213 protein-coding genes, 1 tRNA gene and 4 pseudogenes (2 of these 218 only partly in view) are annotated in these 230,686 nt (G+C 44.1%); 96 read left to right on the top strand and 122 right to left on the bottom strand.

The window, feature by feature from the left end; genetic code table 11:
- The 4 genes from AB8613_RS13310 to fabB all read right to left on the bottom strand — a co-directional run.
- A protein-coding gene (locus AB8613_RS13310; protein ID WP_372383933.1) for a FimV/HubP family polar landmark protein crosses the window boundary here: on the bottom strand, nt 1-1,920 show its beginning. The gene continues 3,072 nt to the left of window position 1, outside the view; only the first 1,920 of its 4,992 coding nucleotides appear in the window; the start codon lies at nt 1,918-1,920; its stop codon lies beyond the left edge, outside the window.
- A 207-nt stretch (nt 1,921-2,127) separates the two neighbouring features.
- Nucleotides 2,128-3,141: an aspartate-semialdehyde dehydrogenase gene (locus tag AB8613_RS13305; RefSeq protein WP_017062350.1), complete on the bottom strand. Its 1,014-nt coding sequence runs from the start codon at nt 3,139-3,141 to the stop codon at nt 2,128-2,130.
- A 12-nt stretch (nt 3,142-3,153) separates the two neighbouring features.
- The gene (locus AB8613_RS13300) at nt 3,154-4,287 is read right to left on the bottom strand and encodes a 4-phosphoerythronate dehydrogenase (protein WP_372383932.1); all 1,134 of its coding nucleotides are present in this window, start codon (nt 4,285-4,287) and stop codon (nt 3,154-3,156) included.
- 485 nt (nt 4,288-4,772) lie between these two features.
- Nucleotides 4,773-5,984 (bottom strand): beta-ketoacyl-ACP synthase I, encoded by a 1,212-nt coding sequence (gene fabB / locus AB8613_RS13295; RefSeq protein ID WP_048660829.1) that lies wholly within the window; start codon nt 5,982-5,984, stop codon nt 4,773-4,775.
- Between the two features lie 128 nt (nt 5,985-6,112).
- Here fabB and mnmC point away from each other — a divergent pair, with 128 nt between their 5' ends.
- Nucleotides 6,113-8,191, top strand: a complete 2,079-nt coding sequence (gene mnmC, locus AB8613_RS13290) for a bifunctional tRNA (5-methylaminomethyl-2-thiouridine)(34)-methyltransferase MnmD/FAD-dependent 5-carboxymethylaminomethyl-2-thiouridine(34) oxidoreductase MnmC (RefSeq protein WP_372383931.1) — start codon at nt 6,113-6,115, stop codon at nt 8,189-8,191.
- A 130-nt stretch (nt 8,192-8,321) separates the two neighbouring features.
- Here the strand turns inward: mnmC and AB8613_RS13285 are convergent, their stop codons facing one another.
- The 3 genes from AB8613_RS13285 to AB8613_RS13275 all read right to left on the bottom strand — a co-directional run bounded on the left by AB8613_RS13285 (nt 8,322) and on the right by AB8613_RS13275 (nt 9,983).
- Nucleotides 8,322-8,843, bottom strand: coding sequence for an NADPH-dependent FMN reductase (locus tag AB8613_RS13285; RefSeq protein ID WP_372383930.1), 522 nt, complete (start codon nt 8,841-8,843; stop codon nt 8,322-8,324).
- 336 nt (nt 8,844-9,179) lie between these two features.
- Complete coding sequence (locus tag AB8613_RS13280; protein WP_017632537.1) at nt 9,180-9,443, bottom strand: YfcL family protein; 264 nt, start codon at nt 9,441-9,443, stop codon at nt 9,180-9,182.
- Nucleotides 9,444-9,452: 9 nt separating this feature from the next.
- The gene (locus AB8613_RS13275; RefSeq protein ID WP_372383929.1) at nt 9,453-9,983 is read right to left on the bottom strand and encodes an elongation factor P hydroxylase; all 531 of its coding nucleotides are present in this window, start codon (nt 9,981-9,983) and stop codon (nt 9,453-9,455) included.
- A 299-nt stretch (nt 9,984-10,282) separates the two neighbouring features.
- Between AB8613_RS13275 and AB8613_RS13270 the strand changes: the two genes are divergently transcribed.
- Nucleotides 10,283-10,906 carry a trimeric intracellular cation channel family protein gene (locus AB8613_RS13270; RefSeq protein ID WP_004734183.1) on the top strand — a complete coding sequence of 208 codons (624 nt, stop codon included), beginning with the start codon at nt 10,283-10,285 and terminating at the stop codon, nt 10,904-10,906.
- Between the two features lie 131 nt (nt 10,907-11,037).
- Here AB8613_RS13270 and aroC read toward each other — a convergent pair whose 3' ends face one another.
- Both aroC and AB8613_RS13260 read right to left on the bottom strand, forming a co-directional pair.
- Nucleotides 11,038-12,123: a chorismate synthase gene (gene aroC, locus AB8613_RS13265; RefSeq protein WP_060982239.1), complete on the bottom strand. Its 1,086-nt coding sequence runs from the start codon at nt 12,121-12,123 to the stop codon at nt 11,038-11,040.
- A 270-nt stretch (nt 12,124-12,393) separates the two neighbouring features.
- Nucleotides 12,394-12,470: transfer RNA gene (locus AB8613_RS13260), tRNA-Arg, on the bottom strand.
- A gap of 211 nt (nt 12,471-12,681) precedes the next feature.
- Here AB8613_RS13260 and folD point away from each other — a divergent pair.
- On the top strand, nt 12,682-13,539 hold the full coding sequence (gene folD, locus AB8613_RS13255) for a bifunctional methylenetetrahydrofolate dehydrogenase/methenyltetrahydrofolate cyclohydrolase FolD (RefSeq protein ID WP_017062367.1): 858 nt from the start codon (nt 12,682-12,684) through the stop codon (nt 13,537-13,539).
- Between the two features lie 118 nt (nt 13,540-13,657).
- Here the strand turns inward: folD and AB8613_RS13250 are convergent, their stop codons facing one another.
- From AB8613_RS13250 to AB8613_RS13230, 5 genes are all read right to left on the bottom strand, one after another.
- Complete coding sequence (locus AB8613_RS13250) at nt 13,658-15,472, bottom strand: cation:proton antiporter (protein WP_372383928.1); 1,815 nt, start codon at nt 15,470-15,472, stop codon at nt 13,658-13,660.
- 164 nt (nt 15,473-15,636) lie between these two features.
- Nucleotides 15,637-16,836 carry a NupC/NupG family nucleoside CNT transporter gene (locus AB8613_RS13245; RefSeq protein WP_285953161.1) on the bottom strand — a complete coding sequence of 400 codons (1,200 nt, stop codon included), beginning with the start codon at nt 16,834-16,836 and terminating at the stop codon, nt 15,637-15,639.
- Nucleotides 16,837-17,041: 205 nt separating this feature from the next.
- A complete protein-coding gene (locus AB8613_RS13240; RefSeq protein ID WP_285953272.1) occupies nt 17,042-17,962 on the bottom strand; it encodes a LysR family transcriptional regulator in 921 nt (306 codons plus the stop codon).
- A 171-nt stretch (nt 17,963-18,133) separates the two neighbouring features.
- On the bottom strand, nt 18,134-19,132 hold the full coding sequence (locus AB8613_RS13235) for a lytic transglycosylase domain-containing protein (protein ID WP_372383927.1): 999 nt from the start codon (nt 19,130-19,132) through the stop codon (nt 18,134-18,136).
- A 30-nt stretch (nt 19,133-19,162) separates the two neighbouring features.
- Nucleotides 19,163-19,453 (bottom strand): YcgL domain-containing protein, encoded by a 291-nt coding sequence (locus AB8613_RS13230; RefSeq protein ID WP_060982235.1) that lies wholly within the window; start codon nt 19,451-19,453, stop codon nt 19,163-19,165.
- A gap of 221 nt (nt 19,454-19,674) precedes the next feature.
- Between AB8613_RS13230 and minC the strand changes: the two genes are divergently transcribed.
- The 4 genes from minC (at nt 19,675) to AB8613_RS13210 (ending at nt 22,065) form a co-directional block, all read left to right on the top strand.
- On the top strand, nt 19,675-20,337 hold the full coding sequence (gene minC, locus AB8613_RS13225) for a septum site-determining protein MinC (RefSeq protein WP_146492292.1): 663 nt from the start codon (nt 19,675-19,677) through the stop codon (nt 20,335-20,337).
- Between the two features lie 21 nt (nt 20,338-20,358).
- Nucleotides 20,359-21,171, top strand: coding sequence for a septum site-determining protein MinD (gene minD / locus AB8613_RS13220; protein WP_008221225.1), 813 nt, complete (start codon nt 20,359-20,361; stop codon nt 21,169-21,171).
- 6 nt (nt 21,172-21,177) lie between these two features.
- The gene (minE, locus tag AB8613_RS13215; protein ID WP_060982233.1) at nt 21,178-21,441 is read left to right on the top strand and encodes a cell division topological specificity factor MinE; all 264 of its coding nucleotides are present in this window, start codon (nt 21,178-21,180) and stop codon (nt 21,439-21,441) included.
- 204 nt (nt 21,442-21,645) lie between these two features.
- Nucleotides 21,646-22,065 (top strand): glycine zipper domain-containing protein, encoded by a 420-nt coding sequence (locus tag AB8613_RS13210; protein ID WP_285953158.1) that lies wholly within the window; start codon nt 21,646-21,648, stop codon nt 22,063-22,065.
- A 70-nt stretch (nt 22,066-22,135) separates the two neighbouring features.
- On the opposite strand, the gene rnd is transcribed toward AB8613_RS13210, so the two are convergent.
- From rnd to AB8613_RS13170, 8 genes are all read right to left on the bottom strand, one after another.
- A complete protein-coding gene (gene rnd / locus AB8613_RS13205) occupies nt 22,136-23,260 on the bottom strand; it encodes a ribonuclease D (RefSeq protein WP_060982231.1) in 1,125 nt (374 codons plus the stop codon).
- Between the two features lie 159 nt (nt 23,261-23,419).
- Nucleotides 23,420-25,114 carry a long-chain-fatty-acid--CoA ligase FadD gene (gene fadD, locus AB8613_RS13200; protein ID WP_146492293.1) on the bottom strand — a complete coding sequence of 565 codons (1,695 nt, stop codon included), beginning with the start codon at nt 25,112-25,114 and terminating at the stop codon, nt 23,420-23,422.
- 106 nt (nt 25,115-25,220) lie between these two features.
- On the bottom strand, nt 25,221-26,072 hold the full coding sequence (locus tag AB8613_RS13195) for an alpha/beta fold hydrolase (RefSeq protein ID WP_146492294.1): 852 nt from the start codon (nt 26,070-26,072) through the stop codon (nt 25,221-25,223).
- A 47-nt stretch (nt 26,073-26,119) separates the two neighbouring features.
- A complete protein-coding gene (locus AB8613_RS13190; protein WP_146492295.1) occupies nt 26,120-26,680 on the bottom strand; it encodes a Slp family lipoprotein in 561 nt (186 codons plus the stop codon).
- Between the two features lie 39 nt (nt 26,681-26,719).
- Nucleotides 26,720-27,025, bottom strand: coding sequence for a hypothetical protein (locus AB8613_RS13185; RefSeq protein ID WP_017074520.1), 306 nt, complete (start codon nt 27,023-27,025; stop codon nt 26,720-26,722).
- A 91-nt stretch (nt 27,026-27,116) separates the two neighbouring features.
- Nucleotides 27,117-27,818 (bottom strand): tRNA (adenosine(37)-N6)-threonylcarbamoyltransferase complex dimerization subunit type 1 TsaB, encoded by a 702-nt coding sequence (gene tsaB / locus AB8613_RS13180; RefSeq protein ID WP_372383926.1) that lies wholly within the window; start codon nt 27,816-27,818, stop codon nt 27,117-27,119.
- Nucleotides 27,819-27,877: 59 nt separating this feature from the next.
- A complete protein-coding gene (locus AB8613_RS13175) occupies nt 27,878-29,806 on the bottom strand; it encodes an ATP-dependent DNA helicase (protein WP_372383925.1) in 1,929 nt (642 codons plus the stop codon).
- 160 nt (nt 29,807-29,966) lie between these two features.
- Nucleotides 29,967-30,167 (bottom strand): hypothetical protein, encoded by a 201-nt coding sequence (locus AB8613_RS13170; protein ID WP_146492298.1) that lies wholly within the window; start codon nt 30,165-30,167, stop codon nt 29,967-29,969.
- Between the two features lie 301 nt (nt 30,168-30,468).
- Here AB8613_RS13170 and purU point away from each other — a divergent pair, with 301 nt between their 5' ends.
- Nucleotides 30,469-31,302: a formyltetrahydrofolate deformylase gene (purU, locus tag AB8613_RS13165; protein WP_065205162.1), complete on the top strand. Its 834-nt coding sequence runs from the start codon at nt 30,469-30,471 to the stop codon at nt 31,300-31,302.
- Between the two features lie 178 nt (nt 31,303-31,480).
- Here purU and AB8613_RS13160 read toward each other — a convergent pair whose 3' ends face one another.
- Entirely contained in the window at nt 31,481-32,077 is a 597-nt protein-coding gene (locus tag AB8613_RS13160; protein WP_146492299.1) for a VOC family protein, read from the bottom strand.
- Between the two features lie 350 nt (nt 32,078-32,427).
- Between AB8613_RS13160 and argS the strand changes: the two genes are divergently transcribed.
- The 3 genes from argS (at nt 32,428) to AB8613_RS13145 (ending at nt 35,551) form a co-directional block, all read left to right on the top strand.
- A complete protein-coding gene (gene argS / locus AB8613_RS13155) occupies nt 32,428-34,161 on the top strand; it encodes an arginine--tRNA ligase (RefSeq protein WP_327783601.1) in 1,734 nt (577 codons plus the stop codon).
- A 296-nt stretch (nt 34,162-34,457) separates the two neighbouring features.
- The gene (locus AB8613_RS13150) at nt 34,458-34,886 is read left to right on the top strand and encodes an HIT domain-containing protein (protein ID WP_327783600.1); all 429 of its coding nucleotides are present in this window, start codon (nt 34,458-34,460) and stop codon (nt 34,884-34,886) included.
- Nucleotides 34,887-35,023: 137 nt separating this feature from the next.
- On the top strand, nt 35,024-35,551 hold the full coding sequence (locus tag AB8613_RS13145; RefSeq protein WP_146492302.1) for a YqhA family protein: 528 nt from the start codon (nt 35,024-35,026) through the stop codon (nt 35,549-35,551).
- A gap of 64 nt (nt 35,552-35,615) precedes the next feature.
- Here the strand turns inward: AB8613_RS13145 and AB8613_RS13140 are convergent, their stop codons facing one another.
- From AB8613_RS13140 to znuA, 5 genes are all read right to left on the bottom strand, one after another.
- The gene (locus tag AB8613_RS13140) at nt 35,616-35,846 is read right to left on the bottom strand and encodes a FeoC-like transcriptional regulator (protein ID WP_146492303.1); all 231 of its coding nucleotides are present in this window, start codon (nt 35,844-35,846) and stop codon (nt 35,616-35,618) included.
- A complete protein-coding gene (gene feoB, locus AB8613_RS13135) occupies nt 35,843-38,116 on the bottom strand; it encodes a Fe(2+) transporter permease subunit FeoB (protein WP_285953149.1) in 2,274 nt (757 codons plus the stop codon). Before feoB ends, AB8613_RS13140 begins: the two co-directional genes overlap by 4 nt.
- Nucleotides 38,117-38,338 carry a FeoA family protein gene (locus AB8613_RS13130; protein WP_060982221.1) on the bottom strand — a complete coding sequence of 74 codons (222 nt, stop codon included), beginning with the start codon at nt 38,336-38,338 and terminating at the stop codon, nt 38,117-38,119.
- 565 nt (nt 38,339-38,903) lie between these two features.
- Nucleotides 38,904-42,266 carry a helix-turn-helix domain-containing protein gene (locus AB8613_RS13125; RefSeq protein WP_372384822.1) on the bottom strand — a complete coding sequence of 1,121 codons (3,363 nt, stop codon included), beginning with the start codon at nt 42,264-42,266 and terminating at the stop codon, nt 38,904-38,906.
- A gap of 268 nt (nt 42,267-42,534) precedes the next feature.
- Nucleotides 42,535-43,425: a zinc ABC transporter substrate-binding protein ZnuA gene (znuA, locus tag AB8613_RS13120; RefSeq protein ID WP_146490005.1), complete on the bottom strand. Its 891-nt coding sequence runs from the start codon at nt 43,423-43,425 to the stop codon at nt 42,535-42,537.
- An 83-nt stretch (nt 43,426-43,508) separates the two neighbouring features.
- On the opposite strand from znuA, the gene znuC reads away from it, so the two are divergent.
- From znuC to AB8613_RS13105, 3 genes are all read left to right on the top strand, one after another.
- Nucleotides 43,509-44,288: a zinc ABC transporter ATP-binding protein ZnuC gene (gene znuC / locus AB8613_RS13115; RefSeq protein WP_146490004.1), complete on the top strand. Its 780-nt coding sequence runs from the start codon at nt 43,509-43,511 to the stop codon at nt 44,286-44,288.
- Nucleotides 44,288-45,073 carry a zinc ABC transporter permease subunit ZnuB gene (gene znuB / locus AB8613_RS13110; RefSeq protein WP_146490003.1) on the top strand — a complete coding sequence of 262 codons (786 nt, stop codon included), beginning with the start codon at nt 44,288-44,290 and terminating at the stop codon, nt 45,071-45,073. The genes znuC and znuB overlap by 1 nt, the downstream gene beginning before the upstream one ends.
- 71 nt (nt 45,074-45,144) lie before the next feature.
- Nucleotides 45,145-46,316 (top strand): IS3 family transposase gene (locus AB8613_RS13105; RefSeq protein ID WP_210446792.1). Its coding sequence is split into 2 segments (ribosomal slippage): nt 45,145-45,427 and nt 45,427-46,316, totalling 1,173 coding nucleotides; the frame shifts between segments, so codons are not numbered across the junction.
- Between the two features lie 152 nt (nt 46,317-46,468).
- Here AB8613_RS13105 and sucD read toward each other — a convergent pair.
- The 8 genes from sucD to sdhC form a co-directional block, all read right to left on the bottom strand.
- On the bottom strand, nt 46,469-47,341 hold the full coding sequence (gene sucD, locus AB8613_RS13100; RefSeq protein ID WP_004734209.1) for a succinate--CoA ligase subunit alpha: 873 nt from the start codon (nt 47,339-47,341) through the stop codon (nt 46,469-46,471).
- Nucleotides 47,341-48,507 (bottom strand): ADP-forming succinate--CoA ligase subunit beta, encoded by a 1,167-nt coding sequence (sucC, locus tag AB8613_RS13095; RefSeq protein WP_010436793.1) that lies wholly within the window; start codon nt 48,505-48,507, stop codon nt 47,341-47,343. The genes sucD and sucC overlap by 1 nt, the downstream gene beginning before the upstream one ends.
- Nucleotides 48,508-48,713: 206 nt before the next feature.
- Nucleotides 48,714-49,922, bottom strand: coding sequence for a 2-oxoglutarate dehydrogenase complex dihydrolipoyllysine-residue succinyltransferase (odhB, locus tag AB8613_RS13090; protein WP_009847318.1), 1,209 nt, complete (start codon nt 49,920-49,922; stop codon nt 48,714-48,716).
- Nucleotides 49,923-49,943: 21 nt separating this feature from the next.
- A complete protein-coding gene (sucA, locus tag AB8613_RS13085; RefSeq protein WP_017630648.1) occupies nt 49,944-52,760 on the bottom strand; it encodes a 2-oxoglutarate dehydrogenase E1 component in 2,817 nt (938 codons plus the stop codon).
- A 97-nt stretch (nt 52,761-52,857) separates the two neighbouring features.
- Nucleotides 52,858-53,571, bottom strand: coding sequence for a succinate dehydrogenase iron-sulfur subunit (locus AB8613_RS13080; RefSeq protein ID WP_010436773.1), 714 nt, complete (start codon nt 53,569-53,571; stop codon nt 52,858-52,860).
- A gap of 12 nt (nt 53,572-53,583) precedes the next feature.
- Nucleotides 53,584-55,350, bottom strand: coding sequence for a succinate dehydrogenase flavoprotein subunit (gene sdhA, locus AB8613_RS13075; protein ID WP_019820485.1), 1,767 nt, complete (start codon nt 55,348-55,350; stop codon nt 53,584-53,586).
- Nucleotides 55,351-55,698 (bottom strand): succinate dehydrogenase, hydrophobic membrane anchor protein, encoded by a 348-nt coding sequence (gene sdhD, locus AB8613_RS13070; RefSeq protein WP_010436768.1) that lies wholly within the window; start codon nt 55,696-55,698, stop codon nt 55,351-55,353.
- Nucleotides 55,692-56,084 (bottom strand): succinate dehydrogenase cytochrome b556 subunit, encoded by a 393-nt coding sequence (sdhC, locus tag AB8613_RS13065; protein WP_019820486.1) that lies wholly within the window; start codon nt 56,082-56,084, stop codon nt 55,692-55,694. The genes sdhD and sdhC overlap by 7 nt, the downstream gene beginning before the upstream one ends.
- A gap of 416 nt (nt 56,085-56,500) precedes the next feature.
- On the opposite strand from sdhC, the gene AB8613_RS13060 reads away from it, so the two are divergent.
- A complete protein-coding gene (locus AB8613_RS13060; RefSeq protein WP_017630646.1) occupies nt 56,501-57,790 on the top strand; it encodes a citrate synthase in 1,290 nt (429 codons plus the stop codon).
- A gap of 142 nt (nt 57,791-57,932) precedes the next feature.
- Here AB8613_RS13060 and AB8613_RS13055 read toward each other — a convergent pair whose 3' ends face one another.
- The gene (locus tag AB8613_RS13055; protein ID WP_372383924.1) at nt 57,933-58,691 is read right to left on the bottom strand and encodes a Nif3-like dinuclear metal center hexameric protein; all 759 of its coding nucleotides are present in this window, start codon (nt 58,689-58,691) and stop codon (nt 57,933-57,935) included.
- Nucleotides 58,692-58,805: 114 nt separating this feature from the next.
- On the opposite strand from AB8613_RS13055, the gene AB8613_RS13050 reads away from it, so the two are divergent.
- Nucleotides 58,806-59,564 (top strand): DUF1853 family protein, encoded by a 759-nt coding sequence (locus AB8613_RS13050; RefSeq protein WP_285954941.1) that lies wholly within the window; start codon nt 58,806-58,808, stop codon nt 59,562-59,564.
- Between the two features lie 140 nt (nt 59,565-59,704).
- On the opposite strand, the gene pgm is transcribed toward AB8613_RS13050, so the two are convergent.
- Together pgm and seqA are read right to left on the bottom strand one after the other, a co-directional pair.
- A complete protein-coding gene (pgm, locus tag AB8613_RS13045; RefSeq protein ID WP_372383923.1) occupies nt 59,705-61,351 on the bottom strand; it encodes a phosphoglucomutase (alpha-D-glucose-1,6-bisphosphate-dependent) in 1,647 nt (548 codons plus the stop codon).
- 92 nt (nt 61,352-61,443) lie between these two features.
- Entirely contained in the window at nt 61,444-61,983 is a 540-nt protein-coding gene (gene seqA / locus AB8613_RS13040) for a replication initiation negative regulator SeqA (RefSeq protein WP_017061953.1), read from the bottom strand.
- A 93-nt stretch (nt 61,984-62,076) separates the two neighbouring features.
- Between seqA and AB8613_RS13035 the strand changes: the two genes are divergently transcribed.
- The 3 genes from AB8613_RS13035 to fldA all read left to right on the top strand — a co-directional run bounded on the left by AB8613_RS13035 (nt 62,077) and on the right by fldA (nt 63,756).
- Nucleotides 62,077-62,838 (top strand): alpha/beta fold hydrolase, encoded by a 762-nt coding sequence (locus AB8613_RS13035; RefSeq protein ID WP_285954942.1) that lies wholly within the window; start codon nt 62,077-62,079, stop codon nt 62,836-62,838.
- A 107-nt stretch (nt 62,839-62,945) separates the two neighbouring features.
- A complete protein-coding gene (locus tag AB8613_RS13030; protein WP_009847328.1) occupies nt 62,946-63,164 on the top strand; it encodes a DUF2788 domain-containing protein in 219 nt (72 codons plus the stop codon).
- A gap of 58 nt (nt 63,165-63,222) precedes the next feature.
- Nucleotides 63,223-63,756: a flavodoxin FldA gene (gene fldA / locus AB8613_RS13025; RefSeq protein WP_010436745.1), complete on the top strand. Its 534-nt coding sequence runs from the start codon at nt 63,223-63,225 to the stop codon at nt 63,754-63,756.
- 96 nt (nt 63,757-63,852) lie between these two features.
- Here the strand turns inward: fldA and AB8613_RS13020 are convergent, their stop codons facing one another.
- Nucleotides 63,853-64,359, bottom strand: coding sequence for a DUF4442 domain-containing protein (locus AB8613_RS13020; RefSeq protein WP_060982212.1), 507 nt, complete (start codon nt 64,357-64,359; stop codon nt 63,853-63,855).
- A 207-nt stretch (nt 64,360-64,566) separates the two neighbouring features.
- On the opposite strand from AB8613_RS13020, the gene fcrX reads away from it, so the two are divergent.
- A complete protein-coding gene (gene fcrX, locus AB8613_RS13015; RefSeq protein ID WP_048606469.1) occupies nt 64,567-65,016 on the top strand; it encodes a ferric iron uptake transcriptional regulator FcrX in 450 nt (149 codons plus the stop codon).
- 150 nt (nt 65,017-65,166) lie between these two features.
- On the opposite strand, the gene glnS is transcribed toward fcrX, so the two are convergent.
- On the bottom strand, nt 65,167-66,834 hold the full coding sequence (glnS, locus tag AB8613_RS13010; protein WP_146490378.1) for a glutamine--tRNA ligase: 1,668 nt from the start codon (nt 66,832-66,834) through the stop codon (nt 65,167-65,169).
- 302 nt (nt 66,835-67,136) lie between these two features.
- The gene (nagE, locus tag AB8613_RS13005) at nt 67,137-68,654 is read right to left on the bottom strand and encodes an N-acetylglucosamine-specific PTS transporter subunit IIBC (RefSeq protein WP_230682295.1); all 1,518 of its coding nucleotides are present in this window, start codon (nt 68,652-68,654) and stop codon (nt 67,137-67,139) included.
- A gap of 517 nt (nt 68,655-69,171) precedes the next feature.
- On the opposite strand from nagE, the gene nagA reads away from it, so the two are divergent.
- From nagA to asnB, 4 genes are all read left to right on the top strand, one after another.
- Nucleotides 69,172-70,308: an N-acetylglucosamine-6-phosphate deacetylase gene (gene nagA, locus AB8613_RS13000; RefSeq protein WP_146490379.1), complete on the top strand. Its 1,137-nt coding sequence runs from the start codon at nt 69,172-69,174 to the stop codon at nt 70,306-70,308.
- 2 nt (nt 70,309-70,310) lie between these two features.
- Nucleotides 70,311-71,525, top strand: coding sequence for an ROK family protein (locus AB8613_RS12995; protein WP_061019534.1), 1,215 nt, complete (start codon nt 70,311-70,313; stop codon nt 71,523-71,525).
- Nucleotides 71,526-71,609: 84 nt separating this feature from the next.
- On the top strand, nt 71,610-73,196 hold the full coding sequence (locus tag AB8613_RS12990) for a cation:proton antiporter family protein (protein WP_086716115.1): 1,587 nt from the start codon (nt 71,610-71,612) through the stop codon (nt 73,194-73,196).
- A 235-nt stretch (nt 73,197-73,431) separates the two neighbouring features.
- Nucleotides 73,432-75,102, top strand: coding sequence for an asparagine synthase B (gene asnB / locus AB8613_RS12985; RefSeq protein ID WP_017062196.1), 1,671 nt, complete (start codon nt 73,432-73,434; stop codon nt 75,100-75,102).
- 78 nt (nt 75,103-75,180) lie between these two features.
- On the opposite strand, the gene rfaH is transcribed toward asnB, so the two are convergent.
- Nucleotides 75,181-75,687: a transcription/translation regulatory transformer protein RfaH gene (rfaH, locus tag AB8613_RS12980; RefSeq protein WP_061019532.1), complete on the bottom strand. Its 507-nt coding sequence runs from the start codon at nt 75,685-75,687 to the stop codon at nt 75,181-75,183.
- A 503-nt stretch (nt 75,688-76,190) separates the two neighbouring features.
- Here rfaH and AB8613_RS12975 point away from each other — a divergent pair.
- Nucleotides 76,191-77,585: a peptide MFS transporter gene (locus tag AB8613_RS12975; RefSeq protein WP_123311293.1), complete on the top strand. Its 1,395-nt coding sequence runs from the start codon at nt 76,191-76,193 to the stop codon at nt 77,583-77,585.
- 90 nt (nt 77,586-77,675) lie between these two features.
- Here AB8613_RS12975 and hemH read toward each other — a convergent pair whose 3' ends face one another.
- The 3 genes from hemH to htpG form a co-directional block, all read right to left on the bottom strand.
- Nucleotides 77,676-78,638: a ferrochelatase gene (gene hemH, locus AB8613_RS12970; protein WP_137001204.1), complete on the bottom strand. Its 963-nt coding sequence runs from the start codon at nt 78,636-78,638 to the stop codon at nt 77,676-77,678.
- Nucleotides 78,639-78,917: 279 nt separating this feature from the next.
- The gene (gene adk, locus AB8613_RS12965; protein WP_060982203.1) at nt 78,918-79,562 is read right to left on the bottom strand and encodes an adenylate kinase; all 645 of its coding nucleotides are present in this window, start codon (nt 79,560-79,562) and stop codon (nt 78,918-78,920) included.
- Nucleotides 79,563-79,950: 388 nt separating this feature from the next.
- Nucleotides 79,951-81,855, bottom strand: a complete 1,905-nt coding sequence (gene htpG, locus AB8613_RS12960; RefSeq protein WP_327783592.1) for a molecular chaperone HtpG — start codon at nt 81,853-81,855, stop codon at nt 79,951-79,953.
- A 270-nt stretch (nt 81,856-82,125) separates the two neighbouring features.
- Between htpG and AB8613_RS12955 the strand changes: the two genes are divergently transcribed.
- The 3 genes from AB8613_RS12955 (at nt 82,126) to AB8613_RS12945 (ending at nt 84,028) form a co-directional block, all read left to right on the top strand.
- Nucleotides 82,126-83,037 (top strand): transcriptional regulator, encoded by a 912-nt coding sequence (locus AB8613_RS12955; protein WP_146490383.1) that lies wholly within the window; start codon nt 82,126-82,128, stop codon nt 83,035-83,037.
- A gap of 1 nt (nt 83,038) precedes the next feature.
- Nucleotides 83,039-83,554 (top strand): regulatory protein ToxS, encoded by a 516-nt coding sequence (locus AB8613_RS12950; RefSeq protein WP_061019528.1) that lies wholly within the window; start codon nt 83,039-83,041, stop codon nt 83,552-83,554.
- 195 nt (nt 83,555-83,749) lie between these two features.
- Nucleotides 83,750-84,028, top strand: coding sequence for a SelT/SelW/SelH family protein (locus AB8613_RS12945; protein WP_146490399.1), 279 nt, complete (start codon nt 83,750-83,752; stop codon nt 84,026-84,028).
- A 71-nt stretch (nt 84,029-84,099) separates the two neighbouring features.
- Here AB8613_RS12945 and yfcE read toward each other — a convergent pair whose 3' ends face one another.
- The 5 genes from yfcE to AB8613_RS12920 are packed head-to-tail and all read right to left on the bottom strand — an operon-like array spanning nt 84,100 to nt 86,962.
- Nucleotides 84,100-84,645, bottom strand: a complete 546-nt coding sequence (yfcE, locus tag AB8613_RS12940) for a phosphodiesterase (RefSeq protein ID WP_060982198.1) — start codon at nt 84,643-84,645, stop codon at nt 84,100-84,102.
- A gap of 47 nt (nt 84,646-84,692) precedes the next feature.
- Nucleotides 84,693-85,100, bottom strand: coding sequence for a CBS domain-containing protein (locus tag AB8613_RS12935; protein WP_060982197.1), 408 nt, complete (start codon nt 85,098-85,100; stop codon nt 84,693-84,695).
- On the bottom strand, nt 85,097-85,447 hold the full coding sequence (locus tag AB8613_RS12930; RefSeq protein ID WP_054547637.1) for a P-II family nitrogen regulator: 351 nt from the start codon (nt 85,445-85,447) through the stop codon (nt 85,097-85,099). Before AB8613_RS12930 ends, AB8613_RS12935 begins: the two co-directional genes overlap by 4 nt.
- Entirely contained in the window at nt 85,437-86,231 is a 795-nt protein-coding gene (locus AB8613_RS12925) for a DUF1538 domain-containing protein (protein ID WP_327783591.1), read from the bottom strand. Before AB8613_RS12925 ends, AB8613_RS12930 begins: the two co-directional genes overlap by 11 nt.
- Nucleotides 86,228-86,962 (bottom strand): DUF1538 family protein, encoded by a 735-nt coding sequence (locus AB8613_RS12920; protein ID WP_372383922.1) that lies wholly within the window; start codon nt 86,960-86,962, stop codon nt 86,228-86,230. The genes AB8613_RS12925 and AB8613_RS12920 overlap by 4 nt, the downstream gene beginning before the upstream one ends.
- Before the next feature lie 288 nt (nt 86,963-87,250).
- On the opposite strand from AB8613_RS12920, the gene AB8613_RS12915 reads away from it, so the two are divergent.
- The 6 genes from AB8613_RS12915 to AB8613_RS12890 all read left to right on the top strand — a co-directional run bounded on the left by AB8613_RS12915 (nt 87,251) and on the right by AB8613_RS12890 (nt 92,381).
- Complete coding sequence (locus tag AB8613_RS12915) at nt 87,251-88,165, top strand: TIGR01777 family oxidoreductase (protein ID WP_372383921.1); 915 nt, start codon at nt 87,251-87,253, stop codon at nt 88,163-88,165.
- A 43-nt stretch (nt 88,166-88,208) separates the two neighbouring features.
- Nucleotides 88,209-89,036, top strand: coding sequence for an SDR family oxidoreductase (locus tag AB8613_RS12910; protein WP_372383920.1), 828 nt, complete (start codon nt 88,209-88,211; stop codon nt 89,034-89,036).
- Between the two features lie 395 nt (nt 89,037-89,431).
- Nucleotides 89,432-90,286 carry a co-chaperone YbbN gene (locus AB8613_RS12905; RefSeq protein ID WP_372383919.1) on the top strand — a complete coding sequence of 285 codons (855 nt, stop codon included), beginning with the start codon at nt 89,432-89,434 and terminating at the stop codon, nt 90,284-90,286.
- Nucleotides 90,287-90,499: 213 nt separating this feature from the next.
- Nucleotides 90,500-91,429 carry an SPFH domain-containing protein gene (locus AB8613_RS12900; RefSeq protein WP_017063395.1) on the top strand — a complete coding sequence of 310 codons (930 nt, stop codon included), beginning with the start codon at nt 90,500-90,502 and terminating at the stop codon, nt 91,427-91,429.
- A 3-nt stretch (nt 91,430-91,432) separates the two neighbouring features.
- Complete coding sequence (locus tag AB8613_RS12895; RefSeq protein ID WP_146490391.1) at nt 91,433-91,882, top strand: NfeD family protein; 450 nt, start codon at nt 91,433-91,435, stop codon at nt 91,880-91,882.
- A 319-nt stretch (nt 91,883-92,201) separates the two neighbouring features.
- Entirely contained in the window at nt 92,202-92,381 is a 180-nt protein-coding gene (locus AB8613_RS12890; protein ID WP_081090150.1) for a hypothetical protein, read from the top strand.
- A gap of 61 nt (nt 92,382-92,442) precedes the next feature.
- Here the strand turns inward: AB8613_RS12890 and cueR are convergent, their stop codons facing one another.
- From cueR to zipA, 5 genes are all read right to left on the bottom strand, one after another.
- Nucleotides 92,443-92,835 carry a Cu(I)-responsive transcriptional regulator gene (gene cueR / locus AB8613_RS12885; protein ID WP_060982188.1) on the bottom strand — a complete coding sequence of 131 codons (393 nt, stop codon included), beginning with the start codon at nt 92,833-92,835 and terminating at the stop codon, nt 92,443-92,445.
- A gap of 93 nt (nt 92,836-92,928) precedes the next feature.
- Nucleotides 92,929-93,735, bottom strand: a complete 807-nt coding sequence (locus tag AB8613_RS12880) for a DUF2057 domain-containing protein (RefSeq protein ID WP_285954951.1) — start codon at nt 93,733-93,735, stop codon at nt 92,929-92,931.
- A 99-nt stretch (nt 93,736-93,834) separates the two neighbouring features.
- Nucleotides 93,835-94,935 carry a porin gene (locus AB8613_RS12875; RefSeq protein ID WP_372383918.1) on the bottom strand — a complete coding sequence of 367 codons (1,101 nt, stop codon included), beginning with the start codon at nt 94,933-94,935 and terminating at the stop codon, nt 93,835-93,837.
- Between the two features lie 525 nt (nt 94,936-95,460).
- Complete coding sequence (ligA, locus tag AB8613_RS12870; RefSeq protein ID WP_146490394.1) at nt 95,461-97,473, bottom strand: NAD-dependent DNA ligase LigA; 2,013 nt, start codon at nt 97,471-97,473, stop codon at nt 95,461-95,463.
- A gap of 92 nt (nt 97,474-97,565) precedes the next feature.
- The gene (gene zipA / locus AB8613_RS12865) at nt 97,566-98,609 is read right to left on the bottom strand and encodes a cell division protein ZipA (protein ID WP_146490395.1); all 1,044 of its coding nucleotides are present in this window, start codon (nt 98,607-98,609) and stop codon (nt 97,566-97,568) included.
- A gap of 228 nt (nt 98,610-98,837) precedes the next feature.
- Between zipA and cysZ the strand changes: the two genes are divergently transcribed.
- From cysZ to crr, 5 genes are all read left to right on the top strand, one after another.
- Nucleotides 98,838-99,596 (top strand): sulfate transporter CysZ, encoded by a 759-nt coding sequence (gene cysZ / locus AB8613_RS12860; RefSeq protein WP_076654827.1) that lies wholly within the window; start codon nt 98,838-98,840, stop codon nt 99,594-99,596.
- Between the two features lie 238 nt (nt 99,597-99,834).
- Complete coding sequence (gene cysK, locus AB8613_RS12855; protein WP_060982183.1) at nt 99,835-100,803, top strand: cysteine synthase A; 969 nt, start codon at nt 99,835-99,837, stop codon at nt 100,801-100,803.
- A 302-nt stretch (nt 100,804-101,105) separates the two neighbouring features.
- Nucleotides 101,106-101,363, top strand: a complete 258-nt coding sequence (locus AB8613_RS12850; protein WP_004734263.1) for an HPr family phosphocarrier protein — start codon at nt 101,106-101,108, stop codon at nt 101,361-101,363.
- A 136-nt stretch (nt 101,364-101,499) separates the two neighbouring features.
- The gene (ptsI, locus tag AB8613_RS12845; RefSeq protein WP_017061935.1) at nt 101,500-103,224 is read left to right on the top strand and encodes a phosphoenolpyruvate-protein phosphotransferase PtsI; all 1,725 of its coding nucleotides are present in this window, start codon (nt 101,500-101,502) and stop codon (nt 103,222-103,224) included.
- A gap of 106 nt (nt 103,225-103,330) precedes the next feature.
- Nucleotides 103,331-103,840 carry a PTS glucose transporter subunit IIA gene (gene crr / locus AB8613_RS12840; RefSeq protein WP_004737851.1) on the top strand — a complete coding sequence of 170 codons (510 nt, stop codon included), beginning with the start codon at nt 103,331-103,333 and terminating at the stop codon, nt 103,838-103,840.
- Nucleotides 103,841-104,454: 614 nt separating this feature from the next.
- Here the strand turns inward: crr and AB8613_RS12835 are convergent.
- From AB8613_RS12835 to AB8613_RS12820, 4 genes are all read right to left on the bottom strand, one after another.
- Nucleotides 104,455-105,588 (bottom strand): flagellin, encoded by a 1,134-nt coding sequence (locus tag AB8613_RS12835; protein WP_010436625.1) that lies wholly within the window; start codon nt 105,586-105,588, stop codon nt 104,455-104,457.
- A gap of 296 nt (nt 105,589-105,884) precedes the next feature.
- Nucleotides 105,885-107,018: a flagellin gene (locus tag AB8613_RS12830; protein ID WP_372383917.1), complete on the bottom strand. Its 1,134-nt coding sequence runs from the start codon at nt 107,016-107,018 to the stop codon at nt 105,885-105,887.
- A gap of 121 nt (nt 107,019-107,139) precedes the next feature.
- Nucleotides 107,140-108,063, bottom strand: a complete 924-nt coding sequence (locus tag AB8613_RS12825) for a Dyp-type peroxidase (protein ID WP_372383916.1) — start codon at nt 108,061-108,063, stop codon at nt 107,140-107,142.
- A gap of 65 nt (nt 108,064-108,128) precedes the next feature.
- Nucleotides 108,129-108,590: a DUF2919 domain-containing protein gene (locus AB8613_RS12820; protein ID WP_372383915.1), complete on the bottom strand. Its 462-nt coding sequence runs from the start codon at nt 108,588-108,590 to the stop codon at nt 108,129-108,131.
- A 109-nt stretch (nt 108,591-108,699) separates the two neighbouring features.
- Here AB8613_RS12820 and AB8613_RS12815 point away from each other — a divergent pair, with 109 nt between their 5' ends.
- Complete coding sequence (locus tag AB8613_RS12815; protein ID WP_372383914.1) at nt 108,700-109,044, top strand: DUF2956 domain-containing protein; 345 nt, start codon at nt 108,700-108,702, stop codon at nt 109,042-109,044.
- 12 nt (nt 109,045-109,056) lie between these two features.
- A complete protein-coding gene (locus AB8613_RS12810; RefSeq protein WP_372383913.1) occupies nt 109,057-109,389 on the top strand; it encodes a DUF4156 domain-containing protein in 333 nt (110 codons plus the stop codon).
- Nucleotides 109,390-109,481: 92 nt separating this feature from the next.
- Here the strand turns inward: AB8613_RS12810 and AB8613_RS12805 are convergent, their stop codons facing one another.
- Nucleotides 109,482-109,769: a helix-turn-helix domain-containing protein gene (locus tag AB8613_RS12805; RefSeq protein WP_004734273.1), complete on the bottom strand. Its 288-nt coding sequence runs from the start codon at nt 109,767-109,769 to the stop codon at nt 109,482-109,484.
- A gap of 204 nt (nt 109,770-109,973) precedes the next feature.
- Here AB8613_RS12805 and AB8613_RS12800 point away from each other — a divergent pair, with 204 nt between their 5' ends.
- The 4 genes from AB8613_RS12800 (at nt 109,974) to AB8613_RS12785 (ending at nt 112,496) form a co-directional block, all read left to right on the top strand.
- The gene (locus AB8613_RS12800) at nt 109,974-110,321 is read left to right on the top strand and encodes an ArsC family reductase (RefSeq protein WP_060982502.1); all 348 of its coding nucleotides are present in this window, start codon (nt 109,974-109,976) and stop codon (nt 110,319-110,321) included.
- Nucleotides 110,322-110,420: 99 nt separating this feature from the next.
- Complete coding sequence (dapE, locus tag AB8613_RS12795) at nt 110,421-111,557, top strand: succinyl-diaminopimelate desuccinylase (RefSeq protein ID WP_285954330.1); 1,137 nt, start codon at nt 110,421-110,423, stop codon at nt 111,555-111,557.
- A 46-nt stretch (nt 111,558-111,603) separates the two neighbouring features.
- Entirely contained in the window at nt 111,604-112,278 is a 675-nt protein-coding gene (locus AB8613_RS12790) for a M15 family metallopeptidase (protein WP_372383912.1), read from the top strand.
- 8 nt (nt 112,279-112,286) lie between these two features.
- Nucleotides 112,287-112,496 carry a DUF2897 family protein gene (locus AB8613_RS12785; RefSeq protein ID WP_146492475.1) on the top strand — a complete coding sequence of 70 codons (210 nt, stop codon included), beginning with the start codon at nt 112,287-112,289 and terminating at the stop codon, nt 112,494-112,496.
- A 146-nt stretch (nt 112,497-112,642) separates the two neighbouring features.
- On the opposite strand, the gene bamC is transcribed toward AB8613_RS12785, so the two are convergent.
- A complete protein-coding gene (gene bamC, locus AB8613_RS12780) occupies nt 112,643-113,689 on the bottom strand; it encodes an outer membrane protein assembly factor BamC (protein WP_285954328.1) in 1,047 nt (348 codons plus the stop codon).
- Between the two features lie 49 nt (nt 113,690-113,738).
- Entirely contained in the window at nt 113,739-114,617 is an 879-nt protein-coding gene (gene dapA / locus AB8613_RS12775) for a 4-hydroxy-tetrahydrodipicolinate synthase (RefSeq protein ID WP_146492477.1), read from the bottom strand.
- 374 nt (nt 114,618-114,991) lie between these two features.
- Between dapA and AB8613_RS12770 the strand changes: the two genes are divergently transcribed.
- The 8 genes and pseudogenes from AB8613_RS12770 (at nt 114,992) to AB8613_RS12735 (ending at nt 123,627) form a co-directional block, all read left to right on the top strand.
- Entirely contained in the window at nt 114,992-115,534 is a 543-nt protein-coding gene (locus AB8613_RS12770) for a glycine cleavage system protein R (protein ID WP_372383911.1), read from the top strand.
- Nucleotides 115,535-115,546: 12 nt separating this feature from the next.
- Nucleotides 115,547-115,879 (top strand): annotated as a pseudogene (bcp, locus tag AB8613_RS12765) (thioredoxin-dependent thiol peroxidase); the annotation flags it as partial.
- Between the two features lie 91 nt (nt 115,880-115,970).
- Nucleotides 115,971-117,374, top strand: a complete 1,404-nt coding sequence (locus AB8613_RS12760; protein WP_372383910.1) for a tyrosine-type recombinase/integrase — start codon at nt 115,971-115,973, stop codon at nt 117,372-117,374.
- A pseudogene (locus AB8613_RS12755) lies at nt 117,374-119,718 on the top strand (hypothetical protein). Before AB8613_RS12760 ends, AB8613_RS12755 begins: the two are co-directional and overlap by 1 nt.
- Nucleotides 119,719-119,732: 14 nt before the next feature.
- A complete protein-coding gene (locus AB8613_RS12750; protein ID WP_372383909.1) occupies nt 119,733-121,928 on the top strand; it encodes a site-specific integrase in 2,196 nt (731 codons plus the stop codon).
- Nucleotides 121,928-122,425, top strand: a complete 498-nt coding sequence (locus AB8613_RS12745; protein WP_372383908.1) for a bacterioferritin comigratory protein — start codon at nt 121,928-121,930, stop codon at nt 122,423-122,425. The genes AB8613_RS12750 and AB8613_RS12745 overlap by 1 nt, the downstream gene beginning before the upstream one ends.
- A 115-nt stretch (nt 122,426-122,540) precedes the next feature.
- Entirely contained in the window at nt 122,541-123,005 is a 465-nt protein-coding gene (gene bcp / locus AB8613_RS12740; RefSeq protein WP_372383907.1) for a thioredoxin-dependent thiol peroxidase, read from the top strand.
- 439 nt (nt 123,006-123,444) lie between these two features.
- The gene (locus AB8613_RS12735) at nt 123,445-123,627 is read left to right on the top strand and encodes a hypothetical protein (RefSeq protein ID WP_372383906.1); all 183 of its coding nucleotides are present in this window, start codon (nt 123,445-123,447) and stop codon (nt 123,625-123,627) included.
- A 136-nt stretch (nt 123,628-123,763) separates the two neighbouring features.
- Here the strand turns inward: AB8613_RS12735 and AB8613_RS12730 are convergent, their stop codons facing one another.
- Nucleotides 123,764-124,051, bottom strand: a complete 288-nt coding sequence (locus tag AB8613_RS12730; RefSeq protein ID WP_372383905.1) for a hypothetical protein — start codon at nt 124,049-124,051, stop codon at nt 123,764-123,766.
- A gap of 910 nt (nt 124,052-124,961) precedes the next feature.
- On the opposite strand from AB8613_RS12730, the gene AB8613_RS12725 reads away from it, so the two are divergent.
- Complete coding sequence (locus tag AB8613_RS12725; protein ID WP_372383904.1) at nt 124,962-125,252, top strand: hypothetical protein; 291 nt, start codon at nt 124,962-124,964, stop codon at nt 125,250-125,252.
- Nucleotides 125,253-125,394: 142 nt separating this feature from the next.
- On the opposite strand, the gene AB8613_RS12720 is transcribed toward AB8613_RS12725, so the two are convergent.
- The 6 genes from AB8613_RS12720 to AB8613_RS12695 form a co-directional block, all read right to left on the bottom strand.
- Nucleotides 125,395-125,832, bottom strand: a complete 438-nt coding sequence (locus AB8613_RS12720; RefSeq protein ID WP_372383903.1) for a DUF4231 domain-containing protein — start codon at nt 125,830-125,832, stop codon at nt 125,395-125,397.
- Nucleotides 125,833-125,848: 16 nt separating this feature from the next.
- Entirely contained in the window at nt 125,849-128,278 is a 2,430-nt protein-coding gene (locus AB8613_RS12715; protein ID WP_372383902.1) for an effector-associated domain EAD1-containing protein, read from the bottom strand.
- On the bottom strand, nt 128,275-129,123 hold the full coding sequence (locus AB8613_RS12710) for a hypothetical protein (RefSeq protein ID WP_372383901.1): 849 nt from the start codon (nt 129,121-129,123) through the stop codon (nt 128,275-128,277). Before AB8613_RS12710 ends, AB8613_RS12715 begins: the two co-directional genes overlap by 4 nt.
- 168 nt (nt 129,124-129,291) lie before the next feature.
- A complete protein-coding gene (locus AB8613_RS12705) occupies nt 129,292-130,014 on the bottom strand; it encodes a hypothetical protein (RefSeq protein ID WP_372383900.1) in 723 nt (240 codons plus the stop codon).
- Between the two features lie 56 nt (nt 130,015-130,070).
- On the bottom strand, nt 130,071-131,393 hold the full coding sequence (locus tag AB8613_RS12700; RefSeq protein ID WP_372383899.1) for a GTPase-associated system all-helical protein GASH: 1,323 nt from the start codon (nt 131,391-131,393) through the stop codon (nt 130,071-130,073).
- Nucleotides 131,394-131,402: 9 nt separating this feature from the next.
- On the bottom strand, nt 131,403-132,701 hold the full coding sequence (locus AB8613_RS12695; RefSeq protein WP_372383898.1) for a hypothetical protein: 1,299 nt from the start codon (nt 132,699-132,701) through the stop codon (nt 131,403-131,405).
- Nucleotides 132,702-133,465: 764 nt separating this feature from the next.
- Between AB8613_RS12695 and AB8613_RS12690 the strand changes: the two are divergent.
- Nucleotides 133,466-133,609 (top strand): annotated as a pseudogene (locus tag AB8613_RS12690) (thioredoxin-dependent thiol peroxidase); the annotation flags it as partial.
- 124 nt (nt 133,610-133,733) lie between these two features.
- Here the strand turns inward: AB8613_RS12690 and AB8613_RS12685 are convergent.
- Both AB8613_RS12685 and AB8613_RS12680 read right to left on the bottom strand, forming a co-directional pair.
- Nucleotides 133,734-134,810, bottom strand: a complete 1,077-nt coding sequence (locus tag AB8613_RS12685) for an AI-2E family transporter (protein WP_146492117.1) — start codon at nt 134,808-134,810, stop codon at nt 133,734-133,736.
- Nucleotides 134,803-135,042 carry a sulfurtransferase TusA family protein gene (locus tag AB8613_RS12680; RefSeq protein WP_004738640.1) on the bottom strand — a complete coding sequence of 80 codons (240 nt, stop codon included), beginning with the start codon at nt 135,040-135,042 and terminating at the stop codon, nt 134,803-134,805. The genes AB8613_RS12685 and AB8613_RS12680 overlap by 8 nt, the downstream gene beginning before the upstream one ends.
- 178 nt (nt 135,043-135,220) lie before the next feature.
- On the opposite strand from AB8613_RS12680, the gene AB8613_RS12675 reads away from it, so the two are divergent.
- From AB8613_RS12675 to AB8613_RS12660, 4 genes are all read left to right on the top strand, one after another.
- The gene (locus AB8613_RS12675) at nt 135,221-136,675 is read left to right on the top strand and encodes a M48 family metalloprotease (protein ID WP_372383897.1); all 1,455 of its coding nucleotides are present in this window, start codon (nt 135,221-135,223) and stop codon (nt 136,673-136,675) included.
- Nucleotides 136,676-136,794: 119 nt separating this feature from the next.
- The gene (gene arsC / locus AB8613_RS12670) at nt 136,795-137,145 is read left to right on the top strand and encodes an arsenate reductase (glutaredoxin) (RefSeq protein WP_061018581.1); all 351 of its coding nucleotides are present in this window, start codon (nt 136,795-136,797) and stop codon (nt 137,143-137,145) included.
- Nucleotides 137,146-137,151: 6 nt separating this feature from the next.
- The gene (gene wrbA, locus AB8613_RS12665) at nt 137,152-137,745 is read left to right on the top strand and encodes an NAD(P)H:quinone oxidoreductase (RefSeq protein WP_146492115.1); all 594 of its coding nucleotides are present in this window, start codon (nt 137,152-137,154) and stop codon (nt 137,743-137,745) included.
- Nucleotides 137,742-138,179 (top strand): DUF2069 domain-containing protein, encoded by a 438-nt coding sequence (locus AB8613_RS12660; protein WP_146492114.1) that lies wholly within the window; start codon nt 137,742-137,744, stop codon nt 138,177-138,179. The genes wrbA and AB8613_RS12660 overlap by 4 nt, the downstream gene beginning before the upstream one ends.
- A 112-nt stretch (nt 138,180-138,291) precedes the next feature.
- Here the strand turns inward: AB8613_RS12660 and AB8613_RS12655 are convergent, their stop codons facing one another.
- On the bottom strand, nt 138,292-139,548 hold the full coding sequence (locus AB8613_RS12655; protein WP_372383896.1) for a DUF2066 domain-containing protein: 1,257 nt from the start codon (nt 139,546-139,548) through the stop codon (nt 138,292-138,294).
- A gap of 277 nt (nt 139,549-139,825) precedes the next feature.
- Here AB8613_RS12655 and AB8613_RS12650 point away from each other — a divergent pair, with 277 nt between their 5' ends.
- Nucleotides 139,826-141,064, top strand: coding sequence for a uracil-xanthine permease family protein (locus AB8613_RS12650; RefSeq protein ID WP_146492112.1), 1,239 nt, complete (start codon nt 139,826-139,828; stop codon nt 141,062-141,064).
- A gap of 141 nt (nt 141,065-141,205) precedes the next feature.
- Here AB8613_RS12650 and upp read toward each other — a convergent pair whose 3' ends face one another.
- Nucleotides 141,206-141,832, bottom strand: a complete 627-nt coding sequence (gene upp / locus AB8613_RS12645) for a uracil phosphoribosyltransferase (RefSeq protein ID WP_017060716.1) — start codon at nt 141,830-141,832, stop codon at nt 141,206-141,208.
- A gap of 169 nt (nt 141,833-142,001) precedes the next feature.
- Between upp and purM the strand changes: the two genes are divergently transcribed.
- Both purM and purN read left to right on the top strand, forming a co-directional pair.
- Entirely contained in the window at nt 142,002-143,042 is a 1,041-nt protein-coding gene (gene purM / locus AB8613_RS12640; RefSeq protein ID WP_102464690.1) for a phosphoribosylformylglycinamidine cyclo-ligase, read from the top strand.
- 132 nt (nt 143,043-143,174) lie between these two features.
- A complete protein-coding gene (gene purN / locus AB8613_RS12635; protein WP_372383895.1) occupies nt 143,175-143,849 on the top strand; it encodes a phosphoribosylglycinamide formyltransferase in 675 nt (224 codons plus the stop codon).
- Between the two features lie 98 nt (nt 143,850-143,947).
- Here purN and AB8613_RS12630 read toward each other — a convergent pair whose 3' ends face one another.
- Together AB8613_RS12630 and lpcA are read right to left on the bottom strand one after the other, a co-directional pair.
- Entirely contained in the window at nt 143,948-144,793 is an 846-nt protein-coding gene (locus tag AB8613_RS12630) for a class II glutamine amidotransferase (RefSeq protein WP_372383894.1), read from the bottom strand.
- Nucleotides 144,794-144,860: 67 nt separating this feature from the next.
- A complete protein-coding gene (lpcA, locus tag AB8613_RS12625) occupies nt 144,861-145,436 on the bottom strand; it encodes a D-sedoheptulose 7-phosphate isomerase (RefSeq protein WP_017063379.1) in 576 nt (191 codons plus the stop codon).
- 329 nt (nt 145,437-145,765) lie between these two features.
- Here lpcA and fadE point away from each other — a divergent pair, with 329 nt between their 5' ends.
- Nucleotides 145,766-148,231, top strand: coding sequence for an acyl-CoA dehydrogenase FadE (fadE, locus tag AB8613_RS12620; RefSeq protein WP_372383893.1), 2,466 nt, complete (start codon nt 145,766-145,768; stop codon nt 148,229-148,231).
- A 112-nt stretch (nt 148,232-148,343) separates the two neighbouring features.
- On the opposite strand, the gene AB8613_RS12615 is transcribed toward fadE, so the two are convergent.
- Nucleotides 148,344-149,591, bottom strand: coding sequence for a TIGR03503 family protein (locus AB8613_RS12615; RefSeq protein ID WP_285954322.1), 1,248 nt, complete (start codon nt 149,589-149,591; stop codon nt 148,344-148,346).
- 9 nt (nt 149,592-149,600) lie between these two features.
- Nucleotides 149,601-150,368, bottom strand: a complete 768-nt coding sequence (gene dnaQ / locus AB8613_RS12610) for a DNA polymerase III subunit epsilon (protein WP_017060722.1) — start codon at nt 150,366-150,368, stop codon at nt 149,601-149,603.
- A gap of 56 nt (nt 150,369-150,424) precedes the next feature.
- On the opposite strand from dnaQ, the gene rnhA reads away from it, so the two are divergent.
- Nucleotides 150,425-150,889, top strand: coding sequence for a ribonuclease HI (rnhA, locus tag AB8613_RS12605; protein WP_372383892.1), 465 nt, complete (start codon nt 150,425-150,427; stop codon nt 150,887-150,889).
- 118 nt (nt 150,890-151,007) lie between these two features.
- On the opposite strand, the gene AB8613_RS12600 is transcribed toward rnhA, so the two are convergent.
- Nucleotides 151,008-151,790 carry a class I SAM-dependent methyltransferase gene (locus AB8613_RS12600; RefSeq protein WP_146492106.1) on the bottom strand — a complete coding sequence of 261 codons (783 nt, stop codon included), beginning with the start codon at nt 151,788-151,790 and terminating at the stop codon, nt 151,008-151,010.
- A gap of 53 nt (nt 151,791-151,843) precedes the next feature.
- Between AB8613_RS12600 and gloB the strand changes: the two genes are divergently transcribed.
- The 3 genes from gloB to AB8613_RS12585 all read left to right on the top strand — a co-directional run bounded on the left by gloB (nt 151,844) and on the right by AB8613_RS12585 (nt 154,927).
- The gene (gloB, locus tag AB8613_RS12595; protein ID WP_146492105.1) at nt 151,844-152,602 is read left to right on the top strand and encodes a hydroxyacylglutathione hydrolase; all 759 of its coding nucleotides are present in this window, start codon (nt 151,844-151,846) and stop codon (nt 152,600-152,602) included.
- Nucleotides 152,603-152,672: 70 nt separating this feature from the next.
- Entirely contained in the window at nt 152,673-154,244 is a 1,572-nt protein-coding gene (locus AB8613_RS12590; RefSeq protein ID WP_372383891.1) for a LysM peptidoglycan-binding domain-containing protein, read from the top strand.
- On the top strand, nt 154,241-154,927 hold the full coding sequence (locus tag AB8613_RS12585; protein WP_061018600.1) for a YIP1 family protein: 687 nt from the start codon (nt 154,241-154,243) through the stop codon (nt 154,925-154,927). The genes AB8613_RS12590 and AB8613_RS12585 overlap by 4 nt, the downstream gene beginning before the upstream one ends.
- 40 nt (nt 154,928-154,967) lie before the next feature.
- On the opposite strand, the gene AB8613_RS12580 is transcribed toward AB8613_RS12585, so the two are convergent.
- The 21 genes from AB8613_RS12580 to rpsB all read right to left on the bottom strand — a co-directional run bounded on the left by AB8613_RS12580 (nt 154,968) and on the right by rpsB (nt 177,712).
- Nucleotides 154,968-155,810 carry an endonuclease/exonuclease/phosphatase family protein gene (locus tag AB8613_RS12580; RefSeq protein ID WP_146492103.1) on the bottom strand — a complete coding sequence of 281 codons (843 nt, stop codon included), beginning with the start codon at nt 155,808-155,810 and terminating at the stop codon, nt 154,968-154,970.
- A 61-nt stretch (nt 155,811-155,871) separates the two neighbouring features.
- Nucleotides 155,872-156,210 (bottom strand): nitrogen regulatory protein P-II, encoded by a 339-nt coding sequence (glnB, locus tag AB8613_RS12575; protein ID WP_004738609.1) that lies wholly within the window; start codon nt 156,208-156,210, stop codon nt 155,872-155,874.
- A gap of 130 nt (nt 156,211-156,340) precedes the next feature.
- Entirely contained in the window at nt 156,341-156,652 is a 312-nt protein-coding gene (locus tag AB8613_RS12570) for a cytochrome c (RefSeq protein ID WP_285954320.1), read from the bottom strand.
- Between the two features lie 58 nt (nt 156,653-156,710).
- A complete protein-coding gene (tilS, locus tag AB8613_RS12565) occupies nt 156,711-158,048 on the bottom strand; it encodes a tRNA lysidine(34) synthetase TilS (RefSeq protein WP_372383890.1) in 1,338 nt (445 codons plus the stop codon).
- A 125-nt stretch (nt 158,049-158,173) separates the two neighbouring features.
- Complete coding sequence (gene accA / locus AB8613_RS12560; RefSeq protein ID WP_017060731.1) at nt 158,174-159,133, bottom strand: acetyl-CoA carboxylase carboxyl transferase subunit alpha; 960 nt, start codon at nt 159,131-159,133, stop codon at nt 158,174-158,176.
- Nucleotides 159,134-159,178: 45 nt separating this feature from the next.
- Entirely contained in the window at nt 159,179-162,658 is a 3,480-nt protein-coding gene (dnaE, locus tag AB8613_RS12555) for a DNA polymerase III subunit alpha (RefSeq protein WP_372383889.1), read from the bottom strand.
- Between the two features lie 142 nt (nt 162,659-162,800).
- Nucleotides 162,801-163,421: a ribonuclease HII gene (gene rnhB, locus AB8613_RS12550; protein WP_048606660.1), complete on the bottom strand. Its 621-nt coding sequence runs from the start codon at nt 163,419-163,421 to the stop codon at nt 162,801-162,803.
- Nucleotides 163,422-163,454: 33 nt separating this feature from the next.
- A complete protein-coding gene (lpxB, locus tag AB8613_RS12545) occupies nt 163,455-164,651 on the bottom strand; it encodes a lipid-A-disaccharide synthase (RefSeq protein WP_146492101.1) in 1,197 nt (398 codons plus the stop codon).
- A gap of 129 nt (nt 164,652-164,780) precedes the next feature.
- Nucleotides 164,781-165,569 (bottom strand): acyl-ACP--UDP-N-acetylglucosamine O-acyltransferase, encoded by a 789-nt coding sequence (gene lpxA / locus AB8613_RS12540; RefSeq protein ID WP_146492100.1) that lies wholly within the window; start codon nt 165,567-165,569, stop codon nt 164,781-164,783.
- Nucleotide 165,570: 1 nt separating this feature from the next.
- Entirely contained in the window at nt 165,571-166,023 is a 453-nt protein-coding gene (gene fabZ / locus AB8613_RS12535) for a 3-hydroxyacyl-ACP dehydratase FabZ (protein ID WP_009847408.1), read from the bottom strand.
- A gap of 93 nt (nt 166,024-166,116) precedes the next feature.
- Nucleotides 166,117-167,148: a UDP-3-O-(3-hydroxymyristoyl)glucosamine N-acyltransferase gene (lpxD, locus tag AB8613_RS12530; RefSeq protein ID WP_372383888.1), complete on the bottom strand. Its 1,032-nt coding sequence runs from the start codon at nt 167,146-167,148 to the stop codon at nt 166,117-166,119.
- Nucleotides 167,149-167,153: 5 nt separating this feature from the next.
- The gene (locus AB8613_RS12525) at nt 167,154-167,654 is read right to left on the bottom strand and encodes an OmpH family outer membrane protein (protein WP_004734343.1); all 501 of its coding nucleotides are present in this window, start codon (nt 167,652-167,654) and stop codon (nt 167,154-167,156) included.
- Nucleotides 167,655-167,681: 27 nt separating this feature from the next.
- On the bottom strand, nt 167,682-170,087 hold the full coding sequence (gene bamA / locus AB8613_RS12520; RefSeq protein ID WP_060982524.1) for an outer membrane protein assembly factor BamA: 2,406 nt from the start codon (nt 170,085-170,087) through the stop codon (nt 167,682-167,684).
- Between the two features lie 48 nt (nt 170,088-170,135).
- Complete coding sequence (rseP, locus tag AB8613_RS12515) at nt 170,136-171,494, bottom strand: sigma E protease regulator RseP (protein WP_146492098.1); 1,359 nt, start codon at nt 171,492-171,494, stop codon at nt 170,136-170,138.
- Nucleotides 171,491-172,699 carry a 1-deoxy-D-xylulose-5-phosphate reductoisomerase gene (gene ispC, locus AB8613_RS12510; protein WP_372383887.1) on the bottom strand — a complete coding sequence of 403 codons (1,209 nt, stop codon included), beginning with the start codon at nt 172,697-172,699 and terminating at the stop codon, nt 171,491-171,493. Before ispC ends, rseP begins: the two co-directional genes overlap by 4 nt.
- 51 nt (nt 172,700-172,750) lie before the next feature.
- Nucleotides 172,751-173,593, bottom strand: a complete 843-nt coding sequence (locus AB8613_RS12505; protein ID WP_372383886.1) for a phosphatidate cytidylyltransferase — start codon at nt 173,591-173,593, stop codon at nt 172,751-172,753.
- Nucleotides 173,594-173,608: 15 nt separating this feature from the next.
- Nucleotides 173,609-174,361, bottom strand: a complete 753-nt coding sequence (locus tag AB8613_RS12500; protein WP_017063364.1) for an isoprenyl transferase — start codon at nt 174,359-174,361, stop codon at nt 173,609-173,611.
- Between the two features lie 98 nt (nt 174,362-174,459).
- Nucleotides 174,460-175,017: a ribosome recycling factor gene (frr, locus tag AB8613_RS12495; RefSeq protein WP_017060741.1), complete on the bottom strand. Its 558-nt coding sequence runs from the start codon at nt 175,015-175,017 to the stop codon at nt 174,460-174,462.
- A 97-nt stretch (nt 175,018-175,114) separates the two neighbouring features.
- Nucleotides 175,115-175,846 (bottom strand): UMP kinase, encoded by a 732-nt coding sequence (pyrH, locus tag AB8613_RS12490; RefSeq protein ID WP_017630771.1) that lies wholly within the window; start codon nt 175,844-175,846, stop codon nt 175,115-175,117.
- Between the two features lie 150 nt (nt 175,847-175,996).
- A complete protein-coding gene (tsf, locus tag AB8613_RS12485) occupies nt 175,997-176,842 on the bottom strand; it encodes a translation elongation factor Ts (RefSeq protein ID WP_017630772.1) in 846 nt (281 codons plus the stop codon).
- Nucleotides 176,843-176,980: 138 nt separating this feature from the next.
- The gene (gene rpsB / locus AB8613_RS12480; RefSeq protein WP_009847420.1) at nt 176,981-177,712 is read right to left on the bottom strand and encodes a 30S ribosomal protein S2; all 732 of its coding nucleotides are present in this window, start codon (nt 177,710-177,712) and stop codon (nt 176,981-176,983) included.
- A gap of 457 nt (nt 177,713-178,169) precedes the next feature.
- On the opposite strand from rpsB, the gene map reads away from it, so the two are divergent.
- The 3 genes from map to AB8613_RS12465 all read left to right on the top strand — a co-directional run bounded on the left by map (nt 178,170) and on the right by AB8613_RS12465 (nt 182,374).
- A complete protein-coding gene (gene map, locus AB8613_RS12475) occupies nt 178,170-179,048 on the top strand; it encodes a type I methionyl aminopeptidase (protein ID WP_327783577.1) in 879 nt (292 codons plus the stop codon).
- A 139-nt stretch (nt 179,049-179,187) separates the two neighbouring features.
- Nucleotides 179,188-181,809, top strand: coding sequence for a bifunctional uridylyltransferase/uridylyl-removing protein GlnD (gene glnD, locus AB8613_RS12470; RefSeq protein ID WP_327783576.1), 2,622 nt, complete (start codon nt 179,188-179,190; stop codon nt 181,807-181,809).
- Nucleotides 181,810-181,990: 181 nt separating this feature from the next.
- Entirely contained in the window at nt 181,991-182,374 is a 384-nt protein-coding gene (locus AB8613_RS12465; RefSeq protein ID WP_004734354.1) for a DUF3461 family protein, read from the top strand.
- A gap of 126 nt (nt 182,375-182,500) precedes the next feature.
- Here the strand turns inward: AB8613_RS12465 and truC are convergent, their stop codons facing one another.
- Nucleotides 182,501-183,250 (bottom strand): tRNA pseudouridine(65) synthase TruC, encoded by a 750-nt coding sequence (gene truC / locus AB8613_RS12460; RefSeq protein ID WP_372383885.1) that lies wholly within the window; start codon nt 183,248-183,250, stop codon nt 182,501-182,503.
- Entirely contained in the window at nt 183,250-183,564 is a 315-nt protein-coding gene (locus tag AB8613_RS12455; RefSeq protein ID WP_285954314.1) for a YqcC family protein, read from the bottom strand. Before AB8613_RS12455 ends, truC begins: the two co-directional genes overlap by 1 nt.
- A gap of 87 nt (nt 183,565-183,651) precedes the next feature.
- Here AB8613_RS12455 and AB8613_RS12450 point away from each other — a divergent pair, with 87 nt between their 5' ends.
- Both AB8613_RS12450 and AB8613_RS12445 read left to right on the top strand, forming a co-directional pair.
- Nucleotides 183,652-184,692, top strand: a complete 1,041-nt coding sequence (locus tag AB8613_RS12450; protein ID WP_372383884.1) for a DUF3549 family protein — start codon at nt 183,652-183,654, stop codon at nt 184,690-184,692.
- Nucleotides 184,693-184,806: 114 nt separating this feature from the next.
- Entirely contained in the window at nt 184,807-185,115 is a 309-nt protein-coding gene (locus tag AB8613_RS12445) for a DUF3301 domain-containing protein (protein WP_017060748.1), read from the top strand.
- On the opposite strand, the gene AB8613_RS12440 is transcribed toward AB8613_RS12445, so the two are convergent.
- Entirely contained in the window at nt 185,081-185,599 is a 519-nt protein-coding gene (locus AB8613_RS12440) for a GNAT family N-acetyltransferase (protein WP_372383883.1), read from the bottom strand. The genes AB8613_RS12445 and AB8613_RS12440 overlap by 35 nt on opposite strands.
- Before the next feature lie 747 nt (nt 185,600-186,346).
- Here AB8613_RS12440 and AB8613_RS12435 point away from each other — a divergent pair.
- From AB8613_RS12435 to AB8613_RS12420, 4 genes are all read left to right on the top strand, one after another.
- Complete coding sequence (locus AB8613_RS12435) at nt 186,347-186,634, top strand: hypothetical protein (RefSeq protein ID WP_017069390.1); 288 nt, start codon at nt 186,347-186,349, stop codon at nt 186,632-186,634.
- 55 nt (nt 186,635-186,689) lie between these two features.
- Nucleotides 186,690-187,139 carry a YaiI/YqxD family protein gene (locus AB8613_RS12430; RefSeq protein WP_060982534.1) on the top strand — a complete coding sequence of 150 codons (450 nt, stop codon included), beginning with the start codon at nt 186,690-186,692 and terminating at the stop codon, nt 187,137-187,139.
- 165 nt (nt 187,140-187,304) lie between these two features.
- Entirely contained in the window at nt 187,305-188,468 is a 1,164-nt protein-coding gene (locus AB8613_RS12425; protein ID WP_285954311.1) for a BamA/TamA family outer membrane protein, read from the top strand.
- 9 nt (nt 188,469-188,477) lie between these two features.
- The gene (locus AB8613_RS12420) at nt 188,478-189,407 is read left to right on the top strand and encodes a hypothetical protein (protein WP_285954310.1); all 930 of its coding nucleotides are present in this window, start codon (nt 188,478-188,480) and stop codon (nt 189,405-189,407) included.
- 110 nt (nt 189,408-189,517) lie between these two features.
- Here the strand turns inward: AB8613_RS12420 and AB8613_RS12415 are convergent, their stop codons facing one another.
- From AB8613_RS12415 to AB8613_RS12405, 3 genes are all read right to left on the bottom strand, one after another.
- A complete protein-coding gene (locus tag AB8613_RS12415) occupies nt 189,518-191,104 on the bottom strand; it encodes an AbgT family transporter (protein WP_146492087.1) in 1,587 nt (528 codons plus the stop codon).
- A gap of 388 nt (nt 191,105-191,492) precedes the next feature.
- Nucleotides 191,493-191,618 carry a type B 50S ribosomal protein L36 gene (gene ykgO, locus AB8613_RS12410; RefSeq protein ID WP_123301017.1) on the bottom strand — a complete coding sequence of 42 codons (126 nt, stop codon included), beginning with the start codon at nt 191,616-191,618 and terminating at the stop codon, nt 191,493-191,495.
- Complete coding sequence (locus AB8613_RS12405; protein WP_146492086.1) at nt 191,619-191,879, bottom strand: type B 50S ribosomal protein L31; 261 nt, start codon at nt 191,877-191,879, stop codon at nt 191,619-191,621.
- A gap of 123 nt (nt 191,880-192,002) precedes the next feature.
- On the opposite strand from AB8613_RS12405, the gene tsaA reads away from it, so the two are divergent.
- The 6 genes from tsaA to AB8613_RS12375 all read left to right on the top strand — a co-directional run bounded on the left by tsaA (nt 192,003) and on the right by AB8613_RS12375 (nt 196,517).
- On the top strand, nt 192,003-192,698 hold the full coding sequence (gene tsaA, locus AB8613_RS12400; protein WP_146492085.1) for a tRNA (N6-threonylcarbamoyladenosine(37)-N6)-methyltransferase TrmO: 696 nt from the start codon (nt 192,003-192,005) through the stop codon (nt 192,696-192,698).
- Nucleotides 192,699-192,799: 101 nt separating this feature from the next.
- On the top strand, nt 192,800-194,515 hold the full coding sequence (locus tag AB8613_RS12395; RefSeq protein WP_146492084.1) for a proline--tRNA ligase: 1,716 nt from the start codon (nt 192,800-192,802) through the stop codon (nt 194,513-194,515).
- Nucleotides 194,516-194,685: 170 nt separating this feature from the next.
- The gene (locus tag AB8613_RS12390) at nt 194,686-195,381 is read left to right on the top strand and encodes a tellurite resistance TerB family protein (RefSeq protein ID WP_146492083.1); all 696 of its coding nucleotides are present in this window, start codon (nt 194,686-194,688) and stop codon (nt 195,379-195,381) included.
- A 168-nt stretch (nt 195,382-195,549) separates the two neighbouring features.
- Entirely contained in the window at nt 195,550-195,753 is a 204-nt protein-coding gene (locus tag AB8613_RS12385) for a YaeP family protein (RefSeq protein WP_008222923.1), read from the top strand.
- A gap of 1 nt (nt 195,754) precedes the next feature.
- The gene (locus AB8613_RS12380; protein ID WP_010436438.1) at nt 195,755-195,946 is read left to right on the top strand and encodes a DUF4250 domain-containing protein; all 192 of its coding nucleotides are present in this window, start codon (nt 195,755-195,757) and stop codon (nt 195,944-195,946) included.
- 244 nt (nt 195,947-196,190) lie between these two features.
- Nucleotides 196,191-196,517 (top strand): hypothetical protein, encoded by a 327-nt coding sequence (locus AB8613_RS12375; RefSeq protein ID WP_060982543.1) that lies wholly within the window; start codon nt 196,191-196,193, stop codon nt 196,515-196,517.
- A gap of 238 nt (nt 196,518-196,755) precedes the next feature.
- On the opposite strand, the gene glyA is transcribed toward AB8613_RS12375, so the two are convergent.
- The gene (gene glyA / locus AB8613_RS12370; protein WP_048606700.1) at nt 196,756-198,006 is read right to left on the bottom strand and encodes a serine hydroxymethyltransferase; all 1,251 of its coding nucleotides are present in this window, start codon (nt 198,004-198,006) and stop codon (nt 196,756-196,758) included.
- A gap of 347 nt (nt 198,007-198,353) precedes the next feature.
- Between glyA and AB8613_RS12365 the strand changes: the two genes are divergently transcribed.
- The 3 genes from AB8613_RS12365 (at nt 198,354) to AB8613_RS12355 (ending at nt 201,628) form a co-directional block, all read left to right on the top strand.
- Nucleotides 198,354-198,956, top strand: a complete 603-nt coding sequence (locus AB8613_RS12365; RefSeq protein WP_017060757.1) for a YitT family protein — start codon at nt 198,354-198,356, stop codon at nt 198,954-198,956.
- A gap of 82 nt (nt 198,957-199,038) precedes the next feature.
- Nucleotides 199,039-200,547, top strand: coding sequence for a winged helix-turn-helix domain-containing protein (locus AB8613_RS12360; protein WP_132968998.1), 1,509 nt, complete (start codon nt 199,039-199,041; stop codon nt 200,545-200,547).
- A gap of 145 nt (nt 200,548-200,692) precedes the next feature.
- A complete protein-coding gene (locus AB8613_RS12355; RefSeq protein ID WP_261383485.1) occupies nt 200,693-201,628 on the top strand; it encodes a hypothetical protein in 936 nt (311 codons plus the stop codon).
- 96 nt (nt 201,629-201,724) lie between these two features.
- Here AB8613_RS12355 and treC read toward each other — a convergent pair whose 3' ends face one another.
- The 5 genes from treC to gmhB all read right to left on the bottom strand — a co-directional run bounded on the left by treC (nt 201,725) and on the right by gmhB (nt 207,185).
- The gene (treC, locus tag AB8613_RS12350) at nt 201,725-203,410 is read right to left on the bottom strand and encodes an alpha,alpha-phosphotrehalase (RefSeq protein WP_372383882.1); all 1,686 of its coding nucleotides are present in this window, start codon (nt 203,408-203,410) and stop codon (nt 201,725-201,727) included.
- 122 nt (nt 203,411-203,532) lie between these two features.
- Complete coding sequence (gene treB / locus AB8613_RS12345; RefSeq protein WP_327783571.1) at nt 203,533-204,957, bottom strand: PTS trehalose transporter subunit IIBC; 1,425 nt, start codon at nt 204,955-204,957, stop codon at nt 203,533-203,535.
- 210 nt (nt 204,958-205,167) lie between these two features.
- Complete coding sequence (gene treR, locus AB8613_RS12340; RefSeq protein WP_146492080.1) at nt 205,168-206,112, bottom strand: trehalose operon repressor TreR; 945 nt, start codon at nt 206,110-206,112, stop codon at nt 205,168-205,170.
- 89 nt (nt 206,113-206,201) lie between these two features.
- Nucleotides 206,202-206,537, bottom strand: a complete 336-nt coding sequence (locus AB8613_RS12335; protein ID WP_146492079.1) for an MliC family protein — start codon at nt 206,535-206,537, stop codon at nt 206,202-206,204.
- A 63-nt stretch (nt 206,538-206,600) separates the two neighbouring features.
- Nucleotides 206,601-207,185 (bottom strand): D-glycero-beta-D-manno-heptose 1,7-bisphosphate 7-phosphatase, encoded by a 585-nt coding sequence (gmhB, locus tag AB8613_RS12330; protein ID WP_017060762.1) that lies wholly within the window; start codon nt 207,183-207,185, stop codon nt 206,601-206,603.
- A gap of 207 nt (nt 207,186-207,392) precedes the next feature.
- Between gmhB and metN the strand changes: the two genes are divergently transcribed.
- From metN to AB8613_RS12315, 3 genes are all read left to right on the top strand, one after another.
- Nucleotides 207,393-208,427, top strand: a complete 1,035-nt coding sequence (gene metN / locus AB8613_RS12325; protein ID WP_372383881.1) for a methionine ABC transporter ATP-binding protein MetN — start codon at nt 207,393-207,395, stop codon at nt 208,425-208,427.
- Nucleotides 208,417-209,100, top strand: coding sequence for a methionine ABC transporter permease (locus AB8613_RS12320; protein WP_017060764.1), 684 nt, complete (start codon nt 208,417-208,419; stop codon nt 209,098-209,100). The genes metN and AB8613_RS12320 overlap by 11 nt, the downstream gene beginning before the upstream one ends.
- Before the next feature lie 81 nt (nt 209,101-209,181).
- Nucleotides 209,182-209,991: a MetQ/NlpA family lipoprotein gene (locus AB8613_RS12315; RefSeq protein WP_017630795.1), complete on the top strand. Its 810-nt coding sequence runs from the start codon at nt 209,182-209,184 to the stop codon at nt 209,989-209,991.
- Between the two features lie 111 nt (nt 209,992-210,102).
- Here AB8613_RS12315 and AB8613_RS12310 read toward each other — a convergent pair whose 3' ends face one another.
- The 3 genes from AB8613_RS12310 to syd form a co-directional block, all read right to left on the bottom strand.
- Nucleotides 210,103-211,308: a carbohydrate porin gene (locus tag AB8613_RS12310; protein ID WP_146492078.1), complete on the bottom strand. Its 1,206-nt coding sequence runs from the start codon at nt 211,306-211,308 to the stop codon at nt 210,103-210,105.
- Nucleotides 211,309-211,705: 397 nt separating this feature from the next.
- On the bottom strand, nt 211,706-212,482 hold the full coding sequence (locus tag AB8613_RS12305) for a Zn-ribbon-containing protein (protein ID WP_161753706.1): 777 nt from the start codon (nt 212,480-212,482) through the stop codon (nt 211,706-211,708).
- Between the two features lie 4 nt (nt 212,483-212,486).
- A complete protein-coding gene (gene syd / locus AB8613_RS12300; protein ID WP_123284091.1) occupies nt 212,487-213,032 on the bottom strand; it encodes a SecY-interacting protein in 546 nt (181 codons plus the stop codon).
- 131 nt (nt 213,033-213,163) lie between these two features.
- Here syd and queF point away from each other — a divergent pair, with 131 nt between their 5' ends.
- The 5 genes from queF (at nt 213,164) to xni (ending at nt 220,546) form a co-directional block, all read left to right on the top strand.
- A complete protein-coding gene (gene queF / locus AB8613_RS12295; RefSeq protein ID WP_372383880.1) occupies nt 213,164-214,009 on the top strand; it encodes an NADPH-dependent 7-cyano-7-deazaguanine reductase QueF in 846 nt (281 codons plus the stop codon).
- 52 nt (nt 214,010-214,061) lie between these two features.
- Nucleotides 214,062-216,320, top strand: a complete 2,259-nt coding sequence (locus AB8613_RS12290) for a tetratricopeptide repeat protein (RefSeq protein WP_372383879.1) — start codon at nt 214,062-214,064, stop codon at nt 216,318-216,320.
- A gap of 118 nt (nt 216,321-216,438) precedes the next feature.
- Nucleotides 216,439-218,004 (top strand): GGDEF domain-containing protein, encoded by a 1,566-nt coding sequence (locus AB8613_RS12285; protein WP_146492076.1) that lies wholly within the window; start codon nt 216,439-216,441, stop codon nt 218,002-218,004.
- Nucleotides 218,005-218,247: 243 nt separating this feature from the next.
- On the top strand, nt 218,248-219,612 hold the full coding sequence (gene ppnN / locus AB8613_RS12280) for a nucleotide 5'-monophosphate nucleosidase PpnN (protein ID WP_146492075.1): 1,365 nt from the start codon (nt 218,248-218,250) through the stop codon (nt 219,610-219,612).
- 160 nt (nt 219,613-219,772) lie between these two features.
- A complete protein-coding gene (gene xni / locus AB8613_RS12275; protein ID WP_146492074.1) occupies nt 219,773-220,546 on the top strand; it encodes a flap endonuclease Xni in 774 nt (257 codons plus the stop codon).
- A gap of 79 nt (nt 220,547-220,625) precedes the next feature.
- On the opposite strand, the gene rlmM is transcribed toward xni, so the two are convergent.
- From rlmM to pomA, 7 genes are all read right to left on the bottom strand, one after another.
- Entirely contained in the window at nt 220,626-221,717 is a 1,092-nt protein-coding gene (rlmM, locus tag AB8613_RS12270) for a 23S rRNA (cytidine(2498)-2'-O)-methyltransferase RlmM (protein WP_285954299.1), read from the bottom strand.
- Nucleotides 221,714-222,112 carry a DUF423 domain-containing protein gene (locus AB8613_RS12265; RefSeq protein ID WP_076675631.1) on the bottom strand — a complete coding sequence of 133 codons (399 nt, stop codon included), beginning with the start codon at nt 222,110-222,112 and terminating at the stop codon, nt 221,714-221,716. The genes rlmM and AB8613_RS12265 overlap by 4 nt, the downstream gene beginning before the upstream one ends.
- On the bottom strand, nt 222,102-222,725 hold the full coding sequence (locus AB8613_RS12260; RefSeq protein WP_146492071.1) for an alpha/beta fold hydrolase: 624 nt from the start codon (nt 222,723-222,725) through the stop codon (nt 222,102-222,104). Before AB8613_RS12260 ends, AB8613_RS12265 begins: the two co-directional genes overlap by 11 nt.
- Complete coding sequence (locus AB8613_RS12255) at nt 222,718-223,626, bottom strand: transcriptional regulator GcvA (protein ID WP_060982558.1); 909 nt, start codon at nt 223,624-223,626, stop codon at nt 222,718-222,720. Before AB8613_RS12255 ends, AB8613_RS12260 begins: the two co-directional genes overlap by 8 nt.
- 671 nt (nt 223,627-224,297) lie before the next feature.
- Entirely contained in the window at nt 224,298-225,746 is a 1,449-nt protein-coding gene (thiI, locus tag AB8613_RS12250; protein ID WP_017060776.1) for a tRNA uracil 4-sulfurtransferase ThiI, read from the bottom strand.
- A 318-nt stretch (nt 225,747-226,064) separates the two neighbouring features.
- Nucleotides 226,065-227,012: a flagellar motor protein MotB gene (locus AB8613_RS12245; protein ID WP_285954297.1), complete on the bottom strand. Its 948-nt coding sequence runs from the start codon at nt 227,010-227,012 to the stop codon at nt 226,065-226,067.
- Between the two features lie 12 nt (nt 227,013-227,024).
- Nucleotides 227,025-227,789, bottom strand: a complete 765-nt coding sequence (gene pomA, locus AB8613_RS12240) for a flagellar motor protein PomA (protein WP_004734406.1) — start codon at nt 227,787-227,789, stop codon at nt 227,025-227,027.
- Nucleotides 227,790-228,087: 298 nt separating this feature from the next.
- Between pomA and xseB the strand changes: the two genes are divergently transcribed.
- The 3 genes and pseudogenes from xseB to dxs all read left to right on the top strand — a co-directional run.
- Nucleotides 228,088-228,330 (top strand): exodeoxyribonuclease VII small subunit, encoded by a 243-nt coding sequence (gene xseB / locus AB8613_RS12235; RefSeq protein WP_004734405.1) that lies wholly within the window; start codon nt 228,088-228,090, stop codon nt 228,328-228,330.
- A gap of 20 nt (nt 228,331-228,350) precedes the next feature.
- A pseudogene (gene ispA, locus AB8613_RS12230) lies at nt 228,351-229,236 on the top strand ((2E,6E)-farnesyl diphosphate synthase).
- A gap of 21 nt (nt 229,237-229,257) precedes the next feature.
- Nucleotides 229,258-230,686, top strand: the 5' portion of a protein-coding gene (gene dxs, locus AB8613_RS12225; RefSeq protein WP_372383878.1) for a 1-deoxy-D-xylulose-5-phosphate synthase. 455 nt of this gene lie beyond the right edge of the window; the window shows 1,429 of its 1,884 coding nt (coding positions 1-1,429); the start codon lies at nt 229,258-229,260; the stop codon falls past the right edge of the window.

Genomic DNA, 230,686 nt, shown 5'->3' with positions numbered 1-230,686 from the left:
TAGATCAACGTCATCCCCTGCCAATTGCTCATCAAGCAGGTCAACGCTATCTTGAGGTTCTTCATCTACGATTGGCTTATCGAACTGAGATAGAATGTTCTCGATATCATCATCAGACGCCAAACCACTGTTTAAGTTAGTGGCAATCTCATCGTCGCTATCGAGGTTAAAAGGATCATTCGCTTGATCGTTCTGAGCGGCAACCTGAGCAAAGATATCGTCAATATCATCTTCTACGCTAGAAGCCGAAGGTTGAGGGGATTGCTGTTCCGAGATAAGAGCTTCGATATCAAATTCGTCGTTGCTTACATTCTCAGGAGCAGTATCAGTCTGTTGCTCTGAGATAAGCGCATCAATGTCAAAATCATCACTTGCTGGTGTTTCAGTGTTAGACGGCGAATCACTTTGCTCTTCAGAAATCAACGCATCAATGTCGAAGCTGTCGTCATCTTCATCATCAAGAGCAAACAGATCATCTAACAGAGACTGGTCTAGCTCGTTGGAACCTAGATCTTCAGTTTCACCCTCTTGAGATAACAAGGCTTCAATGTCATCAGCAGACATTGCGTTATCATCAGAAAGGTCAAAGTCAACATCATCACTATCGAGTGCGCTTTCCGCTGTTTTGTCTAGCGCGCGCTCCATCTCTTCAAGACCAAGCGCTTTGTCTTCGCTATTAACACTGATACCGTTGCTGCTGTCTAAATCTAGATCGTCGAAGTTAGTATCTAAATCACCATTTTCACCAATGCTGGCAAACGGGTCATCGTCTTCACCATCCAGATTGAAATCAAGATCAGATTCATCTAAACCAGCAAATACATCGTCTTCTTCAACCAGTGCTTGGTCGTCAAACAACTTGTTGGCATCATCTTCTGAGCCAAACAAGTCATCGTCTAAAGAGAGTTCGTTCAGGTCGTCCATTTCATCGCCCAATGCAATAGGCGCAACGCTGCTTGGTTGTGGCTGAATAGGTTGATCTTGAGTGATTTGCTGTTGCTCAGCATTTTTAGAGCGACGGCCTAACAGCATCACAATGATCAAACCAAGTAGCAAACCTGGAATAATCGCAAGAGCCGCCACTAACCAACCATTCGATAACAGTTCGTCCAGTGCACTTGGTGCCATTTTTTCAATTTCGGCGTTCTTTCTGCGCTCTTCATCAAGCAGCTTTTCCACTTCGCTACGAATGCGGTCTTCATCACTGAGCTCTGTTTTTAACTCATCGACTTCCGATTGAACATTCGACAACATCAAACGAAGCTGATGGTTCTTCTCTTCAAGTGACAGTAGTTCAGTTTCTGAAAGCTCTAGCTGCTTCTCAAGCTTATTCATCTCTTTCGCTGGAGATGATGGAACAAGCGAGGCAGGTTTCTTAGCGTCTTCAGTTGAGCTGGCTTGTTTTGTAGGCGTGGTAGTTTTTGAGCCAGTATTCGATTGATTTGAGGTTTGAACTGCTTTTGGCTTTGAAGCTGCAGACTTGGTCACTGGCGCATCAAGCTTAGCAAGATGTGAGTTCATGATGTTGATAGCTTGCTGCGTCGAACTTGCACGTGTTTGATCTAAAGAAGGCACACGTAAATTACTGGCAGGCAGCAGGCTATGGATATTCTGGTTTTCAAACGCTTGTGGGTTTAAGCGATAAATAGCCAACAGGGTTTGTTGGACTGACACGGAGTTATCAGGGCGTAACTTTGAAGCAATAGACCACAATGTTTCTGAGCCGCGAGTTGGACCATAGAAACGTGAAGGCTCAGCGCTATTCGATTGCGCTCTTTGAAGAGGTTCTGAAAACGTAGGCGCTGATTGTATCTGACCATTAGGTCCTACAACTCGAATGGAATCTGCACGAACAACGGAAATCTGAGTCGCAATGATAAAGGCAAAGGGCATTAACCACGGCTTGAAAATTTGAAACATAAAAGGCTCAGCTAGGTGCTTAAATTCGGAAAAGTGATGATCTATTAAATATATCGGATAAATGACGTAAAACTATAGAGATGAAAACAAAAAATGTGTTGCAGCAACAATATTCGCAGCAATTTCACACAATTTGACTAACAATATTTTCAATCGATTAAAAAAGCCCCACTAAAGAGTGAGGCTTGTTTATCAAAGCAATAAAGCTTAGAAGTAATCGCGAATCAGAACTTCAGCGATTTGAACTGCGTTTGTTGCTGCGCCTTTACGAACGTTATCAGCTACAACCCACATGTTCACGCCGCTGTGATGGCTGATGTCGTTACGAATACGACCAACCATTACGTGGTCTTTACCACCTGCATCACGAACTTGAGTTGGGAAGTCTAGCGCTTGGAATACTTCAACACCTTCTGTGTTCTCTAGAAGCTGAACCACTTGTTCTGCACCGATTGGCGCGCGAGTTTCAATGTGCAGAGATTCTGCGTGACCATAGAATACTGGTACGCGAACACAAGTCGGGTTCACTGTGATTGAAGAGTCAGCAAAGATTTTTTGAGTTTCCCAAACCATCTTCATCTCTTCACGCGTGTAGCCGTTCTCTGTAAATTCATCGATTTGAGGAATACAGTTAAACGCGATCTGTTGTGAGAATGCTGAATTTTCAGCTGGCATACCATTAAGAAGCTTAGCCGTTTGACCCGCTAGCTCATCGATACCAGGCTTACCCGCACCAGACACAGATTGGTAAGTTGAAACGTTAATACGCTCAAGGCCCACTTCATCGTGAATTGGTTTCAGAGCGACTACCATTTGGATAGTCGAGCAGTTAGGGTTCGCGATGATGTTACGGTTACGGAACTCAGCAATTGCTTCAGGGTTCACCTCAGGCACAACCAGAGGAACATCGTATTCGTAACGGAAACGTGATGTATTATCGATAACAACAACACCTTCATCAGCTGCAATTGGAGCCCAGCGCTCCGAAAGCTCGCTACCTGCAGAGAAAAACGCAATATGTACTTGAGACCAATCGAAGTCTTCTACGTTTTGTACTTGTATTGTTTTGCCGTTAAAACGGGAAGTTTTGCCTTCACTACGTTCACTTGCTAGTAAGTGCATTTCACCGACAGGGAATTTACGCTCTTTAAGTACTTCAAGAATGGTTTCACCAACCGCACCAGTCGCACCTAAAATAGCAATATTAAATTCTTGGCTCATTGTTTCTCTCTTTTATAAAGTTGGCTTTACCATAAAACCGAGTTTAGATAACGGCGTTAAATTACAAGATTCGTCGCCCGTTAACTCGACTGCACTGTACTCTCTACGGTCCCAATATTCTTTACGCATCTTGTCAAAAGAACCCGGCGTAGCGATATTGCGACGGAATAAGGCGTCGTCTTTGCGCACATCATAGATCAACTGAGTCAAATTGTGCAGTGTTGCTTCATCCCAAGCTCTATCTAATTTCATTTGAGGTACAGGCGCTGTCGGCAATAAGTCGCTTGCATAAGCACGCTGTTCCTTACCTAAAAACTCACAATAACTGTTGAAGATCATCGTGGTACCACGCGCTTTACCCTCTAAACCGTAGCCCGCTACGTGAGGAGTTGCAAAAGCGAGTAACGGAAGAAGCTCGAAGTCGACTTCAGGTTCAAATTCAAACACATCCAGAACCGCAGTGAAACCGTCGGCTTTTTGCAGGCGAGCTTTTAGCGCTTGGTTATCAACCACAGGACCGCGAGCTGCATTAATCAGGATTTGATCAGCACGTAAGTTGTTCAGCACTTGCTCATTGATCAAGTGATGCGTTGGAAACTCACCTGTCTTGGTGATGGGTGTATGCAATGTAATAACGTCTGATTGCTCAAGCAGAGTCTCTAGCTCAGTAAATTCGCGAGTATCACCCTCTTGCTGTTTTAGAGGATCGTTCAGCAGAACTTTAATACCAATGCCTTCTAGGCACTTAGCTAAGTAACTGCCCACTTGACCACAGCCGATAATACCAACCGTTTTATCAAAAACAGAGAAGCCTTGTTGCTGCGCAAGCACCATCATCGCACTGAACGCGTACTCAGCAACACCCACCTTGTTACAGCCAGGCGCCGCAGTAAAGAAAATGCCACGCTCTTTCATCAATTCTTGGTCAACATGGTCCATACCAGCCGTCGCAGTACCGACAAACTTCAGCTTATTGGCTTTGCTGATCAATGACTCGTTTACCTTGGTAACAGAGCGAATCATCAATGCGTCTACGTCAACTAGGTCGTCGGCCGTTAATGTGCGACCAGACTTCATTGTCACTTCACCTAACTGGCTAAAAAGCGCTTCAGCGTAAGGCATATTTTCGTCGATTAAGATTTTCATTTGGCGAGTACTTTTGTTGGGGTCTATCGACCTAAATGTGAATTGAAATGATTGTGCAAAATTCCACACACGGTGTCGAGTAGCAATTGGAATACATTATAAATAAAGGGCTGAATCACCTAGCCTTGACAGACAAGAACCGAAACCAAAGTGAACACCCAACATCAAAAGGCTAAAACGAAAAATGCCCGATTGAATAAACAATCGGGCAAACATCCAGAACAAAAGGATCCTATCTCGCTCTCCAGGAGACAGAGTCTTGCGTCTGTTCAACCAGTACTAACCAAGGTCAGCACTGGTCAAGCTCTGGAAACCTTTCAATTTCTAAAACCAGATTTAAAAACTATGTTTAAAAAACACGTTTACAAACCTACGTCTAAAAACTTTGTTCTGATGGTCATTATTACTGGGTGACCTGTGCGTGTTGAATTGGCACTAGCGCAACCCTTTAACGATTAACCTTGTCTCTCTAACTCAAGCCTAAGTTAAGCTTGGTATTTTTTGATTACTAGCGTTGCGTTCGTACCGCCAAAACCAAAGCTGTTAGACATAACCGTTGTTAGCTCTTGCTCACGAGCTTCAGTTACGATGTCTAAGCCAGCAGCAGCTTCGTCTAGGTTAGAAACGTTAATGCTTGGAGCAATAAAGCCATTGTCTAGCATTAGCGTTGAGTAAATTGCTTCGTGTACACCAGCAGCACCTAGAGCGTGACCTGTCATCGCTTTCGTTGCGGAAATTGCTGGGCTGTTACCACCAAAGACTTCTTGGATTGCGCCAAGTTCTTTAACGTCGCCAACTGGAGTTGAAGTACCGTGAGTGTTCACGTAGTCAACACCATCAACGTTTTGCATTGCCATCTTCATACAACGAACCGCACCTTCACCAGAAGGAGCAACCATGTCGTAGCCATCTGAAGTTGCGCCGTAACCTACGATCTCGCCGTAAATTTTCGCGCCACGAGCAACAGCGTGCTCAAGTTCTTCGATAACTAGCATGCCGCCGCCACCAGAGATAACGAAACCATCACGGTCTGCATCGTAGGTACGAGAAGCCAGTTCTGGCGTGTCGTTGTACTTAGTAGAAAGTGCGCCCATTGCGTCGAACATCATAGTCAGAGACCAATCCAGTTCTTCACCGCCACCAGCGAATACAACGTCTTGCTTACCAAGTTGGATAAGCTCCATTGCGTGACCAATACAGTGTGCAGATGTCGCACATGCAGAGCTCATAGAGTAGTTCACACCACGGATTTTGAAAGGAGTTGCTAGACAAGCAGAAACAGTAGAAGCCATTGTACGTGGCACCATGTATGGACCAACGCGCTTCACGCCTTTCTCACGAATGATGTCTACCGCGTTTACTTGGTTTAGAGATGAAGCACCACCAGAACCCGCAACGATACCCGTGCGGTCATTAGATACTTGATCTTCAGTTAAACCAGAATCAGCAATTGCTTGCTCCATTGAAAGATAAGCGAATGCCGCTGCATCACCCATAAAGCGCATCTTTTTGCGATCAATATGGTCAGCAGGGTTCATTTTTAGGTTACCCCAAACTTGAGAGCGCAAGCCATTTTCCTTGAACTGCTCTGAAGCGGTAATACCAGATTTACCCTCTTTCAGTGATGCTAAAACTTCTTCGACGTTGTTACCGATACTTGAAACAATACCCATACCGGTGATTACGACTCGTTTCATGTGACATTCCTATAATTCTAAATTCAGCTAGATGATAACTAAGAAGCCTAACAAAAGTGGTCAGCTTTCCTAGAAATTCGTACAATCCCTACCAACATATCGCTTCAAATCACAAAATGATAGATTTTATGACTTCAATTACTAATGCAGAACTGGAATGGAATGAGTCTGGTACACCAGTTTCAGACCAATTTGACGACGTTTACTTCTCTAATGTTAACGGTTTAGAAGAAACTCGCTACGTTTTTTTAAAGCAAAACCACCTTCCAGAGCGTTGGCTTGAGCATGAACAACGCCGTTTTGTGATTGCCGAAACCGGCTTTGGCACAGGTTTGAACTTTCTTGCAGTTTGGCAATGGTTCGATGCTTTTATTAAAGATAACCCACAAGCGATGACCAAAGAGTTACATTTCATCAGTTTTGAAAAATATCCTTTAAATAAAGAGGATCTCATCAAAGCACATCAATCATGGCCAGAATTGGCAGAGTATGCGACGCAACTCCAAGAACACTACCCTATAGCCCTACCTGAATGTCACCGTATTGTGCTGGGTGATGGCGCGATCACGCTTGATTTATGGTTTGGTGATATTAAAGATTGTATGCCAAATGTGCCTACCCCACGTGAAGGTTTAGTTGATGCTTGGTTCTTAGACGGTTTTGCTCCAAGCAAGAACCCAGGGATGTGGAATCAAAACCTATTCAACGGCATGGCCAAGCTGGCTAAACAAGATTGTAGTTGCGCCACTTTCACCGCCGCTGGCTTTGTGCGTCGCGGTTTGATTGAAGCTGGCTTTGAGATGAAGAAGGTTAAAGGCTTTGGTACTAAGCGCGAAATGATTGCTGGTCGACTTGGCGAGAAGCACCCTCATACCAACATCAAACCTTGGTATGGCCTCGCTCAACACAGAGAATCACAGGACATTGCGATTATTGGTGGTGGCGTAGCCAGTGCTGCATTAGCCAAAACGCTAAGCCGTCGTGGTAAAAACATCACCCTTTATTGTGAACACCCACAAGCTGCGGGCAATGCCTCAGGTAACAACCAAGGTGCGATTTACCCGTTGTTAAGTGAAGCAACCTCGAACGTATCTCGCATATTTGGCCCAGGGTTACTGTTTGCTCGTCAATTTATTAATCAAGCGGCGCAGTCTGTCCAATTTGATCACAGCTGGTGCGGCGTAAACATTTTGATGTGGGACGAAGGCTCCACTAAAAAGCTCAACCGCATGTTGGAAGGCAACTTTCACACAGACCTGATTCAGCGTTTAACGCCAGACCAAGCCAACGAAGAGATTGGCTTACCGGTCGATAAAGAGAGTGTTTACTTTCCACTGGGGGGCTGGTTGAGCCCTCTTCAACTTACTCAAGGTTTGATTGGCAAGTTAGAAGAGAGCAACCAAGTGAGCGCACACTATCAACATCAAGTGACTCAACTTGAGTGGCTCGAAGCTGAACAACAATGGTTGTTGACGATTGAAGCACCACAAGGTGAGATTCAAACCAAGCACGACCAAGTAATTGTCGCGAACGGACACAAGTTCACTCAGTTTGAACAAACTCAGCCAGTTCCACTGACTCCGGTTAAAGGCCAAGTAAGCCATATTCCGACCACGGAAAATCTCAGTAAACTCAAAACAGTGTTGTGCTTTGATGGCTACTTAACGCCACAAAACCCAAACAATGGACACCACTGTATTGGCGCCAACTATGACAAAACCAACATCGACCAAGAGTTTGATATTGAGGTTCAGCAGCACAATGGCGAGCGCCTGCATGGGTCGCTACCAGACCAAGCATGGACAAAAGATGTCGACACCAGTGACAACCTAGCGCGCCAAGGGATTCGAAGCGTAAGCCGTGACCACTTACCCTTTGTCGGCAATGTCGGCAATTTCGAATCAATCAAAGAGCAATACCAAGACCTGCACAACTTCAACCCTCAGCGTGACTCGGTTGAGGATGTTGAAACGGTAACAAGCTTCCCTAACCTATACTGTTTTATCGGTTTAGGTTCGCGAGGGCTCAGCTCAGCTCCATTACTGGCAGAGGTTTTAGCGTCACAAATTTGTGGCGATCCACTGCCTTTACCTGTCGATGTACTAGAAGCCATCCACCCAAGCAGAATGTGGGTGCGTAGACTGCGTAAAGGCAAGGCACTAACGGCTGGATGGGTTGCTGACAAGCATTCTAAATCGAATCCGTAGTTTCTAGTTCAGCCATCCTGAACATCTGAAATATCTAAAACTAAAAGCTAAAAAGCCCGAGCGACATTATGTCACTCGGGCTTTTTGTTGTTCGTGTTGCTCTAAACTGATGTTCTAAACGAAGCAGTATTTACAGCTTAGCAACAGCGTCTTTAATCTGTTGGGCGATCTCTTTGTTGCTGATAGACCCAGATTCGAAATCGAAGTTATCGTAGAAACTTGGTACTGAAACTGACGCTTTCACGTTACCGCCAAAGTGCGGAGCAGAACCAGTTGCTGCGCCAAGTACTGTTTGTGCACCACCTGGGCCAGGTGAAGTTGCTAGGTAAACTGCAGGCTTCTCGCCAAACACTGAACGTTCAATGCGTGTCGCCCAATCAAATAGATTTTTGTACGCGGCTGGGTAGTGACCGTTATGTTCTGCAAAAGAGATAACAAATGCGTCAGCTTCTGCTAGGTCACGTAAAAATGCTTGCGCGCCTTCTGCTTGGCCTATCTCTTTTTCAGTGTCTTCACTGAACATAGGAACATTATAATCAGCAATATTTAGAACTTTTACTTCAGCACCTTCAATCAAGTTTGCTGCGTAAGTTGCTAATGCTTTATTGATAGAAGTAGAGCTGGTGCTTGCGCCAAATGCGATAACTTTCATGATGTGACCTTTTCTGTAATTCCGTTAAGTGGGATTAGAATAACGTAGTCAGAAAATGGAACCATCACAAGAAATGAACGGACTCATTCAAAAATTTCGAACGAGTTTCAAATAATACCAATCACGATAAGTAAGTGTTCAAAAATAACGCAGGGAAAAGGCGTGAGAACAAGGAAGGTTTTTCGATAAGTAGTTATTCTACAATCAAAAATTCTAACGCAGTTATCGAGAATTTTAACCAGCCAGGGTGACCTGTGATTTACTACGATTGGTATAACTATTCGCTCAGCAAAATGGAAAGGAAGGGACTGAGCGGATAGTCTCAACGCACTTAGATTAAGCTTGGTTTTGTAGCTCAACCCAAAGGTCATTAACGATAGTGCGGTCTGCTGGCGTGAGTTCAGAGCGAGCGTCGTCTAGGCTCTTTTCAATGCGAGCTTTTACTTCAGCCACATCTTCAATGCCTTCTTCTTCACATGAAGCCACAGAAAGAGAAATATGACCACGTAAGTAACCACCAGCAAACAGTTCATCGTCTGATGCGTTTTCAATGCGAGCATCAATTACTTCAAGTAGTTTTTCTTCAAATTCGATAATCATAATATTCTCTTATTTCACAATAAATTGGCTAGTACATAAAGGTTCAACATCGTAGAAGCTGCGTAATGCTTCAGAGAGCATTTTCACGCGAGGCGGAAGACCAGCTTTAAAGATACCCATGACTTCGCTGTGTACTTTATTCATAAAGGCCAAACGATCTGGCTCAAAATCGCCGTGTAGATTGTCACAGCTGACATTAAAAGGAAAGCCCGCACTCATCGCAATGATCCATTCATACGCTTGTGGGCGAATTTCTACTTTTTCGAACTCAGCTTGAACCGACTCAGTTCGACCATCAGGCTCATACCAATAGCCAAAATCTTCCAACAAACGACGCTCAGGACCAGCCACACACCAATGTGCTATTTCGTGAAGTGCAGACGCATAAAAGCCGCGAGCGAATACGATACGGTGATGAGAAACCTGTTCATCGGCTGGCAGGTAAATCGGCTCATCTGCACCCAGTTCAAGCTTGGTATTGTAGCTCTCGAAAAAGGTTTGATTGAAAATATCGATGATGTCTGGGTATTGGTGCGTCATAAAATCAAATTTAAGTAAAAAGAACTGGGGCATTTTGCGTTTTTTTAAGCATTCGGTAAAGCCCTATCACGGGCAATGGCATTAGGTTGATCCCAATATTTTACCGTGACAATCGATTGCTGATCCCAGATTACGCTACTTTGAGGTGAATGATTAGTTTAGCTAATCTGAAATGCCGATTCACGGTACAAATATTCATTCGTCAATCAGTGTTTTTACTACTACACTCGCGCTTCATTTTTATATCCCTAAGGCCTATAAGACTCCAATTTATAGACCTATATTATAGAGCTACAGCAATGCTACTAAGTGTTTTGTATATCATTGGCATCACGGCAGAAGCCATGACCGGCGCTCTCAGTGCTGGCAAACAAAAAATGGATTGGTTTGGTGTAATGTTGGTTGCGAGTGCAACGGCAATTGGCGGTGGCACAGTACGCGATATCTTACTCGGCCATTACCCTTTAGGTTGGGTTGAAAACCCGCAGTATCTGGCAATCACCTGTATCGCGGGTGTTATTACAACGGGGCTGGCTAAGTGGGTAATCAAGCTAAAAGGCTTATTCATTCGTTTAGATGCTCTAGGGCTTATCGTGTTCAGTATCATTGGTACTAAAGTCGCGATGACCATGGGTCTACACCCAATGATCTGCATGGTGTCTGCGCTAGTCACCGGGGTCTTTGGTGGTTTGCTGCGCGACCTTATCTGTCGTCAAACACCATTGGTATTGCATGAAGAGCTGTATGCGTCTGTCGCACTGGTCGCCTCAGGTTTATACCTAGGTTTGCTTGAACTTGGCATTAACGACGTAACCGCGACGATTGTTACGCTTGTGGTTGGTTACTTGCTGCGCATGGCGGCCGTGCGATTCAAGTGGCGTTTACCTTCGTTCCAGCTTGATCCTGAAAGCTCGGTACACTAAGCGCTTACTCTTACGAAAACACGTAATGCACTAACTATAAAAAGGGGCTGTCTCATAACGAGACAGCCCCTTTTAGTATCTATAACTTCAGTATTGAAGAACATATACGTACTAAATAAAGATACACAGAATTAGATTTTTGGCGTTTCAGTTGTCACACCAAAGTTTTGACCACGGTGACGTAGCAAGTGATCAAGCAATACAATCGCCAGCATCGCTTCTGCAATTGGCACCGCACGAATACCAACACATGGATCGTGACGACCTTTCGTGATTAGCTGCGTTGCTTCACCGTCTTTAGTGATCGTGTCACCCGGAACGGTAATGCTTGATGTTGGCTTAAGCGCGATACTTGCCACAATATCTTGGCCCGTAGAAATACCGCCTAAGATACCGCCAGCGTGGTTGCTGCTGAAACCTTCTGGAGTTAATGGGTCACGGTGTTCACTACCGCGTTGATTAACCACATCAAAGCCATCACCAATCTCAACACCTTTCACCGCATTGATGCTCATTAGAGCGTGCGCGATGTCTGCATCTAAACGATCAAAAATTGGCTCACCAAGGCCTACAGGCACTTTAGTCGCAACCACTTGAATCTTCGCACCGATCGAGTTGCCTTCTTTTAGCAAGTCACGAATCAGTTGGTCGAATTCAGGTACTTTGTCGGCATCTGGGCAGAAGAAAGCGTTGTTTTCGATCTCGCTCCAATCCACTTTATCAATTGAGATATCACCCATTTGAGAAAGATAAGCTTGGATTTCAACACCAAATTCTTGCTTAAGGTATTTCTTTGCAATCGCACCTGCCGCAACACGCATTGCAGTTTCACGAGCTGAAGAACGACCACCACCACGGTAATCACGCACACCGTACTTTTGATGATACGTATAGTCAGCGTGGCCTGGGCGGAACTTGTCTTTAATTTCGGAATAGTCTTTAGAGCGTTGGTCTGTATTTTCAATCAATAGACCAATAGAAGTGCCCGTAGTTTGGCCTTCAAATACACCTGATAAGATTTTCACTTCATCCGCTTCACGGCGAGCCGTTGTATAGCGAGAAGTACCAGGGCGACGACGATCCAAATCTCTTTGAAGGTCTGCTTCGGTAATTTCTAATCCTGGTGGGCACCCATCTACGATACATCCTAGTGCGATACCGTGACTTTCTCCGAACGTGGTCACGCGGAAATGTTGTCCGATACTGTTTCCTGCCATTACTTCCTCTAAATCAGCTATTGAGCAGAAGGTTTGATTCTTAAACCAACTGGCTAATAGCTTTACTTGTCTATTCTTCGTGAATTCATAGTGGCTTTATTACCAAATGATGTAAACCCCAAAAAACGAACAATTTTAACTTTCTATTACATGAGCCGAATGAAATGAATAACGTAGGAAAATGAGTGGCGCTTTAAGAAGAGTATTTTTATTATGTTAGGAAAGCAAAAAACCCGACAACTCGGAGAGTTATCGGGTTCCTTTAAATAATGGCACGCCCTGAAGGATTCGAACCTTCGACCACCTCCTTAGAAGGGAGGTGCTCTATCCAGCTGAGCTAAGGGCGCGCTACAGGAACGAATTATACGAATTCGAATCAGTAAAGCAACGGCTTTATGTAACATTCTGATCTAAGTGAGTAAAAAAAGGGCAACAAACATATAAGTGTTGGAAAATAGAACAAAGCAAACGTTTGCTTGATGGTAATCAAAAAGATTTTCTGGAATAATGCGCCAAAAACATCAGCCACTAACTTGAATATCAATACTAAGGAAATTCATGACTGCTCAAAATATTGATGGAAAGCTAATTTCTCAAACGGTTCGCTCTGAAGTTGCTGCACGTGTAAAAGCTCGTACTGAAGCTGGATTACGCGCTCCGGGCCTAGCGGTTGTTTTAGTGGGTGAAGACCCTGCTTCTCAAGTTTACGTTGGAAGTAAGCGTAAAGCGTGTGAAGAAGTTGGCTTCGTATCTAAATCTTACGACTTGCCAGCCACTGCGACAGAAGACGAATTGTTAACACTGGTAGACCAACTGAACGACGATCCAGAGATCGACGGTATTCTTGTTCAACTGCCTCTACCAGCAGGCATTGATAGCACTCACGTTCTTGAGCGTATCACGCCAGAGAAAGACGTTGATGGCTTCCACCCATACAATGTCGGCCGTTTGGCTCAGCGTATGCCTAAGCTTCGCTCTTGCACGCCAAAAGGTATCATCACGCTGCTTGACCGTTACAACATCGACTTACGTGGTAAGCACGCGGTTGTGGTTGGCGCTTCAAACATCGTAGGTCGCCCAATGACCCTAGAACTTCTTCTAGCGGGTTGTACAACGACGACATGTCACCGTTTCACCAAAGACCTTGAAGGCCACGTGCGTCAAGCAGACGTTGTTGTGGTTGCCGTGGGTAAGCCTAACTTCATTCCTGGTGCTTGGATTAAGAAAGGGGCTGTTGTGGTTGATGTTGGCATCAACCGTTTAGAATCTGGCAAGCTAGTGGGTGACGTTGAATACGATGTCGCGAAAGAAAGCGCAAGCTTCATCACTCCTGTACCGGGCGGTGTTGGCCCAATGACAGTGGCAAGCCTAATCGAAAACACGATGATCGCTTGTGAGCAATTTCACTCGAAGTAATCTTTAAGCGCAGTATAAATAAAATTAGAAAGCCGCAGCGTGAAAAGGTTGCGGCTTTTTTGATACTTAGAGATTCGCTTTGAAACAGCCCGGCTCGCTTTTGATGCAGTGCTCGTTGCTACTTATCTGGAGTCTCAACTTTTTCCGTCTGTTCAGAAGGCGGTAATAAACTAATTAGCTCACACTCCGTTGATATGAGTTTTTCCAACTCAGACCCTTGTGTAATTAAACGGAAATCACCGCCAATAATAATCCCAAGAGGAATGGCTTTAGGGTACAGAGCGTTAAACTCTTTTAAATCAAATGCCTCAGTCAAACCTGTACTCTTAATTTGGCTACCCTGAGCCATCAGCGAGTTAAGCTTGGAATAGGTAATCCCTTCAGAAAACAAGATTCTGTTACCATCGCGGCTCACCTGATGCCTTTCATGTTTATTCTCTGATGACTCAAGTTCAAACACCTTATTCTCACCAAACTCGTCTTGATAGTGCATGCTAACTAACGGGTTGGTTTGACGATAAGGCGACACGATCATGGCACGCCCTATTCCATCCAATTCCAGATTATTTTCCGCGTGGCTTGAGGCTGGGTTACCAAAATAAACATTCAAGTTTTCCATGCGAGCTAAACGAATGCTCTCCCAGTTGGTATCGGCAAGCACACTGTTGATATTATGTGTCGCTAGCACTTTGGCAAACTGGCGTGAAAACTGAGTCGCGCCAAAGAAGATAACGCCTTGTGCCTTCTCTTGAGTCACACCTAGCCTTCTCGCCCACCAACTCGCGGTAAGGCTTTGAATCACAACCGTACCAATGATGACCAAGAACACCATTGGCACCAGTAAATCCGCGCCTTCGATTAATTGCTTCTCTTGAAGCTTGATTGCAAACAGAGAAGAAACCGCGGCTGCAACGATCCCGCGCGGTGCCATCCAGCTCAAAAACCATTTATCCGCCGAAGTAAGATCCGTGCCGATCCCGCTGATCCATACACTTAAAGGACGCGCCACCAGCATCACTACCGCTAATAGGCCAACACCACCCCAACCTATCGAGAGAAAAGTACCTGAATCGAGCCTGCTCGCTAACAGAATAAACAACGCAGAAATAAGCAACACGGTTAGGGTTTCTTTGAATTCGATGATGTCTTCGATATCCAAGCCCTTCACGTTGGCAAGCCAGATCCCCATGATGGTCACGGTTAATAAACCGGACTCTTCACTCAGATCATTGGAAAACGAGAACGCCGCCAACATTAACGTCAGCACGGCCACATTACGCAAATAGTGCGGAACCCAATGCCCTTGCAGCATCTTGGCAATCAAATGGCCACCGATGACCCCTAAGCCTAAACCAATGGCTAAGGTTAATCCCAGAGCTGAAAGTACATGTCCTGTAGGGTCGGCTGAAGAGACAATGTATTCGTAAACCAGAACCGCAAACAGAGCCCCTATCGGGTCGATAACGATTCCCTCCCATCGCAAGATACTGCCTAAGGAGGATTTAGGCTGAATACTGCGTAGCATGGGCACAATTACAGTAGGGCCAGTTACCACGACTAATGCACCAAACAGTGCGGCTAACGGCCAACTGAAGTCCACAAAGTAGTATGCCCCCACCACGATACACGCCCATGTAATCAACATGCCGAAACTCACGAGGTGAGTCACCATCCGGCCATGGCCTCTGATTTCTTTGAAATTTAGGGTCAATGCCCCTTCAAACAGGATGATAGCAACACCTAACGAAATCATAGGAAACAGCACATCACCGAAAATGGCATCGGGATTTAGAATATTCAGGCCAGGGCCTAACAACAAGCCAACGATAAGGAGAGGAAGAATAGCGGGAAGACGTAAACGCCAGCCGAGCAGCTGACAAGCTAAAGACAAGAGTCCAATTAACGCCAAAGAAGAAGTAATCGACAAATCCATTTGTGTCCCTAAAAGGTTTGCACCACACTCTGTGGTACAAACTATTCAATGAAATAAGAAAGCCTACGTTCTTACACTATAGGCTCTATTTTTCACGCTAACCGAATATTATTGTGATTAATCAGTTACTTTACTATAGGGGGAGTAAAGTCATGATCAGTTAGCTATAGAGAAAGTACAACGCCAGCAATAGCGGCACTCATTAAGTTAGCAAACACACCTGCACAAATTGCTTTGAAGCCATATTGTGAGATGAAAGAGCGACGCTCTGGAACTAAGCTGCCCAAACCACCTATCAGAATCGCCATGGTAGAGATGTTAGCAAAGCCACATAGAGCGAAAGTTACGATCGCTTGTGAGTGCTCACTTAGTGCCTCTTTAGCGTCCATCAGTTGGATGAAAGCCACGAACTCGTTCACGACAATCTTGTTACCGATCAGCGAGCCTGCAACCACAGCCTCAGACCATGGCACACCGATCAGCCATGCAACGGGTGCAAACACATAACCTAGGATAAGTTCGAAGCTTAGGTTTACGCCAAACCAGCCGCCAACGATACCTAGCAAGCCATTCAGCATTGCAATCACACTGATAAAGGCAAGAAGTGTTGCACCCACCGCAACGGCAATACGAAGTCCAGACATAGCCCCATCTGCCATTGCCTCAACTACGTTTGTTGCTCGTGGAATTTCAACGTCAGACTCAATATTTTCTTGAGCCTCATCTGCATTACCTGGTACCAAAATCTTGGCCATCAATAGACCAGCAGGAGCAGACATGAATGCCGCAGCGATCAGGAAGTTTAGGTCAACGCCAAGCGAGGCATAACCCACTAGCGTGCCACCAGCTACAGAAGCCAAGCCACACACCATTACAGCAAACAGTTGTGAATCCGTCATGTGCTTTAGGTAAGGTTTAACCACCAATGGCGCTTCAATCATGCCAACAAAGATGTTCGCTGTTGCAGACAGTGATTCCGCGCGGCCTGTACCCAAGAATTTCTGTAGCGCACCACCAATAAGGTTGATCACCTTTGGCATAAAGCCAATGTGGTACAAACCAGAGATCAGTGCAGAGAAAAAGATAATGATGCCAAGAACATTAATCGCGAAAACAAATCCGTTATTCGTTAGGCCACCAAATAGGAAGTTAATCCCCTCTTGACCGTAGTTAATCAAGCTAGATACCGCACCCGTGGCTGCATTCAACGCTTCTTTACCCATTGGTACATACAGAACCAATAGCGCGAATGAGATTTGTAATAAGAAAGCCAAAGAGACTGTTCTTAGTGGAATATTTTTTCTGTCCGTAGATAGTAACCAAGCGGCAACTAAAATAGTGATAATTCCAAGTAGGGAAGCCATGTGCGTCAACCTAAAAGTTGTAGATAGGAAAGGCGACGCATTGTATAGAGGAAATCGTTTGCGGCAAGGTGCGGTTGTTAATGTGATGTTGGGATTATCACTGTCTCATCTATGATTATATTAAAGTATTGAATTTTAATGATTTAACTTGCTCGAAAAGTATACTTTTTCCATATGGAAATTATATTTATAGATTAGGAAACAGTTAACGGTGCAGCTCAACGCAGGTTTTGAGGTTTTCATCCCAATACGTCGGAGACCCGATATGGTTTTTAATGAACTCAATCACCGCTGAAAGCTTCTTCGGCATGTTCTTTCGGCTCGGGTAAACGGCATAAAATGGCATTAGCTGACTGGCTCGCCACTCTGGCAATACTTGAATCAACTTGCCCGTTCTAAACTCTTCTTTCACCAAGTAAGTCGCCAGATAAGCAACGCCCCATCCTGATACTGCCGCGTCTCGTACTGCCTCAGCCAAATCGACCGAGTAATCGCCCGCTACTTTGACACTGAGGTTTTCTTGCCCGTTATCAAACGCCCACGATGTGTAGTCTCGTTCACGGCTGCGATAAATAAGACAGTTATGGTCAATTAGATCGGAAGGCACATGAGGAGTACCCGCTTTAATCAGGTAGTCGGGCGATGCTGCCACCACAAACTGGCTGTCTGCTAATCGCTGTGCAATGTAACCTTCAGGTAAGTCTTCATTATTGGTGATCCAAAGATCCAAGCGTTCTTCAATCATGTCCACCTTATAGTCGAACAAGTGGACCTCGATTCTCAACTGAGGATAAAGCTGTCTGAGTTGATCAATCGCTGGAATGATATGCAGTGTGCCAAATGACTGTGACAATCCAACGCGCAAGATTCCAGAGATATCATCACGTTGGCTGTCCATATCCATTTGAGCCGCTTTTACCGTATTGAACAGCTGCTCACAGTGTTGGTAGAACACGTCTCCTGCTTCGGTTAGCGTTAGGCTACGTGTGGTTCGTTGTACTAGCTTGATGCCAATGGAGTCTTCAAGCAAAGCAACCTGCTTACTGATGTGGGACACCGAAACGTTCAAGCTTTTTGCAGCACTGGTAAAACCTTCGTGTTTGATCAACGCATGGAATATCACCATCTGTGCAGCTCTATCTGTTAGCACAAGACCACCTTCTTAAGTCTCTGAAATATAAAATTAAAAAGGACTCCGAAGAGTCCTTTAGTTCGTTTTGCCTATAGTAGGCCAAATGCTATTCAAAGCGACCTAAATCAATTAACCAAATTAAGTCTACTAATCAAATCAGGCCGATTAATCAAACTTAATTCTGTCGGCTAGATGGCTTACTGCCAAAGCAAAGTAGTAAGAACGATTCCACTTCATTAACACATTGTAGTTGTTGTAAATGAGGTACGAACGTCCGGTTTCATCATCCGGCATTATCAACCACGCTTTGATGTCTTCATCAAGCGTTGGTAGTGGGCGATCGTCATAACGCTTAATACCGAGTTCAGACCACTCTTTTAGATATTTCGCTTTGTCTTCGTCTCGGCCTTGCATATCAATAGAAACAGTTGATGGAACGTGTACCTGACGACCCCAAGTATATTTGTCCTCCCAGCCTGATTGGCTGAGATAGTTAGCCGCCGAAGCAAATACGTCTTCTTCTGTGCCCCAAATGTCTTTCTTACCGTCGCCGTTACCATCAGCGGCATACGCTAAGAATGAGCTCGGCATAAACTGAGGTTGACCCATCGCACCAGCCCAAGAGCCTTTCATCTCTTTTGGCGCAATATGGCCTTGATCAAGAATCTTCAATGCCGCCATCGCTTCGCTACGGAAAAAGGCTTCTCTACGCCCTTCGTAAGCCATGGTTGTTAGAGCATCAATAACACTGTAATTGCCCGTGAACTTACCAAAGTTACTCTCAACGCCCCATAACGCGACAATAAACCTTGGTTGAACACCATACTCATCACCAATTCGCTTTAACGCTGTGTAGTGTTTTTCATAGAGCGACTTAGCCTGCTTCACCTTCCAATCTGGCACTGCTCGTGGAATGTATTCATCCAGAGTCAGTTTCTTTTCAGGCTGGTTTTTGTCGGCTTTGACTGCTCTTGGCTTAAACGTCACACCATCAAAGGCTTGATCAATGATCGCTTCAGAAATGCCTTCTTCTCGGCCTTGTTGCTTTAGTTTTTCCACATATTGTTCGAAGCTCAGCTCTTCAGCTTGTACTGAGCTTATGGTCAGACTATTACCCAGTAGTAATGCCGACATAGCCAACATGGTTTTCGAAAATTTACTCAACGATCACTCCTCCCTGAATTGAGGTGACTATCACTCTTCGTCTTGAGATTTTTGTTGGGCTTTACGCTCTTTGTGTAGCTCAAGTTCGTTAACTGGTGGAGGCGGTACCTGCAAAAAGAAACCATCGGTGTTCAGTGATTCTCTCACTTTATCGATGTTCACTTGCGCCAGTTTTCGACCATCCATTTTAATTACCATTACAAAACTAGGTTTACCAAACATTTGCATCAATGCGTCAGGAACTTGTGAAAAATCATCCTTCTTAGGGATATAAAGGTATGTTCCTTCTTTCTTCGAGCTTTTATATATAGAACACAGCATGACAAACCTTTTTTAAATGTTTATGACTACAAAACTCTCACTTGCGAGATCAATAGTTTATGTTAGGGAAATATTGGGAACAAAACGTCCATTTGACAACAAGATTACTTGCTGTGCTTGGTTTGGGAATATAACATGATAAACCTAGTTTCAGGCAATGCCCTTTATTTTATTGATAAAGAAATTGTACCAATCCGCTATTGAGGTCCTGTAGTTTTTCGATGTCTAGTAACCCAGATCTAAAAGGTAGCAGCTTTACGCTATCTGTTTTGCACTTATCCGATGATCAAGTCGAAAATGCAGTGTCTTTTCTTCAAGAGAAAGTAGACCAAGCACCTACGTTTTTCGCTGCCGCGCCTGTTGTTATCAACATCAGTAAAGTCGCGGGCGATATCGATTTTGCGCAACTGAAAAATGGTATATCTCAAGCGGGCATGATCCCGGTTGGTGTGGCTGGCTGTTCTGATAAGCGTATGCAAAATCTCGCCAAAGAAGCTGGTTTTGCGGTGATGACAGCAAGTAAGTCGCCATCGCAAGCTCCGGCAAAGATAGCACCGATTAAAGTGGTTCGAACCCCAATTCGTTCTGGTCAGCAAGTTTATGCCAAAGATGGTGATTTGCTGATTCTTAGTCATGTAAGTGCCGGTGCAGAAGTGATTGCCGATGGCAGCATCCATATTCGTGGCACTTTACGTGGCCGTGCTATTGCAGGTGCAAGTGGTCAAACTGAAGCAAAAATAATTTGTAATGATTTACAAGCCGAGCTGGTTTCCATTGCTGGAAATTACTGGCTCAGCGATCAAATTGAAAGCGAGTACTGGCAGAAGAAAACCATGTTCAGTATGGCAAACGATGTATTACACGTTGATGTCCTCGCAATATAAGAGAAATAAAAGGAAAACAGAATGGCACGCATTATCGTTGTAACGTCAGGTAAAGGCGGGGTAGGCAAAACGACCTCCAGTGCAGCTATTGCCTCGGGTCTAGCTTTAAAAGGGAAGAAAACCGCAGTTATCGACTTTGATATCGGTCTGCGTAACCTAGATTTAATCATGGGGTGTGAGCGTCGCGTTGTGTACGACTTCGTTAACGTTATCAATGGCGAAGCGACGCTGAACCAAGCGATGATCAAAGACAAGCGCACAGAGAACCTATTTATCCTTCCTGCTTCTCAAACTCGTGATAAAGACGCACTAACAAAAGATGGTGTTCGTCGTGTATTTGATGAATTGGATGAAATGGGCTTTGATTTCATCATCTGTGATTCTCCTGCAGGTATTGAGCAAGGTGCTCTGATGGCGCTGTACTTCGCTGATGAAGCGATTGTAACCACAAACCCAGAAGTATCTTCAGTACGCGATTCAGACCGCATTCTAGGTATTCTTGACTCTAAATCTCGTCGTTCAGAAGACGGCTTAGAGCCAGTGAAAACACACCTTCTACTGACTCGCTACAACCCGGCTCGCGTAAACCAAGGTGAAATGCTAAGTGTTGAAGACGTTGAAGAAATCCTGCATATCTCTCTACTGGGTGTGATTCCAGAGAGCCAAGCGGTACTCAACGCATCAAACAAGGGTGTGCCAGTTATCTTTGATGAAGCAACCGACGCAGGTATGGCTTACAATGATACTGTAGAGCGACTACTGGGTAGCCAAGTTGACTTCCGCTTCTTAACGGAACAGAAGAAAGGCATCTTCAAACGACTGTTCGGGGGCTAATACGCGATGTCATTATTAGAGTTTTTTAGACCACAGAAAAAGACCACTGCAAACCTAGCCAAAGAGCGTTTGCAGATCATTGTTGCAGAGCGACGCAGCCATGACGACCCAGCGCCGTCATACTTGCCACAACTGAAAGAAGACATCTTGAAGTGTATTGCAAAGTACGTCGAGGTCGATCCATCAATGGTTGATCTGACCTTCGAACACAAAGATGATGACATCTCAGTATTAGAGCTGAATGTTAAGCTTCCAGAAGAAGACAAGTAACACCGACCTCACCAACTACTAGTTATTGATTCACGGCTACTCAACTATCGAATAGCCGTGAGCTTTACTTCCTACCGCTTACAGCTCCCTCTTCGCTGAATTGATAACTCTCGGTTATCGGGCATATAAACAACAATCATTTCTCTCATCAATGTTTCATTTGTATTCTCTTCCTGTATTCACAGTCCAGATAGGAATTAATTTATGTCACTCCTTAACAATAAACTCAAAGCCATGCTCATCTCAGTGGCGCTTTTTATCACAGGATGTAGCTCACCCGCACTGGACACTGAAAATGAGAATGCTGCTAGAAACAGAGGTGCTGTTGGTGGCGCATTGGTAGGAGCAACACTTGGCGCGCTAACTGGCGATGCAAAGCTTGCTGCACAAGGCGCAGCTATAGGCGGAGTAACCGGTGGTGTAGCTGGTTCAATGAAAGACTTGGATGACTCCCGCCAAAGTGAGAATAATCAAGTACTGGCTGATGGAATGTCTCAAGACAATCGCAGCGACGCAGAAAAAAGAGTGGCGGAGTTAGAAGCTGAAATCCGAATTCGCGAATTAGAAAAGCAATTGGCAGACACCCAAGAGCAAGACAAGCAGACCACAGACCAAGACAGCTAATCAATGAAAAAATAGGGTAAGCCAGAATGAGCTTACCCTATTTGATATGTAGTCATGGAGTAGAGTAATTCTACTTATCTTTTATCGCTTTACTCAGCTTTTCGCCAACCACATCTAAACGCCAACCTTGCATAACATCAGGCAGCTTCTCAGGGTTACGATCGTGCTTCCACACCCAGCTTAACACTTGGTTAAGTTGCTTCTTAGATGCCAAAAATTCTGTCGCTAAGCCACTGTGTTGTGACGCAGTTTTCACTTCATCTTTCAACACTTTGAACAGTTGCTTGTAACCAGGGAAGTCCATTAGACGTTCTACTGGTGCTGGGTACTCTTCTTCTGGTGTATGTTCAGCCAACTTAACGATTGAGCTGATCTTGGCACCATGGCGACGCACAGAGCGGTAATCAAAACCTTCTTGCTCCATATGCTTAGGATCTTTCATCGCAAAACGTGCCACAGCCCATAAGTCTTGCTCTTTGAAGACAAAGTTCAGCGCTAAATCGCGCTTGATTGCTTCTTTTAGACGCCAAGTTGCTAGAGGTCGTAAGATCGCTAGCTGCTTAGGTTTAAGCTGCCATGCCCCTTTAATATCAAGGTAAGCAGTATCTGGATTTACTTTACGGATGCGCTTGGCAACTTGTAAATCAGACTCTTGTTGAGCCGCTTCCCACCAGCCAGCTTCCATCACTTTTTCTAGAAGCTTGTTGTACATTGGCATAAGGTAATGCACATCTGCCGCAGCGTAGTCCAATTGCTTTTGAGAAAGCGGACGCGCTAGCCAGTCAGTGCGAGATTCACTCTTATCGAGATCGACACCGACAAACTCTGAAACCAGAGCAGCAAAGCCCGTTGATAAGCCATGACCCAAGAAAGCCGCCATGATCTGTGTGTCGACCATTGGAGTTGGCGTACAACCGAATGCGTTCTGGAACACTTCCAAATCTTCACCGCAAGCATGCAGTACTTTCAGAACAGAAGCATCTTTCAACAATCCAACAAATGGTGTCATTTCACCAAGAGCAATAGGGTCAATCAGTGACAGCGTTTCACCATCAAATAACTGAATCAAGCCTAATTGAGGGTAATAGGTTCTTGTACGAACGAACTCCGTATCAAGCATAACGACATCGGCTTCACGTGCTTGTTGGCAAACTCGCTCAAGGTCTTTCAATTGGGTAATGATTTGATAATCCACAAAAACTCTCACTGGTTTCTATTTGATCGCCGGATACAAAAATGCCGACATTAACTGTCGGCATTCTAACACCATTTTTCAGCGCTCGCTGAGATTAAGCGCCTCAATGGTTGCTCGTGCTATGGTTTATCGAGTAGTGGTTACCCATAAACTGGCTAATTATTCGCTGGCGCGTTTAGCCAATTCTGCATCGTTCTCTTCACGCAGGACGCGGCGCAAGATCTTACCTACGTTAGTCTTTGGCAGATCATCTCTGAACTCGACTAGTTTAGGGATCTTGTAACCCGTTAGGTGCTCACGACAGTGCGCGATGATGTCTTCTTTGGTTAGACTAGGATCGCGCTTCACAACGTAGATCTTCACTAGCTCACCAGACACTTCATGAGGTTGACCGATAGCCGCTACTTCGAGCACTTTGCCGTGTAGTGCCACTACATCTTCAATCTCATTCGGGTAAACATTAAAGCCAGACACAAGAATCATGTCTTTCTTACGGTCAACAATGTGCAGCAAGCCTTCGTCATCAAACTTAACGATGTCACCCGTAGATAACCAACCATCTTGGTCGATCACTTCTTTGGTTGCTTCTGGACGTTGCCAGTAGCCTTGCATCACTTGAGGACCACGAACTTGCAGCTCGCCCACTTGGTCATTGGCAACCACTTTGCCTTCATCATCAACAATACGAACTTCTGTTGATGGTACTGGTAGGCCAATAGCGCCTGTGTAATCTTTAAGATCGTATGGGTTACCCGTTACCAGTGGTGAACACTCGGTTAAGCCATAGCCTTCTAACAAGTGAATGCCTGTCGCTTTTTTCCATTGCTCAGCAACAGAGCGTTGAACCGCCATGCCACCGCCAACAGATAGGCGTAGGTTACTGAAATCCAACTCGTGGAAATCTTCATTATTCACAAGTGCATTGAATAGAGTGTTTACGCCAGTAATCGCGGTAAACGGCACCTTTTGCAGCTCTTTAATGAAACCAGGAATATCACGAGGATTAGTGATAAGAAGGTTGCGACCACCCATTTCCACAAACAGCAAGCAGTTCACTGTCAGCGCAAACACGTGATAAAGTGGCAGTGCTGTTACCACCAACTCTCGGCCTTCTTGCAGAACAGGACCATACGCCCCTTTCGCTTGAAGTACGTTCGCAATCATATTGCGGTGCGTTAGGATTGCGCCCTTCGCTACACCCGTTGTGCCACCCGTGTACTGTAGGAACGCGATGTCATCACCCGCCATGAACGGCTTCACATATTGAAGACGACGACCTTTGTGCAGCGCTTTTCTGAATGAGATAGCACCCGGTAGATCATACTTAGGCACCATTCCTTTTACGTATTTCACTACGAAGTCGACAATTGTCCCTTTAGCGCGTGGCAACATTTGCCCAAGGCTAGTTAGAACAACGTGTTTAACCGGAGTGTTATCCACCACTTTCTCTAGCGTGCTCGCAAAGTTAGATACGATAACGATCGCCTTTGCACCAGAATCGTTCAGTTGATGTTCAAGCTCACGAGGTGTGTACAGTGGGTTGACGTTCACTGCAATCATACCGGCACGCAATACACCAAATAGTGCAATTGGGTATTGCAGTAGGTTTGGCATCATTAGCGCGACGCGATCGCCCTTCTTCAGTTTCAAATCATTCTGTAGGTAAGCGGCAAAAGCACGGCTGCGCTCTTCAAGCTTACGGAATGTCATAATCGAGCCCATGTTCTCAAATGCAGGTTGATCCGCGTACTTCTGTACCGACTGTTCAAACATTTCTACAAGAGATGGGTACTGATCTGGGTTGATCGTTTCTGGTACGTCACTTGGATAACGTGAAAGCCAAGGTTTATCCACGATGTTACTCCTCGTTTATCAGCTGACGACTGCTTCGCCGCTTTTTATCATTGCGGTATTACAGCACAGCTTTAGTGCATGAGCACTAAAAGGCTCAAACACTTGTTTAAATTTTGTTAACTACACCAAGAATTAGCTCTGAAACTAGCTCTGGGCTCTCTAAATGACAATGATGTCCGCCAGGAACAGTCTCTATATTCAGAGGACTATGCACTGATTTGTAGCGATTATGCTGCAAATGTCGAAATCCATCATTCCCTAAAATTATTAATTGAGGGCATTCAATAGCCGCCATAATCGCTTCAGCGTGCGCCTGTGACATTCGATATAACGAGTCACATTTTAAGTTAGGGTCGCATCGCCATTGCCAAGAGTTATCGAGCTCGACAATACCTCGCTCTACAATAGGAGCGATTAATTCAGCATTAATTTGGTTGGCGTGAGCTCTCAGCTTAATAGCATCCTCAAGGCTTGCTAGAGGACGTGAAGGCTTTCTTCGCTGTCGAAGACGACTGAGTACCCCATCTCTCAAGCGAGAAACCGTTTCTTGGGGAGCTTCAGAAAGAGGTCCGTGACCTTCAATTTGAATTAATCCTGACACCTTTTCAGGAAAGGCGGCACTATAGCAACTTGCTATCAATGCACCAAGTGAATGTCCTACCAGTACCAGTCTGTTTGGCGATAATTTGGTCACCAACTGATGCAAGTCATCAATATAATCATGAAATGGGTAATAACTTCCCGATTTGTGCGATGAGAAACCATGTCCGAAGAGATCGATAGCAACAAGGTGAGCGCTAGAAGAACACTTGGCTACTTGCTGCATAACCTGATTAAAACTGGCTGAATTATCTAACCACCCATGAATAAAAACGACCGTCGTAGCGGTCGTTTCTAGATTGCCCATCTGTTGTGTCGCAAGCGTCCCGCTCGCAAGGGAATATGACTTTTCAATCATTGATTGTATAGCGCCCTTGTCGTTAAGTGTGTTGGGTTTAGGTTCGACTATTCCACATCTTGAATCACACGCCCTGACTTAGGCATGGTTTGGAAGCTGCGACAGTGCAAACTGCGGCAAGAATAATAGGTTGGCGCAAAGTCGTTAATAACCACTCGCTCGGTGATCTGCCATAAGCGCTGGTTGTAGACATTCATGACTGGAAAGGTATAAGGGTAATCACCAATGGTGCCATCTTCAGTACCATTTGATGCTCCAACTAAGGTGACTAAGCGACCTTCAGCAAAGCTCAATGGTTCAACATAGCCATCGATGTAACCGACAAAGCGCCCCTTTGGTTCTGCATCAATATCCGGCTTACCACTGCTAGAAATAGGTAAATTAACCACTTCAACGCGAGTCTTGTTCTCCAAGTTAGTCACTTTCGCAATCACGCCACCTAAACGAACATCACCCGCATCAGGCACTGTATTAACCCACTCTTGGTAGTCTGTCACTACTTGTTCGGAATTTGCATTGAGTTCTTCAGGTAAAGATGAGCACCCCATCACTAACGATGAGAAGGCAACAAGGAAAAATAAGCGAGATTTAGACATGAGAGAAAACATAATGCTGGTCCTTAGAACAGGATAAATGAAAGCACAAAGCTAGATGTAAATATCGACCCCAATAAGCTTCGCAAGTTCCTCTTTTTTAGCTTGATTCATTACATCCATATACTCTTCCATCGCACGTCGTCCACGCCCTTCTGGAAGATCATATTGAACCTGAGCTTTATGAATTTCAGACTCTTTGACTTGACGAATGGAATGCGAGACAGCATTTGCGACCTTAGTTGGCTGGCCAACTGAGGTTTTTGCATCGCCTTTTTTTACCTCATTCTTTTTATTGGTTCGATTGGTTTTGGATGTATTACCTATCGAAGAAGGAGGTAAGCCGTTTATTGAAACCATGCTTAAGAAATTTTGTACCTAATCTAATGACTTTGTGTCTGGCTTTAATAGCGACTCTGCAAAGTAAATGCAGAGCCAAAATAATACGTATTTACTCGCGACCAGGCAATTTTTTCCAAGTCACTTTATCACGAAGATAAACAGGCTCAGACTCTTCTGCTGCAACCGCCTTGCCTTCTGCATAAGCGTATTGAGCAAGGAAAGCCATATCTTGAGCTTCTGGGAATAGCACTTCACATGCTTTGGTGTTGATCGCTAGCGTATCCATGTGTTCTGCGTACGCTTCCCAACCTGTACCTACTTTTGCCCATGCTTCAGAGTCCGCTTCAAGCTGCGCAGCCAATTCGCTTGGTGGTGTAACACACTCTGCATCAACAGCAGTCCAGCGGCCATCTTGTTCGCGGCTGTAGCGAGCCCAGTACACTTCACTCATACGCGCATCAATCGCTGTCGCAACATGAGTTTCACCAAATTTACGGTAGCTGCCTTGCGCCATCGCAGCCAGTGTAGAGACACCGATCATCGGTAAATCCGCACCAAAAGCCAAGCCTTGAGCAATACCAATACCAATACGTACACCCGTGAAACTGCCTGGGCCTTGGCCAAACGCGATAGCATCAATATCGGTTAAAGCGACATTCGCTTCTTTCAGTACTTCATCAACCATAGGTAGAATTTTTTTCGTATGGTCTCGAGGAGCCTCTTCGCTACGTGCGAACACCTGGTCACCAATTACTAGTGCAACTGAACAGTTTTCAGTTGCGGTATCTACTGCAAGAATTTTTGCGCTCATTTGTGTCTCAAATATCTGTTATCTAATCTAAAAATAATGGCTAAGCTCAACAATGCCAATTACTCAGCAGAGATTGAATGGTCTTTAGCTAAGAATTCTTTAATGACCCCTAAGTCACGGGTACGTGGGATAGGCGGTAAACTCGCCAAAAATATGCCACCGTAATCACGAGTCACCAATCGGTTATCGCAAATAATCAAAGCGCCATTATCGCGCTTGTCACGTATCAATCGGCCGACGCCTTGTTTCAAGGTAATCACGGCGTCTGGCAACTGTACCTGTGCAAAAGGATCACCCCCTTTTAACTTACAGTCCTCGATTCGAGCCTTAAGTAAAGGGTCATCAGGAGCGGTAAAGGGCAATTTATCGATGATAACACAGCTTAATGCGTCGCCCCTAACATCTATCCCCTCCCAGAAAGCGCCAGTAGCCACCAGCAATGCGTTACCTAATTCCATGAATTCGGCTAAAGTTTTTTGCTTACTTGTCTCACCTTGCAGCAGCACTGGAACCGAGAGTGTTTCACGGAATCGCTCGCCCAACTCTTTCATCATGCTGTGTGAAGTACACAAAAAGAAACAGCGGCCTTGGTTTTGCTCAATCACGGGAGTCAGCATTCTTACTAACTTATCCGCGAGGCCTGGGCTATTCGGTTCAGGAAGATAACGAGGTACACACAAGCGCGCCTGATTTGGGTAATCAAACGGGCTTGGCAATGAAAACTGTGCCGACGGTTTTAACCCGAGTCGAGAGGTAAAGTGATCGAAATCGTCCGACACCGCTAAGGTTGCTGAGGTAAATACCCAAGCGCCCGGCTTCAGCTCAATCTGCTCGTGAAATTTATCCGCAACCGACAGTGGTGTGATGTGCAAAGCGAATTGCCTTGGTGTTGTGTCATACCAGTAAGAGTATCCCGTAATAGACACATCGCACACACGTTCAATGCGCGACTTAATCATGTTTGCACGTTCGAAAGCGGTATCTAACAGCTGACTTCGTCCGAGTGCTAATTTCAATACATCAACGGCCAATTGCAATGCATCTTGCAAACGAACTAACTCTCTTGCAATCGATTCAGATTTTAAGGCCTCACGCCAGTTACCACGAAAGCCTGTATCACCCAATACAATACGTAAATCGGCTGAAGATTGAACGAGCCTCTCGCCTACCTTTTGTAACTGACGCATATCTTTTGCTTCAGTTCGGTAGGCGATTTCGATGTCTTTAGCGAGCTCATTTATCTGTCGGCTCGAAACAGATTGACCAAAGTATTGGCTAGCAATATCGGGAAGCTGATGCGCTTCATCGAAGATAAACACATCTGCTTCAGGAATCAGTTCACCAAATCCGGTTTCTTTAATCGCTAGATCCGCTAAGAACAAGTGATGGTTCACTACAACAACATCAGAGTCCATCGCTTTTTTACGTGCTTTAAGTACGAAACAATCGGTGTAGCTTGGGCACTCTTTGCCCAAGCAGTTGTCATTGGTCGAGGTAATAGTTGGGATAACCGGGCTGTCTTCAGCGATATCATCACAATCGCCCAAATCACCTGTTTGTGTTGATGATGACCAGCTGCGCACTTTCACCAACTGAGCTAACAGCGTTGGATCGGTATGAGTGCCATGACTTTCGATCATTTGACGGCTCAGTCTGTCCAAACACAAATAGTTTGAACGCCCTTTGAGTAACGCAACCTGACCATAAAAGCCAAGCGCATCGACCATCAAGGGTAAATCTCGATGAAACAGCTGTTCTTGAAGGTTTTTAGACCCCGTACTAATGATGGTTTTCTTGCCACTAAGCAGCGCTGGCACTAAGTAAGCAAAGGTCTTACCGGTACCCGTTCCCGCTTCAACAACTAATTGACTCTGTTGCTCAATAGCTTGTGAAACCGCTTCAGCCATGTCTAGCTGAGCTTGTCGTGGTTGAAACCCTGGGATAGCTTTACCCAGAGCACCATCAGCAGAAAACGTTTTAGATATCATAGAGTACGAAGTTTAGAAAAATAGAAGACGAATTATGGCAGGTTTAGTGAGCCGGCGCGAATCAAGAATGACTGCGCACTGGAGGTGTTTGGTTTGGTTTGACGTGACTTGAGTTACCTTAAAGGTAAGAACTGAAGAAGTAAGAATCAGAGAATCGTTTTTATTTTCGACTTAGATAACGTGACAACCAAGAGGCACCTTCAAAATGGTTATCACAAGGTTGCATGGCCTTCACAGCATCGGTTGGCGAGGTCTTGCTTTCCCACATTTCATCTAGAACATTACCATCTAACTCAGTGCCACCCGCCAATGAATTCACTCGCTTGCAGTACAGTTTTTTGGCTAATAACTCTTTATCCATAAGTATCACCTCTATTTTTGGCCAAGGCGTAAATGCCTCGGTTGAAGTTCAAATGCGTACTACGGTCAAAACTTTAAAAAATGAAGCTTCTGCCTGTTTTTCTATCTAAAAACTGATATTTCTATATCAAACAATTTATCAAAGCGATAAATCAGCAGCAGAATTTGTTGAAACCAAATTGATAATAGATTAATTATAACGGTGATATTGCGGCTCAGTTCACCGTTCGACAGCCTGCATTAAATTTGAAGAATCCCGATTTCATATAACAAGTGCAACATTTCATGGAAGTAAGATGCAGATGGAAAGAAAAACTTTATTAACACATTGTACTGACGCCCCAGGCCTCATCTCAAAGATCACCAACATTTGTTACAAGCACCAACTCAATATTATTCACAACAATGAGTTCGTTGATAACACTAGTGGCCACTTCTTTATGCGTACCGAGCTAGAGGGTTACTTCAATGACGAAACCTTGCTTGCCGATTTAGATCAAGCGCTGCCAGAGAATGCAAAACGTAAGCTCATTGGTTCTTCTCGCAAACGTGTAGTGATTTTAGTCACCAAAGAAGCGCACTGCCTTGGCGATATTCTGATGAAGAACTTCGATGGCAGTTTGGATGTAGAAATTGCGGCTGTTGTTGGCAACTACGATACTTTGCAAAGCTTAACCGAGCGTTTTGATATTCCTTATCATCATGTTTCTCACGAAGGACTAAACCGTGAAGAACATGAGAAGAAGATGCTTGAAGTAATTGACCAATACGAGGCGGATTACCTTGTTTTGGCTAAGTACATGCGAGTGCTGACTCCAGGGTTTGTTGAAAAGTACAACCACAAGATCATCAATATCCACCACAGCTTTTTGCCAGCTTTCATTGGCGCGAAACCATATCAACAAGCGTATGAGCGCGGCGTAAAGATCATTGGTGCTACAGCGCACTTTGTGACTAATGATTTGGATGAAGGTCCAATCATCAAACAAGATGTTATCCCAGTGGATCACAACTTCAGCGCGAAAGACATGGCGCAAGCGGGTCGTGACGTTGAGAAGAACGTATTGAGTAAGGCTCTAAACAAAGTGATCAACGATCATGTGTTTGTTTATGGTAACAAGACTGTGATTCTGTAAGTCGGATATTCGATTTCCGGTAAGGCCTCCAGTTAGAACCCAGTAAAAAACGCGCAATAGGGTTTACCCATCGCGCGTTTTTTGTATCTGATGATCAGACCAGCTTTAAAAGATTCCCGTCATTCCGACGAGCCTAAGCGAGCTCAGGAATCTCATCTAAGAACTTACCCAAGTCAAATTAAGCTTGTTCAGATTCAACAACCTTCTTCAAAGAGTGTGGATGTAGCTTAATACAAATACCTTGATGTTTAAAAGCCACCGTTGGGTTATTCAAACGTTCACCCTCGCCTTTCGGGCTAGAGAGTTTTATCTTAATACCTTGCTCTGCCAAAGTTTCAAACTTAGCAGCGAACTGCGGGTAAGTCTCTTTAAGATCCGCTAGATACTGATCGGCTGTTTGCGCGTGAGAAGGAATCACAAACTCGACATGTTCCCAATCTTGGCTTGGATAAATTTTACCTTCTGCTGGATATGGCAACTCTAAGCACTCAATCTTCCAACCAAGGCTTTGCAATGGCTCATCGAAAGCCAACACCACAATTGGACGACCGTTAACCATCGCTTCTGAAATCGTAGAGCCGTATTCAGACCATGCTTGATGTGCTGATTTCGCAAGATCAGTGTCATTGATTCTTAATGCAATATGATCCGCTTGAGCAAAGCTTAAATCCAAACCCAATGTATTTCCTAGGTTCTCAATTTTCGCCATAAACGTATCAAGGCGCGCAATCATTTGTTGTGGTTCTAGTTCAGCTTGCTTCAGGCTCATCGTCATTGTCTTTGTTCTCCAAATAATGGCTGCATGGTATCAGTTTTACTTTCAGCAACAAGTGTTACTTTTATAAAAAAACGTTCAAAAAGTACGGTGTCTTACTTTCCTAAATAGACAAACTTGGCTTGGTCAAAGTCGATTGTCAAAAACCCCTCAGGAAATGTTAATTTTCTATCAATTCGACCTATAAGAAACCCCACAAAATTGGTATGATTAACGCCATTTTTGTGAACTTAAACAGAGTCTGTTGTTCATTTCGGCATTAAATCGTTAACTCGAAGCATAATTAACCAAATTTAATACCCACGAAATAACGGCCACTCTTATTCATCCTTGAATTGAAGGAAACGCGTGTGAATATCCAAGCACTGATTAATGACAAAGTATCTCAGGCTCTAGAAGCCGCTGGCGCACCTGCAGGCTCTCCTGCGGCTGTTCGCCAATCTGCAAAACCACAATTTGGTGACTACCAAGCAAACGGCGTTATGGGTGTTGCTAAACGACTAGGCACTAACCCACGAGAATTTGCTCAAAAAGTATTGGACGTTCTAAACCTAGACGGTATCGCTTCTAAAGTTGAAATCGCAGGTCCAGGTTTCCTAAACATCTTCCTAGATGAAGCATTCCTAGCACAACAAGCAGACGCAGCACTGGCTGACTCTCGTCTTGGTGTTGCAGCAGCTGAAGCACAAACAATTGTTGCTGACTACTCTGCACCAAACGTTGCAAAAGAAATGCACGTTGGTCACCTACGTTCAACGATCATCGGTGATGCTGTTGTTCGTACACTTGAGTTCTTAGGTCACAAAGTTATCCGTGCTAACCACATTGGTGACTGGGGTACTCAATTCGGTATGCTTATCGCAAACCTTGAGCGCGTTCAAGCTGAGTCTGGCGAAGTTTCAATGGAACTTGCTGATCTTGAGGGCTTCTACCGTGAATCAAAAAAGCTTTACGACGAAGACGAAGAGTTTGCACTTAAAGCACGTGGCTACGTTGTTAAACTACAAAGCGGCGACGAGTTCTGCGCAGAGATGTGGAAGAAACTTGTTGACGTAACAATGATTCAGAACCAACGCAACTACGATCGTCTAAACGTATCTCTAACACGTGATGACGTAATGGGCGAAAGCATGTACAACCACATGCTTCCAACTATCGTTGCTGACCTAAAAGAGCAAGGTCTTGCTAAAGAAGATGACGGCGCACAGGTTGTATTCCTAGACGAATACAAAAACAAAGATGGCGACCCAATGGGCGTTATCATTCAGAAACGTGACGGCGGCTTCCTTTACACAACCACTGATATCGCTTGTGCAAAATACCGTTTTGAAGAACTAGGCGCAGACCGCGTACTTTACTTCATCGACTCACGTCAGCACCAACACCTAATGCAAGCTTGGACTATCGTTCGTAAAGCAGGTTACATCCCAGAATCTGTTTCTCTTGAGCACCACGCGTTCGGCATGATGCTTGGTAAAGATGGTAAACCATTCAAGACTCGTGCAGGCGGTACTGTTCGTCTTGCTGATCTTCTTGATGAAGCAGAAGTTCGTGCAGCGCAGCTAATCGAATCTAAGAACCCAGAACTAGCAGAAGACGAGAAGAAAGCGATCGCTAATACAGTTGCTATGGCAGCGGTTAAGTACGCAGACCTTTCTAAGCACCGTACAACTGACTACGTGTTCGATTGGGACAACATGCTTGCATTCGAAGGTAACACGGCACCGTACATGCAGTACGCATACACTCGTGTTGCTTCTGTATTTGCTAAAGCTGGTATTTCTATGGACTCTCTTGCAGGTGAAATCAAAATCACGGAAGAGAAAGAGAAAGCGCTTATCGCGAAACTTCTACAGTTTGAAGAAGCGGTACAGTCTGTTGCTCGTGAAGGTCAACCACACATCATGTGTAGCTACCTGTTCGAACTTGCGGGTCAATTCTCTAGCTTCTACGAAGCATGCCCAATCCTAGTTGCTGAAGACGAAGCTGTTAAGCAGAGCCGCCTGAAGCTTGCTGCACTCACAGCGAAGACTATCAAGCAAGGTCTATCGCTTCTAGGTATCGAGACTCTAGAACGCATGTAAGCGATTCGAGATTCGAGATTCGAGATAATTAGAAAGGTTGACGTGAAAGCGTCAACCTTTTGTTTTATTTGGAGGTTATATTTACTTAGCTATCGAGCTGCCCGCAGACTTCCGTCGCAGAGATCTCCTACTCCGCTCCTTCGTCGCTATAGGAGATGACGAAACCTATTTCCCCACCCGTCATTCCCTACAGTGAGGGACGAACGTGATAGGGAATCTGCTTATTGAGATCGTAAGCGCTAGCCACATTCCCATTCCAACCTTATACTCAACTAAAACAATTAATTGGAAAGATCATGAGCTTCGAACTTCATCCTCAATTGGCAAAAGACACTACCGTTATTGGCGAATTCCCGCTTAGCCTTGCACTACTACACAAAGACAACGCTGTACCTTGGGTTATCTTGGTACCAAAACGTGCCAACCTGAAAGAGTTGCACCACTTACCAATGAAAGAACAACAGCAGTTCTTACACGAATCTCAAGCAGTAAGCCAAGCATTAGAAGCGACGTTCCAGCCAGATAAGCTCAACCTAGGCGCACTAGGTAACATGGTTCCACAACTGCATATCCACCACATAGCACGCTTCAAAGATGATATTGCGTGGCCTGGCCCGGTGTGGGGAAACACTAAAGGTGAACAACGCAGTGAAGAAGATCAAACAGCTATCCTGACTCGTATTCAGAATGTGCTGTCACTAAGCTCTATCTTTAAAAAAGCTTAATGTTGTGAGTAAGGTAATGCCTAACCTCTAGGCATTATCATTATTACCAATATGTAATAATAATTCACAAAAACACACCATTATCACAACAAAGACTCCCGAGTATACTCTCTTGCACACAACATAGAGAGAGCATCATGAAACAAACCTTCAACTTATTTCGTCATATCAGCTGGATCGCCATCATCTGTTCTATGCTTGCTTCACTGCTTTTGTTTTTTATGGGAGCAACCAAAACCTACTCTGCTTTTGCGATCTTTATGCTCAACCAGGTACCGCCAGAATCACTGGCACATCTAGACACCACAGACATCGCGATCTCATACTTAATTAAGTCCCTAGATACGTTTCTGATTGCTTTTGTACTCTTCATCTTTTCTCACGGTGTGTTCACTTTATTCATCTCAGACAAAAGTGACGCGGCAAAAAATGATGAACAGATCAAAAAGAACAAAGTGCTTAACTGGATAAAAACACCCAACATTGGCCATCTGAAAAACATTTTGGCTGAAGTGATTATCATCATTCTATTCGTGAAGTTTTTGGAGCTCGTACTCGTCAACTTCGACAGTATCGGATGGGACATACTTGTCCTGCCTGTATCAATACTGTTACTTAGTATCGGTCTTAAAGTTCTCGGCCTAGGCGGAACCAAAGAGTCCTAAGTAGATAAGCACAAACAAAAAACCGCAGCTAAAGAGCTGCGGTTTTTTATTCAAGCTATCTGAACTACATCATCACATTCAGCGATAAACCATCTTGTTTACTAATGGTGTAGCGAACACGCGTCGTATGACCATGTTTATTGGTGTCGACCAAACGGGATATTTTCCCTTTCTTGACCCACACACTCAGCATCGCATCCACACCATCTTCACTCATACCAAACTTCGTGGCGATCTCTTTACGAGCCGCTACACCTTGATTGTCAATGTACTGATGGAGTTCAGTTAAAATCATGCGACTTGCACCTCTAATGCTTTTTGCTTACTGCCGACTTTCTTGAACACGCGATAGGTGATCACAAAGCCACCTGCAATCGCTACCATCCATACAGCACTAGTCACAGGATGGGCTGCAAAGTTTGCCGCTTGATAGTAGAAGGTCGCGCCAAAGTAGCCAAGCGCCATCGTCCAAACCGCAATGAATCGCGCAAACATTTGACCAAATTCACGAACGTAAGCACCCATCGCAGCCACGCAAGGCGTGTAAAGCAGGATAAGGATTAAGTAAGCAAATGCAGCATGACCAGAAACGAATTTGTCTTTTAGGTTACCAAAGATAGATGAGTCAACCTCTTGCTCTTCGGCAACAGCACCTGAATCGCTTAAGTCACCAACCTCAATACCTAGAGGATCCGAGTAGCTTAGACCGGCTAGATTCTCAGGGATCGTCATCACAGCTTCTTCTAAGCTCGCCGCTAAATCAAACTCAGCAGCTTCTTCATCAGAAGGCGTTGTGTATAGGCTGTTCAGCGTACCGACTACCGCTTCTTTCGCGAAGATACCAGTAATGATACCTACCGTTGCTGGCCAGTTTTCTTCTGTAATACCAATTGGTTGGAATACAGGAGTCACAACTTGCGCTGCCTTAGAAAGTACTGAGTTTTCACTGTCTTCGTTACCGAAACTGCCGTCCATACCCAGAGAATTCAAGAAGCTTAAGATTGCTACCACAACCACAATCGTTTTACCTGCACCAAGCACGAAACGCTTCAGTTTTTGCCACGTTTTCAGCATCACGTTTTGTACAGTTGGCAGCTCGTAGTCTGGCATTTCCATTACTAAGCTGTCGCTGCTACCTGGGTAGATAGTGTTTTTAAGGAACAAACCGGTAAATACAGAAGCAAGGATACCCATGATGTACAAAGCAAATACCACGTTTTGACCAGCACCAGGGAAGAACGCCGCAGCAAACAGTGCGTATACAGGTAGACGAGCACCACATGACATAAATGGCGCCATAGATGCAGCTAGCTTACGCTCACGCTCTTGGTCAAGTGTACGAGTTGCCATAATTGACGGTACGTTACAGCCAAAGCCAAGAACTAACGGTACAAACGCCTTACCCGGCAGACCAATCTTTTGCATCACTTTATCAAGTACAAACGCAGCACGCGCCATGTAGCCCGAGCTTTCTAGCACCGCTAAGAACAAGTAAAGCGCCGCGATAACTGGAATAAAGGTGGCAACAGTTTGAATACCGCCACCGATACCATCTGCAAGAATAGTAACCAGCCAAACTGGTAGGTGTCCGTCTAATAAATGGTGTCCACCATCAACCAATATTGCACCAACGCCAATATCAAAGAAGTCGATAAACGCACTACCGATATTGATAGAGAACATGAACATTAGGTACATGATGACAAAGAAGAAAGGGATACCGACCCATTTGTTCAGAATGAATTGGTCAGCTTTCTCTGTGAAATTACGGCTGAGTTTGCCTTCACTACGGCGAACACGTTTACACAGGTCGTGTAAGAAGGTGTATTTGGCGTCTGCTACCGCAAGGTCGATATCAAACTCAGCACCAAGACGCACATTGTCAATTTGAGTACGTGTTTGCGGAGCTAAACCGTTTAACACCAAGTAATCATTTTCTAGAGCACGAATCGCAAGCGCGCGGTGAGAAACATCAGCATCATCAAAGTGTGATTCAACAGAAGGAATAAGTGCTTCTAATGCTTCGTCATAGTTAATAGAGATAGGGTCAAGGCTAACACCTTGAACAAGAAGCTTATGCAGGCGCTCTTTGAAACGAGCCACTTGACCTTTATCGTTCGCAGACAAGCTAAGAACCGGGCAACCTAGCTCTTTCTCTAGCGCTTTCAGGTTAATCACCTGACGCTCACGCTTTAAGACATCCATTTTGTTCAATACAACGATCATTGGACGACCCAACTCTCGCAATTGCAATGTCATGTATAAGCTTCGCTCTAAGCAACTTGCATCAACAACATTAATGATCACGTCAGCAGGGTGAGTCAGAACAGCTCGCGACGCGATAGACTCATCAATACTATTTGCATCATTACCACTATCTAGTGCGTAGATACCAGGCAAGTCAGTTAGCTGAAATTGGTCACCTGCGTGTGAGTACAAACCCGTTTTCTTTTCTACGGTTACACCAACCCAGTTACCAACATGCTGCTTGGCACCAGTCAGTGCATTGAACAGTGTTGTTTTGCCACTATTCGGGTTACCAACGGTAAGAACTTGATAATCCATTTAGATAACCTCGATTTGTTCTGCAATGCTTTCACGAATGGCGATAGAAACACCTCTCACTTCAACTTGAAGCGGATCACCCATCGGCGCACGGCGGATAAGCGTCACCTCAGTTTTTGGCAACATACCCATGACCATAAGTTTTTTTCTTACGTCAGGTGTTAAACCTGTTAGTGCAACAATAGAAGCCTGCTTTCCTTGCTCTAGTTGTGAGAGTTTCATAAGTACCCAATTCGTGATTGATAATGAGAAAGATTGTTATTAACGCTATGATACACATACATGCCCACAATTCTATTGTGTGAAATCAATGTTTTCGAAAATACACACTCGTAAATTTCGTTAAAAACGTTTACGTCAAAAACGTTACTTTCAACAACCTACGAGAACTACCTCACTAGTACAAAACCACCCAGCCAACAACAAATTATTATTTATCAATCACTTAAGATAATGTCGGTTTTCTCATAGGCATCTGTCGTTAATTTTATAAGTAAAATAAGTACCTAGACGTATAGTTACTCCATCGAAGAGAAATTCCTTCTCTTTAATTTTATTCCAGAGGTGATGTGGCTCGCCATATCACTCCGGCAGCAAGCGAAGGTGTCATTGGCACCCGTGGTATAGTCCCCCCGGCTATGCCACGATATTTTTTTCTTCCTTTTGTTTTACCCTACAAACTTTTTTAAACTCCTCCTACTATCTCGTAGAAGCATAAAAAAGCCCCGACACGAATGTCGAGGCTAAAGTATATTTATCTATGTTCTAGCAGAATATCTGCTGCGCGCTACTCTTCGTTGTTTTCAGCAAACTTGGATGGAGACATGCCAAAGTGGTGTTTAAACCTTTGACTGAAGTAAGACGGGTCATTGAAGCCCGAGTCAAACGCGACATCTGAGATCTTCTCCCCAGCAAGTAATCGTTCGCAAGCATGCTCTAGGCGCACTTCATTCAAATGCTCTTTAAAGGTCTTGTTATAAGCCAATTTAAAGCGCCTCTGAAGACTTCTCTCCGACATGAACAAGCACTTAGCAACTGATGCAGTACTAAACTCTGCATCAGCGTAGTGTTCACTCACAAGCTGCGACACCTTATTTTTCCACTCTTGTTCAGCACTAAGCCTTTGTTGCTCTTGCGTCGAGCTAGCAAGCTTAATGGTTTCAATCTGCTCGATTGTGCAGGCTTCAAGATTATCGAACACTTGATATTCAATTGGCCACGAAAGCTGAACCTTATTTTGAGAGTCAGAAACAAAGGCGTTCAACTCCCCACCGCTCTGATTCATCAATAGAGGTAATTTCTCGATGTTTAGATCAGTCGATTTACCAGTGTTGTCGCTCATACTTGAAACTAATTTAGGAAAAGGCATCCCATGATCTCGAATCGTAACTACAAGGTGTTCTTTCACTTCTTCAACCAGAACCACCATACTTTGTGACTTAAAGTTTCTCTTGATGATGCTCGCGATTAAACTGTTAAAAATAATATCGAGATTAAAATACGGCAAGCTTACATATCGTTGTTTTGTTTCGACTTTAATATCCAGTTCAATGCCAGCTTTGGCTAAATCATCCTGCCAAGCTTTGAGTACCGCTTCTAAGATTAAAATTATATCGTAATAAACCGGCCCCTCTCCTTGAGGGCTATTACTCAATTGAGCCAAACCATTTTTCAACGTTAAGATTGGAGACTTCCCTTGTTCATCATTCCAATTGGGGAGCATCGCAGCAATATGATTAACTTCAGAAGAAAGTTCATTTGCAGTGTGAGACACAAGTGCATTCTTAACCGATAGCTGCTTTTTAAGCTGTTGATTGGTCGCAAGTAGTATCCGGCTTTGGTGCCTCAACTGGTCCGTCTTCAATGCAACTTGCGCTTTTAAGTGCCTGTTGGCAAAAGTGACATAACGCGAACGCCAAAAGACCAAGATAGTCACGACACCAATCAGTAGTATCAGAGAACTTACTGCAGCCCAGTTAGTGAGATACCAAGGCTCCGCAATCGAAAAGCTTTGGCTCGTTGACACGAAGCGATAATGGGAGTCTTTAACCGGCTTAACCTCAAGCGTGTAATCCCCTGGAAGCAAGTGATCGAGTGTTAATAGACCCCCTTCAAACTCACTCCAATGCTCATTGTCGTTCAGCCGGTACTCCATCGCAGGCGCGAACGTCGCTGGTAAGATGCCCAGCTTAAATCCTATCGATGAACCATAAGGAATCTCACTCAAATCTGCCGTTTTCCCACCAAGTGATACAGTATGTTGATCGACACTTATCTTACTCAGCAAAGCACGACTATGAGGTGTTGTTGATACCAGTAACTCGTTAGACAACGCACTGACTACACCATACTTTGAGCCGAAAATAAGCCTCGAAGATTGGCTCTCTTCATTGTAAAACAGAGCACATGCACCTGCCGCAAGTTCATTGGTGATCAAGCCAAATGGTGAACCTATATGTTTATGCAGCTGCCCATCCAATCCGTAATAACTGATACCTTTTGAGGAACCTAACCACACACCATTATCATCACTTACCAGGCAGTTCGGGCTGATATTGTCTTCAACAAGCGGGATCTCTTGAATCGCGGAGCCGTCAAAAGGGATTCGATACACACCATAACTACTCGCAAACCATTGAGATCCATCTTTCGCTTTTTCAATATCGACGACTTTACCAAAACGTTCGCTTGAGCGACTAAAACTAATTCGCTTATCAATAAACGAATAGAAACCGTGGTCTGTTCCTATGTAAATACGACCTTGTAAGCCTATATTGAGATCGGTGATCTTCGCAGGCAAAAACTTGTCGACTAACCAGTCAGTACCGTATCCCGTCAACTTCATGTCTTCGATTGATAACGAATAGAGGCTCTGCCCTGAGGTCATCCAAAGAACGTTATCAGCCTGAAGCGCAAAATTCTCAACATGCACCCCCTCAATCGGTCTAGGTAAGTCGAGAATTTCAGGTTCTAACGTATTAGTATTAAAACTAATAATGCCTTCTTCAGTAGCCAACCAAATTGAAGTGCCAAAGATCTCAAAATCCTTAACAGGGTTGGAGTAAACACGGATTGGGTTATCTTCACTTTGAGAGTCAACTAAATAGAGACCCATTGAGGATGCAACCCAAGATAACTGTTCATTGACAGGCAGTACTTTGTTGATCACCACACTACTCGAATGCATGCCCATCCCCGTTAATAGCGTTCTCGAGAAAGTCTTGCTGAACAGTGAGAAATATCGGATACCGTTGTTTGTCGCGATCCACATCCCACCAGCATGGTCGTTGATCAACGAGTATATTTTCTCTCCCGGTAACGAGAAGTCTTGATTAGAGGCTTGTTCAAATCGAGTAATTTGGCCCGTAATAAAGTTGTAGCTAATAAGACCATGCTCTGTGCCGATCCAATACTGATCCGAAGTTTCGGTAAGCGAAAGAACATGTGACCCTCTGACGATAGTCTCTTTATCTGGATTCGCGAGATCGACAATCACAGCGCCATTTAAAGTGCCAATAACTAACTCACGTCGAGCCTTCGAAAAATAAACGGTCTCTATATGATTTTTGTCTGATGCACTGACATGAGTAAACTCTTGATTATCTGAAAGATAAACGCCTGAACTGGTCGCCAATACCCACTTTGACAAAACCCACTCAGCGTCATTTATCGCAATGTCACTGCTATTGTTGTAACGGTACAGTTTGAGTAAAGAGTAGGTGTTGAACTCTAAAGATTGAGTATTATAGGTATAAAAATTACTGCCATCGGTCACCCAAATATAATCACCGGATGCGCCAATATTCGCAATCTCAGCACCGGGACTTAAACTAAACGCCAATTCGTTGCCAATACCAGGGTTATGTCGGTACACCTCATTATCGAAAAAGGTCCAAAACTCATCGTTAAGAAATGCGACGCTTTCAGAAGAAAATTGCAGCAAGCTACCCTTGCGAGGGAATAGAGTTCGGCCATCGTAAAAGAGTATTTTTCCATGCACATCATGAACCCATAGCCCTCCTCCTGCACCTAGGTACAAATTTTTAGCCGCAAGAAAATTCCCTTGCGCTTGAACGGGCAAAGGATAGAAAACGGAAGGTGATGTATTTACCGCGATAGCGCTAAATGAAATGCTCATTAACATGAACATTCGGAAGACAATTCGATACAACTTCTGATCCTGAACAGCAACAACGAATGAAGTTTTGGTAGTCACAACATTTTATCATTGCTCAACCATAAACTGAGTTTTTTTGTGCTTATTATTATCTTTCCATTTTAGCGGAAATTAACCAAGGAGAAAGAAGGTTTGCCATTTGTTGAAAGGTTTTATCTTAGCGGTCACGAAAATGCCGCAAAAAGCGGCACTATTCATACAATATCGAGAGCAAAGTGCAGTAAAAAATACTTTCTACGAATTACTTTGCGTTTAAGCAGCTTGTGTAACTATCGGTAAGTTGCTGAAGAAAATCGAAATAACTTCCGGTCTTCACTTCAACATCAGAACCAACAGGGTCTAGCTGACCTTGCTTAGCGTTGCTTCCACGAGTCACAGATTCAATCACTGCAGGCGTAAACTGAGGCTCAGAAAACACACACTGAACATTTTCTTGTACGATCGTTTTCTTAATCGCAATCAGGCTTTTTGCTCCCGGTTTACGGTCTGGACTTACTGTGAAATGACCCAAATTATTCAGACCAAATTCTTCTTCGTAATAACCATATGCATCATGGAAAACGTAGTAACCTTTGTCTTTTATTGGCGCCAGTTGTTCGCGAATAGACTGCTTCTTCTCATCCAATGCAATCAAGAATGAATCTAGGTTCTCTTGATAAGCCATTGCGTTGCCTGGGTCAGTTTCAATTAACTTATCTGAAATGTATTTCGCAGCAACTTCGACCTGATCGATACCCAACCAAAAATGTGGATCGTGGCTGCCGTGGTGGTGACCTTCATGCGCGTCATGGTCATGCTCTTCGTGTCCATAAGCGCGTAAGTTGATACCCGGAATAGAGCTGATCTCAATAACATTTTCATTCGAGCTCACGACCTTAGTTAAAAAGGCTTCTAAGTCGGGGCCAAACCAAACGACCATATCTGCACTATGAACTTTTTTGACATCTGATGGTTTGAGCGCATAATCGTGCGGCGAAGCATTACTGTTCATCAACACATCCGGTTCACTAACACCTTGCGTTAGCTCTGTCACAATCATTTGAATTGGTTTGAAACTTGTTAGAATAGTATTAGCACTTGCAACACTTGGCGCTAAAAGCAAAGTAGCAAGTATAAAAGATGAACGTGACATAATTCCTCGATAATAGAAAAGTAGCTTAGGCTTGAGGTAAATGTTACATTATAACATTAGCGAATTGCAAATGAGTTCTATTCATGGATAACTTAATCCAACTAGATTCTGTGAGCGTCGAATTTGACGGTCGAAAAGTTCTAGACAACATCTCTCTAAATTTAGAGCGCGGCAGGATCACCACCCTGATTGGGCCAAACGGTGCAGGAAAGTCGACATTAGTAAAAGTAGTACTGGGTTTACAAACCAAATTTTCAGGCACAATAACAAAAGCTAAAAAACTGAAAATTGGCTATGTTCCACAAAAATTAAAGCTCAACGATTCACTACCGCTCAATGTAGATCGTTTTCTAAAGCTCACTGGCAAGTTCAGTCAGCAAGAGATCCTTGAAGCATTGAAGCTCGTGGGTGCTGAACATCTGCAAAAGAGCAACATGCACCAGCTGTCTGGTGGTGAAAACCAGCGCGTACTGATTGCCCGTTCATTACTAAGAAGACCAGACCTACTGGTTCTTGATGAACCGGCTCAAGGCGTTGACGTGCAAGGGCAAATAGACCTTTATGATCTCATTGACACCATTCGTCACCGCTTTGGTTGTGCGGTGTTTATGGTTTCACATGATCTGCATCTGGTGATGGCCAAAACAGACGATGTTATCTGTTTGCATCATCATATCTGTTGCTCAGGTGCACCTGCAGACATCAAACATCATCCCTCGTATATTGCGCTCTTCGGTACCGCGACTCAAGAGACACTAGCGTTTTATCACCACCAACATGAACATCACCATCATGATCTTGCAGGCCAACCAGTAAAAGGTGGTGCTCATGAGTGTTCAAATCATAAACACGGACATCACTAATGCTTGAGTTTCTTCTTCCCTCTATTTTAGCTGGCTTGGGCATTGCTCTTATCGCGGGGCCATTGGGCTCTTTTGTAGTTTGGCGCAAGATGGCCTACTTTGGCGATACGCTTGCTCATGCCTCTTTGATGGGCTTAGCGCTTGGCTTTCTGTTTAACATCAACTTGTATTTCGCACTGCTGATTTGTTGTTTGATGCTGGCCGTGTTACTCGTGACATTGCAAAAACAAAAGCTAGTCGCGACCGATACCCTACTCGGTATTTTGGCACACAGTGCACTGTCTTTGGGTCTTGTAGCCGTTAGCTTCTTGGACAATGTTCGTGTCGACCTAATGAGCTATTTATTTGGCGACTTACTTGCAGTATCACCGACTGATTTGGTATTCATCTATGCGGGTGCGGCTGTGATTGGATTAGTGCTTGCTATCTTTTGGCGACCGCTACTTTCAACGACGGTTAATGAAGATCTAGCAGCGGTTGACGGCATCAACATTGATTTAATGCGTCTGATTTTGATGCTGCTTGTCGGTATCGTGATTGCTGTCGGTATGAAATTTGTGGGTGCGTTAATCATGACATCGCTACTGATTATTCCTGCAGCAACGGCAAGGAAGTTCTCGAGCACACCTGAGCAGATGGCCTTCCTTGCATCAGTTATTGGCTCTATTGCAGTATTCGGTGGATTAAGCTTATCTTGGTTCTATGACACACCTGCTGGCCCTTCTGTGGTTATCAGTGCCGCTGCGATGTTTATGCTATCTCAAATGCTGAAGACCCGAGCGTAATCATACGATTCGTATCTCAATCTTGATGTGACCCCATAAAAGTAGACACTTAATACAGAGCATTGAGTGTAATGAAAGTAAAATCACAAAGACAATATACAGACGAATTTAAACGAGAAGCTGTTCAGCGATCTCTCGATTCTTCTGACACCGTTAAGTCAGTAGCACTATCCTTAGGAATATCGCCGGTGCTACTTTCTAAATGGAGATGCCAAATGACGTCGAAGAAGACTAACTCCCTCCCAATACCTAACCACGGTCCCGAAACATCCGTTACACAACTGGAGAAAGAGATCCGTCAATTGAAAAAGAAGCTTGAGATGGCAGAGCTGGAGAATGATTTCTTAAAGGAAGCGAAGGCTTTCTTCGACAGCCAAAAAGAATAAGGTTCGAGTATATCCTTAAGAAGGCCAGTGTGAAGCTTCCTGTCATTCGACTATGCCAATGGTTGGGCGTTTCTAAAGCGGGTTATTACAAGTGGCTAACAAGGAAACCATCGAAGCGAGAGACAGACAATGAGTCTTTAAGTCACTACTTGAGGAGAGAAAGCGAAGCTCAGTATTGTATTCCAGGCTATCGAAAGCTTTGGGAAGCAGCAGTCGCTAACGGCTTTATTTGTAATAAAAAGCGAGTACAGAGGCTTTTGCAGAATATGGGCTATCGCTCTTGCGCGAGCAAGAAGCGATATGGACGAGCGCCAAGACAAAATACGCTTATACCTGCCTATAACATTCTTGCCCGTCAATTTAAGGTGGATAAACCCGATCGAGTTTGGGTGTCAGATATCACTCAGGTGCGCTGTACTGATGGTTGGCAATACCTGTGCGTTGTCTTAGATTTGTTTTCACGCAAAGTGATTGGTTGGTCGACAAGTCGTATTAATAACGCAAAGTTAGTGCTAAGAAGCCTGAATAAGGCTTGGGAACAAAGGCAGCCCTTAGGTCACGAGCTTTTGTTTCACTCCGATCAAGGTATACAGTATCGAGCGTTGGAGACGATCCGTTGGCACCGTAAACGAAAGATTAAAGTCAGCATGTCGAGAAAAGGAAACTGTTGGGATAACGCTTGTTCCGAAAGCTTCTTTGCGCAATATAAGAAAGAGTGGATGAACAACTTAGATCAGCTTTCACGACAAGAAATGACGATGCAAAGTCGAATTTATATCGATACCTATTATAATCCAGTAAGAAGACATGGGACTCTAGGTGGAGTGAGTCCCATGGACTTTGAACTAATCAACTAAACCCCTGTGTCTACTTTTTAGGGGCCATATCATATCTCGTATCTCGTATCTCGTATCTCGTATCTCAAGAACATAAAAAAGGCTTGGTCACTGACCAAGCCTTTTTAATACCATTCAGTTAACTTCTATCTCAATCGATAAAAGCCAGCTGATTACCAACCCGTGATTTCACGTAGGCCTTTGCCGATGTCAGCAAGAGACTTAACAGTCTTAACGCCTGCTGCTTCTAGTGCTGCGAATTTATCTTCAGCAGTACCTTTACCACCAGAGATGATTGCGCCTGCGTGGCCCATACGTTTACCCGGAGGAGCAGTAACACCAGCGATGTAAGATACAACTGGCTTAGTTACGTTTGCTTTGATGAACTCAGCCGCTTCTTCTTCCGCAGTACCACCGATTTCACCAATCATGACGATTGCTTCAGTTTCTGGGTCTTCTTGGAAAAGTTTTAGGATATCAATGAAGTTTGAACCTGGGATTGGGTCACCACCGATACCAACACATGTAGACTGACCAAAGCCTTCATCTGTTGTTTGCTTAACTGCTTCGTATGTCAGAGTACCTGAGCGAGATACGATACCGACTTTACCCTTCTTGTGGATATGACCAGGCATGATACCAATCTTACACTCGTCTGGAGTGATAAGACCTGGACAGTTAGGACCGATCATGCGAACGCCAGTTTCTTCTAGCTTCACTTTAACGTCGATCATATCTGTTGTAGGGATACCTTCAGTGATCGTTACGATCAGTTCGATACCTGCATCAATCGCTTCTAGGATTGCATCTTTACAGAAAGGAGCTGGCACGTAGATAACGGTTGCTGTTGCGCCAGTTACTTCTACTGCTTCACGTACTGTGTTGAATACTGGAAGGCCTAGGTGAGTCTGACCACCTTTACCAGGTGAAACACCACCAACCATTTGCGTACCGTATGCGATCGCTTGGTCTGAGTGGAATGTACCTTGACCGCCAGTGAAACCCTGACAGATTACTTTAGTGTCTTTGTTAATTAATACAGACATTATTTCGCCTCCGCAGCAGCAACAACTTTCTGAGCAGCATCTGTTAGAGATTCAGCTGCAATGATATCAACATCAGAATTAGCAAGTACTTCGCGACCTAGATCTGCGTTGGTACCTTCTAGACGAACAACTACAGGAACTGTTACGCCAACTTCTTTAACCGCACCGATAATACCTTCAGCGATCATGTCACAACGAACGATGCCACCGAAGATGTTTACTAGTACTGCTTTAACATTGTCATCAGAAAGGATGATCTTGAATGCTTCAGCTACACGTTCTTTTGTCGCGCCGCCGCCTACATCAAGGAAGTTTGCTGGTTTGCCGCCGTGTAGGTTTACGATATCCATCGTACCCATCGCAAGGCCTGCACCGTTAACCATACAGCCAACGTTGCCATCTAGTGCTACGTAGTTCAGTTCCCACTGTGCTGCGTGTGCTTCGCGCTCATCTTCTTGAGATGGATCGTGCATTTCACGTAGTTTTGGCTGACGGTACATCGCGTTTGAGTCGATGTTGATCTTGCCGTCTAGACAAAGTAGGTTGCCTTCGCCAGTAATTACAAGCGGGTTGATTTCTAGTAGAGCTAGGTCGTACTGAGAGAACATTTGGCCAAGACCCATGAAGATCTTAACGAACTGTTTAATTTGATCGCCAACTAGACCAAGTTTGAACGCAAGTTCACGACCTTGGTAAGCTTGAGGGCCCACTAGAGGATCGATCGCTGATTGGTGAATCAACTCTGGAGTTTCTTCAGCGATTTTCTCAATGTCCACACCGCCTTCAGTTGACGCCATGAATACAATTTTGCGCGTTGCACGGTCAACAACAGCACCTAGGTAAAGTTCGTTAGCAATGTTCGATGCTTCTTCAACTAGGATCTTTGTTACAGGTTGACCATTAGCGTCTGTTTGGTAAGTCACTAGGTTTTTACCTAGCCACTTTTGTGCAAACTCTTTAACGCCTTCTTTCGTGTCATGTAGCTCTACGCCGCCCGCTTTACCGCGACCACCAGCGTGTACTTGACACTTAACGACTTTCTTGGCTGTACTGATACGACCTGCAGCTTCAAAAGCTTCTTGTGCAGTATCACATGCGAAACCTTCTGGTACAGGCAAACCGAATTCTGCAAACAGCTGTTTGGCTTGGTATTCATGCAAATTCATTTTGATATTCCGTTTATTTTCCCTTAAGGGATTATTATTTCCATAACGACACAGTTTCCTGTGTTACGTCTGTAGGGTCTTCTCAAATCAACTGCTGTCCATTTTCTAATGGCTTTGCAGTTCAAGTGAAGGCCAGACGTTGAGCAGCCTAGCCTTTGAAACTTTTTACGTCTAGCTAACTGGGCTAACTAGACGTTTTAGCGATACTAAACGTCTAATAGCAGACGTGCAGGATCTTCTAGTAGCTCTTTGATGGTCACTAGGAAGCCAACTGATTCACGGCCATCGATTAGACGGTGGTCGTAAGAAAGCGCTAGGTACATCATTGGTAGAATCTCTACCTTGCCGTCAACAGCCATTGGACGATCTTGGATTTTGTGCATACCCAGGATTGCCGCTTGAGGCGGGTTGATGATTGGCGTAGACATTAGAGAACCAAATACACCACCGTTTGTGATAGTGAAGTTACCGCCCATCAGCTCATCAACAGTTAGCTTGCCGTCACGGCCTTTGATTGCTAGCTCTTTGATGCCTTTTTCGATGTCAGCGAAACCTAGTGTGTCACAGTCTTTCAGTACTGGAGTTACTAGACCACGTGGCGTTGATACTGCCATGCTGATGTCGAAGTAGTTGTGGTAAACGATATCTGTACCGTCAATAGAAGCGTTCACTTCTGGGAAACGTTTTAGCGCTTCTGTTACTGCTTTCACATAGAAAGACATGAAGCCCAGACGCGTGTCGTGACGCTTCTCGAATTGGTCTTTGTACTGCTTACGAAGGTCCATGATTGGCTTCATGTTCACTTCGTTGAAAGTCGTCAGCATTGCTGTGCTGTTCTTCGCTTCTAGAAGACGGTTAGCCACTGTCTTACGTAGGCGAGTCATAGGTACGCGTTTTTGGCTACGAGCTGCTGCTGGCGCTTCAACTGCTGGTGCAGATGCTGCTGCCGGAGCCGCTTTCGCTGCTGCTAGGTGTGCGTCGATGTCTTCACGAGTAATACGACCACCAACACCAGTGCCTTTAACGTCAGCTGGTTGTAGGTTGTGCTCTGCAAGCAGGCGACGAACCGCAGGACTTAGTGCGTCGTTGCTCTCTTCGGTAAGAGCCGCTTTGTGGCGCTTATCAGGAGAAGCTTCTGTATCTTCAGTTGTATCTTTCGTTGGTTCACCAGCGACAGCACCCGGCTTGATTTTAGCCAGAAGCTGTTTAGAAAGTACCGTAGCACCCTCTTCTTCAATGATAGCTTCCAGAACACCCGCTTCAGGAGCCGGTACTTCTAGAACTACTTTATCTGTTTCGATATCTACAATGACTTCATCACGTGCAACCGCTTCGCCCGGTTTTTTGTGCCAAGTAGCAACTGTTGCATCAGCCACAGATTCAGGTAAATCTGGAACCAGAATTTCAATTGTCATGTGCGTATTTTCCTTTTACTTCTAGTTCTTAAGTAGGGTCAAAGCGTCGTCAACTAACGCTTTTTGTTGTTTCAAGTGTACCGACATATAGCCAACAGCTGGTGATGCTGATGCAGGACGACCTGCGTATTGAATATCAGCACCCACTGGGATAGCAGCTCGGAAATTATGTTGGCTACTGTACCAAGCACCTTGGTTTTGAGGCTCTTCTTGACACCAAACGTAATCGACTACATTCGTGTACTGTGCAATTGCAGCTCTCACGTCCTCGTAAGGGAACGGGTAAAGTTGCTCAATACGCACAATAGCGACATCGTCTTGCTCGTTCTTACGTCTTTGGTCAAGTAGGTCAAAGTAAACCTTACCTGAACAGAACACGACGCGTTTTACGTTCTCAGGAGCCAAATCATCAATTTCTGCGATAGCTGGTTGGAACGTACCTTCTGCCAAATCTTCCAGAGAAGAAGTACACAGAGGGTGACGAAGCAATGACTTAGGTGACATTACAATCAGAGGACGACGCATTGGTCGAACAACCTGACGACGAATCATGTGGTAAACCTGAGCCGGTGTTGAAGGAACAACAACCTGCATGTTTTGTTCAGCACATAACTGAAGGTAACGCTCAAGACGTGCAGAAGAGTGCTCTGGGCCTTGACCTTCATAACCGTGAGGAAGCAGCATAGTTAGACCACATAGACGTGCCCACTTTTGCTCACCTGACGAAATAAATTGGTCGATAACAACTTGTGCACCGTTTGCGAAGTCACCAAATTGTGCTTCCCAAAGGGTTAGACCGCTTGGCTCTGCTGTTGCGTAACCATACTCAAATGCCAGTACCGCTTCTTCAGACAATACCGAGTCAAACACTTGGAATGGCCCTTGCTTGTCATGAATGTTCGCAAGAGGAACATACGTGCTTGCATCTGATTGGTTGTGCAGTACTGAGTGACGGTGGAAGAACGTACCACGGCCAGAATCTTGGCCAGAGATACGAATACGCTTACCGTCATCAACCAGTGTTGCGTAAGCCAGAGTTTCAGCCATACCCCAATCGACTTGTTTCTCGCCATTCACCATGGCAGTACGATCGTTGTACAGTTTATTGACTCGGCTTTGCAGCTTATGGCTGTCTGGATATTGGCAAAGTTTGGTACCAAGCTCTTTCAGGCGCTCGATATCAATCTTGTTGTCCCATTCGATGTTCCAGTCGTGACCTAGGTAAGGAGACCAGTCCACAGAGTGAAGTGCCATTGGGCGCCACTCTTTAACCACAACTTCACCGTGATCAAGTGCATCACGATATTCGTTAACGAGTTGAGTTGCTGTATCAATACCAAACTCACCGCGTTCCATTAGCACGTCAGCGTAAAGCTTACGTGGCGTTGGGTGCTTCTTGATTTTTTGGTACATCAAAGGCTGTGTTGCATTCGGCTCATCGGCTTCGTTGTGACCGTGGCGACGGTAACAAACCAAATCAATAACAACATCACGCTTAAACGTATTACGGTAATCCAATGCAAGACGCGCAACGAACGCAACCGCTTCTGGATCATCAGAGTTAACGTGGAAAATCGGAGCCTGAACCATCTTCGCGATATCAGTACAGTACATCGTAGAACGAGTATCGCGCGGGTTAGATGTTGTAAAACCAACTTGGTTGTTTACAACGATACGAACCGTACCACCGACACAGAAACCACGAGCTTGAGACATGTTAAACGTCTCTTGCACTACACCCTGACCTGCGATAGCTGAGTCACCGTGGATAGTGATTGGAAGTACACGGCTACCGTCACTATCACCAAGGCGATCTTGACGTGCACGTACTGAACCGATAACTACCGGGTTTACGATTTCTAAGTGAGATGGGTTAAATGCAAGTGCTAAGTGAACGTTGCCGCCTGGCGTTGCGAAGTCCGCAGAGAAGCCTTGGTGGTATTTCACATCACCAGTACCCCACGTGTCATCGTGCTTGCCCGCAAATTCGTCAAATAGGTCTTGTGGTTTTTTACCAAGCACGTTGACCAACATGTTTAGACGACCACGGTGAGCCATACCAACAACAACTTCACGCATGCCTTGTCCACCAGCATGACGAATAATTTCTTTCGTCATTGGGATAAGCGCATCACCACCTTCCAACGAGAAGCGTTTCGCGCCTGGGAATTTCGCACCAAGATAGCGCTCAAGACCTTCAGCTGCAGTTAGCTCTTCTAGGAAAGCTTGCTTTTCTTCTTTGTTGAAAGAGGGTTGACCAGATACAGACTCTAAACGTTGTTGAATCCAACGTTTTTGCTCTGTATTTGTCATGTGCATGTATTCAGCACCAATAGAACCACAATAAGTCTGCTTTAGAGATTTGTATAAATCTTTAAGCACCATCGTCTCTTGGCCAATCGCGTAAGAGCCGACGTTAAACGTCTCATTGAGGTCATCTTCGGTAAGAGTGTGGAAAGAAGGATCCAGCTCTTCAACTGTATCTCTTTTCCATAAACCTAGGGGGTCTAGATTTGCTGATTGATGCCCTCGGAATCGATAAGCATTAATTAGTTGCAGAACCTTTACTTGTTTCGCATCGACATCTGGATCACTAACTTGGACACTGTAATGCTTTGTTTCTTGAGCGAGTCGACGGAAGTATTCACGAACACGAGAGTGTGGTTGTTCCACTGTCTCTGAAGCTTGCACAGGCAGTTCTTCAAAAACACTTCTCCATTCGTCACTTACCGAATCTGGGTCACTTAGATACAGTTCATAGAGTTCTTCTACGTACGTTGCATTGGCGCCAGCCAAGTGTGAAGACTCGAGCCATGCCTTCATCACGCCGTTGTGCATATTTTCCCTTAACCAGTAGTTTTCACGTTTGCTGCGGTCTATGCCGAGCTATTAAAAGGCCGCCCCAAAACTTCTAGGGCGGCAATTTTTATATAACTTAAACCGAACGATTCACCAACATGGTCTTGATGTGACCAATAGCTTTCGTCGGATTTAATCCCTTAGGACAAACACTTACACAATTCATGATGCCATGGCAACGAAAAACGCTAAATGCATCATCAAGATCGGACAAACGTTCGTCTGTCGCTGTATCTCGGCTATCAATTAGCCAACGGTACGCTGCAAGTAGGCCTGCTGGTCCGATGAATTTGTCAGGGTTCCACCAGAACGATGGGCAAGATGTAGTACAACATGCACACATGATACATTCGTACAATCCATCTAAGTGCGCGCGTTCATCAGGGCTTTGTAAGTTTTCACGTGCCGGTGGTACATTGCCATCAGACACTAAGAATGGCTTCACTTTCTCGTAGTTATCGTAGAACTGAGTCATGTCTACAATCAGGTCACGAACAACAGGTAGACCAGGCAGCGGACGAATCACAATCTTGTCTTGGCCAGAAAGCGCAGACAACGGAGTGATACACGCCAGACCATTTTTACCATTCATGTTCAAACCATCCGAACCACATACACCTTCACGGCATGAGCGACGGAATGAGATAGTTGGATCTTGCTCTTTCAACAGAATCAGCGCGTCCAAAAGCATCATGTCTGAACCTTCATCCACCTCTAGGGTGTATTCCTTCATATAAGGCTTCTGGTCGACATCTGGGTTGTAACGGTATAAAGAGAAATTCAGTTTCATGGTCATATCTCCTTAGTACGTACGTGCTTTTGGTGGGAACGCTTCACGATGGATAGGCTCCATGTTTACACCACGCTTAGTCATGCTCTCTGACTCTGGGTTGTAAAGTGAGTGGCATAGCCATTGCTCATCATCACGGTCAGGGAAATCGAATCGAGCGTGTGCGCCACGGCTCTCTGTACGGAAGTTTGCAGCAACAGCCGTTGCGAATGCCGTTTCCATCAAGTTTTCAAGCTCTAGACACTCGATACGTTGAGTGTTGAACTCTGTAGACTTATCAGATAGGTGTGCATTCTTCAGACGCTCGCGAATCGCTTTAAGCTCTTCTAGGCCTTCAGCCATTGCTTTGCCTTCACGGAATACTGAGAAGTTATTCTGCATACATTGTTGAAGATCTTTACGGATTTGCGCTGGATCTTCACCGTCAGTACTGTTTTCCCAACGGTTGTAACGCTCTAGAGAACGCTCGATGTCTGCTTCAGTTGCTGGTTTCGCTTCGTCTTGCTTCTTCAGAGTCTCACCTAGGTGTAGACCTGTTGCACGACCAAATACCACCAAATCAAGTAGTGAGTTACCACCTAGACGGTTGGCACCGTGTACTGATACTGATGCGATTTCGCCACAAGCAAATAGACCTTGGATTTCAACATCGGTGCCATCTTCAGTTTGCTTAATAGCTTGACCAGAAACTTGTGTTGGAACACCACCCATCATGTAGTGACATGTTGGGATTACTGGGATTGGCTCTTTTACTGGATCAACGTGAGCAAAGGTACGAGACAGTTCACATACACCAGGAAGACGAGATTCAAGTGTCTCTTTACCTAGGTGATCAAGCTTCAGCTTGATGTGTGGACCCCAAGGGCCATCGCAACCGCGACCTTCACGGATTTCAACCATCATTGAACGTGCAACAACATCACGACCCGCTAAGTCTTTAGCATTTGGTGCGTAACGTTCCATGAAGCGTTCGCCGTCTTTATTGAGAAGGTAACCACCTTCACCACGACAACCTTCCGTTACCAATACACCTGCGCCAGCGATACCCGTTGGGTGGAACTGCCACATTTCGATGTCTTGCATTGGAACGCCAGCACGAATCGCCATACCAACACCGTCACCAGTGTTAATGTGTGCGTTAGTTGTCGAAGCGTAGATACGACCAGCACCACCAGTAGCAAGGATTGTTGCCTTCGCTTTGAAGTAGCAAACTTCGCCAGTTTCCATACAAAGCGCGGTTGTACCTAAGATTGCACCATCTTCGTTCTTCACAAGATCCAGTGCATACCATTCAGAGAAAACCGTCGTTTTGTGTTTAATGTTTTGTTGGTAAAGCGTATGAAGCAGTGCGTGACCAGTACGGTCAGCTGCAGCTGCGGTGCGAGCCGCTTGCTCACCACCAAAGTTTTTAGATTGACCACCGAAAGGACGCTGGTAAATAGTACCGTTCTCAAAACGAGAGAAAGGTAGGCCCATTTTTTCAAGTTCGATTACCGACTCAGGACCGTTTTTACACATGTATTCGATAGCGTCTTGGTCGCCGATGTAATCAGAACCTTTTACTGTGTCATACATATGTTGTTCCCAATGGTCTTCATGCGCGTTACCAAGAGCAACAGTGATGCCGCCTTGCGCTGAAACCGTATGAGAACGAGTAGGGAAAACTTTAGAAAGCAATGCACAAGAAAGGCCTTGCTCAGAAATTTGCAGTGCGGCACGCATACCTGCACCACCAGCGCCGATAACTACGGCATCAAACTCACGAACAGGAATAGTCACTTACGCACCCCACAAAATAAACAGACCAGAGAAGAAATATCCAAGAAGAACTGCAACAACACCGACTTGAAGACCAACACGCAGTTTTGCGCATTTGATGTAGTCAGTTAGTACTTGCCATAGGCCGATCCACGCGTGAACCAAAACAGAAGTAAGCGCTAACATGGTGAAGACTTTAGTGAAGGTTCCACCAAAGAATTGCGTCCAAGATGCGTAAGAGATATCACCAGAGAAAGCACAGAAGCTAACTAGGTAAATAGTGTAAAGCGTCATAATGATGGCAGTTGCACGAATCAGTAGATAATCATGAACACCATTACGACCAAAAGTAGAAACGTTGTTTACCATACTAAGATCCCCGCTAGTAGAGACAATACCGCTGTTGCTGCGAATGCAACCTTAGCGCTCTTAGCGCCAGATTCCAGCTCTTCAAAGTGACCTAAGTCCATAAGAAGGTGACGAATACCACCAGCAATGTGGTAAGCCAAAGCGGTTAAAATGCCCCACAGAATAAACTTCACGAAGAAACCATCGACAATGTCGCTAGCTTCCATAAAGCCTACTGGGGATGAGAGGGAAATGGATAGTAACCAAAGCAAAATTCCAATCGCGACAAAAGTTATCACCCCAGACACACGGTGTAGGATGGAAGCTATTGCTGTGATTGGAAAGTGGATGGTCTGTAAATCTAAATTAACAGGTCTTGTCTTTCTTTCTTTCACGGGCTTGCTCACTCAGCTCCATTGAGCATTATGGTCATTAAATAACCTTATGATATTGTTATGGACAAAATTTGATTGCTAACCTTCAAAATTTAACATTAACTTAACAAATAACCGAAGTTGAGCCTTAGATAATTGTAAAATAATTGTTAACTGCTCGATTAAGAAAGACACCTCACATTTCTTCTTAGCCTTGCATTTATAAGGTTTTAACCAAACTTTTCAGCGCCACTATACGGCTGGCAACATTCTAATACAATTGATGTAACAAATAATGCTACACAGACCAGATTTTTAACGAATTTAATGTAAAAAACACTAACAAGTGCACACAAAGCTGTAGAAAAATTGACTTTCCCACGTAAGACCAGTAAAAAAATGGCACATAAACATCCTGGACGGATTAATAATAAACAAAGGAGATTGTTATGGCGGATAAGAAAGCTACCCTTCACATTGAAGGTCAAGCGCCAATCGAGCTGCCGATTACAGAAGGTGTACTTGGTACTCCAGTGATCGATGTTCGTACACTAGGTTCTAATGGTTTTTTCACTTTTGACCCTGGTTTTCTTGCCACTGCATCTTGTGAGTCTCAAATCACTTTTATTGACGGTGGAAAAGGTATTCTTTTACATCGTGGTTATCCAATTGACCAACTTGCCAATAACGCTGATTACTTAGAGGTATGTTACATACTTCTTTACGGTGAAGCCCCATCTCGAGCTGAATACGAAAAGTTCAAGACTACCGTGACACGTCACACTATGGTGCATGAGCAGATTGCTAGTTTCTTCCACGGCTTCCGTCGTGATGCTCACCCTATGGCTGTAATGTGTGGTGTTGTAGGCGCTCTAGCAGCGTTCTACCACGACTCACTTGATATCAACAACGATACACACCGTGAAATTGCGGCTTACCGCCTGATTTCAAAAATGCCGACACTGGCAGCAATGTGTTACAAATATTCAATCGGTCAGCCGTTTATCTACCCACGTAACGACCTAGGCTACGCTGAAAACTTCTTACACATGATGTTTGCAAACCCATGTGAAGAGTACGAAGTGAACCCTATCGTTGCTCGTGCAATGGATAAAATCTTTACTCTACACGCTGATCACGAACAAAACGCTTCAACGTCTACAGTTCGTCTTGCTGGTTCATCTGGTGCTAACCCGTTTGCGTGTATCGCAGCAGGCATCGCGTCACTTTGGGGCCCAGCTCACGGTGGTGCAAACGAAGCATGTCTACGTATGCTTGAAGAGATCGGTAGCGTAGATAACATCGAAGAGTATGTTGCAAAAGCGAAAGACAAAGATGACCCATTCCGTTTGATGGGCTTCGGTCACCGCGTTTACAAGAACTACGATCCACGTGCAACAGTAATGCGCGAAGCGTGTCACGAAGTACTTAAAGAGCTAAACATCCAAGATCCACTACTTGACGTAGCAATGGAACTTGAGCGTATCGCCCTATCTGATGAATACTTTGTGTCTAAGAAGCTATATCCGAACGTAGATTTCTACTCAGGTATCATTCTGAAAGCTATCGGCATTCCTGTATCAATGTTCACAGTAATCTTCGCGATGTCTCGTACTATCGGTTGGATTGCACACTGGAACGAAATGCACAGCGACCCAACGAACCGTATCGGTCGTCCTCGTCAGCTATACACTGGTGAAGAGCAACGTGACTTTAAAGCACTTCACGAACGTGAATAGTTGCGATTAAAGTACAATTGTTAAAAAGGGTTGATGCGAAAGCATCAACCCTTTTCTTTTATATGCTCGCTACTCTGTCATCCTCAAGAACAAAGAACGAGTGAGTTGGGGATCTCAGTCAACGAGGAGATAGCATTTGTTCTTAAACTGGGTTGTCGATATCGATAAATTCAACATCCAAGCCATGCTCTTCCGCTAACCATTCACCTAGCGCCTTCACACCGTAGCGTTCAGTGGCATGGTGGCCAGCAGCAAAATAATGAATGTCTTGCTCGCGTGCTGAGTAAGTTGTACGTTCTGAAATCTCACCAGAGATAAATGCATCAATACCTTGAGAAGCAGCTAGCTCAATGTAGTCTTGGCCACCACCAGTACACCAACCGACAGTCGTAATCGTTTTGTTTTGGTTTTCTGGAGCGATATGCAGTGGTTTGCGATTCAGAGCTTGGTCAATTTTTACGGCAAACTCTTCACCTGTCATTGGTGTTTTTAGTTTGCCAAACATAGCAACCGATTGTGGGTGCCCTTCCAAACCGCCTTCGACTTCAATCTCAAGTAACTCGGCCAGTTTCGCGTTATTACCAAGCTCAGGGTGGATATCAAGAGGAAGGTGGTAACCTAACAGATTGATATCGTTTTTGATCAATGTGCGAATACGCTTACCTTTCATCCCGCGAATGGCTTCTGGCTCACCTTTCCAAAAGAACCCATGATGAACTAACAAAGCATCAGCCTTTAGCTCGACTGCTTTATTAATCAAAGCCTGAGAAGCCGTCACGCCAGTAATGATGCGTTTTACTTCAGCATTGCCTTCAACTTGAAGACCGTTTGGACAGTAATCTTTAATCTGCTGTGGCTGCAGTTTTTCGTTAAGTAGCTTTTCTAATTGTAAGTTATTCATTTTTATTTCCAGCTTACCTTTATAATAACGTCGTTATATCAATTTACGGGTAGAATGTCGAAAGCCCTGCCCTCTGTTTATTAAGAACAGATGACTAAAGTTTACGAGGAACCGATGACTGAACTGCAACGTTTTTACCAATGGATGATTGGCTCACCGCCGCTACTGGAAATTAAGCCACCCATTTCTGATCTCGGGGTATTCTCTAGCCACCATGCCATCGACTCATCACATACTTATGATGGTAATCCTAGATTAGGTTTCCTCTATCAACATCTATGCGAACAAGTGATCACTGCCTCACCGAATTACTCGATTAAGCACGATGAGATTCAGATCAATGTGGAAGGCAGAACTCTCGGTGCAATCGACTTTATTCTTGAAGAAGGGAGCAACCAAAAGCTGGAACATTGGGAAGTGGCGATTAAGTTTTACCTGCTCCACGAACAGACATGGTTTGGACCCAACTCTCACGACCAATTGGATAAGAAACTCGACAGAATGCTCAGCCACCAGTTGGCAATGTCCTCTTCTGCAGCGTTTATTGAGCAATATCCAGAGATCAATGTCGACTCAAAGCACTTACTTATGCAAGGTCGTCTATACACCAACCCATTCTTAGATCAAAAAGTACCTACTGAATGTTTGGGTTACGACATTAACCCAAGCCAAGTAAACGGTTTTTGGTGCTATCAAGACCAAGCTCATCTAATCACTGAAGCGCTCTACCCTCTCACCAAAGAACAATGGGCGGCCGGGACGGATGATTTCAACAGTCAGCCTATCACCGAGTTTGGTGATCGCTTCGTCCATGGGCAAACCAAGTCGGGGCAATTCTGGTTTGTGATGCCACAAAGTTGGCCACACGGCTAATCCATTCAACCATTGAGTTGACTTAGTCTTAGCCACTTACTTACTTACTTACTTACTTACTTACAGACAAATAAAAAGGGCTGATGCTTTCACATCAACCCTTCTACTATTTGCTTGATAACGCTATGAATCGTATTGGATTATAGGCCAGCGGCTGCAAATACTTGGTTAACAATCTCTTGAGCTTCTGCTTCAATTGCTTTTAGGTGCTCTTCACCTTTAAAGCTTTCACAGTAGATCTTGTAGATGTCTTCCGTGCCTGATGGACGAGCTGCAAACCAACCGTTTTCAGTTGTCACTTTCAGGCCACCAATCGCAGCACCGTTACCTGGAGCGTGTGTTAAGCGTGCAGTAATTGCATCACCAGCCAGTGTCTCAGCAGAAACCATCTCTGGAGATAGCTTTTTAAGCACATCTTTTTGCGCACCATTTGCCACCGCTTGAATTCGGTTGTACTTAGATTCGCCGTGTTTAGCAGCAAGCTCTTCGTAGTATTCTTGTGGATTCTTACTCGTTACCGCAGTGATCTCAGCCGCAAGTAGGCAAAGAATTAGACCATCTTTATCTGTTGACCAAGGCGTCCCGTCTTTACGTAAGAAAGACGCACCCGCACTCTCTTCACCGCCGAAACCAAACTGACCGTTGTACAAGCCATCAACGAACCATTTGAAACCAACTGGCACTTCACAAAGTTCGCGACCTAGGTCAGCAACAACGCGGTCAATCAATGCGCTTGATACTAGTGTTTTACCAACAGCAACGTCTTTACCCCAACCTTCGCGGTTGCGGTATAGGTAGTCGATACAAACTGCTAGGAAGTGGTTTGGATTCATTAGGCCTTTTGGCGTAACAATGCCGTGGCGATCGTAATCAGGGTCGTTACCAAACGCCAGTGCATACTCGTCTTTAAGAGCCAGTAAGCCAGCCATCGCGTATGGAGAGGAACAGTCCATACGAACCACACCGTCTTTATCTAAAGACATGAACTGGAAAGATGGGTCAACCGCTTCACTTACCAAAGTAAGATCTAGGTTGTACGCTTTACCAATTTGACGCCAGTAATCGATACCGCTGCCACCCAGTGGATCAACACCAATTTTGATGTTTGCTTTCTGGATCGCTTCCATATCCACGACGTTAATCAAATCAGCGACGTATGGCGCAACTAAGTCGACTTCTTTTACTAGATCAGACTGTTTAGCTTGTGCGATAGGAGTACGCTTAACACCTTGCATTTGCTCAGCAATAATCACGTTCGCACGGTCTTCAATCGCTTGAGTAAGTTCAGCTTCAGCCGGGCCACCGTGCGTCGGGTTGTATTTGATACCGCCGTCTTGAGGTGGGTTATGCGAAGGCGTGATAACAATGCCGTCGGCTTTTTTGTCATTCACTAGGTTGTGAGTAAGAATCGCGTGCGAGATACCAGGTGTTGGAGTAAAGCCATTGTTTTCTTGAATAATAACTTCAACACCGTTCGCTACAAGCACTTCGATAACCGTAGAGAACGCAGGCTCAGACAGAGCGTGAGTATCTTTACCTAAGAAAAGAGGGCCAGTTGTACCTTGTTCGGCACGAACCTCAGCAACCGCTTGTGCAATCGCTAGAATGTGGTTTTCGTTAAATGTTGATTTGTCTGCTGTACCGCGGTGACCTGAAGTACCGAAAAGTACTTTGTGATCTGGGTTAGTAGCATCCGGTTGCTGTAAGAAATAGTTCGCAACTAAAGCCGGGATATTATGAAGATCTTCCTGCTGAGCTTTCTGCCCAGCACGAGGGTGCATAGCCATTTTTCGACATCCTTATATATAAAATTTAAAAACAAAAAAACCTCATAATATCTTCTTATCCATGGATATTATGAGGTTTAAATCAGATTTCGTTAAATTGAACCTGTTACTTTTTCTATCAATTCTGCTTGGAAATTCATGCGGCTCATAAGCTGCTCAACCATCTGTCTTTTTCGGCTTGTATTGTTATTAGTAATAACCCAAAAAGGACTTTGTGGAATAGCTTTAGGCTTCGTCGTGTTGCCGTTTGCTAGCAACGTAGCTTCATTGTCTGCAAAGTAAACGCGCTTACGGCCTTTTACTTGAGTTGCTTCTGAAAAGCTTAAAGGGTCGATTTTATGCAGTGTTGATAACACAAGCATGAAGCGATCAATGGCTTTCTTTAGTGATGCAAACTCATCTGATATTAGTAGTGAGCGCATTTCTTTAACGCCATCGAACTTCTCTGGAGTAAAGCCTACCTCTTTGCTAACAACGATACCTTTAGGCTCGACGATCTCTTCGATCGGAGCCATGCCTTGGCTATCAACCTGTAACAAGCGGCGCAGAATATCTGAAGCGCTTTCGCCAATACGTTCTGTCTGACCCGCAATAAAACGGTATAGGTCCTCATCAACCTCAATTGTTTTCATTCGCTTTTCACAATCTCAATGTTTAAACTCTGGGGGATTATAGCGAGATCCGCGCGGATACTCTACGTCAAACCCACCATGAATAAGATAAAAATGTCAGTACAGCTCAACTATAAAATTGAAGGTGAGGGTCACACCATTGTTTTGATCCATGGATTATTCGGTAATCTGGACAACCTTGGCTTGCTCGCTAGGGATCTAAAAGCCGATCATAAAGTGCTTAGTATCGATCTACGCAACCACGGTCAATCCTTCCATTGCGACTCTCATAATTATCAAGCAATGGCACAAGATGTAGCTCAACTGCTGAATGATCTTGATTTAGAAGATGTCACCGTGATTGGTCACTCTATGGGTGGCAAAGTGGCGATGGCACTAACACAACACCTTGCGCTGCAAAAATTGATTGTCTTGGATATGGCACCGGTCGCGTACACTCAAAGTCGACACGACAACGTATTCGCCGGTCTACAAGCCGTGATTGAAGAAAAGCCAACCTCACGCACAGATGCGCTAAAAATCCTCGCAAGATACATCGAGATTGATGGCGTTCGCCAGTTCTTAACGAAATCTTTGTTCAAATCTGAACAAGGCATCATGGAATGGCGTTTCAACGTTGCCTCGCTATTCAACAACTACCCACAAATTATTGGTTGGGAACCGATTGATAAAACCTCGGTCAAAACCTTGCTAATAAAGGGTGGTGACTCAGATTACCTCACAGCTGAGCATCAAACGGCCGTTCAGCAGCAGTTTTCTAACGCAAAGGCACATGTCATTGCCAATACGGGTCACTGGCTGCATGCTGAAAAACCAGCAGAAGTGCTTAGAGCAATTAGAAAATTCATCGCTTAGCTACTCTTTTCGTGCAGATAAATGAGAGCTGTGTAATTACTGCAGATTAACTTTATCTCACAACAGTGATATAGTGCGCCCAAGCAAAATTGGTATATAAGGTTCCCATGCTTTACGACTACATGAACATCATCGAATCTGTTGGTTTAGATCTCCTGTTTGCCGCGATTTTCTTTTTAATCGGTATGGCAATTAAGGACGTTCTCAAGCAGGGAAATGTTCCTGCATTTGGTCGTCGCATTGTGTGGTTAGTACTTTTCCTTGGCTGTGCGGGTTTTATCGCCAAAGGGATAATCCAACTAAGCTGGGAAGGAACTGGGATCTAACGATTCTCTTCCGAACTTTATTACACCGACAACAGACAAAATGAAAGGTAATGATTCTATGGCAAGTGTAGGTCTCTTCTTTGGTAGCGATACAGGTAACACTGAAGCTGTTGCTAAGATGATTCAAAAGCAATTGAGCAAACAGCTCGTTCACGTTCAAGACATTGCAAAAAGCAGCAAAGAAGATATCGATAACTTCGATCTACTGCTGCTTGGTATCCCTACGTGGTACTACGGCGAAGCACAATGTGATTGGGATGACTTTTTCCCAGAGCTAGAAGCTATTGATTTCTCAACTAAACTTGTTGCAATCTTTGGTTGTGGCGATCAAGAAGATTACGCAGAATACTTCTGTGATGCTATGGGTACTATCCGTGACATCGTTGAAGCGAAAGGCGGTACTATCCTAGGTCACACATCAACTGAAGGCTACGAATTCGAAGCATCAAAAGGTTTAGTTGAAGGCGATGACAGCCAATTTGTTGGTCTATGTATCGACGAAGACCGTCAACCTGAGCTAACTGATGAGCGCGTATCTAATTGGGTTAAACAAATCCATGAAGAAATGTGCCTAGCAGAGCTAGAAGACTAATTCTCTGCTGGTTATTAATTGTTACAATTAATAACCATTATATAAATATGAAAAAACCTCCTTATCGGAGGTTTTTTGCTATTTAAAATCTATTCATTAACACTCAGCTTCTAATGCTTCGTCATCATCTCTAAATTGCGGCTTCTTTCTTACATAGAGGGTACGCTGAATTTCTGAAACCACATTCCCCTGCTTATCTTTCACGTGGATAATAAACTCAGGGAAACACTTTTCACCAAGCTGCGTCTGACGATAAATATCATCAAGTTGCCCCTGGCTTATCTCAAAATCTGCATACAAGTCGGATTGGCCCGGCTTGATAAAGTTAATACTCGCCTCTTTATCCCAAACATAATACCGCTCCCCTAAAATTCCCATTAACATCAAAGAGTAAACGGGGTCAGTAAGAGAGAAGATACTACCGCCATATTGAGTACGATTGGCGTTCTTATTCCACCAACGTAGCTTAAGTACCGTCTTAACAACCCTAAAGTCAGCGCTAATGTGGGCTATTCGAATTCCCGAGCCCCAAAAAGGAGGCCAGATATTGAGAGCAAATTTTACAATGTTGGGTTTATATATTTTTGCGAGTTGCTTATTCATAACAACATTCCATGTTCATATCAGAAACACCGTCACCTTGACTGGTCGTACCTCCACTATAAGTGAGATACTTCCAATTTACAAAACAGATTGTGATGTCAGTAAGTAACCCTTTGAAGTTCGTGGTTTATTGTTATGTCTGACTAAACTATAATGGTATTAATATTGAATTCTGTTAATTGCTGCAGATCATCAACAGGAAAGTATATGTCAGACAATAATCAAGCGCTAAAAGATGCAGGTCTTAAAGTGACCCTTCCACGGCTCAAAATTTTAGAAGTATTACAACAGCCAGACTGCCAACATATTAGTGCTGAAGATTTATATAAGAAGCTGATTGACCTAGGTGAAGAAATCGGTCTTGCAACCGTTTATCGAGTACTTAACCAATTCGACGACGCTGGCATTGTAACTCGCCACCACTTCGAAGGCGGCAAGTCTGTATTTGAACTTTCTACACAGCACCACCACGACCACCTTGTGTGTTTAGACTGTGGTGAAGTGATCGAATTCTCTGATGACATCATCGAAGAAAGACAAAAAGAGATTGCTCAGCGTTACAATGTGCAACTGACAAACCACAGTTTATACTTATACGGCAAAAGCATTAGCGGAGATTGCAAAGGCAATCCAGACGCACATAAAGCGAAGAAGTAATATAGAACGCTGGCTTAGGCCAGCGTTTTTTATATAGGGCTGAAAGTCCGCTAGATTATTCTTTAGATCCACGCATTATTCAGACACAAAAAAACCGGCTCTAAGCCGGTTTTTTATTGGATCGCTTTTAACAAACTAAGTACTCAAGCATTAAGCTTCAGTTTTACCCCAAGTGTCACGTAGACCAACCGTTCGGTTGAAGACTAATGCACCTGCTTTAGAGTCTTTCGAATCCACACAGAAGTAACCTGTACGTTCAAACTGGTACGCTTGCTCTGCAACACCTTCTGCTAAGCTAGGTTCAACAAAACCGTTTAGCGTAACAAGTGATTCAGGGTTTAGCGTTGCAGCGAAGTCATCAGCAGCGGCTGGGTTTGCCACTGTGAATAGACGATCGTACAAACGAATCTCAGCAGGCAGCGCTTTATCAGCAGATACCCAGTGGATAACACCTTTCACTTTGCGGCCATCTGCAGGGTTCTTACCCAGTGTTTCGTTATCGTAAGAACAGAAGATAGTGGTAATGTTGCCTTCTGCATCTTTTTCGATACGCTCAGCTTTGATCACGTAAGCGCCACGTAAACGAACTTCTTTACCTAGAACCAAACGCTTGTACTTCTTGTTTGCTTCTTCACGGAAGTCATCACGTTCAATCCAAACTTCACGTGTAAATGGTACTTCACGAGTGCCCATTTCTGGCTTGTTTGGGTGGTTTGCAACAGTTAGCGTTTCTACTGCATCGGCTTCGTAGTTTTCAATAACGATCTTAACTGGATCCAGAACAGCCATTGCACGAGGTGCATTTTCGTTCAGATCATCACGGATGCAAGATTCAAGTGAACCGAATTCAATCATGTTCTCTTGCTTAGTCACGCCAATACGCTTACAGAATTCACGAATTGAGCTTGAAGTAAAACCACGACGACGCAGGCCAGAAATAGTAGGCATACGTGGGTCATCCCAACCTTGAACGAGATTTTCAACCACAAGTTGGTTCAGCTTACGCTTAGACATCACTGTGTATTCAAGATTCAGGCGGCTAAACTCGTACTGACGAGGTTGGCAATCAATCGTGATGTTATCTAGAACCCAATCGTACAAACGACGGTTATCTTGGAATTCAAGCGTACAGATAGAGTGCGTAATACCTTCCAGCGCATCAGAGATACAGTGAGTAAAGTCGTACATTGGGTAAATGCACCACTTGTCAGCAGTTTGATGGTGGTGAGCAAAACGAACACGATAGATAACAGGATCGCGCATAACCATGAATGAAGAACTCATGTCGATCTTAGCACGCAGACACGCTTTACCTTCTTCAAAGCCACCGTCACGCATTTTTTCAAATAGCGCTAGGTTTTCTTCAGGGCTACGATCACGGTATGGGCTCGCTTTACCTGGCTCTTTTAGCGTGCCACGGTACTCACGGATTTGATCAGGACTTAGCTCGTCAACATACGCTAAGCCTTTATTAATTAATTCCACAGCATAAGCGTAAAGCGTATCGAAGTAGTTTGATGAGTAACAAATATCACCAGACCATTCGAAGCCTAACCAGCTTACATCATTCTTAATTGACTCAACGTATTCAACGTCTTCTTTTTCAGGGTTTGTATCATCGAAACGAAGATTACATTGTCCCTGGTAGTCCTGAGCAATACCAAAGTTCAAGCAAATAGATTTAGCGTGACCAATATGCAGGTAGCCATTTGGTTCCGGCGGGAAACGAGTATGCACGCTACTGTGTGTACCATCCGCTAAATCTTTATCAATAATTTGGCGAATGAAATTCGATGGACGAGCCTCAGCTTCACTCATCTATAGCACCTCTATGTATTTAGTATTGTCAGAGAAAGTTACCTTTCATCTCAAAGAAACGGTCGGTTAGAGCACCGGTCAAAGATAGAAAGATCATTGTTGCTAATCATCCACAATTCTTTGCCTTTGCACAATAAGAACCGTCCCTTAATTGCGATTATTTCTGCTATTCGATGAAGAATAGAACGAACCGCGTTCGTTACTCTTAGATCGTAGGCACAAAAAAGCCTCCCATGTGGGAGGCTTTCAATTTGACACTTACTTGAGAGTATTAATTACAGCTCAGTTAAGTACTTCCCTGACTATGGAAGTTTTACATCAGATAGGTCTTCACCTGCACCGATAGCTTTCATTTCGCCAGCTACGATTTCAGCTAGTGGGCCTAGGATAACCTGTAGGTTGTTTTCACCTAGTTTTACCACACCTTTAGCACCTAGTTTCTTAAGAACAACTTCATCAGCAACAGAGCGGTCTTTAAGGGTTAGACGTAGACGAGTGATACAAGCGTCGATTGAAGTTAGGTTGTCGTGACCACCTAGAGCTTTCAGGTATTGACGTGCCAGGTCGCCCTTTGGTGCGTCGCCAGCAGGAGCTGCAACAGCTTCGTCATCATCTTCACGACCTGGCGATTTCAAGTTGAAAGCGCGGATTGCGAAAGAGAAAGTGAAGAAGTATAGAGCACCGAAGCCAAGACCGATTAGTAGTAGTACGAATGGTTTAGTTGCTAGACCCCAGTTCAATACGAAGTCGATAAGACCAGCAGAGAAACCGAAACCGTGCAGAGTACCAAACATGTTAGCAACTACTAGAGACAGACCTGTAAATACGGCGTGCATTGCGTATAGAGCAGGAGCTAGGAATACGAACATGAATTCTAGCGGCTCTGTGATACCTGTTAGGAATGAACAGAATGCAACTGAGAATAGTGCGCCACCAACTTGGCTACGTTTTTCAGCAGGAGCAGCTAGGTACATTGCAAGTGCAGCGCCTGGTAGACCGAACATCATTACAGGGAAGAAACCGTTCATGAATACGCCAGCGCCTTTATCACCGCCGAAGAAACGGTGTAGGTCACCAGATTTAACAGTTTCAGTCACTTCTTTAACTACAGTAGTGATTTCTGGAGTTACAGAGTTAGCGAATGTGAATGTGTGCTCTTGGCCAACAACTAGAGTTTTAGCCAGTGCTGGGTCAACACAAAGTTGAGTGATATTAGCGAATGCGCCTTGACCAGCAACGATGATTTCTTGACATGTACCCATACCGAACCAGAAATATGAGTTCAATACATGGTGTAGACCTACAGGGATAAGTGCACGGTTAAGAGTACCGTAAACGAATTGGCCGATAGCGCCAGACGTTGATACTGCGTGAGCAAGTGCGTCTAGACCAGATTGAACACCAGGCCAAACCACACCAGACACAGCACCTGCAACAAGTGCAAATAGACCGGCCATGATAGGTACTAAACGTTTACCCGCGAAGAAAGCCAGCCACTCTGGAAGGCGTGTCGCGTGGAAAGCGTTGTAAGAGTGACCTGCGATGATACCAGCGAAGATACCGCCGAAGAATGACATGTTAACGTCTGCGTTAATTGTCGTTGCTGTCGCTGTTAGTACGAAGTAAGCAACTGCACCAGCAAGACCTGCTGCGCCGTTACCGTCTTTAGAAAGACCAATCGCGATACCTAGACCAAATAGCAATGGTAGGTTACCGAAGATAGCACCACCAGCTTGCGCCATGAATGGAATATCAAGTAGATCGCCTTGACCTAAACGTAAAAGAAGCGCCGCAATCGGAAGCGTTGCGATTGGTAGCATTAACGCCTTACCAAGCTTCTGTGCATATCCTAGAATATTCACCAGTTGTTTCCCCCTATAGGATTTTTTAGAATTCGTTTGAGAAACTTATTTTAGTCGCTCAATTTAGTCCTATTCAGTGTATTCAATTAATTTTGCTCCGCAAATTAAAACCTTACCATTTGTGATCGTAATCACCAGTTTTTACCAAATCCAGAGGTTTTTGCTAGCGAGATCATAAAACTTATTTTATCATTCAAAAAAATGAACATTTATAGATAAAATCCAAATCTACTCATTAGGCAAAAAGATGGTATCTCTGGGCTTGCATTGCCGTATGAATAACCATTAACAATGAACCTAAATGTATAATAAAGACTGATTGTTCATTTGTTTTTCAACAACTTAAGTAGACTCCCACTTTGGAGCCGTTTGCCCATAAAAGATAAATCGTTACGTAAATGATGCTCGCAAACTAAGTCCGCATTTAGGTAACGAACGAATTTAAAAGATCTCAAGAAATAAGGATTAGCTGACTATGTACGCGCTAAGTAACTGTAAAATTTACACTGGTAGTGATGTTCTAACCGATCATGCTGTTGTAATTGAAAACGAACTGATCAAAAAAGTTTGTCCTATCTCTGAATTGCCAGAAGGAATCGAGGTTCGCGACCTAGACGGAGCAAACCTAAGCCCGGGTTTCATTGATCTACAACTGAATGGTTGTGGCGGTGTAATGCTTAATGATGAGATCACTGCAGAAACCATGCAGATCATGCACGAAGCAAACCTTAAATCTGGCTGTACTAGCTTCCTTCCAACGCTAATCACTTCATCAGATGAAGACATGCGTGCCGTTATCACAGCAGCTCGCGAGTACCACAACCAATACCAAAACCAATCTTTAGGCCTGCACCTTGAAGGTCCGTACCTAAACGTTGCAAAAAAAGGCATCCACAGCGTCGATCACATCCGCAAATCTGATAGCGAAATGATCGAGCTTATCTGTGAGAACAGTGACCTTGTTGCGAAAGTAACACTAGCTCCTGAGCTTAACGACCCAGAACACATCGAGCGTCTACGTAAAGCTGGCGTAGTTGTTTCTATTGGTCACACCAACGCAACTTACGCAGAAGCGCGTCAAGGTTTTGAATCGGGAATCACGTTTGCAACGCATCTATTCAATGCAATGACACCTATGGTTGGTCGTGAACCTGGTGTGGTTGGCGCGATTTACGATACACCTGAGGTGTACGCAGGCATCATTGCCGACGGTTTCCACGTTGATTACGCAAACATCAGAATTGCGCATAAAATCAAGGGAGAAAAGTTGGTATTAGTGACGGATGCCACAGCTCCTGCAGGTGCTGACATGGAATACTTTATTTTTGTCGGTAAGAAAGTATATTACCGAGATGGTAAGTGTGTTGATGAAAACGGCACACTGGGCGGCTCGGCTCTGACTATGATTGAAGCAGTTCAGAATACAGTTGAGCACGCTGGTATCGCTTTAGACGAAGCTCTTCGCATGGCTACGCTATACCCAGCTACGGCTATCGGTGTAGAAACCAAGCTAGGTCGAATCAAAAAAGGCATGGTTGCAAACCTAGCTGTATTTGACCGAGATTTTAACGTTAAAGCGACTGTTGTTAACGGACAATACGAGCACAATTAAGTATGAATGGCGGACAAATAGGTAACGTAGACTTAGTTAAACAACTAAACAGTGCGGCGGTATACCGACTAATAGACCAACAAGGGCCTATCAGTCGTATACAAGTGGCTGATGTAAGCCAACTCGCACCGGCAAGTGTTACAAAAATTACCCGCCAACTTTTAGAGCGCGGCCTAATTAAAGAGGTCGCGCAGCAAGCGTCTACTGGCGGTAGACGCGCTATCTCCCTGACCACAGAAGTAGAGCCTTTTCATTCTGTCGCTGTGCGCTTAGGCCGAGACTATATTCAAATAAGCCTGCATGACCTTGGTGGTCGTGAGTTGGCTTTCCAGCAGCAAGACCTGAATTATTCCGACCAATCAGACCTTACTCAAGGCTTGGTCAATAACTTGAAGGCTTTCATTGCTGAACATCAACCAAAGATCGACCAACTGATTGCCATTGGTGTCACTCTTCCAGGCTTGGTTAACCCGACGACAGGTGTCGTTGAGTACATGCCAAACACAGACATCGATAACCTCGCATTAAGCGATATTATTCGCGACACATTCCATGTCGCTTGTTTTGTTGGGAATGATGTTCGAGGAATGGCGCTTGCTGAGCACTACTTCGGAGCAAGTAAAGACAGTCAAGATTCTATTTTGGTCAGTGTTCACCGTGGTACAGGTGCAGGTATTATCGTTAATGGTCAAGTTTTCTTAGGCCATAACCGTAACGTCGGTGAAATTGGTCACATCCAAATTGATCCGCTAGGCGAGCAGTGCCAATGTGGTAACTTCGGCTGCCTTGAAACCGTAGCCGCAAACCCAGCTATCGTTGAGCGAGTGCAGAAGCTGATTAAGCAAGGCTACGAGTCTTCTTTAACAGAGCTTGAACGAATTACGATCCAAGATGTTTGTGATCACGCGATCAATGGTGACGAACTAGCCAAGCAAAGCTTAGTTCGAGTAGGAAACCAGTTAGGTAAAGCTATCGCGATGACGATTAACTTATTTAACCCTCAGAAAGTTATCATTGCCGGTGATATTACCAAGGCACAAGAGATTGTTTTCCCTGCAATTAAGCGCAATGTAGAGAATCAGTCGTTAACGACTTTCCATAGCGGCTTGCCTATTGTAGCATCACAGATCGATAAACATCCTACGATGGGAGCTTTTGCAATGATCAAGCGCGCTATGCTCAACGGTGTGTTGCTTCAAAAGCTTCTCGAAGACTAAAGAAAAACAATTCTGATTTTCCGCGGGCCGTGTTTGTATGAACACGGCCCGTTTTTTTAAGCTAGGGAACTACAACAACAAGTTATGGAACTTATATTAATATCCACTGCGTTTATCGCAGGATTTATTGCTTTAAAGTGTCACCTTCCCCCATTAGTTGGTTTTTTGGTTGCAGGCTTTGGGCTTTTTGCCTTTGGCTTTGAAACCAATGACACCATCATTACTTTGGCTGACCTTGGTGTCACGCTGCTTCTATTTACTATCGGCTTAAAACTCGACATAAAAACCCTACTCTCTAAGGAGATCTGGGCTGGCGCGACAATCCACAACCTTTTATCCACTCTGTTTTTCGCCGTCGCCCTGTTTGGTTTTAAATTCTTAGGTATTTCATCGCTAGCCGCCATGTCGGTAGAACAGATCGTTCTGCTCGGTTTTGCTCTTTCATTCTCTAGTACCGTATTTGCGGTTAAGACTCTGCAAGAGAAAGGCGAAATGAATGCGACCTACGGAACGTTGGCGATTGGTATCTTGGTCATGCAGGATATCTTCGCCGTAGTATTCCTAACGGCTTCTACGGGCAAAATACCTGAGTGGTATGCGATTGCTCTATTTGCCCTGCCCTTATTACGTCCACTGTTCTACAAAGTGCTCGATTGGGTTGGTCATGGTGAGATGCTAGTTCTATCCGGCATCTTCTTCGCATTAGTCGTCGGTGCTGGTTTATTCCATTTGGTTGGTGTTAAACCAGACCTGGGTGCTCTTGTTCTAGGTATGTTACTGGCTGGTCACCCAAAAGCCTCAGAATTATCAAAATCGCTGTTTAACCTTAAAGAACTTTTCCTTGTCTGTTTCTTCTTGAACATTGGTTTGTCAGAGCAACCAACCATTCAAGGCTTTATGCTTGCAGTTTTGTTCTTACTGATGCTGCCAGTGAAAGGGGTTCTCTACTTCTTAGTGCTTAACCGTTTCAAGTTCCGTGTTCGAACATCTCTACTCGCCTCTCTATCACTATTTAATTACAGCGAATTTGGCCTCATCGTTGGTGGCCTCGCCTTCAAGATGGGTTGGATGTCTGGTGATATCTTAGTTGCCGTCGCCATTGCGGTTTCACTGTCATTCTTAATCGCTGCACCTTTAAACCGAGCAGGTCACAAACTCTATCAGCAGTCAGGTAAATGGCTGAAAGAGCATGCGTCAGAAAAGCTTCACCGACGTGATAAGCGAATTGACCCAGGTCGTGCCCAAGTACTTATTCTTGGTATGGGCCGAATTGGTACTGGTGCTTATGACGAATTACGTTCTCGCTATGGTAAAGTCAGCCTAGGGGTCGAAGTTCGTGAAGAAGCCGCGCACAACCACCGAAGCCATGGCAGAAACGTGATTTCTGGCGATGCGACAGACCCAGATTTTTGGGAACGAATCTTAGATACAGCAAACGTAAAACTGGTAATTTTGGCAATGCCTCACCACCAAGGTAATCAAACCGCTTTAGAACAACTGAAGTCACGTAACTTTAAAGGCCAGATTGCGGCTATTGCTGAATATCCAGATCAGCTCGAAACACTGAAAGAGAATGGCGTTGATGCGGCATTTAACATTTACAGCGAGGCTGGTAGTGGTTTTGCTCGCCACGTTTGCGAGCAGTTAAATCCAAATATCAATAAAATCTAGCATTAAACTGTATTCAACTAAACCTCTCAAAACTGCCTATTTTTCGCACTTTTGAGAGGTTTTTGTTTAAAAAACCAACCGCAATTAAACGTCACACATCAAAAACACATAAAAATTAGATAATTTCTAACATAACACCCTTTATATTATTTTTTTGCTCATATCCGGTTGCTTTTTTTAGCCAGAATGGCAAATTGAATGCAGTTGATTTGGAAATTATTTAAAAGGAAGTTCTATGTGTTCAGTATTTGGCATTCTCGACATTAAAAGTGATGCCGCAGCACTTCGCCCTATTGCTTTAGAAATGTCTAAAAAGCTTCGTCACCGTGGTCCGGACTGGTCTGGTATCTATGCAGGTGAAAAAGCAATCCTTGCTCATGAACGTCTTGCTATTGTTGGCTTGAACAGTGGTGCTCAACCACTATACAGCCAAGACAAAAAGCACATTCTTGCAGTGAACGGTGAAATTTATAACCACAAAGAACTTCGCGCACGCTATGAAGATAAGTACCAGTTCCAGACTGATTCTGACTGTGAAGTTATCCTAGCGCTTTACCAAGAGATGGGTGCAGACCTTCTAGAAGAACTTAACGGTATTTTCGCATTCGTTTTATACGACGAAGAGAAAGACGAGTACCTAGTGGGCCGCGACCATATTGGTATTATCCCGCTTTACCAAGGTTACGATGAGCACGGCAACTACTACGTTGCTTCAGAGATGAAAGCATTGGTTGAAGTATGTAAAACGATCAGTGAATTCCCTCCTGGTAGCTTCTACTCTTCGAAAGATGCAGAACCTCAACGCTACTACATCCGCGATTGGAACGAGTACGCTGCAGTACAAGGTAACAGCACAAGCAAAGAAGAACTGACTGAGGCGCTAGAAGCAGCTGTTAAACGTCAACTAATGACTGACGTTCCTTACGGTGTACTTCTATCTGGTGGCCTTGATTCATCAATTACTTCTGCCGTTGCTAAACGCTTTGCTGCGATGCGTATCGAAGATGATGAGCAATCTGAAGCTTGGTGGCCACAACTGCACTCATTCGCTGTTGGCCTTGAAGGCGCGCCAGATCTTATCGCTGCTCGTGAAGTTGCGGACAAGATCGGTACTGTTCACCACGAGATGACTTACACTATTCAGGAAGGCTTAGATGCCATCCGTGATGTTATCTACCACATCGAGACTTACGATGTAACGACGATTCGTGCATCAACGCCAATGTACTTGCTTGCTCGTAAGATCAAAGCAATGGGCATCAAAATGGTACTGTCTGGTGAAGGTGCTGATGAAATCTTTGGTGGCTACCTTTACTTCCATAAAGCGCCAAACGCGAAAGAGTTCCACGAAGAGACAGTACGTAAGCTGCTTGCTCTAAGCATGTTCGACTGTGCTCGTGCAAACAAATCGCTAGCGGCATGGGGGGTTGAAGGCCGTGTACCATTCTTGGATAAAGAGTTCATCGATGTCGCAATGCGTCTGAACCCTGAAGATAAGATGTGTGGTAACGGTAAGATGGAGAAGCACATCCTGCGTGAGTGTTTTGAAGACTACCTACCAGATTCAATCGCATGGCGTCAAAAAGAGCAGTTCTCTGATGGTGTTGGCTACGATTGGATTGATACATTGAAAGCAACGGCTGAAGCAAAAGTAACGGATCAACAAATGGAAGCTGCTAAGTTCCGTTTCCCTTACAACACGCCAACAACCAAAGAAGGTTATGCTTACCGTGAAATCTTTGAGGAGCTATTCCCTCTAGAATCAGCGGCAGAATGTGTGCCTGGTGGTCCTTCAGTTGCTTGTTCATCAGCGAAAGCGATTGAGTGGGATGAGTCATTCAAAAACTGTGTCGACCCATCTGGACGTGCAGTACAAGCCGTTCACAACGATGCTTACAACGCTTAGAGCGTTTTGAACAAATCCTAAAGACTAAAAAAGGCGCATTATGCGCCTTTTGTTTTAAGCCTATTTTTATTACTGCAGTTATGCGCGAGCTTGTAGTGCTTCGTTCTCAATACTGATTGGAACCACTTGGCTGATCATTTTCACCAGCATAATCGATCGAGCCTCACCGTCTTTCTGATCGAAAATAGCTTCAACCCCAGCAAACTGGCCACTCTGAATCTTAACTACCTGCCCAGATTCAAACTCAACACAACAATCTTCAGTTTCTATGCTGCAGCACTTCTCGAACTCTTTGAGCTCAAACACTAAGTCTCCTTGGACCTCGTGCGGCCGAGCACCGAACTTAATAAAGTCCACAACGCCACGTGTTGAACGAACGGTCGTGAAGCTAGGACCTTGCTCATAATCGAAGCGAACAAAGATGTAAGACGGAAACAGCGGTTCTTTGACCTGCTTTTCTTTCCCTCTCACCACCTTTTCGACTTCTATTTGAGGGTAAAAGCACTCTACCCCTTGATTCTCTAAGTGCTGCTGAGCGCGTTTTTGATCACCACGCTTACAGTAAAGCAAATACCAACGTTTCATTTAACTAGCCATGTCATATTTTTAGATATTTTACCACATGCCTAAAACGGTTAAATCGCCATTCATAAAATGAGTCGTTACTAACAAGAAATAATGCGTAGCAGACCAATTTATCAACAAAAAGTTATAGGAATCGAAAGTGGTTAAGCATTGTACAAGGATCATTTAAAGATCAAAAGACTCATTGTTGTAAGCATATGTATGCCGCACTCAAACTGGAACACCATTCCATTTAAACCCAAAATGATACAATAGACAAATACATCTAAACATTTTTATTTAACAGATCATTTAAAACGGTTATTAACCAACCAGCTCAAATCTGGAAAATTAGTTTGCAGCACATCCTAAATGGGCAACATTAAAAACAAATACTATTAATATCAACAACTTAACCAAATCAAGTTATCGTAACCATAAAATACGTCTATTGCAGACTTTTATCCCACTGTGTATACATGAATGACTATAAAATCTTTTAATACCTAAAATTAGTAAAACTTATGCCAAGCAACCACAACATCTTTGGCCACCCTAGAGGCCTATTTCTACTATTTAGCACAGAGCTATGGGAACGTTTCTCCTACTATGCAATGCGTGCAATTCTTGTTTTATTCTTAACTGATACCACCCTTAATGGTGGCCTTGGTTGGTCAACAAAAGACGCACTCGATCTCTACGGGATCTACACGGGTTTAGTCTACATCACACCATTAATTGGTGGCTGGATTGCCGATAACTACCTAGGACAACGTAAATCGATCCTGATTGGTGGTGTATTAATGGCTCTAGGCCAATTCACACTTGCCCTACCTAACGGTTTTATTGGCTTAGACCAAGTCAACGCTCTGTACCTTGGTTTAGCACTGCTTATCAGTGGTAACGGTATGTTTAAGCCAAACATCTCGACCATGGTTGGCGACTTGTACCAGGAAGGTGATAACCGCCGTGATGGTGCTTTCACCATTTTCTACATGGGCATCAACTTAGGCGCACTACTTGGTGGCTTAATTTCGGGTGCAGCAGTCGATTCATTCGGCTGGAAAGCAGGTTTCTTGGCTGCTGGTATTGGTATGGTTATTAGCTTGATCATGCAGATGACGATGGCTCAATCTTGGTTAGGCAACATCGGTTCTGTACCTGCGGCTGCTCGAGCAAAAGAGCTGAACAAATCGAAAGAGAAAGCGCCACTGACTAAAGAAGAATTCGACAGACTAAAAGTTATTCTGATTATGGGTCTGTTCGTAATCGTTTTCTGGGCTGGCTTTGAACAAGCTGGCGGCCTAATGAACATCTACACTCAACAATATACTGACCGTATGATTGGTGGTTTTGAAGTTCCTGCTGCTTGGTTCCAATCTCTGAACCCATTCTTCATCATTACACTTGCACCGATCATCGCTGCGTTTTGGGTGAAACTAGGTAAGCGTGAACCCAACTCACCGGTTAAATTTGCGATGGCGTTGTTCTTCTTAGCACTTGGCTTTGTGTGCATGATGGGTGCGGTAATGGAACAAGGTGGCGACCTAACAGTGAAAACATCGATGTTATGGCTAGTAGGTGCATTCTTCTTCCATACCCTTGGTGAGCTTTGTCTATCGCCTATTGGCCTGTCGTTGGTCACTAAGCTAGCTCCACTTCGTTTAGCATCACTAATGATGGGTGCTTGGTTCGGCTTCAATGCGGTTGCAAACTACGTAGCAGGCCTAGTGGGTTCTCACGTTGGTGAACTTGGCGCGATGTCTATCTTTGGTGGTATCGCGATTACAGCAACAATTAGTGGCGTATTATTGCTTCTTTGTGCTGGTAAGCTTGTATCATGGATGCATGGTGTAGAAACCAACATGACGCTTGAAGCAGAACCAAAAGCTGAGACAGCAGAAACGTCGGTGGCTTAATATCTAGATCCATTTCAAGAAGAAACATCAAGATCAAAAAGGGCTGCTCAATGAGCAGCCCTTTTGTTATCTATTCAATCGACACATCAATTAGCGATGAAGCGCTACCAGTTCAGCCATCATGTCGATATGTGAGTCTCTATCGTTAAGACACATAATGTAGCTAAAGTCTGAGCCACCAGCTTCGATGAAAGTCTCTTTACACTGGTCTGAAATCTCTTCCAATGTTTCCAAGCAATCCACCGAGAATGCAGGCGCCATGATATCGATCTTCTTGATGCCTTTGTTTGGCAGTGATTCAAGCGTCTCATCAGTGTATGGCTTCAGCCACTCCTCTCGACCAAATCGAGATTGGTAGGTCATGGTGATGTCTTCTTCAGATAAACCTAGCTCTGCTGCAAGCAGTTTTGTCGTCGCTTCACAGTGCTGTGGATAGATATCGCCTTCATCAGCTAAGCGCTTCGGAATGCCGTGGAACGAACAAACCAAGTGATCAGCTCTGCCATTTTGATCCCAATGACTGCGAACGCTTTCAGCCAGTGCTTTGGCATAGCTCGGGTGTGAATAGTAATCGCGAATAAAGCGATAGCTTGGGATTACAGGCATCTGCTTAAAAGCTTTGGTTAAGCCATCAGAAACAGCCGCTGTCGTTGTACCTGAGTACTGAGGGTACAAAGGCAATACAATAACGTCTTCAACGCCCTGCTCCATCAGTTGTTCGATACCCGTCTTAAGGCTTGGGTTACCATAGGTCATTCCCAATGCAACCGGCATCTCTAATTTTTTCTCTAGCTTTTCCGCTTGTCTCTGCGAGTAAACGAGCAAAGGTGATCCATCATCCATCCAAACCGACTGATATAGCTTCGCAACCTTAGGTGAACGAATAGGAAGAATCACCCCATGCAGAATAGGACACCAAAGCCAACGAGTTAGGTTTACTACTCGCTTGTCGTGCAAGAACTCACTCAAAAATCGACGAACGCCAGCTGGGGTCGCAGAATCTGGCGTACCTAAATTCACCAGTAAAACGCCCTGCTTTTTATTATTTTCCATAGATACCTGAGACCAATATGTGATTTTCTGGAAAGTAATATACTAATCTGCATAAGTTTAAGATCATTGCTTCCCACTAAATGTCTGAATAATCATTCTTTAAACGGGATATCACAACATCTACTTTCGATTGTGAGCCACCTTCATCAAAAACGGTTTCGTCTTGAACGATGTGTAATCGAATTATCTAGATTGGTATCGTACTAAAAATTGAAACAAAAAAAGCGACCCTTAAGGTCGCTTCCAATATATCAAATTCTAAAACTGGCTGTTAGCCAATTATGCTAGTGCTTTCTCAAGTTCTGCACTAACTTCAGCAACTTGCTTAGTACCGTCAAACTTAAGGTACTGAGTGTTACCTGCTTCAGCTTCTTTACCGTAGTAAGAGATTAGCGGAGCTGTTTGATCGTGGTATACACCTAGACGTGCACGAACTGTTTCTTCTTTGTCGTCATCACGTACAACTAGCTCTTCACCAGTTACGTCATCTTTACCTTCTTCTTTAGGTGGGTTGTACACATTGTGGTATGTACGACCAGAAGGAAGGTGAGCACGACGACCAGCCATACGCTCAACAATCACATCGTCAGCTACGTCGAATTCAACAACGTAATCAACAGCGATGCCCATTTCTTTTAGGCCATCAGCTTGTGGGATTGTGCGTGGGAAACCGTCTAGTAGGAAACCTTTCTCACAGTCATCTTGAGCGATACGCTCTTTGATAAGACCAAGGATAATTTCATCAGAAACTAGCTGACCAGCGTCGATTACTGATTTTGCTTGCTTACCAAGCTCAGTACCCGCTTTGATAGCAGCACGTAGCATGTCACCAGTTGAAATTTGAGGGATACCAAATTTGTTCATGATGAAGTTAGCTTGAGTACCTTTACCCGCGCCAGGAGCACCTAGAAGAATGATGCGCATGTTTAATCCTCTTATAAAATTATGATTTATACCGAAGCTCACTATCCCTCCATTCTTGCTCATTTTTAGGATGAACAGAAAGAGTTAAGTAACCATTGAGGCTAAGCAAAACTGTGAACAGAAGCAAAACGGTAAGTTTCGGTATAACGTTTAAAAATCATACAACTGGAGATAGTAGCTTCCTAGCCCCAGCTGATTAGGTCGAGCATTCTATCACATTAATATTCAATTTGGCTGAATTTACGACTAAAGAATGCATCGACAACATTTGTTGTGACGATAACGGTGACGTCGACCACGTTAGGTCAATTTTCAGCGACGTTCATAAAAAAAGCCCGCATTTGCGAGCTTTTTATTACAATTATTGACTTAACCTAAAGTCGAAAGACTAACGCTTTGTTAGTAGCTCGTTGATTGCACCCAAGAATTGTGACGGATCTTCCATTGAGCCTTTTTCAGCTAGCATAGCTTGGCCAAGGAGTAATTCAACCCAACGGCCGAACGCTTGCTCATCAGCTTCATCAGCCATCTGTTTCACAAGTGCGTGTTCAGGGTTAATCTCAAAGATATACTTAACTTCCGGTGCCGCTTGACCCGCAGCTTCAAGAAGCTTAGCCATTTGCGTGCCCATTTCGAAGTCGTCAGTGACAACAACCGCAGGTGTTGTTGCTAGCTTGAAGGTCGTACGAACTTCTTTAACACGACCACCTAGGTAAGATTGAGTGCGCTCAACAACAGACTTGAACTCTTCTTCTGTCTCTTTTTGTTTCTCTTTCTCTTCTTCACCTTCGAACTTGCTTAGATCTAAGCCCGCTTTAGTGATCGATTGGAACTGTTTACCGTCAAAGTCAGTCAGATAGTTCATTACGTACTCGTCAATGCGATCGTACATTAGAACCACTTCAATACCTTTTGCTTTGAATTGCTCCAAGTGTGGGCTGTTCTTAGCAGCAGCGTAGCTATCCGCGGTTAGGTAATAAATTTTATCTTGGCCTTCTTTCATGCGCTCTACGTAAGACGCTAAGCTGATGGTTTGTTCAGCCGAGTCCACTTCCGTTGATGAGAAACGAAGCAGGCTAGCGATCTTCTCTTTATTCGCCATGTCTTCCGCTGGGCCTTCTTTCATTACTAGGCCAAACTCTTTCCAGAACTCTAGGTACTTTTCGTTATCATTTTTCGCCATGCGCTCAAGCATAGTCAGTACACGCTTAGTACATGCGCCACGAAGAGACTGAGTTACCTTGTTATCTTGCAGAATTTCACGAGACACGTTCAGTGGCAGATCGTTTGAGTCAATCAAGCCTCGCACAAAACGCATGTAAGATGGCATGAACTGCTCAGCATCATCCATGATGAATACACGCTGTACATAAAGTTTTAAACCGCTCTTGTGGTCACGGTTCATCATATCCCAAGGCGCTTTTGCTGGGATGTAAAGCAAACTTGTGTAGTCGTTCTTACCTTCAACTTTGTTGTGGCTCCAGGTTAGTGGATCAGCAAAGTCGTGAGATACGTGCTTGTAAAACTCTTGGTACTCTTCTTTCTCGATCTCAGACTTGTTACGAGTCCAAAGCGCTTGCGCCTTGTTGATCTGTTCCCAGTGTTTCTCTTCGGTATCTTTACCTTCATCATCTTTCACAGCTGTGAAGATAGAAACTGGAATGCCGATGTGGTCAGAATATTTACCAATCACTTCACGCAGACGCCATTCATTTAAGAACTCTTTACCGTCTTCACGCATATGAAGAATGATGTCAGTACCACGAGACTCTTTCGTGATGTCTTCAATTGTGTAGTCGCCTTCACCAGCAGAGTGCCATTGCACCGCTTCATTGCTTGCAAGACCTGCGGCACGTGTGCGAACCGTTACCGCGTCAGCAACGATGAATGCAGAGTAGAAACCAACACCAAATTGACCAATCAATTGAGAGTCTTTGCTTTGGTCTTCAGATAGCTTTGAGAAAAAGTCTGCAGTGCCTGATTTAGCGATTGTGCCTAAATGTTCAATAACGTTGTCACGGCTCATACCGATACCGTTATCAGAAATCGTTAACGTATTTGCCTCAGCGTTGAATGAAAGTTTTACACCTAGATCTGCATCACCTTGGTAAAGGTCACCGTTCGATAGAGCTTGAAAACGAAGCTTATCAGCCGCGTCAGATGCGTTAGAGATCAGCTCACGTAAAAAGATTTCTTTATTTGAATACAGTGAGTGAATCATTAGATGAAGTAGTTGTTTTACTTCAGATTGAAAGCCACGAGTCTCTTTATTTTGCGTTGCCGTTTCGCTCATTTTTACTCCAAAACATCTATACTTTATGTTGAATAATCATAGGGGCGTAACACTTGATGCCACTCTTCTGTTCATTAACATGAGGATGACAAATGTAAATTCAAGGTCAAAAATCATAAAAACACTGTTTTTTTGATCTGTTTTTATTATCCTTGAGTCTGATAAATATAAAAGAACATAAAAGAAGCCATGATTTGGTGAAGAATTAACGGAACTTCACCTGAGATTTGTCTATTTCGCACCCAAAATCATCCAAAATAGAAGAATTCAATGAGCAATATCGGCACAAAGTTTATTCTCGCACAGCGGTTCGTATTCGATCCAAACAGCAACTCACTTGTTGACCAACTGAGCGACGGCGAAGTCGTACGTCTTGGCAGCAATGAAAGCCGCATTCTCCTGATGCTGTCAGAAAGACCCAATGAAGTTATCACTCGCAATGAATTACATGAGTATGTTTGGCGAGACCAAGGCTTTGAGGTTGATGACTCAAGCTTGACGCAAGCAGTATCGACTCTGAGAAAGATGCTTAAAGACTCGACCAAGTCTCCAGAATTCGTAAAAACAGTGCCTAAGCGCGGTTACCAATTTATTGCGACAGTCGAGCGCTCTGCCCCATTTTCATCAAATGATCAGCCAGTAGCGGCTGAAATTGCAGAAAATGACGTAGAACCTATCCTAACGTTTGCAACACCGACAGCGGCTGAAGAAGCGAGCACTGAAACGGTTGAACCTGAACCGATTGCGAACGTTCAAGAAACTAAGGTTGAAGCAGAACCAGCAACAACTCCTGTTGCGACTCCGGCAAAACGCACCGATAAGTGGTTAACGTTTTCGTTACTGCTTGCTGCTTTCATCATGCCAATTTTGGTATTAACGTTTACTAACCCGGCAGAGTCTAAGTTCAAAACATTGGCAGAAGTGGATGGTGTAAAAGTTCAATCACCGATTAATCACCCAGATCTCAGTAGTTGGCTGCCAGCGATAGAGAAGTGTGTATTGCGTTACAACACTAATCACACTGGTATGCTAAAGCCGACTGAAGTGATTGCAACAGGTGGACAAACCAACAACCTTGCTCTCAACTACATTCACCCGCAAGAGTACTCAAGCGAAAATGTAACCCTAAGAATTTACGCAAACCAGTCGGATGTAAACGACATTTGTAACGGTGGTCAGTAACATGAAATTAAAAGTATCAATTATTTTACTGGTTCTATCTGCGTTTTTAAGTGGTTGGCTACATTGGGGCAGCGATGCAAAAGTAGAGCGCTTGCTTACTCAGCATGAATGGCAATCGAAAATGGTGACTCTAATTAGCGATAACAAACAAGCTGATTCAATTGGCCCACTTCGTAAAGTTGAACTGTCGTCGAATGCAAAGTACCTACCCAATGGTACGTACCTGAGAATGTCTGTGGTTAGACTGTACGGCACTCAAACGGCACCTGCAAATGTCATCAACATCTCTGAAACAGGTCAGTGGGATATTAACGATAACTACTTACTGGTTTCACCAACAGAGTTTAAAGATGTGACTTCTGCTCAGCGCCAAGACTTTTCTGAAGAACAACTAGAGCTTATCACTCAAGTCATTAAGATGGACGCTGAGCAAAGCCGTCGCATTGACATCGTTAACCCGAAGGCACTGTTACTGACTAGCTTAAATCATGGTTCTACCGTATTGTTTTCAAACTAAGATTGGAAAGCTATTTACTGCATTCCAATGGCTAATACCATGAAACGGTTAACCAATAGGAAAAGGGGCATGACGCCCCTTTTTTGCTATCCGTGCTCCATCTCGTCATTGGAGCAATGATACCAGTAGGAAATTACTATTATAGCGTTTAGAGGAGCATCCATGAGAACAGAACCTACTCAAACAGCGACATCAATTGCTAAGGCTTCCATATCCATATATTACTGTCGCCAGTGCAATTGGATGCTTCGTTCTAGTTGGTTATGCCAAGAGCTGCTTCATACCTTCAGTGAGGAAATTGAACAAGTAAGCTTGCATCCAGATACCGGAGGCAGATTCGAAATCTTTTGTAATGGTGTACAGATTTGGGAAAGAAAAACAGATGAAGGTTTTCCAGAGGCTAAAATTCTGAAGCAAAGAGTGCGAAACATCATTGCTCCAGACAGAGACCTCGGCCACGTAGACTCAAAATAAGCCTTTTTATAGCAGTGACAGATTCAAGTTCCGTCCCCCTATTAAATGTTGATGAAACTGAATACGAGAGCTTATAGCTGGCCACTCACAAGCTCATCACCTTCAAGACTAATAACTTTGAACGTATTATTTTCATATATACCGTAGCTCGCCGCGTGGCCATCTCGTGGGAATGTCACCGAACTAGGGTTAAAGATAAATATATCATCTTGATATTCTGCAACTGGAACATGGGTATGGCCATGGGCAATAATATCACCCGCTTTCAGCGCTGGACGTTTGTTGGTGTTGTATAAATGACCATGGGTTAGAAAGATACGTTGGCCTGATTCTAATAGTACCCACGAATAATCCATCATCATAGGAAAAGACAACAGCATCTGATCCACTTCGCTATCGCAGTTGCCACGAACAGCAATAATCTCTTGAGAAAACGCATTCAACTTTTCTGCAACCACCGGCGGATTGTATCCTTCTGGAATCGGGTTTCTTGGTCCATGATTCAGAATGTCACCCAATAACACTAAATATTGCGCACCAGACGTTCGGTATAGCTCTAATACTTTTTCTGTTGCGGGCAGCGAACCGTGTAGGTCTGAAGCAAAAAATAATTTCACACGTACTTCTCCATAAAATTTATGAGCCTATTGTACGTATCTAAATGCTACACGTCATCTCTCGCCATGCCGTTGATCACGATATTATTGTAACTAACCATACCGACTATCTTGTTGTCACGCACTACTGGCGCACGACTGATACCAAAGCGCTCAAACAGGCGAGCACAATACTTTACGTTCATCTCAGCAGACACGCTTAGCGCTGGCTTGGTCATGATCTCATAAACATTAGTACGCTTGGGAGAACGGTTCTTAGCCAGTACTTTCTTGGCAATGTCATTCATCAATACAATGCCGTACTCGTCGTCTGCGTGGCGTTTATCGACAATGATGGCCTTTACTTTGTGTTTCTTCGCCATCTCTATCGCTTCCAACACCGTGGTTAGCCCATCAATAATCACATAGGTATTGGCCATTACGTCACTCACACGAATCTTGTCATTGGTATTCATAGTTCATCCTCCACAACCTTAGTTAATGTTTCGACTTGATGCGCTACCCCGACGGCATCTTCGACGTCGATCTGCACTGCTATACCTTGTCCTGACTCTTGGTCGAACTCACCCACTTCACTGATCCTTTCTAGGATATGCCTTGCTAGATGCTCTTCGACAACAAACAGCAATACATCTTTTTGCACCTCTAACGTTAACCCAAAGAAGGTGCGCTTTTGGTTTAACCCCTGCCCCCTGGCATTGTTAATCACCGTTGCTCCGGTTGCGCCCGCATCACGTGCGGCATCGAGCACGGTGTCGGTCTTGCTCTCTTCTACAAACGCTAAGATCAATTTAAAGCGCATCTTTGCTCTCCTTAGAGGTGTGTAAACGGTTTAACCATTGAGTTATTTGGGCGTAGCTCATCACCGATATAATGGGAAATAAGCTGGCAAAAGCGATCAATCCAAAACCATCAATGACAGGGTTTCGTCCTGGTACGGTTGAAGCGAGCCCAAGCCCGAGCGCCGTTACTAAAGGGACTGTCACCGTTGACGTGGTTACGCCGCCCGAGTCATAGGCCAGTGGAATAATGAGTTTTGGGGCGTAAAAGGTTTGAATGACCACGATGACATAACCAAAAATGATGTAGTAATGGATCGGGTCACCCGCAACGATACGATAGCTGCCAAGTGAGATACCGATAGCAACCCCTAATGCCACGGCGATCCTCAATCCATTGACGCTGATACTGCCACCGGAAACTTGGTTTGCCTTAATCGCCACAGCGATCAAAGAAGGCTCGGCTATCGTGGTACTGAAACCAATGCAAAACGCGAAAAGATAGACCCAGTAATAATCAAACCAAGTCAATGCAAGACCAGAGCTGATCTTAAACTCAGCCAAAAAGCTTGGTTCAGTGAGTTGCATTGCCATCGTTTCCCCTAGAGGGAACAACGCGAGCTCCAAGCCCATCAGAAAAAGTGATAAACCAAGAATGACGTAAAAGAAACCAATGAGTACTTTGGCTAGGTTATTGACTGGCTTACGCAGCACTGCTAACTGAAAACCAAAGATGATGACCGCAATCGGAATCACATCCATCACAGTGCCTAAAAAGGTATCGATAAATTGTTGAGCACTGATCATGTCACCACCATTCCGTACACCATGACAAACATCATTGGTAACAATGAAGCAAACGCGATCAATCCAAACCCATCAGTCATCGGATTGCGTCCTTTAATTGCCGAGGCCAAGCCAACGCCCAACGCTGTTACCAAAGGAACGGTGATCGTCGATGTTGTGACCCCCCCAGAGTCGTACGCAATCCCAATAATATTTTCAGGAGCAAAAGCAGTGAGCGCCACCACACCAATATAACCACCAATGATCATGTACTGAATTGGCCAACCTTTTAAGATTCGTAACACGCCGAGTAAAATAGCAATGCCAACCGACAACGCCACAGTAAAGCGCAGGCCATCGGCATACTGCTCCATTTCATCTAATGAATTAGGAATGACTCCTCCCTCGGCTGCCACTTCTGCAGCTTCGGCAGCGACTGCGGTTAACGCGGGCTCGGCAATGGTGGTGCCGAATCCTAAACAGAAAGCGAAGGTCAATAACCAGAACACACTGCCCTTTCGCGCAAATGCTTGAGCCATCGATTCGCCAATCGGGAACAACCCCATTTCAAGGCCAAAGATGAAGAAAGTCAGACCAAATACCACCAGCACTAAACCAGTCAAAATAGACAACAGATGAGGGAGTGGCTCTTGCAGAACAGCAAGCTGAAAGAAAGCGATTACCGCTACGATTGGCAATAGATCCCTAAGGCTACCTAACATGGATCGAAACAAAGCAAGCACCGCCGTCATCGCAATTCCTTGTTGCTGATTATGAATTACTAATAATCATGGCAAATCCTTATAATTCCTTATGTGACAAATATTACGCAGTTGGTAACATATCCGAATAAAGTGCATAAGTGTGATAGCGATACACATCTTGACCAAATGAATTTAATTTCACCCTGAGTAAATTGAAAAAGGCGTAATTTGGGCATCACACGATTGAAACCTTATGATCGTTATAGTGATTTTTTCGTATTGATTGGCGACTAAAAACAAGCCATGTCTATAATTATGTTTAATAGGGAGATTGGTATGAAGATATTGTTAACTGGTGGTACTGGATTTATTGGCTCTGAATTAGTCAAGAGTTGGAACACTGACGACGTGACATTGCTGACGCGGAGTCCTGAAAATGCGAAACAAAATCTAAATCACCTCAACCAGAACAACCTTCATTACATTCAATCCCTTGATGAGATCAGTGATCTCAATGACTTCGAGGTAGTGGTCAACCTTGCTGGCGAGCCTATTGCTGATAAACGCTGGAGTACAGAGCAAAAAGAGAGGATCTGTAACAGTCGCTGGCACATCACTGAAAAACTGGTCGAATTAATTCATGCCAGTAGCAACCCGCCACAAGCTTTTATTAGCGGCTCAGCCGTAGGTTACTATGGCGATCAGCAGCAGCACCCGTTTGACGAATCACTGCAAGTAGAAGATGAAAGCTTTCCTCATAAAGTCTGTGCCCACTGGGAAGAAATAGCCAAGAGAGCCCAATCAGACAATACGCGTGTGATACTACTACGAACAGGGATTGTACTTGGCGAAAATGGCGGCGCACTCAAAAAAATGTTAATGCCCTATAAACTCGGGGTCGGTGGACCACTAGGTTCAGGTGAACAGTATATGCCTTGGATTCACATGCTTGATATGGTGAGAGCCATCAACCATTTGTTGTCAATTCCTCACGCTCAAGGGGAATTCAATATGTGTGCACCTCACCCTGTTACCAACAAACTGTTCAGCAGCACGTTAGCTAAACAATTAGGCCGCCCCCATTTCTTATTCACCCCGAAATGGGCAATGTCGCTTCTGATGGGCGAATCATCTTGTCTGCTATTTGACAGCATTCGCTCCAAACCGAAGAAACTCACTGAGATGGGATTCATCTTTAGTTACTCAAGAATCGAGCCGGCACTAAAAAACTTGTTACAACATCAAGACTAATTCTTTACCCTAGATCGATAGAGACTCTAATAAAGGATTAAGTGTGAACAAGTCGATTCTTATTACCGGTTGCTCAACAGGTATTGGCTATACATGTGCTCATGCACTTCAAAAGCGTGGTTTTCATGTCATTGCATCTTGTCGTGATCCACAAGATGTTCAACGCCTTCAAGACGAAGGCCTCACCTGTATTCAATTAGACCTTTCCAACCAAGAAAGTATTGAGCATGGCGCCAAGCTTGCTATTGATCTCGCACCTAATGGATTGTATGGATTATTCAATAACGGTGCTTACGGTCAAGCAGGTGCGCTAGAAGACTTACCGACCCAGGGGCTCAGAGAGCAATTCGAAACCAACTTCTTTGGTTGGCATCATCTCGTTTGTCAGATCCTTCCGCACATGCGCGAACGTGGCGAAGGTCGAATCGTACAAAACAGTTCCGTATTAGGTTTTGCAGCGATGAAGTATCGTGGTGCTTATAATGCTTCTAAATTCGCAATTGAGGGCTGGACGGATACCTTGCGATTGGAGCTGCATGGCAGTGGTATACAGATCTCATTACTGCAACCAGGGCCAATTGAGACTCAATTTAGAACCAATGCCTTAAAAGCGTTCAATAAATGGATCAACATTTCTGGCAGCGCTCACCAAGACGCTTATCAACAACAAAAAGATCGACTCAAAAAAGAATCATCGAATAACGCTTTTGTGCTGCCTCCCGAAAGTTGTATTGAGCCGGTATTCCATGCTCTCACAGCCGATAAACCCAAGTTAAGATATCGAGTTACAACTCCAACTAAGGTGTTCGCGGTATTGAAAAGAATTCTACCGAGTCGCTTGCTAGACCCTATTTTGAGAAAAGCTGCATAAATTGCTAACTTTGAATGCAGAGTCGCAAACTTTAATGTAACGATGTAATTTTTCCGTAACAATAAGATGCCATGATGATCCTATCCCATCAATTATTCCCAATTGATGGTTCTACTCTGGAAATCTCATGACTTTAAACCGCCTTAATTGGGTAGGTGTGGGTCTGGCTATTACGTTGTTTATTCTGTTTTGAGTATCTCACGCAACGCCTCACTGACTACCTCGATGATAACGCTATGCCTTCCATGTTGAGATAACAACTCTATCAACATCGAAGCATAGCGTTTTTCTATTTTTGGTTCTTTTATCCGAGATAACCGAGTTAGATCTTGAAGTTACCGACTAATCCCCCCATATTTGCAACGTATCCACAAAACAAACCTCAAGGAACGTAAATGCAATCTCCGCATATTGTTGAACTTAATGAGCAGAACTTTCGTCAAGTATTAGAAGGTTCGATGCAGACCCCTGTACTCATCCATTTTTGGGCACCAATGAGCCAAGAGAGCGCCCAAGTCATTCCTGAACTCCAAACATTAACTCAGCAGTACAACGGTGCTTTCACGTTAGCGCTATTGAATTGCGAGCAAGAACAAGCGATTGCTAGCCAGTTTGGTGTTCAAGCACTGCCTACGATTGCACTGTTTGTTAACGGTCAACCTGTCGACGGGCTTGGTGGTCCTCAAAGCTTAGACGCGATTGTAGAGATGCTAAGCAAACACCTTCCTAGCCAAGATGAACTTGCGCTGCGCCAAGCTCTTGAGCAAATGCAAGCTGGCGAACACACACAAGCGCTAGCTGCAATGCAGCAACTTCCAACAGAGCTAACAAATAAAGGTGAAGTAAAACTGGCGATCGCAGAGTGTTTGTTAGAAACGCAACAATTTGACCTTGCTGAAATTCAGCTATCAACCATCCCTCTTGAGTACCAAGATAATTACTACAAAGGCTTAGTCGCCAAACTTGAGCTTCACAAGCAGGCTGCAGACAGCCCTGAAATACAAGCATTAGAAGCCGCTCTTCAGCAAAACCCAAGCGATGCTAAAACGGCATCTGAATTAGCATTACAATATCACCAAGTGAACCGCAGTGAAGAAGCAATGGATCTATTGTGGTCTTTCCTAGCCAAAGATCTTAATACTCTCGATGGCGACATGAAAAAAGAGTTCATGGACATATTGAGTGCGCTTGGACAAGGTAACCCAGTTGCCAGTAAGTACCGCCGTCAACTTTACTCTCTGCTTTACTAGTCAAGTTCTGTAACTGCTAAGTCTTAAGCCAGTTAGCTATCAAATCTAAATTCAGCGAATCTACCTATTAGGTTTTTGAATGCAAAACTCCATAATGGGCCATAAAATCAATGTTTTATGGCCCATTTCTCATTTATAAATTTGCCCCGCCTTTAAATATACGCCAGTATGAGTAATAAACATTCAAAAACTTAAACTTGCAAAGGACTTTGTATGCCTATTGATACCTTGATTACTATTGGCGTCTTTACTGCCGTCGCACTACTGTTTATTTTCGCCGGAGTAAAAACGGTTCCGCAAGGCAATAACTGGACCGTAGAACGCTTTGGCCGATACACACATACTCTTAAACCGGGTCTTAACTTAATCATTCCATTTATTGATAAAGTTGGACAACGCATCAGTATGATGGAGCGTGTTCTCGATATCCCAGCACAAGAAGTCATCTCCAAAGATAACGCGAATGTAGTTATTGATGCGGTGTGTTTTGTTCAAGTGATCGATGCACCTAAGGCGGCTTATGAAGTGAATGACCTTGAACACGCGATTCGTAACTTAACCCTCACTAATATTCGTACTGTACTGGGCTCGATGGAGCTGGATGAGATGCTTAGCCAGCGTGACATGATCAATACTAAGCTCCTAAATATCGTTGATGAAGCAACTAACCCGTGGGGCGTAAAAGTCACCCGTATCGAAATTAAAGACGTACAGCCACCAGCAGACCTTACTGCTGCGATGAATGCCCAGATGAAAGCCGAGCGTAATAAACGTGCTGATATCCTTGAGGCAGAAGGTGTACGACAAGCAGAGATCCTAAAAGCGGAAGGTCACAAGCAATCAGAGATCCTGAAAGCAGAAGGTGAGAAGCAAGCGGCAATATTGCAAGCAGAAGCCCGTGAGCGTGCCGCAGAAGCAGAAGCTAAAGCGACAGAAATGGTATCAACGGCAATTGCTCAAGGTGACATGCAAGCGGTCAATTACTTTATTGCACAAGGTTACACCGACGCATTGAAATCTATAGGCCAAGCTGAAAACGGCAAGATCATCATGCTGCCACTCGAAGCAACTGGCCTTATGGGTTCTGTCGCGGGTATCGCGGAGATGTTTGCACATAAGAATGACAAAGGTAGTAAGGACTAACTTATGGTCGAATTACTAGAACAAGTAAACCACTGGCATTGGTTAGCGTTTGGTCTAGCATTGTTAGCGCTTGAGCTAATTGGAACCGCTGGTTACTTTTTATGGATAGGCATATCTGCCATGTTGGTCGGTGCCCTATTAGGCGCACTACCAATCGGTTGGCAGATGCAATGGCTGTCCTTCGCTAGCTTCTCTCTGATTACCACTTGGTTATGGTGGAGAAGACAACTGTCTAATGACAGGCAGTCAGATGCAGGGCGAGAGTTAAACCAAAGAGAAAAACAACTGGTAGGTCAAACCATTATTCTAAGTGAAGACGTAAAGAAAGGTAGCTGTCGAATTAAGTTCGGTGACTCTTCTTGGTCAGCAAAGGCGAGTCAAGATATCCCATCTGGCACCGAAATTAGGATTGTCGCTTTAGACGGAATAGTTCTAATAATAGAACCTTTATAAAAAATAGCTATATGAAGCCTGTATTTTCAATAAATGCAGGCTTTTTCTATTTTTGAACCTTAATAATATTCGAATTATCATTACGATAGATTGAATAGTAAAAAAAATAAGTTCTTATTTCGTAAAGCTAAAAATTTTGATTGAGCTAAAAAGATATAAGAAAGTCAGGTTTCTTAACCAATATATATATGAATAGTGAGCCACGCTCTCGCTTAATTATAATTATTAAAAATGTTAAGTCCGTCCAATTTTTGAAATTTTCCTTTCCTTGTCCATACTTTCATTTATCTCAACAAGAGATAAACATAACGGAGTCTGTATGAGACATTTCCTAATAATTTTAACAGCGATATTCAGCCTGTCATTCGGCAGTGCTCTGGCGAGCAGTCAGTCTCCAGGTAACGGAAACATGGGGCCTATTGTTAAGTGCTCAGATGGCAATGCTGTCACTCATGTACCAATTCTGATCTGCAAACATTACGGCGGAACAGTACTGTGATAAGTAATTAAAGTCAGGCTAGTAATACTATTTGCAGCCTGACTATTATTTACATTCGAAACTAACTGCGGCCAGCAAGGTTGTTTAAAATAGGACATTCCGTTGAAGTGTCTCCAGGGCAATCATGTACCCAAGATTGCAGCTGCACCTTCATCTTGTTTAATTCCGCAAGCTTCAACTCTATTTCATCTAACTTCTGCGTGGCTTTCTTTTTTACTTCGTAGCTTTGTCTGTTGGGGTTCATTGCCAATTCAACAAGCGCTTTACATTCGTCAAGAGTGAATCCAACCATCTTAGCTCTCAGTACAAACTCCAACTGTTCGATGTGAATCTCGCCGTATTGCCTGTACCCATTTTCTGAACGGTGCGGTGGGCTCATCATGCCCTTACTTTCGTAAAAACGAATGGATTTCGCTGTCGTACCAACACGCTTTGCTACTTCACCAATATTCACAATCTTACCTGTAAGCCTAAAAAGAAAAACCGCAGTACTGCTGTTATACAATACTGCGGTTGAAAAACATAGCTAGAGACTTACGTTAGAAGCCTACTCTTGCTCTAACAGCCAAATCATAGTTTGAGATTTTTCTTCGCTGTCTAGCTTATTGAACCAATATGAAACCATTTCGATTTCTTTTGAGCCTTCTAGTGATGCAGGGTTAGCGTTCTTACGGTTCTTGAATGCCCAATCTGTCACTGCAGATTGTTCTTCTTTTGTTGCTTCGCCGTACCAGTAGTTAACCATCTCTTGTGCTTGCGAGGCTTTTGGTTCCTCTGCAGAAACTGCTGCTACTGGCACTGCAGCTACAGGAGCAACCGCAATAGCTGTATGATTATTCGCACCGTTGTAGATTGTGTCGATATACGCTTTCGGCACAATAAAAGTTGTACTCATTGTTGAGTTTTGTCCATCAAGCGTAAACTCTAAATTCTTTGCTCTTGATTGCTGAATGTCAGCATCACTTAATGGAAATTTAATATATTGAGTCTTTGTACAATGCTCACTGCAGCTTTCTCTTGGTACTTGTCTCTCTTCTAGCTCTATCGTCTTACCAAAAAAGCTAACAGTTTCGTACTCTTTATAACTTTGGAAGTAGCTTACATCCATAGTGATTGAAGATTCTGGGGCTGAATTCTGTGTTACTTCTTTGTTATACGTAAAGTAGAGTGACGATTTCAGGATATCCGCCCCTACATTAGCTTTACTTTCAGCCACATAAGATTGTCCAGTCACTTGAATGTAACCACCTTTAGGCTGTACATCTGCTACTGAATCTGCAAAATTACTTTTTGAATCGAGTGAACTACAAGCTCCCAAAAATAATGATAATACAACTACACTAACTTTATTCATTATGACTAATTCCTTATGTTCACTATGGAAAAACGCTGGCAAAATAATTTACCAGCGTTTTGATTTTTATCTAACTATTTTTAAGCTGATAACTTTAGCTTAGAAACCGTACTCAAGACCAACGCGAGTTACGATATCTGTATCAGCGTCACCAACAGTACGACCCGCTACACGTAGGTAAGGTACGAAACCGTTGTGAACTGCCATTAGCTGACCAGAGATAGTGTTGCTATCTGAGTTAGCGTCTTTAGAACCGTTTGTTTCAGACTCAAGGTTCGCTGCGTAACCTAGTTTGAAACCGATTGGACCATTCCAGTATTGACCAATGATTGAGTAAGAATCTTGAGTCACTTTACGAATGTTATTATCTAGCTCTTCGCCTTTATACGCAGCTGCGATACCAAAGCCTGCAGGTAGACTTGCTTCGAAGCCAACGATGTATGCGAATGTATCGTCATCATAGCCGGCAACCTCAGGAGCTTGCTCTGGTTGACCATTTTCATCAAATGACCAATCACCACCTGAAGCAGCAACTACGCGTGTACCAGACTCTACCGCACCCATGAATGTGATTTTTTCGAAGCTGTACTTAGCACTTGCACCAACGAAGTTAGCATCACGAGTCGCCGCACCACCACCGTTGTCGTTATCATCACGACCAACAGAAGCTGCAAAAGAGAAACCACCAAATTTAGCTGAATCGTAACGTACTTGGTTAGATTGACGATCGTAGTGACCGTTGATGCCGCCCCAATCGAATACAGAACCTAGACCAGGGTTAGAGAATGGCCAGTCGACGATTTCGTATAGTGGCGTAAGAACACGACCCACACGTAGATTACCCCAAGAGCCAGAAGCGCCAACGAACGTATCACGGAAACCTAGAACACCGCCTGAAACGCCACCGTGAGACCAGTCTGTGCTATCTACGTAGCCAGATTCGATCTGCATTGTGATTGTAACGTCTTCAAACATATCTTTGTGAGCACGGAAGCCGATACGAGATTCATTCTCTACAGCATAGCCAGAGCTAGAGTCATTGTTGTCAGTTGTGTTGTAGTTCACTAAAGAGATAGCTGCAACACCGTACACGTCAACGTTGAAGTCAGAGTTGATACCAACTTCTTTCGCCATTACGCCTGTCGATAAAAGTGCAACTGTTGCACCTAGTAGAGTACGTTTGAAAATTTTGTTTTCCATGGAATAAAACTCCTAAAAATGGATATAGCTGTTTGAATATTCCCCACCTAAAGTTGGCCGCCGTAGAGAGAAATACCTTTTCTTGTTTGAGAACCCTGAACTCTGAATTCTCTATTTCCTTTCTGGTTATACACATCGTGTGCATCCATGGCATTAAGACTAACTTCGCCCTCAAAAAGATCAATGAGAACTTAATTTTCATCTAAAAAAATATGAGTTGGTGCAAATTTAGTAGGTACTTAGTGATCCAGATCGATAAATTGAAAAAGCCACCCCGAAATACAATTAAATCAAATAAAAACAATAACTTAACGATTTGTTGTTTTTATAAAAATAGATATGACTCGCATATTTCATACAACTGGAACGGTATTTCATTAATATTGAGCAGCGTCACTGTCCTGACTTTAGAGTTCATATAGGAACAAAATTATCAACAATTAAAAAGCCCTCATTTTTATATCAGAAACAAAAAAGGCACTCCCTTAAAAGGAGTGCCTTTGAGCTTTTTTTATCTGTATTTACTTACGAAATAAGGGCTATTAGATCTTCTTCTGTTCTTATTTCGATACCTAAATCTTGTGCTTTGGTTAATTTAGAACCCGCCGCTTCACCGGCAAACAAGATGTCCGTTTTCTTAGATACGCTACCCGTAACTTTCGCACCCAATGCTTGCAATGCCGCTTTGGCTTCACTGCGACCTAGTTGAGAAAGTGACCCAGTCAACACAACTACCTTACCTTCTAGTGGTAGCTCTTGATCATCCGCAGCTTCTTCGATGACAGGCCAGTTCACGCCAAGTTCTATCAGCTGATCGACTACCGCTCTGTTTTTCTCTTGCGAAAAGAAACTTGTGATATGGCTAGCGACGATGTCACCAATATCAGACACCTCAACTAATTGTTCATGGGTCGCCACTTGAACCAGCTCCAGTGTTTTGAAGTGTTGCGCCAAGTTCATCGCAGTTGCTTCACCCACTTCACGAATACCTAGCGAATAAAGGAAACGTGCCAGTGTTGTGTCTTTGGCTTTATTAAGCGCACTCACCACATTTTGCGCCGATTTAGGCCCCATACGATCAAGAACTGTGATCACGCCCGCGCTGAGCTTGAACAAGTCAGCGGGCGTTTCTACCATTTCACGGTCTACAAGCTGCTCTATCACCTTTACGCCAAGACCATCAACATCCAGCGCCTTTCTCGACACAAAGTGCTTCAGCGCTTCTTTACGCTGCGCCTGACATACTAAACCGCCAGTACAACGCGCTACAGCCTCACCCTCTATGCGCTCAACTGCTGAGTTACATACTGGGCAAGCGCTCGGGAATACGATGTCTTTCGCAGTTTCAGGACGACGATCTAGTACAACAGCCACAATTTGCGGAATCACATCGCCAGCACGGCGAATAATAACGCTGTCGCCTATCTTCACGCCTAAACGAGCAATCTCATCGGCATTGTGAAGCGTGGCATTACTCACCGTCACACCACCAACAAAGATAGGTTCCAGTTTAGCAACCGGCGTAATAGCGCCCGTACGGCCTACCTGGAACTCAACATCGTTAAGCAGAGTGACCTCTTCTTGCGCTGGGAATTTGTAAGCAATCGCCCAGCGAGGCGCTCTAGCAACAAAGCCAAGCACTTCTTGTGCGGCAATATCGTCGACTTTGATCACCACACCATCAATCTCATAAGCCAGAGCATCGCGACGGGTCATGATGTCTTGGTAATAAGCCTTTACGTCTTCAAGTGAGCTAAGCTGCTTAGTCTCAGGACACATAGGTAACCCCCAGCCTTTCAGCTGTAAGAAGCGTTGATAGTGGCTATTAGATAGCTCAGCGCCCTCTACAACACCAACACTGTAGGCATAGAAAGCCAGCGGGCGTTTCGCTGTAATACGAGAATCCAGCTGACGTAAGCTACCTGCTGCGGCATTACGTGGGTTAACAAAGACTTTCTCGCCTTTCTTCAACGCCATCTCATTCAACTTATCGAAACCCGCTTTTGGCATAAACACCTCGCCACGAACTTCAATACGCTCTGGCCAGCCTGCACCTTGTAATTTAAGTGGGATAGAGCTGATAGTACGCACGTTTTCAGTGATATTTTCACCCGTCGCACCGTCACCACGTGTAGCAGCCTGAACTAGGGTACCATTCACATAGAGCAAGCTAACGGCAAGGCCATCAAGCTTAGGTTCACAACAGAAAGTCTTGAGATTTGCGGTTGGCGCCCTATCAGACATTCGCTTATTGAACGCATCCAAATCTTCATCAGAGAAAGCATTGTCCAGAGAAAGCATTGGGATCTCATGAGTCACTTGAGTGAAACCATCGAGAGGCTGACCACCAACACGCTGGCTCGGAGAATCTACCGTCACTAGCTCTGGGTTCTCTTCTTCGATCTTTAGCAATTGCTGCATTAATCGATCGTACTCGACATCAGGGATCTCAGGGCTATCTTCTACGTAATAACGAACGGCGTGATAATGCAGAGTTTCTCTTAACTGCTCTAAGGTAACTTGAATCGATTCTTTCATATCATTCTCTGTCGTGATTGAAATATCAAAAAGGGCTCCCTTAGGAGCCCTTTTCTATAAATATAGATTATTTACAAGGCTAAACAATACGGCTAGGCATTCGATGCCGTCATAAAGTCTCTGATTTGCTTGCGGTATTCAGATAAACGGTTTGGTGTCATTAAGTTGCGCGATTCATCCAATACGTTTCCGCCCATATCGTCGGCAATTTTCTGCGCCGCACTCAACATCACATTGAAGTTCTGATCAGCTTGACCGTAACAAGGCAACGTCATAAAGAACGAAATACCTTTAGTCGTGAAGTCAGCAGGATCATCATGTTCTAGCGTTCCCGGCTGCATCATATTTGCAACGCTGAAAATAACCTTTGGTGCGTCTGTAGATTGTGCAAAGCAGTGGTAGATAGACATCTCACCATAAGTTAAACCGTTGTTCTCCATGCTACGGAAAAGTTCTGTACCCACAAATGGGATCTCTCCAGCACAGTGAACATTAAGAACGATAACTTCTAAGCCAAGTTCTTCATCTGGCTTCGCTTCTTCAACAGATGCACTTTGCGGAGTAACGACTTCTTTCGCAACAACTGGCTCTCTTTGAGTGAACGTTTCATTTGGAACGAGTGGCTCATCAACCGCCTCAGAAGACTCTTCAAACGAACCGTACTGCTCTTTAAAGCCTGCATGGTTTTCTTTTTGCTCGTCAGTCAACTCAAAGCTTGGAACTTCAGGCTCAACAACCTTCTCTTCCTCAATCACTTCAGGTTCACTTTCAACCTTAATTGGGTCTTCTACGCTGAAAGAAGGAAGATCATTCAATTCGATGTCGTCTTCGTGAGCTTCTTTCATTACTGGTGCTGTTAGTGGATCAGAGTCAATCAGCGGATCAGTCGCCGATGGTGAAACAGCAAAATCCGGCTCTTTACGCTCTTTTCGGATTATCTCAAAATCATCTTCTGGGGCGAATGAACGGTTTGGGATTGTTTCTGCTTGATCTAAGCTGTCGTTATCAAGCTTACCAAGCGGCTTATCTCCAAACTTTGCTTTCCCTTCTTTTTTACTCGTCCATAGGCCATGGAACAATAATGCGGCGATAGCTAATGCGCCAACAATAATGAGTACAAATCGCAATTCCTGCATTTTTCGCTCTCAGCTTTCTTAGTCAACTAGCTATAAACACGCTGTCACTAAGTTGGGTTAATTTGGCTAATCTCACTACTCTATCAAAAGTAGCCACTGTTTTAGAACAACTTAATACAATTAGTTCCTTACATGGTGTGATTTTCACCACGCTTTTTTCTTAATTTCGGTCGAGTACACTAGACGTGTTTGCTATTTAACCAAATTCACATGTGACCTAATTTAAATATGACTATAGAATCTGTTCCCCGCTCCGGCTTTGGCTATTTTATTTTTGGAATAAAAATCGCTTTGTCGCCGAGCATTCGTAAGTTCGTACTAATGCCACTTATCGCAAACGTGTTACTCGTTGGTGGTGCCTTGTTTTATATCTTCTCCAACCTAAACACTTGGATTGAAGGTTGGATTGGTGCATTGCCAAGTTTCTTGTCGTGGTTGTCATACATTTTATGGCCATTACTTGTGTTAACCGTCTTGGCCACTTTCTCGTATTTCTTTAGCACACTCGCTAACTTCATTGCAGCACCGTTCAACGGTTTACTCGCAGAAAAAGTTGAAGAGTTACTTATTGGTAAAAAAGTGAATGATGATGGTTTACTTGATGTCCTCAAAGATACCCCACGTATATTAGCGAGAGAATGGCGTAAGCTTGTCTACGTTCTGCCAAAAGCGATCGGTTTATTCCTACTTTTGTTAATTCCTGCACTAGGGCAAACCGTTGCACCGTTTTTATGGTTCATTTTCACAGCATGGATGTTAGCGATTCAATACGCCGACTACCCCTTCGACAACCATAAAATCAAGTTTGACGACATGAGAAACAATTTGAAACAAAAACAAGGCAAGAGCTACAGCTTTGGCGCACTTGTTTCCGTGTTCACAACGATTCCAATTTTAAACCTGATAGTAATGCCCGTTGCCGTTTGTGGCGCGACAGCAATGTGGGTTGCTGAGTTTAAAGACCAAGCTCTACGCTCACGTCTATAAGTCCTCGTCTCTAACCCTGCCTATACTTCCTAGTTTCGCCTATCTTTTTGAAGTTCTGATTTCAATAAAGATAGGCGTCAATTCTGCTACATATCTATATGATATAACTTTTTAATCCTTTTACCTTTTTTTCAACTTGTTTAATCTAAATTCAAGCTGAAAAAACATCGAAAGACACTAGACGGTAAAGTGATTGATATACTACGTTTAGTTCTGTCATTAAATGAAGGAATATCGCATGAGCAAGATCTACGAAGACAACACCCTAACGATTGGTAACACACCTCTAGTCCGCCTTAACAAAGTAAGCAAAGGCAACGTCCTAGCTAAGATCGAAGCTCGTAACCCAAGCTTCAGCGTTAAGTGTCGTATCGGTTCAAACATGATCTGGGAAGCAGAAAAAGCAGGTACGCTTAAGCCAGGTATCGAGCTTGTTGAACCTACCAGTGGTAACACAGGTGTTGCTCTTGCATTCGTAGCAGCAGCGCGCGGTTACAAACTAACGCTAACTATGCCTGAGTCAATGAGCCTAGAACGTCGTAAGCTGCTTAAAGCGCTTGGCGCAAATCTAGTGCTCACTGAAGCACCAAAAGGCATGAACGGCGCAATTGCAAAAGCTGAAGAGATTGTTGCTTCAGATCCAAGTAAATACCTATTACTACAACAGTTCAACAACCCAGCAAACCCACAGATTCACGAGCAGACGACTGGTCCTGAAATTTGGGAAGCAACAGACGGCGAAATCGACGTGTTTGTAGCGGGTGTTGGTACTGGCGGTACTATCACTGGTACAAGTCGTTACATTAAAGGTGAAAAAGGCAAAGCGATCACTTCTGTAGCGGTTGAGCCAGCAGAGTCTCCAGTGATTGCACAAGCACTTGCAGGCGAAGAAATCAAACCAGCGCCACACAAAATTCAAGGTATCGGTGCAGGTTTCATCCCTGGAAACCTAGATTTAGAGATTATTGACCGTGTTGAATCGGTAACTTCTGAAGAAGCGATTGAGATGGCTCAACGCCTAATGAAAGAAGAAGGTATTCTTGCAGGCATCTCATCTGGCGCGGCAGTTGTAGCAGCGAACAGAATCGCCGAACTACCTGAATTTGCAGGAAAAACCATCGTTACTGTACTACCAAGTTCAGGCGAGCGTTACCTAAGTACCGCGCTATTTGCTGGCATCTTTACGGAAAAAGAGAACCAACAATAATATGTGGTCAAATCAATTTTTCGTCCAAAAAAGCCCCGTTTAGGGGCTTTTTTGTTGATCCCTGCCCCACCTTTGGTAATATCGGGTCTGTTTTATTTTTCGCTTCAAAATAAAAGAAGCAATAAACAAATTCTGAAAGTCATGAGTACTCAACAAAAGACGACCATGGCTGGATAAAAATTTATAACCAGTCTAAGTTCTAACACGAACATGGCGTACTAGCCTCTAGCGCATTTGAGCTAAAGCAGTTAAGCTAATCTGGTTACAAACTTACAAAAAATAAATTAATTGGGGTATATAAAATGTACGAGAAGCAAGTAGAAATCACAGCAGAAAACGGTCTTCACACTCGTCCAGCTGCACAGTTCGTTAAAGAAGCAAAATCTTTCGACGCTGACATCACAGTGACTTCTAACGGCAAAAGCGCTAGCGCGAAAAGCCTGTTCAAACTACAAACTTTAGGCCTAGTAAAAGGTACTAACGTTACTATTTCAGCTGAAGGTCCTCAAGCTCAGCAAGCAGTAGACCACCTAGTTGCTCTTATGGATCAACTACACTAATACGGTCTCCTTCTTTCAAAGCCATTTTGCATAGCAAAGTGGCTTTGTTCGAAATAGATAGGAATAAGCGCGACATTAGTCGACGACTTAAAGTCACACACTCTCCCGTTTACAGTTGAACAACTAAGGTAAGGCTATGATTTCAGGCATCCTAGCATCTCCTGGTATTGCTTTCGGTAAAGCACTACTACTTCAAGAAGATGAAATTGTCCTAAACACTCAATCTATCTCAGACGATCAAGTTGAAGCAGAAGTTCAGCGTTTCTTTGACGCTCGTAACAAATCTTCTCAACAACTTGAAGTTGTAAAGCAAAAAGCACTTGAAACTTTTGGCGAAGAAAAAGAAGCAATCTTTGAAGGCCACATCATGCTGCTTGAAGATGAAGAGCTAGAAGAAGAGATTTTAGCACTCATCAAGAAAGACAAAATGCACGCAGACAACGCGATCCACACTGTGATCGAAGAGCAAGCTGTTGCACTAGAGTCTCTTGATGATGAGTACCTAAAAGAACGTGCAACTGATATCCGTGATATCGGTACTCGTTTCGTTAAAAATGCTCTAGGCATCAACATTGTATCTCTAGCAGATATCAATGAAGAAGTTATCCTAGTAGCTTACGACCTAACGCCATCTGAAACTGCACAAATCAACCTAGACTACGTTCTTGGTTTCGCTTGTGACATCGGCGGTCGTACATCTCATACTTCAATCATGGCACGTTCTCTAGAGCTTCCAGCTATCGTTGGTACTAACGATATCACTAAGCAAGTTAAGAACGGCGACATGCTTGTGCTAGACGCGATGAACAACAAGATCATCATCAACCCTTCAGATGCTGAATTAGCAGAAGCTAAAAAAATCAAAGAAGATTTCGAAGCAGAAGCGGTTGAACTAGCAAAACTAAAAGATTTACATGCTGAAACTCTAGACGGTCACCGTGTAGAAGTTTGTGGCAACATCGGTACAGTAAAAGACTGTGACGGTATCCTGCGTAACGGCGGTGAAGGCGTTGGTCTGTACCGTACTGAGTTCCTATTTATGGACCGTGACGCGCTTCCTACTGAAGAAGAGCAATACGTTGCTTACAAAGAAGTAGCAGAAGCAATGGAAGGTGAGTCAGTGATTATCCGTACTATGGATATCGGTGGCGATAAAGACCTACCATACATGGACCTTCCACAAGAGATGAACCCTTTCTTAGGCTGGCGTGCAGTACGTATCAGCTTGGATCGTCGTGAAATCCTACGTGACCAACTACGTGGCATCCTACGTGCATCTGCACACGGTAAACTACGTATCATGTTCCCAATGATCATTTCTGTTGAAGAGATCCGTGAACTGAAAAAAGCAATCGAAGAGTACAAAGTTGAACTTCGCGCTGAAGGCCTAGCTTTCGATGAAGAAATCGAAATCGGCGTAATGGTTGAGACTCCAGCAGCAGCTGCAATCGCACACCACCTAGCGAAAGAAGTATCTTTCTTCTCTATCGGTACTAACGACCTAACGCAATACACTCTTGCGGTAGACCGTGGTAACGAAATGATTTCTCACCTATACAACCCACTATCTCCTGCTGTTCTTACAGTAATCAAGCAAGTGATCGATGCATCACACGCTGAAGGTAAGTGGACTGGTATGTGTGGTGAGCTTGCTGGTGATGAGCGTGCAACGCTACTTCTTCTTGGCATGGGTCTAGATGAGTTCTCTATGAGCGGTATCTCTATCCCTAAAGTTAAGAAAGTAATCCGTAACTCTAACTTCGCTGAAGTTAAAGCTATGGCTGACGAAGCACTATCTCTACCTACAGCTGCAGAAATTGAAGCTTGCGTAGAAAAATTCATCGCTGAGAAAACTCAGTAATCGCCAAATGCTTAATAAAGTTAGACGGCTAAAAATAGTCGTCTAATTTGTTAGATTGGTATAGTATATTCTACAGAATAAAACTAAACGTTAGGAGCATGACACAATGGGTCTGTTTGACAAACTGAAAAAGCTTGTATCTGATGACAGCGCTGATGCTGGTGCAATCGAAATCATCGCACCTCTTTCTGGTGAAATCGTAAACATCGAAGACGTGCCAGATGTAGTTTTCGCTGAAAAAATCGTTGGTGACGGCATCGCTATCAAACCAGCTGGCGACAAAATGGTAGCTCCAGTTAACGGTACTATCGGTAAGATCTTCGAAACTAACCACGCATTCTCTATCGAGTCTGACGACGGTGTTGAGCTTTTCGTTCACTTCGGTATCGATACTGTTGAACTTAAAGGCGAAGGCTTCACTCGTGTAGCTGAAGAAGGTCAATCTGTTAAAGCTGGTGACACTATCATCACTTTCGACCTAGCGCTTCTAGAAGAGAAAGCGAAATCTACGCTTACTCCAGTTGTTATCTCTAACATGGACGAAATCAAGGAGCTGAACAAGCTTTCTGGTTCTGTAACTGTTGGCGAAACTCCAGTTCTTAAAGTAACTAAGTAATCTCGATTACTTATCAGCTTTAATTAAAACGCTACCTAAGGGTGGCGTTTTTTGTGCCTGTTATTTGGCTCGAGTTCCTTAAACAACAGTTCTGATTACTACTCCTCACCTCGCTGTAAACAATCCCTCAATAAGCCACAGTAATACCCAATTATTAATTACCAACGTAACCCTACTTTGTTATTAAACCACACAAAACACCACCCTTGGCGCAGGTCCCACACGTTAGATCACGCAGTATGTCTTTCGACCACAACAAGAACCCTAACATCTGACTTACTTCTCGATCAAAAGCAGATTCCTGATACCTTGTTCTACTCGGTTCTGGAATGACGAAAGATTGCTTCGATGTAGTAAGCGAGAAAATCACCACTTCCCAACTCCCATCATTCCCCCTACAGTGAGGAACGAACGTGATAGGGAATCTCGTTTTTGCTCCCGCTTACCAACATTGCACTTTTCCCAATACACCTTCACCAAATCGCAGGCAATAAAAAACCCAGCCGAAGCTGGGTCTGTTTAGCGCTCATCTCTCACCACGAGCTAATTTGTGGAAGCCTAACGTTAACGCTTATGATCAACCATGCTTATAGTCAACGTGGCCTTTCAATCGATTAACCTAGTAGGCTAAGTGCCGAGTTCGGAGCTTGCTTCGCTTGAGCAAGAATCGAGCTTGAAGCTTGAGAAAGGATCTGAGACTTAGTCATCTGAGTCGTTTCTTTCGCGAAATCGGTATCTTTAATACGGCTCTTAGATGCGTTAACGTTCTCGTTAATGTTGTCTAAGTTGCTGATAGCGTGGTCGAAACGGTTTTGGAAAGCACCTAGCTCAGCACGGTGGCTGTCTACATACTTAAGTGCCGCATCGATAACGGCTACAGACTCTTGTGCGCCACCAACTGATGTTACGTCGATAGTATCAACCGTTACGTCTTTGCCAGGTTGCATGCCTAGTTCACCAGCAAGGCTGCCAGAGAATGCCACTTCGCCTTCAACTTTGTTGTTACCAGTAAACATTTGTAGCTTACCATCTTCAGTTACAGACGCTTTCACAGAGTCTTGTTGACCGTTGATGTACGTTGCTAGCTCTTCGATATCGTCACCCGCTTTTGCGTTGATGTCGATTTCTTGTGCTTGACCGAAGTTATCAGTGAACGACAATTTTAGGTCGTTAGAGCCAGCTTGAACGTTCCAATCTTTGTCTTTCGCGTTCTCAGTTTGGTAGCTCTTACCACCCATCTGAGCATTATCAGAGCGCATGTCTTTCAGTTGAAGCATTACCGCTTCACCGTTATCTGCACCGATTTGGAATGATTTAGTACCGTGAGTACCGTTAAGCAGCTTGTTGCCACCAAAAGACGTCGTTTCCGCGATACGGTTTAGTTCATCGTTCAGTGCTGTTACTTCTTCTTGAATCGCTACACGCTCAGATTTTGAGTTTGAGCCGTTTGAAGATTGTAGAGACAAATCACGCATACGTTGCAGGATGTTAGTCGTCTCGTTCATTGCACCTTCAGCAGTTTGTGCAATCGAGATACCGTCGTTCGCGTTACGTACTGCAACATCAAGGCCGCGGCTCTGAACGTTCAAACGGTTAGAGATTTGTAGGCCCGCAGCGTCATCTTTTGCGCTGTTGATTTTTGAGCCTGAAGCTAGACGCTCCATTGATGTTTGTTGTGCGCTGTTTGCGTTGTTTAGGTAACGTTGCGCTGTCATCGCTGAAACGTTTGTATTTACATTCACTGCCATGGTGATTTCTCCAATTGATTTTCCGGTATAGCGGTTTCCGACGTCTCGGAAAACCAAGTAGTTATCTCTAAGTTACTTTTAATAACGGCGTGATTGGCGAAACCTTTAGGAAAAAAACAACAAAATTAAAGAAATAGCGATAAAGGAGAAGAAAGCGTGACTGGCAGTAAAATTATCAAAAAAAGATGAGAAAAACGCTAAAGTTGCCGAGAAGTCGGTCGAGCAATAATTTGTATTTTAATTAACCAAACAGACTGATTAAGCTGAAATACCTTTATAAGATTCGAGGTAATTCATTAACCTAATAACGTTAAAGCGAGATTCGGAGCTTGCTTGGCTTGAGCGAGTATCGTTGTGCTCACTTGCTGCAAAATTTGTTGCTTAAGCATTTGAGTGGTTTCTTTAGCGTAATCGGTATCTTTGATTCTGCTGTTTGATGTAGCCAAGTTCTCATGAACATTTTCGAGATTATTAATCGCATGATCAAAACGGTTTTGCATTGCGCCTAACTCAGAACGATGACTATCCACGTACTTCATTGCTGTATCTAAAATAGAAACTGCACGTTGCGCTCCACCCACATCGGTGACATTGATGTCATCGACAGATTCGTAATAACCCGCCGACATCGAAAGCTCACTGGCTAAAGAACCTGAAAAAGAGATCGTGCCCGCAGTATCTTCGCCAGACATATAGATCTGAAGTTGCCCGTCATCATTAACCGAAGCTGACACGAGATCCGTCTGACCATTGATGTAGGTCGCCAGCTCTTCAATATCATCGCCCGCTTTCGCGTTGATGGTGATCTCTTGTGGCTGACCAAAACGATCGGTAAACGACATCGTCATATCATTCTGGTTTGATTTCACTTCCCATGAATTACTAGCCATACCATTGGAGACATAGCTAAATCCACCCATGTTGATGTCATCGGTACGCATGCTTTTTAAGCCTATCTGCACCGCTTCGCCAGAACTGCCACCGATTTGAAAAGAGGTATGTCCAAAGCTGCCGTTGAGGAGTTTTTTACCACCGAATGAGGTGGTTTCTGCAATTCGATTCAGCTCGTCATTTAAGGCGGTGACTTCCTCTTGAATAGCGATTCGTTCCGATGAGCTATTCGACCCGTTACTCGCTTGTAGGGACAAATCTCTCATGCGCTGCATGATATTAGTGGTTTCATTCATTGCTCCTTCTGCCGTCTGCATAATGGAGATTCCGTCGTTAGCGTTTCGAACCGCGACATCAATGCCGCTCATCTGCGCTTCTAATCGATTCGAAATTTGTAAGCCAGCCGCATCGTCTTTTGCACTATTAATACGACTCCCTGAAGCTAAGCGCTCCAAAGATTGGTTCAGCATGTTGTTGGCATTCGACAGATTCCTCTGAGCCACCAGCGCTGAGACATTTGTATTAACAGTTATAGCCATAGACCTTCACTTACAAAAAGATGAATAAAACTCACGATTGCTCTTATATCGACCAATTCATCTAAAGCTTTAATAAAAAAGGAGCCCTGAGGCTCCCATTATTTATTCTATTTGAGGCGATTTACTTAACCGTTAATGCACTCAACATCTCAGTTGAAGGAGCAAAGTAGTAAGCGCCTGTCACCGCTTTAGTAAAACGAAGCAGTTGGTCTGTTTTACCATCTGTTACGCCATACATGCTCTCTAGCATCGCATCAAAGTTATGACGGACATTACAGTAAGCAATGAACAATAAGCCGTGGTCGCCCGTTGCTGTGCCGTAAGGCAGGCTGTGACGAACAATTTTAAGGCCCTTGCCTTCTTCTTTAATATCCACACGACCAACGTGAGACGCCGCAGGAACATCTTCTAGCTCGATTGAATCGGGCTTAGTACGACCCACGACTTTCTCTTGTGCTGATACATTCAATCGGTTCCAAGCAGGTAGGTTGTGCACAAAACGTTGCACCATCACATAGCTACCGCCAGCAAATTCACCTTCAGGCACAATCGCCACTTCAGCGCGCTGTGCGTCTTTCGGGTTTTCGGTGCCATCAACGAAGTCGGTCATGTCACGTGAATCTAGGAAACGGTAACCGTAGGTTTCATCAACTACTTCAACGTCTGCTGCTACTTCAGATAGCAATTTACGTAGGATGAAGAAGTGCAGATCGTGTCGATTTGAATGACAGTGAATCAGAACATCAGACAATGTGCTCGGTGCAGTGACATCACCTTCGCCAAGCGCAGGGAAATCAATGAGGTCAGACGGAGCAGCTTGCTCGAACTTATCCCAAAAAGCCTTTGAGAACGCAACTGACGCCGTTAAGTTCGCATCTGGTTGAGTTTGATTGAGCCCTTCGATTAGCGCAGGAATCTTTTGAATTTCTGCGAGTACATTAGTAGCGTTAGCATTCACTTTAAGTTGAACGTAAAGAGCGAAAGGCCCAGCTTCTGGCAAGATAGCACTTTGAACGTTAGGCTGCTCATTTGAGGAGTTAAGCATAGATTATTCCTTCCATTTTTAGCTTCTAAGTATAATTGTGAATAGGACAAATGTTTTGATGAGAATCAGTCTTCGTGCTCAACCACTTTAAAGCAATCCCTAGCGGCATGACTATTAGTTAGATAAAGCGCTAACCATAAGAGCAGCAATAGAGTAAGACCATTTGACCAACGGAACCATCCGTTATCCAAATAGATTAAATAAATCGTATGAGAGCCTTGTGCTAAAATAGCCGTCATAGTGACCCAACGCCCCCAAGATACGACTTTATTCAGGCGCTTTCTATCTGGAGATCTTAGCCCAAACAACCACATGAGTAACAAGCTAGGGATACTCAAAGCGATCCCTACATAAAACATATGATGATCTGGATAGATGATCTCGAGAATATCGGTTCCCGACTCTCTACTTGCACCTGCAACAATGAACACGACCAGCGCTTTCGCAAGAAACAGCCAACCCAACCATAATAGAATTGGGGCTTTTAAAAAGCCGTGCTTATCGTATTGTTCTATGGAGTACCGCACAAATCTCACTTTCACTTAGTTTCAAACCAACACTTTAACGCAAATCATTCATACTTAACTAGGTTTGCGTTATCTTATTGGTTAATCCGTTTTAATTATCGAACTCAGTATGAAAAAGAAAACTAGTACACCGTCTGTTGAATCTCAACAAGAAGCACTGAAGATAGCCAAAGCGACTCAAAAACCCGCTCAAACCAAAGAACAAACTAAATTGATTGCTCAGGGGATTGAGAAAGGCATTGCGCTCTATAAGAAACAGCAAAAAGAACGCAGTCGCCAAGCTGATAAAGCAAAGAAACGTGTACAGAAAGAGAAGCAGACTCAACAAGCGCACCAAGCTCAAGAGCAGGATATCAACACTAGCGTTGAAACCGCATCAAATCACGCCAATAAATTGCCGTGGCTACTATTGGTCGCTAGCTGGATAGGCTTCGCAATTTATTTGATGAAATAACAGGATAATCGTATGAAAAAGGAATTAGTCGCTTTGATTATAAGTGGTGCATTGCTAGGTTGCACGACACCGACATCAATGCCCCATAGCGAAGCTGACCAAGTAAAAATGGATTATCACGGACTGATTGATATCAACAAGTGCGATTACAAAGGGGAAGTCACTGGCAGCGAAGGCCACTGGTACAGCTATCTATTCTTCCCAAATGACACTCTGATTCAAGGCGCAATGAACGAGTTAAAATTCAACGCCATTGAATTAGGTGCAGACACCGTGATATTTACCCTTCCCCAAGACTTTGCCACTTCCGTGACCATGCTGGGCACAGCTTATTTGTGTAAGTAGATAGAAACGTAATTAGGTAGCTCAGCACTAAAATGAGCGAGATGCTACCACGACTACTTCTACTACAAAAAAGAAAGCCAGCTTTCGCTGGCTTATGCACTAAATCCAAGGCTTGTTGCTATATCGCCTTTACGCTGGATAACCCATTGACTGTCAAATGGCCCCCAGTCGGATAACTGGTAATAGCCATCATTATGACGTCGCCCATCTTGAACAAACATAAGTTCAATACCGATCCCCGGTAACGCCTTGAGTACATCTTGAATAGTACGACGAGGCCACCCCGTTTTTTCGATGAGTTTAGGCACATTTGGCCTATCAAGGCTTTCCACTAACAATGCTAAATATAGCCGCCTTGCAAAAACAGGACTCAACTCCATTGACACCTCCTATATATGTGCAGCTCAATTATTTCTTTTTTCGCTGACAACATGTTGAGGCTGATCAATAAGTCTCCAATAGTGACATTTTCTTACGCTTTTTTTCACTCTATGAAATATTCATCACTCTATTTTGTCTGAGTTGCTGCTTCCTGATAGGATTCAACTCATAACAATGAAATAAAATCACTCAAAGGAAGAATAATGACTATCACTATGTTTGGTATCCCAAATTGCGACACTATTAAAAAAGCAAAGAAATGGCTCGAAGCTGAAGGTATCGAGTTCGAATTTCACGATTATCGCAAACAAGGCATCAACACAGAGCTAGTAACAAACTTCTGTTCTGAGCTAGGTTGGGAGCTTGTGCTAAACAAACGTGGGACAACTTATCGCCAACTTCCTCAAGAGCAAAAAGACACGTTAACGGAAGAAAAAGCAGTGGCTTTGCTTGTTGAGCAACCAGCAATGATCAAGCGCCCAATCTTAAAAGTAGATGGTAAGCTTCACATCGGATTTAAAGCAGACCAATACGCGGCTATTTTTTCTTAGGCCGTTGTATTCACATAGATAAACAACTGGACGTTGATCATGAAATCAGCGTCCTAAACATTAATGACTAGACGTTTTATTTAAACAAGGAATTCAAGGATGACAGACAGCCCAACTTTGGCTCTGGCAAAAGACCTAATCAGCCGTCAATCGGTAACACCAGAAGATGCAGGTTGCCAAGACCTGATGATTGAACGCTTAAAAGCACTCGGTTTTGAAATCGAAGTCATGGTATTTGAAGATACTACGAACTTCTGGGCTCGTCGTGGTACCGAAGCGCCTCTATTTGCTTTTGCAGGCCACACTGACGTGGTTCCAGCTGGTCCAATCGAACAATGGAACACCAAGCCATTTGAGCCAACGATTGTTGATGGCTACTTACATGGTCGCGGCGCGGCAGATATGAAGGGCTCTCTGGCATCAATGATTGTGGCTGTAGAACAGTTCATTGCCAAACACCCAGATCACACTGGTTCAATCGGTTTCCTTATCACCTCTGATGAAGAAGGTCCTTTCATCAACGGTACGGTACGTGTTGTTGAAACGTTGATGGCGCGCGGTGAGAACATCGACATGTGTATTGTCGGTGAACCATCAAGCACTGAGTTTGTAGGTGATGTAGTGAAGAACGGTCGTCGTGGCTCTATCACAGGCGACCTAACGATTAAGGGTACACAAGGTCATGTTGCCTACCCTCACCTTGCGAATAACCCAGTACACAGCTCTCTGCTTGCAATCAACGAGTTGGCAACGACTGAGTGGGATAAAGGTAATGATTACTTCCCACCAACCAGTTTCCAAATCCCAAATGTAAGCGCGGGCACAGGGGCTTCAAACGTTATCCCCGGTGAGTTCAATGTTCAGTTTAACCTGCGTTTTAGTACCGAGTTAAGCAACGACATCATCGTTGAACGAATCACAACTACGCTAGATAAGTACGACTTCGAATACGACCTTAAATGGACATTCAATGGTGACCCGTTCTTAACAGACGCAGGCTCATTACTTGACGCTATTGTCGATGCAGTAGGCGACGTAAATGATGTTAAACCTGCGTTACTTACAACAGGTGGGACATCTGACGGACGCTTTATTGCACGCATGAAAGGGCAAGTCGTAGAACTAGGCCCTGTGAATGCAACTATTCACAAGGTTAACGAATGCGTGAAAGTGGCTGATTTAGAGAAGCTAACCGACATGTACGAAAAAACATTAGTGAACCTGTTCGCTAAATAGTTCTTTTATCAGCGATTCATAGCATCTAATTCTTGAGAGGCACGTTATGACACCAGAGCAGCTAACCGGACAATCAGATTCTCACCTAGAACCTAACCTGATTGGCACCAAAACCTTCTTGGTTCACAGTGACGTCAAAGGTGACCTAAACAATTTGATTGAAGCTGCTCAACTCGCTGGTTTTAAAATGGAGATTGCCAGTGGTTTTCGCGACTATGAAAGGCAATCTCTGATTTGGAACCGTAAGTTTTCTGGTGACGCTCCAATATTAGATTCAGAAAGCCAACCACTTGATGCTTCAACACTCAGTGAGCACCAAAAACTGTCAGCCATTCTTAGGTGGTCTGCCCTTCCCGGTGCGAGCCGTCACCATTGGGGCTGTGACTTTGATGTCTTTGCTCGAAACAACTTACCAGAAGGTACACAGCTGCAATTAGAGCCATGGGAATACCTTACTGGCCACCAGCAAGCATTTTACCAATGGTTGTCTGTTCATGCTTCACAGTTTGGGTTCTTTTTTCCTTATAGCGAAGACCTTGGTGGTGTGGCGATCGAACCATGGCATATCAGCCATCGTAAAGTATCGGAGTCGTGTTTATCACAGTTATCTCCGACTTTACTTGGCAAGCAACTCCAATCTAAGCCAATATTAGGGTATGAGATTATTATGGAGCAGCTAGACGAGATCTACGCACGCTTCGTAGCGAACATCAGCCATTAGGAGCGCTTATGTTAGAGTGGCTTACAAACCCTTGGGTTATCATCATCATCGTAGTTAGCGTTGTGGTGGGTAACATCGCAGCTCTCAAACAGACCGCAAATATGGATCTGACGGGTCGTGGTAAAACAGAGCGAGACTTAGATAAGCTCAATCGCTTGGATAAACAGAATCAAGAGAAAGCTGAAAAAGAAGAATCCAAAGACAGTAAAGACGCATAGCTTTTTTCTTTGGCTAATCCGCTTGATAGACCAATAGTCTGATAACAACGAATACAAAAAAAGAGGACACAATGTGTCCTCTTTTTTATTGGCCTTAGCTAGTCACAGAGCTGATTGAACCCAGCTCTGTGACTGCTTAAGTGCTACTACTCAGCTTTCGCTTCTTTGTCATTTTTGGTCTGGTCAGCAATATGCGCTAGTACCGGAACCATTGACTTAAGCAGCTCTTCTTCTACTGGCTTACCTGATGCATCCGTTACGTTAATCGACGTACGGTTACCAAGATCACCAAATAGGAAGTTGTAAGTGCCTGGCGCTAAATCGATAGGCTGTAGGCCAATTTCTTCCCAGAACTCATCATCTGGTGCTGCGTACTTCGCCTTCACCGTACCCTGAGATTGATTGCGTTCTTCAAGCTCAAAGCCCATAGCAGGCAACAAGTTAGGCAGGCGCTGCCAGAATACATTGTATGGTGTACGAGCAATAATCACAGGGAAACCACTGCGGTCCGCACCCATTGAGATTGGGATTCGCTTCACCAACTCTTGCGCTTTCAGCGCTGCTTCAGCACGAAGGTTTTCATCGTACTTAGCCATAACTAGATTAGTCAGGAACGCGTTGTAACGCTCTTTATTGGTTGCCGTTACCGGTTTCTCTTCAGTACCTTCACGCCAATCAATCAGGTTAATCTTGAAGCCGTGACGGTTGTTCGCTTGGAAACGAGACATAGAGTAGCGGCTGCCAATCTCTACGTCTTCATCTTCAGAAACCCAAGTTACCCAATCAGTCTCAATCTCATTCTCTGATTGCTCACGAATACCAATGCCACGCTGAGCCAGCATATCTACAGCCGTTTGCCACACTCTGTCAGCCTCTTCAGCACGAAGAAGCCATAGTGTCACTTCACCATTTTGACGCTCAGCACGAGCACCAGGAATCAATTCAAGAACCTGTTGCGGTGGACGAATATCCACTTCACGGCCAATACCACCGCTGAACTCACCGCTTGGGATGTCAAAGTTTGGGTAGAACTGAGGCTGAGCATCTTCAGGCAATTGCCATTGTGAAAACTCAGGTGTTTCTAAGTATTCGAAATCATCTTTGGCTTGACGACGTTGAGTCGGGCTGCCAGAACATGCTGTAAGAACGAAAACAGCCAGTGACCCAATCACTAGCTGGTGAGAATACTTCATTTATACTCCTAAATGCCGAAGGTTCGCTTCGGCATCACTTCATACGTTTTTAGTAAATACACGCTTCAGTCATTGCTTGAGCAACAACAGGTTGAGCTGGTTCTGACAGTTCAGTCAGAGGCAGACGTAAGCCACCTTCAGCAATCAGACCCATTTTATGAACCGCCCATTTTACGGGAATAGGGTTAGACTCAACGAACAAATTCTTATGTAGAGGCATCAAGCGCTCATTGATCGCTTCTGCTTCTTCAAACTTACCTTCTTTCGCAAGTTTGAACATAGTAGCCATATCCGCCGCTGCAACGTTATTCGTTACAGAAATCACGCCATCACCACCACGCTTAACAAATTCTAGACCTGTTAAGTCATCACCACTTAGTAAGATAAAATCTTCGCCACAAAGTTCACGGTGAATTGCAATTCTGTCGAGATCACCCGTCGCATCTTTAAGTGCAACGATGTTTTCGATTTCAGAAAGGCGAGCAACAGTCTCTGGTAATAGGTCTACGGCAGTACGACCCGGTACATTGTATAGGATTTGAGGAACGTCACTTACTTCAGCAATCGCTTTGTAGTGTTGGTACAAACCTTCTTGAGTCGGTTTGTTGTAGTAAGGCGTTACACTAAGGCAACCCGCAATACCAGAACCGTTCAATAAACGACTGAATAGCACTGACTCGTGCGTAGCATTAGCGCCTGTACCTGCGATAACTGGGATACGACCATCAGCAAATTCAACGATCTTATTGACGACTTTGACATGCTCTTCAATAGTGAGTGTTGAAGACTCACCTGTTGTGCCAACCGCAACCAGACCATCACTACCTGCAGCAACATGGTGCTCAACTAACTTTTTAAGGCTGTCGAAATCCACTTCACCATCTGTATTAAATGGCGTAACTAGCGCAACGATACTTCCTGAAAACATGTCTATCTCCCTTAATTTATTCTTTTTGCATGTTACTGTAAGCCAATCAATAAACACAAGACATTAAAGTGGCTTAGCGGCAACATCTGCAGTAAATATTGTCGTATGTTTGAGGTAAAACGACTTCTAACGGTGGTTCTACCTAGAATTTTGGTAACCTGCGCTCAATCTAGCGGATAGCACATCATTGGATGTCAGCAACAAGTAAGCTGTACTCTCACCACTCTATCTCATTTTTAACACTCTCAATATTCTTATCATTGGTTACATGTTAGAAGCAAGAAGCCTCATAAAAAGCCCCGTACGCACGCTTATTCCACGAGCTAACTGTGCTAACATGCATGAATCAATGGAATATAAAGAGACGTGATTTTATGACTCAACATCTAGTAATCACAGCTGTGGGCACTGATCGCCCAGGTGTATGCAACCAAGTGGTTCATTTAGTCACCCAATCAGGCTGTAACATTATTGATAGCCGTATCGCTCTGTTTGGCGAAGAATTTACGCTTATCATGCTGCTGTCTGGAAAGGCAAATAACATTACCCGCGTTGAAACCACCCTGCCCTTGCTTGGCCAAGAGCACGACTTGATTACGATTATGAAGCGAACCTCACCTCATGATGTTATTGAGAACTCTTACACAGTAGAGGTGTTCGTTGAGTCAGACGATAAAATCGGCCTTACTGAACAGTTTACCCAGTTCTTCGCAGACCGAAATATCGGCCTCGATTCGTTAAGTGCACGAACCATCAATAAGTCTAAGGTTCAACTCGACAACGACCAATTCCATATCTCTATTACCGCTTCTGTACAATCAGAATGTAACTTGATGCAGCTACAAGAAGAATTCAACTCGCTGTGTCAGAGCCTATCAGTCCAAGGCTCGCTCAACTTTATTAAAAACAGTCTTTAAAAAGGAAATGTCATGAATACGCTAACGGCTGGTGTTCCAGCACCTGCTTTTTCGCTTCCAGATCAAGATGGCAATATCGTATCTCTTGGTGACTTCAAAGGTAAAAAAGTACTTTTCTACTTCTACCCAAAAGCAATGACTCCAGGTTGTATTGTGCAAGCAGAAGGCCTGCGTGATATCAAAGCACAGCTTGATGACCTCAATGTGGTTGTTCTGGGTGTCAGCATCGACCCAGTCAAACGCCTACCAAACTTCGTTGCGAAGAAATCTCTAAACTTCACACTGCTATCTGACGAAGACCACAGTGTTGCTGAGCAGTTCGGTGTTTGGGGCGAGAAGAAATTTACCCTTAGAAAATTTCAATGACAGAAAACCTTGATGAGTTTTCATGACAAATCTATCTTTGATATGTGGGTAACATATCGAGGGTTGTTTTGTGATAGAAACACATGAAGAAAAATGTTCCGAAGTTTATCATGACTACCGACTGCTTTCCGTCGAGGTCGATACATTAGCAAAGCTAAGAATTTCTACGAATATCAATACTGAATCTGGAGAGGTGACGCACTCTCCTTACCTTTCCCCTTCCAAACTGGAATCGCGCATAAAGAAAACCGATATCATCGTTGCCCCTGACGGTAGAGTGGTTTATCCACAATCTCTTTACCTAGTATCTAAATTGCGTGGTGAAGCGGCTGTAAAAGACACAGGTTCAATCGCAAAAGGTTTGCTGGCTTTCACTCGTTATTTGGATTCGACTCACCACTCTCAAGTTGATGAAGATGACATTGAAATACCATGTGAATACCTAACGTATAAAACCCTATCGAAGTATGAAGAAGAAGGGGCTCCTTGGCGGTTTGCTGAGTTTCTACTTGCAAACTGTAATAATATTGATGGCGCTAACGGTGATGAGGCTTTTAGTTTATCTACCGCTAGAAGCTATATAGGGGCTGTTATCGGATTCTATAAGTGGATGCAAAAATACGGCTACATAAAAAATGACGAGGAAAATGTTGTTACACACTATACAACTAGTACTGCGCATCAAAAGTTAAACCACCACGATATGTTGGCTCACACAAAATCTGGCTCTGAGCGTTCTTATGAAACCTCCAATATCATGAAAAGGTTTCCTAAAACAGAGAACACGCCCGCCCATAAAAAGCTCAAGCCCATGCATCCCGAACACAAAGCCTTATTTAATGAACATATAACGTCACTTCCAAAAACGACAAAACTCATCTTTCGCCTATGTGTCGAAGCAGGAATTAGAATAGATGAGGCCATTCACTTCCCCGCTCACGATATCGGAAACGCTGACTACAGTGATTTAGATGCTGTACCAGTCAAAATTACTCGAACAAAAGGCAGTAAGCCTCGAACTGTAGAAATCCCAATTGAATTGTACGAAGAGCTAGAGATACACAAAGAAAGTCATACGCGGATTAAAAACCTAAACAAGCGCAATGAGCTTATTCAATCAGGCAGCGAGATGGATGCCGTTGAGTATCTATTTATCTCAAACAAAGGTGTGCCTTACTCAGCCAGTACTTTAGAAACGCACTTTTCAAACCTTAGAAAGCAGATTCGCGAAGTGGACTCTTCTTGGTATTACCGAATTCATGATTTACGTTCTACCTTTGCTACTCACTGGCTTTGGGAGGAGTCAAAAGAGCGAAATGTTAGCTATGACTACCTGATGAGTGAGTTAGCGTATTTGATGGGACACGCCAGTACATCGACCACCGAAAAGTACATTCAGTACATGAATAAGCTTGACGACCAAATCAAAACGGCTAAAGCCAAAAATCGCAAAATAAACGGAGGTTGGTCGTAATGGCGAAAAGTAAGATCGCAAGACAATCCAAGTCCGTTAAACGTGTGCGAAATAGTCAAAATGTCGTGATGTTGAACCTGACGATTCCTTATAAAAATAATAGATTAACTAAACCTAAACCGTTTGATATTTCTCATTTATTACATTTAGGGTGTAGCAAAGAAAGTGCAAAAATAGAAAGTCGAACAGTATTTATTCGGCGCTTTTGCGAGAAAGCCAACCAATATGTCAGTAATGGAAACTCAGCATGCACAATCACAGCAATATACGAAAGTTTGCGCTCCTACATTGTCTTTTGTGATGCTGTAAATGTCGCCCCTTTTACAGAAAGTGGGTATCTAAAGTTTGCTGGCAACGATGGCGAGTTAAGGCATCGTTGCAAGATGTTTAGTCCTTCAATGCGCCTATGGGAATACAATCATGGTGATGAATTAGGCACTAAAGAGTCGACAGCTTCGACCGTGCTTTCAACACTTCGCATAGCTCTCGATTGGTGCGGCTTGCCGGCTTCCTGTTGGATTTTGCTTCACCGAGGGTTTACAGGAGAAAGAACGCCACACAAAGGATATTCAGAGGAAGAAGAAGCACTGCTTGTGACACGTTTGGAGAGGCTATTCTTTACTCTTGCGCCTCAGCTTATCGCAGCCAAAGAAAACAATACACCTCTGCCAGAGGCACTTCCTGTTATTATTGCCTGTAGCAAATATGAGGAAGTTGTTTCAATCCCAACATCATTGGATACACAAACTACAGGACACAGTAAAAGTGGCACGGCTGTTAATGCTGGAGCAGCCTTTAACCTTGCAATGGGCGCAGCATATCATTTGATGTGCTATTTCACTTCACTGAATGACACCAACATTCGAAACATTGCCCATCCGATTAAGGTTCACACAGAAACTCGAGACAAGAGCCTACAAATTGTGAGGGTCTCAAGTCATAAGCCTAGAGCGAACAAAGAGGTCGATGCGTTATTGGTAGGTGAACAATTTGAAGTTGATAAGCGTGACGGTGTGAAGTTTATCCGCTTACTCGAACGACTATCTAAACTGTATGGCAACGGTGACGATGGCTCTAGGTTAATATTTACTATCAATAACAAAGCTGGTGTAAGTGATACTATTAGCTTGCAAGAAATAAATAAAAGGCTTGTGAATCAACTGCACCTATTATCTCCGCATCGGGCTGGCAACTTACCCTGGTTTAAGGAGCTGTTTTACGCCCACCGAAACCAACAAGCAATCACGTTAAAGAAAGTGGTTAATCACTTGGGTCGCTCGCTTGTCCACAAAGAAGTACAGGCAATCTCCAAATCCAATGCAACGCAAGGGGCAACCAATAGCGCTTACTGTATTTTATCTTGCTACACGGACTTACCACTCAAAGGTATTTTACTCCCACTAACGTACTCTGAGAGAGATAGTAATGGCAATATTACTGTTTCTTTTAACTATAGAGATGGAGTGAGTAGCTCCTTTAAAGTACCGGCTTCAGATTTAAAGTTAATCAAAGATATTGAGCAATATGCTACTGAGAAAGCAAACAAGCAGGCGAAGAAATATGAACGACTGCTTTTAACGAGAAGCGGCAAAAACATCCCTAATGATTGGGAAGGTATCAGCCCTATTTCATCTGCGTTAATGAGCAAGTGGTCTGTCGAGTCAAACCATTACTACATTTCTCTTCAATCGAGTCGCTGGCGAGAAATGACCAGTAATCAAGCCTATGCCGAGGGGGGCTTCAAGAGGCTCAAAACATACTCCAAAATACCAAGGAAACATTAGAGAAATGTTACCTTAACGAGCACCCATTAGTTAATAAAGTCATCTTGTCTCAAAGTATAGAGGTCATTGAAAACCTTGATGAGGACACGAGCTTAGAGCAAGCAAAAGATATTGTGGTGAACAAGCGTGGTATTCCAATGTTATCACTCGATGAGGAGAAGAAGATGCGCGAGGAAGGTAACGTTAAAATTAACCCCAACGGACTTATTTGTAATGGAAAACAAGTCATGCGTGAAGGCAAAAACACGCAGCGAGAAACCAACTATGCTCTAGGCATAAACTTGCCGTGTGCTGAATTTGATATGTGTTATAAGTGCCAATCAGCCAAAGCGGTAGATGACATTGATGCTATTTATAAGCTCATGTCATACATAGATGTTCTCAAAGAAACCCTTGATATGTACCCTGATTCTACAGGTAATATCCATGAAAAAATTGAACAGTTTGAGTATGCGCTAGATGGAGCGAGTGAAGATGTTTTTGACGGGGCTATGTCGCGATTTAATACACAAGGTAGACACCCAAGAGTCTCTATCGACCACGCGCTTTTATCATTATAGTTACGGAGGCTCACATGATAAAACTCACTGATCCAGAGCACCAAGACAAGCTTCTTAAAGCACAAGAAAATGTTGGCGCTCATGTAAATTACTTAATGGATGTACTAAAGCCAGCTATTGAGCGTGGCGATTGGGACGAACTTGAAAGCATTGATATAGGCTTTACTGTTACGGGTGAATCATTAGGCAAAATTGGCGATGATGACGCTTGGAGAGAACTACAGCCTTATTTTGAGTCAAAAGTAAAGAAAGCCAAAACCATAGATTTTACACTCGATGGTAGAGTCATTGAGCGTAACCTAAAAAATCAGCTTAAAACCCTCTTACTTAAAATGATGTGGCTATCACCCCATGACCATTCGTTTGGCACTCTTCGGGAGGCATTAAGTGACCTAAAGAAAGTCATCGCCCCACTTTTAAATGAAGGGTTTAATACGCTGTCTGCTTTGGACTTTGACCGACTCGAAACTTGGGCACTAACCGGCTATACCGACATCGATTTTGAAAGAGAACCAATTTACACGGCATTAAATCGCCTTAATAAAGAAGCAAAAGGCTTACCATTTGAAGTTAACCTAAATAAAAGGCTTAACGCCTCTGACTTTGGCTTAGTAATCAAAGACGCGAAGCAATTTACCGTCATTCCACAGAGGCTTTACTATCTGGGTCTTCAAAGATCGGAAGCTCTCATTAGTGAAGCTTATGCCCTTCGTGATGAGCTAGAGCGATTGGCAGAATACATCACCACCTACTTTGATAAGGTGTATGAAGGTTATGCTAAGTACCTTGTCAGTGATGACTCGCGCTCTAAAAACGGTGAGATTCAATGGTATTTAGGTAAATCAAGCAGAGTAAATAAACAACGTACACTTGCTTTTCAACAGGCCTTTTCAGCACTTGATTCTCCAAATGAAGAAGAAGCACTTACTGTCATACGCATTCATAAACCAGAGATAATGTACAGGTGCATCGACAAGTCCCATACCGAACTCAAGCTCACGATTGGGCAATGGACAATCACCAATCTCAGAGAGGCTCGATCGCTTTTTAAAAATCTCAATGGCTGCTGCCTGTGGGGCTTAATGGCTCGAACAGGAATGAGAGCCGATGAAATGTATCACCTAAACACAGCTCAAGGCTGTACGACTGAGATAATAAAAAGACAGAAGATACACGTTATCCATGCGAGCCTCTCAAAGACAACTAAAGGTTCTCAATCAAAGCAAGATGAGTTTGTCACCACCGAAATAGGCATGAAGGCATATGAAGTTCTTCAAGCGCTACACTCACCACTAAGAAAGTTGCACCCTAACTCTCAATCCTTTTTCCATAAAACAAAAGAGGATTTTAGTGAAATAACTAAATATCAACTTGGGAAACATTCTCAAGCTTGGTTTAAAAGTACTATGGGCGAAGAGCTTGCGCTCACCAATGAAGACGTTGTTGACCTAAAAACATCTGACCCAAACTTATCGTTTAAAGTGGGCAGGAATTATGAATTTACAGGGCATCAACTTCGACGCTCTTTTGCTTACTACCTAATTGGGTACGAGCTTTGTAATTTTCCGCAACTCAAACAACAGTTTAGTCATGTCTCTATGGCAATGACTCGGCATTACGCAAAAAACGCCAGTAAATTCCAAAAAATCCGACAAAAGAAAAAGACACTTGCTCACGAAATTGATGAGGAAAGAATTGACCAGAAAGCCAGAATTTATTTGAGCATCTATCAGAAACTGGCAAACAAGGAGCGAGTTGCCGGAGGCAAAGGCAAAGAGTTTGCTAAGAACATGATAAAAACAGACCGTAACTTATTCAAGGATAAGGTGGACAATGACATGCTTTCTCTAAGCTATTGGAAAAAGAAAATTCGAACTCAAAGTCGCCACATTCATGCCGTTGCGCCTGGGGTATATTGCACTTCGACCACCTGCGGTTTAAGAACGCTCGTGAACCTAATGGAATGTGTAGATTGCAAGAATGACTACATCGTGGATGCCGTATTTGCTGAAGCAAAGCGTAAAGAAGCTGAAATTCACATGCTTTACGATATCGAAAATAATGAACTCACCCCTCAAACTGCCTCTGAATCTTACATTAAAATTCAAGCTGCAGAACGTATTATGAGTGATTTAGGTATCGACTATGAACCTGTTGTTTTCCCTAATGAAGTTACGGAAATACTCATCCCATTTGGAGTGGTTTCATAATGTCACAGACAACAAAAAAGAAACTCATTGACGCATTAGAAAGGCTGCTGAGCGGTGATGTGGCAAAATTATCATCGAGAGAGCTGCGTAATAAGGCGCGAAAAGGCAAACTCAAAATCAACAACAGTAGCGTTGAGAAAGAAGCGGGGCTTTCTGCTGGCGCACTCAGAAGGCACAGCGATGTCGTTCTGATGATAAAAAGCAAATCATTAGAAGTACAAGTTGCTCAAGATGAGAATACAGACTCCCCTATTGAAGTGCTTCAAAAGGAAATAAAGGCACTCAAAGGTGAGCGAACGCAAGCCAACAAGAAGAAAAAAGAGTATTACGATGAGGCTCAAAGCCATAAAGAGGCATTAGCTGTTCAAGCTGCCACCCATATAAAGGTAGTTCAAGAACTAATGGAAATGCTACATGAAAGTCAGCGCGAGAAAGCGATGGATAAGGTGGTTAATACCAGACCAAATAACATCGTTGATGGTAATTTTAGAAAGTAACTGAGCCTCATTTTAAGTTACCACTAGACAGCACTAGCAAGCATAGATAAAACTAGACGTTAAAATAAAAAGAAAGCTCGATTTAGAGTAAAGTTAAAGAAAGTAAGGATAACCTATGGCTATCGAAGCAGGACAAACCGCTCCAGATTTCACATTAAACGACCAAGACAACAACCCAGTAACCCTCTCTGAGCTGAAAGGAAAGAAGGTTTTACTCTACTTCTACCCACGCGCTTCAACGCCTGGCTGTACTGTCCAAGCTCAAGGGCTTCGTGATACTAAGGCTGAGCTAGATGCTCATAATGTTGTTGTATTGGGTCTAAGCCCTGACACACCTAAGAAGCTGACTAATTTTATCAATAAGCAAGAGCTCAACTTTACACTCCTCGCAGATGAAGAGCACGCAGTTTGTGAGAAGTACGGTGTGTGGCAACTAAAGAAGTTTATGGGCCGTGAGAATATGGGCGTTGTAAGAACAAGCTTCTTGATTGACGAGTCAGGTAACCTCGAACACGTATTCAACAAGTTCAAGACCAAAGATCATCATGAAGTTGTATTGGATTATCTAAACAGCAAGTAGCCAATTCAAGCTCTAGCCGGCACACTCTAGTAGGGGCTACCAAGCCCCTACTCAAACAAATACTTCTAAAACCCAACAAACGTGTCACTGATAGCGGTAGGCGTTCCAAGCAACTCATCCGCATCACTTATGGTGTCGTACTGAGTTCGCCAGATTACGCTTTTTTCACAGCCAACTCTTAAACACCATCCACAATGTACTCATCTAAGGTGAATTCAATAAGCTCAACTTGACTAGGGGTAAACTCGCTCGAAATACTTGATCTTTCTGAAGCGACGAGTTTTGTTCTTGTATGTGTTTCCCTAGCATAAGTGACAGAACGTCGCTAATGTTCAAATATTCACATTACTCAATTTTTGTAAGCGTTCCCCGCACAGCTCTCATCTGAATTAGGCGCAAAAAATTCTCCCAAGAATCACTCATAGATAACAGCTCTTCTATGTCGACTCTGTCGATGGTTTTCCCTGTTAATGACTTAAGTGCGCTTAAGCTAGCTGACGAAACCTCATCACTGGTGATGTCTGGTAACGTAATTGTCTCAACACCCTTTAACCTATCGAGAAACTTAGTTCCTTCATTTGTGAGAAGTAACGGTTTTATTTGGGCTCTTTTAGCAGTGTAGTCCAACCAGAACGTCAGATAATCAGGAACAAAACCATTCAAACGAAAGCAGAGTAAAACTTTTTCATCTAATAATGACAGGAGGTTACCACAGTCATACAGCCCAATATCAATCTTTCCATGGTTCTTTAGCTGGTTTAAAAAAATTCTCGACGAGACTCTTTTTGAGTATGTATGTACTTTAGAGTTGTTACTTTATCTTTTAGAGCGTAGCGATAAATCGTATCAATACACTGTTCAATATTCGAACCATCTAGCTCTATGGATAGACATGTTATCCCTAATTGCTTTTCTAATAACAATTCAAAATCTGGGTAAAACGTACCGTTCCAATCGCTCACCTGGCAATGCAAGGGGGTATATGACTTTTGATTAGCCCACAAATGTAGTGGTTGAATGACGGTTGAGGGAATCCAGAAAATCATTGTTTATCCTTTAGTTATCAACCAGAACAAGAAGTTATGCTAGCAAAGCAAGCACTCCTAACTTAATGTACCTTAGGGTTCCATTTTTTATATGGCTATACCTTAGGTCATCTTAACATCTCATTAAGTAAGTGATTATTGTTTCATTAATAACAGCGCCCTCTTTATTCATGCTATTCCTGAACCATTTAGTAAAATGACGTCTAACTAAAACAAAACTCTTTGGGGAGGGTTACAACTCCAATTAAGACCAATTTGATATCACTTTTGGGTAGAAGCTTAAATCTGGACAAATTTGATATCACTTTTGGGTAGAAGCTTAAATCTAGACAAATTTGATATCACTTTTGGGTAGAAGCTTGAATCTGGACAAATTTGATATCACTTTTAGATAGGGAGTCTTGCTCGTATTGTAACTTTGGGGCAAATGACAAACTCTGCATCTTGTTGTTTGGTACCCAGGCCTAGACTTAGAATTCAAACCTTTTCCGGTGCCAAACGCTATGGAGGCTTTATCTATCGTAGTTGGTTAGTCCATGCGTTTGGTATCAATATGCCAACACCTCAAGCTTTGACAATATTACAACACCCTTAGAAGTGGTTATTGAGCACGGGAAAGAGTATCTAGTTCAGTACCTAGATCATAAAAGGCTTGGTGGGTATGAATAGGCTCTACTACGAATACTAGTTTTTACTAGCAAGTTGTTGACCAATTATGTACTCGCTGCAAAGTGAGCCGACAAGCATCAACCTCGAGGTGTTTTAAAAAATATGTTTTGGTTGATAAGCTCTGACTCCGATTTCAGGCTCTAACGCTAATTTGCTAGACTAAGTAAGACTCTACATAAAGGTGGATGAATGAACTACTTTGCGGAGGACCCCTTCTAGGTAATGTAAGCCTGGAGGGCAAATGAAAAAACTAAAGCAACAGTACCGAAGCCATATCAAAGCTAATGGCCGTATTATATGGGATGTGTATCCTTGTGTTCGTAGTGGGACTCATAAGCACTTTTCAACTAAGCAGGAAAAGAGTTACTTTTTCCTTCATGAAGTTGAGTATCGTGAGTACCCAATCAAACTGCGAGCGGCTAGAGGGAAAATACTGGCCAATCCTTGGGATGATTATCCTGCTGCATACGTATATGACGTTGCTAAGTGCTGGAAGCATAATTCGAAAAGACGTCATCAGTACTACAAATAACTATTATTAAGCCTCGCGAATGCGAGGCTTATTTCTATCCGTCGATATAATTATTTGAATTAGTCTGAACGTAATCTGTTAGTTGTAGTCTTCAACTTCACTTCATTTAATGCACAATGTCAGCTAAAAACCGTTCCTGATGCTAGTTGCTTTCTAGTTTCAAGTTAGATGGATTTGGTACATGCTTTGTCCATCGGCTATTGGTTTCCAGTACCAAGTTGCTAACAGTTAAAGCTAGCAGCTCACTTGCTTTGCTTTCATCTAATCCAGTGTAATCTGCCACATTGAAATCAAAGTGGGTAATCTGTACTTCAATTTGTCTCTGGGTATTCCGATAAATTGACCATAGCTCTTGTGGTTTACGTAGTTGTAGCCATGCCGTACAGAATGCCGCTATAGCCGACAAGATAGATGGCAGCACTTTCGCATAAAAAACACCCTCACCTAAACCAACCAGAAGAGGAGCGGATAGCGTACCAAGCATAATAATTCTAAAACACCAAAGTGACTCTTGCTTATTGTGATCTGCTTTCTTCTTAAAGTGTTCCACTTGTTCTGAACTGTATTCTCGAGCTGACATTTTTCACACTACCTGATTAATATCTATTTGAAACAATATAGTTGATCTCGCGTAACTGCTTATTGTTAGGAAATTCTTCGATTAATACTTCTAATAAGTCGATTAAACCTCCGCTTAAAGCCCCTTTTTCTGCTTCGTTTGCAGCATGAAACCACTTATCTAACTCTGTTCCATGGCTTTTTAGTCTACTGGGTCTGCCGCCAGCTTTCTGCCAAATTGAGTCAAGCCTATCATAAGCAAGATCTGCGCTGACTTCTGAAAACTTCCTAATGATCTCACTTTGGTGAGGCTGAGTTGAAGTATCGGTATAAAGTGAATACCAAAGCCTATTAGTAGAATTTAAAAGTTCGGAACAAGTTTCTATTGTTGACTTAAAATTTGGGGTTTCTGCCAGCCATCCATAACTACTTTGGTATAAGCCATTCGCAACGTTTTTCCAGCGCTTTTCTAATATTATATTCCCAAGCATATGGGCATGAGCACTAGAAGTTCTAGAGTGAACTTTCTTAACCCAACGTAAAACATCTTCTTCCCGGTGAGAAATCGATTGTGATAAGTACGAGAGAATAAAAGCAGGTTCGATATAATTCCCAGTCATGTGGGCTTTAAGCTCATTGATAAGATAAGGTTCGGCGTCACTTAAGTGCTGTAAAGCCTGAGGGGTAGTCACAACTTTTTTAGTCATATCTTTTGCTAGAATATTACTTCTTGTTGCGTCGAGCTGAGACCAAACCTTAACTCTATCTGTACTTGATAATAGATACTCCGAAATTTCCTTAGATATTCGCTCAAAAATCCCAGGTAAAATATTAGTTTGAAGACAACCACAGAGCTTTGCTAGAAAAGTCTCTGTTTCTATGTTTGGAGGGTAAAAAACCCCACCTATGTCTAACTGTTTTTGCCACATTTGAAACGCATTCTCTTCTGCAATGTCAATGTAGTTGAGAAGAGTTGGCTCTTTTAGGGATCGTTCAGCTAATAAATCAACGAATGGAGAAAAAGCACTATCCCTGAGTAGATTAATTGCATGCCTGTGGGACAAACTTTGAGCTATGAATGGTAAACCTTCTATCCAATTAGGCATGGAATTGCGTTGTTTATTGTAAACCTGCTCTTCATCATATAGGTTAAAAACAGTCCAAGCATGTAGCTTTGCCCACTTCTGAGAAATAGAAAACTGCTCTAGCGCCATGAAGTTATCTACTGTCATGTCACTCGCTTTCGCGCATTCAAACAACATTTGCTCAAGATCTTGTGGTACAGAAGATAGCCGTAAGAAAGTTCTTTGAAAGTTGACTATTGAAAGCCAGAACAATATATGTTCACTGGTTTCGGGTTGATTAACTAGTGTGCCGATCCCATTGACTACTGACTGTGACCACCACTGCGTTGATTTATCAGGCAACGCTCTTTCAAAGTACTTGTTAAGGTCTTCGTGACTAAGAGTTACTAAGTTGTTCTTTATCCAATTTGATAGTTCTACTTCCGGCATAGCTCCTTTAGGAACAGCATCACTTGATAAATTGCACATAGTCAAAATATCAGAAGCGTCGCCTTTACTAACCATTAGCATCTTAATTGAACTCAAAAGCTCATTTTTTATATCTTTAGCTTTATCTGGTGATGGAGAGCAAGCGATCAAAGTTCGAAGCGCTACGATAGCATTAGTCAAAGTGGAATTTTCTCTGAACTGATCAATGTTGTCAGCGGCTCTTCCTAACTTATTCAATACTTTCAAATCGCCCGTTAACTCGCAACAGTTAAACAGTAGTTGACAAAATAACGAATCATTTTCGGCTCGATTAATCAGGTAGTTAGTTGCTCGAGAGGTTTCAATGGTTGTTGTACTATTAATTAAGGATACGTTAGGCAGATACCATTGATTCAATACTGATGCGGGAACATAGTAAAATGTAGGCAACTTAGCACGTACTAATGATTGAGGCGGTGTGAATGCGCTTCTAACAGAAAATTCTTTTCGTGCTTCTCCCCACAATTTCTCCCATAGGTGAGCGATTAAGAAGGGTAAGGTTTCGTCCGCTTCTATAACTAGGATGTTATCGCTACAAATCAGTTTGTTTGCGACATTTTGCAACAAGCTGGAATAAGGCTGCTTATACTCTTTATGGTTAACTAATTGATAAATAAATTCTTCAAGACAGTGTACTTGAGATATCTTGTCCAACTCCCAAAGTAAAACCGTACTTTTTACCATACCACTGCGCGGCGCATCCAAGTCAGGCTCAATACTCCATAACGCCCACCAGTTACCAACAGGTCCACAGTTGATTGCTGGCCACCATTTTTCTTTAGGGGTAACGTATCCTCCAGGTTTGTCAGTCAAGCCAAGTAACTCAGGAGGAAGGGGAGAATCTCCCTCCCAGAATAGCAAATCATGACTATTGTTACTGCAACCATAAATAGCTTTTAGTGGTTTCGTCATCATATATTATCTAGTATCCAAGAGAGTGGAGCTGTTAAGTCAGAATCCTTGTTACTCTGCTCAGGAGCAATTACCCAGCCCTGATATTCTGGGCCCTCATCGATGAAGTCATCATCATTGCTATTGGGTTGAAGGGTCTTACCTAAGGAAGACACCCCCCATATAGATGTCATCTTTTCCGGCCAAGTTGCTTGGATAAACGAATAGAATAACGGTAATTTACTTTTCAATGCTTCTGAAGGCACTTGACCTTCTTCGATTACTTCATCAAAACAAGATAATACTATGGCTAACGGAGGCTTATTTTCCTTAGAGCTTAGATTTAAGCCAGCCACGTGACACAACATCTGAAGAAGTTCTATCCAATATACGTTAGCATCCCAAATTTCAGGTCTTGTAGTTTCACCTGGTGTGTTAGTTGGTATAGAAGTTAGCTTTGACAAAGCGTCAGGGTAAGTTTTCTCTCCACTAAGGCGAATAAATACTAACCACCCATCTGTACTTTGTAACCTTCTACGCCAATCTGAAGAGATCTCTCGCTGCTTAAAAACCTGAGATAATTGCTCGCCACCGTAATCAGGCCAGTACAGATCAATTGTTGCCTGGTTGCTATCAATTAACGGGAATAGTATTTCGGAGTACTGATCGGCGTGAGTGTGCTCAGCTGCATTGCCGTCTTCCAACTGGGTTAGTACATCTTCTAAAGCACTTAAATTAACTGACGCACCATCACCAGTCCTGATTTTTAACTTACCTGGACGTCGTTTTAGTCGCCCAAAGAGTTGCCCTGCATAGTGTGTCTTACCACTATTAGGGCCACCAAGAAGCAGTATTTCAGAATTTTTCATGGTGCCCCCTAAAAGCGAGAAATGAAGTGTTCCCTACAATAGGTTCCGTGATAGGTTCGCAAAACCTAGGTATCCAAGCCTCATTTAAGATTGATTCTAACGCTATTGTGAAAGAGGCAGGATCTTCCACTGTTACTTCAAACTCTTTGGCATGGGGAATATTGCTTTCTAAAGCTCTTTGAATTGCTTTTTTATTCCCTCTGTAGGTTGTTTGTCACTTTTTGCCCAAACAAGCACTGTTGGCCTAGAACCGACAGATTCACCTAAGCGTTCGATAATTGTCCGCAGCTCTCTCCTTGCCACACTGCGTTCTTCTCCAGCAAGCTTTTCACAATCAGCAAATATTAAGAAGGCATCACTCTGCGAGGCTGTCCATTTTGCTCCTGCGGCATCGATAGCGTCGACATCAATAGACCACCTTGTAAACCACTCACCAGGAGCGTCCGTAAGAAAGATGTTCTTAATCTTATCATTGGAGTCTTGTAAGATGAGATGAAGAATGCCTGGCGTTCGATCCACCCCACGTGGAGTATGAGGTGGAAATGATGGCAATTGCTTCTCATTGTTAATTCGAGCCCATGATGCTATTGATTCCCATGCACCAAGAGTTTGAGAGCCACAAAACTCAAAATTGTTGTACTTTTCACCTGACAGTAATTGCAAATAATTCGCAGCTAGAAAAGTCGTTTTTCCTGTATTTTGGGCACCAAGCAATCCAATAAAAATTGATGGGCCTTGTTGATACAGACGCGATAAATCTGAGCTCCCTAGAGCTGAAGATGACCAAGGTACTCGAAAGGAAATATTGTTTTCATTTCTTTCTAGGTCACTGCTCTCAGTTGCCTTATTGTGGCTCCATGAAGGACAATCTTCATGATTGAGCTCCCCCATACAACAAGTATCGCCATCATGTACAAAGCAATTTGGATTTGAACACCGACTCATACCTACACCTCCGCAACTAGTCGGTATGCCTGTTCCTGTCTAAAAATTGCTCTTGATAGTTCGGGGAGGCTACAACACCAGTCCTGAGGAATAAAAGATTTCTCTATCAATGAATTCAAATCGCAATTCTCATCAACTAAAGCTCGAACAACCATCCCCCCAATATTTGAGCTTTTCTCATCGGATCTAGAAGTAAGTGTTTTTAACCAACAAGGATCTAGCCGCGAACGTTTGCTTCGAATTTCAGTCAAAATTTCATAAAAACTGTAGTTACGGTCATGACTGCATTCAGGTAATTTGCCTACCGCCTCAGCTAATGTGTATACAACACTAGCTGGTGACGGTAGTTGTATTTCTTCGAGCAAATCATACGGCATTAAAACCGCTGCGATTTCAGGAGGGTGAGATCGATAGCTCTCTTTTTGAGATGTTGAATAGAGAGCTTCAGCCCACCATAAAACATTTAGCCTCGTTTGCTCCTGCCTTTGAAAATTTAAAAATGCTTTTTGCTGCCTTTGAAGGGCTAGCCTTTGCTCATTCAGGGCTTTTTCAACGGACTTCTTCAGCGAGTTGAGATTCTCAATTGCCTTATTATTAGCAATTGATTGTTCTTCAACAAGTGCGATTTCTGAAGTTATAATTTCAGACATTCTTTCAGCAAAGTCGCCGGCCCAATGGGGCGGGTTCTGATGAGCGGCGTATCTATTGGGATTGATACCCGGAACATTTTGGCCTTCTTTATTGATATAAGTTTGACCAGCAGCTCCACCTATACGCTCGCGAAGATCATTTTCATCAACATCTTTTTTATTAACGACTGGAGTTGGTAGCTCATCTAGCTTAATTGTTTTCTCTTTGCTAAATGACAAACCTGGCGCACTAACGATTGAATTCTGCTCAGCAGTACGCCCTAATGATTGCAAAAAGGTTCGCAGTACTTTTTCTTCTTTTCCACATCGTAATAAAGGGAATATGTCACAAGCGGTGAGCCACATTATTGCAGCATTGTTATCTTCTTCAGATACTTGAGAGCAAGCTTCAAGAATAATTGATCTATATAGATTAACTGGTTCATCAGCATATGCGGTTAAGAATGCCTTCCACTCATTCTGAAGAAGCTCTTTTGCTTTGTTTATGGGCAACTCATCTAGTGAAACATTAGGGTTTAAGCCACATAGAATTGCCGGAATAAGTTGGTCACGCTCTTCACGATAATATTCAGCCAGCTTTTGAGCTGCTTGCTCGATTTTAGCAAAGCGTTCATCATTACCGTCGATGCTCTCAATAAGCCCTAAACCTAAAAATGAATCCAAAATTGTATCCATAGTAGCTCCTTAGTACAGTTTTTCGTTGACGGATAAATGAGTTAAAAAGCTTTTAATTAAATCGCTTTCAGGATAGTCATGAGCAACAGTATTCAACAGGTCAGTTGGTTTCACCGCTGCACCGTTGACTGATTTTTGCCAAATATTCAACCACATATCTTTTGGTCTTGAGTTGCTCGCAATATCACTGTTTCGCCCGCCAGCTCTCTTCCAAAGAGCCCTAGCATCTGAAATATCAGGGTACTCTTCTGCTAAAAAAACAATTAGGTCATCAGTTGAAACATTCATCAACTCGACTTCCTGGTGGTGAGTAAACATATCTGTATTGTCTCGAAGAAACTTCAACATGCACTGAGCGGATGCTTGAGAAGCAAAGTGCCTGTACTGATCATCCTTAAATGTGTCACCAAAATCAGAAACTGCTTTTACTACAATTACAGGAATTCGATTTATATTACCTAAAGCACCTAATGCACTTGCTTCCATATCAACACCAAGAACTTTACGCATAGAATGAGAAAGCCTTGAAAACAAGCCTGAATCCTCAACAACAGCAGCCCCAGTTGCTATAGGAGCGACATGAATTCTAAATGGCTCAGGCTCAGGTAACCCTTTCGGGTGCCATAGATTCAACTCAGTGGCTTTCTCGATCCCACTGTCAGTTAAAGTAAGTTCCTTAGTCACTAATTTTTTCTTTAATAATCGGGCTAACACAGACTGCCAATCTGCGCATTTGGTATCAAATTCGTCATGTTCAAATGGTTTAATTTGATTTGCTAAACACTGTAATACCCAGTTCTCTTGGTTTTCGAGTGGGTACTTAGGCCTAGATATCGGCCAAGCGGATAAATCTACAGAGAGGTTTTGCATTCTTTGAACAATTTCTGTGTCAGGGCGGTATTGAAGCATATCACCTTGAAATACCTCGATATCACCTTCTTTAATGAGCTTACCTGCATCATAAGACCAAAGTCTTTCAGCAAAAATAACATCGCCAAGGGAGGTTTTTCCTCTTCGGCCTGCACATATACCCGTCATTGCAATGCATTTAAAGTCGGCCTCGGAAAGCATGCTATGAACTAGAGCACTTGCTTCTTCTCGCCCCATATATGAAGACCAAGTAACTCGAATAGATATTATTGCATTGTCTTTACCTGCAAAACGAGCATCAGCAACTAATCTCCCGCTTGATAAAGTTCTCTCTATCCAACCAGTACTATCGATACCGTCCTTGATTTGTAAGACTTGCTCAAATTCATCCTTTAATGCGCATACAATAAGGACATCTATTTTTTCTTTTTCCGTCATGGTTATCCGCTTCTAGATTTAGTCACTGAAGAATAGCAATATTCTAGATATCATATGGTGATAGGTGCATTGTTTTTCAACGGATGCTATCCAGAAAACTCATCTTTATTCATGACATTACGAGCATACAGATGAGCTATCTTCGAGTTTAGTTATAGCGGGTAGCTAGATATCTTCATAGTGCTATACCTGAACTATGTCATGACTTTCCGGGTGGATCGGATAAACCTAATATGAGTTAACTTTCCAAAGGGTTCGTTGAAGACGTTAAGTATATGAAAGCGAACAAACTCGCAGTGGCGTTACTTGAAAAACGTAAGTTGACGGCAACTTAGTGCTGCTTAAAGGGTGAGACTTCAGCCTTAGCGAAGTAAAAAGAAATGTGTCGAATCCTTATCTCTTGCATGCTTATTCATCCAAGGCAATGTCTAGTGAGATAGATAAACTAATGCAGTGAATGGTATTTAGTCTGCTTGGTCTAAATGATTTATGTCCAAAAACGTTTCACAGAACCAAACTTTGGAACAAGTGTATATGTGATCACCAAGCGATCCCATCGTAATGACTATCAACTTATAGCAACGCCTTAGTTTTATGACAAGTTTGCGCTTTGAAAAGTGTCAAAATCAGCCCGATTTACAAAAAATTATGACAACTGCTATAATTGAGGTTCAAAAAGAGAAATTATTAACCTAACTCACTGTTAAAGATAGAGTTTGTCAATAATCGTCAAATTTTTTGTCTCATGAAATTTCCAAGGGTAACGCATCATGGGCAAGGTTTACGATGGCCTGCACCGCATTAGCTTTCTAATTGACGAAGAAGGTCAGATTGAGCACGTCTTCAACAAGTTCAAGACTAAGACTCACCACGAAGTGGTTCTAGATTACTTCAATCAAGAAGCTTAAAGGCGATTTGAGTGAGTTAATGCCTTAGATTCATCACTCTCTAAGCCAAGAGCAACACTCATTAAGCTAAGCGAAAAAAGGCCGAACATCATGAATGTTCGGCCTTTTTCTATAACAAGTTCAATTACTTTTGATGTTCAGGGTCATCGTCTAATGCGTGACTCGGTAAGGCATTCCAAACCGCCTTAACTAGCGTTGCCAACGGGATAGCAAAGAACACCCCCCAGAATCCCCACAGTCCACCAAACACTAACACAGCAACAATAATGGCCACAGGGTGCAGGTTCACCGCTTCAGAGAAAAGAACCGGAACGAGCACGTTGCCATCTAGCGCTTGAATAATACCGTAAGCGAGAAGCAACCAGTAAAACTGAGGTTCTAATCCCCACTGGAACAGACCAACAATCGCCACCGGAACAGTCACAGCTGCCGCACCGATATAAGGAATCAATACCGAGAAGCCAACCGCTACAGCCAACAATACTGAATAACGCAGATCCAGAATCGCGAAAGTTACATAGCTGACACCACCAACGATTAAAATCTCTAAGACCTTACCGCGAATGTAATTCGATATTTGCTGGTTCATCTCAACCCATACTTTGGTCGCCAAACGACGGTTTCGAGGAAGAACACCACTCGCCATGCTAATCATCTCTTCTTTATCTTTTAGTAAGAAGAAGATCAGCAGCGGTACTAGAATCAAGTAAACTGCAAGCGTAGCCAAGCTAACGAGAGAAGCTAAAGAGCCCTTCACCACACTTTCACCAAAGCCTAGAGCTTTATTTTTCGCGTTAGACACAATAGATTCAACAATTTGTAAGTTTGCTAGCTCAGGATAGCGTTCAGGTATCGTCGCAATGAACTTCTGTAAGCCGCCATACATGCTTGGAATATCATTGATTAGGTTGCCTACTTGCTCCCAAATGGTTGGCACCAAACCAAATATCGCCAATAGCATCACGCTAAAGAACATTAAGATCACCAACATCACCGACGGCGTTCTTGGAACACCCAATCGTTGAAGTTGAGTCACAGGCCACTCAAGCAAGTAAGCCAACACAATCGCAACCAATAATGGTGCGATCAAGTGACCAAAGAAATAGATGGTAATAAAGCCGAATAGAATGATGGCAACCAAACTGACAGCGTGTGGATCAGAGAAACGTCGTTTATACCAACGACTGACCATTTCAAGCATCTGACTGCGATTCCTTTTTAGTGACGAGGAGATGATGGTAATTAGAACAAACCTCTGTCATGACAACATAAGCTTGCTTAGACAAAAAAGTAACAATATCTTTCATCGAACTGTTATCTGATACATAAATTGACAAAGATTGCCCTACTTCTAACTTTACACTGTGACGCTTGGCTAATAATAACGCCATTGGGCAGCGCTCTTGGCGTAAATCTAGAATATTAGGTGTCATTCTTGGGCTCGATGCTTATTATAAGGGGCGTATTGTAATCTGTTTTTAAAAACGTGCCATCATTGATTCATCTTCCTTCAGGATAGCGCACGCACTTAACAAAGGTTAAATTAGATAAAGAACCAATTTGCATTGCCCTTGTCCTACTGTCAGAAGAAACGGAGTATTACTGACTAATATGTTTAAACGCGCTCGTTCAATTGCTTGCTTATGCATCGCAGCCACATTAAGCACCCCAACGTTGGCGAACACCAATAGCTTGGATTTACCGGACATCGGCACCGCTGCTGGCGGCACGCTCACTATCGATCAAGAACTTATCTATGGTGATGCCTACATGCGTATCATCAGAAGCAGCCAACCTATCGTAAACGACCCTGTTCTAAATCAGTATATTGATACGCTTGGCCACCGCCTTGTCGCAAACGCGAATGATGTAAAGACACCTTTTCAGTTCTTTATGATCCGTGACCGCAACATTAACGCCTTTGCTTTCTTTGGTGGTTATGTTGCTTTGCACTCAGGTCTATTCCTGCATGCACAGTCTGAAAGTGAGCTGGCTTCTGTATTAGCGCACGAAATCGCGCACGTTACTCAGCGTCACTTGGCACGTAGTATGGAAGATCAAGCTCGCCGCTCTCCTGTAACCATCGCAGCACTTGCTGCTTCTGTATTACTGGCAATTGCTGCACCAGAAGCGGGGATCGCAGCCCTAACTGCGACTACTGCGGGCAACATGCAAAGCCAAATCAACTACACGCGTAGCAATGAAACAGAAGCTGACCGTTTTGGTATCAACACGCTTGCAAAAGCAGGATTCGATGTGAATGCTATGCCACGTTTCTTTGGCCGTTTGGCTGATGAATACCGCTATGCAAGCACACCACCACCAATGTTATTGACTCACCCATTACCAGAAGACCGAATCACAGATTCACGCGCACGTGCTCGCAGCTATCCGCCTCTGAAGCTGGCTCCATCACTGGATTACCATCTAGCAAGAGCCCGTATTGTCGCGCGCTATGCTGGCATTAATAATGATGCAGCTCTTGACTGGTTTGAGCGTAAGTTGAAGAAAGCCCCTAAAGCTATGGTTCCGTCATTAGAATATGGCCAAGCACTGGTTTACCTAGATTCTAAAAAATTAGACAAAGCAGAACCAATTCTGAACAAGCTGATTAACAGCGACCCAACCAACCTGTTTTATCTAGACGCTATTTCGGACCTACACATCGAGAAGAAGCAGCCTGAGATTGCGATTAAAGAACTTAAATCGGCACTGGTTCGTCAGCCAAACAACCCGGTTCTGACCATTAACTACGCCAATGCCCTGATTGAAAATGAAGATCTACAAGAAGCCGTTCGCGTATTGCAACGTTACACGCACGATAATCCGAACGACACCAATGGCTGGCACCTACTTTCAAAAGTAAATACGAGCCTTGGTAATAGTGACGAAGAACTAGCTGCTCGTGCAGAAATTTTGGCACTACAAGCCAACTGGAACAAAGCGATTCAGTACTACACGCAAGCAAGTCAAATCGCTGAGCTTGGTAGCCTAAAACAAGCACGCTACGACGCACGAATTGATCAACTCATGATTCAGAGAGAACGCTTCTTGTCGCTACAATAATATGTTACTGGTAACGCTCGTTGCCAGTATAAAAAGAAAGCTCAACGTTACGAAAAAAGAAGTCACCTCTGGTGGCTTTAGCTAACAATTAAATCAAAAAATAATAATGAGGAAGAACCATGTCTGTCGTGATTTATCATAATCCACGCTGCTCAAAGAGCCGTCAAACTCTAGAAGTGCTTCAGGAAAACGGCGTACAGCCAGAGGTAATCAAATACCTAGAAAATCCTTTGACGGTTGAACAGCTGAAAGTACTGTTCACTCAGCTTGGATTTGAGAGTGTTCGCGACATGATGCGCACCAAAGAAGCGGATTACAAAGAAGCAAACCTTGGTGATGCTTCGGTTACTGATGAAGATCTATTTTCAGCAATGGCGACAAACCCAAAACTGTTTGAACGCCCTGTGGTTGTTGCAAACAACAAAGCAAAAATTGGTCGCCCACCAGAGCAAGTGCTAGAGATTCTGTAATCCAATATGAGCATTAACATTCTTGTTCTTTATTACAGTCGCCACGGCAACACACAAGCTTTAGCAAGACAGATTGCACGAGGGGTGGAGTCCATCCCTGAGTGTGAAGCTATGCTGAGAACAGTGAACGACGTGTACACGGTAGAAGAGCAGCCCGATTCGCGTCATCAACCAACAGATCCTATCGCCTCGTTACAAGAACTTCGATCTTGTGATGGTTTGGCGCTAGGCAGCCCAGTTTGGTTTGGCAATATGGCCGGGCCGATGAAGCACTTTTGGGATAGCACGACATCACTGTGGATCAATGGCGATCTTATCGATAAGCCAGCTTGTGTATTTACTTCTTCTTCATCACTGCATGGTGGTCAAGAAACGACACAACAAAGCATGATGTTACCCCTGCTGCATCACGGCATGTTAATCGTGGGCATCCCCTACTCAGAACCTGCGCTGCACACCACTCAAACTGGTGGTACGCCTTATGGTGCAAGCAGTACTGGAGAGAGCGCTTCACTTAGCAAAGAAGAGGTTGAGTTGGCGCAAAATCTAGGCAAACGCCTTGCACGTATCGCACTAAACCAGAAGGGAATTTCTCAATGATGTATATGCCAGAGAAGGCTATGTCTCCCAAAACCAAGTTATTTCGCTACCTTGCTTTAGCGGGTAACTTGTCGCTTTTATTCTGGGTGGTGGCTTGGCAGATGACACTTTCGCCGCACCCTCACCTGAGTAATGTAACGCTTGCGATTGCTTGGGCTATACCACTGTTACTGCCATTACCGGGGATTTTAGCAGGTAAGCCTTATACGCATGCTTGGGCTAATTTCGTCTTAATGCTCTACTTCCTACACGCATTAACTATCTTGTATGTAGACGGTGGTGAGCGCTTACTAGCTGCGGTTGAACTGCTTCTGACTACTCTAGGGTTCGCGGGCAATATCTTATTTACTCGCTTTCGTGCCAAAGAATTAGGCATCAAACTTAAGCGCCTTTCTGAAGTAGAAAAGAAAGAGAAAGCTAAGTTCGAGCGATAATATTGATTTGATGCTTTCAAACTGACCGCTTACAAACAAAAAGCCCTGCGAGAAACCTCTTGCAGGGCTTTTTCATACTTTCATTTCAATCACTTATGCCAGCTGATAATTATTAACGAACCCACTCGTAGACTAAGCTTGGCTTAGCATGTACTGGCGCAGTAATGGTTAGATCTTCTGTGTTAGATTCCTCTAACGTTGCGTCAGACGTGTTGGTTAGCTCAGCATCCACAGATACCTCGTTGCCCTTACTCACTTGTACGCCTGAGTCAGCTTCGTCACCAGCTACTTCAGCAGCACCTGTTAAATCATCACCAACAGACATGGTGTTGTCTTGAGTTTCAAATTCAGGGCTCACTTCAGGTTCAATGTAAGATTCTTCAACCTTCGCAACTTGGCGAATGCTTTCCACTTCTTGCTCAAACTCTTGTTGAGTCGACAATAAGTGAATTCGGAAAGTCACTTCATTGTTCTGAATCTTCAGAATATCTAGGCTTGCAACCGAGTTTAGACGCTTAAGTGCGTTCTCCAACTGGAAGAAGTCTTGAGCATTATTCAGGCTAATAAACTGCGTTAAAATCGATTCTGATGACTCACTTGCTACCGTCACAGCACTTTTGTCTGCATAGTAGTTGCTGATTTGATCAACTAACTTCTTGGAAGTTGTTGCGCTGTTGCCCGATACCGAACCACTCACTGGCGATTTTGGTGTGCTCGTCAATTGACTTGGCTTTTGATCGTATAGAGTCCAACGTAGACCTGAAGATTGAGCCTTTATCACCAACACAGCATCAACAGGGTAACGCTGACTTGCTTTACTGATTGGCGTAACAAAGCTGCCCCACAAATCAGAAGTCGCAATACCTGTAATATCGTCAAAATCACCAACAGGCAGCGTCAAAGGCAAACCTCGCTCCTTTGCGTTCGCTTGTAAGCCAGCGGCCAACTGTGAGTTAGAGTGTTCCCACACGATGTTCTTATCGTAGTTGTCCTCTTCCACCAGCCAAACAAGGATGTTTGAGCGCGTGTCAGGCCAGTACGGTAACTGCGCTTGAGTCAACAGAGAGCGGATTTGAGCACCGTTAAAACGCATGCGCAATGTTGATTGATCGTTGCTTTCGCCAAAACTCATTTGAGACATGTACTGCGCACTCTTGCGCATCGCCTTTTGAATTGTCTCATTCGAAGCGACATCAGTTTGGCCAGTCGCACGTATCAATACCTGCTCCATACCTGTATTTCTTGCCACTTGTTCTGGCTGTTTGTCTTCAGCGTTAATCGCAACTTCAGCACTAAAGATATCTACTTGAGTTAAGGCGTAACTCGGAGAGGCTAATAGTCCCATCAACAACAATGCTATATAGCGCATACTGATCCTAATATTCAAATCTTGTGCCTAGATGATAAGCAACTATGGATTGAGGGGCAAGGTCGATAACACCCACTCTGTTTAATAACCACAAAATATCACCTGGCCATGATAAATCGCTCACTTATAGGCTGAATTTCCGAGCCTTGATAAATATAAAACATCACTAAGATAAATAAATTTGATCTATTTGGTGCGGCAATCGATTGCTAAGTGATAGAATCCTGCGAATTTTATTTTTCACTTTTCATATAACGACCATTTTTAAGGACATAACATGAAGAATGCTCTGCAAGGTGCACAAATGCTGTTCGTAGCTTTTGGTGCGCTTGTACTCGTGCCGCTACTGACTGGACTCGATCCTAACGTTGCACTCTTTGGCGCAGGTATCGGTACCCTTTTATTCCAACTTATTACACGCCGTTCAGTGCCAATCTTCTTAGCGTCTTCTTTCGCATTCATCGCGCCTATCATGTTTGGTATTCAAACTTGGGGTGTAGGTGCAACCATGGGCGGTCTTATGGCGGCGGGTGTTGTGTATGTATTAATGGGTGCGTTGATTAAAGTACGTGGCGTAGCCTTCATCCACAAGTTACTTCCACCTGTGGTCGTTGGCCCTGTAATCATGGTTATCGGTCTAGGCCTTGCGCCTGTGGCGGTAAACATGGCGCTAGGTAAAACAGGTGATGGCGCAGTTCAACTTGTTGATGCAGACGCAGCACTGTGGATCTCTTCGATTTCACTGTTAGTGACAATTGTCATCAGTGTGTTCTCTAAAGGCTTCCTTAAGCTACTACCAATCTTCGGTGGTATTGTTGCGGGATACATAACAAGCCTGGTTTATGGCGCAGTCGACTTCGCACCTGTTGCACAAGCGTCGTGGTTGGCACTGCCAAACTTCACTATGCCTGAATTCAACATCAACGCTATCTTCTTCATGGTGTTTGTCGCGATTGCACCAGCCGTTGAGCACGTAGGTGACATGCTTGCGATTTCCAACGTGACGGGTAAAGACTACCTTAAGAAGCCAGGCCTGCACCGTACAATCACAGGCGACGGCGTGGCAACGATTGCTGCATCGATGCTGGGCGCTCCACCAAACACAACCTATAGTGAAGTAACAGGCGCGGTAATGCTGACTAAAGCATTCAACCCGGTGATCATGACTTGGGCTGCGGTAACAGCCATTGTTCTTGCATTGGTTGGCAAGCTAGGCGCACTACTCCAAACAATTCCGGTTCCTGTGATGGGCGGCATCATGATTCTACTATTTGGTTCTATCGCAACCGTAGGCTTGAATACTCTAATTCAGAACAAAGTCGATCTACACAAATCACGTAACCTTGTGATTGTGGGCATTACGTTAGTCTTCGGTATTGGCGGCATGGCATTTGGCATCGGCGACTTTAGCCTACAAGGCGTAAGCTTATGCGGTATCGTCGCGATTCTACTTAACTTAGTACTTCCAGATGAGCTAGGTGACAACACTGTGGTAGATAAAGCTCAAATCGATTAATGAATAGGTAACCGTAGATTCAAAAGAATCACAAACCAACAAGATCAAAAAAGGGAGAGCATTGAATGCTCTCCCTTTTTATTAATACGGCTAATTCAGCGAGTTAAGAAACGGTTTAGAGTCACTTAAGCTGAAACCGAATTACTTAGTACCGAAGATCTTATCACCAGCATCGCCAAGACCAGGAACAATGTAGCCCTTGTCATTTAGCTTCTCATCGATTGCAGCAGTGTAAAGCTCAACGTCTGGGTGCGCTTTTTCTAGAGCAGCGATACCTTCAGGAGCAGCAACAAGCACAAGAATCTTAAAGTGCTTACAACCTTTCTCTTTCATCAGGTCGATAGTCGCGATCATAGAACCACCTGTCGCAAGCATTGGATCTACGACTAGAGCAATACGCTCGTCGATGTTAGATGCAAGCTTGTTGAAGTATGGTACTGGCTCAAGCGTTTCTTCGTCACGGTAGATACCAACAACACTGATACGTGCACTTGGGATGTGCTCAAGAACGCCGTCCATCATGCCTAGACCAGCACGTAGGATTGGCACTACAGTTACTTTTTTACCTTTAATTTGGTCAACTTCAACTGGACCGTTCCAACCGTTAATCGTTACGCGCTCAGTTTCAAAGTCTGATGTCGCTTCGTATGTTAGAAGGCTACCCACTTCTGTCGCTAGCTCACGAAAACGCTTAGTGCTAATCTCACCTTCACGCATCAGGCCAATTTTATGTTTTACTAGCGGGTGTTTCACTTCAACAACTTTCATTTCCAACTCCGGCAATATTTAAACAAACCTGTAGATTATACACGAACTTTGTGGTTATTTCAGAATCTTTATTCTAATAAAAAAAACCGCGCAAACGTTTGCTCTTGGTAATCAAGCCCTGTTAGAATAGCGCCGTTTTCACATCCAACTTAAGTTCGAGGACTATCCCGTGAGTGGTAATACTTCTTCTCTAAGCTACAAAGACGCTGGTGTTGATATCGACGCAGGTAATGCACTAGTAGACCGTATTAAAGGTGCTGTTAAACGCACTCGTCGCCCTGAAGTAATGGGCGGTATTGGTGGCTTTGGCGCCCTATGTGAACTTCCAACGAAATACAAAGAGCCAGTACTTGTTTCAGGTACTGATGGTGTTGGTACTAAACTTCGCCTTGCTTTGGATCTGAAAAAACACGACACCATTGGTATAGATCTAGTGGCAATGTGTGTGAACGACCTAATCGTTCAAGGTGGTGAGCCGCTATTCTTCCTAGACTACTACGCAACAGGTAAGCTAGATGTAGATACAGCAGCAGACGTTGTTTCTGGTATCGCTGAAGGTTGTGTTCAAGCTGGTTGTGCACTAATCGGCGGTGAAACGGCTGAAATGCCAGGCATGTACGAAGGCGACGACTACGACGTAGCTGGCTTCTGTGTTGGTGTTGTAGAGAAAGCTGACATCATCGACGGTACTAAAGTAGCAGCAGGTGACGCACTTATCGCTGTTGGCTCAAGTGGTCCACACTCAAACGGTTACTCTTTAATTCGTAAAGTTCTAGAAGTTTCTGGTGCTGATAAGAGTGAAGAGCTAGAAGGTCGCACTATCGGTGAGCACCTACTAGAACCCACTAAGATTTACATCAAATCGGCACTTAAGATGATTGCAGAGCATGACATTCATGCTATCTCGCACATCACAGGTGGTGGTTTCTGGGAAAACATCCCACGCGTACTTCCTGAAGGTACTAAAGCAGTCATTGATGGCAAGAGCTGGGAATGGCCTGCTATCTTCAACTGGCTACAAGAGAAAGGTAACGTGGAGACATTTGAAATGTACCGCACTTTCAACTGTGGTGTAGGCCTAGTTGTTGCTCTACCTAAAGATCAAGCAGACGCTGCTGTTGAACTACTGAAAACTGAAGGCGAAAACGCTTGGGTTATCGGTGAGATCGCAAACGCTGAAGCTGGCGAAGAGCAAGTTGAAATCAAATAAGTGATACGCGCACTTACTTAGTTAATCAATGAGGACCTAATGGTCCTCATTTTGCTATTTAGCCCGCAGAAAACCTTAGTTTATGTGGGTACATTGTAAACAGTCCCGTTAATCAATCGTATGACCCACTCTATGAAAAACAATCACTCAAATAAAACCAGTCACTCTAAGAAAAACATCGTTGTGTTAGTTTCAGGAAGCGGAAGTAATTTACAGGCAATTTTGGATGCCTGTGATAGCAATATGATTGATGCTTCAGTTAAGGCTGTCTTCTCGAACAAAGCAGAGGCTTTTGGATTAGAACGAGCGAAAGCCGCAGGTGTTGACGCACATTCAGTGAATCCAAAAGACTTTGGTTCACGTGAAAAGTTTGACCATGAATTGATGATTCAGATCGATGCCTACCAACCCGATTTAATCGTACTAGCAGGATACATGCGTATCCTAAGTTCAGAGTTTGTTCGTCACTATGCGGGTAAAATGGTCAACATCCACCCTTCCCTGTTACCTAAATATCCAGGTCTACACACCCACCAGCGTGCTATTGATGCGCAAGACAAAGAACACGGTACTAGCGTCCACTTTGTTACCGAAGAACTTGATGGTGGCCCTGTGATCTTACAGGCTAAGGTTCCAGTATTTGAAGATGATGATGCTAATATGCTGGCAAGCCGAGTGCTTACTCAAGAACACTGCATTTACCCTATGGTCTGCAAATGGTTCGCGGAAGATCGTTTATCAATGCTAAATGGGCAGGCTGTGTTAGACGGTAAGGCATTGGGCAAACACGGTTACGCAGAAGAGTAATTCGTCAGAAACTAAATCAAAAAAGGCCGCTTACTGATTCATTAGTTCAGTAAGCGGCCTTTCTTTTATGCGTTTCAAAATAATACTATTCGGAATACTTAGCTCAATGGCTCAGTTGGCGCTTGGCTTGCAACTTTTTTAGGTGCGTAAGCAATATCTTCCAACGCTTTATGGTTATTACCGATCAGCTCACCAAAATGAAACAGGGCGTATTCGCCTGGCTTCATTCTAAACCACTCTTCATTGCATGTTAGAGGCTGCGTTGCGACGACCGTAACCACATCATTTGGCGTAGTCTCTTCTTGGAAGTTTATCTCAACATCTTCGTCAATCAGGCTCGCATTACCAAAAGGCGCACGTCTTGTTATCCAGTATAAGTGATTCGTACAGTAGGTCATGACGTACTCACCATCACTGAGTAGCATGTTAAAGACACCTTTCTCACGCAGCTGGTCACAACACTCTGCAACAAAGCGAAACATGCCTTCCATGTCCTGTGGTGGTTCAGGAAAACGATCTTCTAATTGTTTCACTAACCAACAGAAAGAAAGTTCACTGTCCGTCTCACCGACAGGCCTGAAACGACCACTAACCAGATCATCGTAATCCGTTAATTGGCCATTATGAGCGAAGGTCCAGTATCGTCCCCAAAGCTCACGAGTAAATGGGTGAGTGTTTTCTAGATTAACGCCACCACGATTGGCTTGACGGATATGACTGACAACAGCTTGGCTTTTAATTGGGTAGTTTTGAACTAACTCAGCAATCTTTGATTCACAGCTAGGGTTAGGATCTTTGAACGTTCGAAAGCCCTTCCCCTCATAAAAGGTGATTCCCCACCCATCACGATGCGGTCCGGTATTACCTCCACGCTGCATCAGGCCGGTGAAACTAAAACAAATATCAGTTGGCACATTCGCGCTCATACCGAGCAATTCACACATGGTTTAATCTACTCCCTATTAAAACCAATAGAGCCACAAACCTAGGCTCTAAATATCTGTAAAATTATTATTCCATCTCTTTTTCGACAAGCTGAATCACAATATGAATGATCTTAATGTGAATCTCTTGGATACGGTCTGCGTAACCAAAATGTGGCACTCGGATTTCGATATCAGCACAACCAGCCATTTTACCGCCATCTTTACCCGTCAATGCAATCGTCTTCATGCCTTTAGCTTGAGCGGCTTCAATCGCTTTTAAAATATTGGCCGAGTTACCTGAAGTCGACAGACCGAACAACACATCACCTTTACGACCTACCGCTTCTACATAACGCGAAAATACGTGGTCGTAGCCAAAATCATTACTCACGCAAGACAGGTGGCTTGGGTCTGAAATCGCAATGCCAGCGTAACCTGGGCGGTTTTCACGGTATCGGCCAGTAAGCTCTTCCGCGAAGTGCATTGCATCACAGTGTGAACCACCGTTGCCACAAGAAAGCACTTTGCCCTCTTGCTTGAATGAATCAGCAATCAGTTTTGCCGCCGCTTCAATTTGAGCGATGTTATGGTCATCACTCAGGAACTTATTCAGAACGTCAGCAGCTTCGTTCAATTCACTTTTGATTAGGTCTTGGTACATAAGGCTTATCTCTTATATTTTTTTACGCAACTTAAAGTACGTGAAATGAGAGCTGAGGGTTTTCCCCTCTTTATATCTGAGTTTACCCACAAACATGAAATAGTGTCGACACTTAAGCCCAAAGATTGCCACCTTAATTAGGGTCTCACTGTAAATCCGTCCAAATATTCGCCACCAACCTCTCACAATTAGAACTTTAGCTCTATTGAGATCACTTTTTATTCACTTTGGAGTTTTACAAATATTTAATATTCTGTTTACACTTAACTGGTTAGACCTCTTACCTAAAACTTAATAACAATAAGTGATCTCTGAAAAGGAAATCGATCATGAACATATTGCTCTCCCTACTCGGCATGACAGCCATCTTAGGCGTCTGTCTTTACCATAGAGTTAGTCTGGTACGTGCGTTAGTTGTATTAACCGGCGCAATGGTAGCATTAACAATGTTTGGTGGCGTGGCAGTCACTGGCTGGCTTTGTTACTTGTTAGCCGTTGCGATCTTTGCTGTACCGACCATTCGTCAGACCCTAATCAGCCAAAAAGCGCTCTCTTTATTTAAGAAAGTTCTTCCGGCGATGTCTCAGACAGAAAAAGAAGCACTAGAAGCTGGCACTGTATGGTGGGAAGCAGAGCTGTTCAAAGGCAAACCTGAATGGAAGAAGCTTCAGAACATTGCTGACCCGAAACTCTCTGAAGCCGAGCAAGCGTTTTTAGATGGTCCAGTGAATACCGTGTGTGAAATGGTCAACGATTACCAAGTGACACATGAGCTTGCTGATTTGCCACCAGAAGTATGGCAATACCTGAAAGACCATAAATTCTTCGCCATGATCATCAAGAAAAAATACGGCGGTTTAGAATTCTCGGCTTACGCTCAATCTTTGGTTCTTCAGAAGCTAACCGGCGTTTCTAGCGTATTGTCATCAACGGTTGGCGTACCTAACTCATTAGGCCCTGGTGAGCTATTACAACACTACGGTACTGAAGAACAAAGAAACCACTACCTGCCGCGCCTAGCGGAAGGTAAAGAGATCCCTTGTTTTGCCCTAACCAATCCAGAAGCCGGTTCAGATGCAGGTTCAATCCCAGATTACGGTGTTGTATGCAAAGGTGAATGGCAAGGCGAAGAAGTATTGGGCATGCGCCTAACTTGGAACAAGCGTTACATCACCCTAGCACCTGTCGCGACGGTATTAGGCTTGGCTTTTAAACTGCGTGACCCTGATGGTCTGCTTGGTGATCAAAAAGATCTAGGCATCACTTGTGCGCTTATCCCAACAGATTTAAAAGGCGTAGAAATTGGCAACCGCCACTTCCCGCTAAACGTACCTTTCCAGAACGGTCCAACGCAAGGCGACGATATCTTCGTGCCTATCGACTTCATCATTGGTGGCCAGAAAATGGCAGGCCAAGGCTGGCGCATGCTGGTTGAGTGTCTGTCGGTTGGTCGTGGTATCACACTGCCTTCAAACTCAACAGGTGGTATTAAATCAGCAGCGCTTGCAACAGGTGCTTACGCTCGTATCCGTCGTCAGTTCAAACAACCGATTGGTCGCATGGAAGGGGTTGAAGAGCCACTTGCACGCCTTGCAGGTAACGCTTATGTAATGGACGCTGCGAGTAACCTAACCGTTGCAGGTATCGACCTTGGCGAAAAGCCTTCAGTTATCTCTGCAATCGTTAAGTACCACTGTACTCACCGTGGCCAACGCAGCATCATTGATGCGATGGATATCGTCGGCGGTAAAGGCATTTGTTTGGGCCCCTCGAACTTCCTAGCTCGTGGTTACCAAGGTTCGCCTATCGCGATTACGGTTGAAGGCGCAAACATCCTAACTCGTTCAATGATCATCTATGGTCAAGGGGCGATTCGTTGCCACCCTTATGTTCTTAATGAAATGGAAGCGGCTTATTCTGGAAGTAGTGATGCGCTTGATAAGTTCGATTCAGCGTTAGCAGGACACGTTAGCTTTACTATGAGTAATCTAGTCCGCAGCTTGTGGTTTGGTTTAACCGATGGTCGTGGTTCAGATGCGCCAACACCTTCAAATAAAACAGATAAACAGACACAACGTTACTACCAACAGCTAAACCGCTACAGTGCAAACCTAGCGCTACTGTCTGATATCTCAATGGCAGTTCTAGGTGGCTCACTTAAGCGTAGAGAACGTTTATCAGCAAGACTGGGGGATATCCTGAGTCAACTTTACCTCGGATCAGCAACGCTGAAACGCTTTGAAAGCGAAGGCAGCCACGCTGAAGATCTGCCGTTAGTACATTGGGGTATGCAAGATAGCTTACGTCAGACTGAAGTGGCGATTGATGAGTTCTTAGCGAACTTCCCTAACCCTGTGATTGGTCGTCTACTTCGTGTTGTGCTAATGCCATTTGGCCGTATCCGTCGTGCACCAAACGACAAACTGGATAGCAAAGTCGCGCACATTCTACAAACACCAAGTGAAACACGCTCTCGTATCGGTCGCGGCCAATACCTGGAAGCAACGGAATACAACCCAGTAGGTAAGATTGAAAAAGCGCTAGAAGTGATTCTTCAAGCTGAACCTCTGTTCGACAAAGTCTGCAAAGAGACACATCAAAAACGTGCCTTCTTACGACTTGATCTTGTTGCTCAATTAGGACTTGAAAAAGGTATCTTAACGCAAGAAGAAGCGAACCTTCTGATTAGCGCAGAGGAACATAGACTGTACACGATTAACGTGGATGACTTCTCACCAGAGGAGCTTGCAGCAAAGTCTCAGTACCCAGAACAATCGATTGATAACGTCGCCTAGGCTCTGAACTAGAACAAAAACGGGACTCCTATGAGTCCCGTTTTTTTTATTCTCAGCACTATTATGTGCACGAATGTTTTTAATCTCCGAATAGCTCAATGACGCGAATGAATTACTTTGGTGCCTTGAGCTGCATCTCAGGTAGCGCTCTTTTCTTGGCTGTCACTTTACGAATCACAAACCAAATCAGTAAACCCAATAGAATCGCGACCACATTACCCACCGCAATAATGATCATACTTCGTTGTCGGTCATCTTCACGTTTTTGAAGGATCATCAACTCTGTTGCGATACGCTTCTGTTCAGCAAGTGCTTCTTCTTGAAGACGTCGTGACTCTGCTAAGTCGATATCTTCAACAACGCTGTACGACTGCTCGGTAATTGGAAAGGTCAGTGGGCGCTGACTTGAAGTATCAGTGGCATAAACCATCCCTGACCAATTATATATCCCTAAATCGCCATTGTAAGGCACCTCTAAAGCGACTTTCATTGCGTCAACTTCAGCTTGCCCCTGCTTGTACATCACATACTCATCAGGAGCCTTGTGCTCAACATGAACCGCTAACGAGCTCGGTGCGATCATCCCCTGCTCACCAGACACCACAATAGTATGAGGTAAGCCCTCTTTTCGTGACTGAATGAAGGTGGTAGTAATTGGTGTTGGGTAAACCAAGACTTCTTGCTCTTGCGCTCGCAGGAAAACGCCATTGCCAGAAGTAATACGCGCTCTGTATTTACCAGGCTCGATATCAATTGGTAAAGAGACAGTGAACACACCATCTCCGGCTTTTTCATCAAGATCAGCGCCATCATCGGCAAACTCGCCCATCACAACAGGCACCGGGCGCGCTTCTCTTACTAAAGACTCTTCGTTTTCAACAAACTTAGTAAAGGTGACTTTAAGCTTCACGCGATCGAGAAAATCGCGTAGCACAAGCGGCTTACCATCAGAAGTCAGTCGAGCGGTAAATTTGATGCGTTCTGTCTGATACAACTTGTCGGGAAACTCATTAGCATCTAAAACTAGGTGAGATAGGAGCTTGATATTGTTCTTAGGTGAGACATTACCTATTGCTTGCCAAGGGCCGGGCATCGGGTTGTCGATAGAGATAATGTCCATGGACGATTCTTCGTACCAACGGACATTATCAGCATTGCGCCAAGAGTAGTATTTCTTGCCATCCGGGCGAACCAAAACGACAGATTTAGAGTTATCGGCTCGATAAATCACAAAGGTGACTTGTTCAATACTGGGATCAACTCGAAAACGGTTGTCCAATAAACTCATTACGGATTCTGTTGCTGCATGTAAGCCAAAGCTTAACAGCAATAAGCAACCGGTAGCCAATACCCTTAACATACTTTCTCCCTACTGACGCCAGAGGCAGCTTCCGCTTTTCTCGACGAGATCTAAACGACTTTGATGCGCTTCTACTTCATCGGCCGTAGCTCGTAAAACCTTTAGGGATTTTCGACCACTTTCTACTCTTCGTATGCTTTCCGCTTCGCCTTCCTGTTGACCAGCGTTAAATTGCAGCGAAGTTTGACCACCCGTCATCAATAAGTAGACGTCGGCTAGGATCTCCGCATCGAGCAATGCGCCGTGAAGAGTACGGTGCGAGTTATCAATACCATAACGGTCACATAAGATATCTAGGTTGTTTCTTTTACCTGGGAATATCTTCTTCGCCATCGCCAAGGTATCGGTAACTTTACAGTAGTCATCCGTTTTACCTATCGCTGGATTAAGCTTCTCAAACTCATAGTCCATAAAGCCCGTATCGAAGGGCGCGTTATGAGCCACCAGCTCAGCACCTTTGATAAAGTCGAGAAACTCTTTATGTATGTCTTGGTACTCAGGCTTATCAATCAAGAATTCATCGGTAATACCGTGAACGCCAATCGCCTCTTCTTGAATCGCACGATCAGGCTTGATGTAGACGTGAAAGTGACGCCCGGTCAACCTACGGTTGATGATCTCTACTGCACCAATCTCAACGATGCGGTGCCCCATATAGTGAGGACCACCTTCTGTATTCATACCGGTGGTTTCGGTATCGAGTACAACAATACGCTTATTTTCGTTCGAACTGTTTTTTTCGTTCGTGCTTTGTTCTGGAGTGCTACTGGTATTCATAAGGATAACTGTGTCAGACTATGCCGATAATGTGCTTGAGGTAATAGTATCAAATCATGACGAAACAAGTTGAAATTTTCACTGATGGTTCTTGTTTAGGTAACCCTGGTCCGGGTGGCTATGGCATCGTACTTCGCTACAAAAAAGTCGAGAAGACGCTAGCAGAAGGCTTCACGCTAACAACCAATAACCGTATGGAAATGCTCGCCGCTGTCGTTGCTCTCCAAGCCCTCAAAGAACCTTGCTCTGTGATTCTGACCACAGATAGCCAATACGTGCGTCAAGGCATCACACAGTGGATTCACAACTGGAAAAAGCGTGACTGGAAAACAGCCGATAAGAAACCGGTTAAAAATGCCGATCTGTGGCAAAGGCTCGATAAAGAGACAGCACGTCACACTGTCGATTGGCGCTGGGTAAAAGGACACGCAGGACACAGAGAAAACGAGATGTGTGATGATTTAGCAAGAAACGCAGCGGAAAATCCGACTCAAGAAGATACGGGCTATCAACCAAGCTAACATCTTTTGAAGTTAGACGTACATTTCAGAAAACGATTTATTGTTCCTGGAACTAATTGATAACGCCTTAAACTATTGGATAGTTTCTTAACAGAACTAATAGATGAAAAGCCGACAACTAGTCGGCTTTTTCTGTTTTTAACGGATATGAAGCTTTAGCTGAATCCATTGTACGGCGCGTGTTGGTTCTAAAACTCGCTCCAACAGGCGAGAAGCGTCGCTTAAGGTGCCAATGCGGCTTGATAGGTTTGAGCGGGTAAGTACGCTTGCGAGCAACAATAAAGTATTGGCTGCCAGCAAAAGAGGCACAGCCACCTAAAGCGTTCTCCAACCACGTCCACATCGCTTGATACTTACTCATCGGAAACAACGCGTAGGTATCACAATGAATCACTTCATAATTAAGCACACCGAGCCAGTCTTTAATTCGATTTGGCGTGTACATGCGCCCACTCCAAGGCAAGCTGTTCTTTCGCCAAGGCATCAAACTGGCGAGCCCCGTCACACTGAAAGGGTTGAAGCCAGTAATGATGATATAGCCATCGTCCATCATCACTCGGTCGACTTCTCTCAATAATCGATGCGGGTCATTGCTATAATCTAATTGATGACTGAGCACCACAACATCAAAGCTTTTCTCCAAAAAGGGCAAATTATAGCCATCTGCTATCACATTATGTAATGGGTTCTGGATATCTAGGTTTACTTGATGTTGAATGTTGCATGTGCAGCTAGAAATCTCACTACTGAGGCCGCCGAGCTTGAGCATATGGTAACCAAATAGCTTTGGGCACCACTCATCGAGTCGAGTTTGAATAGATTCTCTCAACCAGTCCCCATTGTGCAACTGTGCCCAAGTGTAGGGATGTTCAAACTTCTTTCTGCTACGTGCTGGCTTCATCAATAATCTGTCTCACTTATTCTGTCGCACTGAAAGTGACTGGAGAACCAATAATGTTACATATCAAAAGCATACCTGCATTTAACGACAATTACATCTGGCTGATTGAAAATAGCGATCGCCGTTGTGCTGTCGTCGACCCTGGTGATGCGGCTCCAGTATTAGAGTACTTAGCGAACCATGAGCTAACTTTAGATGCAATCTTGATTACACACCACCACCACGATCACATTGGTGGCGTTCCAGAGCTGGTAAGACAATTTCCCGGCGTCGATGTTGTTGGCCCTCGAAATGAACCTATCCCGACATTAACGCATCCGGTTGATGATGGTGACCAGTTAGAACTGTTTGGTGAAGTCTTCCTCGTGTTAGGACTAAGCGGACACACTGCTGGTCATATTGGCTATGTGGGTGATGCCAAACTATTTTGTGGTGATGTCTTGTTCTCAGCAGGCTGTGGCCGAATCATGGAAGGCACACCACAACAGATGTTCGATGCGCTGAATAAGATCACAGCGCTGCCTCAAGAAACCGAAGTGTATTGTGCACATGAATACACTGCAGCCAATATCGCTTTCGCATTAGCGGTTGAGCCTGATAACCAACATTTGCAGCAATATCGCGACCAAGTGAACCGACTGCGTGCCCAAAATAAGTCGACCATCCCCACAAATTTGAGACAAGAGAAGTTTGTTAACCCCTTCTTGCGCTATACCGAGCCAAGTGTAGTGAAATCAGTGTCTAATCGTACTGAGCAAACTGATCCTTTATCAGTATTTACCGCTTTACGTGCGTGGAAGAACGAATTTTAACAAATACAGACTTGTCACTCATAGGGGGTGGCAAGTATTATCATCGGCCGTTTATTAAAAAGGCTGTAACATGCGAGTTAAGTACAGCTGGGCTTTGGTATTACTACTTTCTGGTTGCCAATTAACTCAGTCAGAGAATCCAGACCAAGCTTCCAAGCAAACCAACACCTCTCCTACTAAAGAAGTTTCTCAAACGAACGTTTCACCAGATGCGACCAACAAAGAGCCAAAAGTTGAAGCACCTGTCGTTACTCCACAAACACAAGAAGATGTTTGGAAACGTATTGCTATGCAACTTGAAATGGAAGTGCCCGACCAAAAGAAGGTCGACTACTACCGAACTTGGTATCTTAAACACCCTAGTCATCTAAAAACCGTATCAAAACGTGCTGAGCCTTTCCTTTATTTGATCACCACCAAGATTGAAGAAAGAGACCTGCCTTTAGAACTGGCACTGTTGCCCGTTGTTGAAAGCTCATTTGATGCATTTGCGTATTCTCACGGTAGCGCCGCTGGCTTATGGCAGTTCATTTCAGGCACCGGTGAAGCTTACGGGCTAGAACAGAACTTCTGGTACGACGGCCGCCGAGATGTTGCCGCTTCAACCGATGCTGCATTGGATTTCCTAACCGACCTAAACAAACGTTTTGATGGCAACTGGCAACACGCAATCGCTGCCTACAATAGTGGTGGTGGACGTGTAAACAGCGCAATCCGCAAGAACAAGAAGCTTGGTAAGCCAATCGACTTCTTCTCACTGGACCTGCCAAAAGAGACTAGCAGCTACGTACCTAAACTGCTGGCACTGGCCGACGTAATTGCCAACCAAGAAAAATATGGCATTGATATTCCTGCAATTCCAAACAAGCCGGTGCTGACTCTAGTTAACCCGGAAGAGCAACTGGATTTAGCAATCGCAGCTAACTACGCAGGCATTCCAGTAAAAGAGCTGCAAGGCTATAACCCTGCCTATAACCAGTGGGCGACGGCACCAGAAAAACACCAACAATTACTGCTTCCCTTAGATTCAGTTGAAAAGTTCAACAGAGAAGTCACGGCCAATAAAGGCAAAGGCATGAAGCTAGTACGTTACAAGGTTCAATCTGGCGACAGCATCAGCGTACTGGCAAATAAATACAACACCACCAGCAAAGTGATTCGCTCAGCGAACGGTTTGACCAACAACAATATTCGTATTGGTCAGCACCTACTGATCCCGACTTCGACTAAAGATGATAAAGCTTACGCTCTCAGCGCTTCAAACCGTCTAGCAAGCACACAGTCAAAGAGTCGCGGTCAATATAAGCTAACCCACAAAGTAAAAAGTGGTGACAGCTTATGGACGATTGCACGCGCAAATAAGGTATCTCACCAATCACTTGCTAAGTGGAATGGTATGGGGCCACGCGACACGTTACGAGTTGGTCAAGAGTTGGTCATTTGGAAGAACGGTTCTGACGGTGCCATCATCCGCACCATCTTCTATAACGTAAGATCAGGTGACACAGTCAGCGGTATTGCATCAAAGTTCAAAGTAAAAAGTGCAGATGTTGTAAAATGGAACGCTTTGCAGAACAAGAAATACCTACAGCCAGGACAAAAACTGAAGCTGTATGTTGATGTAACTAAGGTAAGTGTATGAACCCGTCAAGTAACCCACTCGTCATGCTGTTGGATATATTCCGTTCACCAACAGCGTGTTTCTTAGCGCTTTATCAACGAAGTGCTTGGGGATGGCAACCCTACGTCGTATTAATGCTCAGCCCCTTTTTGTTTTGGGGTGCTTATTTTTCGAATGTAGATTTTGCATGGCTAAGTGCTGAATTGTCACAACAACTGGCTCAAACTAACCCTGACCAATTGGCGTTACTCGACAGCAACACCCTACTCGCAAGTGAAATCATCAACGACGTATTTAGCCGAACGCTAACCATCGTTTTGTTGGCATTCTGGTTTAACCTCGCAACTAAGCCAAGTCAACATCAACATAGCTTTTGGCGATGGTTTGCAGCGGCATCCGTTATCATCTTCCCTGCAGTTTTAGGCGACATTGCGAGCTACGCAAGCCTGATACTTAAGCATGGGCATGTGATGAACTACGCTGCTGACTTGAACAGCTTAAACGGCTTAATTAAGTTACCACTAACCAATGAGTGGTCACAGTTTGCTAGCTCGTTGCCACTATTATTACCATGGTACATCGTACTGGGTTATGCAGCGGTATTAACTTGGACTGAGTTTGAACGTGGTCAAGCATTGGTAATTTCTGGCTTACCATGGATTGGCTACTACCTAATCTGGGCGCTCTACATTTTAATCTTCTAAGCTGAAGAGATAAAAAGAAGGCTGGCGAAAATTCACTCGTCTATTTAGCCTTAAACGTCACTCGCATTGGGTTGTGATCAGAAGCGTCCGTAATGGGCGCTTTTGCTTTTTCTACCTCGAGCCCTCGATAGAACACATGGTCTAGCACTAAACCCGTAATAAATTGAGTGCGATCATCTGGATCAAAAGCAACCTCTGTCAAACCAACCTTTTCCAACGCATCTTTCAATACAGCGAAGCGAGCCTCACTCCAACTATTAAAATCCCCAGCAAAAATAACAGGCCCACGATACTTTTGCAGATTGTCAGTTAAGCTCTTGAGCTGAGCCTCGTAATCTTCGGTCCCAAAGGTAAAGTTCACAGCATGAATATTAATCACCGCCAGTTCTTCGCCATTACTGAGCAGGTAACGAGACCAAAGCGCGGATTTAGGCAATTGAAGCCAAGGTTCTTCATGAGTATAAGCACAAGCTTCGATCGGTAAATGCGTCGCTAAGTTAAGTACACCAGCACTTTTCTCAAAGGCTTCAAACGCATTAACTCGTGTACTTCCCCACTGACCACTTGTCACCCATTGGCGAAGCCCTTCTGTCATACTCGCTTCTTGCAGCAAAACTAAATCGCTACCTGCTGACAGCTTATTCAACTCACTCTGCCAATTACTGCGGTTTTGCTTGTAGATATTCCACACGGTAATATCTAAGCCGTCAGACACATCAATCGCTTTCGGTGCAGAGTTTTGGTAACAGCTGTAGATGTCGTTGCTGGTACTTTGAGAGGAAGTGATCAGGTTGGGTTTATTCGGTATCACAAAGATAAAATGAAAACTAACGACAACAAGCGTTATCAGCAGTGTGATAACAATGATGGTTTTCTTAAACATACAGCACCCTACCAGAAATGAAAAAGGAGCGATAAACGCTCCTTTTAGGGTAATAGTTTTTTTATACGGCGTCTTCGTCTTCTTCGCCAGTACGAATACGTACCACACGTTCAACGTCAGTAATGAAGATCTTACCGTCACCAATTTTACCTGTTTGAGCCGTCTCGATGATGGTATCAACACATTGGTCAGCCACTTCGTCGGTCACAACGATTTCTAATTTCACTTTAGGTAAAAAGTCGACCATGTACTCTGCGCCACGATATAGCTCAGTATGACCTTTCTGACGTCCAAAGCCTTTAACTTCAGATACTGTCATACCCGTAATACCCACTTCTGCAAGTGCTTCACGTACATCATCAAGTTTGAATGGCTTGATAATGGCTTCAATCTTTTTCATGTTCATCCCTTAAACTGTGCGAATGGCTCATTATCGGTTAGCTATAGTAAACATTCAATGAAAAAAGCCAGAGCATTAAAGCTCTGGCTCGAAATTTATCATCTTGTTTAATCAGCGCTTTAAGAAGGTTTTACTTAAGGCTTGCGTAGTAAGCGGCTAGGTTAGCAATATCTGCATCATTCAGCATTGAAGCTTGAGCCTTCATTACAGCGGCCAAACCGCCGGTGCGCTGGCCGTTCTTATATGCGTTAATTGATGAAGCGATGTATTGCTCGTTTTGACCTTTAAGGTTTGGGTAGCCTGGGATCACTGCGATACCGTCAGCACCATGACATGCTGCACAGATTGCTGCTTTAGCTTGACCCGCAGCAACATCACCCGCCAGAGCGTTACCACTCAATAGTCCAAATCCAAGAACTAATCCTAGTGTAATTTTCTTCATTGCATATTCCATTAATTATTTTTATTAAAGTGACGGTGAATTGTGACACAAACTTTTTCTACTTGCTCCAAAGCGCTTCACAATCTTGACCTTCGTAGTTTTTATCTACGAATAAGCCTAAAACAGCGATCACTCGATCGCCATCCATTAATATCGGCGTTCTGCGTCTTAACCAACTGGGTACTTGGTACTCTTGAAACAACTTCTTCAGCTTCCTGCTATGACCTCGCCCAACAGGGTGAGCCGATAATCCTTCGGGGTTAAAGGTAACACGTAATACCGCATTTTGGTTTGGTAAGCTGAACGTTTGTACACGACGACCAGGTTCGGACTCAGGTCCCCCCACTTGCAAGCTGACATCTCCCAAGCCATCAGGCAGAACCAACCTTCCTCCAACAGAAACGTCACCTTGCCAGCCCGATAGATCTTTAGTCTCTCGAACCAAATAGAGTTTTTGATTAAAACGCCTAACTTCAACGCCATTTAACACCAGCTTAGGGTTGGCATCCGCCTGAGCACACGCCACTTCCTCCCAGATAAGCTGGAGTTGCTTTTGACTCGGCATCGGTTGATTACAATGGTTAAGCCACATTCTTAATAAACGTGCGCGTAGTAAATCAGAGTGCTGGTATAACGCTTCGATGCTTAAGCTTTGGTTCTGGTTGCCACCTAAAGCTTGCTGTAAGTGGGATTCTAACAACTCATCTAACAGTAACTCTTGCTCTGCACATAGCTGAGCGCTGCGACTGACCGACTCTCGGAAACTAGGCCAACGCTCGGTCAGTGCCGGAGTGACTTGATGACGAATAAAATTGCGGTCAAAGCGAACGTCTTGATTACTCTCATCTTCTACCCAAGTTAAAGCCATATCGCGCGCCGCCCCTTCAATATCCGTTCTCGTCACCGACAGCAGTGGGCGAACGATATAAGCATTAGCAAACGGCATCACTTTCGCCATTGAAGAGAGCCCTTTCGGACCACTGCCACGCTTCAACGCCAACAAGAAAGTCTCGACTTGGTCATCGATGTGTTGACCTGTAACTAATACATCACCTTGTCTAATATGCTTTTTAAAGGCTTGGTATCGCGCGTCTCGAGCCAGCTTTTCAACGCTTTCTCCACTGCTGATATCTAGCGAGACTCGTTCAATGAACAAGGAAACCGACAAAGCATCACACCATGCTTGGCACTGCCCTGCCCAGTGATCAGCATTGTTGCTTAAGCCGTGGTGAACATGTACCGCGCAGCACTCAATGTGATGGGACTTAGCGTATTGCGCAGCCAACTCCAACAACACTCGTGAATCGACACCACCACTGAAAGCGACGATCAACCGACGAGGTTTGAGCTCGCTTTGGCCAAGTACAAATGTGAAGGTATCAACTAAGTGTGTCATGAGGCTAATAAACCAAGAGATCGTGTGTGACGGGATAATGTCTTAATAATAAAAAAGGGTTGGCACTGAGTCCAACCCTTTCATCATCTTGTTCGTATAGTTAGCCTTATTGCTAAGGCAACTTATCAGCAGTAGCCGTAGCTCATTAGACGCTGGTAACGACGCTCAAGAAGCGTTTCGTTATCAAACTGCTCTAGCTCTTCTAGCTGTTTAACTAGCATATCTTTCATGTTCTGAGCGGTTTGTGCAGGGTCGCGGTGCGCGCCACCTAGAGGCTCAGGAATGATTTCGTCGATAAGCTCAAGCTCTTTAAGGCGAGGAGCAATCAGGCCCATCGCTTCAGCTGCTTGTGGGGCTTTATCTGAATCACGCCATAGGATTGAAGCACAACCTTCTGGAGAGATTACTGAGTACGTAGAGTACTGAAGCATGTTCACGTAGTCACCAACACCAATCGCTAGTGCACCACCAGAACCGCCTTCACCCACAACGTTACAGATAACAGGAACTGAAAGGCCAGCCATAACTTTTAGGTTTTTAGCGATAGCTTCAGATTGACCACGCTCTTCAGCACCAACACCTGGGTATGCGCCCGCTGTGTCGATGAAAGTGATGATAGGCATGTTGAAACGCTCAGCGGTTTCCATTAGACGTAGCGCCTTACGGTAGCCTTCTGGCTTTGGCATACCAAAGTTACGGATCACTTTCTCTTTAGTCTCACGACCTTTCTGGTGACCAATAACCATAACAGGACGGCCATTTAGACGAGCCATACCACCCACAATTGCTTTGTCGTCAGCGTAAGCGCGATCGCCCGCCATCTCTTCAAATTCTGTGAATGCATGCTCCAGGTAATCTTTTGTGTAAGGACGTTGAGGGTGACGAGCAAGTTGAGCTACCTGCCATGCACCTAAGTCACTAAAGATTTTCTGTTTAAGCTCTAAGCTTTTTTTCTCTAGTTGTTCGATTTCTTTGTCTAGATCTACCGCAGTGTCACCACCGTGACGCGAAACGTCACGTAGCGCTTCGATTTTTGCTTCAAGTTCAGCGATAGGCTTTTCAAATTCTAGAAAGTTCAGGCTCATCTATGAATCCTTGTTGATTCAGCTCCGCATTCGCGAAGCTAAATTTTAGTTAAATTCGAGTTCTACTTGGCTATTTCCAAGCAGCTGTTTTAATTCGTCTAGTAATGTATCACTTGGCGTCACACGCCATTCTGTGCCCAATGTTAACCGCGCTCTAGCGTCGGCACGCTGGTAGTATACATTGACTGGGACCGTTCCGGCTCTATAAGGTTCTAAGATTTGACTAAAGCGTTCAAAAAATTGACCGTTAATTTGGGATTGGTCGATAGATATCGACACCCCACGAGCATATTTCTCACGGGCGCTTCCTAAGTCCATGACCTCGCGCGCGGACATTTTAAGCCCGCCATTGAAATCATCAAAGCTGACCTGTCCGGAAACGACCACAATTTTGTCTTTCTCGAGCAATTCTGCGTAGCGATCGAGCGCATCCGAGAACAACATCACTTCCATTCGGCCCGAACGGTCATCAAGTGTCATCAAACCGATTCGTGTACCGCGCTTAGTGGTCATCACTCTCGCAGCAATCACCAAGCCAGCAATCGTTAGTGATTGGTCACGACGCGTTGGCGTGGCATCTTTTAAGCGACAGCTGGTGTATTTCGCTAACTCTTTGATGTAAGCGTTAACCGGGTGACCCGTTAAATACAAACCAAGCGTTTCACGTTCACCCTCAAGCCAAACCTTCTCAGGCCACTTAGGCACTTGGGTATACTTGTGCTCAACCTCTTCCGGAGCGTCGGTCAACACACCAAACATATCAGATTGACCAAAAGACTCGGCATGGTGATGTTGGCTCGCCGCCTTCACCGCATCTTTCAAAGAGGCCATCATCGCTGCTCGGTGAGGACCTAATCTATCTAAGGCTCCGGATAGAATCAACTTTTCGATAACACGTTTATTAACCTTCTTCAGATCAAGGCGTGCACAGAAGTCGAATAAGTCTTTAAAATAACCGCCTTTATTTCGCGCTTCAATGATTGCTTCAATAGGGCCCTCACCGACCCCTTTGATTGCACCGATGCCATAAACAATTGCGCCATCTTCATCGACGTTAAAGCGGTACAGACCCGAGTTGATATCTGGTGGCAAAAGCTTGAGCTTCATACGGAAACATTCATCAACAAGGCCGATAACCTTCTCGGTGTTATCCATATCCGCCGTCATTACCGCAGCCATAAATTCCGCTGGGTAGTGCGTTTTCAGCCATAGAGTTTGATAAGAAACCAGTGCGTATGCAGCCGAGTGAGATTTGTTAAAGCCGTAGCCCGCAAATTTCTCTACCAAGTCAAAGATCTTCATGGCAAGTTCGCCATCAACACCATTGGCTTCAGCGCCCTCTTTAAAGGTACCACGCTGTTTCGCCATCTCTTCTGGCTTTTTCTTACCCATCGCACGACGCAACATATCCGCGCCGCCAAGCGTATAGCCTGCCAGAATCTGTGCAATCTGCATTACCTGTTCTTGGTACAGGATGATGCCGTAGGTAGGTTCTAGTGTCTCTTTCAGTGATTCGTGTTGCCACGTTTCATCAGGGTAAGATACCGCTTCACGGCCGTGTTTACGGTCGATAAAGTTATCTACCATGCCTGATTGCAGAGGACCCGGACGGAACAGGGCTACCAATGCGATGATATCTTCAAAACAGTCAGGCTGTAGACGTTTGATCAGGTCTTTCATACCACGCGATTCCAGCTGGAATACCGCGGTGGTTTCAGAATTTTGTAATAGATTGAACGACGCTTGGTCATCAAGAGGAATCGACTCGATACGAACCGGTTCTTTACCCTCTTTCTTCAAACGAGGGTTCACTAGGCCTAACGCCCAGTCGATGATGGTCAGGGTACGCAGACCCAAGAAGTCGAACTTAACCAAGCCAGCTGTTTCAACGTCATTCTTATCGAATTGCGTTACTGGGAAGTTACCTTCAGCATCGGCATAAATTGGTGCAAAGTCGGTGATCGTGGTAGGTGATATAACAACACCCCCCGCATGCTTACCGGCATTTCGCGTACAACCTTCAAGGATGCGACACTTATCAATTAGCTCACGGACTTCTTCATCGCCATCGTAAAGCTCTGGCAATGCCGGTTCAGCAAGGAACGCTTTTTCGAGCGTCATGCCCGGATCTGGCGGTACAAGCTTTGAGATTCGATCGACGAAACCAAACGGGTGACCCAGTACACGGCCTACGTCACGGATTACCGCTTTTGCCGCCATGGTACCAAAAGTGATGATCTGAGATACCGCATCACGACCATACATTTCAGCAACGTGATCAATTACTTGGTCACGTTTATCCATACAGAAGTCGATATCAAAATCGGGCATCGATACACGTTCTGGGTTCAAGAAACGTTCGAAAAGTAGATCGTACTCAAGCGGATCAAGGTCGGTGATATCAAGCGCGTAAGCCACCAAAGAACCGGCACCAGAACCACGCCCTGGACCTACGGGCACATCGTTGTCTTTTGACCACTGGATAAACTCCATTACGATCAAGAAATAACCTGGGAAACCCATGTTATTGACAACTTCGAGCTCGATCTCAAGTCGCTCATCGTATTCCGGCCTGCGCTCAGCACGAACTTTTTCATCTGGGAATAGGAACGCTAGACGTCGCTCAAGACCTTCTTCAGATTTCTTGATCAGGAAGTCTTCAATCGCCAAACCTTCCGTTGGGAAGTTAGGCAGGAAGTATTCGCCCAGACGAACCGTTACATTACAACGCTTGGCAATCTCAACACTATTCTCAAGTGCTTCAGGTATATCTGAGAACAACTCGCACATCTCTTCTTCGCTACGAAGATACTGTTGCGCGCTGTAATTTTTAGGACGACGAGGATCGACCATCGTGAAGCCATCATGAATCGCCACGCGGATTTCATGGGCATCAAAAAGGTCTTCAGTAAGGAATACTACTTCGTTGGTCGCAACAACAGGCAAGTCTTCTTGCTCAGCAAGCTCTAACGCGAAGTGCAGGTAAGACTCTTCATCCGGACGTCCAGTACGAATCAGTTCCAAGTAAAAACGATCGGCGAAGTACGTTTTGTAAAACTCGACGCTGCTTGCCACTAGCTCACGGTTGCCTTTCAGTAACGCCTTACCAATCTCACCTTCCTTCGCACCCGATAGGATAATTAGGCCTTCGGCATTCTCAATTAGCCACTCTTTATCAATAACAGGCTGATGCTGAACATGACCGCGAAGGTAGGCTTTTGAGATAAGCAGCGTTAGATTGTTATAACCTTTATTGTCGGTTGCAATGACGGTGAGCTTGGTCAACTCGTCACCGAACTCTGGAGACTGCATTAGGAAGTCAGCACCAATAATTGGTTTAACCCCGCACCCATGAGCAGTACCGTAGAACTTAACCAAACCACACAGGTTGGTAAAGTCGGTCAATGCTAGAGCAGGCATACCCATTTCAGCGACTTTTTTAACTAATGGTGGCACCTTGGATAGGCCATCCACCATCGAAAAGTCACTGTGTACGCGTAGGTGAACAAATTTTGGATCTGACATTATTTTTCCTGAGTTCTAGGTTTGAGCCTAGGATTACAACTGTGTGTATTCTATTTTTTTCTACCGCAAGTTAGCAACTTTATTCGATGCCCAGCTCTAGTTAACGTAAGCTCTAGTCTATATAGAGCTTAATCAATACGCTCTAATCTATGCCAAGAATACGTTTTACTGGCTTAAAGCTTTTGCGGTAGTGCTCGGTTACGCCATGTTTTTCAATCGCTTCGAAATGCGCTTTAGTCGGGTAACCTTTATGTTTAGCAAAACCAAACTCTGGATGAAGTTTATCAAGCTCTTCCATCTCTTGGTCTCGAACGACTTTAGCGATAATCGACGCCGCACTGATTTCAGCCACTCGCAAGTCACCCTTTACAATAGCAAGACCGTCCATTGGCAGTTCTGGGACACGGTTTCCATCGATTAGCGCCATATCAGGTTGAACGCTCAACCCTGCGATAGCTCGCTGCATAGCAACCATCGTCGCTTGCAGAATATTCAACTCATCAATTTCTTGTGGAGAACAACGACCAACAGACCATGCCAGAGCTTTCTCTTTAATTTCTGGAAGCAAAGCTAGGCGCTTTTTCTCAGATAATTTCTTTGAGTCGTTCAAGCCTTCGATTGGGTTGTTTGGATCGAGGATAACCGCAGCGGTCACTACATCGCCAACCAAAGGGCCACGGCCTACTTCATCCACACCAGCAAACAACTGGTAACCTTGCGGATACTCAAAAGGAGGAAGCTCTTTTTTCTCTTTTACTGCCATAACTAATCTCTTAATGTTCTGTAAGTAAGCGCTTTATGCTTCAACAAAAGGTCGGTCAATCAACTTCAATACCGCGTTAGCGGCTTGTTTGTCTGCGTCTTTGCGGATCCAGTGATGCATCTCAGTAAAACGTTCGATCAAGGCACTGTTATCGGCTGATAGCATCTTATCGACAGATGGGAACAAAAAGTCTGGGTGGCACTCTTCAAGAATATGCTCTTTGACGATCTCTTCCCCAGCCAAGATATTCGGCAATGATACAAACTCAGTGATCGCCAACTTCTTAACAATGTAACCTGTCAGCTTATTTACTTTGTAACCAACCACCATAGGGCGCTTAAGTAACATACATTCAAGAGCCACGGTACCTGAAGCCAAGAGCACAGAATCAGCAGCGGTAATCACGTTGGTTGCCGTATCTTCGACTAACGTGAATTCAAGCTCAGGTGCGGTCGATTGCCAGATTTCAGTAAACTGCTTTTTACGCTGCTCATTAACGAGCGCAACAACAAAATTGATATCCGGATACTTATGCTTAATACGCTGGCAAGTTTCGATAAATGGTTGAGCAATCAAACCCATCTCACCACCACGACTGCCCGGCAATACGGCCAACCACTGCTTGTCTTGATCAAGACCTAAAAGCTCTCGCGCATTCTGTTTACTTGGCTCTAAAGGAATCGCGTCTGCCAACGTGTGACCAACAAACTCACAGGCAACGTTATATTTATCGTAGAACGCTTTTTCGAACGGCAAGAAAGCCAATACCAAGTCAGTTGCTTTATCGATTTTAAAGATACGCTTTGGACGCCAAGCCCATACTGAGGGGCTCACGTAATGCACCGTTTTGATACCAGCATTTTTAAGGTCTAACTCAAGCCTTAGGTTAAAGTCGGGCGCATCGATACCTACAAACACATCTGGCGGGTTTTGAGTGAAATACTTAACTAGCTCTGCTTTTACCTTCAACAAACGAGGTAAACGGCCAAGTACTTCAACTAAGCCCATAACGGCCAGCTCTTCCATCTCGAAAAGAGACTCACAACCGAGCGCCTTCATTTTTGGCCCGCCAATGCCAACGAACTCAGCATTTGGGTACTGTGATTTGATCGCTTTAATAAAGCCTTCACCAAGCGTGTCGCCAGAGAGTTCGCCGACAACAATACCTACGCGCAGTGGTTCATTCGAAACAAAGTCCGAGCTATTGGTTGCTGCTTCTTGCTGTGCCATAGTTTTCCAATTCCCTTCTTGCCTAAAACAAAAAAGATCGCCTAACAAGTAGCGATCTTTTTGTTATACCATTCTGATGAAGTAATTATTGTCATACTCACATTGATTGGTACATAACCACATCAAGTATTAACGAATAATACCGCGCTCAGAGCTCTCTAGCATTTCTAGCATAGGAGCTACCGAAGCAAACTCTTTTGCCATTTCAACTAAAGCCACTTTCGCTTCTTCAAGTGTTTTACCTGAACGGTATAACTCTTTGTATGCTTTCTGTAGTGCACGAATTTCTGGTTTCTCAAATCCGTTACGCTTCAAGCCCACTAAGTTAAGACCGAATGGAGCAGCATGGTTACCCTGTGCAAGCACGTACGGCAGTACATCTTGAACTACAGCAGAACAGCCACCAATGTACGCATAAGCACCAATAGAACAGAATGGGTGAATCGCAGAAAGCGCCATCACACCAGCGTAGTCGCCAACCGTAACGTGACCGCCAAGAATAGCGTTGTTACCAATATGAGTGTGGTTACCAACAATAACATCGTGTGCTACGTGAGCATTAACACAAAGTAAGTTGTCATCACCAATTACTGTGGTTGCTTTGTCTTGAACCGTACCACGGTGGATTTGAACCGCTTCACGGATCACGTTGCGATCACCGATCACAACTGTTGTCTCTTCACCACCGTATTTCTTGTCTTGGTTTTCTTCGCCAATAACAGCATGTGGGAAGATACGGTTTTCTTTGCCAATGGTTGTATGACCTTTGATCACAACATGCGACATCACTTCAGTGTCGTCACCAATTGTCACGTTACCAGCAATGTAAGTGAAAGGCCCAACTGTCACGTTAGCACCGATAGTTACATCACCTTCGATTACTGCTGCCGGGTGAATTTTCGCTGTTTCATGAATCATATTAAAACTCTCTACGAGCACATTTAAGTTCAGCTGAACATACAACTACGCCGTCAACTTTAGCAACACCGTTAAACGATGCGATGCCACGACGCTCTTTTAAGAATTCTACTTCGATAACCAGTTGGTCACCTGGCACTACTGGCTTACGGAATTTAGCTTTATCTACACTAGCAAAGTAGTACAGCTCGTTACCAGAAGGCGCACCGAAAGATTTAAATGCTAGAAGGCCTGTTGCTTGTGCCATTGCTTCTAAGATCAACACGCCTGGGAATACAGGAAGCTGAGGAAAGTGGCCTGTGAACTGAGGTTCGTTAACAGAGACATTCTTAATTGCAGTCAGTGTTTTTTCTTTTTCAAAGCTAGTCACACGATCAACCATTAAGAATGGGTAGCGATGAGGTAATAGTTCCTGAATTTCAGTAATGTTCATCGTTGTCTGTTCAGTAGTCAAAGTCGTATTCCTATGTATATTCTTTATTTAATTAGAAGGATTATAAACGAAAAAGACTCGCTGTACGCGAGCCTTTTATTAGAAATGCTGGAATTATGATTCCGCGCTCTTCTCGATAAGTTTTTCAACGGTTTTCAAACGCTTGTTCATTTCATCAATACGATGAACACGCGTTGCTGTTTTACGCCAATCTTTGTTTGGCTGTAAAGGAATACCCGAAGAGTACATGCCTTTCTCAGTGATGCTGCGCATTACCATCCCCATACCGGTGATTGTAACGCCATCAGTAACTTCAATGTGACCATTAATCACACTACCACCACCAATAATACAGTACTTACCTATCGTCGTGCTGCCTGCAATGATAGTACCACCAGCAAGAGCTGAACCATATCCGATGTGAACATTGTGAGCAATCTGAAGTTGGTTATCTAGGATAACGTTGTCTTCAATGATTGTGTCATCTAATGCGCCTCGGTCGATGGTAGTACACGCGCCAATTTCTACGCGGTTACCAATGCGAACAGAACCAACTTGTGGGATCTTAACCCACTCACCTTTCTCGTTCGCATAACCAAAGCCGTCAGAACCAATAACAGTGCTTGATTGAATCAAACATGCTTCACCAATCACAACTTCATGGTAAACGCTTACGTTAGCCCATAGCTTAGTGCCTGTGCCAATTTTCGCATTCTTACCAATAAAGCATCCAGCACCGATGATCACATCATCACTTAGTACCACACCAGACTCAATCACAGCGTTCGCACCAATAGACACATTTTGCCCAATGGTTGCATCGCTAGAGATTGAAGCAGAATCAGCAATAGCCGCTGCGGGTGCAGGAGTAGTATCAAGCGCTTGAGCTACCTTAGCAAAAGCAACGTAAGGGTCACTAACCACAATAACGTTGGTCTTACACAGTTCGCGCTCACTATCTTTAACCATAATAGCAGATGCTTTACAGTCACCTAGGTGCTTGCTGTACTTCACGTTAGAAAGGAACGTAATGTTACCTTCTTGCGCTTTATCCATAGGAGCGACTGCTGAGACGGTAATCGTACCGTCTCCGTGTAGCTCTCCCCCAGTAATCGTTGCCAATTCGGCTAAAGTCAGGTTCTTCATAAAACTTATTTCAGTGATTTAATTACTTGCTCAGAGATGTTGTATTCAGGCTTACCGTATTGTAGAGCTTGAATATCAACGATCATGTCGTAGCCTTCTTTCTCGGCAACTTTAGTTACAGCATCTTGAATCACTTTGAACAGCTTCTGCTTCTCTTGTGCTTCACGACGTTGACTTGCTTTTTCTAGTGCTTGAGCTTTGATTTTGTACTTGCTGTCTAGTTGGCCTACTTCAATACGAAGCTTCTCAACTTCGTCAGGGCCAAGTAGTTCGCCATCACGCTTAAGCTTTTCAATCTTAGTCTTTGCTTCAGCTTGAATGCTCTGTAACTCAGCCGCTTTATCTTTGAACTCTTCCTGCATTTTTTGAAGAACAACTTCACGCTGAGGTAGAGCCTGGAATACTTGTGCAGTGTTTACATAACCCACTTTTTGCGCAGCTTCGGCAGCTGTTGCAAAGAAAGAAGAGCTAAGAACTACAAGGCCTAAACCTGCTGCTTTAATCATATTTTTCAAAATATTGTCCTTTAAATATTAGAAAGTTCTACCAATGGTAAATGTGAAGAATTCCTCATCATCACCTTCGTAAATTTTAACTGGTTTCGCTAGAGAGAAAACCAGTGGGCCCATCGGTGACATCCATTGCAGGGCAGCACCATAAGATGAACGGTAATTTGTTGGATCAGAGTAATCGTAGTAGTACTGACTGCCACTGTTAGGTGCGCCACGGTCTACGAACTCTGTATCCCATACACTTGCCATGTCGAAGAAGACACTGGTTCGAATCTGGCTGCGCGCTTCATCAGAAGCAAACGGCGTTGGGACAATTAACTCTAAACTGGCCAAAGCAACCGCGTTACCACCAACTGAATCATCGGTTGCAGAGCTGTACGTAGGGTTATTTCCTGTACTGCTTCCGTAAACGGCTTTCGGACCCGCTGAGTTAGAACCAAAACCACGTAGGGTTGTAAAGCCACCCGCATAGTAGTTCTCATAGAACGGGAACAAGTTATCGTTACCATCCGTTTGACCATAACCATTACCATAGCCTAATCGGCCACGCATCAATAGTGTGAACTCATGCTTTTTGGTCAGCGGGATGTAATGTTTTACATCGTACTGTGCTTTGAAGTACTTAGCATCAGAGCCTGGTACTGTCATTTTAGCGAAAGCACGTTGGTGGTTACCCTCAGTTGGGAAGAAACCACGGTTCAAGTTGTTACGCGTCCAAGAAATATTGATATCGAAGTCATCAGTTAAGATGTGCTCGTCACCATATTGGTCAATACTTCTCGCGAACTGTTCAACTTGGATATAGGTCGGAACGTTACCGATTTTGTTGTGTGTATAGCCAACACCAAACTCGATACGGTTCAGCTCATCCATAGGGAAACCCCATGTTAGGCTAGTACCATAACTTTGGTTGGTATAGTCGACAATACCCGCTTCAGAGGCTTCGAATTCGTTGTAGAAGATCTTACCGCCTAGACTCACACCATCAAGGTTCCAGTATGGGTCACGGTAGTCTAAGCTCACGTTCTTTTGGTAATCGTTCATCATGGCACTTACACCAACACGGTTACCTGAGCCTGCAAAGTTGTCTTGTTGTAAACCAACTTGGAAACTGACACCTGATTCCGTACCGTAGCCGACACCAAAGTTGATGCTGCCTGAGTTAGCTTCCTTAACGTTGTAAACCAAATCAACTTGGTCTTCACTACCAGGAACACGAACTGTTTGTACATCAACCGTTTCAAAGAAACCTAAACGGTTAAGACGGCTCTTACCAGTATCAATTGACTTAGAGTTAAGCCAACTGCCTTCCATTTGACGCATTTCACGACGAAGAACTTCATCTTTCGTTGAGTTATTGCCCGTGAATCGAATGTCGCGAACATAGATACGGCTACCCGCTTCTACATTGATAACTAACGACACTTCTTTGGTCTCATCATTGAATTCAGGAATCGTACGAACTTGTGGGTACGCATAACCAGATTCACCAAGAATTCGTTTTACGCTCTCTTCTAAAGACGTTACCGATGAACCGTTATAAGTATCACCGTCTTCAAATGGCACTAGCGCTTCAAAATCAGCCTCACGGCCAATGAGTTCACCACGAAATGCGACATCTTTAACGGTGTAGGCTTCGCCTTCATCAATACCAAGCGTGATATAAACGCCTTTCTTATCTGGAGAGATCGCAACCTGAGTAGAGTCTACCTTAAACTTAAGGTAACCACGGTCGAGGTAGTAAGATTTCAGCGCTTCGATATCACCCGCTAATACTTGCTTCTGATATTTTTCATCCGCAAGGAAGTTCCACCATGCAACATCAACGTTCAGATTAAAGCGGCTAAGTAGCTCAGCGTCTGAGAAGACTTCGTTACCGATAAAGTTGATTTGCTGAATCTTAGCAGATACGCCTTCAGTAAAGACAAACTTAAGGTCAGAACGATTACGAGGCAAAGGCGTCACAACCGCTTTTACTGTCGCGTTGTACTTACCAACACTGTAGTAAAAATCTTCAAGACCTTTCTCGATGTTGCTTAGCGTAGTACGGTCAAGGGCTTCACCTTCACGAACGCCAGACGCATCTAGGTTCTGTTGAAGTTGTTCTTCTTTGATCGCTTTGTTACCCGAGAACGAGATACTTGCGATAGTCGGTCGTTCTTTCACTTGAACAACTAAAACACCTTCATCGCGAAGGACTTTAACATCCTCAAAGTTACCCGAAGCATACAATGCACGAATGATCTCAGATACATCGCTTTCATCCACTTCATCGCCAATACGTACTGGCATTTTCAGTAGAGCTGCACCAAGTGCAACACGCTGTAAACCTTCAATCTTGATATCTTGAACTACAAAGTTTTGTGCTCCATTCGCTGCCACACTAGTGGCTAATAGACTTGCGAACAGAATTTGCTTAATCGCCATACTTATTCTAATTATTCCTTGCTACTACCAATGCCTGTGAGAAACCATTCACAGACGAGTAAAATCATTAAATATTGCCAGAGCCATCAAAGAGAAGAGGATTGCACCTCCCACTCTGTATCCCATTTCCTGAACTTTCTCAGGGACCGGTTTACGAGTAATGGCCTCAATAGCGAAAAAGAGCAAATGTCCGCCATCAAGCATAGGCAGCGGAACCAAATTAATAATACCCAAGTTAACACTAATCAGAGCCAAAAAGCCTAAGAAGTAAACCAAACCGTAATCGGCGGTTGTCCCTGCACCTTTAGCTATTGAAATCGGGCCACTCAAGTTATTTAAGCCAACATCACCAACGATGAGCTTCTTAAGCATTGTCAGCGTCAATCCAATGATTTGACCTGTTTTATCAAATGCTTTTCCTACAGACTCAATTACACCAAATTGTAACTCAAAGCGATAATCTTCTGGCCATTCTGCGACTTCTGGAGCAATACCTGCATAGCCAATTGTCGAACCATCAGAAAGCTCGCGACTTTTTGGCGTCATAACTAATGGCTGTTCAACCCCATTTCGCAATACGACCAAGTCCAATGATGTCATTGGATTTGCACGAATTAACTCAACAACCGACTGCCACTGTTCAATAGGCTGTCCATTAATCTCAACAATTTTGTCACCAGCCTTTACTCCGGCATCGTATGCCGCACCGTCATCAATGACTTGAGCAAGCACTGTCGATATCTCTGGAGAATACGGTCTAAAGCCCAGCGTTGTCATTGCAGATTCAGTTTCTGGGTTGAATGACCAGTCTGAAATATCCAATGTCATCTGCTGTTCAAAGCCGATATCGTCTTGAGAAGAAACCGTTACAGTCATGGACTGATCACCAATATGTGATATCAAACCCATATTGACTGATTCCCAATCTGCGGTTTTGATTCCTGAAATAGATTTAAGTTCCATTCCAGTTTCAATTCCGGCTTGTGCAGCAATAGATTGCGGAGTGACTTCACCGATTACAGGTTTAACCGCCGGCACGCCAATCAGAAACACTAGCCAATATGCAAAGACGGCAAAGATAAAGTTAAACGCAGGACCTGCACCAACTATCGCCGTTCTTTTCCACAATGGCTTCTTATCAAAAGCGTATTGTTGTTCGTCTTCAGAAAGGTCGTCAACACGACCATCAAGCATCTTAACGTAGCCGCCCAATGGAATGACTGACAAGCTGTATTCCGTACCATCACGGCCAACTTTGCTCCAGATTGATTTACCAAAACCAATCGAGAATTTCTCAACTTTCACACCACAGCGACGAGCAACCCAGAAATGTCCAAACTCATGAACAGCGACCAGAATGCCAAGCGCTACTATAAAGGATGCGAAGTTCCACAGAATTCCACTCATGCTAGCTGCTCTTTAATAAATTGATTGGCTAATTGACGAGACATATTATCTAGCTCGAGAAGGCTTTCCAAGCTATCTAAGCCCTCAGAGTTATGTTGTTCACATACTTTGCTCATAACATGTTCGTTAATGACAGCAATATCGGTAAACTTCACTCGATTGTTCAAGAAAGCATCGACGGCAATTTCGTTTGCCGCGTTAATTGCGGTTGTAGCATGCTGACCCAAGTAGCAAGCTTCAATCGCTAACCTTAAACATGGGTAACGACTAAAGTCTGGTTCTAGAAAAGTAAGCTCGCCCACTTTAGTGAAATCCAGAGGCTTAACGCCCGCTTCTGTTCGCTCAGGGTAAGACATCGTTAAAGCGATTGGCGTCGCCATATCCGGTTCGCCCATTTGAGCAAGCACAGAGCCGTCCTTGTACTGAACCATAGAATGAATCACAGATTGAGGATGAATAATCACTTTCAACTGTTCTTGAGAGGCATTAAATAACCATTTCGCTTCAATGTACTCTAAGCCTTTATTCATCATGGTCGCTGAATCGACAGAGATCTTAGGGCCCATAGACCAGTTAGGGTGTGCGATAGCGCGTTCAGGAGTCACTGATTCCAACTCAGCCACGTCGGTATAACGGAAAGGACCACCAGAACCAGTTAGTAGAATATGGTTAATACCGTTGGCTTCTAAATCACAGCGACCTAGATTGGTTTGGACGTTTTGCGACAAACACTGGAAGATAGCATTATGTTCACTGTCGACAGGAAGTAGCTCAGCACCGTACTTTTCCACGGCGTCTATAAACAACTGTCCAGACATCACCAAGGCTTCTTTATTAGCAAGCAAGATACGCTTACTAGCCTTAACCGCAGCCATAGTAGGAAGCAAGCCTGCTGCGCCAACAATCGCAGCCATAACAGTGTCTACTTCATCTAGGGAAGCGACCTGACACATGCCTTCTGAGCCTGAAAGCACTTTGATGTTTGGGTAATCCAAAGACAACACATCACTCAGTTGAGACGCTGCATCGGGGCAAGCCATCGCAACATAGCTTGGTTGCCACTTTTCAACTAGCGCCAGCATCTTTTCAACATTCGAACCGGAGGCTAGTGCCACGACCGTATAAAGATCTGGGTTTTGCTCAACGACTTTTAGTGTACTTGCACCAATAGAGCCGGTAGCGCCAAGGATAGTTAGATTTCGCATCACATATGACCGTAGAAATGTAATAAAGGGCAGAATCACTGCCCTTTTTTATTAGAATGCTAAATAAAGCAGAGCAAAGACAGGGAATGCAGCCGTTAAGCTATCTATTCTATCTAGTATACCACCATGACCAGGAATCAGATTACTGCTGTCTTTCACCCCAGACACACGCTTAAACATGCTTTCAACAAGGTCACCAAGAACAGAGATAACGACGGTCACAAGAGTAATAACAATCATGTGAAGAGGACTTGTGAATTGGATATCAAACAAGTCAGCAAAGATCCAAGCCACGATCACTGCAGTAATGATGCCACCAATAAGACCTTCAATCGTTTTATTCGGGCTTACCGCTGGAGCCATTTTGCGCTTACCAAAGCTCTTTCCTGAAAAGTAAGCACCGCTGTCCGCCGCCCAAACGAGCAAGCAAACAAACATCACCAATTTTGCACCGTGGTAGGGGTCAACATCGATACCGTTAGCACGCAGGATAACCACACTCCAGAAGAATGGCAGCAGAGTCAGTACACCAAAGGCGTGACGAAGAAGAGAAGAATCTTTCCATGCAGGCATAGACTTAGGATAAGTCACCGCCATACCACTCGCTATTACCCACCAAATTGAGCCAATCGTTAGAATGGCGTAGTGAGCAGTAGACAAGTTATTAAGGCTAAATGCATCAAAAGGGATAAAAGCAAAACTTGCGGCACTAACCAAAACCGTTGGAATCAACGCTAAATAACGCGATTTGCTTTCAATAAACTGAGTCCACTCCCAAAAACCTAATAGCGAGATCACCGCTAATGAAAGAATAAATGTAGGAAGTGATAACTCGAAAATGCCTAGAATAACTAGGGGAGCTAAAATCAACGCCGTAATAATTCGTTGTTTCAAACCAAAAAATCCTTATTAACTGTCCATCAGAGCTTTGATTTGCTCACCGGTGCATCCAAAACGACGCTCACGGTTTACAAACCAAGTCACAGCTTCTACTAAGCTGTCTTCATTAAAGTCTGGCCAGAATTGTTCAGTGAAATACATTTCGGCGTAAGCCAACTGCCAAAGCATAAAATTACTAATGCGGCATTCACCACTGGTACGGATAAGTAGATCGACTTCAGGAATATCTGCCATCGTCAGATGCTGTGTAATCATAGCTTCATCAATGTCATCTACATTAATATCACCAGACTTTACCTGTTGAGCAATAGAGGTCATTGCTTGCTGAATATCCCACTTACCGCCGTAGTTAGCCGCAATATTAATAACCATACCGGTATTGGTGCTAGTCAAAGCTTCCGCTTCTTCTATCTTCTTTTGTAGTCGATCATTGAAACGACTTTTATCACCAATAACACGAAGTTGTAGATTATTTTTATGAAGCTTTTTTACTTCACTCGATAGCACTGAAATAAACAGTTCCATCAAAATACCGACTTCTTCTTCAGGACGACGCCAGTTCTCGCTACTAAACGCAAAAAGAGTAACGGCTTTAATGCCAAGTCTGGCTGCAGAAGAGATAGTTTTACGAACGGCTTGAACACCGTTTTTATGGCCAAAGACGCGAGGCTTGCCCTGAGCTTTTGCCCAGCGACCATTACCATCCATAATGATAGCAATGTGTTTAGGAAGAGAGTCTGTGAACGCTTGAGAATTATGCATAAAAGAGTGAATCAAATTCTAATAGTCGAACAGAGTAGCATAAAAAAACGCTGCACCGTGAGTACAGCGTTTTTCCGGAAAGAAAAGAATAGGGAAAATTAAACTTCCATCAACTCTTTTTCTTTAACAGCTAGAACTTCGTCTACGTTCTTAACCGCAGCGTCAGTTAGCTTTTGAATTTCGTCTTGTGCTTTACGATCTTCATCTTCAGAGATTTCTTTATCTTTCAGAAGTGCTTTTAGATCGCCATTCGCGTCACGACGGATGTTACGGATAGCAACACGGCCACCTTCAGCTTCGCCACGAACGATTTTAACTAGGTCTTTACGACGCTCTTCCGTTAGCGGAGGAAGTGGAACACGGATAACTGTGCCAGCAGACATAGGGTTTAGGCCTAGGTCAGATGTCAGAATTGCTTTTTCAACTAGAGGAGTCAGTGTTTTATCAAACACTGTAATAGCTAGTGTACGTGCATCTTCAGCGATAACGTTAGCTACTTGAGTCAAAGGCGTTGGAGCACCGTAGTACTCAACAGTAAGACCAGAAAGTAGGCTTGGGTGCGCACGACCTGTACGAATCTTTTGCAGGCTGTTTTTTAGTGCATCAACACTTTTTACCATGCGCTCTTGAGCGTCTTTTTTGATTTCGTTAATCACAATTTCACCTTGATTATGTTCTTTCTTCAAGAAAGCTTTTTATTTGAGTGATAAGGATAAGCTTACCAAAGTCTAACACCTCAGTAAGCCCGAAAAATTAGTCAGCGTCGCTGATTAATGTACCTTCAGTTTCACCCATAACCACGCGACGTAGTGCGCCTGGTTTATTCATGTTAAATACGCGGATTGGCATTTTGTGATCACGTGCTAGCGTAAATGCAGCCAAGTCCATTACTTTAAGTTCTTTATCAAGAACTGTGTTGTAAGACAACGTATCATACAGCTCTGCGTCTGGGTTTGCTACAGGGTCAGAAGTAAATACACCATCTACTTTTGTCGCTTTTAGAACTACGTCAGCTTCGATTTCGATACCACGGAGACATGCAGCAGAATCCGTAGTGAAGAATGGGTTACCAGTACCAGCAGAGAAGATCACAACGCGACCTTGACGTAGTTGGCTGATTGCGTCTGCCCAGTTGTAGTCGTCACACACACCTTTAAGAGGGATTGCAGACATTACACGTGCGTTTACGTAAGCACGGTGAAGAGCGTCACGCATTGCAAGGCCGTTCATTACCGTTGCAAGCATACCCATGTGGTCACCAACAACGCGGTTCATACCTGCTTCAGCAAGGCCTGCACCACGGAAAAGGTTACCACCACCGATAACAACGCCTACTTGAACACCTAGTTCAACCAATTCTTTCACTTCTTGAGCCATACGATCAAGGATCGTCGGGTCAATACCAAAACCTTCTTCGCCTTGTAGTGCTTCACCGCTAAGTTTTAACAGAATACGTTGATACGCCGGTTTAGGGTTCGTAGTCATGGAGTTTACCTTCCAAAGAGTTGATGATTAACAGTCATGGATAAAAACTGAATAGCTCAGTTTGCATTCATAACAGCTAAAAAATAATTCACTATTCATAAAAAGACCGCAGCATTTGCCACGGTCTCTTTTCAAACAATACGCTAAGGATTAACCTTTTTGTACCGCTGCAACTTCGTCAGCAAAGCTCATTTCAGCTGCTTTCTCGATGCCTTCACCAACTTCTAGACGTACGAAGTTAGATACTGAAGCGCCTTTCTCTTTAAGGATAGCGCCAACAGTCTGCTTAGGCTCCATGATGAAAGCTTGACCAGTTAGAGAGATTTCGCCCGTGAATTTCTTCATACGGCCAACAACCATTTTCTCTGCGATTTCAGCTGGTTTGCCTTCGTTCATAGCGATTTCAACTTGAACTGCTTTTTCTTTAGCAACTACGTCTGCAGGTACGTCTTCTGGGTTTAGGAACTCAGGACGTGATGCAGCAACGTGCATTGCAACGTGCTTAAGAGTTTCAGCTTCGCCTTCACCAGCAACAACAACACCGATTTTCTCACCGTGACGGTAAGAAGCTAGTGCAACACCTGAAACGTACTGTACGCGACGGATGTTGATGTTTTCGCCGATTTTTGCAACTAGAGCAACACGAGTCTCTTCGAACTGTGCTTGTAGCTCTTCAACAGTTGCTTGAGAAGCTACTGCAGCAGCTGCAACTTCTTCTGCGAATGCTGTGAAGTTAGCATCTTTTGCTACGAAGTCAGTTTGGCAGTTAACTTCAAGAAGAGCAGCTACGCCGTTCTCTTCTTTGATGATGATTGCGCCTTCAGCAGCAACGTTACCAGCTTTCTTAGCGGCTTTCGCTGCGCCAGACTTACGCATGTTTTCAATTGCTAGTTCGATGTCAGCGTTTGCTTCTACAAGCGCTTTCTTACATTCCATCATGCCAGCGCCAGTGCGCTCGCGAAGTTCTTTAACTAGAGCTGCAGTTACAGTTGCCATTCTCTATTCCTCAGTAAATTCTAAAAAAGATAAAAAACAGGGGCCTAATTAATTGGCCCCTGATATTGACTGTATTCAGTCCGTTAAGCCACCGATTATGACCGCTTAATATGAACTAAATATGGCTCAGAGCCGCTATTATTCAGCTTCTACAAAACCGTCTTTTTCAGCAGCTACAGCAGCAACATCTTTGTTGCGACCTTCTTTAACCGCGTCTGCAGCAGCGTTTAGGTAAAGCTGTACTGCACGGATTGCATCGTCGTTACCTGGGATAACGAAGTCAACGCCGTCTGGGTTAGAGTTAGTATCAACTACAGCGTAAACTGGGATACCTAGGTTGTTTGCTTCTTTAACTGCGATGTGTTCGTGATCAGCATCGATTACGAATAGAGCGTCTGGAAGGCCGCCCATGTTCTTGATACCACCAAGAGATTTCTCTAGCTTCTCCATTTCACGAGTACGCATTAGAGCTTCTTTCTTAGTAAGCTTGTCGAAAGTACCGTCTTGAGCTTGCGCTTCAAGTTCTTTCAGACGCTTGATAGACTGACGAACAGTTTTGTAGTTCGTTAGCATACCGCCTAACCAGCGGTTGTTAACGTAGAACTGGTTGCTGTTGATAGCAGCTTCTTTAACAGCTTCAGATGCAGCGCGCTTAGTACCAACAAAAAGAACTTTACCTTTCTTCTCGCCAACTTTAGCGATTTCAGCTAGAGCGTCGTTGAACATTGGTACAGTTTTTTCTAGGTTGATGATATGTACTTTGTTACGAGCACCAAAGATGAATGGCTTCATTTTTGGGTTCCAGTAACGAGTTTGGTGACCGAAGTGAACACCAGCTTTAAGCATATCGCGCATTGATACAGTTGCCATTTTAAAATCCTCTATGGGGTTAGGCCTCCACATCCCCCATGAATCCGACCCCTAACAACTAACCACTTTTCAGCCGTTATTTGTGTTGTTGAGGCACCCCGGAACATGTGTCGGAATGTGTGTGATTTAAAGAAATAAGTTAGTGGACACAAAGCTTGTTTCGCCAATTGGAGAAAACACTCCTGATGTCCGGCGCGCTTTATACCATATTTTGTCTATCTATGGCTAGAAAAAAATCGAAAAATGGCGACTGCTATACTGACCTCTAAAGGCGAATTCCCTCTATAATTAGCATCCATATTAAGTTGCTTCTACATCTTTTAACCGAACATTATTTACTCAGGTTAAACAGTATCCATCGGTATTGTACGGATATGGGAATGTTGCGCTAAAATGCTGCACTGATAGAATAGCCCCAATATGCACACTTAGGTGCTACCAAATTAAGAGATATGCAATGGCTGTAAAAATTAAAACTGCTGAAGAAATTGAAAAGATGCGCGTCGCCGGCAAACTGGCTTCTGAAATTCTAGAGATGATTGAACCTCATATCCAAGTAGGTACAACGACAGAAGAGCTAAACCAAATCTGTCACGAGTACGCTACGGAAAGAGGCGCATACTCAGCACCACTTGATTACCACGGTTTCCCTAAGTCAATCTGTACGTCTATCAACCACATTGTGTGCCATGGTATTCCAGCATCACAAGACGAAACTGGCAGCACAGGTCAATTCAAACCGGCTGTCTTAAAAGATGGCGACATTCTTAATGTTGATATCACGGTAATCATCCCTGATGACGAAAACGCAGACCTAAGCGTTCGTCCACAAGGTTACCATGGCGACACCTCTAAGATGTTCCTTGTGGGTGAAGTTTCACCAGCAAACAAGCGTCTATGTATGGTTGCTCAAGAAGCACTTTACGAAGGCATGCGCCAAGTAAAGCCTGGTATCCAGCTTGGCCAAATAGGTACTGCTATCGAGAAGTACATCAAAACAAACAATAAGAACAACCCACGCGCGAAATTCTCAATTGTTAAAGATTACTGTGGTCACGGCATTGGGGCTGAATTCCATGAAGACCCACAAGTCGTTCACTACAAAAACAACGACCGCACTGTATTAAAAGCAGGTATGTGCTTCACTATCGAGCCAATGATCAACGCAGGTAAATTTGGCTGCCGTCTTGATGACCAAGATAGCTGGACCGTTTACACAGCCGACAGCAAGAACTCGGCGCAGTGGGAACACACACTAGTTGTGACGGATACTGGTTGTGAAGTACTGACACTACGCAGCGACGATACGATTCCACGCATCATGAAGAACGCTTAGTTCGCCGAACTGAACGCATCAGCCTTTTAAAAATATCCTCGCATTATCGAGGATATTTTTTTATCCGCTCAATTTCGACTTTCCATCAGCTTCTGTTAAATTGTTTACTATTCTCATTTGCTTGCACGGATAGCAGACTATGCCTTATCAATGCCCTCTTACGTTCAATGACGAACAAATTGAAATCTGCGAATTAAAAAATCAGCTCGAGATCTTCACGCAGTATCAAAAAAATGAATTTCTGAATCACCACCCAGTTACCGACTTAGTTCTGTTGCGCTCCGAGTACATGGATTTGCTTCTCAGTCGATTATGGGATCACTTCGGATTCAGCAAACTGCCTCATATCTCACTGGTCGCAGTGGGCGGCTATGGCCGTGGCGAACTTCACCCCTTGTCTGACATTGATATCCTTATCGTCTCGCAGAAAACATTGCCACCAGCACTCGGCGAAAAAGTCAGCCAGTTCATCACCCTACTCTGGGATTTAAGATTAGAAGTCGGCCACGCGGTACGTACCATTGCCGAATGTCTCGAGATCGGTATTGATGACTTAACCGTTGCAACCAACCTGCAAGAATCGCGATTGTTGTGTGGCAGTGAAGACACCTTCCAAGAACTAAAACTGAAGATTCATTCCGATTCATTTTGGCCAAGTGAAACCTTCTACAAGGCTAAGATTAAAGAGCAGAGAGAGCGTCACGCTCGCTACCACGACACCACTTACAATCTAGAACCCGATATCAAATCGACTCCGGGTGGATTAAGAGACATCCACACTTTGAGCTGGGTTGCGCGTCGCCATTTCGGTGCAACCTCTTTGTTAGAGATGAGCAAATACGGCTTTCTAACCGATGCGGAGTATCGTGAATTAGTTGAGTGCCAAGATTTCCTATGGCGCGTTCGTTTTGCGCTGCACATTGAACTGCGCCGTTACGACAACCGTCTCACCTTTGCCCATCAAGCCCAGGTAGCTGAACATCTGGGTTATACGGGCGAAGGGAATCGTGGCGTCGAGATGATGATGAAGGAGTTCTATCGAACACTTCGTCGCGTAGCTGAGCTTAATAAAATGCTTCTGAAACTGTTCGATCAAGCGATCATCAATGGCGGTCAGACCCAAGATGCGGAGATTCTCGATAATGACTTCCAACGTCGAGGGTCATTGATCGAAGCGCGTAAACCAGCTCTATTCCAAGCAAGACCAGAAACGATTCTCGATATGTTCATCCACATCGCGAATGACTCTTCCATCGAAGGTGTTAGCCCTCCAACATTGCGACAACTACGAACGGCGCGTCGTCGATTGAACCGATTCCTGCATACCATTCCTGAAGCTCGAGACAAATTCATGGCATTGGTTCGCCACCCGAATGCTCTGCACAAAGCCTTTAGCTTGATGCATAAACTCGGCGTGCTCTCAGCGTACTTACCGCAATGGAGTCAGATCGTAGGTCAGATGCAATTCGACCTGTTCCATGTTTACACCGTGGATGAACACAGCATTCGCCTACTCAAGCATATCAACCGTTTTGGTCAAATTGAAAACCACGATAAGCACCCTATCTGCTGTGAAGTGTACCCACGAGTACAAAAGAAAGAGTTATTAATCCTTGCTGCTATCTTCCACGACATCGGCAAAGGCCGTGGCGGAGACCACTCTGAGATTGGTGCAGTTGAGGCTTATTCTTTCTGTATCGAGCACGGGCTATCGAAACCTGAAGCTAAACAAGTGGCGTGGTTGGTACAAAATCACCTGTTGATGTCAGTAACGGCTCAGCGCCGTGATATCTATGACCCAGATGTGATCACCGAATTCGCCAAAAAAGTTCGTGATGAAGAGTCACTCGAACTATTGGTTTGTTTAACCGTGGCTGATATCTGTGCGACGAACCCTGAGTTATGGAACAGTTGGAAACGGACCCTACTCGCAGAGTTATTCCACTCAACTCAGCGTGCGCTGCGCCGTGGCTTGGAAAACCCGGTCGATGTTAGAGATCGTATTCGTCACAATCAACAAATGGCATCGGCACTGCTGCGTAAAGAAGGCTTCACAGCTCGTGAAATTGAAGTGCTATGGCAGCGTTTCAAGGCCGATTACTTCTTACGTCATACGCACAAACAAATCGCTTGGCATTGTGAGCACTTACTTCGCCTGGAAAATCCAAGCCAACCATTAGTACTGATCAGTAAGAAAGCGACACGGGGCGGTACCGAGGTGTTCGTTTACTGTAAAGACCAAGCGGCACTGTTTGCGACCGTGGTTGCCGAACTCGACAGGCGCAACTTTAACGTTCATGACGCGCAGGTCATGGTCAGCAAAGATGGCCATGTTTTGGATACCTTTATCGTACTAGACCAACATGGTGAAGCGATTGATGAAGCGAGACACAAAGCCGTTGCTAAACATTTGACTCATGTATTGGCTGATGGCCGCCCGACGAAGATAAAGACGCGTCGCACGCCACGTAACTTGCAGCACTTTAAGGTCAAAACCTTAGTTGAGTTCCTGCCAACCAAGAGCAAAAAGCGCACCTTGATGGAGTTAAGAGCCCTTGATACGCCGGGGTTATTGGCTCAAGTGGGTGCAACCTTTGCGGAACTAGACATCAACTTACACGGTGCGAAAATCACCACCATCGGTGAACGTGCAGAAGATTTGTTTATTCTGACCAGTGAAGCAGGGGGAAGGCTGTCTGAAGAACAAGAACAGGCGCTAAGAGAACGATTAACCGAGCACGTTTCGGAACTCGCACCTTAGAAAGCTAATGCAGGCTATCACCAGGTTTAATAACTAAATAAGAGTGGGTAAAGATAGAGAGCGATCTTGCCCACAACTTACAATCAATTCACAGATATCAACTATCTAGCTCGTCGTTAGGCTGCTACATTGATCAAGTCAATTACATAAAAGTATTACATTCATAACCTAGAGGTCGCTTATGTATCCAAACCTCACTGGCTTAGGTATCCACGAACCTAAACAGATTGAACGTTACTCCCTTCGCCAAGAAGCGCACAAAGATATCCTGAAGATTTACTTTCGTAAGCAGAAAGGTGAACTGTTCGCAAAAAGCGTTAAGTTTAAGTACCCACGACAAGTAAAAAGTGTGCTTGTTAGCGGTGGCAATAATCAATACAAAGAAGTGACCGAGATTAACCGCAACCTCACTCTTGTAATTGATGAGCTCAACAAAATCACCAAACCTACGCCAACGGCTGAGGTGGATGTGAAGCAGAAGATCCTTACCGACTTACGCCATCTAGAGAAAGTGGTATCAAGTAAGATCGCTGAGATCGAAGCCGATCTAGAAAAGCTAAAATGATCCCGAGAAAAGATAACTAACAACCACGATGAGTTGTTAAGCTCAGATCACGCAGACATTAAAAAGGGCTGATATCACTATCAGCCCTTTGTTTTACTTTCTATGCTTACTTAGGTTCGTGTATTTTTACTTAGACGAACACGCTTTAGTATTGATTAAGTTGGTGTCCCACTCAAAAGTTTCAAACAACCTTAACCACGTTTCATCTAGGTTGGCCTTCATTACCAACTCTTCTTTAGTGAAAGGATGAATGAAACGTAATTCAGACGCATGTAGCAACAAACGGTGCGAACCTAAATCATCACGAAACAATCGGTTGTGCTTACCATCACCATGTGAAGTATCACCCACAATTGGGTGTCTTAGGTGAGCCATGTGACGACGCAGCTGATGTTTGCGACCAGTCTTTGGCATCATCTCAACCAAGCAGTAACGGCTCGTTGGGAAACGCCCCGTAGAATATGGTACTTCCACTTTTGCTAGCGGTTCATAAACTGTCACCGCCTCTTGCGCTTCTTTGTCTTCTTTCGCGAACTTATCTGCGATCTTATCCAGTTCAACCTTAAGCGCGTAATCGAGCGTATCCCCCTCTTCTATCCATCCGCGAACAATTGCATGATAAGTCTTTTGCATCTCATGGTTAGCGAACATTGGCATCACCTCAGAGGCAACCTCGCTCGATAGAGCGAACACCAAGACGCCAGACGTTGGGCGGTCTAAGCGATGCAGAGGAAATACGTGCTGACCAATTTGATCACGCAGTGTTTGCATCACAAATTGAGTCTCGTGCTTATCCAACCATGAACGATGCACTAACATGCCCGCTGGCTTATTCACCGCGACAAAATACTCATCTTGATAAATGATCTCTAACATTACGCACATACCTCATCAATGCTCTGAATCGTCACTAGCAGTTCGAGTTTGTCTGCCTCATTTTTCCAAACTTCACCAAAATAAGGATAGATAGCAAAGCCCTTCGGTAGGGGCATTTTCGCATCCATCATTGCGTTGATCTTAACGATAAAGATCCACTGCAACCACTCTTCTGGCTGCAGAGAATCAATAGCAAAAGGCTCAACGCTCGCCAGAGCTTCGTCCGAAGGTGGAACATCACTCCACAGCGAACATTGGCGCATTTGTTGTTCTAATTGTTGAAGTAAAGGAGGTAACTTTGTGGCAGCTGTCATTTTTCACCAAGTTATTTATCTAGTGACCTTGAAATTGGGGCATAGAGTACCATCTATTTAGGAAAGAAAGTTAGGAGCTTTATTACTATGGAAACGATTCACACGCTCACTCAGTTACTACAGAATAGCGGTTGCCAATACGATATCTACGACCTAGGTCGTCGCATTCAGAAGATCGACAACACCTTATTCTCTGATGTTGAGCAAGGGAAACAGCCGTACCCATTTCCACTTCAGAAACAAGCTCACTTAGCGATTAGTTACTGGAACGAACACAAGCAACCTTGGATTTGGTTCCTAAAGTTTAAACTGGACGAAAGAGGCCTATTGCATCAAGGCGATGTAGGCAACTTCCTTAAGTTTGTTATCGAAGCAATGGGCACACGTTTAAACGGCGAGATCAGCGAAGAGCAACAACAAAAGCTGTCTAACAACCCATACACGTTTAAGCCTTCAGAAGACAAGATGGCCGTGTTCCATAGCCAAGTAAGAGCCGGTTTAGATCTGGCGACGAGCCAATACTACGAACACGCTCAACGCTACTTCACTGGCGATCTAGGCTGGGACAACTGGAAAACTGTTGGTCTTCAAGGCATCACCGATATGTGTGCTCGCCTAGGCAGCCAGCAAAACGGTGTCGCGATTCGTAAAGCATTGAACAAACTGCCATCAGAACCTCTATACGCAACACTAGGGGCACTTGAACACACGCAAATCAATGACAAGCTGGCTCAACGCTTACAAGAGATGGCTGAAAGCGAGATTAATAGCCAAGAACCGGATCTGTTCTTGCTTTCAGCACTGGTACGTGCCCTTTCTGGCGCAGAGCAAAACACAACGAATGCCGTGATTAATCAAGTCTTGGCTAGCCCACGCCTAAGCCACCAAGAGGTGTTAATTGGTTTGGCTGGTCGCAGCTGGCACGCACTACAAGATCCAGCGATTGCTGAGCAATTCTTGTTGCGCCTCGCACAAACAGGCAACCAGAACCTGTTCAATCAGTTATTTGCAGATTTAGTGATGATTCCGACACTGAGAATGGTATTTTTACCATTATTGAACTCGAACCCATCACCAGAACTCGCCAATGCACTTGTTGAGTTACAACAAGCGGCTAAGTCGCAATAGTCGAATAAATCAAAAGCTGAACGACTTAATAGCAGTCTGGCTCAACCCCAATAGCTCGTAAGAATAAGCTCAAATCACGATTGGAATAGAGAGATAAAAGGAAGTATGGATTAAATGATAGATAACTTATTGGCTATTTTGATGCTGTGCTTCTTTTGCTTTCTATTTTGGCAGCAGCGCAGGCAATCAGAGCTTGCGAAGGCTGCCATTGCGAGAAAGTGTAAAGAGCTGGATTTACAATTGTTGAGTGTTGCTTTCAGTGGCCATAAGCTTAAGATGCGCCATGAGTTAACCACGATTTGGCGCTGGCATACAGTGTACCAATTTGAATTTTCAGCGTTAGGTGATGACCTGTACCAAGGCAAACTGACTATGGTAGGCTTCCGCTCTATGCGGTTTGAGCTACAGCCTCATAGAATGTAACGTCACAATACGCGGTATAGAGATATTCATGGTAAGGGCCAAACTGATCTTGTTTGGTCTCTTTAAATGCAAAGCCTAATTTTTCCAATAATTTAATTGATGGGTTATGGCCAACATTTACAGTCGCGATAACATTCGTTAGACGTTCTTCAAAACACACCAAACTAAAGAAAGGTTTTAGCACCTCACTAGCAAGACCTTGATTCCAGTATTCTTTATCCAAAATAAAACCAAGTTCATGCTTCCCCTCTTCCGATGAAACAAAGACATGCCCAAGATATTCACGGGTTTGGTTGTGGATGATCGCACGGCAGAAGCCGACGTTGTCTTGCAGTATCTCTTGAAATAAGTGCTTAGCAGAGGCAATAGAGTGCGGCCCATTCATTTCAGCACGATTAATGGGGCAGCAATTCAACTTGATAAAGTCGTGTTGTAGCTGTTCGGTATAAGGAACCAACAGCGTTCTTGAGGTTGCTATCGTCATAAAACACTCCTTGTGTTGACCATTAGCAGAAAGCAGATGTAGTGCTCTTAAATAAAGAGCAGCGCCTAAATAAAACGCCAAGAAAAGAAAAGCCCCGACACCGAAGTGTCAGGGCTAGGGTCTTACTCGCAGCAGTCCGGCTACTAATTAATGCTCCATGCATCATCCATAATAGTGGCTGTAATCCTTCAGCTCTTTCCTTTACTTCGCCGTCCTAGCGGTGTCCAATCTTCCTGAAAGCTAACAATCCTAGTTAGCGCACATCACTTGTTCCGTGAGCGGTGTCCTTTACATCATCCTGATGCTAATCCAACCCTTTAATCCTAAAGGTGTCCATTGTCATTCCGTTGCAGCTAACTTCCTGTTAACTGACTGTATCCCTACAATATCCTTACGCTCCATGCTTGATCACTCAATCCTAAGTAACCAAATCTTCATCCTGAAGATAACCAAATCCTTGGTGCTTTCCTGTTCCGTGTCAGAATCCTTCCGACAAGGTTTAATTTACGCGATTTAGGGTTTCGGACAATAGATTTACATCACATTTTGAATCCGAAAAAGTTGTTAATTATATAAAACAAATAAAATTCAACACCTTAACTATATGCACATCAATCTCTCTAGCGATGTATTCGTGTTATCTCACAGCCTTTGTAAGAGATCTCTCACAAGCCATGGGCGGTTTTATGATTCGCTATCATTCACCAGAGCGAGTAAAATGACTGAAGACTAAAAATGGAGATCAACATGCTGACAAAAGATGTTTCTGAAGAGTTGAAATCAGTGCTTGAAGGACTGCAAGCGCAAGGCAAAGAACCGACAGTTGCTTTAGTTAAGGCTCGTATGAGCACATCCGTTCCGATGCCAGCTTTAATTACGACCATCAAGAGCTGGAAAAGCGCCAATCGCGTTCCTAAAGTTGAAGTCGCGACACAAGAAGAGCCTGCACTTGATCGTGTTAGCCAACTGGAAAAGCAAATCCTTGAACTCACTGCTCGCGTTGCCATGCTTGAAGCTAAACTAACTGATCAATAAGGCAACTGAGCAATAAGTTGACCGATAAATAAGCTAACAGAGAAATTAGAACACTATGAAGATATGGGTTGATGCGGACGCTTGTCCAAAGGTTATCCGAGAAACAATCGTACGCGCAGCTGAGCGCACAGGGGTTGAATGTACCTTTGTGGCAAACCATCTGGTTCCCGTTCCTAAACGCAATAACATTCACTCGATTCAAGTGCCAAGCGGATTTGATATTGCTGATGATGAAATCGTAAAACGCACTGAACCTGGCGACCTTGTAATTACATCCGATATCCCTCTGGCCGACGAAGTGATCACCAAAGGTGGGCAAGCACTCAGTTCTCGTGGCGAGCTTTATACCAAAGAGACCATCAAAGCACGTCTGAACATTCGTGACTTCATGGATACTATGCGCTCAAGTGGCATCCAAACTGGCGGACCAAGTACCCTTTCTCAAACCGATCGTCGAGAGTTTGCCAACCACCTTGATAAAATCCTCGCTAAGCGACCAAAATAGCCAATTTATTTTGTGTGCACCATTTTGAAGCCGGTCAAGATGGTGCTCCAAGCCTTATCCCAACAAAGATATACAGTTAACACATATCAGATATTGAAACTGATCATTACCTCCTCGTAGCACAGACATAGATACTCCCTCTTTTAGTGAACACATGAGTGCACCATGCTACATAAAACAACGACTATTTTTGGCTCGTTGCAATGGATCTGCTCCCTGCTCCTTGGATTCTCTTCTACTTCTTTAGCACAAGAAGATACAGTTCTCCCCTCGCCACCAGATAACAAAGATAACGGATTATTTTCACTGCTTGGGGGACCAGCTTACATGCCTGAAACTGGCTTTATGCTTGCCATCGGAGGATTGTACTCATTTAACACCACACCGGAACAACCGAGCAAAACTCAACGCTCTTCTATCACATTAGTGGGTATCGCCAATGAAATGGATAGCGGTGTAGGGTTTGGTGTTCGCTCTAAGCAAAAAATATTTTCTCCACAGAATCGACTTCGTTACTTCGGCCAATTATCGATGGGAAAACAAAGCTTGTACTATTTCGGTACAGGTTATCAATCGGGGGTAAATACCGGCAAAGATGAAGAGAACTTAGTCGACTATGATTTCGTCACTTACAATGCCGATCTAGGAATGCACTTAGGTAACAACATTTACCTAGGGCCAATACTTCGCCTGCAGTACAAAAAGGCCATCGAAGAGTCGATTTCATCAAACGTCGCTCAAGATGCCGATTTTGTCTACGGTCAAGATAATCCCTTCACTTTAGGGCTAGGGGTAGCCTTACAGTGGGATACTCGAGACATCGCAGTAAATGCACGTCAAGGTCAGTTTCTAAGCCTTGAATACGCGAGCTACCAGGACAACTTTGGCAGTGACTCCAATTTTGAAAAAGCCGAAGCCGATTACCGTCTTTATTGGACACCAATCAAAGGCGCCACCTTCGCTTTTCTCAATACTGCCAACCTAAGTACAGGCGATGTGCCCTATTACGAACTGCCGACCTTTGGCGGCCAAGATTCTATGCGTGGCATCTATTACGGACGCTACCGTGATATGCACAGCGTCGAGCACACCATGGAGTATCGCCAGTCATTTATGAACAATGGTGATTACACCAAACATGGCTTTACGATGTGGGCAGGTCTCGCTACAACAGCTGAAAATACCAATGACCTGTATCAAGATAAAATTTACAGCTATGGCGTTGGTTATCGCTATGAACTCCAACCTCGTATGAATGTTCGTGTTGATCTCGGGTTTGGATCCAATGATGCCCAAGGCCTTTACTTGTCGATCAACGAAGCGTTTTAAGAGGCCATCATGACGAAATTTACAACGTTAGGTGCCGCTGTCGCATTGGCTATAGGCTCAACACCAAGTAAGGCAGAGGACGGTGCACGAGTCGATTTCCCTGATGCTGAAACACAGCAAAAGCTGAATAAAAAGTGGGAGCATGCTTTGCCCTTTCATGCCCAAAAAGCAATTGATCTAGGTTACGCTCTGCCTCTACCATTTTCTGTTTCATTTATAGGTAACGCTTCTAAGCAAAACATCGAAATGTATGATTTGGGCGTGCAAGTTGGCGATGTAGATTTAGGAGACAGATACGAGCTTTCTCAGGTGTCCTTTGGTACTCCTGAGATCGAGAGCAAAAGCATGCAACTGCGCGCTGCGGCTTGGGTGTTTCCTTTCTTACAAATGGGTGTGCATGTAGGCCGTTTCTCGGGAGGAACACAATTAACAGCCGAAATACCGACCTCACTCTTTAAAGCTTGCGACAATCATCCAAGATTACCCACTTGCGCTAAAGAATCCGTCAGCACTCCGGAGTTTTATCCCGATGTTGAAGGTTCGAATTGGGGGTTCTCAATGAATATTGTAGGTCAAGTTGGGGATTTCACTTATGTGCTTCCGGCCAGTATGACGCACTCTCGCACTGATGATGAGCGTACTAACACCAAAACAATGTTGTTCAGTCCACGAGTTGGCCAACTTATCCAAACTGAAAACTGGGGTAACATTTTCCCCTATATAGGTGCCGCTTACATGCATAGCGAAGGGCTAACCCAAGAAAACAACGCGCTAGGTGTGGATGGACTGTCTTACCAATTATCTCAACAGAGCGCTGAAGACTACTCTGCAATCATCGGAGCAAACTGGAATATCACGAAAACTTACGGAGCTAATTTAGAGTTTATCGGAGGCCCGGGTAGAAAAATCATCAATGTCATCATGACTTACTCCTACTAGTTCCCAATGGCATAACGAAAAAAACCTGCGATAAACGCAGGTTTATTTGTTCTCTAATAGAGAGCTGTCTATAAGAACGAACCGTCTATAAACAAATATAGTACTCAAGACTAAGGCGTGTAGTACGTTGCAGCGCCCGGACCTACTGGTAGGCCAAATACGAATACCCAAACGTAGAACATTAAGCTCCAACCAACCAAGAACACGATTGAGTATGGAAGCATAGTTGCAATCAGAGTACCGATACCTAGGTTCTTCATGTAACGCGTCGCTACCGCAAGGATAAGACCGAAGTAGCTCATCATTGGAGTAATGATGTTGGTTGTTGAATCACCGATACGGTAAGCCGCTTGAATCGTTTCAGGAGCGTAACCTACTAGCATTAGCATTGGAACGAAGATAGGCGCTGTTACTGCCCACTGAGCAGAAGCTGAACCGATCATCAGGTTAATGAAGCCACACATTAGGATGAATGCGAAGAACAACATTGGACCCGTTAGGCCGATATCTTGTAGGAAAGTAGCACCTGCAACTGCGAATACTTGACCAAAGTTAGTCCACTTGAAGAAAGCGACAAACTGAGCAGCAAAGAACACAAGTACGATGTACATGCCCATTGAAGACATCGACTTAGACATTGCCTCGATCACATCACGGTCTGTTTTCATTGTGCCGGTAACTTTACCGTAAACAAAACCAGGAACCGCGAAGAATACGAAGATGAACGCTACGATACTTTTCAGGAATGGAGAACCTGAAACCGTACCTGCGGCTGAACGTAGAACACCATCAGCTGGAACAATCGTCCAAGCAAGAAGCGCTGAAACCGCTAGCACTGCGATACCCGCAAGCTTAAGGCCTTTCTTCTCAACGTCTGTTAGCTTGCCCATTGAATCATTTGATAAATCTTCAGACGCTTCTTCGTCGTTGTATTTACCCAGTTTTGGCTCAACAATCTTCTCAGTTACAAATGCACCTGTAATAGCGATGAAGAAAGTAGAAACAAACATGAAGTACCAGTTTGATTCAGGACCAACGCTGTAAGTCGGGTCAATCATTTGTGCTGCTGTTTCTGTGATACCAGAAAGCAGTGGGTCAACCGTACCGATCAGAAGGTTTGCAGAGTAACCACCAGATACACCAGCAAATGCTGCCGCTAGACCCGCTAATGGGTGACGACCCAAAGAGTGGAAAAGCATTGCTGCAAGCGGGATAAGTACTACATAACCCAGCTCTGAAGCCGTGTTAGAGATAATACCGGCAAAAACTACAGTTACCGTAACCATGCGCTTAGATGCGCCCATTACCATGCCACGCATCGCAGCAGATAATAGACCTGAGTGCTCAGCAATTGCTACACCTAGCATTGCAACCAGCACGGTACCTAATGGCGCAAAGCCAACAAAGTTTTTAACTAGATTAGTTACGATGAGTTGTAAGCCTTCAGCATTCAGTAAGCTTACAACATAGATCATTCCGTCAGCAGAACGACCTGGAGCACCTTCTGGGCGAGGGTCCATAACAGACACTTCAAAATATCCAGCGATACCTGAAGTAACTAGAATAGCGACACAGAAGATTGCGAAAAGAGTGATTGGGTGGGGTAATAGGTTCCCCAAATATTCAACACCATCGAGAAAACGGGTAAAAATAGGTTTCTTTGGCGAGTTGTTTTTTATTGAAGCTGATGAACTCATCAGTTCCCTCCTTGTAGTGATTCCTATGCAATTGTGACAAAAATGTTCAAATTGCCAGCGAAGGGTACGCGACAAAATTATCAATTAGAAATTCAAAATGTTACAAAATGTGTAACAAATGGTGATTTTTAACTTTATTTGAACAATTAATTAGCAAATAAATCTACATTAAATACAAAATCTAGATTTATAATTCACAACCACGCATTCACTACAAATATATCTAACGATATAACCTATTGATTCACTTAAAAATAAAACACATCGTACGCTAAATAAACACTCTATCTTTAATCCGGTTCCTCTTGAGGGAAAAGAAAAGCAGTCAAATGAATGAAGTTTGACTTTCCCCTCGTTTTTTACACACGTGTCACATCAAATTGACGGCTTATTTCTGAACCGCTTTGAATCTCGGATTAGTTTTACAGATAACATAGTGACGGCCTCGGCGTTTTACTATCTGACAATCCGGGTGACGGTTCTTTGCACTTTTCAGTGATTTCACGACTTTCATTTATTTCGCTCCCTTACCTAATTGACCAAAACGACGAGTGAAGTTCGCAACACGTCCCTCTTTATGTAGCACTCTCTGTTTACCGGTATAGAAAGGGTGCGACTTTGACGATACTTCAATCGTGAAATAAGGGTAAGTATTGCCATCTTCCCATTCGATAGTACGTTCTGTTTTCAACGTTGAGCCAATCAAGAAGTACTCATCGACACTGGTGTCGTGGAACACCACTGTGCGGTAGTCAGGGTGGATATTCGGTTTCATTGTATTTCCCCAAATGCTTAAATTGATACGTTATAACATACCAAATGATAATTATTATCAAAAGAAAAACAAGCGATTTTGTGATATTTTTCCGTCTTAACTGAAACCAGAGAACACCTTGCTATGTACACCATTAAACCTGTTGGCTTTATTGAGTCTCCTTATAAAGAGAAGTTCGCTGTGCCAAGACAGCCTAGGTTAGTACCCACTTCGACCTCAAGAGTTAGGCTAGTTGAAGCAGCGAACTGCCTTGAGTCTGTTCGTGATATTGAACAATTTAGCCATGTGTGGTTGTTATTTTTGTTCGATAAGAACCTTGAAGCAGGATGGAAACCAACCGTGAGGCCACCTCGCCTTGGCGGCAATGAACGTATTGGTGTATTCGCGTCTCGTGCCACATTCAGACCCAATGGAATTGGCATGTCTGCGGTTGAACTCAAAGGTGTGTCTCAAGAGAAAGGGCAAACTTGGTTGGATCTCGGCAGCGTCGACTTAGTAGACGGCACACCGATCATCGACATCAAACCTTATATTCCCTACTCGGATTCGATTCCAGATGCATTCGGAGGGTTTGCCGCCGAAGAGCCAGAGGTGCTAGAAGTTAGCTTTTCTCAGCAAGCACAAAGTAAACTAGCAAACCATCCACAAGCCCGTCATATCATTAAGGTGATCAAAGAAGTGCTTGGCCAAGATCCACGTCCGGCCTATAAGAAAGGCAAACCAGACAACAAGGAATATGCGGTAAATTTGTTCGATCTTAACGTAAAATTCGTTGTTGAAACGCTTTTCATCAATGTAACTGACATTGAGCGCTTTTGAGATCTCAAATAGGCTGATATTATATGCGGCTATATCAGATTTGCTGTAGTCACTAACCACAGCAAGTTTTCTTTTATCAATGATGAAACGGATACCATAGAATGCGTACCAGTAACTACCTTCTTTCTACTTTGAAAGAGACTCCAAACGACGCAGAAGTTATCAGCCACCAGCTGATGCTACGTGCAGGTATGATCCGTAAGCTAGCTTCAGGTTTATATACTTGGCTACCTACTGGTCTACGTGTACTGCGTAAAGTCGAAAATATCGTTCGCCAAGAGATCGATAATGCAGGTGCCGTTGAAATCTTGATGCCCGTAGTTCAACCGTTTGAGCTTTGGGAAGAGACTGGCCGTTCTGAAAAGATGGGCCCTGAGCTACTTCGTTTCACAGACCGTCACTCTCGTCCGTTCGTTCTCAGCCCAACAGCTGAAGAAGTAGTAACGAGCCTAGTACGTAACGAGATCAGCTCTTACAAACAGCTACCTCTAAACCTGTACCAAATCCAGACTAAATTCCGTGATGAGCGCCGCCCTCGCTTTGGCGTAATGCGTGCACGTGAATTCTCTATGATGGATGCGTACAGCTTTGATATCGACAAAGAAGGCTTAGAAAAGTCTTACCAAGCGATGCACGATGCTTACTGTAAAGCATTCGACCGCATGGGCCTTGAATACCGTCCAGTATTAGCTGACTCTGGCGCAATCGGCGGCAGCGGCTCTCAAGAGTTCCACGTTCTTGCTGAAAGCGGCGAAGACCTAATCGCATTCTCAACTGAGTCAGATTACGCAGCAAACATCGAAAAAGCAGAAGCACTCGCTCCTACTGAAGATGCTGCAGCACCAACTCAAGAGATGAAACTGGTTGATACACCAAACGCGAAAACTATCGCAGAATTGGTAGAGCAACACGGTCTAGCAATCGAGAAGACAGTTAAGACTCTATTCGTTAAAGCATCTGATGAAGTAGAAGCAGATATCATTGCTCTAGTCATCCGTGGTGACCACGAGCTTAACGAAGTGAAAGCAGAAAACCTTCCACAGGTTGCTTCTCCACTAGAGATGGCTTCTGAAGAAGAAATCCGTGCTCTTGTTGGTGCAGGTCCTGGTTCACTTGGCCCTGTTGGCCTAGAGCTACCATTCATCGTTGACCGCTCTGTTGCTGTAATGAGCGACTTTGGCGCTGGTGCAAACGTAGACGGTAAGCACTACTTCGGTATTAACTGGGGTCGTGACGTAGAGCTTGCTCAGGTTGAAGACCTACGTAACGTAGTTGAAGGCGACCTTAGCCCATGTGGTCAAGGTACTATCCAACTTAAGCGTGGTATCGAAGTTGGTCACATCTTCCAACTAGGTAATACTTACTCTAAAGCAATGAACTGTAACGTGCTTGGTCCTGATGGTAAGAGCGTAATTCTAGAAATGGGTTGTTACGGTATCGGTGTTTCACGTGTTGTTGCATCTGCTATCGAGCAAAACCACGATAAATTCGGTATCACTTGGCCAGACGCACTAGCGCCGTTCCAAGTTGCTATCGTACCAATGAACATGCACAAATCTGAGCGCGTTAAAGAAGCAGCTGAGAAGCTATACGCTGAATTAACGGCTATGGGTATCGAAGTACTATTTGATGACCGTAAAGAGCGCCCTGGTGTTATGTTTAAAGATATCGAGCTTGTGGGTATTCCTCACACTATCGTTATCGGTGATCGCAGCATGGACGAAGGTAACTTCGAATACAAAAACCGTCGTACTGGTGATAAAGAAGCTATCGCAATGGACACGGTTATCGAGCACCTTAAAGCTCAACTAGCTTAGTAATCCGATTACTGACTAGATAAACATTGAAAGGCTGCCATTAGGTAGCCTTTTTTGTTCCTGCTATTAATCACCTAACGTAAAGAAATGTCAGTTAATCCTCTGTTCATCTAACAGTCCGTATATTGGTGTCATCAACTTTTTAGACATGCTCACCATTGGAGGTATCGATGGATATCAAAAGCTTACTTAACCAAGCACTTAAGTCAGATCTCGTTAAACAAGGTACTCAGAAGTTTTCCCAAGGATCTTCGAGTTTAAGCAACCTATCTCAAGGCAGTAGCAGCAATGGCAAAGGTGTCAACAAGAGCACACTTGGCGCCTTCGGTGCAGGCGCAGTTGGTGGTGGACTGTTAGGGGCGTTAATGGGCTCTAAGAAGACCAAGAAAATGGGTAAGAAAGCCGCTGGCATTGGTGGCGCAGCAGCACTGGGCGCTTTGGCTTATAAGGTCTACAACGACTATCAGTCTAAACAAGGGCAAACACCAAATGCCGAACAAGCTCAATTTGATGAGAACGACTCAAACCATAGCGTGCTGATTCTCAGGTCGATGATTGCAGCATCCAAAGCGGATGGTCATGTTGATGAAGAAGAGATGGCCAAGATTGAGCAAGCCGTCGAAAACATGGGTGCCGATTATCAACTGACTAAATTGGTGTCTGAAGAATTGCACAAGCCACTCGATCCAAGTGAAATTGCTCAGCTCGCGACCTCACCTCAACAAGCGAGTGAGATCTACTTAGCGTCTTTGATTGTAGCGGATGAGCAGAACTTCATGGAGAAGGCTTACCTCAAAGAGTTAGCCAAGCAACTCAACCTTGATGATGAAGTTACTTATCAACTTGAACAGCAAATCTCTGGTTAAGCAGTCAATATCCGGCTAATAGGCAAGCTAGCAAAGTGATACGTTGAGCATCAACAGAATGAGATATTGAGCAAGAACAAACTAACTCTGAACTTAATCAGATCCACTTTGTTTTTGCTTATCTCTATGTGTATATTGAGATCAGTTATCATTTGGTTAGGTATAAAAATGAAAGTATACGATTGTTGTGATTTGGTGCGTGAACTGTATTCTCAAATTGGCAGTGGCGACCAAGGCTATATCCCTAAAGCGATCACCTGCGCGGTAAAAACATTGAATGACCTTGCTGCAGATGAATCTCTTCCTAAAGAAGCGCGTGAGCGTGCAGCATTTGCCGCAGCTAACTTACTGATTTCAGATTTCGAGGACTAATATGAACCTCGCTAACTTTGAAAAAATGGATCCTGTGATGTTGATGAGCATCGTCAACATGAAACTGCGTGATGACTTCGGCGGTGATTTGGATCGAGTGGTCAACTTCTACGAGATCGACAAAGCAGCATTAATCGCGAAACTTGCGTCTGCTGGCTTTGAGTTCCTTCCAGAAGCCAAACAGTTTAGATAGCCATTTAGAACAAGCTTGATTTTGAGAGGCCAACCTTAGTGTTGGTCTTTTTATTTTTTGGCCGGAAGAAGGGTGCATAATAGGCCAAAGATCAATAAACCTATTATAAATTATCTGTTTGCGCCTATACTTTTATATCCTAGAGTCAACCTGCGATCCTTGAACCAAAGCGTGTTGTTGTATAGGCTACCCAGAACAGCATATAAAACTCATCACTAAGTTGGATGATATCGAAGGACTAACAATGAAAAGACTCGGACTATTAGCCGTTATCACAGCCGCACTCACCGCAGGGTGCTCTTCAAATACTCAGCAAGATAACTTTCGTGAAGCCTCTTTTGAACTGTGTAATACCGAAGTCGATATCTACTCAGTAAGCCATGATGAGCGAATTCGTATCGTCTGTTCTGATGGTTCTAAATTCGCTTTGAACAGCGAAGATACGCTAGAAGTAATGCGTGATATCAACATCGACTACTGCGATGGCGAAGGCTTAGGCAAATTCAATGAAAGCCGCAGCTACTACTCGTTCAAGTGTAAGTCAGGCACTTTACTGAGCATCAAAAAGTAAAATTAAGACCTGCAAACAACAAAGGGTTGATGTGCAAGCATCAGCCCTTTTTAGTATCAGCCTTTCTGTATTCTCAGATAACCCAACTCCATACCCACAGATACAAAAAAGGGACTCAATGAGCCCCTTTAAAAGTGTTTTTCAAAGTAGTTGTTTGAAATTCTAGGAGAGCACGCGGAGCTTACGGATGTAAGTGAGCATGCTCGACAACGAAGTTCAAATCACTACGAAGAAAAAATTAAGCGTAAACAGGTAGACGCTTACAGATATTTAGTACTTTTGCTTTTGTTGCTTCGATAACAGACTCATCACCCATGTTATCTAGGATGTCACAGATCCAACCTGCTAGCTCTTTCGCGTCTGCTTCTGAGAAACCGCGACGAGTGATAGAAGGAGAACCGATACGGATACCTGAAGTAACGAACGGGCTACGTGGATCGTTTGGTACAGAGTTCTTGTTCACTGTGATGTTCGCTGCACCTAGTGCAGCATCTGCTTCTTTACCTGTGATGTCTTTGTCGATTAGGTCAACTAGGAACAGGTGGTTCTCTGTAGAACCTGAAACGATGTTGTAACCGCGTGCAAGGAATTCAGCAACCATTGCTTTTGCGTTAGCCACTACGCGAGCTTGGTATTCTTTGAATTCTGGCTCTAGAGCTTCTTTGAACGCTACTGCTTTACCAGCGATAACGTGCATTAGAGGACCACCTTGGCCGCCTGGGAATACTGCTGAGTTTAGCTTCTTGTAAAGATCTTCGCCTTCGTTAGAAAGGATAAGACCACCACGAGGACCAGCAAGCGTCTTGTGTGTTGTCGTTGTTACAACGTGAGCGTGTGGAACTGGGTTCGGGTAAACGCCTGCAGCGATTAGACCAGCAACGTGAGCCATATCTACGAAGAAGTAAGCACCTACTTTGTCAGCAATTTCACGCATGCGCTTCCAATCACAAACTTGAGAGTAAGCTGAGAAACCACCGATGATCATCTTAGGCTTGTGCTCGATAGCTAGCGCTTCCATCTCTTCGTAATCGATTTGACCTGCTTCATCGATACCGTAAGGGATGATGTTGTAAAGCTTACCAGAGAAGTTTACTGGAGAACCGTGAGTTAGGTGACCACCGTGCGCAAGGCTCATGCCTAGAACAGTATCGCCAGCGTTCAGCAGTGCCATGTATACAGCGTTGTTTGCTTGAGAACCTGAGTGAGGTTGTACGTTTGCGTATTGAGCGCCAAACAGTTCACATGCACGTTCGATTGCTAGAGTTTCAACTTTATCTACGTACTCACAACCACCGTAGTAACGCTTGCCTGGGTAACCTTCAGCGTATTTGTTTGTAAGCTGAGAACCTTGAGCTTCCATTACACGTGGGCTTGTGTAGTTTTCTGAAGCGATAAGTTCGATGTGCTCTTCCTGACGAAGAGTTTCTTCTTGGATAGCTGCGAATAGGTCCGCATCGTAATCAGCAATGTTCATGTCACGCTTAAGCATCTGTATCTCCTGACTCAGATTGTACTGAAAGTTTCAAAAAAACCACACAACGACCGAAAGCAAACGTTTCCGTCACCGTTTTGATGTGACGCATTCTACATAATTTGATCTAGGTCATAAAGAGCTAATTGCAATTTTATCATGCAGTTTTTTCATAATCACAAATAAGATTCATCATGGTTATTAAGCTGATCCAACCAAAGATGACGCTTACTGTCAATTTTACGCTTTACACCCTGTAAAACGCAGATTACATAGGTTTACCTTAATTTTGCACCTCAAGCTACCGAAAGCTAAGGTTTTTATCTACTATGCACGCCTTTATTGGTTAGGTAATTATAAAAACGATGGAAAAACACTCACGTAAAGAAGATTGGGTAGCAATCCTCACTGGCACATTTTTAGTAGCGTTAGGCGTCTTCTTTTTACAGTCAGCGAACCTGCTTACTGGTGGCACTACTGGCTTGGCTCTGCTTTTGAGTCAATTCTTGCCTGTAACCTTTGGTATTTTGTACTTTGTTGCCAACTGTCCATTCTACTTATTGGCATGGAAACGATTCGGCCGTAGCTTTGCTATTAGCAGTGCGATTTCTGGTGCTTTAGTATCTGTGTTTGCCGACCATTTATACTTAGTTATCTCGCTAGAAGTTCATAACGAAATCTACTGTGCAGTTGCTGGCGGCTTGTTAATGGGCTTAGGTATGCTAATCCTATTTCGTCACCGCTCAAGCCTGGGTGGTTTCAACGTATTGTGTTTGTTTATCCAAGACCGCTACGGTATCTCCGTAGGCAAAACCCAAATGGGTATTGATGCCTGTATTCTGTTTGCATCGTTCTTCTTTGTATCGCCTTGGGTGATTGCCGTATCTGTATTAGGCACCGCAGTATTGAACATCGTATTGGCAATGAATCACAAACCAACTCGCTACTCGGTGAATTACGCGTCTTAATACCAATCACCTTATGAATTACTAGCTGTTTTTAATAACAAAAACAGCTAGTATTTAGGTTTTATAAACCGTCGCCTTTTCTATGCAAGATTACCTCTCTAGCGCCAAAGACCAACAAACCTCTATTTATATTGAAGGCTTGGAATTCAACACCAACACACGAGTCTTAAGCTGCGACAAGCAGGTCATCGATTTAGAACCTCGTTCTATCGAGCTATTAGAGTTACTTCTTACCAGCGTTGGTCAGCCGCTCGCTGCCGAGCACATCATTGAATCTGTATGGCAAAGTAACTTCATTTCCAAAAATGTTCTGACAAACCGAATCAGTACCTTACGTTCAGTACTTCAAAAACACCTGCCAGATAGCGACGCAACCAAAATACTGGTGACTTATCCGCGCAAGGGCTACTTCCTTAACCCTAGCTCTGTGAGCTTGGCCAATGCACAGCCCCAACCTCTTGAGGTAACCGAACAGCCTCAACCAAGTAAAAAGACATCACCGTTTAATCTTTTGTTACTGTCACTCTCTGTTGTGCTGCTGATAAGCACTGCGACTTTAGGCTATATGTTTTGGCACTCTTCAAACCAAGCCTCAGAGCTTGAACGCACACAGAGGCTAATTCCTAAGGTCGAGCTACTGCTAAACCGTATCGATGCCATTGGAGACAATGCGAGAACGTATCGCAAAGCCGTTAAAGCGCTACTACTTCAACAACAAATTGAATACGCTTATACCGACTTAGCGAATCAAGATGCACCTAGTTACTTCGTAGACCCAATAGACAGTACGCCCTTCTTTCCGGGTGCCAAAAACATGCGCACCAGTGATTACCTGCTCAATATTCAATTAAAGGATCAGGAAGTCGATACACGCCTTGCGGCTAAAGTCAGCCTTATTTACCCAAGTTCAGGCAAACTTGCTTTCCGCGGTGTCTACTCAATAGAGATAGATAACCTCAGTGAAGACTTGATGGAAATAAATAGAGAGCTAGCAAACTACTTTGCTTTGCCTGCGCCGCTATCACCAGAGTGGTCTGTCAGCGATAAAGAACTAAGCCATTTACTTAACGAACAAACGTTAAAGCTGGATAGCGTGCCACTCAACGTGATGACTTCAACATTGATTGCACGACAAATGGCGCTCTTTGAAACTGACCACCAGCGACTGATCAGTTTCACTAGCCTTGTGCAAACACGCTTTAAGTTGATTCCCGACGAGCTCAAACTTTGGCTTGGGATTATTCACTTCAAGTTAAGAGACCTGCAAACCGCGAAGGAATTCCTGACCAACACAGCGGGCAATTCGACCATCGAGAACGCACTGGTCTATATGATGATTTCCCATATTGGTTACAAGCAAGGAGACATGGATAAGTTTCGCCTCAACTACATGGAATCCTTGGTCGCATTATTGCGAGTGGTTCCTTCAGAAGAGTTGTTTGCTCGCTTGTCCAAACCGGAGTCGAAATCAACCTGTCTCCAGCCTTGGAAAAATCTAAAATTGAGCATCAAAGAGCCATTAATCATTAAGCAGTGGGAAAACCTGATGCTTAACTACTGCACGAATGTCGGCCATCAACTTTCCGAATAAAGAAATATAAAGTACTTAAAAACAATGGTTTAAATATAAATTAAGATCTTATGTATCTTCATTTTTTGCCCTATTAACCCTCTCAACAATAGCATTCCTAAAAACATCAGGCCGCTCTAGGCCAACTATATTAGGAATGCTCAACATGAAAAAATCCATGACGCTGCTTGCGACTTCTCTCTTTGCTCTTTATGGCTGTGGCGGCGGAGGTGGCTCTTCTTCATCTGGCTCTACTGGTACAACTCAGTTCGATTACCCGATCAACAACTCTCAGTTTGCACCAAAGAACATCACATTGTTGTCTTACCTAATATCAGAAGATGGCGGTGAAAACATAGCACTGGATATTGCATACCGAGATATCAGTTCACAGCAAATGTTAGCCAATATTCAGTTGGAATTAGATAAGTTAGCGATCTCTAATGAGACTGAAGGTGTAGCTGAATTGGAGAAGCTAAAAACAACGTTAGAGAGCATGGTTAACAGCGGCATCAACGACTTCTACGCCGCGGATATGACGATACAAGGTGAGACGGACAGTGGCCTGTTTTACAAAGGCAGCGATGGCTTTGTTAACTCAGTTGATTCCAATATAGAATTGACTAATGGTGAGGCTGTCGACTTTTTGGTGACCAACCCAGTATTCAAAGATTCAGGCAGTACAGTACAAGAAAAAAGCCCCAATATTAGTCAGAGCAGTAGTTCTGTCGGGCTTTCGTTTGAGGTTACTACTGGACAACTAGAAGCCTTGCTTGATGATTTCTACGAAGGCGATATTGATGATTTAGGATCGTTAGACACACGATGTGACTTCCATTGGCAGCAACAAGTTTCCGAAAATGGTCAGCGCTCAGCGGTAACGGTTCAAGATAAGAAAATTGAAACGGCGTACCTGAAAGTTGAAAACACTTACAACGTGGTTTGTGATGGGTATGATTCAGCTGAATTTCAAAGCAATACTGAAACATGGTTCAACCCAAGCTTTGGCGTTGTGAAAATGATGGACTGGGATGAAAAGAATGGCACCCAATTGAACGAAACGACGTGGACTCTCGATTCATTTACGGTCAACAAAGGCTAGTAGCCGAAGCCTTCCATTAGAGAATAGGAAGGAAAGCTTTGAGCCTGACACATAGAGTTCAGGCTCAAAGCTTATACTCGCATAGGGGAACGAGTATTATTGCTCTATCAAGAGAATTCTTGTTTCATACGGTCGTAAGGCTACCGTGTTTGCAGAAACTGGCAACTGCTCATTAGAGTAATTCCCCAATAGCAATTGCGCTTTATCCAGTTCAAATTCATTAGATAACTCAACCTGACACGCTTCACCGTAGTAGTTATTAACACACAACAAAGTCTGACCATCAGTCTCGCGAGAATACGCAAATACCGATGGGTGCTCAGGCAACAAGTCTTTGTAGCTACCATGAGTAATCACTGGCACTTCTTTACGTAACTCAATCAAGCTCTTGTAGAAGTAAAAAACAGAGTCTTTGTCTTCCAGCGCTTGCTCAGCATTGATCTCAGTATAGTTATTTGCAACATCTAGCCACGGCTGAGCTTGTGAGAAGCCTGCATGCGCTTCGCTGTTCCACTGCATCGGCGTGCGAGAGTTATCACGAGATTTCTGCGCCAGAATCGCCATCATATCTTGATGAGCCACACCATCACGGTTAACCATGATGTCATACATATTGGTGCTCTCAACATCACGATATTGGCTGATCTCGGTGTAACCTGGGTTGGTCATGCCAATCTCTTCACCTTGATAGATATAAGGCGTGCCTTGCATCATGTGGACAGACGCAGCCAACATCTTGGCCGACTCAACACGATATTGCTTATCATCACCTAAGCGGCTCACGACTCGCGGTTGGTCGTGGTTACACCAAAACAATGCGCCCCAGCCCTTGCCGTTCAAACCCGTTTGCCAATGATTGAAGATCGACTTGAGCTGCAAGAAATCAAACGGCGCATTAGTCCACTTCTCACCATTGGTGTAATCCACCTTAAGGTGGTGGAAGTTAAACACCATCGATAACTCGCTGTTATCAATGTTTGAGTACTGTTGGCAATGCTCGAGTGTCGTTGAAGACATCTCGCCTACTGTCACGCTGCCGTATTTCTGGAATACCGCTTCGCTGATCTCTTTCAGGTATTCGTGCACTCGTGGGCCATCAGTGTAAAAACGACGACCATCACCGATATCATCATTGGGGAAGTCTTGCTGTTTCGAAATCAGGTTGATCACGTCCAAGCGGAAACCATCAACGCCCTTCTCAGCCCAGAAGCTAATGACGTCTTTCACTTCTTCGCGTACAACCGGGTTCTCCCAGTTAAGGTCGGCTTGCTCTTTCGCGAATAGGTGTAGGAAATACTGACCCGTCGCTTCATCCATTTCCCATGCATTACCACCGAACTTAGACTGCCAGTTGGTTGGTGCTTGGCCGTTTACAGGATCTTTCCATATGTAGTAGTCGCGGTATGGGCTGTTTTTATCACCCAATGCTGACTGAAACCACGCATGTTCTGTTGAGGTGTGGTTTACCACGATATCCATCACGATACGAATACCACGTTGGTGCGCTTCAGCCAGCAATAGGTCGAAATCTTCCATGGTGCCGAATTGCGGGTTAATCGCGTAGTAATCTGAAATATCGTAGCCGTTATCGATCATTGGGGATGCGTAAACTGGGGTTAACCAAATGGCATCCACACTCAAGTGTTTAAGATAATCCAGTTTTGAAATGATCCCTTTGATATCGCCAGTACCTTTACTGCCACTGTCACAAAAGCTCTTTGGGTAGATTTGATAGATGGTTGCGGTTTTCCACCAACTTTCATCATGCTCAGTCATCGCCATCTCTAACACTCACTTACCAGAAAATATAAAATAAAAATCACCATGTGAATCATGGTCGAATAGCCGTTATAACTAAAAGAAAAAGCGATGGCTCACTTTGGAGCCATCGCTTATTTAATGCATTACGCGTTGGCGGTTTCTAGCTCGCCTTTCATCTGTGCTCGCTTATAGAAGAACAGTGTTAACGTGACGGGTAATACAATCGCCACCAGCATTGCAACTAGGTAAATCGACCAATATTGAGGTTGAATCGATAGGATGCCCGGCAAGCCACCGACACCGATACCATTCGCCATCACACCTGCACTACCACAGATTGCAGCCGCTGCGGCACTGCCGATCATTGCGCTCAGCATTGGGAATTTGTATTTAAGGTTGATGCCGTACATCGCTGGCTCTGTTACACCTAAGTAAGCAGAGATTGCAGCTGGAACCGAGATATCTCGTTCGCCTTCGCGTTTGCTTAAGATGATGATGCCAACAACCGCTGAAGCTTGTGCAATATTTGATAGCGCAATCAAAGGCCAGATTGGTGTGCCGCCTAAGTCTTGCATCAGTTGTAGGTCGACGGCATTGGTTGTGTGGTGAATACCTGTAATAACCAAAGGTGCGTATAGGAAGCCAAAGACTACTGAACCAAGAATCGCAAAGTCACCCGTCATTGCCGCTTTAGCCGCGAATGCCACGCCATCGCCTAACATACGGCCAAATGGGCCAATGAAAGCGTGCGCTAAAATCACAGACAAAATAATCGATACGAACGGCACGACAACAAGGTACAGGTAAGAAGGAACAATACGCTTAAGGTTGGTCTCGATGAAGGCCAGAGCCACACCCGCTAACATCGCAGGGATCACCTGAGCCTGATAACCAACTTTCTCTATCACGAACAAGCCAAAGTCCCACACTTCAGGTACCGATTTACCTATCATGTAAGCGTTCATCAATTGCGGGGAAACCAAGGTCACACCGAGCGTGATGCCTAAAATAGGGGTTCCGCCGAGCTTCTTAACCGTTGCCCAACACACACCAACCGGAAGGAAGAAGAAAATAGCTTCGCCGATCAACCATAAGAAAGAGTGAACCGTTGCCCAGAATTGACTGATTTCAACTAGGGTTTTGCCGTCGAACATGCGAATGTCGCCAATCACATTACGGAAACCAAGAATCAAACCGCCAGTAATGATGGCAGGCAGCAGTGGTACGAAAATTTCGGCTAAATGGGATATACCACGCTCAAGGAAGTTCATATTTTGACGAGCAGCCAACTTCGCCTCATCTTTTGATGATGCATCTTTACCAGTTTGCTCAATCAAAAGTGCGTACACCTCATCAACCTCGGTGCCAATCACGACTTGGAATTGACCTGCGTTAGTAAAGCAGCCTTTTACCAGTTTAAGCTTCTCTAATTCTGCTTTGTTCGCTTGTTCCGTATCGTTCAATACAAAACGCAGTCGAGTTAGACAATGGCTGACACTCGCAATATTCTCTTTGCCACCGACTAACTCGATAAGACGCGCAACGTCTTGCTTCGCTATCTTACTCATACTACCCCACCCTGGTTTCATTCAATTACTCATCTAAACCATGTAGCTATAACCACTCAGACTTAGACTTAGACTTATGGGAACATTCCCAATTACAGTTATTATAATGCCCACATGAATGATAAATTAAAATGAGAACAGTCCCATTAATTGAAAGAGATCACACTCTAATTTTAATCTAAGCGGTTCAATTTCGCTTAATTGAGTGGATTATAGAATCGGAGATTGAGTGTGATGAGAGATCTCTGAATTGCCTAAAAGCTGAGAGATCAATAGATTAGCAGCCAGTTTACCTGCAGATTGGTAACCAGGATCAATGCTAAATACTCGTGGGAATAAGAAAGAGAGAAGATCATTGCCACCGACACCAGTCACCACCACATCTTCACGTTGTCGCTCTTGCAGACGCTTGATCACACCGAGAGCCAATGTGTCACTAGCACAGACTATAGCTTGGGTGTTAGGTGTTAGTACCTCATCCACCAGCTGATAAGCACTTTCGTGATGAAGTTGACCAGTGCGATAGTTTGCCACCGAACCTGTGTTTTCACACCAATCGAGATAAGCCTTAAGACGCAGTTCACCGGTTGATTTGTCGCTAGGATCAACCCCGATGAAGCCAACCTCAGAGATCCCCTGATCCGACAGATGCGCTAACGCACTATTGATCACCTGTTGGTTATCATAGTTAATCGACGTCACGTTCTCGGTATCCAGAGCAATAACCACCGCTTTGTGTTCCCAAGCTTCAATCGCAGGAATATCGCAATCAGTAAAACCAAACACGATTATGCCGTCTACATTGCGGCGCTTGAGAACCTGAAGGTGCTCATTGGCTTTTTCTCTATCTAGCTGGCTTTCCATGATCACGACATCGTAATCCGCTCGATACAACTCAGCCAACATAGTGCTAACTGCTTTGTTTTCAGAAGGGGAATCCAGACGAGAAATGATGACACCGATGACTTTTTGACTGCCACCACGCATCGACTGCGCAGACTTTGAAGGCGTGTACCCAGATTCTTGAATTACTCTTTCCACCCTTTCTCGGGTTTCAGGTTTCACTTTTGGATCATTGGTCAGAACGCGAGATACGGTTGACTTACCAACACCGGACAGCTTAGCAATATCGAGAATAGTGAGTTTTTTGCTCATAAAAAGTCTAACGTTAAAGGGAAGAGAAGAAAAAGTGAGGGCATACCCCCTCACTTAACTGTTTGTAAATCCTAGAAGTTAACTATGACTTACTTTCGGCAATTTTTATAGACGACACGACCAAGTTCTAGACGCGCGTTGTCACCTTTAGTGCGTAAAGTGACGCTATTGATCAGTTCAGAGGTTCCATCATCTAAGATGTACTTCGTTCCTGAACCTGCCGATATTTGAGTTAGGCGATATTCATTCTCTGGCAAACGTAATACCGCTTTTTCATTACCAAGGTAAGCGACCTTAAATGAAGCGTCAGACTCACATTGATAAGTCACGAATTGATCGTCCGATACTGCACCATCAGGCGCTGCGGATTTAGAACACCCGAATAACGCTACCGTACATAGAGATGCTATCAACAATGCTTTCATACTGCGTTCCTCATCTTTATATAGTGAACAACACTTATATCTAAGTGAAGGAGACTTAGTGTCTTAACCTTTTAAGAAAGCTGGCACGTCTTTAATGCTATCAAGCACAACGCTCGCCAAGGCTTCACCTTTTTCAGTGATTGGTTTGCCTGTTCTTACTAAGACTTTAGTACCAACGCCTGCTGCTTCTGCAGCCATCATGTCTTCAGCTTTATCGCCGATCATGACCGAGTTAGCCATATCAATCTTCAGAAAGTCACGAGCAGAAATGAACATACCTGGCTTTGGTTTACGACATTCACAATCTTGCTTGTAGTCACCAATACCGTGTTCAGCGTGGTGCGGGCAGTAATAGATGCCATCAAGCTCAACGCCGTTATCAACAAAGTTCCAATCCATCCACTGCGTTAAAGAAAGAAAACGGTCTTCACTAAACATGCCGCGAGCAATGCCTGACTGGTTAGTCACTAGCACCAATAAATAGCCCATATCTTTAAACGCTTTCGCCGCTTCAAACACACCGTCAATGTATTCAAAGTCATGCTCATCATGTACGTAGCCGTGGTCAACGTTAATCACACCATCACGATCTAAAAAAACAGCAGGTTTAGACAAAATTTTGTTCTCTATCAACTCTCTATTAATCATTAATTATTACACGCTTTATTTGCTTCATCACTATCTATTTAGTTTTGCGTTCGTTAACGAATTGTTTCTAGCTTAGCCATACAATCGACGTTTAGCCGTCTAGACGTAAAAATATCTATTGACTTAGATCATAGAACACCATAGCATCGTCTGTAAATCGAGCGAGCTATCGACATATTATTCTGTTCTACCTGCACGGGTTTCTCTATGATTAAAGTGAATCAAGTCAACAAGGTTTTTTATCAAGGTACTAAAGAAATCAATGCCTTAATTGATATCAACCTCCACATTCCTCAAGGTCAAATCTTTGGAGTCATCGGCTCTTCAGGTGCAGGCAAAAGTACCCTAATCCGCTGTGTAAATATGTTGGAAGCACCGACCTCTGGTGAAGTGATTGTTGACGGTATCGACCTAACAAAACTCAGCAAATCAGAACTTAGCGAAGCGCGCCGTAACATCGGCATGATATTCCAGCACTTCAACCTGCTGTCTTCTCGTACTGTATTTAACAATGTAGCACTGCCTTTAGAACTTGCTGGTAAAGATAAAGCGATTATTGAAGCAAAAGTGAGTGAGTTACTTGAACTCGTTGGCTTAGCGGATAAGCGAGACACCTACCCGACAAACCTAAGTGGCGGTCAAAAGCAGCGTGTTGCGATTGCTCGTGCACTGGCCTCTGATCCGAAAGTATTGCTGTGTGACGAAGCGACCAGCGCATTGGACCCTGCGACCACTCAATCAATTCTTGAGCTACTGCGTGAAATCAACCGCAAGCTGAACATCACTATCCTGCTTATTACGCACGAGATGGATGTAGTGAAAAGCATTTGTCACGAAGTGGCGATCATTGGCGGTGGTGAATTGGTAGAGAAAGGCACAGTTGGTGACATCTTTGCTCACCCTAAAACTGAACTAGCGCATCAATTCATTCGTTCAACGTTGGATCTGACGATCCCTGAAGATTACCAAGCACGCCTGCAAGAGACTCGCGTAAACAGCAGTTACCCGTTGGTACGTCTTGAGTTTACGGGCGCAACGGTTGATGCTCCGCTGATGACTCAGATTGCACGCAAATTCAATATCGATGTCAGCATCCTAAGCTCTGACCTTGATTACGCCGGCGGCGTGAAGTTCGGCATGATGGTTGCTGAACTGTTCGGTAATGAAGCAGATGATAATGCTGCTATCCAATTCCTACGCGACAACAATGTAAAAGTAGAGGTGCTTGGTTATGTCCTTTAGTTTCAACGAGATTGCTGACTGGATCAGCCTTAACGGTAACCTTCTATTAGGTGCAACCGGCGAGACGCTTTACATGGTTGCAGTTGCGGGCATTGTTGGCTTTGCTGTCGGTATTCCATTAGGCGTGATTCTACACACGACTAAAAAAGGTGGCCTGTTAGAGAACACCAAAGTAAACAAGATTCTAGGTGCGATTGTGAACGTGGGTCGTTCAGTGCCTTTCTTAGTGTTGATGGTTGCGATTATCCCACTAACTAAGATGCTGATTGGTACCTTCATAGGCACAACAGCAGCGATTGTTCCATTGACGATTGGTGCTATCCCATTTGTGGCTCGACTTATCGAAAGTGCACTACTTGAAGTACCAACAGGTCTAGTAGAAGCGGCTCAATCAATGGGCGCAACACCAACACAAATCATCAATAAGGTTCTGCTTCCTGAAGCACTACCGACTATTATCAACTCAGTAACGATTACGCTAGTGACACTTGTGAGCTACTCAGCAATGGCGGGCACGGTTGGTGGCGGTGGTCTAGGTGATGTCGCGATTCGTTACGGATTCCACCGTTACGATGTGACCATCATGGCTGTAACGGTAGTGATGTTGATTGTGCTTGTACAAATTATTCAATCAATCGGTGATTCCTTAGTTCGCCGCGTTGACCACAGATAAAGACTCAGCGCTAAAACGCAAACTCTCTAAGACAAGAGTCGTCTGAACCAAATTAAATAGATTTATTAAAAGGAGATTATTATGAAATTTAGCCTTAAAGGTTTACTTACTATCGCAGCAGCGGCATCAGCGCTAGTACTAGCAGGTTGTGGTGATAAAGAAGTTGATACTTCTAAAGTAAAAGTTGGCGTAATGGCAGGTGCTGAAGCGCAGGTTGCTGAAGTTGCAGCGAAAGTAGCAAAAGAGCAGTACGGCCTAGACGTTGAACTGGTTACTTTTACGGATTACGTAACGCCAAACGCGGCACTGGATGATGGCTCTATCGACATCAATGCATTCCAACACGCACCGTACCTAGATCAGCAAGTGGCTGACCGTGGTTACAAACTGACTATCGCTGGTAACACGTTTGTTTACCCTATCGCTGGTTACTCTAAAGAAGTGAAATCTGTCGACGAAATCCAAGACGGTGCTCGTATTGCGGTACCAAACGATCCAACAAACCTAGGTCGTTCTCTACTGCTTCTTGAGCAACAAGGTCTTCTTGAGCTTCGTGAAGGTGCTGGTCTTCTAGCAACAGTTCGTGACATCGTTAAGAACCCTAAAAACCTAACGATTGTTGAACTAGACGCAGCACAACTGCCACGTTCTCTTGATGATGTAGCGCTTTCTATCATCAACACAACTTACGCAAGCTCTATCAACCTGACTCCACAAAAAGATGGCGTATTCGTTGAAGACAAAGATTCTCCTTACGTAAACCTAATCGTTTCTCGTGAAGACAACCTAAACGCTGAAAACGTACAGAACTTCGTTAAAGCTTACCAAACTGAAGAAGTGTACAACGCAGCTTCTGATATCTTCCAAGGTGGCGTAGTTAAAGGTTGGTAATCACCTAAACTTTTCAGCATCGTATAGATACCCGAAGGGGCTGACATAACGTCAGCCCCTTTTTTATTTACGGCAGTTTTTATGTACCGAATTTCGTTAGAAAGGCTCGGCTTACCACCAAGCTTCCACTTGCATACCGACACTCATTTCACTGTTCTTACCTTCACCGAAAGCATTGTCATTTTCAGCATCATTTAGGTAAGTGGCAAAGATACGGAACTCGGGACGAGACCAGAAACCCACTTGTGGAACCCAAGCTTGAGCGATTGTAAATTTACCACCCGCACCATCTTTGTTATCGATAGTTTCAACAAAGCCACCAATTTCAAGAATGGTACGCATGCGCTTGTCCCACTTATAAAGCGGACGAATTACCGCACTGAAAGAGTCATCATCACTATTATTGGCGCCAACACCGGTTGAAGCAGCATAACGGACAGTGTGGCCAAACTCGATGTTCTCACCGATCGCAAGCACGCCCCAGTTAATCAATCGGAAGCCATCGGCGTCATTGTTGTTGGCATCACGAACGATGCCTTTACCTGTCCCAAAAGTCGTCATCTGCTCGGCATAACCAGAGTTAGCAACCTGTAGAATAGTTTTGTTGAAGCCACCTGAAAGATTTTGATTCAAGCTTGCCGTTAGCATTACGCTGTCATCCGCATCGACCGTTTGACCTTGCTTTTCATTGGCGAAGTTCATATCAATACCAACCTCAAGATCCGCATTGTTCCACAATGGAATACCCGCATAACGTATATCAGCAATCATGGCTGTGGTTTCTTTGCCATCAAACACATCGCCTGTCACTGTATCTTGAATCAAAGCCACCGATAATTTACCTGGGCCCATATTGATGTGTTCAACACCTGCACCAATACCGCTCACATCCCAGTAGTAGTTATCAACGATGTGTACATCATGACGTTGGTAGTAGCGCTCACCAGCCCAAATACCAATGTCCTTGTCTTCAAAAAGCCCTACCGCTTGAACATTGAGCTGAACTACATCAACGCTTTTATCCGCCGCGTTCTCATCTTGGCCTTGCCAGTACGACAACATGGAATCAACTACAAATGAAACGTCGTCCTCAGCATACACCTCTTTCTTAAAGCCAAACTCGCCATACAGGTCATTCTCGTTGCCGAGTCGCCCAACTTTACTCACCTCCCACTTGCTGTTTGAGCCACCTTCATTACTCAGGCCAACGCCTCCGCGCATGTAGCCATTGAACTCTAATGGTGTGGTTTCATCAGCGTATAAATTAGGTGCAAGTAAAGCAGTAGAGAGTGCAGCAGCAATAGGTAACAGTTTCATCGTCCATTCCTTTCAGATCTAGAATCAGGTTATTATTTACAAATGGGAACATTCCCATGGGATCGATCCCATTTATATTGAGCAGAATATAAATTGAAAGAGAACTGATTGATTACTGTGATCCAGTTAACTATTGAAATGATCAAAAGTTGATGGGTGTGGAATTATTTTGGTGAATACTTGAGGACTACAGAGAGAGATAGACAGCACAAAATGAGCGCATTTAAGGGCGAAATAGGTTCAACAATATTGGCAAGCCCAATACTTGATTAATGCTCAATATTGAGGGCAAAGAAAGAGAAACAGACGAGAAGCTAACAGGGAGAAAACAAAGGAATAAGTATCGAAGTATTGATTAACACTTCGATACATTGAATCGATAATTAAGCTTTATGGATTACTTAAGGTGATCCCAAGAGATGTTTGATACCAGACGGCAGTCATCACACTTGAAATAGAAAATATCGTGGATCGGCGCATCTAGCAGCCATTCGCCACCACATTGCGGACATTTACGCTCTTTTTCAGCTTTTAAGCTGATGCCACCCACGCGGTACAAGTAGTAATAAGTCGGGATCTTGGTGAGATATTCAATGCGCCCTCTTAGGCCCCAACCGCGTTTGAACAACACGCTTTTGGTATCACTGATCTCCGTCAGAGTTGCGTGTTCAGCACGACAGCCCCCACCCATTTGGACTTCATCACAGGCTTGCCATTCTGTCTGCCATTTCAGCACAGCTTTATGGTCGCCATTAAATGTAGGTGGGTTGCGATACAGAGGGATAGGCAGCAAACTATCGCCACTGCGCAGCGGTGAACAGGTATGAACAAACGTTGTATACAGTACTTGCCAGCTTGGTGCTTCGTCTTCAGCTACTTCTTCTGAGTTAAGATCTCGCCCCAGTAAACGCATTTTAGGCGCAAGCAGGCTCGCGTTAGACAAGCGTTCAAAACACACTTTTACAAAATCAGAGTGGTTACGCGGGTGTAAGCTGTCTTGCTCTGGGCAGACAACGCGAACATAAAATTCGCCGTCGCCCATCACGATAGGAAACTCACGACCCAACACTTGCCCGTTATAACGAAGTGCATCCATTAAGCCATTAACAGCCTTGTCGACAGCGCTTACCGTTGTGTTATCAAAACACTCAAATTGAAGTTCTAGTACGTACATCTATTTATACCGCTGGTTGTAGCTTTTCTAAAAATTCGGCCAATGTCTCGGCTAATACATCACGGTTTTTGGTGCCTAAGCGCTCCAAAATCACGTTACCCGTTAGGTTACAGATAGAGATAACGTCTAGCTCTGCATCGGTCGCGGCAATGAAAACCGTTGGTTTTAGCTTTAGACGACGCTGAGTCACTAGATGACCCAAAATGTTTTCTTGTAGACATTCGAAGTCTTCATCACTCCAAATCTGTAACAGAGTCAGTTCGTTACCATCAAAAGTCGCGTTCATATCTGCGCTGAATTGTGCGCCGTAGAAAGTCTTGATGTCTTCATGCAAGGTCAGCTCAATACCGGTTTCAACATTAGTGAAATCCGCGAATTGCTCACGTGGATAGTGTTTCCATAACACGGCATCGCCGCTCTTTTCTTCTACACATGGCGATACCACGTCCACCAACTCCTCATTACGAGGTAAGCTTTGGTGTTGCTGCTGCCACGCGTCAACGTATCGCTGACTAAAAGAAAGTAGTGCGTCTTGAGCACGTTGAGTCATGAAAATCTCCTAAACACAAAATAATAAATAGAATCCGAGCCCTTTCCGCGCCGATTAAGCGATGACTTAATGACAGGGTAATGGGGATTCAGTAAAATCGACCCCATTCTAATCGAATTTGAAACGAAAGTATGAGCAAATATTCTGACGCAAAAGAGCTAGCGGGTTTAACCCTAGGCCAAAAAACTGAGTACTCTAACCAATACGATGCAAGTTTATTGCAACCAGTACCTCGTAGCCTGAATCGTGATGATCTTGCGCTAAACGGTGAACTGCCTTTTGTTGGTCATGATATTTGGACGATGTACGAACTTTCGTGGCTAAATACTAATGGCCTACCACAAGTGGCCGTGGGTGAAGTTTTCATCCCAGCAACGAGTCCAAACTTAATTGAATCAAAATCTTTCAAGCTGTACCTAAACAGCTACAACCAGACTCAATTCGAAAACTGGGAACAAGTAACTGAGCGACTAACCCAAGATTTGTCAGCATGTGCAGGCGAAACCGTCATTGTGAATATAAACTCAGTAACCGACTACACCAACCAACCTATCGTAACGATGGAAGGTGACTGTATCGATAACCAAGACATCCAAATCACCAGCTACGATTTTGAAGCATCACTGCTTGAAGGCGCTGCTGGCGAACAAGAAGTGGAAGAAACACTGCACAGCCACCTATTGAAGTCGAACTGCTTAATCACCAACCAACCGGACTGGGGCAGCGTTGAGATCGCATATTCAGGTAAGCAAATTGACCGTGAAGCTCTGCTACGCTATTTAGTTTCTTTCCGTGAGCACAACGAATTCCACGAACAATGTGTTGAACGTATCTTCACTGACATCATGAAATACTGTGGCCCATCGAAGCTCACCGTATTCGCACGTTACACGCGTCGTGGTGGTCTGGATATCAACCCATACCGTTCAACAGAGCAAGATAGACCAAGCCACAACAAGCGTATGGCTCGCCAATAATAGGCTCAAGACACACTTATTGGAACTACCTCATCTTTAAAGGGACATTGAAATGCGTTGGTTATACGTCGTTAGCCTATTTATTTTAAGCTTAAGCACATCGGTTAATGCGTCGGTCTATTCATCGGCGCTGCTCAATGAAGCCAATAACCTGGTTGAGATCGAGCCGAGCCAAGCAAAACAAATGACCAACAGCTACCTAACGCTTCGTGTCCTTTCTGATCAACGCGAGAAAAGCCCTTCGGCGATTTCTCGCGAAGAGACAGACTCTTCGATTCGAACGCCAAACAGCAGCATCGATGCCTACAAGATCTTAGCGAAAGCCGAGTACAACCTTGGTAACATTCGTATTGCGATTCAGCACATCGACAAAGCCTCTGAGCTCGCGAAAACCTATAAGCTTGAGTACCTCAAACTGGATCTCGAGATCCTAAAAGTACGCTTACTTTGGCTAAGTGACAGAAAATCCGCCAAAGCAAAGGCAGATCTCGCCAATATTGAAACAAACCTAGAATCGGTGAATAAAACCTTACGTCTGACGGAAGGCATCACCTACCGCTTGATCATGCTGAAAGCCGATATCGCCTCTTACGATAACAAGATCGATGAAGCGGAAAAGTACTACCAAGAAGCGAAGACCTATCTCGACCAACGTTACTCTGAAAAAGTGACCATCGATTACCACATCTCGGTCGGTGAGTTTTACCTGAACCATAAAGAGTACAATCACGCGCTATCTGAGTTGTTGTATGGCTATTGGAAGTCGGTAGAAGGCAACTTGAGCTCTCGTTTGGCTAAAGTAAACCGCCTCTTGGCACAGCTTTTCTTTGAGCGACAAGTACTAGATAAAGCACTAGAGCACCTTTCTCAAGCTGCTGATTTTTATGATAACTTTGAAAACTCTCCTGTCTTAGCGCAAGTGCTCAAGAAAATGGGTGACGTGTATTTCTATCAAGGAAAATACAACCTTGCCCTTGTGCACTTCTTCAACGTTCTTGATCACGAGAGTACTGACCGAGATATCCATCAAGTCATTGATATTCGCCTAAGTTTATCGGCAACCTATCTGCGTCTTTACAACTACCCATTGGCAGAACAATACCTAACACGCGCCCTTGAACTGCTTGAATATACGGATATTCCCAAGCTAGAAGGTCGTGCTGCATTGCTCTCTGCCGGGCTCGCTTATCACCTTCAGCAGAGTGAGGATGTGATCAAACATGCCACTCGCGCACTGGAGATCTCGCGTCAGGTTGAGAACATGCGCCTTTCGCAGCGTTCGTACTACTTACTCTCTTTAGGCTATGAGCAAGCAGGAAAATCGCAACAGGCTTTAGAGAACCTTAAGCAATACAACAGTTTGGTTTCTTTAGAACAACAAAAGCTGAACCGCGTTGGTGAAGATGCTTTCCGCCAACAGAAAGAGTTCGCTGAGCAAACTCTTCACTATGCAGGACAAGCCCAAGAACTAGAAAAGTACAAGCTGGAACATCGTAAGTTCCAAAAAATATCGTTCGCCCTATTTTTGTTCAGCATTATCTTATTCTTCTTTGTGCTACGCCGTGGCTACCTCATTCAAACCTTGGCTAAAGAAGTCGACTCACTGCGAACAGACCTGTTTACACACTCACGCTCTAAGCTGCCCAATCTCAGAATGCTGAATGCCAAGCTGTCCAACTCACTAGAACAAACCAGCCAAACCTTCGAACAGTGGCAACTTGGCGAGCTCATTCATGAACCATTGAATGACCGTCTGCGCTTCGTGATGATTGACTTACCTTTCCTACGTAACATGTATACGCAGAATGGCTATAAAGCGGGTCTGGAGTTAGAAGATGCTTTTGGAGAGTTCTTGAAAGAGAAGCTTGAAGGCCCTGCTCGTGTCTATCACTTCTCGGACGCAAACCTGCTTTACATCGAACCTAACTCAGACCGAGATTCATCACCCGAGGCGATGTTTAAAAAGATTCAATCGTGGATTACCGACTTTGAACCGAAACGTAATATCAACCGAACAATTCGTATGGGCATCGCTGACTACCCATTCTTGCCACGAGCTTACACCGCGATCAACGATCAAGAGCTGCTCGATGTGTTATTAATGTCGACTAACCTAGCCCGTGAGATCAGTCTCAAAGAGCGCAGTAGCCAATGGGTATATCTAAAAGCTATCGATAATGCACCCGCAGCGAGCCTTGCAACGGGTAACATAAGAGAAGCCTGTAAACATGCGATTAATCAAGGGCTAATAAAAATACAATCATCGTACCAGAATGAGGACAACATCAAAAAAATGCTAAAAGATGACTGATTTGCGAGCGGTTAAGAGCGGCAAGTCGTGACCTTATTTTTAGTTTTGTTATTATTGATTTAACGGAATTTCATCAAAATGATCGAGATCGGTCTACGCGGCGCTAATTAATACATCTATGGGCATTCTTGAAAAAGACATTCAGGCGCAACTCCACCAGCTGAAATTTCAGTTGGAGCAAGTTCGTTTGGCGCAAAGAGACACCTCGTTCAAATTTCTTAGAGAACAAAAAGTTCTAAAGCGTATCGTCACATCTTTGAGTGATGCATGTGTTGGCAGTAACAGCCATTTAGATGAAAACCTCATTGCCCTTAGGGAAGAGCTAGAAAAGCAAAAAGACATTAGCTCGATGATCCCAAAGCTGGCAGTATTAGAAAGGATGCTTAAGCAGAAAACGTTGGCTATGGATAAACAGAACGGATATCTGGACGATAGCATTAAGCACAGTGGGGAAACGCTGCAACGCATAACTGGCCTTCCAGCACAGCTAAAACGCGACCTACGAAACTTACTTAGCTTCTCCGAATGCAATGGCAGTCAGAAAGTTGACCATGCCATGAAACTACTCGGTATTTATGAGCGTGCCATTAAGATTATGGCGAACAACTCACGCACTCATTTTGCCGATGCTACGCATTCTCCGGAACAGGAACTTCTTTCCGACCTGTCAAACGAATTACAACACCTGATTACTGAACTCGATTTTGAGGGTGAATCGGGGGATTTGCTTACTGATATTAGAGCTAAGCTACTACTTGGGGTTTCCACACAAAACCTACTTGAGCTGACACTTCAGATCCTCAAACTGGTTATTGAAGGCACCAACCTAGAGCGCAAGAAATCTGAACAGTTTATCGATCAGCTTAATTCCTCTCTAGCTTCCAGCATCAAAACGGCAGACCAAAATGCCGACCAGAGCCAAAGCTACTTTGAGCACCGCCAAGGGCTTAACTCTGAGTTAAATGAACTTGTCGCTAAGAGCCAGAATTCAGTAGAGAAAGCCAAGGATATTGATAGTTTAAAACGGTCAATTAACCCGCTACTCAGTGAAATCGCTTCTCTTTCGGAAAGACTGAACCACGCAGAGCAAAAAGAACAAGCTCTAATAGAGAGAATGAGTTACGGAAAAACTCAGTTAGATTCACTCTATGAAGTCACCCAAGATTACCGTAAGCGTTTGGAAGATCAGGCTCAGCGTATGCTGCTTGACCCTCTTACGAAGGTTTACAATCGTACCGCTTTCACTGATCGCTTAGAGCTTGAGTATCGCCGCTGGATCCGCGCACAACACTCACTGCGCGTAGTACTTCTGGACATCGACAACTTCAAAGCCATTAACGATAGCTTTGGTTATACCGCCGGCGATAAAGCGCTTAAGATCATCGCAAGAACCATCACCAAAGAAGCAGGCACGACCGATACTGTGGCGCGTTTTTCAGGTGAAGAATTTGTCTTACTATTGCCAGAGCAAACCGATGAATATTGTCACCAAGTGATTCAAAACATTCAAACTCAAGTAAGCCGCTTACCCTTTAAGTTCCGTGACCAACAAATCACGATTACTTTATGCGCGGCAAGTACTCAGTTTAAAGAGTCAGATACACCTGAAGAAGTGTTAGAGCGACTCAATACAACACTAAATAAAGCAAAACAACGCGGTAATAACCAACTTGTTTGGCACTAGGCCAGCCCTAGATTTAATTTATTTCATTTTTTCAAATACTTATCACATACCATTTCCCTCAATGTTTGCTAAGCTAATGATTAACATTCGCTTAACAAGCATTCTTGGCAAGCAACGCTGTCGTATCCGTTTCGTCTGGTTAACTCTCCCCCACCTTTAACCAAACACTTTCAACGTTTGCTTCTCACTCTCGAGCCAGAGGGTCACTTCAACGTCCTCTGCTCTTTTCAACAAGGAGGCACTATGATCACTCATATCAGCCCTGCCGGTAGCATGGATTTACTCTCTCAACTTGAGGTTGAGCGTCTTAAGAAAACCGCATCTAGTGATCTATACCAACTGTATCGTAACTGTACGTTAGCGGTACTCAACTCAGGTAGCCACACCGACAACTCCAAAGAGCTACTCGACAAGTATCAATCGTTTGATGTTGAGGTAGTGCGACGTGAGCGTGGTATCAAACTCGAGCTGAGCAACCCACCAGAGCATGCCTTTGTCGATGGTGAGATCATCAAGGGTATCCAAGAACACCTATTTTCAGTGCTGCGTGACATTGTTTACGTCAACATGCACCTCGCAGATAACCAAAGGCTCAACCTGACTAATGCCACTCACATTACCAACCTCGTATTTGGTATTCTGAGGAATGCAGGCGCACTTACGCCGGGCATCGAGCCTAACCTGATCGTGTGCTGGGGTGGTCACTCAATTAATGCCACTGAATACCAGTACACTCGCGAAGTGGGTAATGAACTGGGCCTACGTGAGCTGAACATCTGTACCGGTTGTGGACCGGGTGCGATGGAAGGGCCAATGAAAGGCGCGGCTATTGGTCACGCTAAGCAACGTTATACTGATCATCGTTACTTAGGGCTGACAGAGCCTTCAATCATTGCCGCTGAGCCACCAAACCCGATAGTAAACGAACTGGTGATAATGCCAGATATCGAGAAGCGTCTTGAGGCATTCGTTCGTATGGCGCATGGCATCATCATTTTCCCAGGCGGCCCAGGCACGGCCGAAGAGCTGCTGTACATCTTAGGGATCATGATGCACCCGAATAACGCCGAGCAGCCAATGCCGATTGTCCTAACTGGCTCGAAAGAGAGTGAAGCTTATTTCCGCTCGATCGATAAGTTCATTGGTGAAACTCTAGGGCCTGATGCACAGAAACATTATGAAATCGTGATTGATGACCCAGCACGCGCTGCGAAAATCATGAAACAAGCGATGCCAGATGTGCGCTCTCACCGTAAAGAGACTGGCGATGCCTACAGCTACAACTGGTCACTGCATATTGAGCCTGAGTTCCAACTGCCATTCGACCCAACACACGAATCTATGGCGGCGCTTGATCTTCATATGGACCAAAAAACAGAGAGCCTAGCCGCTAATTTACGTAAAGCGTTCTCTGGCATTGTGGCGGGTAACGTCAAAGCTGAAGGGATTCTGGAGATCGAGAAGCACGGCCCATTCCTAATTGATGGCGACAAAGAGCTAATGACCAAAATGGACCAACTGCTAAACGATTTTGTTGAGCAACATCGAATGAAGCTACCGGGCGGTACGGACTACGTGCCTTGCTATAAAATCGCACCAAACGATTAAGCACACTCATTAACGAGTAACTAAGTGAGTGATAACCAATTGGCAGACATAAAGTTAATCAGGTTATGACGTTTACGTCGCTAACGTTTCAACTCACCAAGTGATACGTTACTATAAGGGGCTAGCAGCCCCTTTTTTATTGCCTATTTAATGGAAACTTATGTCTATCCATCTTGTTATTATCGATGCCTTAAACCTCATCCGACGCGTGCACTCTGTTCAGCCGGACCCAACCGATATAGCAAGAACTATCACCACCACTACTCGCACTCTCAATAAGATTCTGACTGAATCAAAGCCAACCCACATCATCGCGGTTTTTGATCATCACTTACAAGACCGAGGATGGCGCGCTGAAGTACTACCAGCTTATAAACAGAACCGTAAGCCAATGCCAGAACCATTGATGAAAGGCCTTGATGCTATCCAACAGGCTTGGTGGGAGTTAGGCATTGATTCACTGCTGTCTGATGGCGATGAAGCAGATGATCTAGTCGCAACACTGGCCAAGAAAGTGGCAGACCACGGAGAAACCGTCACCATCATCTCGACAGACAAAGGGTATTGCCAACTGCTATCACCCACTCTGCAGATCCGAGATTACTTCCAACACCGCTGGCTAGACAAACCCTTTATCGAAGCTGAGTTTGGCGTTAAACCTGAGCAGCTTGCAGATTACTGGGGCTTAACCGGTGTGAGCTCTAGCCAAGTACCGGGGATTCCAGGTATAGGACCAAAAGCTGCAAAAGAAATCTTAACCACTTACCCGGATATCGAAGCGGCCTTTCAGGCGGAAGACTTACCGAAGAAATATCGTAAGAAGTTTGATGAACACATTGAATCAGCACGTGTGTGTAAGCAAGTCTCTGCACTCAAAACCGATATTGATCTTGGATTCAACCTGCAAGACATTCGTTACGAAGCGAAAGTTTAACTCGCTGTGACTCGACGATATTGATATAAAAAATGCTCCTTAAAGGAGCATTTTTTTCACTGACACGCTAACGTAAATATTAGTGCGGTGAGATGTTTGAAAGCGCCTGAATGTGAACCGTGATCTCTTCGCGATCATGATAAAGGTGCTTAGCCTGCATCTTAAACTTCACTTTGTTCTCAATAAGGAACACTTTTAGGTTCTCGATATCTTGCAGTACTTCATCGTAACGGCCTTTCATTGGCAGTTTAAGGTTGAATAATGCTTCTTTCGCCCAACCTTTGATGATCCACTCACCCATAAGGTGTGCAACACGAGCTGGTTTCTCAACCATGTCACAGATAATCCAAGTGACGTTCTTACGATCTGGTTCAAACTTAAAGCCATCTACCATGTGGTGCTTAATCTGGCCAGTTTCCATTAGGCTGTCTGCCATCATGCCGTTATCAACACAGTGAACGAACATCGAACGCTTAACCAGTTGGTAAGTCCAACCGCCTGGACACGCACCTAAATCAACACCCCACATACCCGGAGCCAGACGCTCATCCCACTCATCACGAGGAATGAATACGTGGAACGCTTCTTCTAACTTCAATGTAGAACGGCTAGGTGCATCTGATGGGAATTTCAGACGAGGAATACCCATGAAGAACTGTGAGTTGTTCGATGGGTAAGAGTAACCCACAAAGCAGTGGCCCGGAGCGATGAAGCACAGGTGCAATACTGGCTTCTTAGCGTTGTCCTTCGCCGTCATCAAGCCTTTACCACGCATCGCTTGACGCATCGGCACAGTAAACTTACGGCAGAACTTCAAAAGCTCTTTTGCTTCGTTAGTATCTGGCGTTTCGATACGGATATCACCACAACGAGGGAAACCTTCTTTATCAGAAAGCGCCTCAAGAATTGGAGAAATACGGTCATCAGTTGGCAAATCTTTAATTTCAACAGCCACTGCCAGCATTTGACGAGCAAAAATCAGTGATTGGAAATCGATCTCTTTGATCAACTTGTCCGCTTCACCTGCTTGGTAACATTCAAACAATACAAAGCCTGTATTGTTCTTTAGGCGAGGAAAACCAAACACTTCCAGTTGTGTTGCCTTGTCTTGAATTTCGCCAGCACATTCTTTTTCAAAACCAGAGCGACAATAAAGTAGTACGTGTTTCACTGAGTTACCTCTTTTATATTCAAAGCAGCGAAGGAGAAGACTCCCCAACCAATGATAAATAGTAGACCACCAAACGGAGTGATAGGGCCAAACCATTTTATTCCTGTCAGTGCCAAGCCATAAAGGCTGCCACTAAAACAAAGGATGCCGATGATAAAGCAAATTGCCGCGATGAAAAAATATTTTTGTGATTTAGCGCCAAGTTTCATCTGCAGCAGGGCGCCACACGCCAATATCGCCAGAGTATGGATAAACTGGTATTGAACTCCGGTCTCAAACACACCTAGCAGATACTCAGGTAAAATAGCTTTCAAACCGTGAGCCGCGAAGGCACCAAGCATCACTGCTATCGCGCCAGAAATGCCGGAAAACGTGAGTAAATACTTACTTCTCATTGAGCACCTCTTTGATAAACGCCGACAACTTCTCAACGGTTAACGCAATATTCTGCTGCTCTGTGTAACCGGAGCTCTTACGAGGCTTAAAGCTGTGGTCGCCATCGGGAATAAATTCAACACGAATAGAATCCGACAGATCAAAGTCAGCAAACTCTTCACGCTTACCAAAAGTGTCGCGCTCACCCTGTAAAATCAGACACGGCTTTTGCAACTCAGCTAAGTGTTCACCTTTATACTTATCTGGTTTACCAGGAGGATGAAAAGGAAAGCCTAAACACGCCATGGCGGCCACCTTATCAACTTCAGACAAATGGCTCGCCATACGCCCTCCCATCGACTTACCACCAATCACAAGCTTATCGGCATCAACCTGCTCAATAACCTCTTGGTAGGCTTCAAGTAGCTTAGGTGCTCTGTCAGGTGGACGACGCTTACCATCTTCAGCACGCTTGATCATGTAAGGGAAATTGAAACGAATCACTCGTATCCCTTTAAAGGCTAATCCTTTGGCTACCGACTGCATAAACTCATGATCCATGCCTGCGCCAGCACCATGAGCAAAGATAAAGGTGATAGGATTGTCTTCACCATCAATGATGAGGTTATTCATCGAGTAAGTCCTCTTGTTCGCTTTGCGCTTTCGCCAGCATCCAATCACGGAAAGTAGCGATACGCCCCATATCGGCTTGCTTCTCATGACAAACCACATAGAAGGCGTTCTTACTCACCAACACTTCGTCGAAAGGCGCAATCAAACGACCCGCTTCGATTTCAGGTTGCGCCAACACGTTATTACCCAGTGCAATACCCTGGCCGTGAGCTGCTGCCTGCAACACCATGGTTGAGTGACTGAAGATAGGTCCGTGATTAACGTTAACCCCGTCGATGCCATTTTGCTTAGCAAACTGTTTCCAATCCTTTCGAGAGGTATCATGCAATAGCGTATGGCATGCCAGATCACTGAGAGATTCTAATGGTTTAGCTCCTAGCAGCACGGAAGGTGAGCAAAGAGGGATCAAGTATTCTTGGTAAAGCTTATCGGCTCTAAGCCCCGGCCAGTTACCTCGACCATAGTAAATAGCCACGTCTACATCATCGGTCAGCGAGCCTTCATCCATATCAACGGCTTTGATTCTTACATCAATATCAGGTTCTTGCTGATTAAAGTCAGCGAGCCTTGGCACCAACCATTGAATAGCAAAACTAGGCGGTAAACTGATGGTCAATGCGCCCTTCTCACTTCGCTCCAGCACTTTGTCTGTCGCTTCTGCCAGTGATGTGAAAATATCTTTGATATCCAAGAAGTAGCTTTGGCCTTCTTCAGTCAGCAGCAAAGAGCGGTTTCTTCGGCGAAACAGCTTCAAAGATAAGAACTCTTCAAGCGCTTTGATCTGATGGCTAACCGCCGCTTGAGTAACAAACAACTCTTCTGCGGCACGCGTAAAACTCAAGTGTCGAGCTGCTGCTTCAAACACTCTTAGCGAGTTTAATGGGGGTAATCGACGAGACATAGTTACTCTCTAAATAAGCATTAGTTTTTTTTATCTGAAACATTATAATTTGTCCATTGCCTAGCGGCCAGAGAAATTCTATATTTCATCCCGCAGCAGCTAGCCTGAACGGCTTGATTCTCTCTAGAATCAATTGGCTTAGCTCCTGCGATGTTGTGTTTGCAAACTCGTTCTTTTCGAGTTGGGTAGAGTTCTACCAAATGTTTTGTTGCAGTTCTATACTGAAACGAGGCATGTACTTCCTGTATTTATTTTGACCTGTCTGTCAAATTTGTTTACACCGCCTTATGGGCGGTGTTTTTTTATGTGCAAAGAACTGTAACAACAAGTTTATCAATAGCTGTGCTAATTAATCTTTATTATTTTTCATCGCTAATCACAGAATCAGACACCCACTCAAATAATCAACTGAACACATACAAATAGCACCATTGAGTTGCACTAAAAAGTAACAGAATACTTCAAGATACTCACACTTCTTCGGTACTTATAAACCCGTTTAGAGCTTACTCTTTCTATCAATAAAAATTTTAAAGCTGAGCATGACGATAGCACGCCCAAACTCACGCCTCTGTCTGACTACTGTAAATCATTCACAATAGAAAATAAAAAAGCCGCTTACTTTTCAGTAAGCGGCTTGGCAAAATGATTAACGGTTGGCCAATGCACCGCTATGGGCGATAAACCTTAACGTTATGGAAGCCTTGCTCTTGTAGATAAAGCGCCTGTAGACGGCTCATTACACCACGGTCACAGTACAGCAAGTACTCTTTCGCTTGGTCTAGGTCGCCAAACTGAGTTGAAAGCTTGAAGAATGGGATGTGTTTAATTTCAACACCCTCGATCTCTAGTGGGCTTTCGTCTTCTTCTTCTGGGCTACGGATATCAAGAACGATAGCGTGCTCAGCAACAGCTTGAACTTGTTCAACTTCAGGCGCTTGCTCTTGACTCTCTTTCTCGATGTCACGGATATCCATAACACGAGCGTTCTCGATCACTTGATCCAGCACTTCAAAGTTAAACTTAGCTTCTTCTGCTTCTAGTTTGCCTTTCTTCGCTTTCACTGTTGGCTTCTTAGAGATAACACCACAGTACTCAGGCATTACTTTAGCGAAGTCTTCAGTACCGATGATACGAGAAAGGTCAATGATGTCTTCTTTATCCCAGTTGATAAGCGGACGAAGAATCAAAGTATCTGTCACGTTGTCGATGTGGCGAAGGTTAGTTAGCGTTTGGCTAGAAACCTGACCAAGTGCTTCACCCGTTACTAGAGCTTCAATACCGAAGCGCTCTGCAACCATACCACCAGCACGCATGAACATACGCTTAAGAACAACGCCCATTTGGCCGTCTTCTACGTTCTCAAGAATTTCAGCAACCACTGGTTCAAAGTCTACAGAAATGAACTTCACCTTTGCAGATGAGCCGTATTTATTCCATAGGTAGTGAGCCACTTGCTTAACGCCAATCTCGTGCGCTGGGCCACCAAGGTTAAAGAAACAGTAGTGAACCTTAGAGCCACGTTTGATGTGCAGGTAGCTTGAAACACCAGAATCAAAGCCGCCAGAGATCAAGCTTAGTAGATCTTCTTGGGTACCAAGAGGGAAACCACCTAGGCCTTTGTGACGAGCTAGAACTTGGTTTAGCTTATCGTTAGCCACTTCAACTTTAACGGTTACATCAGGGTTCTTAAGTCGAACTTTAGCTGACTCAACTGCTTGGTTTAGGCCGCCGCCTACGTAGCGTTCAAGTTCAATAGAGGTAAAGTCATGCTTACCACGACGCTTAGCTCGAACAGAGAAAGTCTTGCCTTCAATGTCAGCACGGCTGCGTTCTAGTACTTGCTCGTAAATATCGTGCAAGTCTTTAAACTCAGACTGTTGAACTTCAAGAGAGTGGTGAATACCTGGAGTGTGAGTCAGAGCCTCTAACACTTCTGCGTAGTACTGGTCACTCTCAGACGTCACTTCGATATGATCGCGACGGTTGAATACCGCAACACTTTCACAGCGACGTTGAATAACGTTACGAATGTTGCACTCTAGAATCCTTGTGAAGCGCTTACGCACCGATTCACTTTTTACAAAAATTTCCGGATGGGGCTTAACAATAAATTTCATAGTACTTTCACAACATTAATGTTCAAAATTTTGAGAACGCTCATCGCCAAGTAAATTAGAGAATTTACACAGCACTTGAAGCAAGAATAGATCATATCTAAATCTAAGGGCGCGAATTATACATGAGAAAGTGAAGCAAGGAAAAGAGTGCTTGCTGTAACACCATCATTAAACCGCTTGTTATTAAAAGTAGCAGGTTTCGAAACAACATAAATTCAGCAAAGAGCATGGTGAAAGACCTACAAACAAAAAGCCCAACCTCATTATAAGGTTGGGCTTTCGATGTTATCTGGATGCTACCTTGTGTACACGTATCGGCTATTCATTAATAACAGGCACTTCGTCACTGTAAAGCGGTTCGCCCTGCATGATGCTAATTTCAACGCGGCGGTTGAGGCTACGTTGCCATTCAGTATCATTCGGCTCTACTGGCTCGGTATCGGCCATGCCACGTACTCTCAAGCGTTGATGAGAGAAACCGCGTACCTTTTCCATCTCTTGAGCAACAGACACCGCTCGCTGTGATGACAAGTCCCAATTAGAGCGATAAAGCTCTGAATCAAGACGTTGGTTATCGGTGTGCCCTGAGATTCGAACGATACCCGGAACATCTTTCACCAACTCAGCAACCTGTCTCACCAATGGTCGGAACTTAGGTTGTAAGAAAGCGGAACCTGATGGGAACGCGCCTTTTTCACGAATTCGAATCACAATCTGCTGGCCAAGGTTTTCCACCTCAATCGCGCCTTGGTCGATCTCTCGCTCCAACGCCTTCTTGATGCTTTCCATCAAGGTTTCCATCTCTTGCGATTGAGCTTCAGCTTGTTGTTGCTGTTGGTCTGACTCAGAGTTTTGATTGTCGTGAGTCGAGACCTCTGGCGACTTGCCTCCGGTCATCTTGCCTTGGTCACGCATGGTACCACCAGCACGTTCAGATTCACCTTCATGAAACTCAAGCGTTTGCTGCGTAATATCAATCGTCTGCTGCATGATCACATCAATCGGTGTCGGCTCTGGGCGACCAGGGCGAAACTCTTGTGCAATGATGCTAGTGCCTTTAGGAATGTCTTTCACTTCCAAGCGGTTTTGTACACCAAACGCAAATTTCATCGAGCCAGCGATCTGTTTGAACTTCAGTACGTCCATCTCAGAAAATGAGAGCAGCAGTACGAAGAAACACATCAGCAGTGACATCAAGTCAGCAAATGTCCCCATCCATTGAGGTAACCCCGGAGGAGGACATTTACATGGATTATCTTCATCCATCTTAAACTCCTCTTACGCGGGTTCACCATCAATAGTCCGCTTACCTTCGTTTAGGTAGCTCTTGAGGTAACCATCAATAACTCGTGGGTTCTGACCATCTTGAATCGCCAGCACACCATCCATAACCAGACGGCGGTTAAGTGTCTCTTGGTCACGACGTAGCGCAAGCTTATCAGCAATAGGAAAGAACACCATGTTCGAAAGAATCGCACCGTACAGGGTGGTCAAAAGTGCTACCGCCATCGCAGGACCGATCGCTTTAGGATCATCCATGTTCGAAAGCATGGCAACCAGACCAACCAAAGTACCAATCATACCCATCGCAGGAGCAACATCACCAAATGCAGAGAACACTTTCGCGCCCTGTTCGTGACGCTCTGTGGTTAATGCGATGTCTTTTTGCAATGCAGCACGCACCACATCACCATCATGGCCATCCACCAACAGGTCGATACCTTTTTGCATGAAGCTGTTGCTGATTTCCATCTCTTCCAGTGCTAAGAAGCCACCTTTACGCGCTGCATCCGCCATCTCTACCACTTTAGCGATAAGATCTTCAGGTTCATCGGCTTTAAACATGAATGCTTTGCCAGCAATTTTAGTCGCACCAAAGAACTGTCCCATGGTGAACTTCATTAGAACAACAAAGGTTGAGCCACCAACTACGATCAAAATGGATGTCGTGTCATAGAACATCCCGAGGCTTCCACCTAGGATCATTGCCATGATTACAAAGGCAAATCCACCAATCAAACCTATTAGGGTTGCTAAATCCACTGAGCACTCCTCATGCTTTTTTGTAGCTCTATGTCGACGATAATCTTTGTATCGGCAAGACTATAAGATCTTTTAGTAAATTCTTGGCCTAAGTATCACACTTTTCGTTTTTGAATCCCAACTATTGGCTTACTTTGCTCTTAGACGTAGCGCATAAACTCGATAAAGCTAAGGTTATTCAAGCAAAGTGAGTTCAAGCCCCTTAAAAACGAACTTTCTAGCAAAATTTCTTGGTTACATTTGACCATCTCAGCGGCCTAGGGTAACGTTCGTTCATCTTTCCAAACGCAGATTTATTATGGCTACTAAGAAACCTGAAAATATGAGCTTTGAAGCAGCAATCGAAGAGCTTGATGGCTTGGTTGATCAACTAGAAAATGGTGATCTAGCTTTAGATGATGCGCTTAAAAAGTTCGAACGAGGCATCTCCCTCGCTCGTGCCGGTCAAAGTAAACTAAATGATGCTGAACAACGCGTTAGCATCCTACTGCAGAATGATGAAAATGCAGAGCTGAGTGACTTTAACCCACAACCTGAATAACGAATTGTATGAGATCCCCTATGATCGAGACTTTATTGTCTTATCAAGCACGTAATAACGAGCAACTGAACCTTTGGCTTGATCGCCTGCCACACCAAAATCAGAACCTGATCAACGCGATGCGTTATGGGTTACTTTTAGGCGGCAAACGCGCACGTCCATTTCTTGTCTACATTACAGGGGAAATGCTCGGCTGCACCGCTGAAGAACTCGACACTCCAGCATCTGCAATCGAATGTATTCATGCCTACTCTCTGATTCACTGACGACCTTCCAGCAATGGATGACGATGAACTGCGTCGTGGGCATCAGACTTGTCACATCAAATACGATGAAGCAACGGCAATTTTAACGGGCGATTCACTACAAACTCTCGCTTTTACTATACTTGCGGAAGGCACATTAAGTACTGACGGTGAAAGCAATCGCGTTCGAATGATTCAACGCCTAGCAGAAGCCTCTGGTGCACAAGGTATGTGTATTGGACAAGCACTAGATATTGAAGCTGAAAACCGCTCTGTCACTCTAGAAGAGTTAGAAGAAGTTCACCGCAATAAAACGGGCGCTCTAATGAAATGTGCGATTCGTTTAGGTGCGCTTGCTGCGGGCGAGAAAGCGTTTGAAGTGATGCCTCTATTAGACAAGTACGCCGATGCCATTGGATTAGCATTCCAGGTTCAAGATGATATTTTAGATATCACTAGCGATACTGAAACTTTGGGTAAGCCACAGGGTTCTGACCAAGAATTAAACAAAAGCACCTACCCTTCTTTGCTAGGTTTAGAGGGCGCTCAAGAAAAAGCGCGAACTCTGCTACAGGAAGCGCTTCAAGCTTTGGCTGCAATCCCATACAATACCCAGTTACTCGAAGAGTTCGCCCGATACGTCATCGAGCGCAAGAACTAAGACAATAAGCGCGCATTACCTATGACTCTTGATATATCAAAGTACCCAACTCTTGCTTTGGCTGATAAGCCAGAGGATTTGCGTCTACTTCCAAAAGAGACGCTGACACAGCTTTGTGATGAATTACGTACCTATCTTCTTAACTCAGTGAGCCAATCAAGTGGTCACTTAGCATCAGGCTTGGGTACAGTAGAGCTAACCGTAGCTCTGCACTACGTGTACAACACGCCTTTTGACCAGTTGGTTTGGGATGTTGGCCACCAAGCATACCCGCATAAAATTCTTACTGGTCGTCGCGACCGTTTATCGACTATCCGTCAAAAAGATGGACTGCACCCATTCCCATGGCGTCAAGAGAGCGAATACGACACACTTTCTGTTGGTCACTCTTCAACTTCGATCAGTGCTGCACTTGGTATGGCTATCAGTGCAAAAAAAGAAGGTAAGAACCGTAAAGTCGTGAGTGTGATTGGTGATGGCGCGATTACTGCTGGTATGGCATTTGAAGCAATGAACCACGCAGGCGATATTCACAATGATATGCTGGTTATCCTGAACGATAACGAGATGTCGATCTCTGAAAACGTAGGTGCGCTAAATAACCACCTAGCTCAAGTTCTTTCTGGCAGTCTTTACACGTCAATTCGTGAGGGCGGCAAGAAAGTGCTATCAGGCGTTCCGCCGATTAAAGAGTTGGTTCGTCGTACAGAAGAACACCTAAAAGGCATGGTTGTACCTGGCACCATGTTCGAAGAGTTAGGCTTTAACTACATTGGCCCAATTGATGGCCACGATGTAAATGAGCTGATTAAAACGCTTAAGAACATGAGAGACCTTAAAGGCCCTCAGTTCCTGCATATCATGACTAAGAAAGGCAAAGGCTACGAGCCAGCTGAGAAAGATCCAATCGGTTACCACGGTGTACCAAAGTTCGATCCCGCACACTCAAGCCTACCTAAGAGCACCAGCTCTAAGCCAACTTTCTCTAAGATTTTTGGCGACTTCCTGTGTGATATGGCTGCGCAAGATCCTAAGCTAATGGCAATCACGCCAGCAATGCGTGAAGGTTCTGGCATGGTGCGTTTCTCGAAAGAGTACCCAGAGCAATACTTCGATGTTGCTATTGCTGAGCAGCACGCAGTAACGCTAGCAACAGGTATGGCGATTGCAGGTGATAAGCCGATTGTGGCTATCTACTCAACTTTCCTACAACGTGGCTACGATCAACTGATCCACGATGTGGCTATCATGGATCTACCGGTTATGTTCGCTATTGACCGTGCTGGTCTTGTTGGTGCCGATGGTCAAACACACCAAGGCGCGTTCGACTTAAGCTTTATGCGCTGCATTCCAAACATGGTGATCATGGCACCAAGCGACGAAAACGAATGTCGCCAAATGCTATACACAGGCCATCAACACACAGGCCCTAGTGCAGTACGTTACCCTC

Source organism: Vibrio sp. BS-M-Sm-2 (genome assembly GCF_041504345.1).
Taxonomy (GTDB): Bacteria; Pseudomonadota; Gammaproteobacteria; order Enterobacterales; family Vibrionaceae; genus Vibrio; species Vibrio satsumensis.
Note: the sequence above shows the minus strand (reverse complement) of the source record. Positions and strands in the feature narration are given on the sequence as shown.

Coding starts and splice junctions, on each gene's coding strand:
- AB8613_RS13305 (WP_017062350.1), bottom strand. CDS start 3,141: ATGAGCCAAGAATTTAATATTGCTATTTTAGGTGCGACTGGTGCGGTT.
- AB8613_RS13300 (WP_372383932.1), bottom strand. CDS start 4,287: ATGAAAATCTTAATCGACGAAAATATGCCTTACGCTGAAGCGCTTTTT.
- fabB (WP_048660829.1), bottom strand. CDS start 5,984: ATGAAACGAGTCGTAATCACCGGTATGGGTATTGTTTCAAGTATCGGT.
- mnmC (WP_372383931.1), top strand. CDS start 6,113: ATGACTTCAATTACTAATGCAGAACTGGAATGGAATGAGTCTGGTACA.
- AB8613_RS13285 (WP_372383930.1), bottom strand. CDS start 8,843: ATGAAAGTTATCGCATTTGGCGCAAGCACCAGCTCTACTTCTATCAAT.
- AB8613_RS13280 (WP_017632537.1), bottom strand. CDS start 9,443: ATGATTATCGAATTTGAAGAAAAACTACTTGAAGTAATTGATGCTCGC.
- AB8613_RS13275 (WP_372383929.1), bottom strand. CDS start 9,983: ATGACGCACCAATACCCAGACATCATCGATATTTTCAATCAAACCTTT.
- AB8613_RS13270 (WP_004734183.1), top strand. CDS start 10,283: ATGCTACTAAGTGTTTTGTATATCATTGGCATCACGGCAGAAGCCATG.
- aroC (WP_060982239.1), bottom strand. CDS start 12,123: ATGGCAGGAAACAGTATCGGACAACATTTCCGCGTGACCACGTTCGGA.
- folD (WP_017062367.1), top strand. CDS start 12,682: ATGACTGCTCAAAATATTGATGGAAAGCTAATTTCTCAAACGGTTCGC.
- AB8613_RS13250 (WP_372383928.1), bottom strand. CDS start 15,472: ATGGATTTGTCGATTACTTCTTCTTTGGCGTTAATTGGACTCTTGTCT.
- AB8613_RS13245 (WP_285953161.1), bottom strand. CDS start 16,836: ATGGCTTCCCTACTTGGAATTATCACTATTTTAGTTGCCGCTTGGTTA.
- AB8613_RS13240 (WP_285953272.1), bottom strand. CDS start 17,962: ATGGTGATATTCCATGCGTTGATCAAACACGAAGGTTTTACCAGTGCT.
- AB8613_RS13230 (WP_060982235.1), bottom strand. CDS start 19,453: ATGCTGTGTTCTATATATAAAAGCTCGAAGAAAGAAGGAACATACCTT.
- minC (WP_146492292.1), top strand. CDS start 19,675: ATGTCTAGTAACCCAGATCTAAAAGGTAGCAGCTTTACGCTATCTGTT.
- minD (WP_008221225.1), top strand. CDS start 20,359: ATGGCACGCATTATCGTTGTAACGTCAGGTAAAGGCGGGGTAGGCAAA.
- minE (WP_060982233.1), top strand. CDS start 21,178: ATGTCATTATTAGAGTTTTTTAGACCACAGAAAAAGACCACTGCAAAC.
- AB8613_RS13210 (WP_285953158.1), top strand. CDS start 21,646: ATGTCACTCCTTAACAATAAACTCAAAGCCATGCTCATCTCAGTGGCG.
- AB8613_RS13195 (WP_146492294.1), bottom strand. CDS start 26,072: ATGATTGAAAAGTCATATTCCCTTGCGAGCGGGACGCTTGCGACACAA.
- AB8613_RS13190 (WP_146492295.1), bottom strand. CDS start 26,680: ATGTTTTCTCTCATGTCTAAATCTCGCTTATTTTTCCTTGTTGCCTTC.
- AB8613_RS13185 (WP_017074520.1), bottom strand. CDS start 27,025: ATGGTTTCAATAAACGGCTTACCTCCTTCTTCGATAGGTAATACATCC.
- tsaB (WP_372383926.1), bottom strand. CDS start 27,818: ATGAGCGCAAAAATTCTTGCAGTAGATACCGCAACTGAAAACTGTTCA.
- AB8613_RS13175 (WP_372383925.1), bottom strand. CDS start 29,806: ATGATATCTAAAACGTTTTCTGCTGATGGTGCTCTGGGTAAAGCTATC.
- AB8613_RS13170 (WP_146492298.1), bottom strand. CDS start 30,167: ATGGATAAAGAGTTATTAGCCAAAAAACTGTACTGCAAGCGAGTGAAT.
- purU (WP_065205162.1), top strand. CDS start 30,469: ATGGAAAGAAAAACTTTATTAACACATTGTACTGACGCCCCAGGCCTC.
- AB8613_RS13160 (WP_146492299.1), bottom strand. CDS start 32,077: ATGACGATGAGCCTGAAGCAAGCTGAACTAGAACCACAACAAATGATT.
- AB8613_RS13150 (WP_327783600.1), top strand. CDS start 34,458: ATGAGCTTCGAACTTCATCCTCAATTGGCAAAAGACACTACCGTTATT.
- AB8613_RS13145 (WP_146492302.1), top strand. CDS start 35,024: ATGAAACAAACCTTCAACTTATTTCGTCATATCAGCTGGATCGCCATC.
- AB8613_RS13140 (WP_146492303.1), bottom strand. CDS start 35,846: ATGATTTTAACTGAACTCCATCAGTACATTGACAATCAAGGTGTAGCG.
- feoB (WP_285953149.1), bottom strand. CDS start 38,116: ATGGATTATCAAGTTCTTACCGTTGGTAACCCGAATAGTGGCAAAACA.
- AB8613_RS13130 (WP_060982221.1), bottom strand. CDS start 38,338: ATGAAACTCTCACAACTAGAGCAAGGAAAGCAGGCTTCTATTGTTGCA.
- AB8613_RS13125 (WP_372384822.1), bottom strand. CDS start 42,266: ATGTTCATGTTAATGAGCATTTCATTTAGCGCTATCGCGGTAAATACA.
- znuA (WP_146490005.1), bottom strand. CDS start 43,425: ATGTCACGTTCATCTTTTATACTTGCTACTTTGCTTTTAGCGCCAAGT.
- znuC (WP_146490004.1), top strand. CDS start 43,509: ATGGATAACTTAATCCAACTAGATTCTGTGAGCGTCGAATTTGACGGT.
- znuB (WP_146490003.1), top strand. CDS start 44,288: ATGCTTGAGTTTCTTCTTCCCTCTATTTTAGCTGGCTTGGGCATTGCT.
- sucD (WP_004734209.1), bottom strand. CDS start 47,341: ATGTCTGTATTAATTAACAAAGACACTAAAGTAATCTGTCAGGGTTTC.
- sucC (WP_010436793.1), bottom strand. CDS start 48,507: ATGAATTTGCATGAATACCAAGCCAAACAGCTGTTTGCAGAATTCGGT.
- odhB (WP_009847318.1), bottom strand. CDS start 49,922: ATGACAATTGAAATTCTGGTTCCAGATTTACCTGAATCTGTGGCTGAT.
- sucA (WP_017630648.1), bottom strand. CDS start 52,760: ATGCACAACGGCGTGATGAAGGCATGGCTCGAGTCTTCACACTTGGCT.
- AB8613_RS13080 (WP_010436773.1), bottom strand. CDS start 53,571: ATGAAACTGAATTTCTCTTTATACCGTTACAACCCAGATGTCGACCAG.
- sdhD (WP_010436768.1), bottom strand. CDS start 55,698: ATGGTAAACAACGTTTCTACTTTTGGTCGTAATGGTGTTCATGATTAT.
- AB8613_RS13060 (WP_017630646.1), top strand. CDS start 56,501: ATGGCGGATAAGAAAGCTACCCTTCACATTGAAGGTCAAGCGCCAATC.
- AB8613_RS13055 (WP_372383924.1), bottom strand. CDS start 58,691: ATGAATAACTTACAATTAGAAAAGCTACTTAACGAAAAACTGCAGCCA.
- AB8613_RS13050 (WP_285954941.1), top strand. CDS start 58,806: ATGACTGAACTGCAACGTTTTTACCAATGGATGATTGGCTCACCGCCG.
- pgm (WP_372383923.1), bottom strand. CDS start 61,351: ATGGCTATGCACCCTCGTGCTGGGCAGAAAGCTCAGCAGGAAGATCTT.
- seqA (WP_017061953.1), bottom strand. CDS start 61,983: ATGAAAACAATTGAGGTTGATGAGGACCTATACCGTTTTATTGCGGGT.
- AB8613_RS13035 (WP_285954942.1), top strand. CDS start 62,077: ATGTCAGTACAGCTCAACTATAAAATTGAAGGTGAGGGTCACACCATT.
- AB8613_RS13030 (WP_009847328.1), top strand. CDS start 62,946: ATGCTTTACGACTACATGAACATCATCGAATCTGTTGGTTTAGATCTC.
- fldA (WP_010436745.1), top strand. CDS start 63,223: ATGGCAAGTGTAGGTCTCTTCTTTGGTAGCGATACAGGTAACACTGAA.
- AB8613_RS13020 (WP_060982212.1), bottom strand. CDS start 64,359: ATGAATAAGCAACTCGCAAAAATATATAAACCCAACATTGTAAAATTT.
- fcrX (WP_048606469.1), top strand. CDS start 64,567: ATGTCAGACAATAATCAAGCGCTAAAAGATGCAGGTCTTAAAGTGACC.
- glnS (WP_146490378.1), bottom strand. CDS start 66,834: ATGAGTGAAGCTGAGGCTCGTCCATCGAATTTCATTCGCCAAATTATT.
- nagE (WP_230682295.1), bottom strand. CDS start 68,654: ATGCTACCAATCGCAACGCTTCCGATTGCGGCGCTTCTTTTACGTTTA.
- nagA (WP_146490379.1), top strand. CDS start 69,172: ATGTACGCGCTAAGTAACTGTAAAATTTACACTGGTAGTGATGTTCTA.
- AB8613_RS12995 (WP_061019534.1), top strand. CDS start 70,311: ATGAATGGCGGACAAATAGGTAACGTAGACTTAGTTAAACAACTAAAC.
- AB8613_RS12990 (WP_086716115.1), top strand. CDS start 71,610: ATGGAACTTATATTAATATCCACTGCGTTTATCGCAGGATTTATTGCT.
- asnB (WP_017062196.1), top strand. CDS start 73,432: ATGTGTTCAGTATTTGGCATTCTCGACATTAAAAGTGATGCCGCAGCA.
- rfaH (WP_061019532.1), bottom strand. CDS start 75,687: ATGAAACGTTGGTATTTGCTTTACTGTAAGCGTGGTGATCAAAAACGC.
- AB8613_RS12975 (WP_123311293.1), top strand. CDS start 76,191: ATGCCAAGCAACCACAACATCTTTGGCCACCCTAGAGGCCTATTTCTA.
- hemH (WP_137001204.1), bottom strand. CDS start 78,638: ATGGAAAATAATAAAAAGCAGGGCGTTTTACTGGTGAATTTAGGTACG.
- adk (WP_060982203.1), bottom strand. CDS start 79,562: ATGCGCATCATTCTTCTAGGTGCTCCTGGCGCGGGTAAAGGTACTCAA.
- htpG (WP_327783592.1), bottom strand. CDS start 81,855: ATGAGCGAAACGGCAACGCAAAATAAAGAGACTCGTGGCTTTCAATCT.
- AB8613_RS12955 (WP_146490383.1), top strand. CDS start 82,126: ATGAGCAATATCGGCACAAAGTTTATTCTCGCACAGCGGTTCGTATTC.
- AB8613_RS12950 (WP_061019528.1), top strand. CDS start 83,039: ATGAAATTAAAAGTATCAATTATTTTACTGGTTCTATCTGCGTTTTTA.
- AB8613_RS12935 (WP_060982197.1), bottom strand. CDS start 85,100: ATGAATACCAATGACAAGATTCGTGTGAGTGACGTAATGGCCAATACC.
- AB8613_RS12930 (WP_054547637.1), bottom strand. CDS start 85,447: ATGCGCTTTAAATTGATCTTAGCGTTTGTAGAAGAGAGCAAGACCGAC.
- AB8613_RS12925 (WP_327783591.1), bottom strand. CDS start 86,231: ATGATCAGTGCTCAACAATTTATCGATACCTTTTTAGGCACTGTGATG.
- AB8613_RS12920 (WP_372383922.1), bottom strand. CDS start 86,962: ATGACGGCGGTGCTTGCTTTGTTTCGATCCATGTTAGGTAGCCTTAGG.
- AB8613_RS12915 (WP_372383921.1), top strand. CDS start 87,251: ATGAAGATATTGTTAACTGGTGGTACTGGATTTATTGGCTCTGAATTA.
- AB8613_RS12905 (WP_372383919.1), top strand. CDS start 89,432: ATGCAATCTCCGCATATTGTTGAACTTAATGAGCAGAACTTTCGTCAA.
- AB8613_RS12900 (WP_017063395.1), top strand. CDS start 90,500: ATGCCTATTGATACCTTGATTACTATTGGCGTCTTTACTGCCGTCGCA.
- AB8613_RS12895 (WP_146490391.1), top strand. CDS start 91,433: ATGGTCGAATTACTAGAACAAGTAAACCACTGGCATTGGTTAGCGTTT.
- AB8613_RS12890 (WP_081090150.1), top strand. CDS start 92,202: ATGAGACATTTCCTAATAATTTTAACAGCGATATTCAGCCTGTCATTC.
- AB8613_RS12880 (WP_285954951.1), bottom strand. CDS start 93,735: ATGAATAAAGTTAGTGTAGTTGTATTATCATTATTTTTGGGAGCTTGT.
- AB8613_RS12875 (WP_372383918.1), bottom strand. CDS start 94,935: ATGGAAAACAAAATTTTCAAACGTACTCTACTAGGTGCAACAGTTGCA.
- ligA (WP_146490394.1), bottom strand. CDS start 97,473: ATGAAAGAATCGATTCAAGTTACCTTAGAGCAGTTAAGAGAAACTCTG.
- zipA (WP_146490395.1), bottom strand. CDS start 98,609: ATGCAGGAATTGCGATTTGTACTCATTATTGTTGGCGCATTAGCTATC.
- cysZ (WP_076654827.1), top strand. CDS start 98,838: ATGACTATAGAATCTGTTCCCCGCTCCGGCTTTGGCTATTTTATTTTT.
- cysK (WP_060982183.1), top strand. CDS start 99,835: ATGAGCAAGATCTACGAAGACAACACCCTAACGATTGGTAACACACCT.
- AB8613_RS12850 (WP_004734263.1), top strand. CDS start 101,106: ATGTACGAGAAGCAAGTAGAAATCACAGCAGAAAACGGTCTTCACACT.
- ptsI (WP_017061935.1), top strand. CDS start 101,500: ATGATTTCAGGCATCCTAGCATCTCCTGGTATTGCTTTCGGTAAAGCA.
- crr (WP_004737851.1), top strand. CDS start 103,331: ATGGGTCTGTTTGACAAACTGAAAAAGCTTGTATCTGATGACAGCGCT.
- AB8613_RS12835 (WP_010436625.1), bottom strand. CDS start 105,588: ATGGCAGTGAATGTAAATACAAACGTTTCAGCGATGACAGCGCAACGT.
- AB8613_RS12830 (WP_372383917.1), bottom strand. CDS start 107,018: ATGGCTATAACTGTTAATACAAATGTCTCAGCGCTGGTGGCTCAGAGG.
- AB8613_RS12825 (WP_372383916.1), bottom strand. CDS start 108,063: ATGCTTAACTCCTCAAATGAGCAGCCTAACGTTCAAAGTGCTATCTTG.
- AB8613_RS12815 (WP_372383914.1), top strand. CDS start 108,700: ATGAAAAAGAAAACTAGTACACCGTCTGTTGAATCTCAACAAGAAGCA.
- AB8613_RS12810 (WP_372383913.1), top strand. CDS start 109,057: ATGAAAAAGGAATTAGTCGCTTTGATTATAAGTGGTGCATTGCTAGGT.
- AB8613_RS12805 (WP_004734273.1), bottom strand. CDS start 109,769: ATGGAGTTGAGTCCTGTTTTTGCAAGGCGGCTATATTTAGCATTGTTA.
- AB8613_RS12800 (WP_060982502.1), top strand. CDS start 109,974: ATGACTATCACTATGTTTGGTATCCCAAATTGCGACACTATTAAAAAA.
- dapE (WP_285954330.1), top strand. CDS start 110,421: ATGACAGACAGCCCAACTTTGGCTCTGGCAAAAGACCTAATCAGCCGT.
- AB8613_RS12790 (WP_372383912.1), top strand. CDS start 111,604: ATGACACCAGAGCAGCTAACCGGACAATCAGATTCTCACCTAGAACCT.
- AB8613_RS12785 (WP_146492475.1), top strand. CDS start 112,287: ATGTTAGAGTGGCTTACAAACCCTTGGGTTATCATCATCATCGTAGTT.
- bamC (WP_285954328.1), bottom strand. CDS start 113,689: ATGAAGTATTCTCACCAGCTAGTGATTGGGTCACTGGCTGTTTTCGTT.
- dapA (WP_146492477.1), bottom strand. CDS start 114,617: ATGTTTTCAGGAAGTATCGTTGCGCTAGTTACGCCATTTAATACAGAT.
- AB8613_RS12770 (WP_372383911.1), top strand. CDS start 114,992: ATGACTCAACATCTAGTAATCACAGCTGTGGGCACTGATCGCCCAGGT.
- AB8613_RS12750 (WP_372383909.1), top strand. CDS start 119,733: ATGATAAAACTCACTGATCCAGAGCACCAAGACAAGCTTCTTAAAGCA.
- AB8613_RS12745 (WP_372383908.1), top strand. CDS start 121,928: ATGTCACAGACAACAAAAAAGAAACTCATTGACGCATTAGAAAGGCTG.
- bcp (WP_372383907.1), top strand. CDS start 122,541: ATGGCTATCGAAGCAGGACAAACCGCTCCAGATTTCACATTAAACGAC.
- AB8613_RS12735 (WP_372383906.1), top strand. CDS start 123,445: ATGTCGACTCTGTCGATGGTTTTCCCTGTTAATGACTTAAGTGCGCTT.
- AB8613_RS12730 (WP_372383905.1), bottom strand. CDS start 124,051: ATGATTTTCTGGATTCCCTCAACCGTCATTCAACCACTACATTTGTGG.
- AB8613_RS12725 (WP_372383904.1), top strand. CDS start 124,962: ATGAAAAAACTAAAGCAACAGTACCGAAGCCATATCAAAGCTAATGGC.
- AB8613_RS12720 (WP_372383903.1), bottom strand. CDS start 125,832: ATGTCAGCTCGAGAATACAGTTCAGAACAAGTGGAACACTTTAAGAAG.
- AB8613_RS12715 (WP_372383902.1), bottom strand. CDS start 128,278: ATGATGACGAAACCACTAAAAGCTATTTATGGTTGCAGTAACAATAGT.
- AB8613_RS12710 (WP_372383901.1), bottom strand. CDS start 129,123: ATGAAAAATTCTGAAATACTGCTTCTTGGTGGCCCTAATAGTGGTAAG.
- AB8613_RS12705 (WP_372383900.1), bottom strand. CDS start 130,014: ATGGGGGAGCTCAATCATGAAGATTGTCCTTCATGGAGCCACAATAAG.
- AB8613_RS12700 (WP_372383899.1), bottom strand. CDS start 131,393: ATGGATACAATTTTGGATTCATTTTTAGGTTTAGGGCTTATTGAGAGC.
- AB8613_RS12695 (WP_372383898.1), bottom strand. CDS start 132,701: ATGACGGAAAAAGAAAAAATAGATGTCCTTATTGTATGCGCATTAAAG.
- AB8613_RS12685 (WP_146492117.1), bottom strand. CDS start 134,810: ATGCTTGAAATGGTCAGTCGTTGGTATAAACGACGTTTCTCTGATCCA.
- AB8613_RS12680 (WP_004738640.1), bottom strand. CDS start 135,042: ATGACACCTAATATTCTAGATTTACGCCAAGAGCGCTGCCCAATGGCG.
- AB8613_RS12675 (WP_372383897.1), top strand. CDS start 135,221: ATGTTTAAACGCGCTCGTTCAATTGCTTGCTTATGCATCGCAGCCACA.
- arsC (WP_061018581.1), top strand. CDS start 136,795: ATGTCTGTCGTGATTTATCATAATCCACGCTGCTCAAAGAGCCGTCAA.
- wrbA (WP_146492115.1), top strand. CDS start 137,152: ATGAGCATTAACATTCTTGTTCTTTATTACAGTCGCCACGGCAACACA.
- AB8613_RS12660 (WP_146492114.1), top strand. CDS start 137,742: ATGATGTATATGCCAGAGAAGGCTATGTCTCCCAAAACCAAGTTATTT.
- AB8613_RS12655 (WP_372383896.1), bottom strand. CDS start 139,548: ATGCGCTATATAGCATTGTTGTTGATGGGACTATTAGCCTCTCCGAGT.
- AB8613_RS12650 (WP_146492112.1), top strand. CDS start 139,826: ATGAAGAATGCTCTGCAAGGTGCACAAATGCTGTTCGTAGCTTTTGGT.
- upp (WP_017060716.1), bottom strand. CDS start 141,832: ATGAAAGTTGTTGAAGTGAAACACCCGCTAGTAAAACATAAAATTGGC.
- purN (WP_372383895.1), top strand. CDS start 143,175: ATGAAAAACAATCACTCAAATAAAACCAGTCACTCTAAGAAAAACATC.
- AB8613_RS12630 (WP_372383894.1), bottom strand. CDS start 144,793: ATGTGTGAATTGCTCGGTATGAGCGCGAATGTGCCAACTGATATTTGT.
- lpcA (WP_017063379.1), bottom strand. CDS start 145,436: ATGTACCAAGACCTAATCAAAAGTGAATTGAACGAAGCTGCTGACGTT.
- fadE (WP_372383893.1), top strand. CDS start 145,766: ATGAACATATTGCTCTCCCTACTCGGCATGACAGCCATCTTAGGCGTC.
- AB8613_RS12615 (WP_285954322.1), bottom strand. CDS start 149,591: ATGTTAAGGGTATTGGCTACCGGTTGCTTATTGCTGTTAAGCTTTGGC.
- dnaQ (WP_017060722.1), bottom strand. CDS start 150,368: ATGAATACCAGTAGCACTCCAGAACAAAGCACGAACGAAAAAAACAGT.
- rnhA (WP_372383892.1), top strand. CDS start 150,425: ATGACGAAACAAGTTGAAATTTTCACTGATGGTTCTTGTTTAGGTAAC.
- AB8613_RS12600 (WP_146492106.1), bottom strand. CDS start 151,790: ATGAAGCCAGCACGTAGCAGAAAGAAGTTTGAACATCCCTACACTTGG.
- gloB (WP_146492105.1), top strand. CDS start 151,844: ATGTTACATATCAAAAGCATACCTGCATTTAACGACAATTACATCTGG.
- AB8613_RS12590 (WP_372383891.1), top strand. CDS start 152,673: ATGCGAGTTAAGTACAGCTGGGCTTTGGTATTACTACTTTCTGGTTGC.
- AB8613_RS12585 (WP_061018600.1), top strand. CDS start 154,241: ATGAACCCGTCAAGTAACCCACTCGTCATGCTGTTGGATATATTCCGT.
- AB8613_RS12580 (WP_146492103.1), bottom strand. CDS start 155,810: ATGTTTAAGAAAACCATCATTGTTATCACACTGCTGATAACGCTTGTT.
- glnB (WP_004738609.1), bottom strand. CDS start 156,210: ATGAAAAAGATTGAAGCCATTATCAAGCCATTCAAACTTGATGATGTA.
- AB8613_RS12570 (WP_285954320.1), bottom strand. CDS start 156,652: ATGAAGAAAATTACACTAGGATTAGTTCTTGGATTTGGACTATTGAGT.
- tilS (WP_372383890.1), bottom strand. CDS start 158,048: ATGACACACTTAGTTGATACCTTCACATTTGTACTTGGCCAAAGCGAG.
- accA (WP_017060731.1), bottom strand. CDS start 159,133: ATGAGCCTGAACTTTCTAGAATTTGAAAAGCCTATCGCTGAACTTGAA.
- dnaE (WP_372383889.1), bottom strand. CDS start 162,658: ATGTCAGATCCAAAATTTGTTCACCTACGCGTACACAGTGACTTTTCG.
- rnhB (WP_048606660.1), bottom strand. CDS start 163,421: ATGGCAGTAAAAGAGAAAAAAGAGCTTCCTCCTTTTGAGTATCCGCAA.
- lpxB (WP_146492101.1), bottom strand. CDS start 164,651: ATGGCACAGCAAGAAGCAGCAACCAATAGCTCGGACTTTGTTTCGAAT.
- lpxA (WP_146492100.1), bottom strand. CDS start 165,569: ATGATTCATGAAACAGCGAAAATTCACCCGGCAGCAGTAATCGAAGGT.
- lpxD (WP_372383888.1), bottom strand. CDS start 167,148: ATGAAGAACCTGACTTTAGCCGAATTGGCAACGATTACTGGGGGAGAG.
- AB8613_RS12525 (WP_004734343.1), bottom strand. CDS start 167,654: ATGATTAAAGCAGCAGGTTTAGGCCTTGTAGTTCTTAGCTCTTCTTTC.
- bamA (WP_060982524.1), bottom strand. CDS start 170,087: ATGGCGATTAAGCAAATTCTGTTCGCAAGTCTATTAGCCACTAGTGTG.
- rseP (WP_146492098.1), bottom strand. CDS start 171,494: ATGAGTGGAATTCTGTGGAACTTCGCATCCTTTATAGTAGCGCTTGGC.
- ispC (WP_372383887.1), bottom strand. CDS start 172,699: ATGCGAAATCTAACTATCCTTGGCGCTACCGGCTCTATTGGTGCAAGT.
- AB8613_RS12500 (WP_017063364.1), bottom strand. CDS start 174,361: ATGCATAATTCTCAAGCGTTCACAGACTCTCTTCCTAAACACATTGCT.
- pyrH (WP_017630771.1), bottom strand. CDS start 175,846: ATGACTACGAACCCTAAACCGGCGTATCAACGTATTCTGTTAAAACTT.
- tsf (WP_017630772.1), bottom strand. CDS start 176,842: ATGGCAACTGTAACTGCAGCTCTAGTTAAAGAACTTCGCGAGCGCACT.
- rpsB (WP_009847420.1), bottom strand. CDS start 177,712: ATGGCAACTGTATCAATGCGCGATATGCTTAAAGCTGGTGTTCACTTC.
- map (WP_327783577.1), top strand. CDS start 178,170: ATGGCTGTAAAAATTAAAACTGCTGAAGAAATTGAAAAGATGCGCGTC.
- glnD (WP_327783576.1), top strand. CDS start 179,188: ATGCCTTATCAATGCCCTCTTACGTTCAATGACGAACAAATTGAAATC.
- AB8613_RS12465 (WP_004734354.1), top strand. CDS start 181,991: ATGTATCCAAACCTCACTGGCTTAGGTATCCACGAACCTAAACAGATT.
- truC (WP_372383885.1), bottom strand. CDS start 183,250: ATGTTAGAGATCATTTATCAAGATGAGTATTTTGTCGCGGTGAATAAG.
- AB8613_RS12455 (WP_285954314.1), bottom strand. CDS start 183,564: ATGACAGCTGCCACAAAGTTACCTCCTTTACTTCAACAATTAGAACAA.
- AB8613_RS12450 (WP_372383884.1), top strand. CDS start 183,652: ATGGAAACGATTCACACGCTCACTCAGTTACTACAGAATAGCGGTTGC.
- AB8613_RS12445 (WP_017060748.1), top strand. CDS start 184,807: ATGATAGATAACTTATTGGCTATTTTGATGCTGTGCTTCTTTTGCTTT.
- AB8613_RS12440 (WP_372383883.1), bottom strand. CDS start 185,599: ATGACGATAGCAACCTCAAGAACGCTGTTGGTTCCTTATACCGAACAG.
- AB8613_RS12435 (WP_017069390.1), top strand. CDS start 186,347: ATGCTGACAAAAGATGTTTCTGAAGAGTTGAAATCAGTGCTTGAAGGA.
- AB8613_RS12430 (WP_060982534.1), top strand. CDS start 186,690: ATGAAGATATGGGTTGATGCGGACGCTTGTCCAAAGGTTATCCGAGAA.
- AB8613_RS12425 (WP_285954311.1), top strand. CDS start 187,305: ATGCTACATAAAACAACGACTATTTTTGGCTCGTTGCAATGGATCTGC.
- AB8613_RS12420 (WP_285954310.1), top strand. CDS start 188,478: ATGACGAAATTTACAACGTTAGGTGCCGCTGTCGCATTGGCTATAGGC.
- AB8613_RS12415 (WP_146492087.1), bottom strand. CDS start 191,104: ATGAGTTCATCAGCTTCAATAAAAAACAACTCGCCAAAGAAACCTATT.
- ykgO (WP_123301017.1), bottom strand. CDS start 191,618: ATGAAAGTCGTGAAATCACTGAAAAGTGCAAAGAACCGTCACCCGGAT.
- AB8613_RS12405 (WP_146492086.1), bottom strand. CDS start 191,879: ATGAAACCGAATATCCACCCTGACTACCGCACAGTGGTGTTCCACGAC.
- tsaA (WP_146492085.1), top strand. CDS start 192,003: ATGTACACCATTAAACCTGTTGGCTTTATTGAGTCTCCTTATAAAGAG.
- AB8613_RS12395 (WP_146492084.1), top strand. CDS start 192,800: ATGCGTACCAGTAACTACCTTCTTTCTACTTTGAAAGAGACTCCAAAC.
- AB8613_RS12390 (WP_146492083.1), top strand. CDS start 194,686: ATGGATATCAAAAGCTTACTTAACCAAGCACTTAAGTCAGATCTCGTT.
- AB8613_RS12385 (WP_008222923.1), top strand. CDS start 195,550: ATGAAAGTATACGATTGTTGTGATTTGGTGCGTGAACTGTATTCTCAA.
- AB8613_RS12380 (WP_010436438.1), top strand. CDS start 195,755: ATGAACCTCGCTAACTTTGAAAAAATGGATCCTGTGATGTTGATGAGC.
- AB8613_RS12375 (WP_060982543.1), top strand. CDS start 196,191: ATGAAAAGACTCGGACTATTAGCCGTTATCACAGCCGCACTCACCGCA.
- glyA (WP_048606700.1), bottom strand. CDS start 198,006: ATGCTTAAGCGTGACATGAACATTGCTGATTACGATGCGGACCTATTC.
- AB8613_RS12365 (WP_017060757.1), top strand. CDS start 198,354: ATGGAAAAACACTCACGTAAAGAAGATTGGGTAGCAATCCTCACTGGC.
- AB8613_RS12360 (WP_132968998.1), top strand. CDS start 199,039: ATGCAAGATTACCTCTCTAGCGCCAAAGACCAACAAACCTCTATTTAT.
- AB8613_RS12355 (WP_261383485.1), top strand. CDS start 200,693: ATGAAAAAATCCATGACGCTGCTTGCGACTTCTCTCTTTGCTCTTTAT.
- treC (WP_372383882.1), bottom strand. CDS start 203,410: ATGGCGATGACTGAGCATGATGAAAGTTGGTGGAAAACCGCAACCATC.
- treB (WP_327783571.1), bottom strand. CDS start 204,957: ATGAGTAAGATAGCGAAGCAAGACGTTGCGCGTCTTATCGAGTTAGTC.
- treR (WP_146492080.1), bottom strand. CDS start 206,112: ATGAGCAAAAAACTCACTATTCTCGATATTGCTAAGCTGTCCGGTGTT.
- AB8613_RS12335 (WP_146492079.1), bottom strand. CDS start 206,537: ATGAAAGCATTGTTGATAGCATCTCTATGTACGGTAGCGTTATTCGGG.
- gmhB (WP_017060762.1), bottom strand. CDS start 207,185: ATGATTAATAGAGAGTTGATAGAGAACAAAATTTTGTCTAAACCTGCT.
- metN (WP_372383881.1), top strand. CDS start 207,393: ATGATTAAAGTGAATCAAGTCAACAAGGTTTTTTATCAAGGTACTAAA.
- AB8613_RS12320 (WP_017060764.1), top strand. CDS start 208,417: ATGTCCTTTAGTTTCAACGAGATTGCTGACTGGATCAGCCTTAACGGT.
- AB8613_RS12315 (WP_017630795.1), top strand. CDS start 209,182: ATGAAATTTAGCCTTAAAGGTTTACTTACTATCGCAGCAGCGGCATCA.
- AB8613_RS12310 (WP_146492078.1), bottom strand. CDS start 211,308: ATGAAACTGTTACCTATTGCTGCTGCACTCTCTACTGCTTTACTTGCA.
- AB8613_RS12305 (WP_161753706.1), bottom strand. CDS start 212,482: ATGTACGTACTAGAACTTCAATTTGAGTGTTTTGATAACACAACGGTA.
- syd (WP_123284091.1), bottom strand. CDS start 213,032: ATGACTCAACGTGCTCAAGACGCACTACTTTCTTTTAGTCAGCGATAC.
- queF (WP_372383880.1), top strand. CDS start 213,164: ATGAGCAAATATTCTGACGCAAAAGAGCTAGCGGGTTTAACCCTAGGC.
- AB8613_RS12290 (WP_372383879.1), top strand. CDS start 214,062: ATGCGTTGGTTATACGTCGTTAGCCTATTTATTTTAAGCTTAAGCACA.
- AB8613_RS12285 (WP_146492076.1), top strand. CDS start 216,439: ATGGGCATTCTTGAAAAAGACATTCAGGCGCAACTCCACCAGCTGAAA.
- ppnN (WP_146492075.1), top strand. CDS start 218,248: ATGATCACTCATATCAGCCCTGCCGGTAGCATGGATTTACTCTCTCAA.
- xni (WP_146492074.1), top strand. CDS start 219,773: ATGTCTATCCATCTTGTTATTATCGATGCCTTAAACCTCATCCGACGC.
- AB8613_RS12265 (WP_076675631.1), bottom strand. CDS start 222,112: ATGAGAAGTAAGTATTTACTCACGTTTTCCGGCATTTCTGGCGCGATA.
- AB8613_RS12260 (WP_146492071.1), bottom strand. CDS start 222,725: ATGAATAACCTCATCATTGATGGTGAAGACAATCCTATCACCTTTATC.
- AB8613_RS12255 (WP_060982558.1), bottom strand. CDS start 223,626: ATGTCTCGTCGATTACCCCCATTAAACTCGCTAAGAGTGTTTGAAGCA.
- thiI (WP_017060776.1), bottom strand. CDS start 225,746: ATGAAATTTATTGTTAAGCCCCATCCGGAAATTTTTGTAAAAAGTGAA.
- AB8613_RS12245 (WP_285954297.1), bottom strand. CDS start 227,012: ATGGATGAAGATAATCCATGTAAATGTCCTCCTCCGGGGTTACCTCAA.
- xseB (WP_004734405.1), top strand. CDS start 228,088: ATGGCTACTAAGAAACCTGAAAATATGAGCTTTGAAGCAGCAATCGAA.